Source organism: Klebsiella sp. H-Nf2 (assembly GCF_002806645.1).
Classification (GTDB): Bacteria; Pseudomonadota; Gammaproteobacteria; order Enterobacterales; family Enterobacteriaceae; genus Klebsiella; species Klebsiella variicola.
The window spans coordinates 1-222943 of record NZ_PIBL01000008.1; the positions used below are offsets into that span (position 1 = coordinate 1).

At 56.9% G+C, this 222943-nt stretch carries 193 protein-coding genes, 1 tRNA gene and 2 pseudogenes; 89 read left to right on the forward strand and 107 right to left on the reverse strand.

Annotated elements, in window-relative coordinates; translation table 11 throughout:
* Positions 1 to 569 precede the first annotated feature (569 nt).
* From phoH to efeU, 4 genes are all read right to left on the reverse strand, one after another.
* Positions 570 to 1358: a phosphate starvation-inducible protein PhoH gene (gene phoH / locus CWM58_RS18445; protein WP_002898923.1), complete on the reverse strand. Its 789-nt coding sequence runs from the start codon at positions 1356 to 1358 to the stop codon at positions 570 to 572.
* Between the two features lie 504 nt (positions 1359 to 1862).
* Positions 1863 to 3146, reverse strand: coding sequence for an iron uptake transporter deferrochelatase/peroxidase subunit (gene efeB, locus CWM58_RS18450; RefSeq protein ID WP_100681509.1), 1284 nt, complete (start codon positions 3144 to 3146; stop codon positions 1863 to 1865).
* A gap of 4 nt (positions 3147 to 3150) precedes the next feature.
* The gene (gene efeO / locus CWM58_RS18455; protein ID WP_008805949.1) at positions 3151 to 4278 is read right to left on the reverse strand and encodes an iron uptake system protein EfeO; all 1128 of its coding nucleotides are present in this window, start codon (positions 4276 to 4278) and stop codon (positions 3151 to 3153) included.
* Between the two features lie 51 nt (positions 4279 to 4329).
* Entirely contained in the window at positions 4330 to 5160 is an 831-nt protein-coding gene (efeU, locus tag CWM58_RS18460; protein ID WP_008805948.1) for an iron uptake transporter permease EfeU, read from the reverse strand.
* 270 nt (positions 5161 to 5430) lie between these two features.
* On the opposite strand from efeU, the gene CWM58_RS18465 reads away from it, so the two are divergent.
* Positions 5431 to 6615 carry a NupC/NupG family nucleoside CNT transporter gene (locus CWM58_RS18465; protein ID WP_016946978.1) on the forward strand — a complete coding sequence of 395 codons (1185 nt, stop codon included), beginning with the start codon at positions 5431 to 5433 and terminating at the stop codon, positions 6613 to 6615.
* Between the two features lie 31 nt (positions 6616 to 6646).
* On the opposite strand, the gene CWM58_RS18470 is transcribed toward CWM58_RS18465, so the two are convergent.
* Both CWM58_RS18470 and putP read right to left on the reverse strand, forming a co-directional pair.
* The gene (locus tag CWM58_RS18470) at positions 6647 to 7081 is read right to left on the reverse strand and encodes a DUF3574 domain-containing protein (protein ID WP_061155108.1); all 435 of its coding nucleotides are present in this window, start codon (positions 7079 to 7081) and stop codon (positions 6647 to 6649) included.
* A 134-nt stretch (positions 7082 to 7215) separates the two neighbouring features.
* Positions 7216 to 8724, reverse strand: a complete 1509-nt coding sequence (gene putP, locus CWM58_RS18475) for a sodium/proline symporter PutP (protein WP_061155109.1) — start codon at positions 8722 to 8724, stop codon at positions 7216 to 7218.
* A 421-nt stretch (positions 8725 to 9145) separates the two neighbouring features.
* Here putP and putA point away from each other — a divergent pair, with 421 nt between their 5' ends.
* A complete protein-coding gene (gene putA, locus CWM58_RS18480) occupies positions 9146 to 13108 on the forward strand; it encodes a trifunctional transcriptional regulator/proline dehydrogenase/L-glutamate gamma-semialdehyde dehydrogenase (RefSeq protein WP_100681510.1) in 3963 nt (1320 codons plus the stop codon).
* 411 nt (positions 13109 to 13519) lie between these two features.
* Entirely contained in the window at positions 13520 to 13915 is a 396-nt protein-coding gene (locus tag CWM58_RS18485; RefSeq protein ID WP_074386357.1) for a lysozyme inhibitor LprI family protein, read from the forward strand.
* On the opposite strand, the gene rutR is transcribed toward CWM58_RS18485, so the two are convergent.
* Entirely contained in the window at positions 13912 to 14550 is a 639-nt protein-coding gene (gene rutR, locus CWM58_RS18490; RefSeq protein WP_047666343.1) for an HTH-type transcriptional regulator RutR, read from the reverse strand. The genes CWM58_RS18485 and rutR overlap by 4 nt on opposite strands.
* A gap of 285 nt (positions 14551 to 14835) precedes the next feature.
* Between rutR and rutA the strand changes: the two genes are divergently transcribed.
* Genes rutA through rutG form a run of 7 tightly spaced genes read left to right on the forward strand, consistent with a single transcriptional unit; the run spans position 14836 to position 20258 of the window.
* Positions 14836 to 15927, forward strand: coding sequence for a pyrimidine utilization protein A (gene rutA / locus CWM58_RS18495; RefSeq protein ID WP_049155771.1), 1092 nt, complete (start codon positions 14836 to 14838; stop codon positions 15925 to 15927).
* The gene (gene rutB, locus CWM58_RS18500) at positions 15927 to 16637 is read left to right on the forward strand and encodes a pyrimidine utilization protein B (RefSeq protein WP_008805941.1); all 711 of its coding nucleotides are present in this window, start codon (positions 15927 to 15929) and stop codon (positions 16635 to 16637) included. Before rutA ends, rutB begins: the two co-directional genes overlap by 1 nt.
* The gene (gene rutC / locus CWM58_RS18505; RefSeq protein ID WP_004204505.1) at positions 16630 to 17022 is read left to right on the forward strand and encodes a pyrimidine utilization protein C; all 393 of its coding nucleotides are present in this window, start codon (positions 16630 to 16632) and stop codon (positions 17020 to 17022) included. The genes rutB and rutC overlap by 8 nt, the downstream gene beginning before the upstream one ends.
* Positions 17019 to 17822 carry a pyrimidine utilization protein D gene (gene rutD, locus CWM58_RS18510; RefSeq protein ID WP_100681511.1) on the forward strand — a complete coding sequence of 268 codons (804 nt, stop codon included), beginning with the start codon at positions 17019 to 17021 and terminating at the stop codon, positions 17820 to 17822. Before rutC ends, rutD begins: the two co-directional genes overlap by 4 nt.
* A complete protein-coding gene (locus tag CWM58_RS18515) occupies positions 17819 to 18409 on the forward strand; it encodes a malonic semialdehyde reductase (protein ID WP_008805939.1) in 591 nt (196 codons plus the stop codon). The genes rutD and CWM58_RS18515 overlap by 4 nt, the downstream gene beginning before the upstream one ends.
* Positions 18410 to 18419: 10 nt before the next feature.
* On the forward strand, positions 18420 to 18914 hold the full coding sequence (rutF, locus tag CWM58_RS18520) for an NADH-dependent FMN reductase RutF (protein WP_012968592.1): 495 nt from the start codon (positions 18420 to 18422) through the stop codon (positions 18912 to 18914).
* Between the two features lie 21 nt (positions 18915 to 18935).
* Positions 18936 to 20258: a pyrimidine utilization transport protein G gene (gene rutG / locus CWM58_RS18525; RefSeq protein ID WP_032729920.1), complete on the forward strand. Its 1323-nt coding sequence runs from the start codon at positions 18936 to 18938 to the stop codon at positions 20256 to 20258.
* Between the two features lie 540 nt (positions 20259 to 20798).
* On the opposite strand, the gene CWM58_RS18535 is transcribed toward rutG, so the two are convergent.
* The gene (locus CWM58_RS18535) at positions 20799 to 21737 is read right to left on the reverse strand and encodes a DMT family transporter (RefSeq protein WP_100681513.1); all 939 of its coding nucleotides are present in this window, start codon (positions 21735 to 21737) and stop codon (positions 20799 to 20801) included.
* A 163-nt stretch (positions 21738 to 21900) separates the two neighbouring features.
* Positions 21901 to 22074: a general stress protein gene (locus CWM58_RS18540; RefSeq protein ID WP_065801247.1), complete on the reverse strand. Its 174-nt coding sequence runs from the start codon at positions 22072 to 22074 to the stop codon at positions 21901 to 21903.
* A 117-nt stretch (positions 22075 to 22191) separates the two neighbouring features.
* Between CWM58_RS18540 and CWM58_RS28760 the strand changes: the two genes are divergently transcribed.
* The 3 genes from CWM58_RS28760 (at position 22192) to CWM58_RS18550 (ending at position 23354) form a co-directional block, all read left to right on the forward strand.
* Complete coding sequence (locus tag CWM58_RS28760) at positions 22192 to 22293, forward strand: hypothetical protein (protein WP_227509589.1); 102 nt, start codon at positions 22192 to 22194, stop codon at positions 22291 to 22293.
* A gap of 216 nt (positions 22294 to 22509) precedes the next feature.
* Positions 22510 to 23106: an NAD(P)H:quinone oxidoreductase gene (wrbA, locus tag CWM58_RS18545; RefSeq protein ID WP_008805935.1), complete on the forward strand. Its 597-nt coding sequence runs from the start codon at positions 22510 to 22512 to the stop codon at positions 23104 to 23106.
* 20 nt (positions 23107 to 23126) lie between these two features.
* Complete coding sequence (locus CWM58_RS18550; protein WP_061155116.1) at positions 23127 to 23354, forward strand: YccJ family protein; 228 nt, start codon at positions 23127 to 23129, stop codon at positions 23352 to 23354.
* 67 nt (positions 23355 to 23421) lie between these two features.
* Here CWM58_RS18550 and agp read toward each other — a convergent pair whose 3' ends face one another.
* On the reverse strand, positions 23422 to 24669 hold the full coding sequence (gene agp / locus CWM58_RS18555; RefSeq protein WP_032732759.1) for a bifunctional glucose-1-phosphatase/inositol phosphatase: 1248 nt from the start codon (positions 24667 to 24669) through the stop codon (positions 23422 to 23424).
* Between the two features lie 152 nt (positions 24670 to 24821).
* On the opposite strand from agp, the gene CWM58_RS18560 reads away from it, so the two are divergent.
* Together CWM58_RS18560 and CWM58_RS18565 are read left to right on the forward strand one after the other, a co-directional pair.
* Positions 24822 to 25271: a winged helix-turn-helix transcriptional regulator gene (locus CWM58_RS18560; RefSeq protein ID WP_061155118.1), complete on the forward strand. Its 450-nt coding sequence runs from the start codon at positions 24822 to 24824 to the stop codon at positions 25269 to 25271.
* Between the two features lie 115 nt (positions 25272 to 25386).
* Positions 25387 to 26175 (forward strand): SDR family NAD(P)-dependent oxidoreductase, encoded by a 789-nt coding sequence (locus CWM58_RS18565; RefSeq protein ID WP_061155119.1) that lies wholly within the window; start codon positions 25387 to 25389, stop codon positions 26173 to 26175.
* A gap of 17 nt (positions 26176 to 26192) precedes the next feature.
* On the opposite strand, the gene CWM58_RS18570 is transcribed toward CWM58_RS18565, so the two are convergent.
* Entirely contained in the window at positions 26193 to 26414 is a 222-nt protein-coding gene (locus CWM58_RS18570; RefSeq protein WP_061155120.1) for a hypothetical protein, read from the reverse strand.
* Between the two features lie 256 nt (positions 26415 to 26670).
* Here CWM58_RS18570 and CWM58_RS18575 point away from each other — a divergent pair, with 256 nt between their 5' ends.
* Positions 26671 to 26793 (forward strand): small membrane protein, encoded by a 123-nt coding sequence (locus CWM58_RS18575; RefSeq protein ID WP_002898600.1) that lies wholly within the window; start codon positions 26671 to 26673, stop codon positions 26791 to 26793.
* Positions 26794 to 26912: 119 nt separating this feature from the next.
* Here CWM58_RS18575 and CWM58_RS18580 read toward each other — a convergent pair whose 3' ends face one another.
* Positions 26913 to 28304, reverse strand: coding sequence for an APC family permease (locus CWM58_RS18580; protein WP_061155121.1), 1392 nt, complete (start codon positions 28302 to 28304; stop codon positions 26913 to 26915).
* Positions 28305 to 28657: 353 nt separating this feature from the next.
* Positions 28658 to 30079, reverse strand: a complete 1422-nt coding sequence (locus tag CWM58_RS18595) for a glutamine synthetase family protein (protein ID WP_074386366.1) — start codon at positions 30077 to 30079, stop codon at positions 28658 to 28660.
* Positions 30080 to 30304: 225 nt separating this feature from the next.
* Between CWM58_RS18595 and puuD the strand changes: the two genes are divergently transcribed.
* The 4 genes from puuD to CWM58_RS18615 all read left to right on the forward strand — a co-directional run bounded on the left by puuD (position 30305) and on the right by CWM58_RS18615 (position 34730).
* Positions 30305 to 31057, forward strand: a complete 753-nt coding sequence (puuD, locus tag CWM58_RS18600; protein WP_072199196.1) for a gamma-glutamyl-gamma-aminobutyrate hydrolase — start codon at positions 30305 to 30307, stop codon at positions 31055 to 31057.
* 25 nt (positions 31058 to 31082) lie between these two features.
* Complete coding sequence (gene puuR, locus CWM58_RS18605; RefSeq protein ID WP_002898590.1) at positions 31083 to 31640, forward strand: HTH-type transcriptional regulator PuuR; 558 nt, start codon at positions 31083 to 31085, stop codon at positions 31638 to 31640.
* A gap of 319 nt (positions 31641 to 31959) precedes the next feature.
* Positions 31960 to 33447 carry an aldehyde dehydrogenase PuuC gene (puuC, locus tag CWM58_RS18610; RefSeq protein WP_100681514.1) on the forward strand — a complete coding sequence of 496 codons (1488 nt, stop codon included), beginning with the start codon at positions 31960 to 31962 and terminating at the stop codon, positions 33445 to 33447.
* A gap of 2 nt (positions 33448 to 33449) precedes the next feature.
* Positions 33450 to 34730 (forward strand): NAD(P)/FAD-dependent oxidoreductase, encoded by a 1281-nt coding sequence (locus tag CWM58_RS18615; protein WP_061155125.1) that lies wholly within the window; start codon positions 33450 to 33452, stop codon positions 34728 to 34730.
* Here the strand turns inward: CWM58_RS18615 and CWM58_RS18620 are convergent.
* Entirely contained in the window at positions 34727 to 35689 is a 963-nt protein-coding gene (locus CWM58_RS18620) for a LysR substrate-binding domain-containing protein (protein WP_162677780.1), read from the reverse strand. The two genes, CWM58_RS18615 and CWM58_RS18620, sit on opposite strands and share 4 nt — an antisense overlap.
* Before the next feature lie 82 nt (positions 35690 to 35771).
* Here CWM58_RS18620 and CWM58_RS18625 point away from each other — a divergent pair, with 82 nt between their 5' ends.
* The 5 genes from CWM58_RS18625 to CWM58_RS18650 all read left to right on the forward strand — a co-directional run bounded on the left by CWM58_RS18625 (position 35772) and on the right by CWM58_RS18650 (position 42563).
* Positions 35772 to 36857 carry a tartrate dehydrogenase gene (locus tag CWM58_RS18625; RefSeq protein ID WP_061155127.1) on the forward strand — a complete coding sequence of 362 codons (1086 nt, stop codon included), beginning with the start codon at positions 35772 to 35774 and terminating at the stop codon, positions 36855 to 36857.
* A gap of 447 nt (positions 36858 to 37304) precedes the next feature.
* Positions 37305 to 38912 carry a BCCT family transporter gene (locus CWM58_RS18635; protein ID WP_100681515.1) on the forward strand — a complete coding sequence of 536 codons (1608 nt, stop codon included), beginning with the start codon at positions 37305 to 37307 and terminating at the stop codon, positions 38910 to 38912.
* A 36-nt stretch (positions 38913 to 38948) separates the two neighbouring features.
* Complete coding sequence (gene yeaW / locus CWM58_RS18640) at positions 38949 to 40073, forward strand: carnitine monooxygenase, oxygenase subunit YeaW (RefSeq protein ID WP_061155129.1); 1125 nt, start codon at positions 38949 to 38951, stop codon at positions 40071 to 40073.
* Positions 40074 to 40091: 18 nt separating this feature from the next.
* Complete coding sequence (locus tag CWM58_RS18645; RefSeq protein WP_061155130.1) at positions 40092 to 41540, forward strand: NAD-dependent succinate-semialdehyde dehydrogenase; 1449 nt, start codon at positions 40092 to 40094, stop codon at positions 41538 to 41540.
* Between the two features lie 57 nt (positions 41541 to 41597).
* A complete protein-coding gene (locus tag CWM58_RS18650; RefSeq protein ID WP_100681516.1) occupies positions 41598 to 42563 on the forward strand; it encodes a PDR/VanB family oxidoreductase in 966 nt (321 codons plus the stop codon).
* Between the two features lie 37 nt (positions 42564 to 42600).
* Here CWM58_RS18650 and ptsP read toward each other — a convergent pair whose 3' ends face one another.
* The gene (ptsP, locus tag CWM58_RS18655; RefSeq protein ID WP_100681517.1) at positions 42601 to 45102 is read right to left on the reverse strand and encodes a phosphoenolpyruvate--protein phosphotransferase; all 2502 of its coding nucleotides are present in this window, start codon (positions 45100 to 45102) and stop codon (positions 42601 to 42603) included.
* A gap of 309 nt (positions 45103 to 45411) precedes the next feature.
* On the opposite strand from ptsP, the gene CWM58_RS18660 reads away from it, so the two are divergent.
* From CWM58_RS18660 to CWM58_RS18680, 5 genes are read left to right on the forward strand one after another with little or no spacing between them, the layout of a single operon-like run.
* Complete coding sequence (locus tag CWM58_RS18660; protein WP_061155133.1) at positions 45412 to 46488, forward strand: PTS fructose transporter subunit EIIC; 1077 nt, start codon at positions 45412 to 45414, stop codon at positions 46486 to 46488.
* Between the two features lie 20 nt (positions 46489 to 46508).
* On the forward strand, positions 46509 to 46829 hold the full coding sequence (locus CWM58_RS18665; protein WP_004179264.1) for a PTS fructose-like transporter subunit IIB: 321 nt from the start codon (positions 46509 to 46511) through the stop codon (positions 46827 to 46829).
* 50 nt (positions 46830 to 46879) lie between these two features.
* Complete coding sequence (locus CWM58_RS18670; protein WP_100681518.1) at positions 46880 to 49177, forward strand: formate C-acetyltransferase; 2298 nt, start codon at positions 46880 to 46882, stop codon at positions 49175 to 49177.
* The gene (locus CWM58_RS18675) at positions 49143 to 50018 is read left to right on the forward strand and encodes a [formate-C-acetyltransferase]-activating enzyme (RefSeq protein ID WP_008805914.1); all 876 of its coding nucleotides are present in this window, start codon (positions 49143 to 49145) and stop codon (positions 50016 to 50018) included. The genes CWM58_RS18670 and CWM58_RS18675 overlap by 35 nt, the downstream gene beginning before the upstream one ends.
* A 15-nt stretch (positions 50019 to 50033) precedes the next feature.
* Positions 50034 to 50375, forward strand: a complete 342-nt coding sequence (locus CWM58_RS18680; protein WP_008805913.1) for a PTS fructose-like transporter subunit IIB — start codon at positions 50034 to 50036, stop codon at positions 50373 to 50375.
* A 13-nt stretch (positions 50376 to 50388) separates the two neighbouring features.
* On the opposite strand, the gene CWM58_RS18685 is transcribed toward CWM58_RS18680, so the two are convergent.
* On the reverse strand, positions 50389 to 51156 hold the full coding sequence (locus CWM58_RS18685) for a phytanoyl-CoA dioxygenase family protein (RefSeq protein WP_004179258.1): 768 nt from the start codon (positions 51154 to 51156) through the stop codon (positions 50389 to 50391).
* 261 nt (positions 51157 to 51417) lie between these two features.
* On the opposite strand from CWM58_RS18685, the gene CWM58_RS18690 reads away from it, so the two are divergent.
* The gene (locus CWM58_RS18690) at positions 51418 to 52251 is read left to right on the forward strand and encodes a helix-turn-helix transcriptional regulator (protein ID WP_100681519.1); all 834 of its coding nucleotides are present in this window, start codon (positions 51418 to 51420) and stop codon (positions 52249 to 52251) included.
* Between the two features lie 17 nt (positions 52252 to 52268).
* Here CWM58_RS18690 and CWM58_RS18695 read toward each other — a convergent pair whose 3' ends face one another.
* From CWM58_RS18695 to CWM58_RS18710, 4 genes are all read right to left on the reverse strand, one after another.
* A complete protein-coding gene (locus CWM58_RS18695; RefSeq protein ID WP_100681520.1) occupies positions 52269 to 53168 on the reverse strand; it encodes a GGDEF domain-containing protein in 900 nt (299 codons plus the stop codon).
* Between the two features lie 243 nt (positions 53169 to 53411).
* Entirely contained in the window at positions 53412 to 54440 is a 1029-nt protein-coding gene (locus CWM58_RS18700; RefSeq protein WP_061155140.1) for an ABC transporter ATP-binding protein, read from the reverse strand.
* 1 nt (position 54441) lies between these two features.
* Positions 54442 to 56016, reverse strand: a complete 1575-nt coding sequence (locus tag CWM58_RS18705) for an ABC transporter permease (RefSeq protein WP_165785823.1) — start codon at positions 56014 to 56016, stop codon at positions 54442 to 54444.
* A gap of 21 nt (positions 56017 to 56037) precedes the next feature.
* Positions 56038 to 57054: an iron ABC transporter substrate-binding protein gene (locus CWM58_RS18710; RefSeq protein WP_061155142.1), complete on the reverse strand. Its 1017-nt coding sequence runs from the start codon at positions 57052 to 57054 to the stop codon at positions 56038 to 56040.
* 403 nt (positions 57055 to 57457) lie between these two features.
* Here CWM58_RS18710 and CWM58_RS29325 point away from each other — a divergent pair.
* Both CWM58_RS29325 and CWM58_RS29330 read left to right on the forward strand, forming a co-directional pair.
* Positions 57458 to 58081 (forward strand): annotated as a pseudogene (locus CWM58_RS29325) (CSS-motif domain-containing protein); the annotation flags it as partial.
* 159 nt (positions 58082 to 58240) lie between these two features.
* Positions 58241 to 59002, forward strand: a pseudogene (locus CWM58_RS29330) (EAL domain-containing protein); the annotation flags it as partial.
* Positions 59003 to 59040: 38 nt separating this feature from the next.
* Here CWM58_RS29330 and CWM58_RS18720 read toward each other — a convergent pair.
* From CWM58_RS18720 to CWM58_RS18735, 4 genes are all read right to left on the reverse strand, one after another.
* Positions 59041 to 59379: an STAS domain-containing protein gene (locus tag CWM58_RS18720; protein ID WP_061155144.1), complete on the reverse strand. Its 339-nt coding sequence runs from the start codon at positions 59377 to 59379 to the stop codon at positions 59041 to 59043.
* Positions 59380 to 59443: 64 nt separating this feature from the next.
* Positions 59444 to 61870, reverse strand: coding sequence for a glycogen/starch/alpha-glucan phosphorylase (locus tag CWM58_RS18725; RefSeq protein WP_100681523.1), 2427 nt, complete (start codon positions 61868 to 61870; stop codon positions 59444 to 59446).
* A gap of 302 nt (positions 61871 to 62172) precedes the next feature.
* Positions 62173 to 62260, reverse strand: a tRNA-Ser gene (locus CWM58_RS18730).
* 146 nt (positions 62261 to 62406) lie between these two features.
* Positions 62407 to 64032 (reverse strand): ABC transporter substrate-binding protein, encoded by a 1626-nt coding sequence (locus tag CWM58_RS18735; protein WP_100681524.1) that lies wholly within the window; start codon positions 64030 to 64032, stop codon positions 62407 to 62409.
* A gap of 268 nt (positions 64033 to 64300) precedes the next feature.
* Between CWM58_RS18735 and yccA the strand changes: the two genes are divergently transcribed.
* Both yccA and tusE read left to right on the forward strand, forming a co-directional pair.
* Positions 64301 to 64960 (forward strand): FtsH protease modulator YccA, encoded by a 660-nt coding sequence (gene yccA / locus CWM58_RS18740; protein ID WP_002898458.1) that lies wholly within the window; start codon positions 64301 to 64303, stop codon positions 64958 to 64960.
* Between the two features lie 89 nt (positions 64961 to 65049).
* Positions 65050 to 65379: a sulfurtransferase TusE gene (gene tusE / locus CWM58_RS18745; RefSeq protein ID WP_002898457.1), complete on the forward strand. Its 330-nt coding sequence runs from the start codon at positions 65050 to 65052 to the stop codon at positions 65377 to 65379.
* Here the strand turns inward: tusE and yccX are convergent.
* Genes yccX through CWM58_RS18760 form a run of 3 tightly spaced genes read right to left on the reverse strand, consistent with a single transcriptional unit; the run spans position 65376 to position 67066 of the window.
* Complete coding sequence (gene yccX, locus CWM58_RS18750) at positions 65376 to 65657, reverse strand: acylphosphatase (RefSeq protein WP_012542291.1); 282 nt, start codon at positions 65655 to 65657, stop codon at positions 65376 to 65378. The two genes, tusE and yccX, sit on opposite strands and share 4 nt — an antisense overlap.
* 48 nt (positions 65658 to 65705) lie before the next feature.
* Entirely contained in the window at positions 65706 to 66494 is a 789-nt protein-coding gene (locus tag CWM58_RS18755; RefSeq protein ID WP_061155147.1) for an AraC family transcriptional regulator, read from the reverse strand.
* 17 nt (positions 66495 to 66511) lie between these two features.
* Positions 66512 to 67066 (reverse strand): YbhB/YbcL family Raf kinase inhibitor-like protein, encoded by a 555-nt coding sequence (locus CWM58_RS18760; protein WP_100681525.1) that lies wholly within the window; start codon positions 67064 to 67066, stop codon positions 66512 to 66514.
* 190 nt (positions 67067 to 67256) lie between these two features.
* On the opposite strand from CWM58_RS18760, the gene rlmI reads away from it, so the two are divergent.
* A complete protein-coding gene (rlmI, locus tag CWM58_RS18765) occupies positions 67257 to 68459 on the forward strand; it encodes a 23S rRNA (cytosine(1962)-C(5))-methyltransferase RlmI (RefSeq protein WP_100681526.1) in 1203 nt (400 codons plus the stop codon).
* A gap of 59 nt (positions 68460 to 68518) precedes the next feature.
* Positions 68519 to 68836 (forward strand): heat shock protein HspQ, encoded by a 318-nt coding sequence (gene hspQ, locus CWM58_RS18770; protein ID WP_002898441.1) that lies wholly within the window; start codon positions 68519 to 68521, stop codon positions 68834 to 68836.
* Between the two features lie 29 nt (positions 68837 to 68865).
* On the opposite strand, the gene CWM58_RS18775 is transcribed toward hspQ, so the two are convergent.
* Entirely contained in the window at positions 68866 to 69279 is a 414-nt protein-coding gene (locus CWM58_RS18775) for a CoA-binding protein (RefSeq protein ID WP_002898434.1), read from the reverse strand.
* 153 nt (positions 69280 to 69432) lie between these two features.
* Between CWM58_RS18775 and mgsA the strand changes: the two genes are divergently transcribed.
* A complete protein-coding gene (gene mgsA / locus CWM58_RS18780; protein ID WP_061155150.1) occupies positions 69433 to 69891 on the forward strand; it encodes a methylglyoxal synthase in 459 nt (152 codons plus the stop codon).
* Positions 69892 to 69902: 11 nt separating this feature from the next.
* Here mgsA and helD read toward each other — a convergent pair whose 3' ends face one another.
* Positions 69903 to 71957: a DNA helicase IV gene (gene helD, locus CWM58_RS18785; RefSeq protein ID WP_100681527.1), complete on the reverse strand. Its 2055-nt coding sequence runs from the start codon at positions 71955 to 71957 to the stop codon at positions 69903 to 69905.
* Positions 71958 to 72081: 124 nt separating this feature from the next.
* Between helD and CWM58_RS18790 the strand changes: the two genes are divergently transcribed.
* Together CWM58_RS18790 and yccS are read left to right on the forward strand one after the other, a co-directional pair.
* Positions 72082 to 72528, forward strand: coding sequence for a YccF domain-containing protein (locus CWM58_RS18790; RefSeq protein WP_012542294.1), 447 nt, complete (start codon positions 72082 to 72084; stop codon positions 72526 to 72528).
* A 17-nt stretch (positions 72529 to 72545) separates the two neighbouring features.
* The gene (gene yccS / locus CWM58_RS18795) at positions 72546 to 74681 is read left to right on the forward strand and encodes a YccS family putative transporter (protein WP_100681528.1); all 2136 of its coding nucleotides are present in this window, start codon (positions 72546 to 72548) and stop codon (positions 74679 to 74681) included.
* 13 nt (positions 74682 to 74694) lie between these two features.
* On the opposite strand, the gene CWM58_RS18800 is transcribed toward yccS, so the two are convergent.
* Positions 74695 to 75291, reverse strand: a complete 597-nt coding sequence (locus tag CWM58_RS18800) for a TfoX/Sxy family DNA transformation protein (RefSeq protein WP_100681529.1) — start codon at positions 75289 to 75291, stop codon at positions 74695 to 74697.
* Positions 75292 to 75641: 350 nt separating this feature from the next.
* On the opposite strand from CWM58_RS18800, the gene sulA reads away from it, so the two are divergent.
* Entirely contained in the window at positions 75642 to 76151 is a 510-nt protein-coding gene (sulA, locus tag CWM58_RS18805; RefSeq protein WP_100681530.1) for an SOS-induced cell division inhibitor SulA, read from the forward strand.
* Positions 76152 to 76503: 352 nt separating this feature from the next.
* The gene (ompA, locus tag CWM58_RS18810; protein ID WP_008805892.1) at positions 76504 to 77556 is read left to right on the forward strand and encodes a porin OmpA; all 1053 of its coding nucleotides are present in this window, start codon (positions 76504 to 76506) and stop codon (positions 77554 to 77556) included.
* 107 nt (positions 77557 to 77663) lie between these two features.
* On the opposite strand, the gene matP is transcribed toward ompA, so the two are convergent.
* Positions 77664 to 78116, reverse strand: coding sequence for a macrodomain Ter protein MatP (matP, locus tag CWM58_RS18815; RefSeq protein ID WP_008805891.1), 453 nt, complete (start codon positions 78114 to 78116; stop codon positions 77664 to 77666).
* Between the two features lie 185 nt (positions 78117 to 78301).
* On the opposite strand from matP, the gene CWM58_RS18820 reads away from it, so the two are divergent.
* Both CWM58_RS18820 and fabA read left to right on the forward strand, forming a co-directional pair.
* The gene (locus CWM58_RS18820; protein WP_061155155.1) at positions 78302 to 80059 is read left to right on the forward strand and encodes an AAA family ATPase; all 1758 of its coding nucleotides are present in this window, start codon (positions 78302 to 78304) and stop codon (positions 80057 to 80059) included.
* A gap of 69 nt (positions 80060 to 80128) precedes the next feature.
* Positions 80129 to 80647, forward strand: coding sequence for a bifunctional 3-hydroxydecanoyl-ACP dehydratase/trans-2-decenoyl-ACP isomerase (gene fabA / locus CWM58_RS18825; protein ID WP_012542300.1), 519 nt, complete (start codon positions 80129 to 80131; stop codon positions 80645 to 80647).
* Between the two features lie 68 nt (positions 80648 to 80715).
* Here the strand turns inward: fabA and rmf are convergent, their stop codons facing one another.
* From rmf to rlmKL, 6 genes are all read right to left on the reverse strand, one after another.
* Complete coding sequence (gene rmf / locus CWM58_RS18830; protein ID WP_002898396.1) at positions 80716 to 80883, reverse strand: ribosome modulation factor; 168 nt, start codon at positions 80881 to 80883, stop codon at positions 80716 to 80718.
* A gap of 252 nt (positions 80884 to 81135) precedes the next feature.
* Positions 81136 to 81699: a membrane integrity-associated transporter subunit PqiC gene (pqiC, locus tag CWM58_RS18840; protein ID WP_061155156.1), complete on the reverse strand. Its 564-nt coding sequence runs from the start codon at positions 81697 to 81699 to the stop codon at positions 81136 to 81138.
* Positions 81699 to 83336 (reverse strand): intermembrane transport protein PqiB, encoded by a 1638-nt coding sequence (pqiB, locus tag CWM58_RS18845; RefSeq protein ID WP_061155157.1) that lies wholly within the window; start codon positions 83334 to 83336, stop codon positions 81699 to 81701. Before pqiB ends, pqiC begins: the two co-directional genes overlap by 1 nt.
* A complete protein-coding gene (gene pqiA, locus CWM58_RS18850) occupies positions 83326 to 84594 on the reverse strand; it encodes a membrane integrity-associated transporter subunit PqiA (RefSeq protein WP_061155158.1) in 1269 nt (422 codons plus the stop codon). Before pqiA ends, pqiB begins: the two co-directional genes overlap by 11 nt.
* Before the next feature lie 14 nt (positions 84595 to 84608).
* Positions 84609 to 86516, reverse strand: coding sequence for an ABC transporter ATP-binding protein (locus tag CWM58_RS18855; RefSeq protein WP_061155159.1), 1908 nt, complete (start codon positions 86514 to 86516; stop codon positions 84609 to 84611).
* Between the two features lie 12 nt (positions 86517 to 86528).
* Complete coding sequence (rlmKL, locus tag CWM58_RS18860; RefSeq protein ID WP_074386397.1) at positions 86529 to 88634, reverse strand: bifunctional 23S rRNA (guanine(2069)-N(7))-methyltransferase RlmK/23S rRNA (guanine(2445)-N(2))-methyltransferase RlmL; 2106 nt, start codon at positions 88632 to 88634, stop codon at positions 86529 to 86531.
* 99 nt (positions 88635 to 88733) lie between these two features.
* Here rlmKL and CWM58_RS18865 point away from each other — a divergent pair, with 99 nt between their 5' ends.
* Positions 88734 to 89843 carry a YcbX family protein gene (locus tag CWM58_RS18865; protein WP_100681532.1) on the forward strand — a complete coding sequence of 370 codons (1110 nt, stop codon included), beginning with the start codon at positions 88734 to 88736 and terminating at the stop codon, positions 89841 to 89843.
* On the opposite strand, the gene zapC is transcribed toward CWM58_RS18865, so the two are convergent.
* Together zapC and pyrD are read right to left on the reverse strand one after the other, a co-directional pair.
* Complete coding sequence (gene zapC, locus CWM58_RS18870) at positions 89840 to 90382, reverse strand: cell division protein ZapC (protein WP_100681533.1); 543 nt, start codon at positions 90380 to 90382, stop codon at positions 89840 to 89842. The genes CWM58_RS18865 and zapC overlap by 4 nt on opposite strands.
* Positions 90383 to 90551: 169 nt before the next feature.
* Positions 90552 to 91562, reverse strand: a complete 1011-nt coding sequence (pyrD, locus tag CWM58_RS18875) for a quinone-dependent dihydroorotate dehydrogenase (protein WP_074386399.1) — start codon at positions 91560 to 91562, stop codon at positions 90552 to 90554.
* A 248-nt stretch (positions 91563 to 91810) separates the two neighbouring features.
* Between pyrD and ssuE the strand changes: the two genes are divergently transcribed.
* The 5 genes from ssuE to ssuB are packed head-to-tail and all read left to right on the forward strand — an operon-like array spanning position 91811 to position 96055.
* Positions 91811 to 92386: an NADPH-dependent FMN reductase gene (gene ssuE / locus CWM58_RS18880; RefSeq protein WP_008805880.1), complete on the forward strand. Its 576-nt coding sequence runs from the start codon at positions 91811 to 91813 to the stop codon at positions 92384 to 92386.
* Positions 92379 to 93341 (forward strand): sulfonate ABC transporter substrate-binding protein, encoded by a 963-nt coding sequence (locus CWM58_RS18885; protein WP_023297328.1) that lies wholly within the window; start codon positions 92379 to 92381, stop codon positions 93339 to 93341. Before ssuE ends, CWM58_RS18885 begins: the two co-directional genes overlap by 8 nt.
* Positions 93338 to 94483: an FMNH2-dependent alkanesulfonate monooxygenase gene (ssuD, locus tag CWM58_RS18890; protein ID WP_061155165.1), complete on the forward strand. Its 1146-nt coding sequence runs from the start codon at positions 93338 to 93340 to the stop codon at positions 94481 to 94483. The genes CWM58_RS18885 and ssuD overlap by 4 nt, the downstream gene beginning before the upstream one ends.
* A gap of 10 nt (positions 94484 to 94493) precedes the next feature.
* Positions 94494 to 95285, forward strand: a complete 792-nt coding sequence (ssuC, locus tag CWM58_RS18895; RefSeq protein WP_008805877.1) for an aliphatic sulfonate ABC transporter permease SsuC — start codon at positions 94494 to 94496, stop codon at positions 95283 to 95285.
* Positions 95282 to 96055, forward strand: a complete 774-nt coding sequence (gene ssuB / locus CWM58_RS18900) for an aliphatic sulfonates ABC transporter ATP-binding protein (protein WP_074386401.1) — start codon at positions 95282 to 95284, stop codon at positions 96053 to 96055. The genes ssuC and ssuB overlap by 4 nt, the downstream gene beginning before the upstream one ends.
* A gap of 97 nt (positions 96056 to 96152) precedes the next feature.
* Here ssuB and pepN read toward each other — a convergent pair whose 3' ends face one another.
* Entirely contained in the window at positions 96153 to 98768 is a 2616-nt protein-coding gene (pepN, locus tag CWM58_RS18905) for an aminopeptidase N (RefSeq protein ID WP_100681534.1), read from the reverse strand.
* A 325-nt stretch (positions 98769 to 99093) separates the two neighbouring features.
* Here pepN and pncB point away from each other — a divergent pair, with 325 nt between their 5' ends.
* Entirely contained in the window at positions 99094 to 100296 is a 1203-nt protein-coding gene (pncB, locus tag CWM58_RS18910; RefSeq protein ID WP_100681535.1) for a nicotinate phosphoribosyltransferase, read from the forward strand.
* Between the two features lie 44 nt (positions 100297 to 100340).
* Here pncB and CWM58_RS18915 read toward each other — a convergent pair whose 3' ends face one another.
* From CWM58_RS18915 to dpaL, 4 genes are all read right to left on the reverse strand, one after another.
* The gene (locus tag CWM58_RS18915) at positions 100341 to 101504 is read right to left on the reverse strand and encodes a M20 aminoacylase family protein (protein WP_100631484.1); all 1164 of its coding nucleotides are present in this window, start codon (positions 101502 to 101504) and stop codon (positions 100341 to 100343) included.
* An 18-nt stretch (positions 101505 to 101522) separates the two neighbouring features.
* On the reverse strand, positions 101523 to 102761 hold the full coding sequence (locus CWM58_RS18920) for a Zn-dependent hydrolase (protein WP_100681536.1): 1239 nt from the start codon (positions 102759 to 102761) through the stop codon (positions 101523 to 101525).
* 24 nt (positions 102762 to 102785) lie between these two features.
* Complete coding sequence (locus CWM58_RS18925) at positions 102786 to 104075, reverse strand: aromatic amino acid transport family protein (RefSeq protein ID WP_074386406.1); 1290 nt, start codon at positions 104073 to 104075, stop codon at positions 102786 to 102788.
* A gap of 122 nt (positions 104076 to 104197) precedes the next feature.
* Positions 104198 to 105412, reverse strand: a complete 1215-nt coding sequence (gene dpaL / locus CWM58_RS18930) for a diaminopropionate ammonia-lyase (RefSeq protein ID WP_074386407.1) — start codon at positions 105410 to 105412, stop codon at positions 104198 to 104200.
* Between the two features lie 369 nt (positions 105413 to 105781).
* Between dpaL and CWM58_RS18935 the strand changes: the two genes are divergently transcribed.
* From CWM58_RS18935 to CWM58_RS18950, 4 genes are all read left to right on the forward strand, one after another.
* Positions 105782 to 106243, forward strand: coding sequence for an Lrp/AsnC family transcriptional regulator (locus CWM58_RS18935; RefSeq protein WP_045395698.1), 462 nt, complete (start codon positions 105782 to 105784; stop codon positions 106241 to 106243).
* A 175-nt stretch (positions 106244 to 106418) separates the two neighbouring features.
* Positions 106419 to 107819 carry an asparagine--tRNA ligase gene (gene asnS, locus CWM58_RS18940; RefSeq protein ID WP_100681537.1) on the forward strand — a complete coding sequence of 467 codons (1401 nt, stop codon included), beginning with the start codon at positions 106419 to 106421 and terminating at the stop codon, positions 107817 to 107819.
* A gap of 591 nt (positions 107820 to 108410) precedes the next feature.
* The gene (ompK35, locus tag CWM58_RS18945; RefSeq protein WP_004201406.1) at positions 108411 to 109493 is read left to right on the forward strand and encodes a porin OmpK35; all 1083 of its coding nucleotides are present in this window, start codon (positions 108411 to 108413) and stop codon (positions 109491 to 109493) included.
* 187 nt (positions 109494 to 109680) lie between these two features.
* A complete protein-coding gene (locus tag CWM58_RS18950) occupies positions 109681 to 110871 on the forward strand; it encodes an amino acid aminotransferase (protein WP_061155169.1) in 1191 nt (396 codons plus the stop codon).
* Positions 110872 to 110947: 76 nt separating this feature from the next.
* On the opposite strand, the gene CWM58_RS18955 is transcribed toward CWM58_RS18950, so the two are convergent.
* The 7 genes from CWM58_RS18955 to cmoM form a co-directional block, all read right to left on the reverse strand.
* Positions 110948 to 111595: an MBL fold metallo-hydrolase gene (locus CWM58_RS18955; protein ID WP_061155170.1), complete on the reverse strand. Its 648-nt coding sequence runs from the start codon at positions 111593 to 111595 to the stop codon at positions 110948 to 110950.
* Positions 111596 to 111608: 13 nt separating this feature from the next.
* Positions 111609 to 112160, reverse strand: a complete 552-nt coding sequence (locus CWM58_RS18960; protein ID WP_004201403.1) for a YcbK family protein — start codon at positions 112158 to 112160, stop codon at positions 111609 to 111611.
* Positions 112161 to 112463: 303 nt separating this feature from the next.
* Positions 112464 to 114257, reverse strand: a complete 1794-nt coding sequence (ldtD, locus tag CWM58_RS18970; protein ID WP_100681538.1) for a L,D-transpeptidase — start codon at positions 114255 to 114257, stop codon at positions 112464 to 112466.
* 200 nt (positions 114258 to 114457) lie between these two features.
* A complete protein-coding gene (gene mukB / locus CWM58_RS18975; RefSeq protein ID WP_100681539.1) occupies positions 114458 to 118906 on the reverse strand; it encodes a chromosome partition protein MukB in 4449 nt (1482 codons plus the stop codon).
* The gene (gene mukE / locus CWM58_RS18980) at positions 118906 to 119610 is read right to left on the reverse strand and encodes a chromosome partition protein MukE (protein WP_004150840.1); all 705 of its coding nucleotides are present in this window, start codon (positions 119608 to 119610) and stop codon (positions 118906 to 118908) included. Before mukE ends, mukB begins: the two co-directional genes overlap by 1 nt.
* Positions 119591 to 120913 carry a chromosome partition protein MukF gene (gene mukF, locus CWM58_RS18985; RefSeq protein ID WP_008805866.1) on the reverse strand — a complete coding sequence of 441 codons (1323 nt, stop codon included), beginning with the start codon at positions 120911 to 120913 and terminating at the stop codon, positions 119591 to 119593. The genes mukE and mukF overlap by 20 nt, the downstream gene beginning before the upstream one ends.
* 29 nt (positions 120914 to 120942) lie before the next feature.
* Positions 120943 to 121710, reverse strand: coding sequence for a tRNA uridine 5-oxyacetic acid(34) methyltransferase CmoM (gene cmoM, locus CWM58_RS18990; protein WP_100681540.1), 768 nt, complete (start codon positions 121708 to 121710; stop codon positions 120943 to 120945).
* A gap of 121 nt (positions 121711 to 121831) precedes the next feature.
* Here cmoM and elyC point away from each other — a divergent pair, with 121 nt between their 5' ends.
* Entirely contained in the window at positions 121832 to 122611 is a 780-nt protein-coding gene (elyC, locus tag CWM58_RS18995; protein ID WP_061155173.1) for an envelope biogenesis factor ElyC, read from the forward strand.
* Here elyC and CWM58_RS19000 read toward each other — a convergent pair.
* The 13 genes from CWM58_RS19000 to CWM58_RS19060 all read right to left on the reverse strand — a co-directional run bounded on the left by CWM58_RS19000 (position 122588) and on the right by CWM58_RS19060 (position 137555).
* Complete coding sequence (locus CWM58_RS19000) at positions 122588 to 123481, reverse strand: YcbJ family phosphotransferase (protein WP_100631479.1); 894 nt, start codon at positions 123479 to 123481, stop codon at positions 122588 to 122590. The genes elyC and CWM58_RS19000 overlap by 24 nt on opposite strands.
* A gap of 138 nt (positions 123482 to 123619) precedes the next feature.
* Positions 123620 to 124366 carry a 3-deoxy-manno-octulosonate cytidylyltransferase gene (kdsB, locus tag CWM58_RS19005; RefSeq protein ID WP_100631478.1) on the reverse strand — a complete coding sequence of 249 codons (747 nt, stop codon included), beginning with the start codon at positions 124364 to 124366 and terminating at the stop codon, positions 123620 to 123622.
* The gene (ycaR, locus tag CWM58_RS19010) at positions 124363 to 124545 is read right to left on the reverse strand and encodes a protein YcaR (RefSeq protein ID WP_004201390.1); all 183 of its coding nucleotides are present in this window, start codon (positions 124543 to 124545) and stop codon (positions 124363 to 124365) included. Before ycaR ends, kdsB begins: the two co-directional genes overlap by 4 nt.
* A gap of 63 nt (positions 124546 to 124608) precedes the next feature.
* Positions 124609 to 125838, reverse strand: a complete 1230-nt coding sequence (locus CWM58_RS19015; RefSeq protein ID WP_100681541.1) for a winged helix-turn-helix domain-containing protein — start codon at positions 125836 to 125838, stop codon at positions 124609 to 124611.
* 54 nt (positions 125839 to 125892) lie between these two features.
* Complete coding sequence (gene lpxK, locus CWM58_RS19020) at positions 125893 to 126873, reverse strand: tetraacyldisaccharide 4'-kinase (RefSeq protein WP_100681542.1); 981 nt, start codon at positions 126871 to 126873, stop codon at positions 125893 to 125895.
* Positions 126870 to 128618, reverse strand: a complete 1749-nt coding sequence (gene msbA / locus CWM58_RS19025) for a lipid A ABC transporter ATP-binding protein/permease MsbA (RefSeq protein ID WP_061155178.1) — start codon at positions 128616 to 128618, stop codon at positions 126870 to 126872. Before msbA ends, lpxK begins: the two co-directional genes overlap by 4 nt.
* 36 nt (positions 128619 to 128654) lie before the next feature.
* On the reverse strand, positions 128655 to 130919 hold the full coding sequence (locus tag CWM58_RS19030; RefSeq protein WP_100681543.1) for a ComEC family protein: 2265 nt from the start codon (positions 130917 to 130919) through the stop codon (positions 128655 to 128657).
* Between the two features lie 205 nt (positions 130920 to 131124).
* The gene (ihfB, locus tag CWM58_RS19035) at positions 131125 to 131412 is read right to left on the reverse strand and encodes an integration host factor subunit beta (protein WP_004100704.1); all 288 of its coding nucleotides are present in this window, start codon (positions 131410 to 131412) and stop codon (positions 131125 to 131127) included.
* A 151-nt stretch (positions 131413 to 131563) separates the two neighbouring features.
* Positions 131564 to 133237 (reverse strand): 30S ribosomal protein S1, encoded by a 1674-nt coding sequence (rpsA, locus tag CWM58_RS19040; RefSeq protein WP_061155180.1) that lies wholly within the window; start codon positions 133235 to 133237, stop codon positions 131564 to 131566.
* A gap of 133 nt (positions 133238 to 133370) precedes the next feature.
* The gene (gene cmk / locus CWM58_RS19045) at positions 133371 to 134054 is read right to left on the reverse strand and encodes a (d)CMP kinase (RefSeq protein WP_012542319.1); all 684 of its coding nucleotides are present in this window, start codon (positions 134052 to 134054) and stop codon (positions 133371 to 133373) included.
* Positions 134055 to 134228: 174 nt separating this feature from the next.
* A complete protein-coding gene (gene aroA / locus CWM58_RS19050; protein WP_100681544.1) occupies positions 134229 to 135512 on the reverse strand; it encodes a 3-phosphoshikimate 1-carboxyvinyltransferase in 1284 nt (427 codons plus the stop codon).
* Positions 135513 to 135585: 73 nt separating this feature from the next.
* The gene (serC, locus tag CWM58_RS19055; RefSeq protein ID WP_100681545.1) at positions 135586 to 136674 is read right to left on the reverse strand and encodes a 3-phosphoserine/phosphohydroxythreonine transaminase; all 1089 of its coding nucleotides are present in this window, start codon (positions 136672 to 136674) and stop codon (positions 135586 to 135588) included.
* Positions 136675 to 136862: 188 nt separating this feature from the next.
* Entirely contained in the window at positions 136863 to 137555 is a 693-nt protein-coding gene (locus CWM58_RS19060; RefSeq protein WP_061155183.1) for a DUF421 domain-containing protein, read from the reverse strand.
* A 116-nt stretch (positions 137556 to 137671) separates the two neighbouring features.
* Between CWM58_RS19060 and ycaO the strand changes: the two genes are divergently transcribed.
* From ycaO to pflA, 4 genes are all read left to right on the forward strand, one after another.
* A complete protein-coding gene (gene ycaO / locus CWM58_RS19065) occupies positions 137672 to 139432 on the forward strand; it encodes a 30S ribosomal protein S12 methylthiotransferase accessory factor YcaO (protein ID WP_100681573.1) in 1761 nt (586 codons plus the stop codon).
* Between the two features lie 385 nt (positions 139433 to 139817).
* Positions 139818 to 140675, forward strand: a complete 858-nt coding sequence (gene focA, locus CWM58_RS19070; RefSeq protein WP_061155184.1) for a formate transporter FocA — start codon at positions 139818 to 139820, stop codon at positions 140673 to 140675.
* A gap of 51 nt (positions 140676 to 140726) precedes the next feature.
* A complete protein-coding gene (pflB, locus tag CWM58_RS19075; protein ID WP_100681546.1) occupies positions 140727 to 143009 on the forward strand; it encodes a formate C-acetyltransferase in 2283 nt (760 codons plus the stop codon).
* A gap of 191 nt (positions 143010 to 143200) precedes the next feature.
* Complete coding sequence (gene pflA, locus CWM58_RS19080; RefSeq protein WP_002898145.1) at positions 143201 to 143941, forward strand: pyruvate formate lyase 1-activating protein; 741 nt, start codon at positions 143201 to 143203, stop codon at positions 143939 to 143941.
* Between the two features lie 163 nt (positions 143942 to 144104).
* Here pflA and CWM58_RS19085 read toward each other — a convergent pair whose 3' ends face one another.
* From CWM58_RS19085 to lrp, 9 genes are all read right to left on the reverse strand, one after another.
* The gene (locus CWM58_RS19085) at positions 144105 to 145253 is read right to left on the reverse strand and encodes an MFS transporter (RefSeq protein ID WP_061155186.1); all 1149 of its coding nucleotides are present in this window, start codon (positions 145251 to 145253) and stop codon (positions 144105 to 144107) included.
* A 275-nt stretch (positions 145254 to 145528) separates the two neighbouring features.
* The gene (locus tag CWM58_RS19095; protein ID WP_100681548.1) at positions 145529 to 146392 is read right to left on the reverse strand and encodes a dimethyl sulfoxide reductase anchor subunit family protein; all 864 of its coding nucleotides are present in this window, start codon (positions 146390 to 146392) and stop codon (positions 145529 to 145531) included.
* Position 146393: 1 nt separating this feature from the next.
* Positions 146394 to 147011: a DMSO/selenate family reductase complex B subunit gene (locus CWM58_RS19100; protein WP_004150845.1), complete on the reverse strand. Its 618-nt coding sequence runs from the start codon at positions 147009 to 147011 to the stop codon at positions 146394 to 146396.
* A 10-nt stretch (positions 147012 to 147021) separates the two neighbouring features.
* Positions 147022 to 149460, reverse strand: coding sequence for a dimethylsulfoxide reductase subunit A (gene dmsA / locus CWM58_RS19105; RefSeq protein ID WP_100681549.1), 2439 nt, complete (start codon positions 149458 to 149460; stop codon positions 147022 to 147024).
* Between the two features lie 200 nt (positions 149461 to 149660).
* Entirely contained in the window at positions 149661 to 150953 is a 1293-nt protein-coding gene (gene serS, locus CWM58_RS19110; RefSeq protein ID WP_049003789.1) for a serine--tRNA ligase, read from the reverse strand.
* Positions 150954 to 151044: 91 nt separating this feature from the next.
* Positions 151045 to 152388, reverse strand: a complete 1344-nt coding sequence (gene rarA, locus CWM58_RS19115; protein WP_074386424.1) for a replication-associated recombination protein RarA — start codon at positions 152386 to 152388, stop codon at positions 151045 to 151047.
* An 8-nt stretch (positions 152389 to 152396) separates the two neighbouring features.
* Positions 152397 to 153008, reverse strand: a complete 612-nt coding sequence (gene lolA, locus CWM58_RS19120; RefSeq protein ID WP_061155191.1) for an outer membrane lipoprotein chaperone LolA — start codon at positions 153006 to 153008, stop codon at positions 152397 to 152399.
* Between the two features lie 122 nt (positions 153009 to 153130).
* Positions 153131 to 157354, reverse strand: a complete 4224-nt coding sequence (ftsK, locus tag CWM58_RS19125; RefSeq protein WP_100681550.1) for a DNA translocase FtsK — start codon at positions 157352 to 157354, stop codon at positions 153131 to 153133.
* 135 nt (positions 157355 to 157489) lie between these two features.
* Positions 157490 to 157984, reverse strand: a complete 495-nt coding sequence (gene lrp, locus CWM58_RS19130; protein WP_000228469.1) for a leucine-responsive transcriptional regulator Lrp — start codon at positions 157982 to 157984, stop codon at positions 157490 to 157492.
* Positions 157985 to 158516: 532 nt separating this feature from the next.
* Here lrp and trxB point away from each other — a divergent pair.
* The 5 genes from trxB to infA all read left to right on the forward strand — a co-directional run bounded on the left by trxB (position 158517) and on the right by infA (position 164402).
* Positions 158517 to 159485: a thioredoxin-disulfide reductase gene (trxB, locus tag CWM58_RS19135; RefSeq protein WP_012542328.1), complete on the forward strand. Its 969-nt coding sequence runs from the start codon at positions 158517 to 158519 to the stop codon at positions 159483 to 159485.
* A 114-nt stretch (positions 159486 to 159599) separates the two neighbouring features.
* Positions 159600 to 161366 carry a heme ABC transporter permease/ATP-binding protein CydD gene (gene cydD / locus CWM58_RS19140; RefSeq protein ID WP_100681551.1) on the forward strand — a complete coding sequence of 589 codons (1767 nt, stop codon included), beginning with the start codon at positions 159600 to 159602 and terminating at the stop codon, positions 161364 to 161366.
* The gene (gene cydC / locus CWM58_RS19145; RefSeq protein WP_100681552.1) at positions 161367 to 163088 is read left to right on the forward strand and encodes a heme ABC transporter ATP-binding protein/permease CydC; all 1722 of its coding nucleotides are present in this window, start codon (positions 161367 to 161369) and stop codon (positions 163086 to 163088) included. It begins immediately after the preceding gene.
* Between the two features lie 39 nt (positions 163089 to 163127).
* The gene (gene aat / locus CWM58_RS19150) at positions 163128 to 163832 is read left to right on the forward strand and encodes a leucyl/phenylalanyl-tRNA--protein transferase (protein WP_100681553.1); all 705 of its coding nucleotides are present in this window, start codon (positions 163128 to 163130) and stop codon (positions 163830 to 163832) included.
* 351 nt (positions 163833 to 164183) lie between these two features.
* A complete protein-coding gene (infA, locus tag CWM58_RS19155; protein ID WP_001040187.1) occupies positions 164184 to 164402 on the forward strand; it encodes a translation initiation factor IF-1 in 219 nt (72 codons plus the stop codon).
* 118 nt (positions 164403 to 164520) lie between these two features.
* Here the strand turns inward: infA and clpA are convergent, their stop codons facing one another.
* Both clpA and clpS read right to left on the reverse strand, forming a co-directional pair.
* A complete protein-coding gene (gene clpA, locus CWM58_RS19160; RefSeq protein WP_012542332.1) occupies positions 164521 to 166800 on the reverse strand; it encodes an ATP-dependent Clp protease ATP-binding subunit ClpA in 2280 nt (759 codons plus the stop codon).
* Positions 166801 to 166830: 30 nt separating this feature from the next.
* Positions 166831 to 167148, reverse strand: coding sequence for an ATP-dependent Clp protease adapter ClpS (clpS, locus tag CWM58_RS19165; protein ID WP_002896520.1), 318 nt, complete (start codon positions 167146 to 167148; stop codon positions 166831 to 166833).
* Between the two features lie 325 nt (positions 167149 to 167473).
* Between clpS and cspD the strand changes: the two genes are divergently transcribed.
* Entirely contained in the window at positions 167474 to 167695 is a 222-nt protein-coding gene (gene cspD, locus CWM58_RS19170; RefSeq protein WP_002896516.1) for a cold shock-like protein CspD, read from the forward strand.
* A 75-nt stretch (positions 167696 to 167770) separates the two neighbouring features.
* Here cspD and macB read toward each other — a convergent pair whose 3' ends face one another.
* The 3 genes from macB to CWM58_RS19185 all read right to left on the reverse strand — a co-directional run bounded on the left by macB (position 167771) and on the right by CWM58_RS19185 (position 172619).
* Complete coding sequence (gene macB, locus CWM58_RS19175) at positions 167771 to 169711, reverse strand: macrolide ABC transporter ATP-binding protein/permease MacB (protein WP_061155197.1); 1941 nt, start codon at positions 169709 to 169711, stop codon at positions 167771 to 167773.
* On the reverse strand, positions 169708 to 170823 hold the full coding sequence (macA, locus tag CWM58_RS19180) for a macrolide transporter subunit MacA (protein WP_100681554.1): 1116 nt from the start codon (positions 170821 to 170823) through the stop codon (positions 169708 to 169710). Before macA ends, macB begins: the two co-directional genes overlap by 4 nt.
* A 137-nt stretch (positions 170824 to 170960) precedes the next feature.
* Positions 170961 to 172619 carry an ATP-dependent endonuclease gene (locus tag CWM58_RS19185; RefSeq protein ID WP_061155199.1) on the reverse strand — a complete coding sequence of 553 codons (1659 nt, stop codon included), beginning with the start codon at positions 172617 to 172619 and terminating at the stop codon, positions 170961 to 170963.
* 419 nt (positions 172620 to 173038) lie between these two features.
* Between CWM58_RS19185 and aqpZ the strand changes: the two genes are divergently transcribed.
* From aqpZ to hcr, 4 genes are all read left to right on the forward strand, one after another.
* Positions 173039 to 173734: an aquaporin Z gene (gene aqpZ, locus CWM58_RS19190; protein ID WP_002896434.1), complete on the forward strand. Its 696-nt coding sequence runs from the start codon at positions 173039 to 173041 to the stop codon at positions 173732 to 173734.
* A gap of 115 nt (positions 173735 to 173849) precedes the next feature.
* Positions 173850 to 174749, forward strand: coding sequence for a lysine exporter LysO family protein (locus tag CWM58_RS19195; protein ID WP_100681555.1), 900 nt, complete (start codon positions 173850 to 173852; stop codon positions 174747 to 174749).
* A gap of 143 nt (positions 174750 to 174892) precedes the next feature.
* Positions 174893 to 176545, forward strand: coding sequence for a hydroxylamine reductase (hcp, locus tag CWM58_RS19200; RefSeq protein ID WP_100681574.1), 1653 nt, complete (start codon positions 174893 to 174895; stop codon positions 176543 to 176545).
* Positions 176546 to 176555: 10 nt separating this feature from the next.
* Positions 176556 to 177524 (forward strand): NADH oxidoreductase, encoded by a 969-nt coding sequence (gene hcr, locus CWM58_RS19205; RefSeq protein ID WP_100681556.1) that lies wholly within the window; start codon positions 176556 to 176558, stop codon positions 177522 to 177524.
* 207 nt (positions 177525 to 177731) lie between these two features.
* Here the strand turns inward: hcr and CWM58_RS19215 are convergent, their stop codons facing one another.
* Positions 177732 to 178166, reverse strand: coding sequence for a DoxX family protein (locus CWM58_RS19215; RefSeq protein ID WP_016160554.1), 435 nt, complete (start codon positions 178164 to 178166; stop codon positions 177732 to 177734).
* 151 nt (positions 178167 to 178317) lie between these two features.
* Here CWM58_RS19215 and poxB point away from each other — a divergent pair, with 151 nt between their 5' ends.
* From poxB to CWM58_RS19235, 4 genes are all read left to right on the forward strand, one after another.
* Entirely contained in the window at positions 178318 to 180036 is a 1719-nt protein-coding gene (poxB, locus tag CWM58_RS19220; protein ID WP_100681575.1) for a ubiquinone-dependent pyruvate dehydrogenase, read from the forward strand.
* A 38-nt stretch (positions 180037 to 180074) separates the two neighbouring features.
* Positions 180075 to 181076 carry a low-specificity L-threonine aldolase gene (gene ltaE / locus CWM58_RS19225; RefSeq protein WP_061155203.1) on the forward strand — a complete coding sequence of 334 codons (1002 nt, stop codon included), beginning with the start codon at positions 180075 to 180077 and terminating at the stop codon, positions 181074 to 181076.
* A gap of 10 nt (positions 181077 to 181086) precedes the next feature.
* Complete coding sequence (locus tag CWM58_RS19230; RefSeq protein WP_100681557.1) at positions 181087 to 182529, forward strand: DUF2867 domain-containing protein; 1443 nt, start codon at positions 181087 to 181089, stop codon at positions 182527 to 182529.
* 87 nt (positions 182530 to 182616) lie between these two features.
* Positions 182617 to 183630: an NAD-dependent epimerase/dehydratase family protein gene (locus tag CWM58_RS19235; RefSeq protein ID WP_061155205.1), complete on the forward strand. Its 1014-nt coding sequence runs from the start codon at positions 182617 to 182619 to the stop codon at positions 183628 to 183630.
* Here the strand turns inward: CWM58_RS19235 and CWM58_RS19240 are convergent.
* Both CWM58_RS19240 and CWM58_RS19245 read right to left on the reverse strand, forming a co-directional pair.
* Positions 183627 to 184457: an N-acetylmuramoyl-L-alanine amidase gene (locus CWM58_RS19240; protein WP_061155206.1), complete on the reverse strand. Its 831-nt coding sequence runs from the start codon at positions 184455 to 184457 to the stop codon at positions 183627 to 183629. The two genes, CWM58_RS19235 and CWM58_RS19240, sit on opposite strands and share 4 nt — an antisense overlap.
* Before the next feature lie 31 nt (positions 184458 to 184488).
* Complete coding sequence (locus tag CWM58_RS19245; RefSeq protein WP_100681558.1) at positions 184489 to 185628, reverse strand: GGDEF domain-containing protein; 1140 nt, start codon at positions 185626 to 185628, stop codon at positions 184489 to 184491.
* A 362-nt stretch (positions 185629 to 185990) separates the two neighbouring features.
* On the opposite strand from CWM58_RS19245, the gene yahO reads away from it, so the two are divergent.
* The 7 genes from yahO (at position 185991) to artJ (ending at position 191045) form a co-directional block, all read left to right on the forward strand.
* Complete coding sequence (gene yahO, locus CWM58_RS19250) at positions 185991 to 186263, forward strand: DUF1471 family periplasmic protein YahO (RefSeq protein ID WP_008805825.1); 273 nt, start codon at positions 185991 to 185993, stop codon at positions 186261 to 186263.
* A 253-nt stretch (positions 186264 to 186516) separates the two neighbouring features.
* Positions 186517 to 187032, forward strand: a complete 516-nt coding sequence (locus tag CWM58_RS19255) for a lipoprotein (RefSeq protein ID WP_100681559.1) — start codon at positions 186517 to 186519, stop codon at positions 187030 to 187032.
* Between the two features lie 226 nt (positions 187033 to 187258).
* A complete protein-coding gene (gene artP / locus CWM58_RS19260) occupies positions 187259 to 187987 on the forward strand; it encodes an arginine ABC transporter ATP-binding protein ArtP (RefSeq protein WP_012968630.1) in 729 nt (242 codons plus the stop codon).
* Positions 187988 to 188007: 20 nt separating this feature from the next.
* The gene (artI, locus tag CWM58_RS19265) at positions 188008 to 188739 is read left to right on the forward strand and encodes an arginine ABC transporter substrate-binding protein ArtI (protein ID WP_002896390.1); all 732 of its coding nucleotides are present in this window, start codon (positions 188008 to 188010) and stop codon (positions 188737 to 188739) included.
* A gap of 6 nt (positions 188740 to 188745) precedes the next feature.
* The gene (gene artQ / locus CWM58_RS19270) at positions 188746 to 189462 is read left to right on the forward strand and encodes an arginine ABC transporter permease ArtQ (RefSeq protein WP_023288989.1); all 717 of its coding nucleotides are present in this window, start codon (positions 188746 to 188748) and stop codon (positions 189460 to 189462) included.
* Positions 189462 to 190130 (forward strand): arginine ABC transporter permease ArtM, encoded by a 669-nt coding sequence (artM, locus tag CWM58_RS19275; RefSeq protein WP_100681560.1) that lies wholly within the window; start codon positions 189462 to 189464, stop codon positions 190128 to 190130. Before artQ ends, artM begins: the two co-directional genes overlap by 1 nt.
* Positions 190131 to 190313: 183 nt before the next feature.
* On the forward strand, positions 190314 to 191045 hold the full coding sequence (gene artJ / locus CWM58_RS19280; RefSeq protein ID WP_008805821.1) for an arginine ABC transporter substrate-binding protein ArtJ: 732 nt from the start codon (positions 190314 to 190316) through the stop codon (positions 191043 to 191045).
* Between the two features lie 83 nt (positions 191046 to 191128).
* On the opposite strand, the gene CWM58_RS19285 is transcribed toward artJ, so the two are convergent.
* The 12 genes from CWM58_RS19285 to CWM58_RS19340 form a co-directional block, all read right to left on the reverse strand.
* On the reverse strand, positions 191129 to 192601 hold the full coding sequence (locus tag CWM58_RS19285) for a sensor histidine kinase (RefSeq protein WP_100681561.1): 1473 nt from the start codon (positions 192599 to 192601) through the stop codon (positions 191129 to 191131).
* Entirely contained in the window at positions 192598 to 193314 is a 717-nt protein-coding gene (locus CWM58_RS19290; protein ID WP_025712995.1) for a response regulator transcription factor, read from the reverse strand. Before CWM58_RS19290 ends, CWM58_RS19285 begins: the two co-directional genes overlap by 4 nt.
* A 78-nt stretch (positions 193315 to 193392) precedes the next feature.
* Complete coding sequence (gene rlmC, locus CWM58_RS19295; protein ID WP_100681562.1) at positions 193393 to 194520, reverse strand: 23S rRNA (uracil(747)-C(5))-methyltransferase RlmC; 1128 nt, start codon at positions 194518 to 194520, stop codon at positions 193393 to 193395.
* A 41-nt stretch (positions 194521 to 194561) separates the two neighbouring features.
* A complete protein-coding gene (locus tag CWM58_RS19300; RefSeq protein WP_061155210.1) occupies positions 194562 to 195050 on the reverse strand; it encodes a YbjO family protein in 489 nt (162 codons plus the stop codon).
* A gap of 57 nt (positions 195051 to 195107) precedes the next feature.
* Positions 195108 to 195953 (reverse strand): putrescine ABC transporter permease PotI, encoded by an 846-nt coding sequence (gene potI / locus CWM58_RS19305; RefSeq protein ID WP_002896372.1) that lies wholly within the window; start codon positions 195951 to 195953, stop codon positions 195108 to 195110.
* Positions 195950 to 196903, reverse strand: a complete 954-nt coding sequence (gene potH, locus CWM58_RS19310; protein WP_061155211.1) for a putrescine ABC transporter permease PotH — start codon at positions 196901 to 196903, stop codon at positions 195950 to 195952. Before potH ends, potI begins: the two co-directional genes overlap by 4 nt.
* Before the next feature lie 10 nt (positions 196904 to 196913).
* Positions 196914 to 198047: a putrescine ABC transporter ATP-binding subunit PotG gene (potG, locus tag CWM58_RS19315; protein WP_077274740.1), complete on the reverse strand. Its 1134-nt coding sequence runs from the start codon at positions 198045 to 198047 to the stop codon at positions 196914 to 196916.
* 163 nt (positions 198048 to 198210) lie between these two features.
* Positions 198211 to 199323, reverse strand: a complete 1113-nt coding sequence (gene potF, locus CWM58_RS19320) for a spermidine/putrescine ABC transporter substrate-binding protein PotF (protein WP_074386442.1) — start codon at positions 199321 to 199323, stop codon at positions 198211 to 198213.
* A gap of 348 nt (positions 199324 to 199671) precedes the next feature.
* Positions 199672 to 200151 (reverse strand): YbjN domain-containing protein, encoded by a 480-nt coding sequence (locus CWM58_RS19325; protein WP_061155213.1) that lies wholly within the window; start codon positions 200149 to 200151, stop codon positions 199672 to 199674.
* An 88-nt stretch (positions 200152 to 200239) separates the two neighbouring features.
* A complete protein-coding gene (rimK, locus tag CWM58_RS19330; RefSeq protein WP_061155214.1) occupies positions 200240 to 201142 on the reverse strand; it encodes a 30S ribosomal protein S6--L-glutamate ligase in 903 nt (300 codons plus the stop codon).
* A 114-nt stretch (positions 201143 to 201256) separates the two neighbouring features.
* On the reverse strand, positions 201257 to 201979 hold the full coding sequence (nfsA, locus tag CWM58_RS19335; protein WP_100681563.1) for a nitroreductase NfsA: 723 nt from the start codon (positions 201977 to 201979) through the stop codon (positions 201257 to 201259).
* The gene (locus CWM58_RS19340) at positions 201963 to 202250 is read right to left on the reverse strand and encodes a YbjC family protein (RefSeq protein WP_094954876.1); all 288 of its coding nucleotides are present in this window, start codon (positions 202248 to 202250) and stop codon (positions 201963 to 201965) included. The genes nfsA and CWM58_RS19340 overlap by 17 nt, the downstream gene beginning before the upstream one ends.
* Before the next feature lie 202 nt (positions 202251 to 202452).
* On the opposite strand from CWM58_RS19340, the gene CWM58_RS19345 reads away from it, so the two are divergent.
* The gene (locus CWM58_RS19345; protein WP_002896352.1) at positions 202453 to 202716 is read left to right on the forward strand and encodes a GrxA family glutaredoxin; all 264 of its coding nucleotides are present in this window, start codon (positions 202453 to 202455) and stop codon (positions 202714 to 202716) included.
* 6 nt (positions 202717 to 202722) lie between these two features.
* Here the strand turns inward: CWM58_RS19345 and ybjM are convergent, their stop codons facing one another.
* Complete coding sequence (gene ybjM, locus CWM58_RS19350; RefSeq protein WP_008805811.1) at positions 202723 to 203106, reverse strand: inner membrane protein YbjM; 384 nt, start codon at positions 203104 to 203106, stop codon at positions 202723 to 202725.
* A gap of 267 nt (positions 203107 to 203373) precedes the next feature.
* Between ybjM and CWM58_RS19355 the strand changes: the two genes are divergently transcribed.
* Entirely contained in the window at positions 203374 to 205059 is a 1686-nt protein-coding gene (locus CWM58_RS19355) for an aspartate:alanine antiporter (protein ID WP_008805810.1), read from the forward strand.
* 179 nt (positions 205060 to 205238) lie between these two features.
* Here CWM58_RS19355 and CWM58_RS19360 read toward each other — a convergent pair whose 3' ends face one another.
* On the reverse strand, positions 205239 to 205802 hold the full coding sequence (locus CWM58_RS19360) for a TetR/AcrR family transcriptional regulator (RefSeq protein WP_032735116.1): 564 nt from the start codon (positions 205800 to 205802) through the stop codon (positions 205239 to 205241).
* An 82-nt stretch (positions 205803 to 205884) separates the two neighbouring features.
* On the opposite strand from CWM58_RS19360, the gene CWM58_RS19365 reads away from it, so the two are divergent.
* Positions 205885 to 207087 carry an MFS transporter gene (locus tag CWM58_RS19365; RefSeq protein WP_008805808.1) on the forward strand — a complete coding sequence of 401 codons (1203 nt, stop codon included), beginning with the start codon at positions 205885 to 205887 and terminating at the stop codon, positions 207085 to 207087.
* Complete coding sequence (locus CWM58_RS19370) at positions 207087 to 207899, forward strand: Cof-type HAD-IIB family hydrolase (protein ID WP_100681564.1); 813 nt, start codon at positions 207087 to 207089, stop codon at positions 207897 to 207899. Before CWM58_RS19365 ends, CWM58_RS19370 begins: the two co-directional genes overlap by 1 nt.
* A gap of 39 nt (positions 207900 to 207938) precedes the next feature.
* On the opposite strand, the gene kdeA is transcribed toward CWM58_RS19370, so the two are convergent.
* Positions 207939 to 209171 carry a multidrug efflux MFS transporter KdeA gene (gene kdeA, locus CWM58_RS19375; protein WP_100681565.1) on the reverse strand — a complete coding sequence of 411 codons (1233 nt, stop codon included), beginning with the start codon at positions 209169 to 209171 and terminating at the stop codon, positions 207939 to 207941.
* Between the two features lie 326 nt (positions 209172 to 209497).
* Between kdeA and ybjG the strand changes: the two genes are divergently transcribed.
* Together ybjG and deoR are read left to right on the forward strand one after the other, a co-directional pair.
* On the forward strand, positions 209498 to 210091 hold the full coding sequence (gene ybjG / locus CWM58_RS19385; RefSeq protein ID WP_094954874.1) for an undecaprenyl-diphosphate phosphatase: 594 nt from the start codon (positions 209498 to 209500) through the stop codon (positions 210089 to 210091).
* 102 nt (positions 210092 to 210193) lie between these two features.
* Complete coding sequence (gene deoR, locus CWM58_RS19390; RefSeq protein WP_060568522.1) at positions 210194 to 210952, forward strand: DNA-binding transcriptional repressor DeoR; 759 nt, start codon at positions 210194 to 210196, stop codon at positions 210950 to 210952.
* Positions 210953 to 210990: 38 nt separating this feature from the next.
* Here deoR and dacC read toward each other — a convergent pair whose 3' ends face one another.
* Together dacC and CWM58_RS19400 are read right to left on the reverse strand one after the other, a co-directional pair.
* Entirely contained in the window at positions 210991 to 212193 is a 1203-nt protein-coding gene (gene dacC / locus CWM58_RS19395) for a serine-type D-Ala-D-Ala carboxypeptidase (RefSeq protein ID WP_004201290.1), read from the reverse strand.
* Between the two features lie 510 nt (positions 212194 to 212703).
* Positions 212704 to 213003, reverse strand: a complete 300-nt coding sequence (locus CWM58_RS19400; RefSeq protein WP_227520720.1) for a hypothetical protein — start codon at positions 213001 to 213003, stop codon at positions 212704 to 212706.
* A 471-nt stretch (positions 213004 to 213474) separates the two neighbouring features.
* Here CWM58_RS19400 and CWM58_RS19405 point away from each other — a divergent pair, with 471 nt between their 5' ends.
* Together CWM58_RS19405 and CWM58_RS28185 are read left to right on the forward strand one after the other, a co-directional pair.
* Positions 213475 to 214686: an AAA family ATPase gene (locus CWM58_RS19405; RefSeq protein ID WP_100681566.1), complete on the forward strand. Its 1212-nt coding sequence runs from the start codon at positions 213475 to 213477 to the stop codon at positions 214684 to 214686.
* 5 nt (positions 214687 to 214691) lie between these two features.
* Positions 214692 to 215363 (forward strand): HNH endonuclease, encoded by a 672-nt coding sequence (locus tag CWM58_RS28185; RefSeq protein ID WP_133122428.1) that lies wholly within the window; start codon positions 214692 to 214694, stop codon positions 215361 to 215363.
* Positions 215364 to 215439: 76 nt separating this feature from the next.
* Here CWM58_RS28185 and CWM58_RS28190 read toward each other — a convergent pair whose 3' ends face one another.
* From CWM58_RS28190 to CWM58_RS19445, 9 genes are all read right to left on the reverse strand, one after another.
* Complete coding sequence (locus tag CWM58_RS28190; RefSeq protein WP_133122429.1) at positions 215440 to 215652, reverse strand: hypothetical protein; 213 nt, start codon at positions 215650 to 215652, stop codon at positions 215440 to 215442.
* 66 nt (positions 215653 to 215718) lie between these two features.
* Complete coding sequence (locus CWM58_RS28195) at positions 215719 to 215928, reverse strand: hypothetical protein (RefSeq protein WP_133122430.1); 210 nt, start codon at positions 215926 to 215928, stop codon at positions 215719 to 215721.
* Positions 215928 to 218459: a hypothetical protein gene (locus CWM58_RS29060; protein ID WP_206056645.1), complete on the reverse strand. Its 2532-nt coding sequence runs from the start codon at positions 218457 to 218459 to the stop codon at positions 215928 to 215930. Before CWM58_RS29060 ends, CWM58_RS28195 begins: the two co-directional genes overlap by 1 nt.
* Positions 218460 to 218482: 23 nt before the next feature.
* Positions 218483 to 219061 (reverse strand): tail fiber assembly protein, encoded by a 579-nt coding sequence (locus tag CWM58_RS19420; protein WP_100681568.1) that lies wholly within the window; start codon positions 219059 to 219061, stop codon positions 218483 to 218485.
* Complete coding sequence (locus tag CWM58_RS19425) at positions 219061 to 219846, reverse strand: tail fiber protein (RefSeq protein WP_100681569.1); 786 nt, start codon at positions 219844 to 219846, stop codon at positions 219061 to 219063. Before CWM58_RS19425 ends, CWM58_RS19420 begins: the two co-directional genes overlap by 1 nt.
* Complete coding sequence (locus tag CWM58_RS19430) at positions 219846 to 220619, reverse strand: DUF2612 domain-containing protein (RefSeq protein ID WP_100681570.1); 774 nt, start codon at positions 220617 to 220619, stop codon at positions 219846 to 219848. The genes CWM58_RS19425 and CWM58_RS19430 overlap by 1 nt, the downstream gene beginning before the upstream one ends.
* Positions 220616 to 221815 (reverse strand): baseplate J/gp47 family protein, encoded by a 1200-nt coding sequence (locus tag CWM58_RS19435; RefSeq protein WP_032729830.1) that lies wholly within the window; start codon positions 221813 to 221815, stop codon positions 220616 to 220618. Before CWM58_RS19435 ends, CWM58_RS19430 begins: the two co-directional genes overlap by 4 nt.
* Positions 221815 to 222168, reverse strand: coding sequence for a hypothetical protein (locus CWM58_RS19440; protein ID WP_100681571.1), 354 nt, complete (start codon positions 222166 to 222168; stop codon positions 221815 to 221817). The genes CWM58_RS19435 and CWM58_RS19440 overlap by 1 nt, the downstream gene beginning before the upstream one ends.
* A gap of 1 nt (position 222169) precedes the next feature.
* The gene (locus CWM58_RS19445) at positions 222170 to 222790 is read right to left on the reverse strand and encodes a Gp138 family membrane-puncturing spike protein (RefSeq protein WP_227520722.1); all 621 of its coding nucleotides are present in this window, start codon (positions 222788 to 222790) and stop codon (positions 222170 to 222172) included.
* Between the last annotated feature and the right edge of the window lie 153 nt (positions 222791 to 222943).

Here is a 222943-nt window from a genome sequence, read left to right on the forward strand (position 1 = left end):
CCCCCCCTCACCGCCATATTCGAGATGAGAGCCTGTACGCAAGTACGGGCTCTTTTCTTTTATATTCTCCGCTGGGGGGATGAGAACCCCCGACCGGGGTTCGACAACTGGCGCAGCCAGTTGGACAGACCGCGAGCCTGCGAGCGGGCTGCCCCGCAGGGGCGAGCGAAGCGAGTCAATCCCCCCCCTCACCGCCATATTTTAAGAAGAGCTCGTACGCAAGTACGGGCTTTTTTTTCGCATGTGGCACCGCAGACATCCCCGGGGTCGGCATCAATGCCTCTCCCGGGCTACCAGATCGTACCCGCCAGGTAGTCCGGCCACGCGCAGTACCGCCGGGAAGCGAGTCAATCCCCCCCTCACCGCCATATATTAAGAAGAGCTCGTACGCAAGTACGGGCTTTTTTTTCGCATGTGGCACCGCAGACATCCCCGGGGTCGGCATCAATGCCTCTCCCGGGCTACCAGACCGTACCCGCCAGGTAGCCCGGCTAAGCGCAGCGCCGCCGGGAGGATGCCCAAAAACAACAAAGCCCGGGCTAGCCCGGGCCTTGCTCACAGTATGACGATTAATAATAGGCTTTCAGCGTCCGCTGGCAGAGGGCCGAGCGCACGCAGTCATCAGTGGTGAAACGCACGATGCCGATCATCTCGTCTTCCTCAAAACGCGCCAGCGCATCGCTCAGGCCAGATCTCACGCCAGAGGGCAAGTCGCACTGGGTGATATCGCCATTGACGATGACCGTCACGTTCTCCCCGAGGCGGGTCAAAAACATCTTCATTTGCGCTGCGGTCACGTTCTGGGCCTCGTCCAGAATCACCACCGCATTTTCAAAGGTACGTCCGCGCATATAGGCGAACGGCGCGATTTCCACCTTGCCGATTTCCGGACGCAGGCAGTACTGCATAAAGGAAGCCCCCAACCTTTTCACCAGCACGTCGTAAACCGGTCGGAAATAGGGCGCGAACTTCTCGGCGATATCTCCCGGTAAGAAGCCGAGATCTTCGTCGGCCTGCAGAACGGGACGGGTAACAATAATTCTGTCCACATCCTTATGGATCAGAGCTTCAGCTGCTTTTGCTGCACTGATCCAGGTCTTGCCGCATCCGGCTTCGCCGGTGGCGAAAATCAGCTGTTTATTGTCGATGGCATTCAAATAATGCGCCTGAGCTTCATTGCGCGCCTCAATTGGGGAAGTATCACGGCTGTCCCGCGCCATGCCAATTGCTTCTACGCCACTCATTTGCACAAGCGATGTGACCGATTCTTCTTCACGTTGTTTATGGCTACGTGAATCCCGTCTCAGCACACGTTTTGCTTCACGACGAGCTTTGATCACTGCTTTTTGTCTTCCCATGGATAGCACCTTGCGTTGTAGGTTTACATCACACGCGTCAACATCGACGCGACTATGCGCACGAACGATTGAGGTTTGGCTTCCTTGTAAGCCATTGCTTGCCGGTAGAACTGACAACGAGTCGCGGCTACGCGCACCGCGTACCCTGCCAAGGTTGTAATAATTTGAAGCGGAAGGAGAAAGGGTAAGAAAATCGCTGCCGGAAGCGGGGCTTCCGTGCTGAAGAGTACGGTCTGTGGTTTTACGTTGTCCGGTACGGGACCTTACCATTCGCGATCTCCATAGTGAAACGTCACACTGCCGGGAACTACCGCGTATGTAATAAGTACATCAAAAAAGATTCTTAATGCAACTTATTTTTCACAATGACGCAACAAATAGTTCTTAAGCAAGTGTAGGAAACTATCGGTCATTTGTATTACAGAAATATAACACATGGCAGGAAATATAATAAAAAAGAGAAAAACAGCAGAAAACGCCCTGCCCTCACGGACAGGGTCGGTATCAGGCCTGCAGCAGCGACTGCGCCAGATAGTGCTTATCATCCACCACGCCGGGTAAAACAAAGAAGTAGCCCCCGCCGATGGGTTTGACGTACTCCTCCAGCGCCTCGCCGTTAAGCCGTTTCTGCACCGTCAGAAAACCCTTTTCCAGATCGTGCTGATAGCAAACGAACAACAGCCCCATATCCAGTTGCCCGGCGTTAGTGACGCCCAGCGAATAGCTGTAGCCGCGGCGCATCATCAGGCTGGACTGGGTTTCCGGCGTGCGAGGATTGGCCAGACGAATATGACTATCCAGCGCGATCGTCTCCCCGCCAGGATCTTTGCTGTAATCCGGGGTATCGTGTTCGTTTTTCATCCCCAGCGGCGCACCGCTGTGCTTGTCGCGGCCAAAGATCGTCTGCTGCTCTTTCAGCGGCGTCCGGTCCCAGAACTCGACGTGAAACTGGATGATGCGCGCCGCCTGATAGCTGCCGCCCACGGTCCAGGCCGGCTCATCCTGATCGGCTGTCACCCACACGACTTTATCCATCAGCGCGCTGTCGTGGCTCGGCGGGTTAGCGGTGCCGTCCTTGAATCCCAGCAGGTTGATCGGGGTCTCTTTGCCTTTACTGCGCGCCGCGCTGTCGGAGATAAACCCTTCCCGCTTCCAGCGCACGCTCAGCAGATCCGGCGTATGTTTGATGACATCACGCAGGGCATGGATCACCGTATCCTGAGTATTGGCGCAGATCTGCAGCAGCAGGTCGCCATGACACAGGGCGGCATCCAGCGAATCGTTGGGGAAGCGGGTCATCGGCTGCAGTTTTTTCGGCGCTTTATCCGCCAGGCCAAAACGCTCATCAAACAGCGAATGGCCAACAGAGACGGTCATGGTCAGGTTATCCGGTGCAATCCACGCCCCTAAGATGCCGGAATCCATCGGCGGCAGCCGCGGATTAGGCGTATCCGGCGCCGGGCCGCCCTGAGTTAAAAAGGCGATACGCTGAGTCAGCAGCCGAAACAGGCGCTCGAGGTCGGCTTTATCGGCCGCCAGCACATCGAACGCCACCAGCATCATCGAGGCCTGCTGCGGCGTCAGGATGCCCGCCTGATGCGGGCCGTAGAAGGGCTGCTTTTCCTGACGGGCGTCGGGTGCCAGCGTCCCGGGGGAACTTTCCGCTTTTGCCGCATGCGCCACCGGGCAGCCGCCGGTGATGGCCAGCGCGCCGCCAAGCGCGCCGATCCCTTTCAGTAAGCGACGACGTGACGGCTCGTTCACGTCGTGGGGTTTCTGTTGTGCCATCGACTTAGTCCAGACCCAGGATCCCGCGCAGCTGAGCCAGATCTTCCGCCAGGGTGGTGATCGGCCCTTTTAGCGCATTACGGTCAGCAGTGGTCAGTTTATCGTAGGTCTCGAAACCGTCTTTGGTGCGATATTTGCTGAGGATGCTGTCCACTTTCTTAAAGTTGGCGTCCACTTTCGCCAGCAGCGCGCTGTTCTCTTTTTGCAGCTGAGGGCGCAGCAGGTCGACAATTTTCTGTGCGCCATCAATGTTGGCCTGGAAGTCCCACAGGTCGGTGTGGCTGTAACGATCTTCTTCGCCGCTGATCTTGCTGGCCGCAACTTCCTCAATTAATCCTGCCGCCCCGCCCACGACTTTTGACGGCGGGAATGCCAGCTCGCTGATACGCTTTTGCAGCTCCAGCACATCGCTGTTCAGCTGATCGGCATATTTTTCCATGCCCTTGACGCTGTTATCGCCAAACAGCGCTTTTTCCAGACGGTGGAAACCAGTGAATTTCGGATCTTCCGCTTTTTTCTCGAAGTCGTCTTCGCGGGCGTCGATGCTGCCGTCAAGATCAGAGAACAGCTCGGCAATCGGCTCAATGCGCTCGTAATGCTGGCGCGTCGGGGCGTACAGCGCTTTCGCTTTTTCGATGTCGCCCGCTTTCACCGCGTCGGTAAAGGCTTTGGTACCGCTGACCAGCTGCGCGGTTTCCGCCGTCACATAGGCTTTGTAAGCGGTGATCGCGTCGCCGAGGCTCAACACCGCATCCGCTTTCGCCGCGTCTTTGGTTGCTTCGCCGGTGACAATCAGTTTCCCTTTCGGGTTGGTGAGCAGGCCGCAGGTCATATCATATTCGCCTGGCTGCAGGTTAGCGGTGAGCTTTTGGGTAAAGCCCGGCGCGATGTTCTCACGCTCTTCCACCACCATGACCCCTTTCAGAATTTCCCACTCCAGCGCTTTCTGGCTATGGTTCTGAATAATAAACTGGGTTTTACCCGCTTTAACGGTCACCTGCATCGGCTCGCACTGCTTGTCGTTGACGGTGACTTTGACCTGCGGGATATCCGCAGCCTGAGCACCCAATGCAGAGCTGAGCAGCGCGGCCACGGTCGCCCGCAGCGCATTACGGCGAAAATGAATCATCATGATCATCCCTTTCGGTAAGTAGAGTGTCGCTTATACGCTCGCAGCGCCCGGTCAGGCAGCCCGCGAGGCAGTGGTATTATTCCGCGGCGGCAGGGCAAACAGCACCAGCGCCGGGATCAGATAAAGCAGATAGACCGCCACTTCGCTAACGCTCGGGGTCTCCTGGTAGCCGAAGATCCCTTCAAGCAGTGTGCCGAACAGCGTATGCGTCGACAGCACGTTGCTCAGATCGAAGGCCGTATCCTGGAACAGGTTCCACAGGCCAGCCTCGTGGAAGGCGCGGATCGCCCCCGCGGCCAGGCCAGCGGCCACCAGCAGAATAAACAGGCTGGTCCATTTGAAGAACACGCCGAGGTTAAGGCGGATACCGCCCCAGTAGAGCAGGAAGCCCAGCACGATTGCCGTGGCCAGGCCCAGCAGCGCCCCCAGCGGCGGCCAGATGCCGACATCCTGCTGGAATGCCGCCAGCAGAAAGAAGACCGACTCCAGCCCCTCACGGGCAACGGCGAAAAAGACCATCATCACCAGCGCCCAGCCGTGGTGATTGCCGCGCTGCAGCGCCTTGTCCACGGCCTGCTCCAGCTGCTGTTTAACGTTGCGCGAGACATTGCGCATCCAGAAGACCATCCACGTCAGGATCACCACCGCGATGACCGCGACGATCCCCTCGAACAACTCCTGTTCGCGCTGAGGAAATTCCCCGGTGGTTTCGTTGATAAAAATGCCTAAGCCAAGACACAGCGCCGCCGCGAGGATCACGCCAATCCACATCACGCCAATCCAGTTTCCCCGCTGGGTGCGTTTCAGATAGCTGGCGATCAGGCTGACAATCAGCGCCGCCTCAAGGCCTTCGCGTAACATAATGAGAAATGGGACAAACATGCCAATACCCTTAAATGTAAAGCACCGTCAACGAATGCAAAAACAGGTAATATTTATGATAGTGATTATCATTACAATACTCAGAAACACAAGCGAAATGTTTAGAGAATGATGACTATCTGTAAATAAATCGCTGGCAAATAATGACTTACGAAAATATTCGCCTGTTATGAGGGAAAAGAATAAGCAAAGGATTTTTTACGCCAGATATTTACCCGTGGCAGCGGCTATGGCTAAATGGCGGCCTTATTGACCTGCGAAAAGAACAACATGACTGCATTTTTTCATTTCCTGCTGGCGCTGGTGGTGATCCTCGCCCTGGCCTGGCTTGTCAGCTACGACAGACAAAAAATTCGTATTCGTTACATTCTCCAGTTGATTATTATCGAAATAGCGCTCGCCTTCTTTTTCCTGCACGCAGAAAGCGGCCTGTGGCTGGTGAAAAATATCTCCGGCTTTTTTGCTTCACTGTTAGGCTTTGCCGCTGAAGGGACCAATTTCGTCTTTGGCGGCATGAGCGAAAAAGGGTTAGCCTTTATTTTCCTTGGCGTCCTGTGTCCGATTGTGTTTATTTCCGCGCTGATTGGTATTCTTCAGCACTGGCGGATCCTGCCGATTTTCATTCGTGTCATCGGCACCCTGCTATCGAAGGTAAACGGCATGGGTAAGCTGGAATCTTTCAACGCCGTCAGCTCGCTGATCCTCGGCCAGTCGGAGAACTTCATCGCCTACAAGGGCGTACTGGGCGACCTCTCCTCACGCCGGCTATTCACCATGGCGGCGACAGCCATGTCGACCGTATCGCTGTCGATTGTCGGCGCTTATATGACCATGCTGGATGCCAAATATGTCGTCGCGGCGCTGATCCTGAATATGTTCAGCACCTTTATCGTGCTGTCGGTGATTAACCCGACGCGGCCGGGCAGCGAGCAGGAAATAAAACTCGAGAAGCTGCACGAATCGCAGAGTTTCTTTGAAATGCTCGGGGAATATATTCTGGCCGGCTTTAAAGTGGCGATGATTATTCTGGCGATGCTGATCGGCTTTATCGCCCTGATCAGCGCCATTAACGCGCTGTTCGCTACCCTGTTTGGTCTCAGCTTCCAGCAGATCCTCGGCTATGTCTTTTATCCGCTGGCCTGGCTTATCGGCATCCCGCTGAGCGATGCGCTGAACGCCGGCAGCATCATGGCCACCAAACTGGTCGCTAACGAATTTGTGGCGATGATTGAGCTGCAAAAGATTGCCGCCAGCATGACGCCGCGCGGGCTCGGCATTCTCTCGGTCTTCCTGGTGTCGTTTGCCAACTTTGCCTCGATCGGCATTATCGCCGGGGCGATCAAAGGCCTGAATGAACCGCAGGGCAATATCGTCTCCCGCTTCGGCCTGCGGCTGGTGTATAGCGCCACGCTGGTGAGCCTGCTTTCCGCCAGCTTCGCCGGGCTGGTCCTGTAAGACAAACGGCGGGGCTGCCCCCGCCGTTTACTCAGAACTGCACGCAGACCGGCTGGTCGACACGCATCACCGACTCCTGCGCGAAGCGTGATTTATAGCCCTGGCGCAGGGCTTCAATACCGGCCTCGCTCTGCGCATCGTTGCCATGGATCACCATCAGCGCCTTACTCTGCTCCCGCACCACCTGACCATTCTGGCCCAGCCACTGGCCGCGGGCATCAAACACCGTCAGCCCATCGCGAAAGCGCGGCGTGACGTCGCGGTCGACAAACTGTTGCCACTCTTCAGCGGTGATGTCTTTCCCCGCCGGGCGGCTCAGGCCGAAGTAAAGCGTGGTTTGCACCATGGACCGATCCGCCGGGCAGGCGCCGGGCTTCGCCGCGCGGGTCGACGAACTTCCACCCGCCACGCAGCCGCTGAGTAACCCTGCCAGCACCAGCGCCATTGCACCCTGTCTGAACGTCATCTTTGCTATCCTCATTGTTATTAGTCAGGAAATATCAGCGGATTTTCAAATAATTAGCAAGGGTTATAATATTCGGACCCGGCAACAGGCAAAAAAAAGCCCGCCAGCGGCGGGCTCGTGAGCGTCAGATGACCTTACTCAGCCGTGGCGCGTACCGGCGGCGGCGTATGGTAGTGGGCATCCGCTTCGGCGAAGCGCTGCTGCATGCTGGCCGACGGCGCTTTATCCAGCAGGCTAAAGACCGCGATCCCCAGGCTACCGAAGATAAAGCCCGGAATAATTTCATACAGGCCCAGCCAGCCAAACTGTTTCCAGACGATCACGGTCAGGGCGCCAATCACCATCCCGGCCAGCGCGCCGTTACGGGTCATGCGTGACCACATCACCGAGAACAGCACCACCGGACCAAAGGCGGCGCCGAAGCCAGCCCAGGCGTAGCTCACCAGTCCCAGCACGCGGTTTTCCGGATTGGCCGCCAGGGCAATCGCCACCAGGGCAACCACCAGCACCATCATACGCCCCACCCACACCAGCTCTTTCTGGCCGGCGTTTTTGCGCAGGAACGCTTTATACAGATCTTCGGTAATCGCGCTGGAGCAGACCAGCAGCTGACAGCTCAGAGTGGACATCACCGCCGCCAGAATCGCCGACAGCAGGATCCCGGCAATCCACGGGTTAAACAGGATTTGCGCCAGTTCGATAAACACGCGCTCAGCGTTCTGGTTAACCGCGCCCGCCTGGCTCGGGTTGTTATTGAAGTAGGCAATCCCAAAGAAGCCAACGGCCACTGCGCCCGCCAGGCACAGGATCATCCAGGTCATACTGATGCGACGTGCGTGAACGATACTGTGGTGCGAATCCGCCGCCATAAAGCGCGCCAGAATATGCGGCTGGCCGAAATAGCCCAGCCCCCAGCCCATCAGCGAAATAATCGCCACGAAGTTCAGCCCCTTGAGCATGTCGATATTTTCGATGCTCTTTTGTTTAATGACTTCCAGCGAATCACCAAAGCCGCCGACGGAAATAATCACGATCACCGGGGTAAGGATCAGGGCAAAAATCATCAGGCTGGCCTGCACGGTATCGGTCCAGCTGACGGCGAGGAAGCCGCCGACGAAGGTATAGATAATCGTCGCTGCCGCCCCGGCCCACAGTGCGGTTTCATAACTCATACCGAAGGTGCTTTCAAACAGACGCGCCCCCGCCACAATTCCCGAGGCGCAATAGATGGTAAAGAACAGCAGAATAACCAACGCCGAAATAATTCTCAGCACCCGGCTTTTATCTTCAAAACGGCCGGTAAAATAATCGGGCAGCGTCAGGGCGTTATTATTCACCTCGGTATGCACGCGCAGGCGACCGGCCACCAGCTTCCAGTTAATCCACGCCCCCAGCGTTAAACCAATGGCGATCCAGCTTTCGGAAATCCCGGAGAGGAAAATCGCTCCCGGCAGGCCCATCAGCAGCCAGCCGCTCATATCCGACGCCCCCGCGGAAAGCGCGGTCACAAATGGCCCCAGACTCCGCCCGCCGAGAATATAATCATCGAAGTTTTTGGTCGAACGCCAGGCAATAAACCCGATTAAAACCATACCAAAAATATAAACAATAAATGTCACCAGCATCGGTGTGCTAATAGCCATGCAAAGTCTCCAGAATTTTTTATCGACAGCGTCCCGCTTTGTCGTTTTTTCCACTACCGGAACGGGGTAATGGTGCGTTGTTTAATTGGGCGACCGTATCCTGACGGAAGCTTCGGTTTTTCACAAATGATTTAACACAGCATTTACACGAAAAACCGGCAGCGCAAAACGTCATTTTTTTAGAGGTTGCACTCTCTCACGTTTTTAAAGGTTGCACCAAACAAAAGTGTTAACTCACGCATACAAATACCCTATGAGGCCGGGGTTAAAATTCTGCTATTTTGAGTATTATTTTTAACAAATCCGCCATTTCACGGCTTGTGTCACAAGCCACAATTAACAAGGTTGCACAAAGTTGCAACATAGTGGATATTTCCCTGCAACCGCATAAGCCTAACGATAAATGACAGGAGTTCTGAGCATGGGCACCACCACCATGGGTGTTAAGCTTGACGACGCCACCCGCGAGCGCATTAAGTCCGCCGCGAGCCGTATTGACCGCACGCCGCACTGGCTGATTAAACAGGCCATCTTCAATTATCTGGAAAAACTGGAGAACGACGAGACGCTGCCTGAGCTGCCGGCCCTGCTCTCCGGCGCCGCCAATGAAAGCGATGAAGCAGATTCCCCGGCGGAAGAACCGTATCAGCCGTTCCTCGAATTTGCCGAGCAGATCCTGCCGCAGTCGGTGAGCCGCGCAGCGATCACCGCCGCCTGGCGACGTCCGGAAACCGACGCGGTACCGATGCTGCTGGAGCAGGCCCGTCTGCCGCAGCCGCTGGGCGAACAGGCACACAAGCTGGCGTATCAGCTGGCGGAAAAACTGCGCAACCAGAAAACCGCCAGCGGCCGCGCCGGCATGGTGCAGAGTCTGCTGCAGGAGTTCTCCCTCTCTTCACAGGAAGGGGTGGCGCTGATGTGCCTGGCGGAAGCCCTGCTGCGTATTCCGGATAAAGCCACCCGCGATGCGCTGATCCGCGACAAAATCAGCAATGGCAACTGGCAGTCGCACATCGGCCGCAGCCCGTCGCTGTTCGTCAACGCCGCCACCTGGGGGCTGCTGTTTACCGGCAAACTGGTGTCGACCCATAACGAGACCAGCCTCTCCCGCTCGCTGAACCGCATCATCGGCAAGAGCGGCGAACCCCTGATCCGCAAAGGCGTCGATATGGCGATGCGCCTGATGGGCGAGCAGTTCGTCACTGGCGAAACCATCGCCGAAGCGCTGGCTAACGCCCGCAAGCTGGAAGAAAAAGGGTTCCGCTACTCCTACGATATGCTCGGCGAAGCGGCGCTGACCGCCGCCGATGCGCAGGCCTATATGGTCTCTTATCAGCAAGCGATCCACGCCATCGGCAAAGCCTCCAACGGTCGCGGCATTTATGAAGGCCCGGGCATCTCGATTAAACTCTCCGCGCTGCATCCGCGCTACAGCCGCGCGCAGTATGACCGGGTGATGGAAGAGCTTTACCCGCGTCTGAAATCGCTGACCCTGCTGGCGCGCCAGTACGATATCGGCATCAACATCGACGCCGAAGAGGCCGATCGCCTGGAGATCTCCCTCGATTTGCTGGAAAAACTCTGTTTCGAACCGGAGCTGGCCGGCTGGAACGGCATCGGCTTCGTGATCCAGGCCTATCAGAAGCGCTGCCCGTTCGTCATCGATGCCCTGATCGACCTCGCGACCCGTAGCCGTCGTCGCCTGATGATCCGTCTGGTGAAAGGCGCCTACTGGGATAGCGAAATCAAACGCGCGCAGATGGAAGGCCTCGAAGGCTATCCGGTCTACACCCGCAAGGTTTATACCGACGTCTCCTACCTCGCCTGCGCGAAAAAACTGCTGGCGGTGCCGAACCTGATTTACCCGCAGTTCGCCACCCACAACGCCCATACCCTGGCGGCTATCTACCAGCTGGCGGGCCAGAACTATTACCCGGGCCAGTATGAATTCCAGTGCCTGCACGGCATGGGCGAACCGCTGTACGAGCAGGTGGTAGGCAAAGTCGCCGACGGCAAACTGAACCGTCCATGCCGGATCTACGCCCCGGTGGGCACCCACGAAACGCTGCTGGCGTATCTGGTGCGCCGTCTGCTGGAGAACGGCGCCAATACCTCCTTCGTCAACCGTATCGCGGACAATACCCTGCCGCTGGACGAACTGGTGGCCGACCCGGTCAGCGCGGTAGAAAAACTGGCGCAGCAGGAAGGCCAGGCCGGCCTGCCGCATCCGAAAATCCCGCTGCCGCGCGATCTCTACGGCAGCGGCCGGAGCAACTCCGCCGGTCTCGATCTGGCGAACGAGCACCGTCTGGCCTCCCTCTCCTCTTCCCTGCTCAACAGCGCCCTGCATAAATGGCAGGCATTGCCGATGCTGGAGCAGCCGGTGGCCGAAGGCGAAATGCAGCCGGTGGTTAACCCGGCAGAACCGAAAGATATCGTCGGCTACGTCCGCGAAGCCAGCGACGCCGAAGTCCAGCAGGCGCTGACCAGCGCTATCAACAATGCGCCGATCTGGTTCGCCACCCCGCCGCAGGAGCGCGCCGCCATTCTTGAGCGTGCCGCGGTGCTGATGGAAAGCCAGATGCCGACCCTGATGGGGATCCTGGTGCGCGAAGCGGGTAAAACCTTCAGCAACGCCATCGCTGAAGTACGCGAAGCCGTCGACTTCCTGCACTATTACGCCGGCCAGGTGCGCGACGATTTCGATAATGAAACCCACCGCCCGCTGGGCCCGGTGGTCTGTATCAGCCCGTGGAACTTCCCGCTGGCGATCTTCACCGGCCAGATTGCCGCCGCGCTGGCGGCCGGCAACAGCGTGCTGGCGAAACCAGCCGAGCAGACGCCGCTCATCGCCGCCCAAGGCGTGGCGATTCTGCTGGAGGCCGGCGTGCCGCCGGGCGTTATTCAACTGCTGCCGGGCCGCGGAGAGACCGTGGGCGCCGCGCTAACCTCCGATGAGCGCGTACGCGGCGTGATGTTCACCGGCTCCACCGAAGTGGCGACGCTGCTGCAGCGCAATATTGCCAGCCGCCTTGACTCCCAGGGCCGCCCGACACCGCTGATCGCCGAAACCGGCGGGATGAACGCGATGATTGTCGACTCGTCGGCGCTGACCGAGCAGGTGGTGATCGACGTCCTGGCTTCCGCGTTCGACAGCGCCGGCCAGCGCTGCTCCGCCCTGCGCGTGCTCTGCCTGCAGGAGGAAGTCGCCGACCATACGTTAACCATGCTGCGCGGCGCCATGAGCGAGTGCCGGATGGGCAATCCGGGCCGGCTGACCACCGATATTGGCCCGGTTATCGACACGGAAGCGAAAGAGAATATTGAACGCCATATTCAGGCGATGCGCGCCAAAGGCCGCACCGTCTATCAGGCGGTGCGCGAGAATAGCGAAGACGCCCGCGAATGGCGCCACGGGACCTTTGTGCCGCCGACGCTTATCGAACTCGATAGCTTCGACGAGTTGAAAAAAGAGGTCTTCGGCCCGGTACTGCACGTGGTGCGCTATAACCGTAATGAGCTGGACAAACTGGTGGAGCAGATTAACGCCTCTGGCTATGGCCTGACCCTCGGCGTGCATACCCGCATCGACGAGACCATCGCCCAGGTCACCGGCAGCGCGAAGGTGGGCAACCTGTACGTCAACCGCAATATGGTTGGCGCCGTGGTCGGCGTGCAGCCGTTCGGCGGCGAAGGGTTGTCCGGTACCGGTCCGAAAGCCGGCGGTCCGCTGTACCTGTACCGTCTGCTCTCCAGCCGTCCACAAGGCGCAGTTGGCGTGACCTTCTCCCGCCAGGATGCGGAGCGCCCGCTGGACGCCCAGCTGAAAACGCTGCTGGAAAAACCACTCCTGGCGCTGCAGCAGTGGGCGGCGGGCCGTCCTGAGCTGCAGGCGCTGTGCCAGCAGTACAGCGAGCAGGCGCAAAGCGGTACCCAACGCCTGCTGCCTGGGCCAACCGGCGAGCGCAATACCCTGACGCTGATGCCGCGCGAGCGCGTGCTGTGCGTGGCGGATAACGAGCAGGATGCACTGATCCAGCTGGCGGCCGTGTTAGCGGTGGGTTGTGAAGTATTGTGGCCGGACAGCGCCCTGCAGCGCGATCTGGCGAAGAAACTGCCGCGGGAGGTCAGCGAGCGCATTCGCTTTGCCAAAGCGGAGCAGTTACCTGGTCAGGCCTTCGACGCGGTTATCTACCACGGCGATTCCGACCAGCTGCGCGAGCTGTGCGAGCAGGTGGCGGCCCGCGACGGGGCGATTGTCTCGGTGCAGGGCTTCGCCCGCGGCGAAACCAACCTGCTGCTGGAGCGGCTGTATATCGAGCGTTCGCTGAGCGTTAACACCGCGGCGGCAGGCGGTAACGCCAGCCTGATGACCATCGGCTAAAACAGGCGCCCCCGGTGGCGCTACGCTTACCGGGGCTACCTGTCTCATGGCATGGGGGGCGGCCTGTATTGTAGGTCGGGTAAGCGTAGCGCCACCCGACAATATAACAATACAACGAGGTAGCCCGGATAAGGCGCTGTGCGCCGCCATCCGGGAGAGCGGCGCTGTGATCATCCCCGGTGGCGCTGCGCTTACCGGGGCTACCTGTCTCATGGCACGGAGGACGGCCTGTATTGTAGGTCGGGTAAGCGTAGCGCCACCCGACAACATAACAATACCACGAGGTAGCCCGGATAAGGCGCTGTGCGCCGCCATTCGGGAAATCGGCGCTGTGATCAGCTAATGACAGCCGACGTCAGCTGTGTTTAATTAAGGCTCCCGGACGGGAGCCTTTTTTATGGGAGCAGAACAATGAAACGCACGTTATTTGCCGTGATGGCCCTGCTGGCCAGCGGCGCGGCGCTGGCGGACGAGTGCAGCAACGCCAATACCCAAACCGAAATGAATCAGTGCGCGGCCGCGCAGTTTCAGGCGGCCGACAAAAAACTGAATGACACCTGGCAGCAGGCCCTGCAGCGCGCGGTGGGTAAACAACAGACATTACTGAAGCAGGCGCAGCAGGCATGGATCGCCCTGCGCGACGCAGATTGCGCCTTCCTCGCGTCCGGCGCCGAAGGCGGCAGCATGCAGCCGATGCTGGTAAGCCAGTGCATGACCGATAAGAGCGTGGAGCGGGAGTCATTCCTCTCCTCGCTACTGCAGTGCGAGGATGGCGATCAAAGCTGCCCGCTGCCACCGGCCAATTAACGGACGCGAATACCTTCGATAATCATCCGCTGGACATTATCGACCGTTTGTTCAAAAAAGGCCGCGTCCTGCAGCGTGGCGCCGGTGACCGCCTCCACCTGGGTAGCGAAGTCGGCGTAATGCTGGGTGGTGGCCCAGATCATAAAGATTAAATGTTGCGGATCGACCGGCGCCAGCTTGCCGCGGTCGATCCAGCCGGAGACAATCGCCGATTTCTCATCGACCAGCGCTTTCAGGTCCCCGGTCAGTTCGCCCATCAGCAGCGGCGCCCCCTGCAGCATCTCGAGGCAGAACAGCTTCGAGGCCTGGGGATGATCGCGGGACACCTCCAGCTTCAGGCGAATATATTCGCGGATCGCCACCAGCGGGCTGATATCCTCACGAAACGCCTTCAGCGGCGCCAGCCAGATGGCGAGGATCTGCTGCAGAACAGCCACATACAGCGCCTCTTTCGAAGGGTAGTAATAGAGCAGATTGGTTTTCGATACCCCGGCGCGCTCAGCCACCTGCTCCAGTCGCGTACCGTGAATACCAAATTGCGAAAATGCCTCCAGCGCGGCGGCCAGGATGGCCTCCTTTTTGGCGCTTACCGCTTGTGAACGTTTGCCGTTTTTCTTCACCGCGCCCTGTGTCATACATCCTCTCCTTCAGTTGACGCCACCAGCATAGCAAAAGCCCTGCGCCGACACGACCCCGTGCACCCTGATTGCGCATGACTGCCGTTTTTTCGTGCACTGATTTTGACCATCCAGTCCACTTTTTTATCGTCCTTTTTAGCAACCCAAAAGTAACACATTAATAACATTAGCATTTATAAAACTGGCATCGCGTTTGCTTTAGCTCTTCTGCAAGGTGGTCCAGGGAGAGGCAGGATGCCGCACCACCGCAATTCCATCTTCCATGACTGCAGAGAGGTAGGTATGAAAATTGGTGTTTTCGTTCCCATTGGCAACAACGGCTGGCTGATCTCTACTCATGCCCCGCAGTATATGCCGACCTTCGAACTGAATAAGGCTATCGTGCAGAAAGCCGAGCACTACCATTTCGACTTCGCGCTCTCCATGATCAAGCTGCGCGGCTTCGGCGGGAAAACCGAGTTCTGGGATCACAACCTGGAGTCCTTCACCCTGATGGCCGGCCTGGCGGCGGTGACCTCTAAGATCCAGATCTACGCCACCGCTGCCACCCTGACGCTGCCACCGGCGATTGTCGCCCGGATGGCCTCCACTATCGACTCCATCTCCGGCGGTCGGTTTGGCGTCAATCTGGTGACCGGCTGGCAAAAACCGGAATATGACCAGATGGGCATGTGGCCGGGAGATGATTATTTCGCCAGCCGCTATGACTATCTCACCGAATACGTTCAGGTGCTCCGTGACCTGTGGGGCACCGGGCGCAGCGATTTCAAAGGTGACTACTTCACCATGAACGACTGCCGGGTCAGCCCGCGCCCTTCGCAGCCGATGAAGGTGATCTGTGCCGGGCAGAGCGATGCTGGTATGGCCTTCTCCGCCCAGCACGCGGACTACAACTTCTGCTTTGGCAAAGGAGTCAACACGCCAACGGCCTTTGCCCCGACCGCCGCACGCATGATGCAGGCGGCGGAAAAAACCGGCCGCGACGTGGGGTCCTATGTGCTGTTTATGGTGATCGCCGACGAAACCGACGAGGCGGCGCGCGCCAAATGGGAACATTACAAAGCGGGCGCCGATGAAGAAGCGCTGGCGTGGCTCACCGAGCAGAGTCAGAAAGATACCCGCTCCGGCAGCGATACCAACGTGCGCCAGATGGCCGACCCCACCTCGGCGGTCAACATTAACATGGGCACCCTGGTCGGATCGTATGCCAGCATCGCCCGTATGCTTGATGAAGTAGCGAGCGTGCCCGGCACCGACGGCGTGCTGCTGACCTTTGATGATTTTCTTGCCGGCATCGACGCCTTTGGCGAACGCATTCAGCCGCTGATGCGCTGCCGGGACCACATTGCTCCTGTTACCCGTGAGGTGGCCTGATGATTACCCTTCCCGCTCGCCCGGAATCCCTGACCTTCGCGCCGCAGCAGAGCGCGCTGATTGTGGTCGATATGCAGAACGCCTACGCCAGCCAGGGCGGTTATCTGGATCTCGCCGGCTTTGACGTCTCCGCCACCCGGCCGGTTATCGACAATATTAATACCGCCGTCGCCGCCGCCCGCGCCGCGGGCATGCTGATTATCTGGTTCCAGAATGGCTGGGATGACCAGTATGTTGAAGCCGGCGGCCCGGGCTCGCCGAACTATCACAAGTCCAACGCGCTGAAAACGATGCGTCAGCGTCCGGAGCTGCAGGGCAAGCTGCTGGCGAAAGGCGGCTGGGATTATCAGCTGGTGGACGAGCTGACGCCGCAGGAAGGCGACATCGTGTTGCCGAAACCGCGTTACAGCGGCTTCTTTAACACCCCGCTCGACAGCATTTTGCGCAGCCGCGGCATACGCCACCTGGTGTTCACCGGGATCGCCACCAACGTCTGCGTCGAATCGACGCTGCGCGATGGCTTCTTTCTCGAATACTTCGGCATCGTGCTGGAGGATGCCACCCATCAGGCCGGGCCGGCCTTCGCCCAGCAGGCGGCGCTGTTCAATATTGAAACCTTTTTCGGCTGGGTCAGCGACGTCGAGAGCTTCTGCCACGCGCTGTCCCCCGCCACCCCGCTGTCTTTAGCCAAGGAGAAACGTTATGCCTAAACAGGTGATTATTCCGCCAGGCACCACCACGCCGATTGCCCCCTTTGTTCCGGGGACGCTCGCCGACGGGGTGGTCTACGTCTCGGGCACCCTGCCGTTTGATAAGCAAAACAATGTGGTGCACATCGGCGACCCAAAGGCGCAAACCCGCCACGTGCTGGAGACCATCAAGAGCGTTATCGAAACGGCGGGCGGGAGTATGGCGGATGTGACTTTCAACAGCATCTTTATCACCGACTGGACAAATTACGCCGCGATTAACGAAGTCTACGCCGAGTTCTTCCCCGGCGATAAACCGGCGCGCTTCTGCATTCAGTGCGGACTGGTGAAGCCTGATGCGCTGGTGGAAATCGCCAGCGTCGCCCATATCGGAACCCCGACATGATGAGGCTCAATATCGCCCCGGCTCCGTGGCCCGGCGCGCCGGTGGTGGTCCTCAGCGCCGGCCTTGGCGGGGGCGGCGGCTACTGGCTGGCGCAGCGCGCGGCGCTGGAGGCACAGTATCAGCTGGTGAGTTATGACCATAACGGGACCGGGGAAAACGCCGGCCCGCTGCCCGCCGACTACAGCATGGCGACGATGGCCGGGGAGCTGTTCAACGCCCTGCAGGCGGCGGAGATCACCCGCTTTGCGCTGGTGGGCCACGCCCTGGGGGCGCTGATTGGCCTGCAGCTGGCGCTCGATCGCCCCGAGGCGGTGAGCGCCCTGGTGCTGGTCAACGGCTGGTTAACGCTGTCGCCGCATACCCGCCGCTGCTTCCTGGTGCGCGAGCGTCTGCTGCATGCCGGCGGCGCGCAGGCGTGGGTTGAAGCGCAACCACTGTTTCTCTACCCGGCGGAATGGATGGCCGCGCGCCTGCCGCGTCTCGAAGCGGAAGATGCGCTTGCCATCAGCCATTTTCAGGGCAAAGAGAATCTGCTGAAGCGGCTGCAGGCCCTGAAGCAGGCTGATTTTTCACGCCGTGCGGCGGCCATCGCCTGCCCGACGCTGATTATCAGCGCCGCTGACGACCTGCTGGTCCCGGCCTCCTGCTCCCGCGTGCTGCAGACGGCAATCCCCGGCAGCCTGCGTGTGGAAATGCCGTGGGGCGGCCATGCCTGTAACGTCACCGACGCCGATACGTTTAATACCATTTTATGCGACGGGCTGGCCGCTATGCTGCCGGTCGCCAGGGAGATCGAATGAACGACGCGATAAACCACACGGCCTGCGAGACGCTGTTTACCCAGGCCCGGACCCACAACGGCTGGCTGGATAAGCCGGTGAGCGACGCGCAACTGCAGGCCATCTGGGACCTGATGAAAATGGGGCCCACCTCCGCCAACTGTTCGCCGGCGCGCATCGTGTTCGTCCGCAGCGCGGAAGGCAAAGAGAAACTCCGCCCAACGCTCTCCAGCGGCAATCTGCAGAAAACCATGCAGGCGCCGGTGACCGCCATCGTGGCATGGGATAGCGCCTTCTACGACCGGCTGCCGACCCTGTTTCCTCACGGTGACGCCCGCAGCTGGTTTACCTCCAGCCCGCAGCTGGCGGAAGAGACCGCGTTTCGCAACAGCTCGCTGCAGGCGGCGTACCTGATTTTCGCCTGCCGCGCGCTGGGCCTCGACACCGGGCCGATGTCCGGTTTTGACCGGGAAAAAGTCGACGCGGCGTTTTTCGCCGACAACGGCTGGAAAAGCAACCTGCTGGTGAATATCGGCTATGGTGACCCCGGCAAGCTGTATGGTCGCCTGCCGCGCCTGTCCTTTGATGAAGCCTGCCTGCTGGCATAAGGAGTTTGCGATGGAGTTAGCGGACAAAGCGAGTTTTCGTGACGCCATGGCCCACGTCGGCGCTGCGGTTAACATTATTACCACCGATGGCCCGGCGGGCCGGGCGGGGTTCACCGCCAGCGCGGTCTGCAGCGTCACCGATACGCCGCCGACCCTGCTGGTCTGCCTGAACCGCTCAGCCTCGGTGTGGCCGGTGTTCAGCGAACACCACACGCTGTGCGTCAATACCCTGGCGGCCGGACAGGAGGCCCTGTCGACGCTGTTTGGCGGTAAAACGGCAATGGACGAGCGCTTTGCCGCCGCCGACTGGCAGACTGGCGCCACCGGCTGTCCGCGGCTGGAGGCGGCGCTGGTCAGCTTTGACTGCCGTATCGACCAGCGCGTCAGCGTCGGCACGCACGACATCCTGTTTTGTCACGTCGTGGCCATTACCCGTCACCCGGAACCCCGGGGATTGATGTGGTTTGACCGCGGTTATCACACGCTTATGCGACCCGCTTGTTAACCTTTAACCCGGGATATCATCATGGCACTCTTCGATTTTCCTCGCTGGAAGTTGACCTCCCCCGCCGCTGAGTCCGGCGTTGTCGCCCCCGATGAACGCTTGTCGGCCGGACAAACGCTGGTGATGGGCGTGCAGCACGCCGTTGCGATGTTCGGCGCGACGGTGCTGATGCCGTTGTTGATGGGGCTCGACCCCAACCTGTCGATTCTGATGTCGGGCGTCGGCACCCTGCTGTTCTTTGTCGTCACCGGCGGACGGGTGCCGAGCTATCTCGGCTCCAGCGCCGCTTTTGTCGGGGTGGTGATCGCCATTACCGGCTTTAACGGCCAGGGGCTGAACCCTCATCTGAGCGTCGCCCTTGGCGGGATCATCGCCTGCGGGCTGGTTTACACCCTGATTGGTCTGGTGGTGATGAAGATCGGCACCCGCTGGATCGAGCGCCTGATGCCGCCGGTGGTGACCGGCGCGGTGGTGATGGCTATCGGCCTGAACCTGGCGCCGATTGCCGTGCGCAGCGTCTCCGCCAGCGCCTTCGACAGCTGGATGGCGGTGTTGACCGTGCTCTGCATCGGCATAGTCGCAGTATTTACCCGCGGGATGCTGCAGCGCCTGCTGATCCTGGTCGGACTGATCGTTGCCTGCGCACTGTACGCCCTGCTGGCTAACGGCTTTGGCCTTGGCAAACCGCTGGACTTTTCTTCCCTCGCCCAGGCGGCGTGGTTCGGGCTGCCGCACTTTACCACCCCATCCTTTAACGGTCAGGCGATGATGTTGATTGCGCCCGTCGCCGTGATCCTGGTGGCTGAGAACCTGGGGCACCTGAAGGCCGTCGCCGGGATGACCGGACGCAATATGGACCCGTACATGGGGCGCGCCTTCGTCGGCGACGGGCTGGCGACCATGCTCTCCGGCTCGGTGGGCGGCAGCGGGGTTACGACCTATGCGGAGAACATTGGCGTCATGGCAGTGACCAAGGTCTATTCGACGTTGGTCTTTGTCGCCGCGGCGCTGATCGCGATGCTGCTGGGCTTCTCGCCGAAGTTTGGCGCATTAATCCACACCATTCCCGGGCCGGTGATCGGCGGCGCCTCGATCGTGGTCTTTGGCCTGATCGCAGTCGCCGGGGCGCGGATCTGGGTGCAAAACCGCGTCGACCTCAGCCAGAACAGCAATTTGATCATGGTGTCGGTGACCCTAGTGCTGGGCGCAGGGGATTTCGCGCTGTCGCTGGGCGGCTTTACGCTGGGCGGGATTGGCACAGCCACCTTCGGCGCGATCCTGCTGCATGCGCTGCTTCATCGCGGAACGCGGGAGGCGAAGGAGGCCCGGGTAACGCCGGTGTAAGCCACATTAGCGCGGCGTTGGCGCAGGGAGCGGTATGGGCCTGGGTGGTGTGAGCCTGTAGGCCGGATAAGGCATTTATGCCGCCATCCGGCACCGCCACGGGCACGGAGCCTGACCGCCCGGCGGCGCGGACCGACTGACCGTCAGGGCTGGATAATTTGATACGGTTATCGCTTTGCAACGATTTCCCCCAGGAACAACGGTTGTTCTGTGTTATTTCCGGGCAGATTGCGCTCCCGATAGGTCTTCTGCGTTATGCCCCTCATGGCGCAGGGAGCGCACAGGGGGCGGCCAGTCGCCGCCGCCCCCTGTACCCCCGGGCTCCGGCCAACAACGGCAGTTTCAGCAACAAAGGTGAATAAATTAACGGCAGGTCGCACGAACGTAGGCCGGGTAAGGCGCAGCCGCCACCCGGCATAAAAGCGGCTCTGTGCCTGATGCCATCGCCCGGCGGCGCTGCGCTTGCGCGGGCCTGGAGACAATCAGAGCCGGACGAGTACCAGCCAGGATAAGCGCCGCTGTAGGATCAGAAGCGTAAAATTATGGCTCGCGGCGATCGGCCAGGTCCGGGAGCGGCTGCGCATCGTCGTCTGTGGAAACCTGCGGCGGCGATTTGCGCTTCCACTTCAGCTCGCTCACCAGCACCCCCGCGAGGATCAAGACGCAGCCGAGCAGAGCCAGCAGCGGCAGACGCTCACCGGCCAGCCGGCCAAAAATACCGGCCCATACCGGTTCACCAGTATAGATAAGGGTGGCCCGCGTCGGCGAGACGCTGCGCTGCGCCCAGTTCATGGTCACCTGAATGATCGCGCTGAAAATCCCCAGCCCCAGCGCGACGCCGAGCAGGGCCGGCGTCAACGGCGGAACCGCCTCACCCGCCGGCTTCATGGCGGCGAAAGCCACCAGCGACGCGGTCGCCAGCTGCACGACCGTCACCCGGCGGACATCGACTTTCCCGGCCCAGGCGCTGATAAGGATAATCTCCGCGGCTATCGCCAGCGCGCTCGCCAGAGTAATCATCTCCCCCACGCCAAGCGCCAGCAGATTATTTTCCGGCCCGGCCAACAAGATCAAACCGATAAAGGCCAGCACAATCCCCACGCAGGACATCACCCCCGGCATACGGCCCAGGCACAACCACTGCAGCAGCGGCACCAGCGGCACATACATCGCCGTGATAAACGCAGACTTACTGCTGGAGATCGACTGCAGTCCCCAGGTCTGCAGGCCATACCCCAGCGCAATCGCCACGCCAATCGCCCCCCCCGCTTTCACCTCCAGCCACGTCAGACCGCGCAGGGTACGCAGCGAGAGCAGGCCCACCGCCAGTGCGGCGGTCGCGAAACGCAGACCGACAAAAAACAGCGGCCCGCTGAGGCTTACCGCATACTGCACGGCAAGGAACGTCCCTCCCCAGAACATGGTGATCATGATAAGGAGCGCTTCCTGGCGGGTAACGGAGAATTTTAACGAAGACATAAGACAGCCATGACGATTAACGGGGCGACCAGTGTGCAATCCGCCCGGCGGGAGCGCAACCACCGACAGATAAAAAAACCGCCGGCAGATGCCGGCGGCGAGGGCGATGCGGTTGGGTGGGGGAGATTAACACCGCATCAAAGAGAACAGTGCGAGTCGCGCGTTAACTGTCACGACTACCATGACTGTTTTTACCCCCTTTTTTGCCAGCCTCTGAGGCGCGCTGAGGGTCATTCTTAAAATTCCCCCCGCTATGCTGGCCACCTTTACGTCCTGCTTCTGATGCTCTTTCACGGTCTTCAGCAAAGTTGCCAGAACCGCCACGATGGTTTGCCATTACTGACCTCCATTAGGTTAGACATCATAGTGCATTACGCGGGAGCGGCGATGCCGCTGTCTTACCGCGTATCTATAAGGTTAGTGAATGACAGCCGCTGACGGCGGCAAATGAAATATCCAGAAACAAACCCGGGCGAAAAAAGTCCCCTCGCGGCGTGAACGGGTCCTAACCGACTCTGCTGGCGGAGAAAAAATAGTCGGCAAAAATGTATCCTGATGCTACACCCTTGCCGCACCGGCCAAAATGGCAGGCGCAACGTCCCCTCTTCTCTCCTGTTCAGGCCGCGCTGTGCAAGGAAAAGTAAATAACGCTTTGTCATTTTGTTATAAATCAAATAAATGCCCGTTGGATTTGCACTCTCCGGCGGAGGCTTTATCTTTAAAGGTAACCAGTCATTTGGCTGGCTTATAACGCAACCGAGGAGTGATGGAAATGGCTAAAATTCTGGTGCTTTATTATTCCATGTATGGACACATTGAAACCATGGCTCACGCCGTCGCCGATGGGGCGAACCGGGTGGATGGCGTTGAGGTGGTTGTGAAGCGCGTGCCGGAAACCATGCAGGCTGAAGCATTTGCCAAAGCAGGCGGGAAAACTCAAAACGCGCCCGTCGCCACGCCGCAGGAACTGGCAGAGTATGACGCCATCATCTTTGGTACCCCGACTCGTTTCGGCAACATGTCCGGTCAGATGCGCACCTTCCTCGATCAAACCGGCGGCCTGTGGGCGTCCGGCGCCCTGTATGGCAAAATCGCCAGCGTATTCAGCTCAACCGGCACCGGCGGCGGTCAGGAACAAACGATCACCTCGACCTGGACGACGCTGGCCCACCACGGCATGATCATCGTCCCGATCGGCTATGGCGCCCAGGAGCTGTTTGATATCTCCCAGGTCCGCGGCGGAACCCCCTATGGCGCGACCACCATCGCCGGCGGCGACGGTTCGCGTCAGCCGAGCGAGGAAGAGTTAGCCATCGCCCGCTATCAGGGCGAACATGTCGCTAAACTGGCCGTTAAAGTACACGGCTAATCTTCTGCAGGAGGAGCAACATGCCAACTCAAGAAGCAAAAGCACATCACGTCGGCGAATGGGCAAGTTTACGTAACACCTCGCCGGAGATCGCCGAGGCGATTTTTGAAGTCGCCCATTACGATGAAAAACGGGCGGAGCAAATCTGGGAGGAAGGCAGCGACGAAGTGCTGGCGCTGGCCTTTGCCAAAACCGATAAAGATGCGCTGTTCTGGGGTGAACAGACGATTGAGCGTAAAAACGTCTAGGACGTTTATTCCCGCCAGGGCTCACCCTAACCTGCTAAAAAACCCGGATTGCTCCGGGTTTTTTACATTACTTCGCTGCCTCGTTGATCACCTTTTTAAAGGTCTCCAGCGGGCAGAATCCCTGATCGTCAACCGGGCAGCCGTTAAGCGCCAGGGTGACCCGCTGCGGCGGGGCCTGCAGGGTTAACGCGTCGGCGTTACGCAACTGTTCAGTACTTTGATAGACATACTCAATCTTCATCAAATCGCGATTGCCGGCGCTGTCATGCCAGCGCTGAAACAGCAGTTTGCCGCCAATGGGCGTGCGCTCGTACTGGCCAGGTAGTTGATAAGGCTTAAAGTCCAGGGCCGTCAGCAGCGAGGCGATATTCGAATCGTGCCCCACCAGCAGCGTGACTTTCGCCTTGTTGGCCTCCTCGCCCACCAGCGCGTTATCGATATATTTAACCAGTGGTTTGGCGACGTTTTGCGCCACTGCCGTCGAGGTAAACAGACTATCCTGGTAGCCGTTTTTCAGCTTCGACAGCACCTGCCATTGCTTATCGCTGGTGATTTCCCCCCACGCTACCTGGTCTTTCGGGAAACCTTCATAGTATTGCAGGGTGAACGCGTCCACCAGCGAGTTGCCCACCTTCAGCGGGCCGGAAACCCCCGGCTCCTGCTGATAACCGGCGCTAAAGGTATCCTTACCCTCGCTCAGCGAGCAAACCTGCTTCTCTTTGCAGGAGGGCGAGTTGCGGTAATCGATCATCGTCTCCAGCAGTTTGTAGCTCTCGGTCAACTGCATCCCCTGACGCTCTTTTTCCATCGCCTGCAGCGCTTTCTCGCGAAACGCGGGGGAGTCGTCGGTAATAACCGGGTTGAAGGTCGGGTCCATGGTGCCCATCTGCGGCTGATGGTGCACCGTGATACCGCAGCCCGGGAACGCGCCGGTGATAAAGAACTGCGCGGTGGCAACGGTGCGCTGCAGGCTGTTGGCATAGGCGTAAACCGCGTTTTCCGGCGGGCACTCACCGCTGGTCACCAGCTTCTGCTGCGCCAGCCATTCGCGCATATAGTGGCCCATATACACCTCCAGCACGCCGCCTTTGGTGGTCAGTTGGCCGCCCGGCACATCCCACTGCGGCCAGGCTTTCGCTGTCGACTGCTCCAGCACGCTGCCGTTATTGGCCAGCGGCGCACGCAGATTGTGACGGCTCATGATCAGCACCTGTTGCAGCTGATACCCCTCCGGGGCGGCCGTGTCCTGCGCCTGAGCGCCAGCGGATAACATCACCGCGCCGGCGACGGCGGCGGCAAGTAGACGTTTTTTCATCCCTTCATCCTTAGTCATTTATTATCATCGCGTTAATTGTGACGGGTTTATGACATTTTTCCTGGTAATCGCTCGCAAACTTAGACCGTAGCCGAAAATTTCCCCTGCCGGGCAAAGAGTTTTATAATGAAACAATTAACCTGGAGGCCTTCGTGAAACGTACCCGTCTGGAAAACAGCTGTTGCCCTATCGCCCGTTCCCTCGATGTTATCGGTGACTGGTGGTCGCTGCTGATCGTCCGTGATGCCCTGCGCGGGGTGCGCCGGTTTAGCGAATTCCAGAAAAACCTCGGTATTGCCAAAAACATGCTCGCCGGGCGGCTGAAAATGCTGGTGGATGAAGGCATCCTGCGCCTGCAGCCGGCCTCCGACGGCAGCGCCTGGCAGGAGTATGTCCTGACCGACAAGGGCCGTGCCCTGCAAACGGTGCTGGTCGCCCTCTCCCAGTGGGCAGACGATTATCTTTTTGACCCGAACGAACCGGCGACCCGGCTCATTGACCGCCAGCAGCGTCAGCCCCTGCGTAAACTGGTGCTGCAGGCGGCCGATGGCCGTGAGCTGTCCCCAGCGGATATCACCATCGCCCTCCCGCTGAACGACTAATCGCTCCCTGCGGCAGGCAGAAATAAAAAAAGCCAGGCAAAATAGTTGCATTATTAAACCAGATATCTCATGCTGAATTTGGTTTAATAATGCAACCTTTTACGAGGCAATTCTCATGACCCAGTCATCGCACACTGCTTTTATCACTGGCGCGTCCTCAGGTATCGGCGCGATCTATGCCGAACGACTCGCCGCCCGCGGCTACAACCTGATCCTCGCCGCCCGTCGTGAAGACCGGCTGCTGGCGCTCGCCGACCAGCTGCAGGCACGCTACGCCATCCAGGCCAGCATCCTCAAAGCCGATCTTAGCGAAGAGCACGGGATTGCCGCCGTAGAGCAGCGTCTGCAGCAGGATCCCGCCATCGACCTGTTCATTAACAACGCCGGCACCGCAAAAATGGCGGGTTTTCTCGCCAGTACGCCGCACGAGCACCAGGCGATTCATACGCTCAACACCACGGCGCTGCTGCGCCTGAGCTATGCCGCGCTGGCCGCTTTCACCCCAAGACGCCGGGGAACGCTCATTAATATTGCCTCCATCCTCGCGCTACATACGCTGCCGGGCAGCGCGGTCTACAGCGCCAGTAAAGCCTGGGTGTTGAGCTTCACCCGCGGTCTGCAGGATGAGTTTGCCGACAGCGGCGTGCGTATTCAGGCGGTATTGCCGGCGGCGACCGCCACCGATCTCTGGCCGACCTCCGGCGTGGCGCTGGACGCCCTGCCTACCGGCACAGTGATGACCACAGAAGATCTGGTGGACGCCGCCCTCAGGGGACTGGAGATGGGGGAACAGGTCACCTTACCGCCGGTTCATGACCTGGGACTGTGGGAGGCTTTCGAGCAGACCAGACTGGCGCTGTTTACCAGCGCGCGAACCGGGCAACCGGCGCCGCGGTATCGCTAACCCCCTTGCGGCGGGCGTTACTCCGGTAGCGGAACCGCCGTCAGGGTACAAATGGCCTCGTGCTCGCCGCCGCGGCGATCGGTGATCACCACCTTATCGCCCGCTTTTTTACCTTCACACGGCTTGAGGACCTGCTCCACGATCCGTTCGCGGCTCGCCTGACGTTCACTTTCAGCCTGGCTGGCGAAGGCAGACAGCGCCAGCACCACACCCAGCAGGCTGAGGGTTTTCTTATACATGACTTACTCTCAGATCATTCTTATTCGCGGTCAGCGTAACCTGCTGTAGACCGCACTTCTGTAAAATCACTTAACGGAGTGTTACGCCATTTCAGATGAAACCCTGGCTGTCACATTCCTGCGGGAAATATTTTATCACAACCCCACCGCCGAAGATTCCCGGTATGAGGCGTCATCTTTCAGACATATCCCGATGTTATCTTCAAACAGAGCCCTGTATCTTTTTCCCTTTCTAAACAGAATATTAGGTTGGTCTATGTCGGGTCTTATTCTCTTTATCGTCGCGGTGGCGCTGCTGGGCGTCGCCATTTACAGCCTGGTGTCGTACCTCAAAGAGCGGCGCGCCAGTCAGTTACCTGTCCATAAAAAGAAGAAATAACACCTTCCGTTCCCCGCCGTTTTCTGCTGATTTCTTTACCGTCCTGTACTGTCCCTTACCGAACCAAAAACGAAGGCAGGCCTGTGGGCCTGCCTTCGTTCAACAGCAGCATCAAACGTTTATGATTCCCAGGCCTGCTCCGCTTTGGTGGCATCGAACTGCGGCGGGGGTTTACGGAAACGCCGGGTCAGATAAGTCAGGTACAGCAGGCCAAGCGCCGCCCACACCAGACCAAGCGTTAGCGAGGTGGCCTCGAGGTTGATCCACAGCACGCCCACGGTCAACGCCCCGACCATTGGCAGCAGCAGATAGTGCAGACGATCCTTCCAGGTTTTGTTATACCCCTTACGCCGCCAGAAGTGGTTGAACACCGACAGGTTAACGAAGGTAAACGCCACCAGTGCGCCGAAGTTGATCAACGCCGTGGCGGTCACCAGGTCGAAGAACAGCGCCGACAACGCAACGATGCCCACCATAATCACGTTCAGCGCCGGGGTACGCCATTTCGGATGCACATAGCCAAAAATACGCTCCGGGAAGACGTTGTCGCGGCCCATCACGTACAGCAGACGGGAGACGCTGGCATGCGACGCCAGGCCCGACGCCAGGGTGTTAACAAAGGTCGTGCACAGGAAAATCGACTGGAATAGCTTGCCGCCCACATACAGCGCAATCTCCGGCAACGCGGCATCAGGGTCTTTAAAGCGATGAATATCCGGGAAGAACAGCTGCATAAAGAACGACGCGGCGATAAAGATAATGCCGCCATACATTGCGGTGAGAAAAATCGCCTTCGGGATCACCCGCGCGGCATCAGGGGTCTCTTCCGACAGCGTGGTCACCGCATCGAAGCCGAGAAACGAGAAGCAGACAATGGTCGCGCCGGTAATAATCGGGATCAAATGGGCATTCTGGCTGATAAATGGCTGCAGCGACCAGACGGTCCCCACCCCCTCGCCTTTGTGCAGCCCCTGCACCACCAGAATGACAAATACCACCATGATCGAGATCTGCACCAACACGAACAAGGTATTGAAGTTAGCCACCAGGTTAACGCTTTTCAGGTTCGCGGCGGTGAGGATGGCAACAAAGGTCACCACCCACACCCACGGCGGTACTTCCGGGAATAGCGCCGAGAGATAGATCTTCGCCAGCAGGACGTTGATCATCGGCAGGAACAGATAATCCAGCAGCGACGACCAGCCAACCATAAAGCCGACGTGCGGACTGATGGATTTTTGCGCGTAAGTGTAAGCGGAGCCGGCTTCCGGAAACTGGCGCACCAGTTTGCCGTAGCTGATAGCGGTAAACAGCACGCCCGCCAGCGCCAGCAAATAAGACGCCGGTACGTGACCATTGCTGATGCCGGAGACAATGCCGAAGGTATCAAACACCGTCATCGGCGTGAGATAGGCCAGCCCCATCATCACCACTTGCCAGAGTTTGAGTGATTTCCGCAGACCAGGTCTGCCCGCCTGAGCGGCATCTTGCGCAGGAAGATTAATAGCCATCGCTCATTCCCCCTTTGCTGATAACAGTCTGCGGGTACAACGTCCGCGTGACAAACCTGCTTAGCAAAGGGGTAAGGCGTAAATAAAAGGGTAAGACGGACCGGTGAGCGGTAGCTGGTTGGCATCCAATGCGGCCAGAGCGGCCTCCCTCTCCCTGCGGATATTTGAACATCTGCATCATCTCATTTCCTCGTCACACACTGTGTCGTTAACTGAAGCCCCGTTGCCGCCTGCGCTCCTTAACGCGACATCCGGGAAATGGCTGGGCTCCCAGCAAAAAGGACGACCAGGCTCCGCTCAGGCCGTATGATGCTACTGATTACCAAACTCATGGGCCCCTCGCGGGGCGACCATCAGGCGTTTTTCAACATCCACTCAATTTCGGTTTCTGTGATAAGACGCTCAAACTGCAGTAATTCATCATGCTTACAGGCATGAAAAACGTGGCAGAAACGCTCACCGAGGCGCTCGCGCAGATGATCGTTCTGCATAAACTCCCACAGCGCATCGCTCTGGCGGATCGGGAACGGCAGGCCCTCTTGTTCCAGACCGTTACCTTCCACCTCTTCCTGCAAAGGCAGCTGGGGGTTATCCAGCCCGTGCAGAATGCCGGCAAAAATCGCCGCCATCACCAGATACGGGTTGGCGTCCGCCCCCGCCACGCGATACTCGACGCGGTGGTTCTGCCGCTCGCCGCACGGAATACGCAAGGCCACGGTACGGTTGTTATGCCCCCACGAAGCCTGCGTCGGGACGTACATCCCCGGCTGAAAGCGGCGATACGAGTTCACGTTTGGCGCCAGCAGCGCCATCGAGGCCGGCATCAGATCGATCATCCCGGCCAGCGCGCGTTTGAGCAGCGCGGAGTCTTCCCCGTCGCCGTCCACCAGCACGTTTTCCCCTTTATTGTTCAGCATGCTGATGTGGATGTGCATCCCGCTGCCAGCATGCTCTTCATAAGGCTTCGCCATAAAAGTGGCGTGCATCTTATGCTTCTCCGCCATTAAACGCACGAGACGTTTTAACGCCAGCGCATCATCGCAGGCATCCAGCACGTTATCGGTATGGTGAAGGTTGATTTCAAACTGGCCCGGCGAGGCTTCCGCCACCGCGCCGTCGGCGGGGATCAGCTGCAGTTTGGCCAGCTCGTCGATGTCATAAAGCACGTCGGCAAAGTGGTTCAGGTTATCGACAGAGTAGACCTGGCTTTGGGTGTTGCGATCGTCGGTGCCCGGCGCGCACGGCGGCTGGAGGTAGCCTTCGGCATCGCGTTTGCGGTCCAGTAAATAGAACTCCAGCTCTACCGCTACCACGGGGAACAGCCCGCGCTGGCGCAACTGCTGCCAGAGGCGGTTGAGTACGTTCCGCGGCTCAACGTCAAAGGGAGCGCCATCTTCATCAACCATGGTCAGCTGTACCTGGGCTATCGATTGTGGGTCAGCCGCCGAAGGCGTTAAGGTGCCAGGTACCGGGATGCAGCTGCGATCCGGCTCGCCCATATCCTGACCCAGACCGGCCTCTTCCACCACATTGCCAAGAATATCCATCGCAAACACCGAGGCCGGGAAATAACAGCCTTTCTCCAGTTTACTCAGGCCGGCAACCGGGATCCGTTTGCCGCGGAAGCAGCCGTTCAGGTCGGTGAGGAGGACATCGACATACTGGGTATCGGGGTAGGTTTCGAGGTAGCGCTTCACTTCTTTCGCGAATGCGCTGACCCGTCTCTCTTCCGTATGCTGAACAAAATTCTCAACTTCTACGATATTGGTTTCCATGATTCACCGCCGTTGGTTGGGTTTCGGTCCTGTGCTCAGACCGTTAAATATAATGTCCACCCCATCGACTGTGTATGCAAACAAATTGTTTGTCAAATGTTAAATTAAGTTTGCAAAGGGCTATTTCCACTGCTAGATTGAGAAAATATTGAACGATATGGCCGTTAAACCCGCTATAGCGGTCATAATTTAGTCCACTTTGTGAGGGCGATCATGGAAAATATAATGTACAAGCCAGTTATTGGCGTCGTGATGTGTAGAAACAGGCTTAAGGGTCACCAGACCCAGACTCTGCAAGAAAAGTACCTGAATGCCATTGTTAACGCCGGCGGACTGCCGATCGCCCTGCCGCATGCGCTGGCGGAGCCGGAGCTGCTGAACGCGTTAGTCGATAAACTGGACGGGATTTACCTGCCAGGCAGTCCCAGTAATGTGCAGCCGCACCTTTATGGTGAAAACGGCGATGAGCCTGACGCCGACCCCGGGCGTGATCTTCTGAGCATGGCGCTGATTAACGCCGCACTCGAAAGGCGCATCCCCATTTTCGCCATCTGTCGTGGACTGCAGGAACTGGTTGTCGCCACCGGCGGGACTCTGTATCGTCGTCTGTTCGAGCAGCCTGAGCTCCTTGAACATCGTGAAGATCCTGAACTGCCCGTCGAGCAGCAGTATGCGCCGTCCCATCAGGTTGAGGTTCAGGAAGGAGGATTGCTGTCGCAATTGATACCGGGCTGCAACACGTTTTGGGTAAACTCGCTACATGGGCAAGGGGCGAAAACTCTGAGTCCGCAGCTGCGCGTGGAGGCACGAGCGCCGGATGGACTGGTGGAAGCGGTCAGCGTGAACGATCATCCTTTCGCGTTGGGCGTACAGTGGCATCCTGAATGGAACAGTAGCGAATACGCCCTGTCGCGTATGTTGTTTGATGGTTTTATCACCGCCTGTCAGGGCCATCATGCTGAAAAGCGGCGGCGCTGACCACTACCGTTAAGGAAATGCAAATATGAGCGATGACGGACTGGCGCCAGGGAAACGTCTGTCAGAGATCCGCCAACAGCTGGGTCTCTCACAGCGTCGTGCCGCCGAACTGTCTGGGTTAACACATAGTGCCATCAGCACCATAGAGCAGGATAAAGTCAGTCCTGCCATCAGTACGCTGCAAAAGCTGCTGAAAGTCTATGGGCTGTCGCTCTCGGAATTCTTTTCTGAACCCGAAAAGCCGGACGAACCCCAGGTGGTCATTAATCAGGATGACCTGATTGAGATGGGGAGTCAGGGCGTTTCCATGAAACTGGTTCATAACGGAAATCCGAACCGTACGCTGGCGATGATTTTTGAAACTTACCAGCCTGGAACCACGACCGGGGAGAGAATTAAGCATCAGGGTGAGGAGATAGGCACCATACTGGAAGGTGAGATCGTGCTGACCATTAACGGTCAGTCGTACCACCTGGTGGCTGGACAAAGCTATGCCATTAATACCGGCATCCCGCACAGCTTCAGCAACACCTCGGCAGGCATCTGCCGCATCATCAGTGCCCACACCCCCACCACATTCTGATTATTTAGCCTGAACGAGGTTCAGGCTTTCTTCAGGCCTGTCGCGACGGAAAAGCTATTTTCGTCGCGGCGAAGAACTCGCAGTAATAACGCCTGTGCCGTACGGAATATTATTTCCTGTTGGCCCTGAAATAATTAACGCCTGTGAATGGCGGCTCGCCCCTGAATAATTCGGGTTGCAAACAACCTGTCGAATTCCAGGGAAATAAACGGTATTCAACTCCGGGGATACACTATGCCCTGCGCCTGGCGCAGCGCCCCCGTGCAGCCTGAAAACGCCGAACTGATTAATTTGCCGATAATGTTTTTAAGGAGTCATGATGAATTTTCAGCACCTGGCTTACTGGCAGGAAAAAGCGAAAAACCTGGCCATTGAAACGCGCTTATTTATTAACGGCGAATATTGCGCCGCGGCCGATAATACCACCTTTGAAACCATTGACCCTGCCGCGCAGCAGACATTAGCGCAGGTCGCCCGTGGTAAAAAAGCCGACGTCGACCTGGCGGTGAAAGCCGCGCGCCAGGCTTTTGATAACGGCGACTGGTCGCAGGCCTCTCCGGCCCGACGTAAAGCGGTTCTCACTCAATTTGCCGACCTGATGGAAGCGCATCGTGAAGAGCTGGCGCTGCTGGAAACGCTGGATACCGGCAAACCGATCCGCCACAGCCTGCGCGACGATATTCCCGGCGCCGCCCGCGCCATCCGCTGGTACGCCGAAGCGCTGGATAAAGTCTATGGCGAAGTCGCGCCGACCGGCAGCAACGAGCTGGCGATGATCGTCCGCGAACCGATTGGCGTCATTGCCGCGGTGGTACCGTGGAACTTTCCGCTGCTGCTGGCCTGCTGGAAGCTTGGCCCGGCGCTGGCGGCAGGCAACAGCGTGATCCTCAAACCATCGGAAAAGTCACCACTCACCGCCCTGCGTCTGGCCGGGCTGGCGAAAGAGGCCGGACTCCCGGACGGCGTGTTGAACGTGGTTAGCGGTTTTGGCCACGAGGCCGGACAGGCGCTGGCCTTGCATCCTGACGTCGAAGTCATCACCTTCACCGGATCCACCCGTACCGGCAAGCAGCTACTGAAAGACGCCGGCGACAGCAATATGAAGCGCGTATGGCTGGAAGCGGGCGGCAAGAGCGCCAACATCGTCTTCGCCGACTGCCCGGATCTGCAAAAAGCGGTCAACACCACCGCCGGCGGCATCTTCTATAACCAGGGCCAGGTCTGTATCGCTGGCACCCGCCTGCTGCTGGAGGAGAGCATCGCCGACGAATTTCTGACATTGCTGAAAGCGCAGGCGCAACACTGGCAACCGGGTGACCCGCTCGATCCGGACACCACCATGGGCATGTTGATTGATAACGCCCATGCCGACAACGTGCACAGTTTTATCCGCGGCGGCGAAGCCAAAAGCACGCTGTTCCTCGACGGGCGGAAAAACCCGTGGCCTGCCGCCGTCGGCCCGACCATTTTCGTTGACGTCGACCCGGCATCGACCCTCAGCCGGGAAGAAATCTTCGGCCCGGTACTGGTGGTCACGCGCTTCAAAAGCGAAGAAGAGGCGCTGCAGCTTGCCAACGACAGCGACTACGGCCTCGGCGCCGCGGTGTGGACCCGCGATCTGTCACGCGCCCACCGCATGAGCCGTCGCCTGAAGGCTGGCTCGGTCTTCGTCAACAACTATAACGATGGTGATATGACCGTTCCGTTCGGCGGCTACAAGCAGAGCGGCAACGGGCGCGATAAATCGCTGCACGCGCTGGAAAAATTCACCGAACTGAAAACCATCTGGATTGCCCTGGAGTCTTGATCATGACTGAACATACCACTAGCTACTACGCCGCCAGCGCCAACAAGTATGAACCGTTCCCAACGCTGGACGAATCGATAAGCTGCGACGTCTGCGTCGTCGGCGGCGGCTACACCGGCCTCTCCTCGGCCCTGCATCTGGCCGAAATGGGCTACGACGTGGTGGTGCTGGAAGGGGCGCGCATCGGCTTCGGCGCCAGCGGCCGCAACGGCGGTCAGCTGGTCAACTCCTATAGCCGCGATATCGACGTCATTGAGAAGAACTACGGCCCGGATGCGGCCAAAATGCTCGGCAGCATGATGTTCGAAGGCGGCGATATTATTCGCGAGCGCATCCAGCGCTACCAGATCCAGTGTGATTACCGCCCGGGCGGCCTGTTTGTGGCGATGAACCATAAGCAACTGGAAACCCTGGAAGAGCAGAAAGCCAACTGGGAGCGCTACGGCAACACCCAGCTGGAACTGCTGGACAGCCACGCAATCCGTCGCGAAGTGGATAGCGACCGCTACGTCGGCGCCCTGCTCGACCACAGCGGCGGCCATATTCACCCGCTAAACCTCGCCATCGGCGAAGCGGACGCCATTCGCCTGAACGGCGGCCGGGTGTATGAGCAGTCGCCGGTCACTCGCATCCAGCACACCAGCCCGGCGGTGGTCAGTACCGCGCGCGGCCAGGTGACCGCACGCTACGTCATCGTCGCCGGCAATGCTTATCTCGGTGACAAGCTGGAGCCGGAGCTGGCGAAACGCAGCATGCCGTGCGGCACCCAGGTGGTGACGACCGCCCCGCTGTCGGAAGAGGTCGCCCGCTCGCTGATCCCGAAAAACTACTGTGTGGAAGATTGTAACTACCTGCTGGACTACTACCGTCTGACCGGCGACAACCGCCTGCTGTACGGCGGCGGCGTGGTCTACGGCGCACGTGATCCGGACGACGTGGAACGGCTGATTATGCCCAAGCTGCTGAAAACCTTCCCGCAGCTACAGGGGGTAAAAATTGACTACCGCTGGACCGGCAACTTCCTGCTGACCCTGTCGCGGATGCCGCAGTTCGGGCGTCTCGATAACAATATTTACTACATGCAGGGCTACAGCGGCCACGGCGTGACCTGTACCCACCTCGCCGGACGCTTGATTTCAGAGCTGCTGCGCGGCGACGCCGAGCGCTTCGACGCCTTCGCCAAACTGCCGCACTACCCGTTCCCGGGCGGCCGCAGCCTGCGCATTCCCTTTACCGCCATGGGCGCCGCCTACTATAGTCTGCGCGACCGCCTTGGGGTTTAATCGCCTCCGCCGACGGCCCTGGCCGTCGGCTCATGCTGCGGATAGTGCAGTTGAAAGTAGTGGCGCAGAAACTCCACGGTGGTGCGAATTTTGGCCGACGTCGCCAGCCGGGAGACGTAGACCGCCCAGACATTGGCAGGCTGAAAGAATTCCGGCAGCACGTGCACCAGATGGCCGCTGGCGATATTCTCCCTGACGTCCCACCATGAACGTAACGCAATTCCCTGCCCGTCCAGACACCACTGGTGCACAATTTCACCATGGTTGGATGACAGCGGCCCGGTCACCTTGATCGCGTGCTGCCCCTCTTTGCTGTGCAACTGCCAGACGCCAAACGGATGATCGCGCTCTTTAATCACCAGGCAGGGTAAGGCGGCCAGATCGCTCAGCTGCTTCAGTGGTGGATGGCGGTCAAGGAACTGCGGCGAGGCGCAGAGCACGCGGTGGTTGGACGCCAGCTGGCGGGCAATCAGATTCGGCGCGATATCGTCACCGACGCGAATATCGAGATCCACCCCTTCATTGACTAAATCCACCAGCCGGTCCTGGACATCGAAACGCAGTTCCAGCTGCGGGTACTGAAGGGCCAGCGCCGACAGCGCCGGGGCCACCACCCGGCGGCCAAAGCCGAAGCTGCTGATAATACGCAGCGTTCCCTGCGGCACCTGACGCACGTCGGAAAGCTCGTCCATCATCTCATCGACATCCTGCAAAATGCGCTGCGCCCACTCGTAGATCCGCTCCCCCTCCTCGGTAATGGTGACCCGGCGGGTAGTTCGGTGCAGCAACACCACATTCAGGGTGTGTTCCAGCAGCGAAACCCGCTTGCTGACGAACGCCGGTGATACGCCAAGCTCCTCGGCGGCGGCGGCAAACCCGGCCCGGCGAGCGACCAGCATAAAGACGCGTAAATCATTTAGCAGCGGCAGATTATTCATGATCTGTGTTTTATGTTTCACCAGTTAGCGTGATTAATTATGAACCAGTCAATTATAGGATAGGCAGGTGGTCAAACATCATCGCTAAAAAGTGAGAACCGGAATGAAAAAAACCTGTCGTATTGCCGCCATCCCGGGTGACGGAATTGGCAAAGAAGTTCTGCCTGAAGGGATTCGCGTGCTGCAAGCCGCCGCACAGCGTTGGGATCTGTCGTTGAGCTTCGAGCAGATGGAGTGGGCAAGCTGTGAATATTATGCTCATCACGGCAAGATGATGCCGGACGACTGGCGCGAGCAGCTGCAGGGCTTCGATGCTATCTACTTTGGCGCCGTCGGCTGGCCGGATACCGTTCCCGACCACATTTCGCTGTGGGGGTCGCTGCTGAAGTTCCGCCGCGAGTTCGACCAGTATGTCAACCTGCGTCCGGTGCGTCTGTTCCCCGGCGTCCCCTGCCCGCTGGCGGGTAAAAAGGCCGGTGATATTGATTTTTACGTGGTGCGCGAAAATACCGAAGGCGAATATTCCGCCCTTGGCGGGCGCGCCAATGAAGGCACCGAGCATGAAGTAGTGATTCAGGAGTCGGTCTTTACCCGCCGCGGCGTGGACCGGATCCTGCGCTACGCCTTCGAACTGGCGCAAAGCCGCCCACGCAAAACGCTGACTTCGGCGACCAAATCCAACGGTCTGGCGATCAGCATGCCCTACTGGGATGAGCGAGTGGAAGAGATGGCCAAAAACTATCCGGATATTCGCTGGGACAAGCAGCATATCGATATCCTGTGCGCCCGCTTCGTGCTGCAGCCGGAGCGTTTCGACGTGGTGGTCGGTTCCAATCTGTTCGGCGATATTCTCTCCGATCTCGGCCCGGCCTGTACCGGCACTATCGGTATTGCGCCATCGGCCAATCTCAACCCGGAGCGCACCTTCCCATCGCTGTTCGAGCCGGTTCACGGCTCCGCGCCGGATATCTACGGTAAAAATATCGCCAACCCGATCGCCACCGTGTGGGCCGGGGCGATGATGCTCGATTTCCTCGGTAACGGCGACGAGCGCTATCACGCCGCCCACAACGGGATCCTGGCGGCGATTGAGCAGGTGATTGCCAGCGGGCCGAAAACCCCGGATATGAAAGGCAGCGCGTCAACGCAACAGGTCAGCGACGCTATCTGCAAAGCCATTTTGGCGTAATTACCCCGGCCGCTCCCCGGTCGCGCTACGCTTACCGGGGCTACAATGGCACGAGAATATCGTCCGGGTAAGGCGCTACCCGCCACCCGGTAAAAAACGGCACCGTGAGTAGCCCGGGTAAGGCGTAGCCGCTACCCGGGAAAACCCGCTCGCCTGGCCCGCTAGCCCCCTCTCTTTTCACTAAGCAGAAAACCCTACAACTGACAAGTGGACCGCATCACAGCGGTGAACTTTATTAATTCCTGAAAGGAAAGAACCTGCGCCAATTCACCTTTTATTATTTCCGTTCCGTGTTTTATTGCTTCACGAATCGGCCAATTGTTTAATTCATGTAACGAAGAAATAATCCGATTGTTAATAGCTTTTTGCTACGAACCTTGACCCTACAGCGTGATAACAACGACAGGCTAAAGCCACCTACGGGCAATCATGCCCAGGAGATCACCCATGTTGAGCAACGTAAAGAAAAAAGATGTGCCGCTGATTGCCATCAGCCTGGCGGCCATTGTTTTCATCGCCGCTACATTAAGTCTCTTCCCCCACCAAACCGCGCAGGCGGCTGATTCGATTTTTAACGGCGTGACCCGGCTGCTGGGTTCCACGGTACAGGTACTGGTGCTGCTGGCACTGGGACTGGTGCTCTATCTGGCAACCAGCAAATACGGCAATATCCGTCTCGGCGAAGGCAAAGTCGAATACAGTACCCTCTCATGGCTGTTTATGTTTATCTGCGCCGGGCTCGGCTCCTCCACGCTGTACTGGGGCGTTGCCGAATGGGCTTATTACTACCAGACCCCGGGCCTGAACATTGCGCCGCAATCGCCGAAAGCGCTGGAATACAGCATCCCTTATTCTTTCTTCCACTGGGGGGTTAGCGCCTGGGCGACCTACACTCTCGCCTCGCTGATCATGGCCTATCACTTCCACGTGCGGAAAAATAAAGGCCTCAGCCTCTCCGGGATCATTTCAGCAATCACCGGAGTGAGTCCGCAGGGCTTCTGGGGCCGTCTGGTCGACCTGATGTTCTTGATCGCCACCGTCGGCGCGTTAACCATTTCGCTGGTGGTCACTGCCGCCACCTTCACCCGCGGCCTGTCAGCGCTGACCGGGTTGCCGGATAACTTCACCGTGCAGGCGTTTGTGATCCTGCTCTCCGGCGGCATTTTCTGCATGAGTTCGTGGATTGGCATCAACAACGGCCTGCAGCGCCTGAGCAAAATGGTCGGCTGGGGCGCGTTCCTGCTGCCGTTGGTGGTATTACTGGTTGGCCCGACCGAATTCATCACCAATAACGTTATCAACGCCATTGGCCTCACCACCCAAAACTTCCTGCAGATGAGCCTGTTTACCGACCCCCTCGGCGACGGCGCCTTTACCCGCAACTGGACCGTCTTCTACTGGCTGTGGTGGATCTCCCATACCCCAGGCGTGGCGATGTTCGTCACTCGCGTCTCCCGCGGGCGCAAAATCAAAGAGGTCATTTGGGGACTGCTCCTCGGTAGCACCGCCGGCTGCTGGTTCTTCTTCGGGGTGATGGAAAGCTACGCCATGCACCAGTTCGTTAACGGCGTGATTAACGTACCGCAGGTGATGCAGACTCTCGGCGGCGAAACCGCCGTCCAGCAGGTGCTGATGTCGCTGCCGGCAGGTAAGCTGTTCCTCGCCGCCTATCTGTTCGTGATGATTGTTTTCCTCGCCTCGCACATGGATGCGGTGGCCTACACCATGGCGGCGACCAGCACCCGCAACCTGCGCGAAGGCGAAGATCCGGATCGCGGCATGCGCCTGTTCTGGTGCGTGGTGATCACCCTCATCCCGCTATCGATTCTGTTTACTGGGGCTTCGCTTGAGACCATGAAAACCACCGTGGTACTGACCGCCCTACCGTTCCTTGCCATTTTGCTGATTAAGACTGGCGGCTTCGTGCGCTGGTTAAAACAGGACTACGCCCACGTGCCGGTCAATCAGATAGAAACCCATACGCCCGAGCCAATGATTAAAGCCGAGACGCTACCGGTTGGCACGGTACTCAAAGGCGACGGCCAGTCGCTGTAAAACCTCTTACTGACAATAATCACAAGGTGACCTTACATGAGCAATTTGAGCCCTGACTTTACGCTGCCGATTAATTTTTGCGCCAATCCGCAGGATGCCTGGACCATTCCGGCCCGTTTTTATACCGACAGCCAGGCGTTTGAGCACGAGAAAGAGCGCATCTTCGCCAATAGCTGGATTTGCGTCGCCCACGGCAGCGAGGTCGCCAGGCCGAACGATTACATAACCCGAGAAATCATCGGCGAAAATATCGTTATCGTCCGCGGCCGCGACAACATTCTGCGCGCTTTCTATAACGTTTGCCCGCACCGCGGCCACCAGTTGCTGAGCGGTGAAGGTAAAGCCAAAAACGTGATTACCTGCCCCTATCACGCCTGGGCCTTCAAGCTTGACGGCAATCTCGCCCACGCCCGCAACTGCGAAAACGTGGCGAATTTCGATAGCGAAAAGGCGCAGCTGGTGCCGGTTCGCCTTGAAGAGTATGCCGGCTTTGTGTTTATCAATTTGAACCCGGAAGCCGAGAGCGTGGAAACACAGCTGCCGGGCCTGCAGGACAAAGTGCTGGAAGCCTGCCCGGACGTGCATGATCTGAAACTGGCGGCGCGCTTTACCACTCTCACCCCGGCGAACTGGAAAAATATCGTCGATAACTATCTGGAATGTTACCACTGCGGCCCGGCGCACCCGGGCTTCTCGGATTCCGTACAGGTTGACCGTTACTGGCACACCATGCACGGCAAATGGACGCTGCAGTATGGCTTCGCCAAGCCGTCCGAGCAGTCGTTTAAATTCGAAGAAGGTACCGAAGCCGCGTTCCACGGTTTCTGGCTATGGCCGTGCACCATGTTCAACGTCACGCCGATCAAGGGCATGATGACCGTGATCTATGAATTCCCGGTGGATGAAGAGACCACTCTGCAGAATTACGACATCTATTTCACCAACGAAGAGCTGACTGACGATCAGAAAGCGCTGATTGAGTGGTATCGCGACGTGTTCCGCCCGGAAGATTTACGCCTGGTGGAAAGCGTGCAGAAGGGGCTGAAGTCCCGCGGCTATCGCGGCCAGGGACGCATTATGGCGGATAACAGCGGCAGCGGTATCTCCGAGCACGGTATCGCCCATTTCCACAATCTGGTGGCCCAGGTGTTCCAGCCGTAATCGTTGAAGGAGTTTGCTATGTCCGTGTTTCACTCAGATCTGTTTCGCCAGCAGGCGCTGATTGCCGGAAGCTGGCGCGACGCCGCCGACGGCACGACGCTTGCCGTCAGCAATCCTTCCACCGGCGCGGCGCTCGGCCAGATCCCTAATATGGGTCGGGCGGAAGCGCAGCAGGCTGTGGATGCCGCTGCGGCCGCGCTGCCGGCCTGGCGCGCATTAACCGCCGCTCAGCGCGCCACGCTATTGAAAAACTGGCACCGCCTGATCCTCGAAAACAAAACCGCGCTGGCGCAGATCATGACCGCCGAGCAGGGCAAGCCGCTGGCGGAGGCGGAAGGCGAAATCGCCTATGCCGCCTCGTTTATCGAGTGGTTTGCCGAACAGGGCAAACGCACCAACGGCGAAATAATCCCCTCCCCTGGCGCGGATAAACGCCTGATGGTGATCCGCCAGGGCGTGGGCGTCTGCGCGGCGATCACCCCGTGGAACTTCCCGGCGGCGATGATCACCCGTAAGGCCGGCCCGGCGCTGGCTGCGGGTTGTACGATGGTGATAAAGCCGGCTAACGAAACGCCGTTTACCGCGCTGGCGATGGCGGAACTGGCTATTCAGGCCGGGATCCCGCAGGGCGTCATTAACGTCGTTACCGGCCAGTCGCGCGAAATTGGCGCGGTGTTCACCGGCGATGAGCGGGTGCGTAAACTCTCCTTTACCGGCTCGACCGAAGTTGGCCGCGTGCTGATGCGCCAGTGCGCGGAATCCATCAAAAAGCTCTCTTTAGAGCTCGGCGGTAACGCGCCGTTTATCGTCTTTGACGATGCCGATATCGATAAAGCGGTCGAGGGAGCGCTGATCGCCAAGTTCCGCAACGCCGGGCAAACCTGCGTCTGCGTCAACCGCTTCTATATTCATCGCGCCATCTACGACCAATTCTGCGATAAGTTCGTGGCCCGCGTCGCCGCCCTGAAAGTTGGCGATGGCAGCGAGTCCGATGTACAGATTGGTCCGTTGATCAACGCCGACGCCGGGCGCAAAGTCCAGTCCCTGCTTGACGACGCCCTGACCCGCGGCGCAACGTTGTTAACCGGCGGTAAAGCGCACCCACTGGGCGGTAATTTCTTCACCCCTACGGTGATCGGCGACGTACAGCCGGGGTCACTGCTGCTGCAGGAAGAGATTTTCGGCCCGGTGGCGGCACTGGTGAAATTTGACGATGAGCAGCAGGTCATCGAACAGGCAAATGACACTATCTACGGCCTCGCCTCCTATTTTTACAGCAACGATGCCGCCCGTATCTGGCGCGTCTCCGAGCAGCTGGAATACGGGATGGTCGGCATCAATACCGGGCTGATTTCCAACGAAGTCGCGCCATTTGGCGGAGTGAAGCAGTCCGGCCTTGGCCGCGAAGGGTCGGAACACGGAATCGAAGATTACCTGGAGATGAAGTATCTCTGCCAGGGGTTGTAAATGTCCTCTCCCGGCGGCGGCGCTGGCCACGCCGGGATTTTTTGATGGAGTTCAGCGATGTCTGATTATCAAATGTTTGAGGCGATCGTTCGCGATGTTGAACAGATCACCCCCCTTGTGAAGCGTTTTACGCTGGTATCGCCGACCGGCGCTCCGCTGCCGGCATTCAGCGGCGGCAGCCATATTATCGTCCAGATGCAGGATGGCGCGCAGCGCTACAGTAACGCCTACTCGCTGATGAGCTCGCCGCTGGATACCACCAGCTGGCAGATTGCGGTGCGTCTTGAGTCGCCTTCCAAAGGCGGCTCGCGTTTTATGCACCAGCAGGTGCGCCCGGGCGATACCCTGACGGTGTCCACGCCCAACAACCTGTTCGCCATCGAACCACAGGCGCGAAAACATCTGCTGATCGCCGGCGGCATCGGCATCACGCCGTTTTTAGCGCATATTCCTGAACTGGAACAACGGCAGGCCGACTGGCAGCTGCACTACTGTTTCCACGATGCCGACAATAATGCTTTCGTCGATGCGCTCAGCGCCGCGCCGTGGCGCGATCGGGTCAATGTTCATGTATCAGCGCTCGGCAGCCGTCTCGACCTGCCGAGCCTGTTCGCCGACCTCGAGCCCGGGACCCACGTGTATACCTGCGGCCCGGCGGCGCTTAACGAGGCGGTGAAAGCCGCCGCCGAACGCCATCAGGTGCCCGCCAGTCAGCTGCACTTTGAGCAGTTTATCGTTGAGGATAAAGGCGGAGAGGCGTTTACCCTGGTGCTGGCGCGTTCCGGACGCGAATTTACCGTACCGCAGGACATGACCATTTTGCAGGTTATTGAGAATAACAAAGCGGCGAAGGTGGAATGCCTGTGCCGCGAAGGGGTGTGCGGCACCTGCGAAACGATGATTCTGGAGGGGGAAGCCGACCACCGCGATCTGTATTACAGCGAGGAAGAGAAAGCCAGCCAGCAGAGTATGCTGATCTGCTGCTCGCGCGCCAAAGGCGGCCGGTTAGTGCTGGATTTGTAAAGCGCATTCCGGCCAGCACCGCTGGCCGGTGCGTGGATCACAGTTCCAGCTCGCGGCGCAGCAGGCCAGCGATATCCTCGCGACTCTCCGCGGATACCAGAGATTGACGGAACTCCGCGTGCATAATGCGCCGCGCCAGCCGCGAGAAAATCCGCATATGCTGATCGCCCGCCGAGTGCCTGTTCAGCGTCAGCATAATCACAAACTGCGCCTCTTCATCGCCCCACACCACCGGCTGCGCCAGGCGGGCGACGCTGATGGTCGACTGCTCGATATGCTCGGATTTACTGTGCGGAATGGCGAAGCTAAAGCCCAGACCGGTAGAGAACACCGCCTCGCGGGCCCACAGGTCAGCCTCCAGTTTTCGCGGATAGCGGCAGCGTCCGGCCAGCAGCAGATTATCCGTCATCCCTTTCAGCACCTCCTCCTTGCTGCGCCAGTCGCTGTTCAGCGTAATGCACTCGGCGCTCACCAGCGGCACATCCTGCTGACGCATGCGGAACTGGGCCAGCAGATGCTCCACTTCCAGTGAGGTACGGCACTGCATGGCCTGATTCAGCAGCTGGCGGCAAGCGCGGCTGTCCAGCTGGGACAGGCGCGATTTGGTCGCCGGGATCGCCGGCGCGCTCATGCTCAATTCATCTAAACCGAGGCCTACCAGCAGCGGTAGCACCGATCCTTTGGCCCCCAGTTCGCCACACAGACCGATCCATTTCCCCTGTCGATGCACCGCCTGTACCGCATAGTCCAGCGCGCGCAGGAAGGCGGGATTCAGGCTGTTGTAATGGCGCGTCACTTTCGCATTATCACGATCGACCGCCAGCAGATACTGCGTTAAGTCGTTGCTGCCGATGCTAAAGAAATCCACCTCTTCACAGCATTGATCGATGATAAACATCACCGACGGCACTTCCAGCATGATGCCGAGCGGGATCTTTTCATCAAACGGGATCTGCTCGGCGCGCAGCGACTGTTTGGCCTCCGCCAGTCGCTCTTTCACCCACAGGATCTCTTCCATTGATGAAATCATGGGGATCATAATTTTCAGCGAGCCGTGTGCCGAGGCGCGTAAAATTGCCCGTAGCTGAGTGTGAAACAGCGCCTGATACTCTTCATAGATGCGCACCGCGCGGTAGCCGAGGAACGGATTGTTTTCCGCAGGGATGTTGAGATAGGCCACCGGCTTATCACCGCCGATATCCATAGTCCGCACGATAATGCTGCGCCCGGCAGCGGGTTCCAGCGCCTGGCAGAAGATGTTGTACAGCTCATCTTCCGACGGCGCGCTCGGGCGATCCATATACAGCATTTCAGTGCGGAACAACCCTACCGACTGCGCGCCCTGGTTGAATGCCGCCACCGCTTCCACCGAATGGGCGATATTGGCGGCGATCTCCACACGGATACCATCTTGCGTCTGCCCGGCTTTATCCAGCCATACCTGCTGCTGTTGCTGGATTTGCGCCTGTAGCCAGGCCTCCTGCTGATAGTAGCGTGCCACCGCTGGACTCGGATCCACCACCAGCAGCCCGGCGTTGCCGTCAATCTGCACCTGCGTATCCACCCACGGCAGCAGCGCGGCTAAATCCACGCCCACCAGAGTAGGGATATTGAATGAGCGTGCCAGAATCACGGTATGCGAGGTGGTGCCGCCGCTGCGCAGCAGCAGCCCTTTGAGATGCGTTTTATCCAGTTCCAGAAACTGGCTGGGGGTCAGCTCGTCGGCAAGGCAAATGGCCGCTTCCCGCAGTTGGCCCGGCGCCGGGAAACGGGCTTCGCCGTAGATATGCTGCAACAGCTGGAAGCAAACGTCGCGGACATCCAGTACCCGCTCCTGCAGATAGCGGTTACCGGAGTCGCGGAACTGGGCGCAGAAGTGGTCGCCGGTGGCGACAATCGCCTGGGCGCAGCTCAGCCCGGTGAGGATACCGCCAAGCAGGTGCTGGCGCAGCGAGGCATCCGTCGCCAGCGAACGGTGAGCTTCCAGGATCGCGCTGGCGGTGCCGTCGTTGTCCAGCAACCGCAGCGCAATATCTTTCACCAGTAGCCGCAGGCCATTATCCAGTGCCGCCTGCTCCTGTTCGGGACTGGCGGCGACGGGCAGTTCACCCAGCTCGTGCAGATCGCGTGATTTGAGATGAACCAGCGTTCCCCCCGCGCTGCCGGCGCACACCGGGCGGGCATGAAACAGCGTCGGGTTCAGCCGCGAAAGTGACTCTGGCACCGGCTGGACATCCAGCGTTGGCGCAGCGGGCAGCGGCGCGTCACAGTGGGGAAATTCATCGCGCATAAAAGCCGTTAACGCGGCGAATGCCTCAGCTTCATCTTCGCCGCTGATAAGCAGCTGGCAGGCGTCGCCCTTCAGGGTATTGCTGCCGATAATCGCCAGCGCGCTCTTGGCATTTCCACCGGTCTCGCGGCGCAAGTTCCGCCACTCAATCGCTGATGAAAAACGATTACACAGCGTTTCGACCAGACTGGCCGGACGCGCATGCACGCCGTTGGGCAAATCACATGTAAATTCAATGACCAGAGCCATCGCCTTCCTCCTGAGCAATCCATTATTTCCCCAAAAGGTAATAAAAGACGGCCCCAGGGACTAGGTGATAAAACTGGCAATTACTGGACTATTGTACACACGATACTTTTTTATGTCCGCCATCACAATTCCACCCTGTTAGCGCTCATCTTTCCTGTCACTACTAAGATTTGAGGTGGATCGCAATTCTTTTCTCACCTTACAAATATCCAGTAAATGCACTTTTTCTCTACTGTTTAATACCCCGCCCTTTTTCTAATGTTGAGGCATCAATACTGTCACGGGCCCTACAGCGCTCAGGAGCAAGCAATGAACGAACTGGTGCAAATACTAAAAAATACCCGCCAGCATCTGATGACCGGCGTCTCGCACATGATCCCCTTCGTGGTTTCCGGCGGGATCCTGCTGGCGGTCTCCGTCATGTTGTATGGCAAAGGCGCGGTGCCCGATGCCGCCACCGACCCTAATCTGAAGAAACTCTTTGATATTGGCGTCGCCGGGCTGACGCTGATGGTGCCCTTTCTCGCCGCCTACATCGGCTACTCCATTTCTGACCGCGCCGCGCTGGCCCCCTGCGCCATCGGCGCATGGGTGGGCAACAGCTTTGGCGCCGGCTTCTTCGGCGCGCTGATCGCTGGCATGATTGGCGGCCTGGTGGTCTATTACCTGAAAAAAATCCCCGTACATAAAGTTCTGCGCTCGGTGATGCCGATTTTCATCATTCCCATCGTCGGCACCTTTATCACCGCCGGGATCATGATGTGGGGGCTTGGCGAGCCGGTTGGCGCGCTGACCGCTAATCTGACCGGCTGGCTGCAGGGGATGCGTGAAGGCAGCATCGTGGTGCTGGCCATCATTATGGGCCTGATGCTGGCCTTTGATATGGGCGGCCCGGTGAACAAAGTGGCCTACGCTTTCATGCTGATCTGCGTTTCGCAGGGCGTCTACAGCGTGGTGGCCATCGCCGCCGTCGGTATCGCCGTACCACCGCTGGGCATGGGGCTGGCGACACTGATTGGCCGCAAATATTTCACCGCCGAAGAGCGGGAAACCGGCAAAGCGGCGCTGGTGATGGGCTGTGTCGGCGTGACTGAAGGGGCGATTCCCTTTGCCGCAGCGGATCCGCTGCGCGTCATTCCGGCCAACATGATTGGCGCCGCCAGCGGCTGCGTCACCGCCGCGCTGATGGGCGTCCAGTGTTACGCCGGCTGGGGCGGGCTCATCGTGTTGCCGGTGGTCCAGGGCAAGCTGGGCTTTGTCGCCGCGCTGCTGGTCGGCGCCTGCGTCAGTGCCGCCTGCGTCATCCTGCTGAAAGCCTTCGCCAAAAAGAAACCCACTGACGTCACCGCTGACGATGAACTAGACCTTGATTTCGAAATTAACTAACAGACTGGAAGGAACAGATTATGACCCACATTATCGCTGTCACCGCCTGCCCGTCGGGCGTGGCTCACACCTACATGGCCGCCGAATCGCTGGAAAGCGCCGCCAAAGCCAAAGGCTGGCAGGTCAAGGTAGAAACGCAGGGTTCTATCGGCATTGAAAATGAACTGACGGCGGAAGAGATTGCCGCCGCCGATATGGTCATTCTGACCAAAGATATCGGCATCAAATTCGAAGAGCGTTTTGCCGGGAAAACTATCGTGCGCGTCAACATCAGCGATGCGGTAAAACGCGCCGACGCCATCATGAACAAGATAGACAGCCACCTTTCCCAGAGCGCCTGAAGCCTTAAAAAGGGCGCCCTCGCGCCCTTCGCCACAACATGGAGTTTATCATGACGAATCGTACCCAACGCCTGAAAGCCAGCCTGTTCGCCCAGCCGCGCGAAATCTCCCTTGAACGCGCATTACTCTACACTGCCAGCCATCGGCAGACGGAGGGCGAACCGGTCATTATCCGCCGGGCGAAAGCCACGGCGTGGATCCTCGATAAGGTGATGATTTCGATTCGTGAGGATGAACTGATCGCTGGCAACCGCACCGTCAAACCGCGCGCGGGAATAATGTCGCCAGAGATGGACCCCTACTGGCTGCTCAACGAGCTCGACGCCTTCCCGACCCGCCCGCAGGATCGCTTCGAAATAAGCGAAGAAGATAAACAAATCTACCGCGAAACGCTATTCCCCTACTGGGAAAAGCGCTCAATGAAAGATTTCATCAACGGCCAGATGACTGAAGAGGTCAAGGCTGCTGTCAACACCCAGATATTTAGCGTTAACCAGACCGATAAAGGCCAGGGCCATATCATCATCGACTATCCACGGCTGCTGAATCATGGCCTTGGCGCGCTGGTCACCGAGCTCAAAACGCACTGCGCCCAGCAACCGGAGAACCCCTTTTATCAGGCGGTACTGATCCTGCTGGAAGCTTCCCAGCGCCATATTCTGCGCTACGCCGCGCTGGCCGAGGAGATGGCTGGGCACTGTCAGGACCCGCAGCGTCAGCAGGAGCTGTTAACTATCGCCGCTATTTCGCGCCACAACGCGCAGCACCGGCCAACGGACTTCCCCCAGGCCTGCCAGCTGTTCTGGTATATGAATATCATTCTGCAGTACGAATCCAATGCCAGCTCGATTTCGCTGGGGCGTTTTGACCAGTATATGCTGCCGTTTTATCAGGCATCGCTGAATCAGGGTCAGGATCCCGCGTATCTCAAGGAGTTGCTGGAGTCGCTGTGGGTGAAATGCAACGATATCGTCCTGCTACGCTCCTCCAGCAGCGCGCGCTATTTCGCGGGTTTTCCCACCGGCTATACCGCCCTACTCGGCGGGCTGACGGACACCGGGCGCAGCGCGGTCAACGTGCTGTCATTTTTATGCCTCGACGCCTATCAAAACGTTCAGCTGCCGCAGCCGAATCTGGGCGTGCGGGTCAACGAGCTGATTGATCGCCCGTTCCTGCGTAAAACCGCTGAGACCATTCGCCTGGGTACCGGGATCCCGCAGATTTTCAACGATGAGGTGGTCGTGCCGGCCTTCCTTAACCGCGGCGTGTCGCTGGAAGATGCCCGCGATTACGCGGTGGTCGGCTGCGTGGAGCTCTCTATTCCAGGGCGCACCTACGGCCTGCATGATATCGCCATGTTTAATCTGCTGAAGGTGATGGAAATTGTGCTGCAGGAAAATGAACATCAGCCTGACGTCAGCTGGGACGGCCTTATCTGCCAGATCCGCGACAAAATTCGCCATTACATCAAGCTGATGGTCGAGGGCAGCAACATTTGCGATATCGGCCACCGCGACTGGGCGCCGGTCCCGCTGCTCTCCTCGTTCATTGAAGATTGCGTGCAGCACGGCAAAGATATCACCGCTGGCGGCGCGCGCTATAACTTCTCCGGCGTTCAGGGTATCGGGATCGCTAACCTGAGCGATTCGCTGTACGCCCTGAAGGGTATGGTCTTCGACCAGCAGCGTCTCAGCTTTGACCAACTGATGGCCGTGCTGAAAGCCAATTTCCAGACGCCAGAAGGGGAAAAAATCCGCGCCCGGCTGATTAACCATTTTGACAAATACGGCAACGATATCGACGATGTCGACAATATTAGCGCCGATCTGCTGCGTTTTTACTGCAAAGAAGTCGAGCAGTATCTGAACCCGCGCGGCGGCCATTTTACCCCCGGCTCCTACACCGTCTCCGCGCACGTGCCGCTGGGTTCGGTGGTGGGCGCCACCCCGGACGGGCGACTGGCCGGCGAACAGCTGGCGGACGGCGGCCTGTCGCCGATGGTCGGTCAGGATTCCCAGGGGCCAACGGCAGTGCTGAAATCGGTAAGCAAGCTGGATAACTATCTGCTGTCGAACGGTACGTTGCTGAACGTCAAATTCACCCCGGCAACGCTGGCCGGCGACGGCGGGCTGAACAAACTGGCAGACTTTTTACAGGCCTTTTGCAAGCTCAAGCTGCAGCATATTCAGTTCAACGTGGTCAACGCCGACACCCTGCGTGAAGCGCAGCAGCGGCCGCAGGACTTTGCCGGCCTGGTGGTACGCGTCGCGGGCTACAGCGCCTTCTTTGTTGAGCTGTCGAAGGAGATTCAGGATGACATTATCCGCCGCACCGCGCATCAGCTGTGAGGTCATCGACACGCGCGCCGACCGGGCGCGTATTTTTAACCTCCAGCGCTACTCGCTCAACGATGGCCAGGGGATCCGCACGGTGGTCTTTTTTAAAGGCTGCCCTCATACCTGCCCGTGGTGCGCCAATCCCGAATCAATTTCACCCAGGATTCAGACCCTGCGCCGGGAGAGTAAATGCCTGCGCTGCACCCGCTGCCAGCAGGACGTCGCCGAATGTCCGTCCGGAGCGTGGGAACAGATTGGCCGCGATGTGACGCTGGATAACCTGTTGCAGGAGGTGCTGAAGGATGAGGTCTTCTTTCGCGCCTCCGGCGGCGGCGTCACCCTCTCCGGGGGCGAAGTGCTCATGCAGGCCGGGTTTGCCGCCCGCTTTCTCCAGCGCCTGCGCCAGTGGGGGATCCGCACCGCCATCGAAACCGCGGGCGACGGCGCTTTTGACCGCTTCCTGCCGGTGGCCGAAGCCTGCAATGAAGTGCTGTTTGATTTTAAAATCATGGAACCTGAGCGGGCGCGGTCGCTGCTGCGAATGAATCAGCCACGGGTGCTGGACAATTTTCGCCAGCTGGCGGCGAGAAAAATCAACCTGATCCCGCGGGTGCCGCTGATCCCGGGCTACACACTGAATACCGATAATTTTCGCCAGATTCTGGCGTTCCTCGCCCCTTTCGCGCTAAAAGAAATGCACCTGTTGCCGTTTCATCAATATGGCGAGCCCAAATACCGTCTGCTGGGCAAACCCTGGACGCTGGCCAGCGTGAAAGCGCCTGACGAAGCGGAAATTCAACCATATCGGGTGATGGCCGAAGCGGCCGGTTTCCACGTCACTATCGGCGGTTAACGCCAGGAGGATGTTATGGACTTCAATATTGTCGCCGTCACCGCCTGCGTCAGCGGGGTGGCGCATACCTACATGGCCGCCGAACGACTGGAAAAGGTCGGTCATCATGAAAAATGGCACCTGAAAGTCGAAACCCAGGGCGCGCTCGGCGTAGAAAATCGGATCACCGCGGAAGATATCGCCCGCGCCGAAGTGGTGCTGCTGGTGACGGATATCGAAATCGACGACCCCCAGCGCTTTCGCGGCCTGCGGACGATTAAAACCAGTATCAAGAGCTTCCTGCTGCAGCCGCAGCAGATCGTCGAGGCCGTGAAAAGCATCATGAAAAAGCCGGTCGTCTATGTAGAACTTCCCTGACCGGCGACAGGCCTTATTCTACATCCAGCAGCCATTTTTGCGCCGGCGTCAGGCGGCTTGCCGTCTCCGGCGTCAGCCAGCGCCGCTGGTCCTGCTGCGGCGTATCCGCACGATCGATATATAACCCATGCAGTACGCGTCGTCTGCTGCCTTCACGATTACGGGTGCCGCCGTGCCAGGCGTGGGCGTTGTAGATCATCACGCTGCCGGCCGGTGCGGCAAACACAATCTCATCGGGATGGGCCTGTTCCGGGTCGGCCAGCACCTCCTCCGGTAACTCGGGGCGGAGGTGGGTACCAGGAATGATCCGCGGCGCACCGTTGGCGGCGCTCAAATCGTCTATCGCCCAGATGGTATTCACCAGGTGGACTTTAGGAAAATCCGGGCGCGGCTTTTTCCAGTCGGCGTGCAGCGGCTGGTGGCCGCCGTTATACAGCGCCTCGCGCGCGTTCAGGCTGGAGACTTTAAAATCCCCGTTGAAGATATAGCGACAAGCGGAGAGGATCAGCGGGTGTGACCAGACTTTCTCCCAGATAACCCCCTTATTAATCAGGTTAGCGATCCGCGTCGCCGTCGCCTCCTGATGGTGCTCCATCGCCAGATTATCGCCTTCGCGTTCAACCAGGGTGTCAATGAGCAGGCGCATTTCGCTCAGCCACTGGGCGTCAACGACGTTATGCACGACGGTATAGCCGAGGGTGTCGAGCTCGTGTTTCATTTGCGCACTGAGCGCCTGGCTGGCGCCTAACGCATCGAGAAAGTTAGCCGATGATGAGTTCATTTTGCGTTCCTTTTTAACGTTCCGATAACACAAACAAACTCTACTGGTCCCTCCGCGGCATGACACGAGGCGAGCGCTACAAAAAACTGGACATACGTACGCGAGCCCACAAAGTGTGATGGACATCAACAATCTCTTTTCCGGCAATGCATGCGCTGCAGCTGGCCGGCAATCCGCTGCGCAAAATGGCTAAACTAACGCTGCCAGGAAGGAAAAAATAGATTACCATCAACAGGATAATGCGCATGCTGAGGGCAAAGAATGATTGAAGATCTGCCGGATATACTGCATCGGTTAATCGGTCAAAAAGATCACTTACAGGTGAGATTTCCTGAGCCGGATATCTCCGTGCCTGCCCTCGCCTTCAACGTGCCGTTTCCGCGTCTGGAAATTGTGCTGGAGGGCCAGCTGAGTGAACAGGGACTGCCGCTGGCCGCCTCGACGTTAACCACGCTGCAGGTACTGTACGTGCAGGCGGGGAAGTGGACGCTGCCGCAGTGGACCGGCCCGGCCACTACCCTGAGCATCCTGTTTGGTCGGCAGAAACTGGGATTCAGTATTCAGCGCTGGGACGGGAAAAGCCTGCATACGGAAAAGCAGAGCGTTTCCCGCCTCGGACCGCGCGTGGGCTCTTACCTGTTGCTGAGCCTGAATGAAGTCAGCCTGCAACCCGACCCGCTGACCGCACGGCTGGTGGTCGCCGCGCTGCTGAGTCATTGTCGTGAACAGCTGGTCGGTCTGGAAATGCGCGTCAGCCGCAGTCGGGATCTGTTTCTCGCCGTCCAGGACTACCTCGAGGAAAATCTTAGCCTGCCGCTGACACGGGAATCGGTAGCCAAACGTTTTCACATCACACCCAACTATCTATCGCATATTTTTCAGAAATCAGGCTCGGTGGGATTTAATGAGTATCTGACCCGGGTTCGCCTGGAAAAGGCGAAGCAGCTACTGCGCGGCTATGACCTGAAGGTGAAAGAGATTGCCCATAATTGCGGTTTCGTCGACAGCAACTATTTTTGCCGGGTATTCAAACGCTACACCGAACGCTCACCGTCGGAGTATCGGCGACACTGCCGTAGCGCGCAGCAGGCCTAACCTGCCGCGCCGGAATCTTACGCCCACTCCACGCGTCCGCGTCCGTTGTGCTTGGCCTTGTACAGCGCCTCGTCGACTTTACGGATAAATGTCTCCTGCGCTTCGCCTGGCCGCCACATTCCAACGCCAATGCTGATCGACAACGGCGTCTGATGATTGATCAGGATGGTGTGGGCATTGTCGAGGATCGCCTGCGCCAGGGCGTGCAGCTCGGGCTCCGACAGGCCATCGACGATAATGGCAAACTCTTCCCCACCGATACGCGCCGGCTGGATGCGATCGCTGGTCAAGTTTGCCAACTGTTTACCCAGCGAAAATAACACTTCATCGCCCACCAGATGGCCCAAGGTATCGTTAATTTTCTTAAAAAAATCGATATCCAGAATCATGAGTCCCAGCGCATGCCCCGACTTCTCGCGGATGGTATTGATGAAAAAACGGCGGTTGGGCAACTGGGTTAATTCATCCTTCAGGGATTGCGAGCGCGCATCGACGTACAGCAAATTGATTCGCTCAATAATTTTGTAGACCCCCACCACGGTCAGCAGCATCCCGGAGAGGCGCAGCAGATCTTCGCAGTAATAGCCCATCCAGCGCGGCTGAACCACGATCTCATCCATCACGTCAAAGGTGCCGCCGGCAATCCACAACAGCAGCCCATAGCGTACCCAGTTGACGGCAATGTGGCTCATCCGCACCTTCGCCGAGCTCCACAGCATAAACACCAGAAACAACAACGCCAGCAGATCGATATAGAGACCGGGGTTAGTCAGGATCTCGTGTCGTGTGCCGACCGGGGGCGACACCAGGACACAGCCGACAGCGATGGCGACGATAACCAGCAGCGCTGGCAGGAGCGTCACCCGGGCCACAGCGGCCGGGCCGGGGCGATTCGCAGGAGTATGGAGTTCAGGCATAGCGATGTCTCATGGTAACAACAGGGCCGATCGCGAGACAGGATAGCAGTTAAGCGTAGCGGGACGAATGAAAAAGCGACGGATCGGTAAAATGGTGGGCGCTGGACTGACCCCGCGGAATTGTTCCAACGTACTACCACTCCATGGCGACGAGGTCAGTGGCGCGGATACTAGCGGCTTCATCCGCCATCTGATTAGCTTTCCGTGCGGCGCCGTCGATAGCCGACGGCGCCTGCTCAGGGATTAGCCGCTAAACACCCGCGCCTTGCCGCTGACCGTCAGTCGTACCGTCGCGCCGGGCTGCCACGCCGGCTGGCTCACGGTTCGCAGGACAATCGGCCGCTCGTGCCCGGCCATCGACAGCGTCAACGTGGAAAGCTGGCCTGAGAAATCGACATCGCGGATGATGGCGGTACTTTCCTGCGGCTCGCTCACACTGACGCTCAGCTGTTCCGGACGCAGCATCACCCTACCTTCGCCAGCAGGATGCAGTGCGTCCGTCGCCAGGTCCCCCAGCGCGCAGCTTGCCCGGCCGGGGCTCAGGCGCGCAGGAAGGATCAGGGCATCGCCAAGAAACAACGCCGTCTCTTCATCCACCGGCTGCGAGTAAACTGTCAGCGGCGTTCCGACCTGGGCAAAGCGCCCCTGGCGCATCACCGCCACCTGAGTGGCAAACGACAGCGCTTCGTTCTGATCATGGGTCACCAGAATCGAGGCGATTCCCGTCTCGGCCAGCAGGTCCGCCGTCGCTTTACGCGTGCTGGCGCGCAGCCCGGTATCCAGTGCAGAAAACGGCTCATCCAGCAGCATCAGCGCCGGCTGCTGAGCCAGTGCACGGGCCAGGGCAACGCGCTGCTGCTGACCACCGGAAATTTCATGTGGCCAGTGGCTCGCCAGGCCAGGGTCGAGGGCGACCATCTCCATCAACGCCCCCACCCGGCGACGCTTCTCCTCACGGCTGGCGTCCAGCCCCCAGGCGATATTGTCCGCAACATTGAGATGAGGAAACAGCGCCCCTTCCTGCGGAACATAACCGATCCTCCGCTGGTGGGCGGGGACAAACACGCCGTCGGCAAACAGAGGAGTACCGTGCATGACGATCCGCCCGCGATCGGGCGTTTCGAAACCGGCGAGAATGCGCAGCAGCGTGGTTTTTCCCGAGCCCGACGGACCAACAATGGCCGTCCGGCTCCCCGGCGCCACGGTCAGATTGAGATTATCGAGAACCAGCGCATCGGCGAAGGATTTCGAAATAGAAGACAATTCCAGCATGTTACAACCCTGCCATTTTTTTCGACTGCATATAAAGAACCGCGGTCAGCGGCAGCGAAATGACGATCATCAGCAGCGCGTACGGCGCCGCCGCCACGTAGTCGATCTCGCTGGTTAACGCCCAAAAACCGGTCGACAAGGTGCGGGTGCCTAACGGCGAGAGCAGTAGCGTGGCGGTGAGCTCATTACTGACGCCAAGGAACACCAGCGCGGCCCCTGCGGCCGCGCCCGGCGCGGCAAGCCGCATGGTGATACTCCACAGGGCGCGGGCCGGACTGCGCCCGAGGCTACGGGCAACGTTTTCCAGTTCTACCGGCGCCTGCGCGATACCGGCACGCAGGTTAATGAGCGCACGCGGCATAAACATCAATAGATAGGCCAGAAACAGCGTCACTTCGGTCTGGTACACCGGGCGGGCGTAGTGGATGGTGACCGTCACCAGCGCCAGCGCGGTAACAATGCCGGGCAGCGAGCTGGTGATGTAATTACACCCCTCCAGCAGGCGGAACAGCGGGCGCGGATAGCGCACGCCGAGCCACGCAATGGGGATCGCGCAGGTTGTCGTCAGCAGCGCCCCGCCCATGCCCAGTAGCAGGGTCTGGCGCAGCGAATGCCACAGATCGGCATGCAGCCAGTTGTCGATGCCGCCCAGCCACAGCCAGCTGCACAGGACCAGTAAGGGAACCCCCATCGCCAGCATCACCAGCAGCAGAAGCAGTAGCTGCGCGCCAACAGCCGCCCCTTTACCCAGCACAAGCCGCTTCTGCTCGCGGGCCGCCCCGGCGCCGATACGCGCGTAACGCGCTTTACCGCGTGAGGCGCTCTCCAGCAGCAGGATCGCCAGGCAGCACAGAGCCAGCACGCCTGCCAGCATATTGGCGGCCGGACCGCTGAAGGTCGACTGGAACTGATCGTAAATGGCGGTAGTGAAGGTATCGAAGCGGATCATCACATACAGGCCATATTCCGCCAGCAGATGCAGGGCCACCAGTAGCGCACCGCCGCAGATAGCCAGGCGCAGCTGCGGAAGCACCACCCGGAAAAATACTTTCCACGGCGGCGTGCCCAGCGATGCGGCGACATCTTCAAGGGTGGGATCGAGGCGGCGCAGCACGGCCGCCACCGGCATATAAATAAACGGATAGTAGGCCAGCACCGAGAGAAACACCCCGGCGGAGAGGCCATGCAGCGAAGGCACGGCGCTGACCCAGGCGTAGCTCTGGACAAAGGCTGGAATCGCCAGCGGGGCCACCGCCAGCGCCGACCACAGCTGCCGACCGGCAAGGGCGGTACGTTCCGTCAGCCAGGCCAGCGTCACGCCGAGCACAATGCTGATGGGGACCGCCAGCACCGTCAACCACAGGGTATTGCTGAGCAGCTCCCCTACCCGCGGGCGAAAGACCAGCGCTTTGATCGTCGGCCAGCCGGTGTCGAATCCAACCGCCACCACAAACCCTAACGGCAACAGCGCCAGCAATGAAAACAGCAGCGCTAACGCCACCATCGGAAATGCAGGACGCCTGCGCTCGGGCAGGCGTCCTGTTTTCTTTCCGAGCGACAGACTCAGAACAGACATAGCAACATCACTTCCTCAGGATCAGAGCAGGCCAGCCTGCGTCATCAGCTCAATGACCTTTTTACTGTTCAGCGAGGAAGGTTCTACCTTCGGTGCATCCAGATCTTTCAGCGGGGTCAGTTTCGGGTTAGAGGCCGCGTCTACCCCCACAGCATATTCGAAGGCGTTATTGGTGCGCAGCGCATCCTGCCCCTGTTTGCCGGTGATCCATTTAATGAAGGCCTGCGCCTGCTCTTTATGTTTGCTGGAGGCCAGCACACCGCCGCCGGAAATGCTGACGAAGGCGCCCGGATCCTGGTGTTTGAAGTAATACAGTTGGGTGTTTTTGCTGTTCTCACCGGTTTTTGACTGGTCGACGAAGCGATAGTAGTGGTAGATCACCCCGCCGTCGATCTGCCCGGCATTGACCGCTTTCATCACCGTGCTGTTGCCTTTATAGGCGACAAAGTTGGTTTTCATCGCCTTCAGCCAGTCGAGAGTCGCCTGCTCACCCTTCAGCGCCAGCATCGCGCTGACGATAGCCTGGAAATCTGCCCCCGATGGCGAAGCCGCCCAGCGCCCTTTCCACTCCGGTTTTGCCAGATCCATCAGGGAATGCGGCAGCTGCGCCTCGCTGATTTTCGCCGGGTTGTAGACGAAAACGGTGCTGCGCGCGGCGATGCCGATCCAGCGCCCATGCTGCGGACGGTACTGCGCCGGAACCTGCTGCAGGGTGGCGGCATCCAGCGGGGCGAAAAGTTTGGCATTATCGACCAGCACCATCGACGGCGAGTTCTCGGTCAGAAACACATCGGCCGGCGACGCGGAGCCTTCCTGAACCAGCTGGTTACCCAGCTCACTGTCATCGCCATTGCGCAGCGTGACCTTAATACCGGTCTCTTTGGTAAATCCATCCACCCACGACTTCACCAGATTTTCGTGCTGGGCGTTGTAGACCACAATCCCGTTCTGAGCGTCAGCCGCCATCCCCTGCGGCGCCAGAAACAGAGAAGCGGCAACCAACGCTGCCGTACGGAGGGGCGATAAGCGAGATTTCATGAACGCATCCTTAATGAAATAGGGCAATAAACGGTAAATAGCCTGAGCGGAGAGGATTAAATCACAGCAAAAAAAGAATGATAATGAAAACAATTATCATAAACTTAAAAAAGCAAAAAATAGCGCCGGTCTGTTATTAGGGATTAGAAAATGCTTAAAACTATCCAATGCCGGAATTTATGTTAAGAAAACATTAAGATAGGTTTTTTTTATTCCTGTCGTGACGGACTCGTAGCCGCATCAGGTCGTTAGCGAGTTTTGCTGGCAGGTATTGTGAGACTGATCATGTTTTTACATGCTCCGTCGTCGCGGAGGTTATCCCCCTTCTACGATCATTGGATAACGCCTTTTCAGCGGGATGAATGGTTCATTTTATGCTCGCCTCACATAGCACGCGTAATAAATGAAAAAGACAAAAGTGCGAAACGCATGGATTTCCTTTTCCCTGGCGCTGGTGGTATTTCTGGCTGGCGTGTTCGTCATTAACTGGCAACTGTGGCATTCAGACCAGGCCACCCATGCCACCGCCGCCCGTCAGGCGGCGAAGAAAATCGCCGTTATTCTGGATGAAGCCCGAGCCGCCACGGTGACGGCAATGAACGTTAGCCGCCGCGGTTGCTCCGTGCAGGGTCAGTTCCAGCTCGGGACCGAGGCCGCCCTGCAGCCGCATCTGCGCACGATCGTGCTGGTAAAAGATGGCCAGGTGTGGTGCTCGTCGCTGCCGGGCAATCGGGTACTGACGCTCCATCCGGAATCCTTGCCTGATGAGCTGCTGCAGCTGCTGCAGCTGCTGCCCGCCAGGATGATGGTTAACAAGCGGCCGGTGCTGATCTATCACACGCGTTCGGCGCAGGTGAGAGTCATTGTCAGTATCAGCGACATCCATTTGCGCGATGCCTTGTATAGCGATGAGGATAACGCCGGGCTGGCGCTCTCGGTCAACCATCAGATGATCGCCAGATATGGCGATGTGGAGCCGCTGAAAGCCAGCCCACATCAGGGTATATTTAGCTCACCGGACTACCCGTTTCGCATTATCTATCCCGAGTCGCCTTTTTTTAGCCCCGGTCGCTTATTTCAAAATGGCTTCGGTCTGCTGATTTTCATTTTCTCTGTCGCGCTATTGTTTTATTTCCTGCTGCGCAAATACCTCAATGCCTATACCTCTGAAGAAGAGAATTTGCGCTACGCTATCGCCCAGGGGGATATCGTTCCCTACTACCAGCCCGTCGTGAATGGGAAAACCGGGGAGATATACGGCGTGGAAATTCTCGCCCGCTGGAAAAATACCACCGCACAGTGGCGTTCGCCCGCTGAATTTATTCCACTGGCCGAACGTACCGGCTTAATTATCCCACTGACCCGCAGCCTGATGGCGCAGGTCGCCGCCCAGATGAGCCCCATCTTCAGTAAGCTGCCGGATGGGTTTCATATTGGCCTGAATATCAGCGCGTCACACATTAACGCTCCGACGTTTATCGACGATTGCCTGCACTATCAGCGCGGCTTTAAGGGCAAAGCGGTGAAGCTGATGCTGGAGATCACGGAGCAGGAGCCGCTGTTGCTCAACGGCGCGGTTGTGGACAAGCTCAATACGTTACACTCCCGCGGGTTTTCCATCGCGCTGGACGACTTTGGCACCGGCTATTCCGGGCTTTCCTATCTCCACGAGCTGGTTTTCGACTATATCAAAATCGATCAGAGCTTTGTCGGCAGGGTGACCGGGGAGACACCGTCAAGCAAACTGCTGGACTGCGTGATAGAGATGGCCCGGACGCTGTCACTGCGCATCATTGCCGAGGGCGTCGAAACCCAGGCCCAGCTGGATTATCTCAATCGCCAGAATATTCATCTGTTACAGGGCTACTATTTCTGGAAGCCGATACCCTACGTCGCGCTGGTGATGCTCCTGCTGAGCAAACCGAAGGCGCGGATTGTCGAAGAATAAGCGGGCGACCCATCACCCGCTGGCCTGCACCAACGTCATCACTGAGTGAACGTGTTCAGCGCATCCTGTCGAGTCTCCTTAATGGAAAAGATGCGATCCATACGGGTGAGCTTAAACAGGTTTTTAATCGTGTCATTGAGCGAACACAGCACCAGCTCGCCCTGACCGTTGACGCTTTTCAGAATGGATACCAGCGCGCCAAGACAACTACTGTCGATGAAATCAACGTGGCTCAGATCCAGCAGCACGTTTTTGGTATCCGGGTCGATAGCCTCCAGAACCTGCTGCTTAAACGCCTGTACGACGGAAGCGTCCAGTCGGCGCACCAGTGGCATAATAATTTTTACGCCCTGCTCGGTATGTAATTCAACGTTCATGCTCATCCTCAATAGTGACTGATATCCGTCGACGAGTCCCTTTTCCGCTCGGCGTGTTCTCTCTTTAGCAGGTGATACCCCAAATATCCCGGGCGTAGCCACGTATGGTTCTGTCGCTGGAAAATTCTCCCATCCGACAAATATTGAGTAAGGCCCGACGGTGCCATTGTTCCGGCAGTTCAAAATCGGCCATCGCCTGCCGCTGGACCTGACAATAACTGTCGAAATCCAGTAAATGACAGTAATGATCGCCCTCCGTCAACATGTGGTGAAGTGGTGCAAACAGCTCACGATCGCTGGTGAACAACCCAGACACGAGGGTATCGACAACACGCGCAATAGCCGGGTTCTGATGATAGAAAGCATGGTGATGCCCGAGTCTCCGGCTCTCTTCAATCTCTTCCGCCACGGCGCCAAACAGATAAAAATTATCGATTCCCACGGCCTCGCGGATTTCGATATTCGCCCCATCATAGGTGCCGATGGTTAACGCGCCGTTCATGGCAAACTTCATATTGCTGGTGCCGGACGCCTCGGTACCGGCGGTGGAGATCTGCTCAGAGAGATCCGTGGCCGGAATGATTTTTTCCGCCAGCGAGACTTTATAATCTTCGAGGAAAACCACTTTAAGCTGCCCGGCAACCTGCGGGTCGCTGTTAATTTTCCGGGCGACGGTATTAATCAACTGAATAATCAGCTTCGCCATCCGATAGCCCGGCGCCGCTTTACCCGCAAACAAATGCACCTTAGGCGCGATAGTTTTCCCTGTCTCTTTGATATCCAGGTAAAGCGCGATCACGTGAAGAATATTGAGCAACTGACGCTTATATTCATGAATACGTTTGACCTGACAATCAAACATCGCCAGCGGATCCAGGGCGATGCCATAGCGTTGAGCGACCAGCTGGCTGAGCGCGGTTTTGTTGGCAAATTTAATGGCCCGGATGTTATCAATAACAGCAGTATCATCGGCCAGGCTTTCCAGACTGGACAGCAAGGGTAAATCGGTTGGCCACCCTTCCCCCAGCTGTTGGTGCAAAAATGCTGCCAGGCCGGGGTTAGCCTGCTGCACCCAGCGTCGCGGCGTGACGCCGTTGGTCTGATTAATGAATTTCTCCGGGGTCATAAAATAGAAGTCCGGCACCAGTTGTTTCTTGACCAGTTCCGAATGCAGCCATGCTACCCCGTTCACGCGATGGCTACCAACAATGGCCAGATTGGCCATGCGGATTTGCTTATCGTGATGTTCGTCAATTAAAGACAGCGAAGATAACAGATGATTTTTATCCGGCCAGCGCCGGGCCACCTCTTCAAGGAAGCGATGGTTGATCTCAAATATAATTTGCAAATGACGCGGCAGCAGTTTTTCAAACAGCGTCACCGGCCAGGTCTCCAGCGCTTCCGGCATCAACGTATGATTCGTGTAGGCACAGGTGTTTTGCGTTATCTCCCACGCCTGCTCCCAGGGCAACCGGTATTCATCGACCAGGATGCGCATCAGCTCCACCACCGCTAATGCCGGATGGGTGTCATTAAGCTGAATCGCCACATGCTGCGGCAGGAAAGTAATATCGTCATTAACCTCGGCATAGTTACGGAATATATCCCGCAGCGTACAGGCCACCAGAAAATACTCTTGCGTCAGCCGCAGCTCTTTTCCGGTCAGCACCTCATCGGATGGATAGAGTATTTTTGAAATATTCTCCGAAGCAATTTTATCACTCACCGCCTTGATATAATCACCACGGTTTAAAATATGGATATTAAAGGAGTCAGAGGCGACCGCGCTATAGAGCCGCAGCTTATTGGTGGTCGTATCCCGATAGCCGGAAACGAAATAGTCATGGGGAATACCGATAATCGTTTTCCAACCCAGCCACATTGGGTTGTAATTACCATCAACATCTTCGCTGTGTTCAATATAGCCTCCCAGCGGGATCAGGATTTGCTGAGCATGGTGTTCAACCAGCCACGGGGAGTGCATAGAATGCCAGTCATCCGGATGCTCCATCTGCTGGTCATTTTGAAAGGATTGGCGAAAAAGACCATATTCGTATTTGATGCCATGCCCGGATGCGGCAATATCAAGGGTGGCCATCGAATCGATAAAACAGGCGGCTAAGCGCCCTAACCCCCCGTTGCCCAGCGCGGCGTCGGGCTCTTCGTCAAGAAGGTGGTCAAGATCAAACCCCAGGTCATTCACCACCTGGCGCATCTCCGCCAGTAAATTCATATTTAAAAGGTTATTACGCAGCGACTGTCCCAGTAAAAACTCCATCGACAGATAGTAAACGCGCTTTTTATGTTCTTCACGTTGCCGCGTCTGGCTCAACAGAAAATGGTCCTGTTGAAAATGACGAATGGCCAGCGCCACCGCGTTAAAAATATCGCCATGCGTAGCTTTATTTAAGCTAACACACAATGTGTACTTTAATTGCTGTTCTACCAAAACCCGTAGTTCTTTGATTTCTGGACGATTAGTGACAGGCATTCTGACCTCACTGGTCTCTGTATCTGCGTAAAACCATGGCAGGTAAATCATCATTTTTCCAAGTATAGACGAAGATATTTTGCCGAATGGTTTTTATTCCTCAGCACCATTGCCGTTTATAACGAGAAGCTGAATAATTAAAATAACAACCATTTGCAATGGATTGATCGTCACCTTTTCGCCAGCGATAACGCTACAGACATGGCGGGTTTGCGGAGTCGGGAGGTGAAGGTGAAGTGCAGTCAGGACGGCTAGAGGGAAAAGCAAAAAGGGGTTACCTTTCGGTAACCCCTTCTTTTATATGGCGGAAGCGCAGAGATTCGAACTCTGGAACCCTTTCGGGTCGCCGGTTTTCAAGACCGGTGCCTTCAACCGCTCGGCCACACTTCCGGTGTGAGGCGCACTATAAACACCTCGACGGATGCTGTAAAGCACCATTTTGTTCAACTGCCTTAAAAACAAACAATTCTGTGTTATTCGTCTGAATTTCAGGCAGTTCGCACAGAAAATCAGCGCTCTTCCCCGCTATCAGATGACTATTTTTTAATGTACATGTCTTTGGTGTAGTAATACCCCAGCTTATCCGGCGTGAAACCGCCCACGCTGGGTTTCACTAAATGGGTACGCACATAGTGATAGACCGGAATGGCGGGAACATCCTGCGCCAGCAGATCTTCCGCCTGCTGATAGTATTTGCCCCGGGTCGCTACGTCGGAGGCTTTCGCCGCATTGCGCAGGGCCTCATCGTAAGCCGGGTTGCTGTACTGACTGGTGTTCTCGCTATCCCCGGTACGGAAAGTGTTGAGGAAGGTGGCGGCATCGTCGTAGTCGGCGATCCAGGCATAGCGGACGGCGTCAAAGTTATGGGTATGCATGGTATCCAGCATCGTCTTCCACTCCTGGTTCTGCAGCTTCGCCTCGACGCCGAGGTTTTTCTTCCACATGGAGCTGGCGGCGATGGCGATACGCTGGTGCGACTCAGAGGTGTTATACAGCAGGGTAAAGACCAGCGGATGGCGCTCATCGTACCCCGCCTGCGTCAGCAGTTTTTTCGCCTCGGCAATCCGCTGCTCGCGCGGCCAGCTGGCGTAGTCCGGGTTGTGCAGCGTCACGCCGCCGATATCCGGCTGACTGATCAGCCAGGCCGGGCGCTGCCCCTGGCCAAGCACTTTTCCGGCAATGATATCTTTATCAAGCGCCATATTCAGTGCGCGACGCACGCGGGCGTCGTTAAACGGCGGCCGGGTGGTGTTAAATTCGTAGTAATAGGTCGCCAGCTGTGGCGAAACGTCCAGCTGGTCGCCCATGGTTTTCTGCAACTGCGCGAACTGATTGACCGGCACCGTGTAAACAATATCGATCTCCCCCGCTTTGTAGCGGTTGACATCGGCAGCCTCCGAAGAGATGGGCAGGTAAGTCACTTTATTAATAACGGTGTGCGCATTATCCCAGTACTTCGCATTACGTTCAGCCACCAACCGCTCATTCACCACCCATTGGGTCAGCTTATAGGGCCCGCTGGTGACGATATGCTCTGGCCGGGTCCATTTATCGGCAAAACGCTCCACCAGCACTTTGTCGATCGGTACCAGCGAAGGGTGCGCCAGCATCGCCAGGAAGGCAGCGTTTGGCTGGGTCAGGGTGACCTGCAGCGTGGTGTCGTTCAGCGCTTTTACCCCCAGCGTCTCGGGTCCCTTTTGCCCCAGAGCAATTTCGCGGGCGTTGGCGATATGCATATTGCCGGGATAGCTCGCATAGGGCGAGGCGGTGGCCGGCGAGACCAGTCGTTGCCAGCTCCAGACGATATCCTGCGCCGTGATGGCCGTGCCGTCGGACCAGGTCAGTCCTGGGCGTAAATGGAAGGTCCATAACAGGTTGTCCTTGTTTTCCCAGCGTTCCGCCAGCCGGGGCTGGATCGCCCCCGCAGGCGTCACGCTGACCAGCCCTTCAAAGAGATCGCTAATGACGTTGAATTCAACGTCGCTCTCGACTTTGTGCGGATCGAGTGACGCCGGTTCGCTGCCGTTATTTCTGACCAGCTCCTGCTTTTCCGCCAGCTGGGTGCCCGGCGGCACCTGCGCCGCCTGCGCCCCACCGATCATGGCCATCATACTCACTGCCAGGAGTGTTCGGGTGATGTGATTGTTTTTGTGTAATGTCATTTCCCTTTGCCTTTAACGTACGGAGTTATTCCCCCTTCCACACTTAGTCGCAGAATTTCAATAAAGCAATGTATTTCAGCAACCTATAAGATTTCGATCGGCTCACCGATGCGAAACGCGAAAACATATCGCTTTTCCCAATCCATGTAGAATTTTATGCTGGGCAAAAGCGGCAAAAGCTAAGTAAAGATGGGTAAAAGCATTAGGGCTTCACGCTTGTTTTTCTTATTCTTTATCCCTAATTACATCTGTCATAAGAGAGTGACTCATGGATCGCATAATTACATCATCGCGTGACCGTTCCTCGCTGCTCAGCACGCACAAGGTTCTGCGTAATACCTATTTCCTGCTCAGCCTGACGCTGGCGTTTTCCGCTATCACCGCCACCGCCAGCACGGTGCTGATGCTTCCTTCCCCGGGGCTGATTTTGACCCTTGTGGGGATGTACGGTCTGATGTTCCTGACCTACAAAACGGCGAATAAACCCACCGGGATTATTTCCGCCTTCGCTTTCACCGGGTTCCTCGGCTATATCCTTGGGCCGATGCTGAACGCGTACCTTTCTGCCGGCATGGGCGATTTAATCGGCCTGGCGCTGGGCGGCACCGCACTGGTCTTCTTCTGCTGCTCGGCCTACGTGCTGACGACGCGCAAAGACATGTCATTCCTCGGCGGAATGCTGATGGCGGGCGTGGTGGTCGTCCTGATTGGTATGGTCGCTAACCTGTTCCTGCAGCTGCCGGCGCTTCATCTGGCGATTAGCGCGGTGTTCATCCTGATCTCTTCGGGTGCCATCCTGTTCGAGACCAGCAACATCATCCGCGGCGGTGAAACCAACTACATCCGCGCAACAGTTAGCCTGTATGTCTCGCTGTACAACATCTTTGTCAGCCTGCTGAGCATTCTGGGCTTCGCCAGCCGGGACTAACCGCTCCCCTGCTCATCCTGAGGCCTCGCTTATGCGGGGCCTTTTTTTTTGCTACACTGCGGCCAGTTTCAGGCGGTATGTGAAAAATCATGTTTATTTTTGAAGGCAACGAAATTGAAACGGATAGCGAAGGCTATCTGAAAGATACCACCCAGTGGAGCGAGGCGATGGCGGAAGTCATTGCCGCGCAGGAAGGGATAACGCTCGCCGTTGAACACTGGGAAGTGGTGCGCTTTGTGCGCGAGTTTTACCTTGAGTTCAATACCTCTCCGGCGATCCGCATGCTGGTGAAGGCGATGGCCAACAAGTTTGGCGAAGAGAAAGGCAACAGCCGCTATCTCTATCGCCTGTTCCCGAAAGGCCCCGCCAAACAGGCGACCAAAATCGCCGGGCTGCCGAAGCCGGTGAAGTGCATCTAATAGAGAATCGCGAATTTTTCCCAGCTGCGGGTGGGTTGATGGGGTTCGGTTAACACTCGGTCAACCCGCGCGCTGCGCGGCCCCCCGGCTTTCAGCCAGGCGATGAGTTTCTCCACCTGCTCTGCCTCGCCGCAGGCAAGCACTTCCACCCCTCCGTCGTCCAGATTACGGGCATAGCCGGTCAACCCCAGCTGCAGCGCTTCCCGCTGTGTAGAATAGCGAAATCCCACGCCCTGAACCGAACCGTAAACCCATGCCATCGTGCAGATACTGGCCATTATCATCTCCTTTTCGCTCACACTTTACGCTGAGGATAGCAAATTCGCTCAGCGTACGTGCTTCGGCAGTAAACCATAATGCTGACGGAAGCGCGCGGTAAAGCGCGATCCCGACTGATATCCGCTGTTCTGCGCGATTTCGCCTATTGGCCGCGAGGTGGTCTGCAGCTGCCCCAGGGCGTGGGCCATCCGCACCTCCTCAACAATCTGGCGAAAACTCTGCGATTCCTGCTGCAGCCGACGGCGCAGAGTGGACTCGCCGAGAAAGAGCATTTTCGCCACCCGCGACACGCTCCATGCCTGCGCCGGCGACAGCATGACCAGTTGTCGAACCTGCGCCGACAGATCCTGCTGCCGCTCGACAAGCAGCGGGCCGGCATAGCCCGCCTCGTGCAAGGCCAGCAGCAGGCCCATAGTCTGGTGGTGCTGTAGTGAGGAGGATAAGCCTTCCCGCACCGCCTGCAGAACGCTTTGCCACATAAACGCCAGCTCTGTCGTCACCGGGGCGCAGAGCGAGGTCAGACGCCCTGGCGGTGGTTCCCTGAGATAACGGGTCTTAAACATCGTCAGCAGCTCGGGGGTCAGCGACAGCAGATCGGAGCAAAACAGGCCGTTATCCGGCTGGTTAATCACCTCCAGCTCAACGTCAGCCGGCAACACAATCAGCTGTTGCGGCGTCGCCAGCACCCGGCTCTCCCCTTGCACAATCACTTTGCTGCCGCGTTTCACCCGACAGAGCGCCGGGGAGAACAGGCGCACGCGATGCAATCTACACAGCCGTCGGGTGGTGACCTCTGCCGCGGTTAAGGCGTTATGCTGGAAGTGGATACTCTCCATCGGATCGACCCTTTATTTTAGCGCCCGGCCATCGCTGTCAACTGTGCGCTGGCGAGAGCATGGCTGTGTAACAGATAGCCGACCAGCGCCCCGCTGGCCCCGGCATCCACCGGCAGCGTAGGGACATCCAGCGCCCATACCGTAAAGCGGTAGCGGTGCGGTTTATCTCCCGCCGGCGGACAGGCGCCGCCGAAGCCGGCATAGCCAAAATCGTTGCGGCCCTGTACCGCTCCGCCCGGCAGTGTAGCGCTGTTTTTATCTCCCGCGCCAGCGGGCAGCGAAAAGACGCTGCTGGCGATATTGACCACCGTCCAGTGCCACCAGCCGCTGCCGGTAGGCGCATCGGGATCTCTGACAGTGACCGCGAAGCTTCGCGTCCCCGCCGGGGTATTTTTCCATGCCAGCTGCGGAGAGACATTGCCTCCGGTACAGCCGAAACCGGCAAACCAGTGCTTCCGGGCCAGCGCCTGCCCGTCATGCATATCATCGCTGCTCACGCTAAACGGCGCAGCCATCGCGCCACTGCTCACTATCGTAACCATCGCCACGGCCATGCGGATACCTGTTTTCATCATCTGATCCTCGTTGGGGTGAGAAAACAGGGTATGAGAGTCCGCACAAGCTGAATGTGCCGAAGCGCCTGCATTTTGTGCCGAAACGCTCACCTGTGCCTGCAGGGCGAAAGATGCTTGCGTGCGCCAGGTGTGCTACTCTACGCGCCATTTTTCGGTGCCGACATTCCCGTTGCTTAAAGGTAGCTCCATGACAGATTCCCTATTCCCCCGCTTAGTGTTAGCCAAAGGACGCGAGAAATCCCTGCTGCGTCGCCATCCGTGGATTTTCTCCGGCGGCGTCGCCCGCATGGAGGGTAAAGCCCGCAGCGGTGAAACCATCGATATTGTTGACCATCAGGGAAAATGGCTGGCCCGCGGCGCTTACTCGCCGTCGTCGCAGATCCGCGCCCGCGTGTGGACCTTCGACCGCAATGAAACCATCGATAGCGCCTTCTTTGAACGCCGCCTGCAGCAAGCGCAAACCTGGCGGGCATGGCTGGCCGAGCGCGATGGCCTCGACAGCTACCGTCTGATCGCCGGCGAGTCCGATGGACTGCCGGGCGTTACTATCGACCGCTTTGGCAGCTTTTTCGTGCTGCAGTTGCTCAGCGCAGGCGCCGAATACCAGCGGGCCGCCATCATCAGCGCCCTGCAGAACCTGTTCCCGGACTGCGCCATTTACGATCGCAGCGATGTCGCCGTGCGTAAAAAAGAGGGACTGGAGCTGGCCCAGGGGCCGGTGGTGGGCGAGCTGCCCCCGGCGCTGCTGCCGATCACCGAGCACGGCATGAAGCTGTTGGTTGATATCCAGGGCGGGCACAAAACCGGCTATTACCTCGACCAGCGCGACAGTCGCCTGGCCACTCGCCGCTATGTCGCCGATAAGCGAGTGCTGAACTGCTTCTCTTATACCGGCGGCTTTGCGGTGTCAGCGCTGATGGGCGGCTGCCGCCAGGTCACCAGCGTGGATACCTCTCAGGAAGCGCTGGACGTTGCCCGACAGAACGTGGAGCTCAACGGACTGGATCTGTCCAAAGCGGAATTTGTGCGCGACGACGTGTTCAAACTGCTGCGTAAATACCGCGATCAGGGAGAGAAATTCGACGTGATCGTGATGGATCCGCCGAAGTTCGTGGAAAACAAAAGCCAGCTGATGGGCGCCTGCCGCGGTTATAAAGATATCAATATGCTGGCGATCCAGCTGCTGAACCCCGGCGGCGTGCTGCTGACTTTCTCCTGCTCCGGCCTGATGACCACCGATTTATTTCAGAAAATCATCGCGGATGCCGCAATTGATGCCGGGCGTGATGTACAATTTATAGAACAGTTCCGTCAGGCTGCCGACCACCCGGTGATCGCAACCTACCCGGAAGGGCTGTATCTGAAGGGGTTTGCCTGTCGCGTCATGTAACTTGAAAAACGAAACATGAGCCTCATATAGGGAGTATTCATGTTTCCCAGGAGGTGCCTATGATAGCCAGCAAATTCGGTATCGGCCAACAGGTTCGCCATACGCTCTTGGGCTACCTGGGCGTCATCGTCGATGTCGATCCCGAGTATTCACTCGCGGAACCGGAAGAGGATGAGATTGCCGCCAATGACGAACTGCGTGCGGCGCCCTGGTACCATGTGGTGATGGAAGATGATGATGGTCAGCCGATCCACACCTATCTGGCAGAAGCGCAGCTGAGCAGCGAAACCCGCGACGAACACCCGGAACAGCCGTCCCTCGACGAACTGGCCAAAACGATTCGTCAGCAGCTGCAGGCTCCGCGCCTTCGCAACTAAAACAAAACCCCGCCTGGCGGGGTTTTTTGTTATTTTGCTAATCCCAGTCGCGGCAGCTCAATGGCCGGACAACGATCCATCACCACGTTTAACCCGGCTTCTCTGGCCAGCACTGCGGCCTGCTCATTGATAACCCCCAGCTGCAGCCACAGCGTTTTCGCGCCGATGGCTATCGCCTCCTGCGCCACGCCCCACGCCGCTTCTGAATTACGGAAGACATCAACCATGTCGACCTTTTCCGGAACGTCGGCGAGCGTCGCATACCCTTGCTGTCCCAGCAGCGTCTTGCCCGCCACCTTCGGCGAAACCGGGATAACGTGATACCCCTGATCCAACAGATACTTCATGACCCGGTAGCTCGGGCGGTCAGGTTTGTCGCTGGCGCCAACCAGCGCAATCGTCCGTGTCGACGTCAGGATGCCGGCAATATCGTTCTCTTTCATGGGTTCCTCCTGCTATTTCACCTAAGTGTATGCTAATCCGCAGCAGGCAGCCATCCAGGCTAACCCACAGATTCGGCAAAATTTTCACCCCGATGCTTGCAGCGGCAGCCACATTCAGTAATCTGTCTGCAGGTCAAAATGTGGAATGAAAATATGGAACTGACAACTCGTACCCTGTCCGCGCAAAAACATATCGCGCTGGTGGCTCACGATCACTGTAAAGATATGCTGATGAAATGGGTCGCTCGCCATCAGGCGCTGCTGGCGCAACACGTTTTGTATGCCACCGGCACCACCGGTAACCTGGTCTCGCGGGCTACCGGACTGGAGGTCCATGCCATGCTGAGCGGCCCGATGGGCGGTGACCAGCAGGTTGGCGCGCTCATTTCAGAAGGGAAAATCGACGTGCTAATCTTCTTCTGGGATCCGCTGAACGCCGTGCCTCACGACCCGGACGTCAAAGCATTGCTGCGCCTGGCCACCGTCTGGAACATTCCGGTTGCCACTAACGTCTCCACCGCTGACTTTATCATCCAGTCACCGCACTTTAATCAGCCGCTCGATATTCTGATCCCGGATTATCCGCGTTATCTTGCCGATCGCCTGAAATAACCCAGCCGTGATTAGGGTTTCCTGGCAACCGGCACATCCAGGGCCTGCAGGATGTCGACAAATGGCGAAGGTTGCGCTTTGTTAAACAACAACCACACCCGATGACGTGCGCGGGTTATCGCCACGTACAGTAGTCGCCGCTCCTCCGCATCAGGAAAATCTTCCGGCTGCGGCAGGAGCGCCTGCTCCATGATCGACTCGCGCGCCGGCGCGGGAAACGCATCCTCTCCCTCCTGCAGTCCCAGCACAATCACATAGTCCGCCTGCTGGCCTTTGCTGGCATGAATAGTCATAAAATCAAGCTGCAGATGCGGCCAGCGCGTCGCCGCCTTGTTGAGCGCGTCGGGCTTCAGATGATGGTAGCGGGCAAGCAGCAGGATCCGCTGCTCGGGCTTAACGTAGCCGCTCAGTTTATCCAGTAAATCATCCAGCTTATCGTCGGCTAACAGCGTGACGGCCTTTTTATCGCCCGCCGTCAGGCTGTTCAGCGGTTTACTTAACTGATGTGGATTCTGCTGGATAAAGCCATTGGCGATTTCGCCAATGCGGCCGTTAAAGCGATAGGTGGTATCCAGCGCACAGCTATCCCCTTCGCCAAAGTAATGATTAAACGCGGTGGTCAGGGAAAGCTGGGCCCCGCTGAACCGGTAAATCGCCTGCCAGTCATCCCCGACGGCAAATAGCGTGGTTTGGGTATTCTGCCGGCGTAATGCGGCCAACAGCGAGGCCCGCTGCGGCGAGATATCCTGAAATTCATCCACCAGAATATGTTTCCATGGGCTGACGAAGCGACCTTTATCGAGAATATTGACCGCCTGATGGATCAGGCCGGAAAAATCGACCGCATTCTCGGCCTTGAGCGCCGCTTTCCAGTCTTTCATCAGAGGCGACATCAGCTTCACCCGTTTACTGAACTGATCGCGTACCGCCTCCGGCGCCCCGGCAATCATCTCTGCCTGGGAGCCACCGTGCATACGCATCAGGCTAACCCAGCGGTCGAGCCGACTGGCCATACGCCGCTGCACCTTCTTGTCCTGCCAGAAATCCCCCTCCGGCAGTTGCCAGCCCATCTCCTCTTCCAGCCACAGGCGCCAGCCTTTCGCCTGCGCTTTTTTCTCCTGACACTGCTGCTGCCAGCTTTTCACGAGCAGCGCCTGACGAGCTGCGCTATCGCTTTCCAGTTTGCTGATGGTGGGGACTTTTTTGCTGCCCTGCTGAATAATATGTAGCGCCAGCGAGTGGAAGGTACGCGCAGTGATATCGTCCGATGCAAGACGCTCGCGGATCCGCGCATCCATCTCCTGCGCTGCCTGGCGGCCGAATGCCAGCAGCAAAATTTGCTCTGCCGCCGCTTCTCCCCGCGCCAGCAGCCAGCCTGCCCGCGCCACCAGCACCGAGGTTTTACCGCTGCCCGCGCCCGCCAGCACCAGCAGGGAATGTTCACCGTTCACCACCGCCCGCGCCTGTGAGGCATTAAGAGGGGACGACTCAACGCCGTCAAAAAAGCCGCGATACTGCTCCAGCATCGCCTCGGTGAAGGCCTGATTATGGGCCAGGCGTGTCGCTTCAATATCCCCTAACCAGCGCTGACACTCCCGCCACAGCTCCCGACAGTTGTCAAAGGCTTCAAGCCGGCTGGTGGGCATCGGCAAGCCAGTCAACGCCTGGCGAATGTTATCCTGCACATCCGCCACCTGCTGACGCGTCAACCATTTGCCTTGCGCACGGGTGTGCTCGATCGTCGCCAGCTGCTCCTTCAGCACGCCTGCGGCGATGTCGCTCATTTCCGCGCTCCACTGCTCCCAGAGTGCTTGTAAATGGTGATAGAAGCGCTGTGTTTCGCTCCACTCGGTACCGTGCAAACGCACGACTTTGCTGTCAGGCAGCACAAACTCTAGTTCGCCCCAGACCAGACCGCGCTTACAATGCACTGACAATAACTGATTGAAAGGGATAAGATACTCATGACGGTCGCCGGAAACCTTTACGCCGGCATTCAGTAACTGCACCCGATCATAAGGGTGCTGAGCCATGCGTTTGCCCAATGTTGTCGCTTTAAGTTCCATATAATGTCGATTTTCAATCAGGGTGGATTGTTTTTCAGTTTAACCGCCCGGGACCAGGTGCTCCAGCGCAAAAAAACGTTACAATTGTCAGGTCTTATTATCCACAGGGCAAAACCGAGGGTTTATGCGTACCATTCTGAATATTTTGAACTTTATCCTTGGTGGTTTCGCCACCACTTTAGGCTGGCTGCTCGCCACGCTGGTTAGCATCATTCTGGTCGTCACGCTGCCGCTGACCCGCTCCTGCTGGGAAATCACCCGACTCTCGTTATTTCCTTACGGTAACGAGGCGATTCATGTCGATGAGCTGGAGCCGGGCCGTAAAAACGGTCTTCTCAACGCCGGCGGCACCGTGCTGAATATTCTGTGGTTCATTTTTTTCGGCTGGTGGTTGTGCCTGATGCATATTTTCAGCGGCATAGCTCAATGTCTGACCATTATTGGCATCCCGGTGGGGATCGCGAATTTTAAAATTGCTGCCATTGCCCTTTGGCCGGTAGGGCGCAGGGTCGTCTCTGTGGAAACCGCGCGTGCCGCACGTGAAGCCAATGCGCGTCGTCGCTTTCAGTAACCGAACGGAACACGGACATGATTAGCCCCCTGCTACGCCGCTATACCTGGAACAGTGCCTGGCTTTATAACGTACGGATCTTTATCGCGCTCTGCGGCACAACGCTGTTTCCCTGGTGGATCGGCGAAGTCAAACTGACCATCCCTCTCACCCTTGGCGTTGTTGCCGCGGCCCTGACCGACCTCGACGACCGGCTGACCGGTCGTCTGCGCAACCTCGCCATTACCCTGGTCTGTTTTTTCATCGCCTCCGCCTCCGTGGAGCTGCTGTTTCCGTGGCCGCCGCTGTTTGCTCTTGGCCTCACCGTGTCTACCATTGGCTTTATTTTGCTCGGCGGCCTCGGTCAGCGCTATGCCACTATCGCCTTCGGCGCCCTGCTCATCGCCATTTACACGATGCTCGGCGTCACGCTGTACGATCACTGGTATCTGCAGCCGTTGTTTCTGCTGGCGGGCGCCGTGTGGTACAACCTACTGACACTGTCCGGGCACCTGATATTTCCGATTCGACCGCTACAGGACAACCTGGCGCGCAGCTATGAGCAACTGGCCCGCTATCTTGAGCTCAAATCCCGGCTGTTTGATCCCGATCTGGAGGATGAGAGCCAGGCGCCGTTGTACGATCTGGCCCTCGCCAACGGCCAGTTGGTGGCCACGCTCAATCAAACTAAGGTCTCATTGTTGACCAGGCTGCGAGGCGACCGGGGCCAGCGCGGCACCCGCCGCACGCTGCAGTACTATTTTGTGGCCCAGGATATCCACGAACGCGCCAGCTCATCGCATATTCAGTACCAGACCTTACGCGATCAATTCCGCTACAGCGATGTGATGTTCCGTTTCCAGCGCATGCTCTCGATGCAGGCCCAGGCCTGCCAGAAACTTTCACGGGCGATTTTGCTGCGCGAACCCTACCAGCATGACGCCCAATTTGAACGCGCGTTTATGCATCTCGACGCCGCGCTCGACCGCGTGCGCGCCAGCGGCGCGTCCGACGAGCAGATCAATGCCCTTGGCTTTTTACTCAATAACCTGCGCGCTATCGATGCGCAGTTGGCCACGATTGAATCTGTGCAAACGAACGCGCCTGCCGGGAGCAACACCGAGACGCTGTTGGCCGACGACAGACTCGGCGGGTTGAACGACATCTGGCTGCGTCTGCGGCGCAACATGTCACCGGAGTCCGCTCTCTTTCGCCACGCGGTACGTATGTCGCTGGTCCTCTGCGCCGGCTATGCCTTTATCCAGTTTACCGGGCTCCAGCATGGCTACTGGATCCTGCTGACCAGCCTGTTTGTCTGTCAGCCGAACTATAACGCCACCCGCCACCGACTGGCGCTGAGGATCATCGGCACGCTGGTGGGGGTGGCGATCGGCCTGCCCGTCCTGCTGCTGGTGCCTTCGATTGAAGGGCAACTGGTGTTGATCGTGCTCACCGGCGTGCTGTTCTTTGCCTTTCGTAACGTGCAGTACGCCCATGCCACCATGTTTATTACGCTGCTGGTGCTGCTGTGCTTTAACCTGCTTGGCGAAGGCTTTGAGGTCGCGCTGCCGCGCATCATTGATACCCTGATCGGCTGCGCCATCGCCTGGGCGGCGGTCAGCTTCATCTGGCCGGACTGGAAATTTCGCAATCTGCCGCGCGTCCTGGACCGGGCGATGAACGCGAACTGCCGTTATCTGGATGCCATTCTGGAGCAGTATCACCAGGGCCGCGACAACCGTCTGGCCTATCGTGTCGCCCGCCGTGATGCCTACAACCGTGATGCCGAACTGGCCTCCGTGGTCTCGAATTTGTCGACTGAACCGCGCGCGGATGGCGCCCAGCGCGAGACCGCTTTTCGCTTGCTGTGTCTCAACCATACCTTCACCAGCTACATCTCCGCTCTCGGCGCGCATCGGGAAAAACTGTCCACCCCCGATATCCTTGCCCTGTTGGATGATGCCGTTTGTTATGTTGATGACGCCCTGCACCATACCCCCGCCGATGAACATCGGGTGCAGAAGTCTTTGAGCAGCCTGCAAAGCCGGATCCAACACCTGGAACCGCGCGCGGATAGTAAAGAGCCGCTGGTATTGCAGCAGATTGGCTTGTTGCTCGCGCTGCTGCCTGAAATTTGCCGCCTGCAACAGCGCGTCCACGCTCAAACAGAATAACGGTGGTCGTCCGCTAGCGGGCTCCAGCCCATTCGAGCAGCTCCTGACGCCGCAGCGTCGGGAGCGCAGCGGTGTGAACGCCGACAATCGCCCCATCCAGCGCCAGCAAGACGTTGACCGACAAGGAGGCGTTGTTTTCTCGCAGCCGTTGCCAGGCCTGCTGAGCGCCTACCTCCCGAAGCGTCCTGACATCCGGTATGCCCGCGTGGATCAGCTGCAATTCCATATGAAAGCTGATATTGGGTAAATCCTTCAGGCGGCCAGACTCCCGACGGTGGTACTTTTCACGCTGGGCGCTTTGCCACGACAGCAGCGACAGCCGAAAAAGCTGTGTTTCATCGCGCCACAATGCGTCGTCAATTTGATAATACTTCATTGGCACGATGCGCCCGTGTCGGCGCAGCGTTAATAAAGGATTACGATGTTCAACCCGATACGCGGCGCTCTGCTCGCAGGCTCTCAGGTAAATATCCCCCTCTGCCACCATCGCAAACACCGTATCATCAATGGCCAGGCTATAGCCGCCAAAAAGCGGACGAGAATGTAACTGACCCAGCGGCGAGACGCAGGCCTGAAATTGCGGGAACCGCGGACATACTAGTTTTCTCATGATCATTCCTTTGTTAATCATGTAATTAAACTTAAGTTGTTAACGGATCCGCTAAGAGAAAACATAAGGGACTTCCCGAACAGCAGCAAGATGATTTTCGCCGACTTTTCCACCAGAACGCGGTTTTGCGAGACGCTTTCAGAAAATCGCTGACGTTGCTGCAATCAACAGGGTGGAAAGAAATGATTAGCCCGCGTGAAGGATATTGTTGAGGAGAGGTGCGCATCTCTATAGATAAGACGCGCCTGGAAATGATTAAATTTCAGCCAGCAAAATGGCAAATTGCGGTTGATCTTTTCCCCAGGTAGATATACTGTATATGCATACAGTAACTACAGGCGGGATAGACTATGTTTACTTCAGCTCACGCAAATCGTTCAGCACAGGCTTCTGCTTCTGCAGGCCACTACGCTCATCGTTCTGGCGAACAGACCGCCAATGGGCTGATCAGTGAAATTGTCTATCGTGAAGATCAACCCATGATGACCCAGTTACTGCTGCTACCTTTATTACAACAGCTGGGTCAACAATCTCGCTGGCAGCTGTGGCTCACGCCGCAACAAAAGCTTAGCCGCGAGTGGGTCCAGTCTGCCGGTCTACCGCTGTCTAAAGTCATGCAAATTAGCCAGCTGTCCCCCTGCCATACCATAGACTCGATGATCCGCGCGCTGCGCACCGGTAATTATAGTGTGGTTATCTGCTGGCTAACGGAGGAGCTAACCGCAGAAGAGCATGAGCGTCTGGTCAATGCAGCCCAGGAAGGTTGCGCGATGGGATTCATCATGCGCCCGGTGAGAAATCAAGGCACGCTCGGCAGACAACTCAACGGGCTAAAAATTCACTCAAATTTGTATCATTGAGTGAAATTAGGATTATTCCTGGAATTTTTTTTACCGATGGTAAAGCCACAGCGTTTTTCAGGGTCTTTTTCGCGGAATGCCTGTCACACGGGCATTTCTGCCTTTTTTCTGCGTACGAAAATCAACCATATTTGTTAAATATTGTGTACACAACCCTTTTTTTTCATATGCCTGACAGAGTTCACACTTGTAAGTTTCGAACTAAGTTGTAGACTTTACATCGCCAGGGGTGATCGGCTTACGCTGCATGTATCAGCATAGTTAACAACAAGTCACGCCCCGGGTGAAGGATTTAACCGTGAGGTCTTTTGTAACTTCATGGCGAATTTTGGATGATAATGAGGCGCAAAAAATGAAAAAGACAGCTATCGCGATTGCAGTGGCACTGGCTGGCTTCGCTACCGTAGCGCAGGCCGCTCCGAAAGATAACACCTGGTATGCAGGTGGTAAACTGGGTTGGTCCCAGTTCCATGACACTGGCTGGTACAACAGCTCTCTGAACAACAATGGTCCGACCCACGAAAGCCAGCTGGGCGCTGGTGCGTTCGGTGGTTACCAGGTTAACCCGTACCTCGGTTTCGAAATGGGTTACGACTGGCTGGGCCGTATGCCGTACAAAGGCGACCAGGTTAATGGCGCATTCAAAGCTCAGGGCGTTCAGCTGACCGCTAAACTGGGTTACCCGATCACTGACGATCTGGACATCTACACCCGTCTGGGCGGCATGGTATGGCGCGCAGACTCCAGCAACAGCATCGCTGGCGACAACCACGACACTGGCGTTTCTCCGGTATTTGCTGGCGGCGTAGAGTGGGCTGTGACTCGTGACATCGCTACCCGTCTGGAATACCAGTGGGTTAACAACATTGGCGACGCGGGCACCGTTGGCGTTCGTCCGGACAACGGCATGCTGAGCGTGGGTGTTTCCTACCGTTTCGGTCAGGAAGATGCTGCACCGGTTGTAGCTCCGGCTCCGGCTCCGGCTCCGGAAGTGACTACCAAGCACTTCACCCTGAAGTCTGACGTTCTGTTCAACTTCAACAAAGCAACCCTGAAACCGGAAGGTCAGCAGGCTCTGGATCAGCTGTACACCCAGCTGAGCAACATGGATCCGAAAGACGGTTCTGCAGTTGTTATGGGCTTCACCGACCGTATCGGTTCCGAAGCTTACAACCAGCAGCTGTCTGAGAAACGTGCTCAGTCCGTTGTTGACTACCTGGTTGCTAAAGGCATCCCGGCAGGCAAAATCTCCGCACGCGGTATGGGTAAATCCAACCCGGTTACTGGCAACACCTGTGACAACGTGAAAGCTCGCGCTGCACTGATCGACTGCCTGGCCCCGGATCGTCGTGTAGAGATCGAAGTTAAAGGCTACAAAGAAGTTGTAACTCAGCCAGCGGCTTAAGTTAGAACTGATGAAAAAACCCGCCTCGGCGGGTTTTTTTATGTCTTCTCGCTCGCTTTCGCGGTGGTAGCCTCCATATCAGGGTAGCCCCTGACTGGCCGTACAGGCTACTCTTTGCCTAACAGTTCCTGCAGATCGTGCTTCAGGCTCGACATTTTGCTGGCATACTTCTCTTTATGCTCAGCATCCTCAATCAGCTGCACAATGGTTTCAGACAAGGTTTTACCCCGCCGCTGCGCCAGGCCGGCAAGACGCTGCCAGACGACAAACTCAAGATCGATAGACTTCTTGCGCGTGTGCTGATGCTCCGCGTTAAAATGCCGTTTCCGCCGTGCACGGATAGTCTGCTTCATGCGGTTCATCAGCGCCGGATTCATATGCTGCTCAATCCAGGCATGCACCAGCACAGGTTCATTCTCGAGCGTCAGCAAGTCATCTACCGCAGCTTGCGCAGCGCTGGCCTCAATGTAGCGGGTAATCAGCTCACCTTCCCGGTGCTTCTTTACCAGATATTTCCATTTCCAGCCGCTTTCAAGATTTTCCAGTTGTTGATATTTCATTGCGATCTCAATGTGACCGTGTAACTCATTTCAGGATATCAGTTTTTTCCTGATGTGCTGAATATAAATCATTATTCGTGATGTGTATGGCCGGGGAATCATTGGGGTAATCATAATCCTCCGTGTGCTCAGTCGCGGCATCAGGTATAATTGCGCGCTTTACATCTAACTAAAAAACAGCGACTTTGACCATTACGAAACTGACCCGAACCGACCTTGCGCCCGATATGGAACCTTATCAGGCGCTGTTTGCCCAAGCTGATCTCTCTCAACCGGCCCCCTCCCTCTCGGGCGATCTGCAGCCGCGTTTGTTCTACGCGCTTGAGCAATTGCTGTGCACGCCGGCAGTCTCCTCCTTCATGCTGGTGAAAGCCCCCGAAGAACCGGAGTATCTGCAATGGCTGACGGCAGAAACCCGCACGCTGCATGAACCTGCCGCCCCGCTCTACGGGGTCCGCTATGACATTGACGGCGCTCGCGTGACGCTCTCCCCGGCACAACGTGCAGAGGATAATTTTGCCAGCACCGCTCCGGTCGTCGCGGCCGATTGGGTAGAGGCGGAACAGCTATTTGGCTGCGTACGCCAGTTTAACGGTGGCATCACCCTCCAGCCAGGCCTGGTTCATCAGGCCAATGGTGGCGTGCTGGTAATCTCGCTTCGTACACTGCTGGCGCAACCGCTGCTGTGGGTGCGCCTGAAAAATATGGTGACCCGTCAGCGGTTTGACTGGCTCTCCATCGATGAGTCACGCCCGCTGCCGGTCAGCATTCCCTCCATGCCGCTGAGCCTGAAAGTCATGCTGGTCGGCGAACGCGAATCGCTGGCGGATTTCCAGGAAATGGAACCAGAGCTTTGTGCTCAGGCGATCTACAGTGAGTATGAAGACACTTTGCAGTTTGCTGACGCCGAGACGCTGAAAGCCTGGTGCCAGTGGGTATGGCAAAATGCCCAGCAGCTGACGCTGCCAGGTCCGGCGGCCGACGCCTGGCCACTGCTGATCGATGAGGGGACGCGCTATACCGGCGATCAGGAGACCCTGCCGCTCAGTCCGCTATGGATAGCCCGCCAGCTGCGGGAGGCCGCCGCATTCTGCGAGGGCGAGGAGATTACTGGCGAAGAAATGCAGACGATGCTGGCACGCCGGGAGTGGCGTGAAGGCTACCTCGCAGAACGAATGCAGGATGAAATCCTGCAGGAACAGATCCTGATTGAAACCGAAGGCGAATGCGTCGGACAGATCAACGCCCTGTCGGTGATTGAATTTCCCGGCCATCCGCGCGCGTTCGGTGAACCTTCGCGCATCAGCTGTGTCGTGCACATTGGCGACGGCGAATTTATCGACGTCGAACGCAAAGCCGAGCTGGGCGGCAATATTCATGCGAAGGGCATGATGATCATGCAGGCTTTTCTGATGTCCGAGCTGGAGCTGGAGCAGCAGCTTCCCTTCTCCGCTTCGCTGACCTTCGAACAGTCGTACAGTGAAGTGGACGGCGACAGCGCCTCCATGGCCGAACTCTGCGCCTTAATCAGCGCGCTGGCCAATGTGCCGATTAATCAGAGCATCGCAATTACCGGTTCCGTCGACCAGTTTGGTCGCGTGCAGCCGGTCGGCGGTCTGAATGAAAAAATTGAAGGATTCTTCACTATCTGTCAGCAGCGCGGCTTAACCGGTAAACAAGGCGTCATTATCCCAGTCGCCAACGTTCGCCATCTCAGCCTGAGCCACGAGTTACGTCAGGCCGTTGCCGAGAATCAGTTTTCCATCTGGGCAATTGAAGATATCACCGAAGCGCTGCCGATGCTGACCCAACTGATGTGGGACGGTGAAGGGCAGACGCTGCGACAAACCATTCAGGAGCGGATAGCGCAGGCGACCCAGCAAGAGACTCGCCATCGTTTTCCGTGGCCGCTACGCTGGTTAGGTGGGACAAGTTCTAACTGATCGGACTTGTTCAGCTTACACGTGTTAGCTATCCTGCGTCCCGAACTTAAAATAAGGCTTACTGAAAACATGGTAGATAAACGCGAATCCTATACAAAAGAAGATCTTCTTGCCTCTGGTCGTGGTGAACTGTTCGGCGCGAAAGGCCCGCAGTTGCCAGCACCAAACATGCTGATGATGGACCGCGTCATCAAAATGAGCGAAACCGGTGGTAACTATGACAAAGGTTATGTTGAGGCAGAACTCGACATCAACCCGGACCTGTGGTTCTTCGGTTGCCACTTCATCGGCGATCCGGTGATGCCGGGCTGCCTGGGCCTGGATGCGATGTGGCAGTTGGTCGGGTTCTATCTTGGCTGGCTCGGCGGCGAAGGCAAAGGCCGTGCGCTGGGCGTTGGCGAAGTGAAATTCACCGGTCAGGTTCTGCCGACCGCGAAAAAAGTCACCTACCGCATCCACTTCAAGCGCATTGTTAACCGTCGTCTGATTATGGGCCTGGCGGATGGCGAAGTGCTGGTTGACGATCGTCTGATCTATACCGCGAACGATCTGAAAGTAGGCCTGTTCCAGGATACTTCCGCTTTCTGATAATCATCGGCAGCGATTAAAAGGCGAAGCCCCCGCTATGCGGAGGCTTCTTTTTTAAAGAGACAGTGTCAGGCCGTTAGTACCCTGTCCTCCATGGCTTCTCGCCAGCCTCCCAGCCACCATGAGCGTTGATTCAAGCTCTGGTATGGACACATTTCTTTCGATCTTCCCGCGATACCCGCTTGATATCCACGTTGATGTGCCCGTTCCAGGCGATCTCGTTTTTGTCTCTTCATGCCTCGTTTCCCTCATTCTTTGATCTGGTGGAAAAGAAAACAGTGGTCGCAAATTATGCAGCCACGGGTTACGAATACCGCGAAATGAAGGCAACGTCAATGCGCAAAATTCACGCCAGTGTCATATTTGTGACCTATATAAGAGTTCATTTTTTGTTCATTCAGCGCCGCGGTTGCTAACGAACTGACCTGGCAAAAAAATGCCGCGCGGCTCAGATGAACCGCGCGGCATATCACTTTTATGAATTTTACTTATGGCAGACGGTTAAGCTCGCCGGCAATGGCCGCCGCCTCCTGGCTCCACGCCTGCGCCAGGGTTTTCACCATCGCGTCATAGCCATCCTGCTGCTGCTTGAGCACGATGTTAAACGGACGCTTAATCAGCTGTCCATGATGCTTCAATAACCACTCGCCGCTGACGATAACCCGCCCGTCGTAGCGCCCGTGAAAGCCATTTACCGCCACATTGAGCGTATCCTGCTCGCTGCCCAACGGTTGGGACGACACTACCCAGCCCGGCAACTGCTGGCTGAGATTTGCCACCAGCGTAGTACGCAGCTGCTGGTCCAGCGGGCTGGCCCACAGATTATTACTGGCGATCACATACTGCACATCGGTGGTCTGATAGACCACTCCATTGCCCGCCAGATAATCCGGGATGCTGATCTGCTCAACCCACAGCAGGCGAGCCCCCTGGCTGGCGGCGCTCTGTGCGCCGCCCTGCACCACCGGCAGCTGGTAGTATGTTTTGCTCTCGCCGCCGCTACTGCACGCCGTCAGCGCGCAAACGGCTGCTGCCAGTAACCATTTTTTCATTATTTCGCTCCCTTCGGCTGTGGGTCTTTTTTATCCTTCGCCTCAAATACCAGCGCGTTGCTCTTATCATTGAGCGTTTTCAGGACCGGCTGCAGTTCACGCAGCACCTGATCCAGACGCTGCATATCGGCCACCATCTTATTGTAGGCCGCGGAGCCCGGCTGGAAGCCCTGCATACTGCGGTTCAGTTCGCGCAGCGTCGTCTGCATATCAGCAGGCAGCTGCTGCATCGACTGACTGGAGGTGATCTTATTCAGACTATCCAGCGTGGTCTGCACGTGCTGCATGGTCTTCTCGCTTTGCGCCAGCGTACTGGTCGCCTGCTCCAGTAGCGGATTGAGCGGCAGGTTATTGATTTTATCCAACGCATCCATCAGACGCTGCTGGATCTGCGCCAGTCCACCGCTAATGGTCGGGATAATCGGATAGCCGTTAAACTCCTGAATTTTCCCGCGCGGCGGCGCTTTCGGATAGAAGTCGAGATCGATATACAGCGCGCCGGTCACCAGGTTGCCGGTTTTCAGCGAGCCGCGCAGTCCGCGGTTGATCAGATCGTCAATGTGGGCACGAATATTCGGATCGCCACCGAGCTGGTTAATCAGACGTTGCGGTTCAACCCGCACTTCCACCGGAATGCGATAGTCATCGTTCAAACGCTGCTTCAGCCCAGGAATAAAGAACGGCACTTTGCCGACGGTTCCCAGACGGATACCGCGGAACTCTACTGGTGCACCAGGCTGCAGGCCACGAACCGAATCTTTGAAGAACATGACATAGTCGATATGTTCGGTAAAGACCGAATCCTGGATGCTCTTCTGATCGTCAAACAGGTGGTATTCCGTTTTGTTCGCCACCGGCTCGCCGAGATCCAGTCCTTCCGGAATATCGAAGCTCACGCCGCCGCCAAACAACGTCGACAACGAACCCATCTCGACGCGCATCCCCGCCGCGGTCAAATCAACGGCGATCCCGCTGTCCTTCCAGAAGCGAACGTTGCTGGTCACCAGGCGGTCGTTTGGCGCATTGATGAACAGCTGATAAGTGATATGCCGTTTTTGCGCATCAAAAGTGCTGGTTTCCACCGACCCTACACGATAACCGCGGAACAGCACCGGATCGCCTGGCGAAAGCTGGCCCGCTTTGCTGCTTTCCAGCAAAATACGGATCCCCTTGGCATCCGGCGAGGCCAGTGGCGGAGAATCCAGCAGCGGATACTGCGCCGGCACCGAACCTTTCGACCCCGGCTGCAGTTCAATATAGGCCCCGGACAATAATGTCCCGAGACCACTGATCCCCTCGCGCCCTACCTGTGGTTTCACCACCCAGAAGACGGAATCGTTATGCAGTAATTTCTGCATCCCGGAATTGAGGCGAGCTTTGATTTCCACATGGGTTAAATCGTCAGTCAGCGTCGCGCTCTCTACCACCCCAACATCCACGCTGCGGCTCTTGATCCGGGTTTTTCCCCCTTCAATGCCTTCCGCGTTGGTGGTGATCAGCGTGACCTCTGGTCCCTGATGGCTGTAATGATAAAACAGGATCCACGCCCCGATCAGCGCAGTGACGATAGGGAAGATCCACACCGGTGACCAGTTCTTCACCTTCTGCACTTTCGCTTCTCCGCTCTTATTTTCCATGTTGTTGTATTTCCTCATGGCTTGAATCTGGCTCACGATCCCACAGTAAACGGGGATCAAACGTCATCGCTGAAAACATGGTCATCACCACCACCAGCGCAAACATGACCGCGCCGATGGCGGGATAGATATTCATCAACCCTCCCATGCGCACCAGCGCAGAGAGCACGGCGATGACAAAAACGTCAATCATTGACCAGCGGCCAACAAATTCCACCACTTCATAAATCAGATGCATGCGTTCCGAATCGCGCGCACCGTTACCGTTGGCATTCCAGCACAGCCAGGCGATGGCGATCATCTTCAGCGTCGGCACCATAATACTGGCGATAAAAATGACCAGCGCCACCGGATAAGAGCCTTCGCTCCACAGTAAAACCACCCCGGCCATAATGGTCGACGGCATTTTATCGCCCAGCAGATCGGTGATCATGATGGGCATAATATTGGCGGGAAGATAGAGAATAAATGAGGTCACCAGCAGCGCCAGCGTCCACTGCAGGCTATTTTTACGCCGCGCCGTTCCTTTGCTGTGACAGCGCGGACAGACCGTTTGGTCGATCGGTAACACCGCCGTACAACAGGCGCAGGAGCGCAGCCCCTGGCGGATCCCGGCAACCCCAATTTTCAGCGGTTGGGTAATCGCCGGCATGGGGGCAATATCATCCCACAACCAGCGGCGGTCGACGCACTGGAAGGTACGTAACTGCAGCAGGCAAAACATGCACCAGGGAATAAAGCTTAGGCCGATACCGATATCGCCGTAGGCCATCAGTTTGACGAAGCTGACCAGCACGCCGGCAAGAAAGATTTCCGCCATGCCCCAGGTCTTGAGGTGAAACAGAATACGCGCCAGGAATGCCTTCAGGCCGAGGGGCATCCTGACCCGATTGACCAGCAGCAGAATGGTGACCAGGCAAAACGCCGGTACCAGTTGCACAAAGAGTAAAAAGAAGGTGCCGAGGCTGGCGTAATCCTCGGTAAACAGCACGTTGGGAATTTCCAGCAGCTCTATTTCGCTGCTGATGCCACCCACTTTCATATAGATAAAAGGAAACAGGTTGGCCAGCAGCAGCATAAATAGCGCGACCAGCGCGTAAGCCGTGGGACGCTGGCGAGGCGCGTCCCACGTGGTGGTTAACGTTGTACCGCAGCGCGGGCAGGCGGCTTTCTGGCGATGCTCAAGCTGCGGCAAAGCCACCAGCAAATCACATTGGGGACATAAAATATGTCGCGCAGCATGATGGTGATCGCACATGACAACTCCTCGGCTCAGGCGCCGTTCTTTAATCCTTCGAGATATTCCCAGCGTTCAAAGGCGGCTTCCAGCGCCTGCTCCGCCTCGGCCAGCTGCGCCAGCACCTGCTGCGTACGATCGTGCGATTGTCCAAAAAAGTCGGGATCGGCTACCTGCTCCTGCAGCGTCTGCAGTTCAGCCTCAAGGGTTTCCAGCTTCTGCGGCAGTTGCTCCAGCTCGCGCTGCAGGTTATAGCTTAGTTTGTTCCCGCCGCGTTTGACAGTTTCTGCTTTTGGCTGAGCAACTTCCATCGTTTTTTTCGCTGCCGGCTGCTTCTGCGCCAGCGACTGGGCCTGCTGACCGCGGGCGTCGTGATAACCGCCAACGTACTGACCAATATGGCCGCCGCCCTCGAAGATCCAGCACTCGGTCACGGTATTGTCAACAAACTGACGATCGTGGCTGACCAGCATCACGGTACCCTGATAGCCGTCGATCAGCTCTTCCAGCAGCTCCAGCGTTTCGACATCAAGGTCGTTTGTCGGTTCATCGAGAATCAATAAGTTACTGGGTTTCAGGAACAGCCGCGCCAGCAGCAGGCGGTTACGTTCCCCGCCGGACAGCGCGCGGACTGGCGTCATCGCCCGTTTCGGATGGAACAGGAAGTCCTGCAGATAGCCCAGCACGTGCCGCGGCTTACCGTTAACCATCACCTCTTGCTTACCTTCAGCGAGGTTATCCATCACCGTCCGGTCCGGATCCAGCTCCGCGCGGTGCTGGTCGAAGTAGGCGACTTCCAGCTTGGTGCCGACGTGGATCCGCCCGCTGTCGGCCTGCAGCTGGCCAAGCATCAGCTTCAGCAGCGTGGTTTTGCCACAGCCGTTCGGGCCGATCAGGGCAATCTTATCGCCACGCTGAATTTGCGCGGAGAAATCTTTCACCAGCACTTTGCCGTCAACCTGATAGTTGACGTTCTCCATTTCGAAAACGATTTTGCCGGAGCGCGAAGCCTCTTCAACCTGCATCTTCGCACTGCCCATCACTTCCCGGCGCTCGCCGCGCTCGCGACGCATCGCCTTCAGGGCGCGAACGCGACCTTCGTTACGGGTGCGGCGCGCTTTGATCCCCTGACGGATCCACACTTCTTCCTGTGCCAGCTTGCGGTCAAATTCGGCATTCTGCAGATCTTCAACCCGCAGAGCCTCTTCTTTATCCAGCAGATACTGATCGTAATTACCCGGATAGGTCACCAGCTTGCCGCGATCGAGATCGACGATGCGCGTCGCCATATTGCGGATAAAGGAGCGGTCATGCGAAATAAAGATAATGGTGCCTTTAAAGCTTTTCAGGAACCCTTCCAGCCAGTCGATAGTTTCGATATCGAGGTGGTTTGTCGGTTCATCCAGCAACAGCACGCGCGGCCCGCTGACCAGCGCGCGGCCCAGCGCCGCTTTACGCAGCCAGCCGCCGGAAAGCGAAGCCAGCTGTGCGTCGGCGTTAAGACCAAGCTGCTCGATCACTTCATTGATGCGGCTATCCAGCTGCCACAGCCCCAGGTTATCCAGCTGTTCCTGCAGACGGGCCAGTTCATTTAAATTTTTGTCGCTTGGGTCGGTCATCACCTGATGCGACACGTCATGGTAGGCCTTCAGGTAAGCTGCCTGTTCGGCGATCCCTTCGGCGACGAAATCGTACACCGTACCGGCAACGTTGCGCGGCGGATCCTGCTGCAGACGCGCGACGATCAGATCCTGTTCATAAATAATGCGCCCGTCATCCAGCCCCTGTTCACGGTTGAGGATCTTCATCAGGGTCGATTTACCGGCGCCATTGCGCCCAACCAGACAGACACGTTCGTTATCTTCGATATGCAGTTCAGCATTATCCAGCAGCGGCGCATCGCTGAATGAAAGCCAGGCGCCGTGCATACTAATCAGTGACATTCTTTATTCCTTTCAGGCTGCAGTAATCAGCCAGCAGTTGTGGATCTGACGGTTGCGGGCAAAATCCTGCGACAGCGTTTTTTGCGAAATCTCTTGCGCCTTCAGGCCAAGCGCCGCCAGCCCGTCATGATCCATACGGAAACCGCGTTTGTTGTTCGAGAACATAATGGTGCCGCCTTTACGCAGCAGACGTTTTAGATCGGTCATCAGGCGAATATGATCGCGCTGCACGTCGAAAGCATCTTCCATCCGTTTGGAGTTAGAGAAAGTCGGCGGATCGATAAAGATCAGATCGAACTGCTCGGTGCTTTCCCGCAGCCAGCCCAGCACGTCAGCCTGCATCAGGCGATGCGCACGACCGGTCAGGCCATTGAGACGCAGGTTGCGTTCCGCCCACTCCAGATAGGTACGCGACATATCCACCGTGGTCGTAGAGCGCGCGCCGCCCAGACCGGCGTGGACGCTGGCGCTGCCGGTATAGGAGAACAGGTTGAGGAAGTCCTTACCTTTGCTCATCTGGCCCAGCATGCGACGGGCGATACGGTGGTCGAGGAACAGACCGGTATCCAGGTAGTCGGTGAGGTTAACCCACAGGCGCGCGTTGTACTCCTGCACCTCGATAAAGTCGCCCTTCTCCGCCATCTTCTGATACTGGTTTTTGCCCTTTTGCCGCTCGCGGGTCTTCAGCACCAGCTTGTTGGGGGCAATTTCCAGCACGGCGATGGTCGCCGCGATAATATCAAACAGACGCTGGCGCGCTTTGTGCGCATCGACGGTTTTCGGCGGCGCATACTCCTGCACCACCACCCAGTCACCGTAGCGATCGATCGCCACGTTATATTCCGGCAGATCGGCATCGTACAGGCGATAGCATTCAATGCCTTCCTGACGGGCCCACTTTTCAAATTTCTTCAGATTCTTACGCAGACGGTTAGCAAAATCTTCCGCCAGCATCGCCGGCTTGCCGCCTTCGCTTTCCGCCAGGTGATAGTTCTTCTGTACGCAGTCCAGCGGGCCGTTCTTCGCTTTGAACTGTTTATCGGCACGCAGCTGCAGGCAGCTCAGCAGTTCCGGCGAGGCGCTGAACACCGACAGGTTCCAGCCGCCAAACTGACTTTTCATGATCCGGCCCAGCAGGCTGTGCAGGGCGATCAGCGCCGGTTCGCTTTCCAGGCGCTCACCATACGGCGGGTTACTAATCACTGTACCGTACGGGCCTTTCGGCAGCGGGTTATTCAGTTGGGCGACGTCTTTTACTGCAAAATCGATCAGTTCGCCGATGCCAGCCCGGCGGGCGTTGCGGCGCGCGCGCTCAATGACGCGCTCGTCGACGTCAGAGCCATAGAAGCGCGACCCATATGCCGCCAGCCCCTGGCGGGCGCGGGTTTGCGCTTCTGCCTTCACCTCTTTCCAGATGGCGTCATCGTGCTGTGCCCAGCCGCCAAAGCCCCAGTGGCCGCGGTGCAGACCCGGCGCGCGATCGGTCGCCAGCATCGCCGCTTCAATCAGCAAGGTACCGGAGCCGCACATCGGATCGAGCAGCGGCGTACCCGGAGCCCAACCAGAGCGCATGACGATCGCCGCCGCGAGGTTTTCTTTGATCGGCGCCATACCGGTACCATCGCGGTAGCCGCGCAGATGCAACCCTTCCCCGCTCAGATCCAGAGAGATATGCGCCGTCTCTTTGTTCAGCCAGACATTGATCCGCAGATCGGGATTTTCACGATCGACATTCGGGCGCGGCAGGTTTTTACGCGTGAAGCTGTCGACGATGGCGTCTTTGACTTTTAATGCGCCATACTGACTGTTGCGGATCTCGTCATTGAGGCCGCTAAAATGCACCGCGAAGGTCGCGTCAGTGGTAAAGATCTCCGTCCACGGAATCGATTGAACCCCCAGATAGAGATCCAGATCGCTATACACGCTGCACTCACCCAGTGGCAGCATGATGCGCGAAGCCAGCCGGCTCCACATCAGGCTTTGATACAGCAGGCGCGTATCCCCCTGAAAATGGACCCCGCCCTGGACGACCTGGCAGTCCGTCGCGCCAAGTCCTTCCAGTTCAGTTTTTAACAGCTCTTCCAGCCCACGAGCCGTACTGGCAAACAGAGAATTCATATCGTCACTTTTACTTAAAGAAAATTGGTGCGCATTATAGCCAATATGTGCCCTATGTCATAAAGTTATAGGCTTATTTTTGGAACCCGGAGGCAGCGTATGGTAACGCTCTCGCGACTTTTTATTCATCCCGTTAAATCCATGCGCGGCATGGGCCTGACCCATGCCTTTGCTGATATCAGCGGCCTGGCCTTCGATCGCCTGTTTATGGTCACCGAAACCGACGGGACCTTTATTACCGCCCGCCAGTTTCCGCAAATGGTGAAATTTATTCCGGCGCCGCTTCATGATGGCCTTCACCTGACCGCACCGGACGGCAGCAGCGCCGTGGTGCGTTTTAGCGATTTCGCCCCGCAGGCCGAGCCGACCGAAGTCTGGGGCAACCATTTCACCGCCCTCATCGCGCCCGCTGCCGTTAACCAGTGGCTCAGCGGCTTTTTCAAGCGCGATGTCCAGCTGCGCTGGCTGGGGCCGCAGTTAACCCGCCGGGTGAAGCGCCACGATGCGGTACCGCTCTCCTTCGCCGACGGCTACCCATACCTGCTGGCTAACGAGGCCTCGCTGCGCGATCTGCAGCAACGGTGTCCTGCCAGCGTAAGCATAGAACAGTTTCGTCCTAACCTCGTGGTCACCGGCGCGGCGGCCTGGGATGAAGATAGCTGGAAAGTGATCCGCGTCGGCGAGGTGGTGTTTGACGTCGCCAAGCCCTGTAGCCGCTGCATTTTTACCACTGTCAGTCCGGAGCGCGGACAGAAGCATCCCACCGGGGAGCCGCTGGAAACCTTAAAACGTTTTCGTACCGCGCTGGACAATGGCGATGTCGATTTTGGCCAGAACCTGATTGCCCGCAACAGCGGGGTGATCCGGGTAGGTGATGAAGTCGAAATCCTCGCCCGCGGCCCGGCGAAAGCCTACGGCGCCGGCGAGAGCGACGATACTCCGGCCCCAGAAGCGCAGCAGCAGGCTACGGTTGCCATCGAATGGCAGGGTCAACAGTTTACCGGGAATAACCAGCAGGTGCTGCTGGAGCAACTGGAGCAACAGGGCATTCGCGTACCCTATTCGTGTCGGGCGGGGATCTGCGGCAGCTGCCGCATTCGCTTGGAAGAGGGCGAAGTCAGCGCGTTAAAGAAAAATGCGGTCGCCGGGGATGGCACCATTCTCGCCTGCAGCTGCGTACCAAAAACGGCGCTGCGCCTGGCGCCTTAAACCGCCTGTCCCAGGCTGTAGCTGACCGCGCTCTGCGCCGGCTGCAGCCTGTCGTTCATGATTTTAATGACGTCGCCTAACTGCATCACGCGCCCGGCAAGGGTGAGACCCGGCTGGGCCAGCAGACAAAGCGCGGCGTTATCTCCCGGCTCCACCACCAGCAAATTCACCTGCTCGCCGGTATCGCTCAGCCAGACGCAGGCGGCGTCGCCGCTGCTGGGTTGCCAGTGATGAATGTGGGCGGTAAAGTGCCAGCTTTTCGGCATCTGCGGTTTGAGAAAACGGATGGCAGTGAGCGCGTTGAGCACTAATTCTGCCCGCTGTTCTTTCGATAGCCCGAGATCGCGACATTTTTCTTCAAAGGAGAAATAGAGCGCGGCGTCATCGACGCAGAATCCCGACGGCGCGAAGGCATCCGGGGTCAGCATTCGCCGGGCGAAGCGCGAGCGAAATAACATGCCATTGGCCAAATCGAGCATCATACGGTCGTGCTCTTCATCGTAATACCAACGCCAGTTATCGTCAGGTTTAATGCGCATTTTTCCCCCTGTCCCCTTTCATACGCCTCTGCAAAGTTGTTGCGACTTGCCGCAGAATATTTTCTAAAATTAAGAAAAGTCTAAAATGTTTAAATAAGCAACAGTGAGGGAATATAAAACAACCAGGGCCGGAAATAAAGCCCTGGGTGGGATTCAGCGGAGGAAAAGATTAGATGTGGGTAACAATTTCTTTAATCAGCGGCGGACCTTTAAAAATAAATCCGGAATAAATCTGCACCAGCGATGCTCCGGCGGCCATCTTTTCCCGCGCAGCAATCACCGAATCAATACCGCCCACGCCGATGATAGGCAAACGACCATTCAGCTCAGCGGAGAGCATACGGATAATTTCGGTGCTCTTTAATTGTAATGGACGACCGCTAAGTCCGCCGGTCTCATCGCAATGTTTCATTCCCTGAACCAAGGAACGATCGAGGGTGGTATTGGTTGCAATCACCCCGTCAATATTATGACGCACGAGGCTATCGGCAACCTGGATCAATTCCTCTGGTAAAAGATCCGGTGCGATCTTAACGGCGACCGGAACATATTTTTGATGCTTTTGCTGCAGCTCAAGCTGCTTATTTTTAATACCGGAGAGTAAATCATCGAGCGCTTCACCGTATTGAAGCGTGCGCAGCCCCGGGGTATTCGGTGAGGAGATATTAATGGCGATATACCCAGCGTAAGGATAGACTTTTTCCATACAAATCAGGTAATCATCTTTACCATGCTCCACCGGCGTATCTTTATTTTTGCCGATATTGATGCCCAGCACGCCGTCAAAATGCGCCTTTTTCACGTTCTCAACCAGGTTATCAACGCCATGGTTATTAAAGCCCATGCGGTTGATCAACCCCTCAGCATCCACCAGACGGAAGATCCTCGGCTTATCGTTGCCCGGCTGCGGACGCGGGGTCACGGTGCCGATCTCAATCGAACCAAAACCCATCGCGCCCAGCGCGTCAATGCATTCCCCATTTTTATCCAGCCCGGCCGCCAGACCCAGCGGATTTTTAAAGGTCAGCCCCATGCAGGTAACGGGCCTGGCCGGTACCTTCTGGCGAACCAGCATTTCCAGCGGCGTCCCGGTGACACGGCGTAATTGTTGAAAGGTAACTTCATGAGCGCGCTCAGGATCGAGCTGAAAAAGGGCTTTACGAACGAAGGGGTAGTACATGAACTCTCCTGGATTCCCGGTGTGCAAACCGGGGGCGTATTATGTGCGATCCGCAGCTGAAAGGGAATTGACCTGCGACAAAAAATCACCCATCAGCGCAAACGATTACCTCTCCCCACGCCGTTATGCGCTTTTCGGCTATCTAACGGTGGATAAATCATTTAGGGAAATAATGGTGCTCTGTCACACTCACTGCAAATGTTATCAATTATAGATAAATGCAAACATTTAGTTATAAGGAGAGAGAGATGCGCGTCATTACGCTTGCGGGCAGCCCGCGTTACCCTTCCCGTTCCAGCGCCCTGCTGGAATATGCCAGAGAGACGCTCACCGCCGCCGATATCGAAGTCTGCCACTGGCATCTGCAGAACTTTGCCCCGGAAGACCTCCTGTACGCTCGCTTTGACAACCCGGCGCTACAAACGCTCAACGAGCAACTGGCCGGGGCCGACGGTCTGATTATCGCCACGCCAGTGTATAAAGCCTCATTTTCCGGCGCCCTGAAAACCCTGCTCGATCTGCTTCCTGAGCGCGCGCTGGAGGGCAAAATCGTGCTACCGCTGGCCACTGGCGGCACCATCGCCCACATGCTGGCGGTGGACTACGCTCTGAAACCCGTCCTGAATGCCCTGAAGGCCCAGGAGATCCTCCATGGCGTCTTCGCCGATGACAGCCAGGTCACGGATTACCAGCATAAGCCGCAGTTCACCCCTAACCTGCAGCGGCGCCTGGATGAGTCCCTGGAGACCTTCTGGCAGGCGCTGCATCGTCCCAGCAGCCGAGCCCCGTCGTTAACGTCTCTGCGTGGGGTGGAACATGTTTAATCCTCTCCGCGCGCTGACCCTCGGCGGACTGCTGCTGTTCTCTGCGCTGGGCCACGCCGCCCCGGCGGCGCCCGATGCCCTGCGCATTGGTTATCAGAAAGGCAGCGTCAGCATGGTGCTGGCGAAGAGCCACCAGCTGCTGGAGCAGCGCTATCCGGGCACCCATATCTCGTGGATTGAATTCCCGGCCGGCCCCCAGATGCTGGAGGCGCTGAACGTCGGCAGCATCGATATCGGCAGCACTGGCGACATTCCGCCTATCTTTGCTCAGGCGGCGGGCGCCGATCTGGTCTATATCGGTTCGGAGCCCCCCAAGCCCAAAGCGGAAGTCATCCTGGTAGCGCAAGGCAGTCCCATTCACAACGTTGCCGAATTAAAAGGGAAAAAGGTCGCTTTCCAGAAAGGCTCCAGCTCCCACAATCTGCTGCTGCGCGCCCTGCAGCTGGCGGGCCTGAAATTTAGCGATATTCAGCCGGTTTACCTTGCCCCCGCCGATGCGCGCGCCGCCTTCCAGCAGGGCAATGTCGACGCCTGGGCCATCTGGGATCCGTACTACTCCGCCGCGCTGCTGCAGGGCGGCGCCCGGGTGCTCACTGACGGAACCGATCTGAAACAGACGGGATCGTTCTATCTTGCTTCCCGGCCCTACGCTGAACGCAATGGCGCTTTCATTGAAGGCGTACTCGACACCTTTACTCAGGCCGATGCCCTGACCCATAGCCAGCGCGCGCAAAGCATTACGCTGCTGGCGAAAACGATGGGATTACCGGAAGCGGTGATCGCCAGCTATCTGGACCATCGTCCCCCCACCTCAGTAACCCCGGTGAGTGCCGAAACCGCCGCTCGCCAGCAGCAGACGGCCGACCTGTTCTATGAGAACAAGCTGGTGCCGAAAAAAGTTGATATCCGGGCCCGTATCTGGCAGCCCGTTGCCGCACAAGGAGCGAAATCATGAGTCTGAATATGTTCTGGTTTTTACCGACCCATGGTGATGGTCGTTATCTGGGCACCGAAGAGGGCGCCCGTCCGGTCGATTACGGCTATCTGCAGCAAATCGCGCAGACGGCGGATCGGCTGGGGTTCACCGGCGTGCTGATCCCGACCGGACGCTCATGTGAAGATGCCTGGCTGGTTGCGGCCTCGATGATCCCGGTGACGCAGCGGCTGAAATTTCTTGTCGCCCTCAGGCCTAGCGTGGTGTCGCCGACGGTAGCCGCCCGCCAGGCGGCGACACTGGACCGACTGTCAAACGGCCGGGCGCTGTTCAATCTGGTCACCGGCAGCGATCCCGCCGAGCTGGCCGGCGACGGCGTCTTCCTCGACCACACCGAGCGCTATGAGGCCTCAGCTGAATTTACCCACATCTGGCGCAAGCTGATGGAGGGAGAAACCGTCACCTTTAACGGCAAGCATCAGCGCGTTCGCGACGCTAAGCTGCTGTTCCCGCCGCTCCAGCAGCCCCGTCCACCGCTCTATTTCGGCGGTTCGTCTGAGGTGGCGCAGGATCTGGCCGCTGAGCAGGTCGATCTCTATCTCACCTGGGGTGAACCACCGAAACAGGTGGCAGAGAAGATTGCTCAGGTCCGGGAGAAAGCGGCCCGGCATGGACGCCGGGTGCGTTTTGGCATCCGTCTGCACGTGATCGTGCGGGAAACCAACGAGGAAGCCTGGCAGGCCGCGGACAGCCTTATCTCCCACCTTGATGATGAAACTATCGCCCGCGCCCAGGCAGCCTTCGCCAGAACCGACTCGGTCGGTCAACAGCGAATGGCGGCGTTGCATAACGGTCGACGCGATCAGCTCGAGATCAGCCCTAACCTGTGGGCCGGTGTCGGTTTAGCGCGCGGCGGCGCCGGTACCGCGCTGGTGGGCGATGCCGCCACCGTTGCCGAACGAATCAATGAATACGCTGCGCTGGGGATCGATAGCTTTATCTTCTCCGGCTATCCGCATCTGGAAGAGGCGTATCGGGTCGGCGAGCTGTTGTTCCCCCTGCTCGACGTCGCCGTGCCGTCTATCCCGCAGCCGCAAAATCTGCGCCTGCAGGGGGAAGCGGTCGCCAACGAGTTTATCCCGCGTAAAGTGGCGCAAAGCTGAGGAGGCACTGATGGCAAAATCAACCCATCCCCTGTTGTTACGCCTCGCCCCCTGGCTGCTGCCGGTAGGGACGGTCATTGTCTGGCAGTTGGCCTCGTCCGTTGGCTGGCTGTCGACACGGGTACTGCCCTCGCCGGAGGGGGTATTGAAAGCGTTCTGGACGCTCTCGGCCAGCGGTGAGCTGTGGCAGCATCTGGCCATCAGCTCGTGGCGGGCGCTGGTCGGCTTCGCCATCGGCGGCTCCATCGGGCTGGTGCTCGGCCTGATCAGCGGCCTGTCACGCTGGGGCGAGCGTCTGCTGGACACCTCGATCCAGATGCTGCGTAATGTGCCGCATCTGGCGCTGATCCCGCTGGTGATTTTGTGGTTCGGCATCGACGAGACCGCCAAGATCTTCCTTGTGTCGCTGGGCACCCTGTTCCCGATCTATATCAACACCTGGCATGGGATCCGTAATATCGACCGTGGGCTGGTGGAGATGGCGCGCAGCTATGGTTTATCCGGCTTCGCGCTGTTCCGTCACGTGATTTTACCCGGCGCCCTGCCCTCAATTATGGTCGGCGTGCGTTTCGCTCTTGGCCTGATGTGGCTGACGCTTATTGTTGCCGAAACCATTTCAGCGAATGCCGGTATCGGCTATCTGGCGATGAACGCGCGTGAATTTCTGCAAACCGACGTGGTGGTGGTCGCCATCATTCTTTACGCCATCCTTGGCAAACTGGCCGACGTCTGCGCCCAGCTGCTGGAACGGCTCTGGCTGCGCTGGAACCCGGCGTATCATCTTCAGGAGGCTAACGCATGAACACTGCCCGTCTGAACCCAGGTATCCCGTTGCTGCTGAACGGGGTGACGAAACGCTATGGCGATAACACTATTCTTAACGAGCTGGATCTGCATATTCCCAGCGGCCAGTTTGTGGCGGTGGTGGGCCGCAGCGGCGGCGGCAAGAGTACCCTGCTGCGCCTGCTGGCGGGTCTGGAAAAACCGAACGCCGGCGAGCTGCTGGCGGGCGCGACGCCGCTGGCGGCGATCCAGGACGACACCCGGATGATGTTTCAGGATGCGCGCCTGCTGCCGTGGAAAACGGTGATTGATAACGTGGGGCTGGGGTTAAAAGGCGCCTGGCGCGACGCCGCCCTACAGGCATTGGCCAGCGTCGGACTCGAGAACCGCGCGCAGGAGTGGCCGGCGGCGCTGTCGGGCGGGCAAAAGCAGCGCGTTGCGCTGGCCCGCGCGCTGATCCATCGCCCGCGCCTGCTGCTGCTGGACGAACCGCTGGGGGCGCTGGATGCCCTCACCCGTCTGGAAATGCAGGAGCTGATCGTTTCCCTGTGGCAGGAGCATGGCTTTACGGTCCTGCTGGTCACGCACGACGTCAGTGAGGCGGTGGCCATGGCCGACCGGGTGCTGTTAATTGAAGAGAAGAAAATTGGCCTCGATTTGAACGTGGATATTCCGCGACCGCGGCGCACCGGGTCGGCGAAGCTGGCCGAGCTGGAGGCAGAGGTGCTGGATCGGGTGATGAAACGCGGCAAGAGCGAGAGCGCACCGCGTTTGTTTAGTCATGGCTAACTAACGTCCCCGGCCCGCGCTTCGCTCGGCCGGGCTACCAAATCGCACAGCGCTGTAGCCCCGGTAAGCGAGAGCGCAACCGGGGATTTTGCGGCCGTTACGCCAGCGCCTTACTGATTTTCTCGAACAGATCGCCGGAGAGATTCTCCAGCCCCTTCAACTGCTCCAGCGCGGCGCGCATCAGCGCCTGGCGTTTCTCATCATAACGCTTCAGACGAATCAACGGCTCAATCAGACGCGACGCCACCTGCGGGTTACGCTGGTTAAGCTCGGTCAGCATCTCCACCAGGAACTGGTAGCCGCTACCGTCTTCAGCATGGAACGCCGCCGGGTTGCTGCTGGCGAAAGCGCCGATTAACGACCGCACACGGTTCGGGTTGCTGATGCTAAACGAACGGTGATTCAGCAGACCACGTACCGTTGTAACCACATTGGCTGCCGGGCTGGTGGACTGCAGGATAAACCACTTATCCATCACCAGACCGTCCTGATGCCATTTGTCATCGTACTCCTGCATCAGCGCATCGCGGCACGGCAATTCAGCCGCGACCGCCGCCGACAGCGCGGCCAGCGCATCGGTCATGTTATCCGCCTGGTGATACTGCGCCGCCACCAGCTTATCGCCCAGCGTCGGTTCCGCAAACGCCAGATAGCGCAGGCAGGTATTACGCAGGGCACGCTGACCGATATCGGCGTGCTCCACCCGGTAGCTGTCGAGCTTATTGGCGTTATAAACCGCGAGGAACTCGTCCGCCAGCTCATTCGCCAGGGTGCGGGTAAGCGCTTCGCGTACGGTGGCGATGGCGATCGGATCGATAATGGCGAACATCTCGGCGATTTCGTTAGCCGACGGCAGGGTTAAGATCTCGGCGGCCAGCGCCGGGTCAATCTTCTCGTCCAGCAGGATGGCACGGAAGGCGTCCGCCACATGCACCGGCAGCGACAGCGGCTGTCCCTGCTGATGACGGTTGACGTTCAGCTTGATGTAGGTCGCGAGCAGGCTCTGCGCCGCATCCCAGCGCGAGAAATCATTCCGCGCATGGCGCATCAGGAAGGTGAGCTGCTGATCGCTCCACTTATATTCCAGTTTCACTGGTGCTGAAAATTCGCACAGCAGCGCCGGCACCGGCTGGAAATAAACGTTATCGAAGACGAAAGTCTGCTCGGCCTGAGTCACATTGAGCACCGGGTGTACCGGATGGCCGCCCTTCTGCAGGGGGATCACCTTGCCTTCGTTATCGTACAGCTCAATGGCAAACGGGATATGCAACGGCTGCTTTTCGGCCTGCTCGGCGGTCGGCGGCGTACGCTGGCTGATGGTCAGCGTGTACTGCTCGGTTTCCGGGTTGTAGTCGTCATGCACGGTGACGATTGGCGTACCGGACTGGCTGTACCAGCGGCGGAAGTGTGACAGGTCGACGTTCGAGGCATCCTCCATCGCCTGGACGAAATCATCGCAGGTCGCCGCGCTGCCGTCATGACGTTCAAAGTACAGCTGCATCCCTTTCTGGAAGTTTTCTTCACCCAGCAGGGTATGCAGCATGCGGATCACTTCGGCACCCTTTTCATAAACCGTCAGGGTGTAGAAGTTATTCATCTCGATAACCATATCCGGGCGGATCGGGTGCGCCATCGGGCTGGCGTCTTCAGCAAACTGCAACCCGCGCATGGTGCGCACATTGTTGATGCGGTTAACCGCCCGTGAGCCGAGGTCGGAGCTGAACTCCTGATCGCGGAACACGGTCAGACCTTCTTTCAGGCTGAGCTGGAACCAGTCGCGGCAGGTGACGCGGTTGCCGGTCCAGTTATGGAAATACTCATGACCAATCACCCGCTCGATATCAAGATAGTCTTTATCGGTGGCGGTATCGGTACGGGCCAGGACATACTTGGAGTTAAAGACGTTGAGTCCTTTGTTCTCCATCGCGCCCATATTAAAGAAGTCGACGGCGACAATCATATAGATGTCGAGGTCGTACTCGAGGCCAAAGCGCTCCTCATCCCATTTCATGGAATTTTTCAGCGAGGTCATTGCCCACGGCGCGCGGTCGAGATTGCCGCGATCGACGTACAGCTCCAGCGCCACTTCACGACCGGAGCGGGTGGTAAAGGTGTCACGCAGAACGTCAAAATCACCGGCCACCAGCGCAAACAGGTAGCACGGTTTCGGGAACGGATCCTGCCACTGTACCCAGTGGCGGCCATTCTCCAGCTCTCCCTGCGCCATGCGGTTGCCGTTGGAGAGCAGGAACGGGTATTTCGCTTTGTCGGCGATGATTTTGGTGGTAAACCGCGCCAGCACGTCCGGGCGGTCCAGATACCAGGTAATATGGCGGAAACCTTCCGCTTCGCACTGCGTACACAGCGCTTCGCCTGACTGATACAGGCCTTCCAGCGCGGTGTTCGCCGCCGGGCTTATCTCATTGACGATGGTCAGGGTGAAATGCTCCGGCAGGCCGCCGATCACCAGCTGATTGTTTTCTTCTTTATAGTCACTCCACGGCTGGCCGTTCACTTGCAGCGCGATCAGGGTCAGATCTTCGCCGTCCAGGCGCAATGGCACATCAGACGCAGCCGCGTGGCGGGAGACCTTGCTCTCGGCCGTAACGACGGTTTTTGCGGCATCCAGGTCAAAGGTCAAATCGATATCGCTAATCAGATACTCCGGCGCACGATAGTCGTGGCGGTATTTGGCTTGGGGCTGTTGTGTCATAAAAAACCTTTCGCATCTTGGGTAAAGTGTCGTCCCAGTCTATTCCCGTTGTGTCAATCGCGCTATGCAGAATCTTCATCTTTTCAATGTGAAACACGAAAACCGCTACATTTTGTTAACACGTGCGGCACGAAATGCCCTCGACCCGACGCAAAGCTTGTGGTGTGATCCATGTTCAATATATTAAACTAGGCCTCGCAAATGACCGTCAGCGTCGCCATCGCTCGCCATCGCGGGACAGAGTCGGGTAATAAAGGTATACTCCGCCTCCTTTTTCGCGTTGGTTTGGATGGAACGCTCCAGTGAGAGGATGCTACTGCGCACCATGACACAATTCACTTCTCCTGTACTGCACTCGCTGCTTGATACGGATGCCTACAAGCTGCACATGCAGCAGGCTGTCTTCCATCGCTACGGCGATGTGCATGTGGCGGCGGAGTTTCGCTGCCGCGGAGACGACCTGCTCGGCATTTATGCCGACGCGATCCGCGAGCAGGTGGAGTCCATGCGCGACCTGAGGCTGCGGGACGATGAATATCACTGGCTGTCCACCCTTCCCTTTTTCCGCCAGGATTATCTCGACTGGCTGCGCGATTTTCGCTATGACCCGCGCCAGGTCACGGTCAGCAATGACAACGGCAAGCTTAACATTCGCCTTACCGGCCCATGGCGTGAAGCCATCATGTGGGAAGTCCCGCTGCTGGCGGTGATAAGCGAGCTGGTCCATCGCTATCGTTCACCCGAGACGGGCGTCGATCAGGCACTGAACACGCTGGAACATAAACTAGGCGACTTCGCCAGCATGACCGCTGGCCTCGATATGCGCGCCTTCCGCCTGATGGACTTCGGTACCCGCCGTCGTTTTTCACGCGAAGTGCAAGAGGCCATTGTGCAACGTCTGCAGCAGGAGCCGTGGTTTGTCGGCACCAGCAATTACGATCTGGCTCGTCGCTTACATTTAACCCCGATGGGCACCCAGGCGCATGAATGGTTCCAGGCCCACCAGCAGATCAGCCCGAACCTCGCCAGCAGCCAGCGGGCGGCCCTTGCCGCCTGGCTGGAAGAATATCCCGACCAGCTTGGTATTGCGCTGACCGACTGCATCACCATGGATGCGTTCCTGCGCGATTTTGGCCCGGAATTCGCTACCCGCTATCAGGGTTTGCGCCATGACTCCGGCGACCCGGTGGAATGGGGTGAAAAAGCCATCGCCCATTATCAAAAGCTGGGCATCGATACGCTGAGTAAAGTGCTGGTCTTCTCCGATAACCTCGATCTGGCGAAAGCCGTCGACCTGTATCGCCACTTCGCTTCGCGGGTGAAATTGAGCTTTGGTATCGGCACCCGTTTAACCTGCGATCTGCCGCAGGTCAAACCGCTCAATATCGTGATTAAGCTGGTGGAATGTAACGGCAAGCCGGTGGCGAAACTCTCCGACAGCCCGGGGAAAACCATCTGCCACGATAAGGCGTTCGTCCGCGCCCTGCGCGAGGCGTTCGACTTGCCGCCGATTAAAAAGGCGAGTTAAAAAAACGGCCCGGCGGCGTTACGCTGCCGGGCCGACTAACATCTCTACTGCGGCAATCTTGTCCTGATCACCTCGGCAAAATACTCCGCGCCGGTCAGTAAAATTTCATCATTAAAGTCGTAGCAAGCGTTATGCAGCGGCGTATTGCCCTGAGTATCAGACGCATCGCCGTTACCTAAAAAGATGAAGCAGCCGGGGATCTCCTGCAGGAAGGCGCCGAAGTCCTCCGAAATCATCATCTGCGCGACGTTGCCGTCGACATTTTCCGCCCCCACGACGTTCACCGCCGCATTGACCGCGACATCAACGCATTGCTGCCAGTTCACCGTCGGGGCGAATTCATGGGTATAGCTAAACTCGCACTGCGCGCCGTGCATCGCGCAAATCGCTTCGCTGATGGTCCGCATGCGCGCTTCCAGCAGCGCCTGTACGTCAGCCGAGTAGCTGCGGGTATCCCCTTTAATTTCCACATGCGTGGGGATCGCATTGCGGATACCGTCAGTATGAAGCTCCGTACAGGAGATCACCGCCGGCACGTTCGGGTCGATATTGCGTGAAACGATGGTCTGCAGCGCCAGAATAATTTCTGCCGCAATCACCAGCGGATCCTTCGCCATATGCGGCCGGGCGGCATGCGCCCCCTGCCCCTTAATACGGATAATAAAGTTATCTTCGCTGGCCATAATACCGCCGACACGGGTGGCGATGGTCCCGGCCTTCATACCCGGCATATTGTGCAGGCCGTAAATCTCCTCGATGCCGAAACGCTCGATAACGCCGTCCGTCATCATCGCATTGGCGCCATAACCGGGTTCTTCCGCAGGTTGAAAAACAAAACAGACGGTGCCGTTAAAGTTTTGCCGCTGCAATAGCAACTGCGCCGCGCCCAGCGCAATGCAGGTATGGCCATCATGCCCGCAGCCGTGCATCCGTTCGGCGGTCGTGGAGCGGTAAGGCCGTTCACCCTGTTCGTTCAATTGAATAGCATCGATATCGGCGCGGATGGCGATAACACCGTTACCGTCGCCGCATTTCAACACGCCCACCAGCCCGGTTTTACCTATATTACGATGAACCTCAATGCCCATCGCTTCGAGTTTCTCGGCGATAAACTGCGAGGTTTTGACTTCTTCAAAGGCGCTTTCCGGATTGGCATGCAGGTGATGGCGCCAGGCAATAAGCTGCTGCTTTAGCTGTTGTTGATTCATTCTTCACTCCTGTAAAAATTATGCCGCACGCTGCGCGCGCTGTAATACCACCTGCAGCAGCACATTGGCGCCGGCAATGAGATCTTTGGCTTCGCTATGTTCATTGACGTTGTGGCTAATGCCGTCAACACAGGGGACAAAAATCATCCCTGCGGGGCATACCGAAGCCATAAATTGCGCGTCGTGGCCGGCACCGCTCGGCAGGCGCCGATAACTGAGGGCTTGACGTTTCGCCTCCGCTTCAACGGCATTGACGATTTCATCGGCAAAAATGACCGGGTTAAAACGCACCAGTGAACGGCTGGCTATCTCCACCCCCTCTTCCTGCGCCGTTGTGGCGACAAACTCGGCTAAGCGCCGTTCCGCTTCAATTAAGATAGCGTTATCGGTATTGCGTAAATCCACCGACATCACGACGTGATTTGGAATGACGTTAATCAGGTTGGGTTTAACGCTGATATGCCCGACGGTAGACACCTGATTGCCGCCGAGGCTCATCGCCAGTTCACGGGCAAAAACGGCGATTTTCGCCGCCGCCAGGCCGGCATCGCGGCGCATGGACATCGGTGTCGTACCGGCGTGATTCGACACGCCTGTTAGCGTAAATTCTTGCCATGAAATACCCTGCACGCCGATGACGACGCCGATATCAATCCGTTCCTTATCGAGGATAGGTCCCTGTTCGATATGTAGTTCGACGTAGCTATCTACCGGCAGATTGCCCGGCTGATGTTCGCCTTTATAGCCAATCTCCCGCAGCGCCTCGTCAAGAGTAATGCCATTGTGGTCTTTTGCCGCCAGGGCCTGCGCCAGTGGATACTCCCCGGCAAACACCACGCTTCCCATCATATCGGGCTGGAATCGCACCCCCTCCTCATTAGTAAAGAAGGTTACGGCTAACGGACGTCGCGGACGAATCCCGGCATCCTGAAGGGTGGCAATCACCTCGAGACCGGCCATCACGCCGTAGTTGCCATCGTACAGGCCACCAGTACCCACGGTGTCGATATGCGACCCCATCATCACCATCGGTAGCGCCTCTTCTCCGCGATAAACACCGGTAACGTTGCCGATAGCATCGATATAGATAGTCAGCCCCAGCGCGTTCATCCGGGCAACAACAAAGTCCCTACCGGCTTTATCTTCCGCGGTCGCCGCAAGGCGGCAGACGCCGCCGCCTTCCAACGCGCCGCATTCACCAAGCGCAAACAGGGAATCGATCAGCCGCTGGCCGTTTATCTGTAGATCATGACTCATAAAACATCTCGCTATTGTTCGGGGTTACTGGAACATGCCGTAAAAAATGGCGGATACGGTAATTAACCCAATCAGGGTGACGAAAACGTTGCTGGCTTTGCCGCGATACGGCGCCAGCACCGGTAACTTATGAATGGCATACATCGGCAACAGCAGTAGAATCGCAGCCCCGGTCGGGCCGCTGATGCACTCGATAATACCGAGGATGCTTGGGTTCTTATAGGCGGCGAACCAGCAGGTGAGGACCATAAAAACCAGAATAACGGCGTCAACTGCGCGGATAGTCGGTTTTTTCCCCCGCGCGGCGGCGGCCTCGATAATCAGATCGCGCAGCGATTCATAAGCGCCGATATAGTGGCCAAGAAACGATTTCGTAATCGCGACAAACGCAATGATTGGCGATAGCCAGGCAATAATCGGCGTCTCAAACTGGTTGGCGAGGTACGACAGGATCGACAAATTCTGCGCTTTTGCTTCCGCTAACTGCTGTGGTGACAGGCTCAACACGCAGCTGAGAACGAAAAATAGCACCACCACGGTCATTAAGAGAATGCCATAGCGCTGGATCTGCGCGCATTTGCGCTCGGCAAGCGCGAGTCCGTAGCGCTGCTTCTGGCGTACGACCATCGGCGAGACGATCGGATAGTGGTTAAACGACATAACCAGCACCGGAAAAGTCATCCACAGCGTCAGTAAAATGCCGCGCCCATCGCCCATTGCGCTGAAGCTCACGGTGTGCAAAATCGCGCCGTTCCAGTGCGGGATCAAAAACAGCGCCATAAAAATAAGTGAAATAATGAAGGGATAAACCAGGGTGCTCATCACGCGCATAATCAAACGCTGCCCGAGGCGGACAATAAACATCAGCCCGAGGATCAGCACAATCGACACCACTGCCCGCGGCGGCTCCGCCAGCCCCAGTTGATGGCTGATAAAACTTTGCGCAGTATTCGTAATGGCTACCGCATACATAATCAAAATGGTGTACACAGCGAAGAAATAGATAACGGTAAACACCTTCCCCGCTAGCGCGCCAAAATGCTCGCCAATGACATCGGTGATCGTGCTTTCCGGCGTGTTGGAAGAATAAATAAATCGTGCCAGCCCGCGATGCGCCAGATAAGTAATGGGAAAAGCGAGAGCAAAAACGATAAGCAGCGGCCAAAAACCGCCAATTCCGGCGTTAATCGGCAGAAACAACACCCCGGCGCCAATTGCCGTGCCGAACAGGCCAAGCACCCACACGGTATCTTCGCTATGCCACTTTGCGGCATCGCAACATCCTCTTTCTGTCACAGCATTTTCAGTATTCATCGGTCAGGTTCTCTCTATGCATTACGCGAATCCGCGTATGTTTTCGTTATTAGTCAGAACGCATGTCATACCGAGGGCTCGTAGGGTAGGTAAGATGGCCCTCTTGTTATTGCCGATGGCGATTAGCCATTACGGCCAAACCAGACGATGTCTTCATAGACATCCGGGGACGTATCTCCTTCAGTGCTGATTAACAGGACCTGCGCATCAGCATTCAGCCGCAGCGCTTCGGCAAGTTCGCGGTATTCCGGCTGAGTCATCAGCGCATAAAGCACTCCCGCGCCGATGGCGCCGGATTCGCCGGAGATAAAGGGTTCATCGGTACCTGGCCGCGGCGCGGCCAGCAGGCGCATGCCGTTAGCGGCAAGACAATCATCGGCAGAGATAAAACAACGGGCATGGTCACGCAGCATCGGCCAACTGGTGATATTGGGTTCGCCGCAAGCAAGGCCGGCCATTAACGTCGCCATGTCGCCGCCGACGCTGTGCGGTTGCCCGTCATTGATGGTTGCCGAACGGTACAGGCAGTTCGCTTTATGCGGTTCAAGGATCACTATTGTCGGCGCATTCTGCTGCATCTTCTCAACGAAATACCCCATAATGCTGCCGGCAAAAGAGCCGACGCCGGCTTGTAAAAACAGATGCGTAGGCATCCTGGCGCCGCTTTGCGCCAACTGCTGCCAGGTTTCAACGGCGAGCGTCATATAACCTTGCATGATCCAGGTAGGGATCTGTTCATAGCCCTGCCAGGCGGTGTCCTGCAGCAGTACCCAACCCTGCTCTTTGGCGGTTTTATCCGCCAGACGGACGGTATCGTCATAATTGAGTTCGGTTATTGTGCACTCAGCGCCATGCTGGCGAATATTCTGCGCGCGGACCGGCGAGGAACCTTTAGGCATATAAACAACCGCCCGTAGCCCAAGCTGCTCCGCCGCCCACGCCACGCCACGGCCGTGGTTGCCATCGGTAGCGGTGACAAACACAATATCTTTAATACGGGCTTTGATTTCTGGTGAATTAAGATCGCTAAAGCTCAAAGTATTAATATCGCGCCCAAGCTGTTCCGCGAGATATTTTCCCATCGCATAAGAACCGCCTAATCCTTTAAAGGCGTTAAGGCCGAAACGCTGCGCTTCATCCTTTATATGCAACGATCCCAGCCCGAGACGCTGGCTTAAATAATCCAACTTTCGCAGCGGCGTTACCCGATAGGCGGGGAATTTTTGATGGAATGCCAGCACTTCGTCGCCAACGCTTTCATTGAGCAGACTGAGGTCCGCCCCCTGTTCATACGGCAGATGCCGGGCGTTGAGTTGATATTTAATCGTGTCCGTCATAAATAAACCTTTTATCCATATCGTCGTACGACGATGAATTAATCAACGACCAGCCCGGCCAAATAAAGGGCGCAGGGATCCGCGCGGCCAATAAAGAGATGGTCGAATAAATCGATGTATACCCGTCATACTTCAAGTTGCATGTGTGTTGGCTTTCTGCAACTCGAATTATTTAGGCTATAGAAATAACGTCAGTGGTTTTCTGTAGCGATTTCACGCTTTACCACTGTCTGAGATGGTACACTGCCGCCGATGGTTAAATGGCGCAAAATTGCCCATAGCTTCGCAATTTTCACTCTGATTCACCTCTTTCACGCAACAAAGTTGCATGCGTGAGGCCGATCACAGGTATTTAGGGCGACAAAGATAATGAAACTGGATAGTTGGGATAAAAAAATTCTCACCCTGCTACAGCGCAACAATCGCCTGTCGCAGCGGGAAATCGCCGATCGCGTCAGTCTTTCCGCCTCGGCGGTCAACCGGCGAATTGCCGCGCTGGAAGAGGCTGGCATCATTAAAGGCAGCGTGAGCGTGGTTGATGCCAGTAAAGTGGGCCGTCCAACCACTATCATGGTGCAGGTTACGATCGAGAATGAACGCCTTGACCTACTTGAAGAGGATAAACAGCGGTTTGTCAGTTGCCCGCAGGTGCAGCAGGTTTATTACGTCACCGGCGACTTCGATTTTCTGCTGGTGATCAACGTCCGCGATATGGCGGAATACGAAGCCCTGACCCGTGAGCTCTTCTTTGCCTCGGGGAATATCAAATCCTTCCGCACCATCGTATCGATGCAAAACGCGAAGCAGGAAATGACGGTCATTATCGAATAATTCGCGTAAAAGAGGTAAACGGAAGGTAAAGAACGGCCCCGCGGCTAATTTATTTCCGAAATCCTCCCTCCCATGTGCGAATTCTGCTTGTCTGATGGAAGATGACAGGTAACATAGATATCCCCCCGCTGTAGGGGGAAGAGACTTTTTTATTGGACTACATAGAGAGATTATTATGAGCGTTGTGCCTGTAGCCGACGTACTCCAGGGCCGCGTTGCCGTTGACAGCGAAGTCACGGTCCGCGGATGGGTGCGTACCCGCCGAGATTCTAAAGCTGGCTTTTCTTTCCTCGCCGTCTATGACGGTTCCTGCTTTGATCCTGTACAGGCCGTTATTAATAATTCTCTGCCCAATTACAATCAGGAAGTACTGCGTCTGACCACCGGTTGCTCGGTGATTGTCACCGGTAAAGTCGTGGCTTCCCAGGGTCAGGGTCAAAGCTTTGAGATCCAGGCGACCGGCGTGGAAGTCACCGGCTGGGTGGAAGACCCGGACACCTACCCGATGGCGGCCAAGCGCCACAGCATCGAGTATCTGCGTGAAGTGGCGCACCTGCGTCCGCGAACCAACCTGATTGGCGCGGTAGCTCGCGTGCGTCATACCCTGGCGCAGGCGCTGCACCGTTTCTTCGACGAACAGGGCTTCTTCTGGGTTTCCACCCCGCTGATCACCGCTTCCGATACCGAAGGCGCCGGCGAAATGTTCCGCGTGTCGACGCTGGATCTGGAAAACCTGCCGCGTAACGATCAGGGCAAAGTCGACTTCGATAAAGACTTCTTCGGTAAGGAATCGTTCCTGACCGTATCCGGCCAGCTGAACGGCGAGACCTACGCCTGTGCGCTGTCGAAAATTTACACCTTCGGCCCGACCTTCCGTGCCGAAAACTCCAACACCAGCCGTCACCTGGCGGAGTTCTGGATGCTGGAGCCGGAAGTCGCCTTCGCCAACCTGAATGATGTTGCAGGTCTGGCAGAAGCGATGCTCAAGTACGTCTTCAAGGCGGTACTGGAAGAGCGTGCGGATGACATGCAGTTCTTCGCCGAGCGCGTAGACAAAGACGCTATCGACCGACTGCAGCGTTTCGTCTCCGCTGACTTTGCCCAGGTGGATTACACCGATGCCGTCACTATTCTGGAAAACTGCGGCAAGCAGTTTGAGAACCCGGTTTACTGGGGCGTGGATCTCTCCTCCGAGCACGAACGTTATCTGGCCGAAGAGCACTTCAAAGCACCGGTCGTCGTGAAAAACTACCCGAAAGACATTAAGGCGTTCTACATGCGCCTTAACGAAGACGGTAAAACCGTCGCGGCAATGGATGTCCTGGCGCCGGGTATCGGTGAGATCATCGGTGGTTCCCAGCGTGAAGAGCGTCTCGACGTGCTGGACGCACGTATGGCAGAGATGGGGCTCAACAAAGAAGACTACTGGTGGTATCGCGACCTGCGCCGCTACGGCACCGTGCCACACTCCGGCTTTGGTCTGGGCTTCGAACGTCTGATTGCCTACGTAACCGGCGTGCAGAACGTCCGCGATGTCATTCCGTTCCCGCGAACCCCGCGCAACGCGACATTCTAAATTTTTCGGTTATAAACCTCAGAGGCCAGCGCAAGCTGGCCTTTTTTTATGTCAATTACTGTTAGCAAAATTCAACAAACTTAAACATCAAGGCCTGGAAATCACATTTATGTTACGCACTGTTTCGGTGCATACTGGTGACGCAGATCGCACTTTATGTTCATAAGAACGCAAAGCCGCTGATAAATCTGCTCATTTTTTAACCATGCGCCGCACGTCTTGCAAAGACAGGAGCTGAATAAAAAGAAGGCGAATTCAACACACAAAATGAACGAATTATCGCTTATCCAAATTAATCATAAATAATTCATATAGATAGATAAGCAATGGCGTTTTGCCTTATCAGGTGGAACGGAATTTTGATTAAGTTCACAAAGTTCCCTAAAATACACATTTAGTTACATGATTTTTCGTTTTGTTACTCATATGAGATATTAGTAGCATTTTCCGGCTAGCGAAACGTTGTCGCGGATGGAAAGATGCCTTCAGACACCAAACTCTCATCAATGGTTCTGTAAGTTTTTATTGACAGAACTTATTGACGGCAGTGGCACGTGTTCATATAAAAAATATTAATGAGGGTAATAAATAATGATGAAGCGCAATATTCTGGCAGTGGTGATCCCTGCCCTGCTGGTAGCCGGTGCAGCCAACGCTGCAGAAATCTATAACAAAAACGGCAACAAACTGGACTTCTACGGGAAAATGGTCGGCGAGCACGTCTGGACCACCAATGGCGACACCAGCAGCGACGATACCACCTATGCCCGTATCGGCCTGAAAGGCGAAACTCAGATCAACGATCAGCTGACCGGTTACGGCCAGTGGGAATACAACATGGATGCGTCCAACGTTGAAGGTTCCCAGCCGACGAAAACCCGTCTGGCGTTCGCGGGTCTGAAAGCGGGCGAATACGGTTCATTCGACTACGGTCGTAACTACGGCGCGATCTACGACGTCGAAGCAGCAACCGATATGCTGGTTGAATGGGGCGGCGACGGCTGGAACTACACCGACAACTACATGACCGGCCGTACCAACGGCGTGGCAACCTACCGTAACTCTGACTTCTTTGGTCTGGTTGACGGCCTGAGCTTCGCGCTGCAGTACCAGGGTAAAAATGACCACGACCGTTCGATCCACAAACAGAATGGCGACGGCTTCAGCACCGCGGCCACCTATGCGTTCGACAACGGTATCGCGCTGTCTGCAGGCTACTCCGGCTCCAACCGTAGCGTCGATCAGAAAGCTGACGGCAATGGCGACAAAGCCGAAGCCTGGGCAACCTCTGCAAAATATGACGCCAACAACGTCTACGCAGCGGTCATGTACTCTCAGACCTACAACATGACTCCGGAAAACCAAGGTAACTACTTCGCTGGCAAAACCCAGAACTTCGAAGCTGTCGTACAGTATCAGTTCGATTTCGGCCTGCGTCCGTCCATCGGCTACGTGCAGACCAAAGGCAAAGACCTGCAGGCACGCGGTGGCTTCTCCGGCGGCGATGCGGATCTGGTTAAATACGTCGAAGTGGGTACCTGGTACTACTTCAACAAGAACATGAACGTCTACGCGGCGTACAAGTTCAACCAACTGGACGACAACGCTTATACGCGTGAGGCTGGCGTAGCCACCGACGACCAGGCGGCCGTGGGTATCGTTTACCAGTTCTAATCTGCAGTACACCCCTTCGTGATATGCCTTCAAAGCAGGACTTCGGTCCTGCTTTTCTGTATTCGTGAGGCAAAGATCGTATCTTTCGAAAACCTTCTCGCTTTTTGTCGCAAACGGTTGGCAATTCGTTATTCTCCCGTTAACCTGATAGCGAATTTCCCTTCAGTAATCACAATGGAACCTCGTCATGTTTGAGAACATCACCGCCGCCCCAGCCGACCCGATTTTAGGTCTGGCCGATCTGTTTCGTGCCGATGACCGCCCTGAAAAAATTAACCTCGGAATTGGTGTTTACAAGGATGAAACCGGTAAAACACCCGTTCTGACCAGCGTCAAGAAAGCAGAGCAGTACCTGCTGGAAAATGAAACGACTAAAAACTATCTGGGCATCGATGGTATTCCTGAATTTGGTCGCTGCACCCAGGAGCTGCTGTTCGGTAAAGGCAATGCGATTATCGCTGATAAACGCGCCCGTACTGCGCAGACCCCAGGCGGTACTGGCGCTCTGCGTGTCGCGGCTGACTTCCTCGCCAAAAACACCGACGTAAAACGCGTGTGGGTGAGCAACCCAAGCTGGCCGAACCATAAAAGCGTATTTAACTCTGCCGGCCTGGAAGTACGCGAATATACCTACTACGACGCTGCTAACCATGCGCTGGACTTTGATGGTCTGCTGGCCAGTCTGAACGAAGCGCAGGCAGGCGACGTGGTGCTGTTCCACGGCTGCTGCCACAACCCGACCGGTATCGATCCGACGCTCGACCAGTGGCAGCAGCTGGCGCAGTTGTCAGTGGAAAAAGGCTGGCTCCCGCTGTTTGATTTCGCCTACCAGGGCTTCGCCCGCGGTCTGGAAGAAGATGCTGAAGGGCTGCGCGCCTTTGCTGCGCTGCACAAAGAGCTGCTGGTCGCCAGCTCCTACTCGAAAAACTTTGGCCTGTACAACGAGCGCGTTGGCGCCTGTACGCTGGTCGCCGCCGATCAGGAGACCGTGGACCGCGCGTTCAGTCAGATGAAATCGGTGATCCGTGCCAACTACTCCAACCCGCCTGCGCATGGCGCCTCCGTGGTCGCCACCATTCTGAGCAACGATGCGCTGCGAGCGATTTGGGAACAGGAACTGACCGATATGCGCCAGCGCATCCAGCGTATGCGCCTGCTGTTCGTCAACACCCTGCAGGAGAAAGGCGCGAGCCGCGACTTCAGCTTTATCAGCAAGCAGAACGGCATGTTCTCGTTCAGCGGGCTGAGCAAAGAGCAGGTGCTGCGTCTGCGCGAAGAGTTCGCCATTTATGCGGTTGCATCCGGACGTATCAACGTGGCCGGGATGACGCCCGACAATATGGCGCCGCTGTGCGAAGCCATCGTCGCGGTACTGTAAGCGACAGAGTGCTCTAAGCGAGATAAAAGAAAAAGGCCGCGAATGCGGCCTTTTTTATGTGTTCGCGTCATGTCTGTCACCAGACCGGCATCTCATCCTGCAGGAACGGGTTGTTACGGCGTTCCTCACCCAGCGTCGACAGTGGACCATGGCCGGGAATAAAGGTCACGTCATCGCCCAGCGGCAACAGCTTATCTTTAATGGCCGCAATCAGCTGTCCATGGTCGCCGCGTGGAAAATCGCTACGCCCCACCCCGCCTTTAAAAATCACGTCCCCGGAAATGAGTAATCGGGATGCGTCATCAAAGAAGACCACGTGACCCGGCGTATGGCCCGGGCAGTGGAACACCTGCAGCGCCACATTCCCTACATTGACCACATCGCCTTCATTGAGCCAGCGATCCGGACGCAGCGGCTGGCAATCCTCCAGGCCGAACATCCGGCTTTGCGCCGGTAATCCTTCCAGCCAGAACTCATCTTCTTTTTCCGGACCAATAACCGGTACGCCATAATGCTGCGCCAGTTCCGCAGCGGCGCCGACGTGATCGAGATGGCCATGCGTCAGCAGGATCTGCATCAGCGTGACGCCCGCCTCCGCCACCACCGCTTTGATACGTTCAGCATCGCCGCCAGGATCGACCAGCGCCGCCAAGCGGGTTTGTTCGCACCAGATGAGAGAACAGTTCTGCGCGAACGCGGTAACCGGAATAATACGATAGTTCATGACGCTCCTTTCGTTACCAGTGCCTTACGGGACCGGTATCAATATGCACAAAGTTACTACGTGGGTAATATCCTACACCACCTGCGCGCATAGATAACGCCGCTTTGCGAATATTGCTTAACGAAATACCTTCAATATGGAAATCCATTGCCTGCCCCTTGGTGTGATAGCTGTGTTTTGCCACACCACGGCTTCGTGCGCGAAGCTCATCATTGGTATCGAGGGAACGATAACCAGAAATAAGCTGGACAGGTTTGTTGGTGCCAAGCAATCCCTGCAACCGATAAAGATGATCGAACAGATTTGGATCGATGGACTTAATTTTATTCGCGCGGTAATCACGGAAAAAATGATTAAGTCTTGCTAATTCATCCTGAATATAGCCTCTGCCATCGAAAAACTCCGCCTTGAGCGATTCACCGGTATGCAGGTTATTCAGCGTCAAAATACGCGGGCGGGGGGTCGAGAGGGTGGCAAATGCCGGCGCAGGGAGAATGGCGGCAGCACCCAGCGCAGCACCACCCAACGCCAGCAATCTGCGGCGATTAGCGTCAAATTTGTCCATGATAATCAGGTCTACAGTCAATGAATCGTTATATACTTTTTCCGCATCGCACGAGGCTAACCGCCAGCTCGCCATCGCTCGCCACAACCGTGATGCAGCCCGGCAAAGGAGAGCGTTCGCGCTGGCCGCGCTACGCATTGAGCGGAATTATATGTATATGCACTTCTGGCGCACGAAAGGCACCTTACCGGGCATTATTGCCAACGTCAAGGCAGCCTCACCCCAGGAAAATCGGGCGCTGCAGAGGAGCAGCGCCCTTTTTTACCCAGTGCTAGGACAACAAAATCCATTGAACTACTTCATTTACCTGATTAATTGTTCAGCTTTCGTCAGAATTTGTGCACTGGATCGCGCGGTGAGATCGTAATTGTAAATATCTGTTCGATATTGTGTACGTCCATCAGCATCTACAAAAGCCGTTAAGTAATATAAATTCACCGGTATATTTTGCCGAATATTGACATAGCGCGTATCCCCTTGCTTCAGGGCATCGGAAATACGCGTGTCGTTCCAGCCCGCATCCTGCAGCAGCATATTGGCCAGCTCCGAGGCCTTATTGACGCGTACGCAGCCGGAGCTGAGCGCACGAACATCTTTCTGGAACAGATTATGGTTTGGCGTATCGTGCAGATAGATAGCATCCGAACTCGGCATATTAAACTTGTAGCGGCCCAGTGAGTTACGCGCCCCCGGCGCCTGCTGAAAACGGAACGGTAAATTATTCTCGGTGATGGTCGACCAGTCGACCCGGTAAGGATCAATCGACTCTTTACTGTTCCAGCCGCGCATCATGGTGTAGCCATGTTGTTCCAGATAGCCTGGGTTATTCCGCACCTTCGGCAGGATATCTTTGCGCGCCAGCGTCGGCGGCACATTCCACGGCGGATTGACCACCACGTTATTCAACGCGCTGCTCATCATCGGCGTTTTGCGGTCCGGACGCCCCACGATCACCCGCGAGGCCAGCACCTGGCTGCCATCCTGGTAATAGACCAGCGAGAAAGCGGGAATATTCACCATAATGCCGGTCGAGAGTTTGCCCGGCAGCAGGCGTAAACGCTGAATATTCAGGGCCAGCACCCCCGCACGCTGCGCGGAGGAGACGTTGAGCCAGTCACGGGTGGACTGGCCAATGACGCCATCCGCCCCCAGCCCCTGCATGGCCTGGAAGCGCTTCACGCCCTCCACCAGCTGGCGATCGTACACGCCGCGGGCCGCAGCCGATTTGCTCTTTTTCTTCGCCGACGGGCTGACCACATCGCCGGGCAGAACGATATCGGCCGTATTTTCCAGCATCCCGGTACGCTGGAGGATCTCGCGCAGGGCACCGATATCATTGCTCCATTCACCGGGGCGCAGCGAGCCGCTGCCGGTTAGCTGCGGCCACGGGCGAGAATCAGCCACCAGCGCCAGCAGCGACTGGTGCATGGTCTCATACTGTGGATGATGCGGCGCCAGGCCGGCGATAAACGCCGGCAGGGAACCATTGTCCAGCGCCAGCTGCCACTGGTTAATTACCGACAACGGTAGGGTCGCCATTTTGTACGGTGTCGAACCGTACAACCAGCGAGTGCCCTGGGTGGGGATACCACTGATAAAATGCAGGTAGCCCATCATGGCATCCGACAACACCACATCGCGCGCCATGCCGCTGACAGCGGGATCGGTCAGCAGGCTGACCCAGGTGGTAAACTGCGGCTGAAAACCGGCGATGGCGATCTCCGCCAGCTGCTGCTGGAACGCCTGCACCGCCTCGCGGTTTTCCCACATCGGTTTCATATCCCTGGCGGCGTACAGCGATACCAGCGGATTCATAAAGACAGGTTTGTACCCTGCCGGCAACAGCGCTTCGATCTGGGCGCGACTGTTCGCCGCGGCCTCCATCGACAGCGGCTGCTCACCGGCTAGCTTCGCGACCGCCGGCGATTGCCCATCGCTTTGCGTCAGCGCGACGGAAAGCTCTCCAGGTGTAGCGGAGCTATCACCGGGTACGACTTCAGGCTCTGCGGCCTGGACATTGAACAGCGGAGCAAATGCCAGTGCCAGGCTCAGGCTGAGCGCTGACAATGGACGACCATACCGTTTCTTTAGCAACATCCCTTGCCCCCTGTTGTCACACATTGCCGCCCACAAATTAGTGGGCTTTTTCTCAGTATATAAAGACCAAAAGGCTTTTGCCTTACCTAATGTAAAGAAGCTTAAAGATTATACCACTCTGGCATACCGGGCTGGATAGCAAAAAGGGCAACTTAACGTTGCCCTTTTCACCGCTTACGCACCAGGATTTAGCCGCAGCCTCAGGAGGCGTCGGCCGTCCCCGGCAGGGCTTCCGGCACCGGCGCGGCAAAACCGCGCAACCCGACCACGTGCACATGTTCATGATTATTGAACACTTTACGCACCAGTTTATAGGTAGTGCCTTTTTCCGGACTGATGTTCTCTGGCGCCGCGATAATCAGCTGCATCTCCAGACGTTCGCACAGTTCGAACAGCGTGGCGATAGAGCGGGCATCGAGACGCGCCGCTTCATCGAGGAACAGCAGACGACATGGCGAGATGTCCTTGCCGCGCAGACGACGGGATTCATCTTCCCAGCTCTGCACCACCATTACCAGAATCGACATCCCGGTACCGATCGCTTCCCCGGTGGACAGCGCGCCGGACTCGGCGCGCAGCCAGCCGTCGGAGCCGCGGTTAACTTCCACTTCCATCTCCAGATAGTTGCGGTAGTCGAGCAGTTCTTCGCCGATGGTTTGCGGCGTGCGCTGCCCCATATCGATCTGCGGGTTGAGGCGCTGATACAGCTTGGCCAGCGCTTCCGAGAAGGTCAGGCGATTGCTGTTGAACAGATCCTGATGCTGCTCATGCTGTTCAGACAGCACATCGAGCAGCGTCGAGTGGGTCTCACGCACGTTAACGTTCAGACGCACGCTGTTAACCTGGCCGAACGAGACGCTCTGCAGCCCCTGGTTGAGCATCCGGATACGGTTCTGCTCACGCTGAATGGTTTTGCGAATAATGTTCGCCACGCTGCGGGAACTGATCGCCAGTTTCTGTTCGCGGTTGGTCAGCTCTTCGGTCAGACGACTGAGCTCGATCTCCATCTGCTCGATCGCTTCCACCGGGTCATCGGTACGAATAATATCCTGACGGATACGCTCACGCAGATGCTGATAGACGGCGACGAAGAACTGGATTTTGCGCTCCGGACGTTTCGGATCTTCCGAAATACGCAGCACGTCACGCAGGTGCTCGTTATCGGAAACCGCCAGACGCAGCGCGCCCAGCGCCTTATCCGACATCGAACGCAGCTCATCGGCAGAGAGATAAGCCAGCTCGCGGCGGTGCAGACGACGTTCCACGCCGTTGTCTTTCACCAGACGCATCACCGCACACCAGCCCGCCTTGGCGCTGACGACCTGCTCACGCATTTCGCAGTAATCACGCTCCAGCTTGCGCAGTTTACGGGTCAGGTTGTCCATTTCCGCTTCGCAGAAGGTCAACGCTTTCTCCAGCTGATTGCGGCGGGAGCGGTTGTTGCTCAGCTGCATGTGCAGCTCGTCACGACGCGCACGCGCACGCTCTTCCGCCCCGGCGTCGGCGCGCACGCCGATATCCTGCAGCTCTTTATACAGGTCGTTGAGCAGCTCTTTTTTGGTGTCATACGAGCTCTTCAGCGACGCCAGCACCTGGTTGTACTGGTTCAACTGCGCAACATGGCTTCGCATCGCTTCGCGCGCGCGGCTACGCTCGGACTCCGCGTGTTGCAGACGCTGGCGCAGCTTCTCGTTGAGATCGCTGTTGCCACTGAGCATCTCCGCCGAATCGGAGTAGCTGAAGTGGGCCCGGCGCTGCACGACTTCCGCCAGCGCGAAGGCCTGCTGACGCGCATCGCGCTGGGTTTGCTGCGCATAGGCGTAATCTTCTTTCAGCTGCTCAAACTGCTCCGGATCGCTCTGCAATACCGAGACGATCGGCTCCAGCTTCGCCAGCTGATTGCCATGCTGCTGAATAAAGCGCGCCGCCTCCTGCGCTTCGTCCAGACGTTCCTGGATCTCGTCCACGCGGTCGGCCAGCGTATCATCCGCCAGCAGGTTCAGGCGCGGCAGCAGGCGGTTGAGCGCAGAAACGCCCTCTTTCGCCTGCTCATACTGCACGCGGTTCTGTTGGTTATCGCTCTCATGGGCGTTCAGCGCGCGCTCCAGCTCGCCGCGGCGGCTGTTGAGTTTGCGGATCTCTTCTTCCGGATCGTCCTCGAAAGCGACCGCCAGATGGCTGCCAATGAAGCGGCTGAAAGCCTGGTGCAGACGCTGGGTTTTCTGCACGTCGAACGACAGGGTCGCGAAACGCTCGGAGAGGCTCTCACGCTCAGCATGCAGCGTTTCGATGCGGTTTTCGCGTGCCGCGCGACCAAACAGCGGCAGCGTCGGGAAACGTGAATAACGCCACTGGCGGTCGGCAATCTTCACCACCACCGCTTTTTCCAGCTCGTCGACGCTGAATACGCTGTCATCGAAGGACTGCGGATCGCCTTCGATCAGATACAGATCTTCCGGACAATCTTCCAGCCCTTCGAGCTGCTCCGCCACCTGCGACAGATCCGGCACCACGATCGCATGGCGCGACGGGCCATACAGCGCGGAGAAGTACGGCGCATCTTCGAGGCTAACGTCGTCATAAATTTCCGACAACAGGACGCCGCCAAAGCGCTCCGCCAGCGCGTTCAGACGCGGATCTTCAGAGCCGCCCGGCTGGCTGAGACGCTCGATCTCTTCGTCGATGGCCCGCTTGCGGGCGCCGACCTCGTCACGTTCAACGATAGCCTCGCGCTCACGCTCCAGCAGCTGCTGCAGGTATTCGGTGACCTCCTGGCCGGACTCAAACTGTTCGCCGCTCTGCTCGCACAGCTGGTTGAGGCTGTTCTGCGCCGCCAGCCAGATCGGCGCCCGACGCATCAGCGTCTGGGTGCGCGACTGCAATTGCTCCAGCTCCTGACGCAGGGTCATGCGCTGTTCCTGAGCGTTAGAGACGCTGTCGGCCAGCGACGCGATGCGCGCTTCCAGCTCCTGATGCAGCGTTTCCAGATCGTCGATATCGTAGCGTTTGCCCTGGCGTTTGCAGAACTCAGCCAGCTGACGCTCGGCGTCCTGCTGCTCGCGCAGACGCTGCTCCAGCTCGTTGAGACGGCTGCGCAGCCCCTGCGCCTGCTCGGCATGATGGCGCTGGTTAACGCCGTCGCGCAGCAATTCGCGCGCCACGTCCCAGGCTTCATTACGCGCCAGCGGGCCGTTAATCGCCGCCACCAGCTGGTACGCCTGTTCGAACTGGCTGTGCGCGGTTTGCGCCACGCTCATTTTCTGTTCCAGCGACAGCATTTTCTCCGTCGCTTCCTGCTCTTTCGCCTGGAAGGTTTCCAGCCACTCGTCGGCGCTCTCTGGCGTCAGATCCGGCAGATGGCACAGCGTCTTCGCGCGCTCCAGCGCCTGCAGCGCCTGGTTATACTGAATGGCGCGGGTCTGCTGGACGTCGAGCGCCTGCTGATAGTCGGCGAGCTGGTTTTTCAGCTCATCCACTTCCAGCTCGGCGGCTTCAGCGCGGGCTTCGTTCTCTTCCTGCTGGTCGGCGGCTTCCGCCACCACTTCATTCTGCTCTTCCAGACGGATCTGCAGCTCGTCGAGATCCGCTTCGTAACGCTCAATTTTTTCCTGCTGACGCAGAGCGGTCTGTACCAGGTTCAGGTGATCGCTGGCGGCCTGGTAATCGGCTTCCAGATCGCCTTCCGCGCCGTTGTGCTCCTGCAGCTCACGCGCCATCTCGACGTGCTTATACTGCTCGGCCGCCAGTTGCGAACGCGAGGCAAAGAGATCGCGACGATACTCCAGCGCCTTATCCAGGTGAATGCGCCGCTCGTTGGCGTGACGCATATAGTCCGCCGCCACGTAGTTGGTGGCTTCGCTGATCAGGTGTTTAAACAGATCGCGGTCGGACTGGGTAACGCGAATGGCTTCCAGCGTCATGCGGTTTTCCCGCAGCGCCGCTTCCATATCCTGGAACGCTTTACGCACGCCGCTGTTTTCCGGCAGCAGGTAGTCGCGCAGCGAGCGGGTAATGGTGCTGGAGATCCCGCCGTACAGCGAGGCCTCAATCAGGCGGTAGTATTTGCTACGATCGGAGGCGGAACGCAGACGACGCGCCACCACGCCCAGATCGAACATCAACGAGTGATATTCGGTGATCGAGTTGAACTGCTTGAACTGAACCCCTTCCATCGCCTCGAGCTTGTCTTTCAGCTCATTGAGGCTTACCACGCGCGCCTGACGATCGTTGAGCGTCTCGGTCAACAACTGGGTCGGTTGGATCGAGGTGGGCAGCCCCTGGATGGCAAAAGGCTTGATGTCGACTTTACGGTCGCGCCCGGCGACCTGCTGCAGGCGCACACCGACTACCACGCGCTGGTGGCGAGAGTTGATCACGTCGAGTACCGAGTAACACACCCCGGCACGCAGCTTACCGTGCAGGCCTTTATCGCGCGAACCGCTGGTGGCGCCCGCTTCGGTGGTGTTACGGAAGTGCAACAGGGTTAAATCCGGGATCAGCGCCGTGACGAAAGCCGCCATGGTCGTGGACTTACCCGCACCGTTCCCCCCGGAGAGGGTGGTCACCAGTTCATCAAGATCAAAGGTCCGGGCAAAGAAACCGTTCCAGTTAACCAGCGTTAGCGAGCGAAACTTACCGCGTTCAATCATTACTCTTCCTCCCCGCTATCCGGCTGGTTTTCTTCATTCTCATCATTGAGCTGCAGGTGATTTTCCAGGGCCATCGCTTCCCCGTCACGGATCAGGCGGCGCTGCGCCTCGCGCGGGTCGTCGCCGGCGCGCACATCGGCGCCAAAGCGGAATACCGATTCGGTAATGCGAAACTTGCTGCTGTCATGGCCCATAAACCACACCATCCCCAGACGGCGCAGGCGGTTTAGCGACGCGCGCATTTTTTCCTGCAGCTTCTGGCGGTCCAGATCCGAACCGGTGGAACGATTGTTCACCAGCTTCAGCAGCCTGGATTCATCCGCCAGGGTCAGCAGTTCGTCATAGAGCTCCTGCTGGGTGAAAATCCCTTCGTTTGCCAGGCGCTCCGGGCTGAGATAGAGATAGCAAAGAATTTTGCCCACCATCATATCCAGCTCCGACAGCACCGAGCGCGAAATCAGCGTGGTGGAGCGCGGGCGCAGATAGAAGAACCCTTCCGGTGCGCGGATCAACTCGACGTTATAGCGAGCGTAAAATTCTTCCAGGTAATCCTGGAAATCCATCAAAAATGCGTGATTATCCAGCTCGTCGAGACCGATATGACGGCCCGCGCGCAGGGCGCTGTCCAGCGCCGGAAATAACGGATTGGCCAACGCCTGCGCCAGCTTAACCGGCATCACTTGTTCAATATTTGTCAATGACATGCGCCTGTACCTTGGCTCCGTAATCATTAATCGGCTGCCATTTTGCCGGCAGTCCGGTGAAATCTGCCTGGGCGACGCCCAGCTGTACCGCCTGATCCACGACGATCCGCGCCACGTCGAAGTGACGCCCGCGCGGATACTGCGCCAGGAACTCCCGCGCCACCAGGCCGAGGTCCAGCGGTATTCCCTTCTCTTTATAGACCGCCAGTTGCGCTTCAATTAGCGCCGCCAGCTGCTCGCGAATTTCGTTAAACTCTTCAAATTCGAGATCCGCCGGCAGTTCGCCGGTGACCTCTTCATCGCGCAGCGCCATCTCTTCATCGCGCATATCCAGCAGACGGTCGGCGTTGGCGTAAGTCAGCGCCCACGGCTCATCAAAATAGGTCTGTACCGACTGGCGCAGACGCTGGGCGAAGACGCGGTTCTTATCCATATCGATAGCGGTACGGATAAACTTGTGCACGTGGCGGTCGTAGCCGATCCACAGGTCAATCGCCTGTTGACCCCAGCTGACGATGCGATCGAGCTTGCTTTGCAGGTCGAATACCAGCCGGTCGACAAAATGCAAATCGTCGCGCGCCATGGTCGAATCCTGGATGCGCAGCAGATTCGCCTGCAGTTTATCCCCCGCCGCATCCAGCGTATCCTGCAGTTCACGCAGCGTGCCAGAGGTTTCCGACAGCAGCAGTTCACAGCTGGAAATCGCCGCGCGCCAGTCTTTATTTAACAGCTGCGCGATATCGTCTTTCACCAGCTGCTGCTGCTCATCCATAATGCGCTGCGTCAGGTCAATGCTGTCGAAAATTTCTGCCACGGAATATTTCAGCGGAGCGAAAACATTGCGATGCCAGTGGAACTCATCTCCGCCCTCTTCTGCGGCATCCGCCGCGCGCTTCAGCTCGCCGGCGACGATCGACAGCTGCATCGAGAGACGCAGCGTCGAGAATTCACGCTGACGGATATAGTAATCGGTGATCCCGATCCCCAACGGCGTCAGGCGATAGATCGCATTGCCTTCGGTAATTTCGCTGGTAAAGCGGTTCAGCAGACGCTGGCGCACCAAATCGTTGATCGCATTATTGGCGCGCTGGCTGATGGTTTCGCTGGTCTGCTCAAACGCATCACTGACGTGGCGGAACGCATCCACCAGTTCTCCCTCGCTCATTTCCCCTTCCAGCCGTTCGCCGTTCAGCGTGGCGACCGCCAGCAGAAAAGAGAGTCTGTCGACCGGCAGCGAGATAGAAAAATCATTTTTCCTGGCCCAGGCAACCAGTTCGGGGACTGTCTGGGAAAATTCACTCATACTTTATCCTTGCATCTGCGGCTATGAGCCTAGCTCTTAAGCGCGGTGACATGAATATAACGGCCCAGGCTGAGATACGGCTCCTGACGACAGTAGCGCGTTTCCAGCTCCAGTAGTGCCGCATAGCTGTCATGCTGTTGGCGTTTTTCACGCAGATAATCATGAAACACCCGCACGCCGGTTTTGCTGACAATCTGCCAGCCAATCTCTTCCAGCCAGTGATAAACCTGCTGCGGCTCACGCGGATAATCCGGCGACAGCGTGCGTTTTTTCTTTTTTGGCATGCCCAATTGTACGTAATCGAAATTACCGGCCACCATATTGTGCATCAGCAGGCCGTTAGCATTGTAGAACATCAACGACAGCCCACCGCCAGGACGCAGCGTCGACCACAGCGTACGCAGCACCTCCTGGGGCTCCGCCACCCACTCCAGTACCGCATGAAACAGTACCAGATCAACCGGGCTTTCCAAATGCTGCGCAATATCCTGAGCCGCGCATTGTACAAAATGCATGTTGTCGATCACACCTTTATCGACGGCCGCCTGGCGGGCGCGCGCCACCATTTCAGCGGAGAGATCGCACAGCGTCACGTGATGGCCCAGTTGCGCCACTTTAATGGCCGTTTGCCCTTCGCCGCCGCCGGCATCCAGTACCCTCAGCGGTCCCGGCCCCAGATGCGCCAGCAGCGGTTCCAGATCCTGCCAGAGGATCGCCTGGCGCAGCTGACCTTTTGTGGTGCCGTAAATATTGCGCGAAAACTTTTCAGCAATGTCATCGAAATTGCGATCCTGCACGGGCGACTCCACAAGCCAACACAAAACCGCTATTTTGTCATACCCACGCCGAGAATGAAGCGATCTGTTATAAGATCCGAACATAACTTTGGTTATATGGTTAAAAAAGGAACCATCTGGCATGCTTTTCACGCTAAAAAAGATCGTCGGCGGTCTGCTGTTGCCGCTTCCCGCCCTGCTGTTGCTGATCGGGATCGGGATCGCGCTGTTATGGTTCAGCCGCTTTCAACGTACCGGAAAGCTATGCGTGAGCCTCGGCTGGTTGCTGCTGGCGCTGCTGAGCCTGCAGCCCGTCGCCGACAGCCTGTTGAAACCGATTGAAGATAGCTACCCCACCTGGCGCGGCGAGCAGCCGGTGAGCTACGTGGTGGTGTTGGGCGGCGGCTATACCTGGAATCCAGAGTGGGCGCCAAGCTCTAATCTTATCAATAACAGCCTGCCGCGCCTGACGGAGGGTATCCGCCTTTGGCATGAGCATCCCGGGTCGAAAATGATCTTCACTGGCGCGGCGGCAAAAACGAATCCCGTCAGCACGGCAGAAGCTGGGGCGAGAGTGGCCGAGAGCCTCGGCGTACCGCGCAGCGATATCATTGTGCTCGATCGGCCGAAAGATACAGAAGAGGAAGCGCAGGCGGTGAAGCGCGCCATCGGCGATGCCCCCTTCCTGCTGGTCACTTCGGCGTCACACCTGCCACGGGCGATGATTTTCTTTCGTCATGCCGGTCTGGATCCCCTGCCCGCGCCGGCAAATCAGTTAGCGGTGACCTCGCCGCTTAATCCGTGGGAGCGAGCCATCCCCTCCCCGGTATGGCTGATGCACAGCGACCGGGTCGGCTATGAAACCCTCGGTCGCGTCTGGCAATGGCTGAAAGGTGGCTCAGGCGAGCCAGGGCAGGAGTGATTTTTTTGCGAGGTCGAAACGGGTGCGATCAAAGCGCCCGGTATTGACCAGGCTATCCACCTCATCCCACAGCAGATAGAGCCAGCGCCGCCAGACAAAGGCTTCTGAAACCGGCGCCTGCTGCAGGTAGCGCCACAGCAGCTGCTCGGCCTGACCGCCTTCTGCAAGGCGGAACAGTTCATACTCGCGTGGCGCCCATAGCATCATCCCCGGCCCCACCATCGCCAGCAGCTGATCGCTGCGTGGGTCTTTCAGCATACTGCGCAGGGTGAAATTGCCGTGTACCAGCACGGCATTGTCATTGAAATCGCGGAACAGCTCTGGAAGGCACTCGCGGGAGCGAAACAAAATGCGCTTATCCTGCATCGTCAGGCCGGTATCCTGATACAGGTTCAGAGTGCTCCACAGCATCTCTACCCGCTGGCGGTACCAGTTCGACCACAGATTGTCCTGGGTATTGTCGACCATCCCTACGCAACCGCCGCTGTCCTGACGATGCCAGGCGAGCAGCGCCTCGACGATTTGCTCCTGCAGTTGCTCCCAGCGGGCCGGCGTACGCGTGGGGGCCTCCACCGGAACACCGCGCAGGCGCTCAAGCAGCAGCACATCCGGCCCGGGATGCTCTTCATGCGTCATCACGCCGTAAACCACCGGCATGCGCACTGTACCACTGCGCGCGAGAGTGGAGATCTTCCATGCCAGTTGCCGCGCCACACCGGGCGTGGTGAAACTGCGCGCCAGCAGCGGCATCGGGTTTCCCTGCGCATCATACAGGGACCACAGCGCCGTAGCGGCTTTTTCACTGATACACTCCACCCGGCTCAGCTTTTCGCCAAGCAGGTGACTGAGTTCGGTTCGCAACTGTTCCATTGTCGATTACCCCTATGAACACTACTGGTTTCATAATGAGCGCCCGCACCTGGGTTGTCATCGAATAAGATCAAAAAGGGGTAAAAAAAGCGAAAAACCGGCGGGGATATCCCCCCCCTGTAAGGAGGGGACAGGGGATTAACGCAGCTCAGCGCGGACGCGCTCCAGATCTTCCGGGGTATCGACGCCGGTGCCTGGTACTTCTGCTGCAACGGCAACATGGATTTTCTCACCATACCACAGGACCCGCAGCTGCTCGAGCATTTCAATCTGCTCCAGCGGGCTCGGCGCCCAGCTGACATAGCGGCGAATAAAGCCGGCGCGGTAGCCATAAATGCCGATATGACGCAGCAGGGAATCACCGATAGCGTCCCGGGAGTGGGCAAAGCGATCGCGATCCCACGGAATGGTGGCGCGTGAAAAATAGAGCGCATAGCCCTGGGCATCCATCACCACTTTGACCGCATTCGGATTAAACGCCTCTTCCGCGTCGTGGATCGGCACCGCCAGCGTCGCCATTCCGCAGGCGCTGGACGCCAGATTCTCGGCCACCTGGCGGACGATTGCCGGGGGGATCATCGGCTCATCGCCCTGAATATTGACGATGATAGTGTCATCGCTGAATGCGCACTTCTCCACCACTTCCGCCAGCCGTTCGGTGCCGGACTGGTGATCGGCACGGGTCATGCACACTTCACCACCCGCCGCTTCAACGGCGCTGGCCACGTCCGGATGATCGGTGGCGACAATGATCCGATCCGCCCCGGACTCGCGCGCGCGCTCCAGCACATGAACAATCATCGGCTTGCCATTAATGTCCTGCAGTGGTTTTCCCGGCAGGCGCGTGGAGGCGAAACGCGCAGGAATAATAACCACGAAACTCATGAGTGACTCTCTTCTACCGCCAGCGGACGCGCCTCTGTCTCCAGCAGCACAGGGATACCATCGCGCAGCGGAAACGCCAGACTATCAAGTTTGCAAATAAGTTCTTGCTTATCCTGACTGTAATACAGCTTACCGTTACAGACCGGGCAGGCGATGATTTCAAGTAAACGGTGATCCATGTTTCCTCCTGATGGACCGGATAGATTTCTCAGCAGCATATCACAGGAAGGTCGGCGCCGGGATCAATCGGCGTCGATTTCCCACCCCTGCTCATGACCGACAAACAGCCCTTCCGGCAGGCGCCGGCACAAGATCCGTTCCGCCGATTGCCAGCGCGCGAAGTCATTAATCGCCCGGCGCAGCCCCTGCTCAAGGCCACGGGTGATCTTCACCCCCTCCTCCAGCCACAGGGAGAAGATCTCCAGCTCCTGGCTTTTGCGATGTATTTTACTGTCCATCCGCCCAACCAGCTTGCCCTGGTGCAGCAGGGGCAGTACGAAGTAGCCATACTGCCGCTTCGGTGCCGGGGTATAGCACTCCAGACGATAGCTGAAGTTGAAGAGTTGCTCCGCGCGTTTACGATCCCAAACCACCGGGTCGAAGGGAGAGAGCACAGCACTATGGCTGGCGATCAGCTTACCGCCAGGCGCTGACTCAAGCTGCGCCAGCGCGTCGCGATGCAACCACATCTCGCCGAGTGCTTCCACGTTAACCGGCACCACCAGGCCCTCTTCCTGCCAGGCAGCCAGCAGACCCGGTAGCGACAGCTGGCGCAAGCGATAGTAATCGGCCAGCCACTGGGTACGAAAGATACCGAGGCTGCGGGCGCTGTTGCGCAGCATGATGGCCTCTGCGTCTTCGCGGGATAGCGCGTCGCGTTCGTCATCCCAGTCCGGCATCACCCGCTGGGTTAAATCATACACGCGGTGAAAATTGCGCCGCTCCACCACCATCACTTCGCCGGCGGTAAACAGCCCTTCCAGATGGCGCTTATGCGGTTTCCACTCCCACCAGCCGCTGGCACCTTTGCGTGGGTGGGAAAAATCCGCCGAGCGGACCGGGCCATTTTGCCCGATGTGCGCCAGCAGCTCTGCAATACTCCCGGCATGCTCGTGCATCCACGCTCGATGATATTTCCAGCCCATATTGTCGGGATTCAACATGCGATGGCGCACCAGGGCGAAATCGCTGCGCGGCAGAAAGCAGGCTTCATGCGCCCAGTATTCCATCAGCTCGCCGCTGCGCAACGACTCATCCAGCCAGTGTTGCGGATAGCTGCCGAGGCGGCTGAACAGCACCAGGTAGGGGCTACGGGCCACCACGTTGATGGTATCGATTTGCAGCAGCGACATCTGCTGGATGGTGGAAAGGATGTCATTCTGGCGAGCGCGACGCCGGGGCCTTTTTAACAACCCCTGCGCCGCGAGATGGAGGTGGCGCGCCTCGTTAAGCGAAAATTGCAATACCGACATGCAGGTTCTCCGTCAGGAATTCCAGCACAGCGGCGAGCAAAGCCGGCGCGATGGTTAACGTTGCGCCAACGTCGCTAAGTCCGCAAGCAACCGCTGTGCGCGTTCATCGGCCATTATGGCGTCGACCGGTAAATACCACCAGTTCGCGGCGGCGAAATCGCGACATTTCACGGCATCTTTCTCGGTCATCAGCAGCGTCTGATCGGCGGTCGCCAGGGCGACGACATCGGCCTGGCTCAACGCCTGATGGTCCGCCAGCGCCACGGTTTTGACCGGCTGGATGCCGCAGCTTTCGAGGGTGGCGAAGAAGCGCGGCGGATGGCCGATGCCGGCCATCGCCACCACGTTCTTGAAGGTGGAGACATCGCGACGTTCGCCGGTGAGCAGGTTAACCGCCCTTCCGGGACGCAGCTGCATCGGGATCTCCCCCGGACGCGGCACACCGCCGTTAACGATAACCGCGTCAACGCTTTGCAAGCGCGAGGCCCGCTCGCGCATCGGCCCGGCAGGCAACCACCAGCCGTTGCCAAAGCGACGCACACCGTCGATGACGACAATTTCTCTGTCCCGCGCGAGCTTATAGTGCTGCAACCCGTCGTCGGTCACGATAATCTGCAGATCATGCGCGCTGAGCAGCGCTTTCACCGCGTCGCTGCGCAGCGGAGAAACCGCCACCGGCGCGCCAGTGCGCTGATGAATTAACACCGGCTCATCACCCGCCTGCGCCGTACTGGTCCGGTCAGTTAATACCAGCGGGTAGCGGTCGGCTTTACCGCCGTAGCCGCGAGAGACCACCCCCACGCGAATACCGCGCTGCTGCAGTTGCTCCACCAGCCAGATCACCACCGGGGTTTTACCATTGCCGCCGGCCGTGAGATTACCGACCACCACCACCGGCACCGGCGCGCGCCAGGCTTTTTTCCACCCCAGCTGATAGCTGAGGCGAATAACCGCGCTCACCAGGCCATACAGCCAGGAGAGCGGCAGCAGCAGGCGCCACAGCGGCGATTCCCCGGACCAGATGCGCGCGATCATTCGCCGAATTGCATCTTATGCAGCTGAGCGTACACGCCTTTATGCTCCAGCAGATCGTGGTGGGTTCCGCGCTCCACAATCCGACCGTCTTCAACCACCACGATTTCATCAGCCTGTTCAATGGTCGACAGACGGTGGGCGATAACCAGCGAGGTGCGGTTCTTCTGCAGCTCATCCAGCGCCGCCTGAATGGCACGCTCGGACTCGGTATCCAGCGCCGAGGTAGCTTCATCAAGGATCAGGATCGGGCTGTTACGCAGCAGCGCACGGGCGATAGCAATACGCTGGCGCTGACCACCGGACAGCATTACGCCATTCTCGCCGATGATCGTATCCAGACCATTGTCCATCTTGTTGATGAAATCCATGGCGTAGGCCATTCGCGCGGCCTCTTCAATCTGCTCGCGGCTGTACTCTTCGGTACGCGCATAGGCAATGTTGTTGGCGACGGTATCGTTGAACAGATGCACGTTCTGTGACACCAGCGCCACCTGATCGCGCAGCGAGCTCAGCTTGTACTCGCGCAGGTCGTGACCATCCAGCAGGATCTGGCCGTCGTCAACATCGTAGAAACGGGTGATCAGGCTGGCGATGGTCGATTTACCCGACCCGGAGCGCCCCACCAGCGCGACCGTTTTCCCTTCCGGGATATCGAGATTGATATTGCGCAGCGCGGCCACTTCGCGCCCCGGATAGGTGAATGTGACGTTTTCAAACTTGAGATTGCCTTTCGCCCGCTCAATGACCCGCGTACCTTCGTCTTTTTCCTGCTCGGAATCGAGGATCGCAAACAGCGTCTGGCACGCGGCCATCCCGCGCTGGAACTGGGCATTGACGTTGGTCAGCGACTTCAGCGGGCGCATCAGCGCAATCATCGAGGAGAAGACCACGGTAATGGTCCCGGCGGTCAGGGTGTCCATCACGCTCGGGAAGCTGGCGGCATACAGGACAAAGGCCAGCGCCAGCGATGCGATAAGCTGAATGATCGGGTCAGAGATAGACGAGGCTGACACCATCTTCATCCCCTGCAGGCGCATTTTATTGCTGACCTTATCAAAACGTTTGGTTTCCACTTCCTGGCCACCAAACATCAGCACTTCTTTGTGACCCTTCAGCATCTGCTCGGCGCTGGTGGTGACCTGCCCCATCGTGTTCTGCATATTCTTACTGATATTGCGAAAACGCTTGGAGACCACGCGGATCGCCACCGACACAATCGGCGCCAGTACGATCAGGATCAGCGACAGCTGCCAGCTGTAATAGAACATCATCACGAACAGGCCGATAATCGATGCCCCTTCGCGGACCACGGTGATCAAGGCACTGGAAGAGGATGAGGCGACCTGCTCAGAATCATAGGTAATGCGCGACAGCAGCGTCCCGGTAGACTGCTTGTCAAAGAAGGACACCGGCATGCCCATCATGTGGCCGAACAGGCGACGACGCATGGTCATCACGACTTTGCCGGAAACCCAGGAGATACAATAGCTCGAGATGTAGCTGGTGATCCCACGTAGCACCATCAGCCCGATAACCACCAGCGGCATCCATAGCAGCACTGAGCGATCCGTTTTACCAAAACCATCATCCAATAACGGTTTAAGAAGCGATAACATGAAGGTGTCACTGCCCGCGTTAAGCACTAACGCCACCGCCGCGACGATTAGCCCGGTTTTAAACGGCGCGATAATCGGCCAAAGTCGGCGGAAGGTCTGCCACGTGGAGAGATCTTTATCGTTCTGCATTCAATAAACCAGCTTGTGTTGAAATAGCCGCATATTCTACCCGTTATCGGCGGGCGCGCCAAACCACTGATGATACCAACGAGGTAAAACTTGATCCCGTAAGCTGTGGATTTGCCACCCTTCTGCGGAAAAAACCACCGTTATCTGTCCCTGCTGCGGCGTGGCTAACCAGCGATACCCCTGCTGGCGGTAGCGCTGAACCACCTTGTGCGAAGGCATCCGCCATGCATTGTAGCGCGAAGCAGAAGCCAGCGCGGCCGCGCCATCTACCCGGCGGACCAGCAGCTCGCTGGACGAGGTGTTGCTACCATGGTGCGGAACCTGGATAAGTGTAGACGTCAGATGCTGCCAGTAACGGCTGATCATCGCCTGCTCTGCCTGACGTTCTATATCGCCGGTGAGCAGGATGCTGGAGCGACCATCATCGATGCGCACCACGCAGGAGTGATTATTACCCTTTGCCGTGCTGCCCGGCAGCGGCCACAGGGCCTGGAAGTTGAGTCCCCGCCATTGCCAGCGCTCGCCGCGATGACACGGCAGATGACGCGCCCAGCTTAAAGGGCTGCGCACCCACGCCTGCGGCCATGCCTGCAGCACTGAATCAAGGCCGCCGCGATGATCGAGATGTTCGTGGCTTAGCACAATGCCCTGCAGCTGCAGATGATGCCAGCGCAGCCACGGGATAATCACCTGCTGACCGCTGTCGCCCTGCGGCCATGCAGGCCCGGTATCATACAGGAGCGCCTTGCCGTGACGCTCGATCACCATCGCCAGCCCCTGCCCGACATCCAGCATCGTCACCCGCCATTCGTCTGCGGGAATTTGCCTCCAGAAGGGCCGCATCAGCAAAAGCAGTACACTCAGACACAGGGCCGGGAAATGCCGCCAGCTCTGAAAACGCCAGCCCATCACCAGCAGCCACGGCAGGCTACTGATCCAGAGCCAGCGGGCGTCAAGAGGCAACCAGCCGTCCGGTAAATGTCGTAATCCCCAGAACAGCAGCGCCAGCACGCGATCGGCCGCCAGCCAGAGCAGCGACTCCACCATCCCCGGTCCCGTGAGATGCAGCAGCATCGCGCCGAGAATAAGCGGCACCGCCAGCAGGGTCACCAGGGGTACTGCCAGCAAATTGGCGGCCATGGACGTCAGGCTGACTCCATGGAAAAGCAGGAGCTGGAGCGGCACCAGCAGCAGCGTCACGCCAGCCTGCAAATGAACGAGGGCGAACAGTGCTTTCCACGGCCAGCGCCAGCGGCAGACAGGAAGCGGTACCCACTGAAACCAGAAGATCAGCCCCGCCACGGCGAAGGCGGATAACCACAAGCTTTGCGACAGCACCGCCAGCGGGTCGGCAACGAGTATCGCCCCCAGACAGCAGAGCCACACCTGCCACGCCGTCCAGCGCTGCCCCGACAAGCGTAAGGCGCAGCACACGCCCAACCCTACGCAGGTCCGCAACGCCGGCGGCTGCATGCCGGTCAGCCAGCCGTAACCGACGGCGCCGGCCAGCCCGGCCAGCAGCGGCAACCGCCAGCCGATCCAGCGGCCCGGGAGAATATACTGTACGCCGCGCAGCAGGAGCACGATAAGGGAAGCCGCGAGGGCAATATGGAGACCAGAGATGGCCATCAGATGGGAGGTGCCCGTGTTCTGCATCAGGACTTTAATCGCCGTCGGCAGGGCCAGCCGCTCCCCCATCCCCAGTCCCAGCATTACCGGATGCCAGGGATAAGTCTGCAGCCGTCGGGTCAGCGACGCCAGATAGCGGGCGCGCAGGCTGCAGCGGGGATCCAGCGCGGAAGCCGCGACAATTCCCCCGCTCAGCGGCCGGTGCTGCGCCAGCGCATAACGCTGGCTGTCGAAGCCCCCATCATTGAGCTGCCCGTGCACCGGGCGCAGGCGCAGCGTCATCAGCCAGTGCTGACCCGAACAGGCGGGCGCAGGTGCAAGTTCCCCGTACAGCGTCACGCCGACCGGGGGAAACAGGTAGCGACCCGCCAGCCGCACAATCTGACCACGATGCAGGGCCTGGCCATCCGTCTCGCTGAGGATCACTTCCGCCTGCCGGGTGGCGCCGGAGAGGTGCTGCGCAGGCCACAGCGCCTGATGTCCGCTCAATACTCCCCAGACCATCAGCAGAAGCGTCATCGCCACACAGGCCATGGCCGTTCCATGCAGACGGGTCAACAGCAACGCCATGAAGCACGCGCCTGCCAAAATGCGCGGACCCGGCAAGGCGGGTAACCAGAGTAGCGGCAGCATACCGATGATGGCGCATCCGGCAAGCCATGGTAGACGCATAAACACCTCCCTGTGAGCAGGCAGTGTTACGCAAAGCAACGGGGGCGTCCTGCCGCCGAATTCAGACTTGTGCAACGCGTTCCAGACATTCACATCTGTTGCAGTCAGGCACAGTTTTTTTGCGAAGCAGGAGGTAAATCGCGGGCACAAAAAAAGCACCCGAAGGTGCTTTTTTTATCGTCAGGCAGGTTGCACGTCGTGCAACTTACTCTTCATAAATATTGGCGCGGTCACGTAATTCTTTCCCGGGCTTAAAGTGCGGAACGTACTTACCTTCCAGTTCGACTTTATCACCAGTTTTCGGGTTACGTCCGGTGCGAGGTGCTCGATAGTGCAGAGAGAAGCTGCCGAAACCGCGGATTTCAATGCGCTCACCTTGAGCAAGCGTTGAGGCCATATGTTCCAGCATTTCTTTAACAGCATCTTCCACCGCTTTCGCCGGAATGTGAGATTGCTGGCTGGCAAGTCTTTCAATCAATTCTGACTTGGTCATTATTCCTCCGGTTTCCTTCAAGGCAAAAATTAGCTAACAGCTTAAACAAGGGCGGCCGTAGCCGCCCTTTGTGCTTGATTACAGGACGAATCCTGCAATCTGTCAAGTAAACTCGTCACTATTCAGGTTGTTATTACCTGAATGACAAAGATTACTCGCCTTTCGCTGCTTTGAACGCTTCAGCCATGGCGTTGTTGGAGAAGTTCGCGTCTTCCTGCTTGTTCACGGTAGCGATAGCGTCTTTTTCATCCGCTTCGTCTTTCGCACGTACAGACAGGCTCACTACGCGGTTCTTACGATCCACGCCGGTGAATTTCGCTTCAACTTCGTCGCCAACGCTCAGAACCAGAGTTGCGTCTTCAACGCGGTCACGGGATGCTTCAGAAGCACGCAGGTAACCTTCTACGCCGTCAGCCAGTTCTACGGTTGCGCCTTTAGCGTCAACTGCAGTCACTTTACCAACAACGATAGCGCCTTTCTTGTTCAGAGCAACGTAGTTGTTGAACGGATCTTCCGCGAGCTGTTTCACGCCCAGGGAGATACGCTCACGCTCTGCGTCAACCTGCAGAACAACTGCTGCGATTTCGTCGCCTTTCTTGTATTCACGAACTGCTTCTTCGCCTGCAACGTTCCAGGAGATGTCAGACAGGTGAACCAGGCCGTCGATGCCGCCGTCCAGGCCGATGAAGATACCGAAGTCAGTGATAGACTTGATTTTACCTTCAACACGGTCGCCCTTGTTGTGGGTTTCCGCGAACTGCTGCCATGGGTTAGATTTGCACTGCTTCAGACCCAGGGAGATACGACGACGCTCTTCGTCGATATCCAGAACCATCACTTCCACTACGTCGCCAACGTTAACAACTTTGGACGGGTGGATGTTTTTGTTGGTCCAATCCATTTCGGAAACGTGAACCAGGCCTTCAACGCCTTCTTCGATTTCAACGAAGCAGCCGTAGTCGGTCAGGTTGGTCACGCGACCGGTCAGTTTGGTACCTTCCGGATAACGTTTAGCGATAGCTACCCACGGATCTTCGCCCAGCTGTTTCAGGCCCAGGGATACACGGGTACGCTCGCGGTCGAACTTCAGCACTTTAACAGTGATTTCGTCGCCAACGTTTACGATTTCGCTCGGATGCTTAACGCGTTTCCAGGCCATATCGGTGATGTGCAGCAGGCCGTCAACGCCGCCCAGATCAACGAATGCACCGTAGTCAGTGAGGTTCTTAACGATACCTTTGACTTCCATGCCTTCCTGCAGGTTTTCCAGCAGCTGATCGCGCTCTGCGCTGTTTTCGGATTCGATAACGGCACGACGAGAAACAACAACGTTGTTACGCTTCTGGTCCAGCTTGATGACTTTGAACTCAAGCTCTTTGCCTTCCAGGTGCAGCGTGTCGCGCACCGGACGAACGTCTACCAGGGAACCCGGCAGGAACGCACGAATACCGTTCAGCTCAACAGTGAAGCCACCTTTAACTTTGCCGTTGATAACACCGGTAACAGTTTCAGCGTCTTCGTAAGCTTTTTCCAGCGTGATCCAAGCTTCGTGACGTTTAGCTTTCTCACGGGACAGCAGAGTTTCACCGAAGCCGTCTTCTACTGCATCCAGAGCAACGTCAACTTCGTCACCAACCTGGATTTCCAGCTCGCCCTGGGCGTTTTTGAACTGCTCAGCCGGGATGGCGGACTCAGATTTCAGACCGGCGTCAACCAGTACTACGTCTTTGTCGATAGCAACAACAACACCACGAACGATGGAACCCGGGCGGGTTTCGATTTCTTTTAAGGATTCTTCAAACAGTTGAGCAAAAGATTCAGTCATGTTTAATCTTCAGGTTAATATTAACGTCCACCTGGCTCCGTGCCGGATGGGGTTGTTTCACATACCCGCTGACCATCCATTGCCGCGGGGTACTGCTATAATTCGGAGGCTTCGGCGCGTTACCGGCTAAGGCTTACGCAACGGCCAATTTTTCGCGCGCATATTGTAGCGCTTTTTCAATCACTTGCTCAATGTTTAGTTCTGTTGAATCGAGAACTAATGCATCGGCAGCCGGGACAAGCGGCGCCACGGCACGATTTCGGTCGCGATCGTCACGCTCTTTTATCTCGGACAAAAGACGTTCAAAGTTAACATCAAAGCCCTTTTCCTGCAACTGCCGCATACGGCGATGCGCCCGTTCATCGGCAGAGGCATCAAGGAAAATTTTGACCGGTGCGTCCGGGAAAACCACCGTGCCCATATCGCGCCCGTCGGCGATGAGCCCGGGCAGTTCACGGAAAGCACGCTGGCGGCGCAGCAGCGCTTCGCGAACGCGTGGGAAAGCGGCCACTTTCGAGGCGGCATTGGCGACCTCCTGAGTGCGAATTTCGCCGCTGACATCTTCCCCTTCCAGCACCACTTCCAGGGTGCCGTCAGTAGAAATAAAGCGCACGTCAAGATGGGCCGCCAGGGGCACCAGCGCCTCTTCGGACTCTACGTCAACATGATGATGCAGCGCCGCCAGCGCCAGAACGCGGTAGATCGCGCCTGAATCTAACAGATGCCAGCCCAGCGCTTCCGCCATTGCCTTGCACAACGTACCTTTACCCGCACCGCCAGGCCCATCAATGGTGATTACCGGAATATTCGCCGTCATCTTTTTCTCCTTCAGCAAGGCGCATGGAATATAAACGCCGCGCATTATACGCATCAATACGCCGGAAAGTGAGCATTGCTTGTAAATTACGGACTACAGGAAATGAAAAGCAGAAGTTTTGCGCAATTATAGCGGGCTGACAGGACATCAGCCCGCGGGATGACAAAGTTTTACTCAGGCGAGGGTACTGATCCGCGCCAATTGCTCAAAATAGTCCGGGAACGTTTTGGCAGTACATTTGGGATCAAGGATGGTCACCGGCGTATCAGACAGCGCCACCAGCGAGAAGCACATCGCCATCCGGTGGTCGTTATAGGTGCCGATTTCAGCATACTTCAACTTCGCCGGCGGGGTGATGCGAATATAATCTTCCCCCTCTTCCACCTCGGCGCCCACTTTACGCAACTCGGTCGCCATGGCGAAGAGACGGTCCGTCTCTTTGACACGCCAGTTGTAGATATTGCGCAGCGTAGTGGTCCCTTGCGCGAACAGCGCGGCGGTGGCGATAGTCATCGCCGCGTCCGGGATATGGTTCATATCCATATCGATAGCCTTGAGCTCGCCGTGGGTGCAGGCGATGAAATCGTCGCCCCAGGTCACGGTGGCGCCCATTTTTTCCAGTACGTCGGCGAAACGAATATCGCCCTGTACGCTGCCGCGGCCGATACCGGTGACTTTTACCGTGCCGCCCTTAATGGCGCCAGCGGCGAGGAAATACGAGGCCGAGGAAGCATCGCCTTCCACCAGGTAATCCCCTGGTGACTGATAGTGTTGCTTGCCGCGCACCACAAAACGCTGATAAGACTGATTGTCCACCTCAACGCCGAAGGTTTTCATCAGGTGCAGTGTAATGTCGATGTAGGGTTTCGACACCAGATCGCCCTTAATGGCGATCACGGTATCCTGCGGTGCCAGCGGCGCGGTCATCAGCAGCGCGGTCAGGAACTGACTGGAGACGCTGCCGTCAACCTCGACATTGCCCCCCTGAAAACCGCCGCGCAGGCGCAGCGGTGGATAATTTTCCTGCTCAAGATAGTCGATCTGAGCGCCGCCCTGACGCAGGGCATCCACCAGATGGCCGATCGGGCGCTCTTTCATCCGCGGCTCGCCGGTCAGCACAATATCGTTGCTGCCAAGGCACAGGGCCGCAGCCAGTGGGCGCATCGCGGTACCGGCGTTGCCGAGGAACAGTTCCAGCGCCGCAGTAGAGCGCAGCGGACCACCGTTGCCAGTCACTTCGCAGCGGGTGCGGTCAGCAGACAGGGTGTAATGAACTCCCAGCGCACTCAGGGCATTCAGCATATGGCGCACATCGTCGCTGTCCAGCAGGTTGGTCAGCACCGTCGTGCCGCGGGCCAGGGCGGCCAGCAGCAGCGCGCGGTTGGAGACGCTTTTCGAACCTGGCAGGTTCACGGTGCCCTCTACGCGTGCGATGGGTTGTAACGTCAGGGATTCCATCAAACTTCACTCTCAAACAAACAGAATAAAAACCCCGCAGACTGGCCGCGGGGAGGAAGAAAGAAACAGGCGATTAACCGTGGCGGCGTTCGAAGTCCAGCATAAAGTCGGTTAACGCCTTCACGCCGTCCAGCGGCATCGCGTTGTAGATGGAGGCACGCATGCCGCCCACCACGCGGTGGCCCTTCAGCGCGTGCAACCCGGCGGCAAACGACTCTTCGAGGAACAGTTTGTCCAGCGCGCTGTCCGCCAGCTGGAACGGCACGTTCATGCGTGAACGGTTGGCTTGCGCCACATCGTTACGGTAGAACCCGCTGTTATCGATCACGCCATACAGCAGTTCGGCTTTCTGCTGGTTGATTTTATCCATCGCAGCGACGCCGCCCTGCTGTTTCAGCCACTTAAACACCAGACCAGCAAGATACCAGGCGAACGTCGGCGGCGTGTTAAACATTGAGTCGTTCTCACTTAACACGGTGTAGTCGAGGATCGACGGACAGGCCACGCTGGCTTTGCCCAGCAGATCTTCACGCACGATAACCAGCGTCAGCCCTGCCGGGCCAATATTTTTCTGCGCGCCGGCATAAATCACACCGTAGCGGTTGACGTCAATTTCACGGGACAGAATGGTGGAGGAGAAATCGGCCGCGACGGTGACGTCGTCGTCGAAGTTCGGCGTATCATCAATCGCGATACCGTCAATAGTTTCGTTCGGGCAGTAATGCAGATAGGCCGCGCCCGGCGTCAGCTGCCACTCGCTCATCGGCGTAACAGCCCGCTTGCCATCGACGGTGATTTTCGCGTCGATAACGTTCGGCGTGCAGTATTTCTTCGCCTCTTTGACCGCGCTGGCTGCCCAGTAGCCGGCGTCCACATAGTCAGCGACGTTTTTATCGCCGAGGATGTTCAGCGGGATCCCCGCGAACTGGCCGCGGCCGCCGCCGTGGCAGAACAAAACTTTATAGTTGGAAGGAATATTCAGCAGGGAGCGGAAGTCCTGTTCTGCCTCTTCTGCCACCTGGATAAACTCCTTACCACGGTGACTGATCTCCATGACCGACGTACCCAGACCGTGCCAGTCGCACAGTTCTTGCTGAGCCAGTTTGAGTACTTCCGCCGGCAGCATTGCCGGGCCCGAACTAAAGTTATAGACCTGAGCCATTTCCCCTCACCACGTTGCTATGTTGTTTTGCCCGCGAACCGCCGCGGGCATAAGTTATTCCTGTGGCTATCGGTTTTATCATTCAGTGACACAGTCCGCAATGGCTAAAACTCGCCAATGGTAAAACGCGGCCTCCGTCACACAACAGAATCTATCGGCTTGACGTAATAAAACCGACATATTTGCTGTCAGGTGAGCCGTTTCGCCCGGCTGGCCTTCGACCATTCTGCATTTGCGCAGCGCGGACATATTCGCTTTTCTCCCGCCTGCATCGCCATCACGATGCTGCAGCGTACGCAGGCATAGATCCCCTCCTGCGGAATGGTGGTGTAACGCGCGGTACAGTGGGTAGGCAGGATAGACAACCCCGCTCTGACCTCTTCATCGGGATAATAAAACACGCTGATCTGCCCGTTGGTTTCGAGGATCGCCAGCCGGACCTGGCCAAGCTGCTCGACGCTGTTGACCCGCAGCTCCATGAAAAATTCGAATTCGGTCATGTTTTCCGCATGCAGCTTCTCCCATGCCAGTTGCCCCTCCTCGACCACCACAATAGGTTTGCCTTCCAGCAGATCCTCCAGCTTTTCGCTGTGCCCCATCAGCCACATGATACCGCGATACAACAGCGCCAGGGTGATGAAGACCACCAGCACCGGCAGTAGCGGTACATCGTCATAAAACGCCACGTCCCCTGCCGCCGAGCCGAGGGTCAGAATTATCAGCACCTCAAATAGTGACATCTGCCGCACGCCGCGCCGTCCGGTGATTTTGAGGAAAATAAAGACCAGAACGAAGGTGTAGAGGCAACGCAGCGCCACCTCGGCAAGAAACTCCACCGGCACTTTATCGAGCGCCATCCGCTGCCAGTCAAAGGCTTTCATCTATCATCTCCCTGTGGGTCATAAGTTGCCTCTAAGCATAGCCAGATGATGGAGATAGCACCTGTCAGATAAAAGCCGTATCATTGCGCGCTTTCCGTACGACAAAAGTGATCGCCATGACCCAAACGTTTATTCCCGGCAAAGATGCCGCCCTGGAAGATTCCATCGCTCGCTTCCAGCAGAAATTGCTCGACCTCGGATTTGATATCGAAGAGGCCTCGTGGCTGAACCCGGTGCCGCACGTGTGGTCCGTTCACATTCGCGATAAAGCGTGCGCGCTGTGCTTTACCAATGGTAAAGGCGCCACCAAAAAGGCAGCCCTGGCCTCCGCGCTGGGCGAATATTTCGAGCGTCTGTCCACCAACTATTTCTTCGCCGACTTCTGGTTAGGCGACACCATCGCTAACGGCCCATTTGTTCATTACCCGAACGAAAAATGGTTCCCACTGACCGAAGACGATGAAGTACCGGAAGGTCTGCTGGATGCCCGCCTGCGCGCGTTCTACGATCCTGACGATCAACTGACCGCCGGTATGCTGGTGGATCTGCAGTCGGGGAACGATGAGCGCGGCGTGTGCGGCCTGCCCTTTACCCGCCAGTCCGACGGCGAAACCGTCTATATTCCGATGAATATCGTTGGTAACTTGTACGTATCCAACGGTATGTCAGCGGGTAACACCCCGAATGAAGCGCGCGTGCAGGGTTTGTCCGAAGTCTTTGAGCGTCACATCAAAAACCGCATCATCGCAGAGAGCATCAGCCTGCCGGAGATCCCGGCGGAAGTCATGGCGCGCTATCCTGGCGTCGTGGAGTCGATCGCTAAACTTGAAGCCGAAGGTTTCCCGATTTTTGCCTACGATGGATCGCTGGGCGGCAAATACCCGGTTATCTGCGTCGTGCTGTTTAACCCGGCTAACGGCACCTGCTTCGCCTCCTTTGGCGCCCACCCGGACTTCGGCGTGGCGCTGGAGCGTACCGTCACCGAACTGCTGCAGGGCCGCAGCCTGAAAGACCTCGACGTCTTTACACCGCCGACCTTTGATGACGAAGAAGTCGCCGAGCACGCTAACCTCGAAACCCACTTCATCGACTCCAGCGGTCTGATCTCCTGGGATATGTTCAAGCAGGATGCCGACTATCCGTTCGTTGACTGGAGTTTCTCCGGTACCACCGAAGAAGAGTTCGCCACCCTGATGGCCATCTTCAAGGCCGAAGATAAAGAAGTGTACATTGCCGACTACGAGCATCTGGGCGTTTACGCCTGCCGTATCATCGTTCCGGGAATGTCGGATATTTATCCGGCAGAAGACCTGTGGCTGGCAAACAACAGCATGGGCGCCCATCTGCGGGACACCATTCTGTCTCTGCCGGGCAGCGAGTGGGAAAAAGAAGATTATCTGGCGCTCATCGAACAAATGGATGACGAAGGCCTGGATGATTTCACCCGCGTTCGCGAACTGCTGGGCCTTGCCACCGGGAAAGACAACGGCTGGTATACCCTGCGCATCGGCGAGCTGAAAGCGATGCTGGCCCTGGCTGGCGGCGATCTGGAACAGGCGCTGATCTGGACCGAATGGACCATGGAATTCAATGCCTCTATCTTCAGCCCTGAGCGCGCAAACTACTATCGTTGCCTGCAGACCCTGCTGCTGCTGAGCCAGGAAGAGGATCGTCAGCCGCTACAGTATCTGAACGCCTTCCTCCGTATGTACGGCACTGATGCGGTCGAGGCCGCCAGCGCTGCGCTGAGCGGCGAAGCCTCGTTCTATGGCCTTCAGGCTGTCGACAGCGATCTGCAAGCCTTCCCGGCTCATCAGTCGCTGCTGAAAGCGTATGAAAAGCTGCAGCGGGCGAAAGCGGCATTCTGGGCAAAATAAGCCCTCATTGCGCTAACATGCTTGTCAACAACGGAGCCCGATGCGGCTCCGTTATTTAAACCTGGCGAGCTAGCCACTATAGTTTGTAGTTGCAAAGTTAATTAATAGTAAATATCGCACTTATATCATTTACCAATTGTTAATTTTAAATAAAATACTCCATTTTAATTAACTCAAAAACTGGGGCAAAAACGAAAAAATTCAACATAAGTTATAAATTTTAAAATTTATTTTCCATAAAAAATTCAAATAGTTAAGCCTCAAATAAACAAAAACCACACACTAAAAAGGCATATAGTTCCGGTGAGATATGATCTATATCAATTTCCCTTCTATAATGCTTTGTTAGTATCTCACCGCCAACTTATATAAAGAGAGAGTTAGTGTGAAAGCTGACAACCCTTTTGATCTTTTGCTCCCTGCCGCGATGGCGAAAGTCGCCGAAGAAGCAGGTGTCTATAAAGCAACGAAGCATCCGATGAAGACCTTTTATCTGGCGATCACCGCTGGCGTTTTCATCTCCATCGCTTTCGTATTCTATATCACCGCGACCACCGGCACTGCCGCGATGCCTTTTGGGATTGCCAAGCTTATCGGTGGGGTCTGTTTTTCCCTGGGTCTGATTCTGTGCATCATCTGCGGCGCTGACCTCTTTACCTCTACCGTATTGATCGTGGTGGCGAAAGCCAGCGGTCGAATCACCTGGGGGCAACTGGCAAAAAACTGGCTCAACGTCTATTTTGGTAACCTGGTGGGCGCACTGCTGTTTGTGCTGCTGATGTGGTTATCAGGCGAATATATGACTGCCAACGGCGGTTGGGGGCTAAACGTCCTGCAGACCGCTGACCACAAAATGCACCATACTTTTGTGGAGGCCGTGAGCCTGGGTATCCTCGCTAACCTGATGGTTTGTCTCGCCGTATGGATGAGCTATTCCGGTCGTAGCCTGATGGATAAAGCGATGATCATGGTCCTGCCGGTAGCGATGTTCGTTGCCAGCGGCTTTGAGCACAGCATCGCCAACATGTTTATGATCCCAATGGGTATCGTAATCCGCAATTTTGCGAGCCCGGAATTCTGGACCGCGGTCGGTTCAACTCCGGAAAGTTTCTCACACTTGACCGTTATGAACTTCATCACTGATAACCTGATTCCGGTGACTATCGGGAACATTATCGGCGGAGGTCTGCTGGTCGGGTTGACATACTGGGTCATTTACCTGCGTGGCAACGACCATCACTAAGGGTTGTTTCAGGCAGTAAATAAAAAATCCACTTAAGAAGGTAGGTGTTACATGTCCGAGCTTAATGAAAAGTTAGCCACAGCCTGGGAAGGTTTTGCGAAAGGTGACTGGCAGAATGAAGTCAACGTCCGTGACTTCATTCAGAAAAACTACACCCCATATGAAGGCGACGAATCCTTCCTGGCTGGCGCAACTGAAGCGACCACCAAGCTGTGGGACAGCGTAATGGAAGGTGTAAAACAGGAAAACCGCACTCACGCGCCTGTTGATTTTGACACTGCCCTGGCTTCCACCATCACCTCTCACGACGCAGGCTATATCGAGAAAGGTCTGGAAAAAATCGTTGGTCTGCAGACCGAAGCGCCGCTGAAACGTGCAATCATCCCGTTCGGTGGTATCAAAATGGTTGAAGGTTCCTGCAAAGCGTACAATCGCGAGCTGGACCCGATGCTGAAAAAAATCTTCACCGAGTACCGTAAAACCCACAACCAGGGCGTATTTGATGTTTACACCAAAGACATCCTGAACTGCCGTAAATCCGGCGTGCTGACCGGTCTGCCGGATGCTTATGGCCGTGGCCGTATCATCGGTGACTATCGTCGCGTTGCGCTGTACGGTATCGACTTCCTGATGAAAGACAAATACGCTCAGTTCCAGTCTCTGCAAGCGAAACTGGAAAGCGGCGAAGATCTGGAAGCAACTATCCGTCTGCGTGAAGAAATCGCTGAACAGCATCGCGCTCTGGGTCAGATCAAAGAAATGGCAGCGAAATACGGCTGCGATATCTCTGCTCCGGCAAAAACTGCTCAGGAAGCAATCCAGTGGACCTACTTCGGTTACCTGGCTGCCGTTAAATCTCAGAACGGCGCGGCAATGTCCTTCGGTCGTACCTCCAGCTTCCTGGATATCTACATCGAACGTGACCTGAAAGCGGGTAAAATCACCGAGCAAGACGCGCAGGAAATGGTTGACCACCTGGTCATGAAACTGCGTATGGTTCGCTTCCTGCGTACCCCGGAATATGATGAACTGTTCTCCGGTGACCCGATTTGGGCAACGGAATCCATCGGTGGTATGGGCGTTGACGGTCGTACTCTGGTGACCAAAAACAGCTTCCGCTTCCTGAACACCCTGTACACCATGGGGCCGTCTCCGGAGCCGAACATCACTATCCTGTGGTCTGAAAAACTGCCGCTGAGCTTCAAGAAATTCGCTGCTAAAGTGTCTATCGATACCTCTTCTCTGCAGTACGAGAACGATGACCTGATGCGTCCGGACTTCAACAACGACGACTACGCTATCGCATGCTGCGTAAGCCCGATGGTTGTTGGTAAGCAAATGCAGTTCTTCGGTGCTCGTGCTAACCTCGCGAAAACCATGCTGTACGCTATCAACGGCGGCGTGGATGAAAAACTGAAAATGCAGGTGGGTCCGAAATCTGAACCGATCAAAGGCGACGTCCTGAACTTCGACGAAGTCATGGATCGCATGGATCACTTCATGGACTGGCTGGCGAAACAGTATGTCACCGCGCTGAACATCATCCACTACATGCACGACAAGTACAGCTACGAAGCCTCTCTGATGGCGCTGCACGACCGTGACGTTATCCGCACCATGGCGTGTGGTATCGCTGGTCTGTCCGTTGCTGCTGACTCCCTGTCTGCTATCAAATATGCGAAAGTTAAACCGATTCGTGACGAAGACGGTCTGGCTATCGACTTCGAAATCGAAGGCGAATACCCGCAGTTTGGTAACAACGATGCTCGCGTCGATGACATGGCCGTTGACCTGGTTGAACGTTTCATGAAGAAAATTCAGAAACTGCACACCTACCGCAACGCTATCCCGACTCAGTCTGTTCTGACCATCACCTCTAACGTGGTATATGGTAAGAAAACCGGTAACACCCCAGACGGTCGTCGCGCTGGCGCGCCGTTCGGACCTGGTGCTAACCCGATGCACGGTCGTGACCAGAAAGGTGCTGTTGCCTCACTGACTTCCGTTGCTAAACTGCCGTTTGCTTACGCGAAAGATGGTATCTCTTACACCTTCTCTATCGTGCCGAACGCGCTGGGTAAAGATGACGAAGTTCGTAAGACCAACCTGGCCGGTCTGATGGATGGTTACTTCCACCACGAAGCGTCCATCGAAGGTGGTCAGCACCTGAACGTGAACGTCATGAACCGCGAAATGCTGCTCGACGCGATGGAAAACCCGGAAAAATATCCGCAGCTGACCATCCGCGTATCTGGCTACGCCGTACGTTTTAACTCCCTGACCAAAGAACAGCAGCAGGACGTTATTACCCGTACCTTCACTCAGACCATGTAATTCCCAGTCTGACTGAAAAAGCGTACAATAAAGGCCCCACATCAGTGGGGCCTTTTTAACAAGTGATCCCCGCCCCAGCCTGCTTTGCCAGTTATCTATACTTTGGGTACCTGTCAAAACAGACTCGACACAGCCGCTGAGCTGTGCACCAACACGGCCCCGGATGGGCCACATCTGGAGAAAACACCGCAATGTCAGTTATTGGTCGCATCCACTCCTTTGAATCCTGTGGCACCGTTGATGGCCCGGGCATCCGCTTTATTACCTTTTTCCAGGGCTGCCTGATGCGCTGTCTGTACTGCCATAACCGTGACACCTGGGATACCCACGGCGGCAAAGAAATCACCGTTGAAGAGTTAATGAAAGAAGTAGTGACCTATCGTCACTTTATGAATGCCTCAGGCGGCGGCGTCACGGCATCGGGCGGCGAAGCGATCCTGCAGGCGGAGTTTGTTCGCGACTGGTTCCGCGCCTGTAAGAAGGAAGGTATTCATACCTGCCTCGATACCAACGGCTTTGTCCGTCGCTACGATCCGGTTATCGACGAACTGCTGGAGGTGACTGACCTGGTCATGCTGGATCTCAAACAGATGAACGATGAAATTCACCAGAACCTGGTCGGCGTGTCCAACCACCGCACCCTCGAGTTTGCCCAGTACCTGGCGAAAAAGAATATCAATGTCTGGATCCGCTATGTGGTGGTTCCGGGTTGGTCAGACGATGATGACTCCGCACACCGCCTGGGCGAATTTACCCGCGATATGGGCAACGTCGAGAAAATTGAGCTGCTGCCCTACCATGAGCTGGGCAAACACAAATGGGTAGCGATGGGTGAAGAATACAAACTGGACGGTGTCCACCCGCCGAAGAAAGAAACCATGGAGCGGGTGAAAGGCATTCTTGAGCAGTATGGTCACAAGGTGATGTACTAATAGCCTCATCAGGGTCGGTGGCGCTTACGCCGGCCCGAAGCGACACGGGAAATCGTTCCAGCCCCGCCGTTGATCCTCATGAAAAGCGCAATGCCGTCTCTCTGCAGTGGAAAACATGCGATAGAAACAGATGACGTGCAGCCTTCGCTGCACGTCAGAATGGTTATGCGTGCGCCACCGGCGTCGGATGATGGCCGGCCTTGCGCAGCAGGGTCAGCAGATAGATAAACGACACGCTGGCGATCATGATAAACAGCAGGTTGTCTGAGAAGTTCTGCATCAGCATCGCCGTCAGGGTCGGGCCCAGCAGGCTGCCGATGGTATAGCTCATCAGCAGCGCCTGATTCATCGCCACCAGCTGATGGTGCTCCACTTTTTCACAGGCCCAGGCCATCGCCACCGGATACAGCGTGAAACCGGATGCCCCAAGCACAAACAGCGCCGGGGCCATTGCCGCCTGACTAAGCATCGCCAGACAGCCGATGATCACCACAAAGACCTGCACCCGCAGCACCAGCAGGCGGCCATAACGATCAGCCAGGCGCCCTACCGGCCACTGCCCCAGGATGCCCGCGCTAACCATCACCGCCATCCAGAAACCAATGCCGGAGTCGCTGACGCCTTGATGGTTCAGCCATAGCGGCATCAGGCCGTACAGCGAGCCGAGGACAATCCCCGAGATAATGCAGCCATTGACACCGTGGCGCGCCTGGCGCAGCTTCAGCATCGGCCAGATACGTACTGTTTCATGCGGCTCTTCAGCCTGTCCCATAATACGGGTAAACAGCAGCGGCAGGATCGCCGCCAGCGCCAGCCCTGTCACCCACGGCAGGACGCTCATTAAATCGGTAGGTAACTTACTGACCATCAGCTGGCCCAGTACGGTACCGACATAATAGACCATCATGTACGCCGCCAGCAGACGGCCGCGGCTGCGGGAAGTCCCGCTGCAGACCAGCGCGCTTTCCACCACCACCCAAATCATCGCGCAGCCTACGCCGGCGATAAAACGCCAGCTCAGCCACGTCCAGAAGCCAACGGTGATCCCCAGCCCTACGCAGCCGACGGCGAAAATTAACGACGCGAGATAATAGCTGCGGTTAAACCCAAGGCGCTTAATCACCCAACCGGCCAGCAACGTACCGGCCAGGTTGCCGGTAAAATAAGATGACCCCACCATGCCGACCTGCCAGGTTGGCATATTTTCATGGGCGAGCCAGAGCGGGACGAGCGTATTCAGCACCGCTATCGCCAGGGTCAGTAAAAGCAGGCCACAGAGCAGCATTTGCACTGGCCGGGTATAGATGGTCATGGGTAAAAAACCGTGAGGAATGTTCAGATCGCGAGCGCATCATGCCACCGCTAAAAACATTGTCAATCCACCTGAAATCAGGCCTGACGCGGTTTTGCAGGGCACGATAGAAGTTTTTTATCCACAGAAGGGGGAAAGGTAAGGCAACAGATAATACGCTATTGTTTTTCTTAATTTATTAATAAATCCCGGCGTTAATTTCAGTCGAAAAATTTCATCTATCGACAGCACGTTTTCATCATGCCGGCACGCCTGCGCCGGCATGATGACGCGGATTAACTGGCGACAGCCATCCCCACGGTCATATGCAGACCATAGAATACGCCGCGGCCGATCATCTCTGCCGCCAGCACCAGAACCAACGCCAGGCCGAGCAGCGAGACCGCCGGCTTGCGGCCGCGAATCTGCGGCACGCACCAGCAGGCCAGGGCCAGCGCCAGCAGCACCACCCGCCAGGCCATAAGCACCCCGTAATCCGGCACCAGGGCGGAGGCCTGCTGAATTGAGCTGCGGATAGTGGCAAGTTCACTCCCCTGCATCAGGATCACCACAATACTCACCAGCAGTGCCAGCAAAGAGACCACCGGCAGCAGGCGCAGCGCCCAACCGTCAACACCTGCCACGCGCAGCAGCAGATAACCCAGCAGCGGACCACCGATAAACAGCGTCAGAAAGAAGCTCAGCGGCGTCCAGACGGTATACCAGGTCGGCACCGTGTCGATGGTGTTGTACACCCGCACCATCATCCAGACGAAGATCACGCCCAACACCATGGTGACTATCAGCCACAGGCTACGCAGGCTGGCAGGCAGCTTTTTGCACACGGCCAGCAGCCAGCCAATTCCGCCGACGGCGAAGAAGATCGCCCCGCTGGCTATCTCATTACTCAGCGACGAGGCCCCCACGCGATTCAGCGAATTAAAGGCCCGTAGCGGTGAGCCAAGGTGCATCGTCGAGGCAATAAAACCGATCCCCATCAATACCCACAGGCCAAACATACTCCCCACCACGCGCTGCTCCTGCTCACGGGAGAGATTGCCCGTCATCAACGCCAGCGCCATGACGATAAACCCGCCTGCGACGCACTGGCCGAAGACCGTAAAGATCATCAGCGGCCATTCATGCCATCCGTTTCCCATCTCACACCTCCTTCGGGTTCGCCAGATAACCGGTGGTATCGCCACACGGCCGGGCATTGGCGTTAGGTTTGATAACGATACTCGGCCTGGTAAAGTGCGCCGACGGCAGCGGGGCCACCGCGGCCAGCTGGCCGTGCTTAGCGCGCAGTTCGGCAATCGGTCCGAAATCGAGTGCCCGCAGCGGGCAGGACTCGACGCAGATCGGCTTTTTCCCCTCGGCGACGCGCTCATGGCAGCCATCGCACTTGGTCATATGGCCTTTGTCGGCGTTGTACTGCGGGGCGCCGTACGGGCAGGCCATATGGCAGTAGCGGCAGCCAATGCACACCTCTTCGTTGACCACGACAAAACCGTCTTCACGCTTGTGCATTGCCCCGCTCGGGCAGACCTTGGTGCAGGCCGGATCCTCGCAGTGGTTACAGGCGATGGAGAGGTAGTAGGCGAACACGTTCTGCTGCCAGACGCCGTTGTCCTCCTGCCAGTCGCCGCCGGCATACTCATAGATGCGGCGGAAGCTGACCTCCGGGGTCAGGTTCTTGTAATCCTTACAGGCCAGTTCGCAGGTCTTGCAACCGGTGCAACGGGCGGAATCAATAAAAAATCCATACTGAGTTGTCATCGGTTACTCCTTACAGCTTTTCAACCTGGACGAGGTTGGTATGCGACGGGTTCCCCTTCGCCAGCGGCGACGGACGCTGGGTGGTCAGCACGTTGATGCTGCCCGCCTGATCCACCCGCGAAGCGTCCGGGTTATACCAGGCCCCTTCCCCCAGCGCGACAACGCCCGGCATCATGCGCGGCGTCACCTTCGCTTCGATATGTACTTCACCGCGGTCGTTGAAGATGCGAATGCGATCGCCGTTGGCAATACCGCGTTGCTTCGCGTCGATCGGGTTAATCCACATCTCCTGCCGACAGGCGGCCTTCAGCACATCGACGTTGCCGTAAGTTGAGTGAACGCGCGATTTATAGTGGAAGCCGGTCAGCTGTAGCGGGTATTTCGCCGTCAATGGATCGTTGTAGTTTTCGAAGCCCGGGGTATAGATAGGCAGCGGATCGATAACATCCCCTTCCGGGAGTTCCCAGGTAGCCGCGATTTTCGCCAGCGCCTGCGAGTAAATTTCGATCTTGCCCGACGGCGTGGTCAGCGGATTGGCCTGCGGATCCTCGCGGAAGGCTTTGTAGGCCACATGGTGTCCTTGCGGATCGCGCTGCTTATAAATGCCTTGCTGGCGGAAGGTGTCGAAATCTGGCAGATCGGGAATCGCTTTCTGCGACTGCTCATACAGATAGCGCATCCAGCCTTCCTGGGTACGGCCTTCGGTAAACTGCTGCTCCACACCGAGGCGTTTTGCCAGCTCGGTGGTCATCTCATAGATAGTTTTGCATTCGAAACGCGGCTTGATGGCCTGATCGGCAAAGATGACGTAGGACATGTTGCCGCAGGAGGCATCCAGCGCGAAATCCATCTGCTCGGAGGCGGTGCAGTCCGGCAGCAGAATATCGGCGTATTTCGCGGACGAGGTCATATGGCAATCGATGACTACGATCATCTCGCACTTCTTGTCGTCCTGCAGGATCTCGTGGGTACGGTTGATCTCTGAGTGCTGGTTAATCAGGCAATTTCCCGCATAGTTCCAGATCATTTTGATCGGCACGTCGAGCTTATCTTTGCCACGAACGCCGTCGCGCAGCGCGGTCATTTCCGGACCACGCTCGATAGCGTCGGTCCACATAAACATCGAGATACTGGTCTGAACCGGATTCTCCAGCGTCGGCATGCGCTCAAACGGCAGGCTGTAAGAGCCCTCGCGCGCGCCGCTGTTGCCGCCGTTGATCCCGACGTTACCCGTCAGGATAGCGAGCATCGAGATAGCCCGGGTGGCGATTTCGCCGTTGGCGTGACGCTGCGGCCCCCAACCCTGGCTGATATAGGCCGGTTTGGCGGTGGCAATTTCGCGCGCCAGTTTAACAATGCGTTCGCGCGGAATACCGGTAATCGTCGAGGCCCACTCCGGCGTTTTGGCGATACCGTCAGTGCCCTGGCCAAGAATGTAAGCTTTGTAGTGACCATTGGCTGGCGCATCGGCGGGCAGCGTTTTCTCGTCGTATCCCACGCAGTATTTATCGAGGAACGGCTGATCGACCAGATTCTCGGTGATCATCACCCACGCCAGACCCGATACCAGCGCCGCATCGGTACCGGGGCGAATCGGGATCCATTCATCTTCGCGTCCGGCGCCGGTGTCGGTATAACGTGGATCGATAATGATCATCCGGGCATTGGATTTCTGCCGCGCCTGCTCAAGGTAGTACGTCACCCCGCCGCCGCTCATCCGCGTTTCGCCGGGGTTATTGCCGAACAGCACCACCAGCTGGCTGTTTTCAATATCCGACGGGCTATTGCCGTCGGCCCAGCCGCCGTAGGTATAATTGAGGCCCTCGGCAATCTGCGCCGAAGAGTAATCGCCGTAGTGGTTGAGATAGCCGCCGCAGCAGTTCATCAGGCGAGCAATCAGCGTTTTCCCTGGCGGCCAGGAGCGTGTCAGCGTGCCGCCGAGCGTGCCGGTGCCATAGTTCAGGTAGATGGATTCGTTGCCGTACTCTTTAATTAACCGCTGCATATTGCTGGCGATGGTATCGAACGCCTCTTGCCAGCTGATTTGCTCGAACTTGCCCTCGCCGCGTTTGCCGACGCGCTTCATCGGGTACTTCAGGCGGTCCGGGTTATAGACCCGGCGACGCATCGAGCGACCACGCAGGCAGGCGCGAACCTGATGCAGGCCATCATAGTTATCGTCACCGGTATTATCGGTTTCAACGTATTTAATCGCGCCATCCACCACGTGCATGCGCAGCGGGCAGCGGCTGCCGCAGTTGACGGTACAGGCGCTCCAGACCACCTTCTCGCTGGCGGGCGCCGGTGTATCGGCGGCATGCGCCATACGGGTAAAGGGTAATGTTAGTGCGTTGCTGGCCAGCGCCAGGCCGCCTATTGCCGTGGTTTTCATTAAACCACGGCGGCTTACCTCAGCAGCCAGTAAAGCATCGGGGGCTTTAATTTTCATGGATACTCGCTTTGGTTGCTCACAATAAACTGACAAGCGCTATATAGTCATATATATATTGCTTTGAAATATTATTGGTTTTTTATGCTGATTTAATCCAAAGGGAGTATCACTGCATTCGTAGAATGGATTATTGCCCGGTATCAATAAGGGCGTAAAAAAAGCGCCCGCAGGCGCTTTTAAAAGAGAGGAAGAAAAAATTACCCGATATATTCGAGGCCACGCATATACGGGCGCAGAATTTCCGGGATTTCAATACGGCCATCGGCCTGCTGATAGTTTTCCATCAGCGCCACCAGGGTACGACCTACCGCCAGACCAGAACCATTCAGAGTATGAACGAGACGAGTCTTCTTGTCGGACTTGCTGCGGCAGCGAGCCTGCATACGACGCGCCTGGAAATCCCAGACGTTAGAGCAGGAAGAAATTTCACGATAGGTGTTCTGCGCCGGAACCCACACTTCCAGGTCGTAGGTTTTGCAGGCACTGAAGCCCATATCGCCGGTGCACAGCGCGACCTTACGGTACGGCAGACCCAGCAGCTGCAGCACTTTCTCGGCATGGCCGGTCATCTCTTCCAGCGCCGCCATGGAGTCTTCCGGACGCACGATCTGCACCATTTCAACTTTGTCGAACTGGTGCATACGGATCAGACCGCGGGTGTCGCGACCATAGGAACCGGCTTCAGAGCGGAAGCACGGCGTATGGGCGGTCATTTTGATCGGCAGATCGTCTTCGTCGATGATTTCATCGCGCACCAGGTTGGTCAGCGGCACTTCCGCCGTCGGGATCAACGCGTAGTTGCTGCTGTCGGCTTCTTCTTCCAGCGGACGAGTATGGAACAGGTCGCCAGCGAATTTCGGCAACTGGCCGGTGCCATACAGCGTGTCCTGGTTCACCAGGTACGGGACATAGTTTTCGCTATAGCCATGCTGTTCGGTGTGCAGATCCAGCATGAACTGGGCCAGAGCGCGGTGCAGACGGGCCAGTTGGCCTTTCATCACTACAAAACGCGAGCCAGTGAGCTTAACGGCGGCGGCAAAATCCAGCCCCCCGTGCATTTCACCCAGCGTCACGTGATCGCGCACTTCGAAATCGAACTGGCGCGGCGTACCCCAGCGGCTAACTTCAACGTTGTCGTTTTCGTCACGGCCAACCGGCACATCATCATGGGGAATGTTCGGGATCGCCAGGGCAATATCGCGAATTTCCGCCAGCAGCGCTTCCAGTTCGGATTTTGCGGCATCCAGCTGTTCGCCAAGCTTGTTCACTTCCAGGCGTAATGGCTCGATATCTTCCCCGCGCGCTTTCGCCTGGCCAATGGATTTCGATCGGGAGTTGCGCTCCGCCTGCAGGTTTTCCGTTTGCACCTGCAGAACTTTACGACGCTCTTCAAGCGCGCGAAGTTTATCTACATCCAGCTTAAAGCCCCGGCGTGCCAGTTTTTCTGCGACTGCGTCTGGCTCGGTACGCAGCAGATTGGGATCGAGCATGCTTATCCTGTGCTTATCGAATTAAATAAAGAAAAGTGGCCGCAGACTACGACCACGGAAATAGTGTAATAACCTTACCGCAACGCCTCAATTAGCGGTAGCGTTTTATCGGGCTATTTTGATCCTGTTCAGCGAGCCAGGCGAGCTTTTCGCCAATTTTGCCCTCAAGCCCCCGGTTTGTCGGGTGATAATAGCGCGTTTGCGCCATTTCCTGCGGGAAGTACTGCTCGCCAGCGGCGTAGGCGTTGGGTTCGTCATGAGCGTAACGATACTCCTGGCCATAACCCATTTCTTTCATCAGCTTCGTCGGCGCATTGCGCAGATGCACCGGAACGTCATAGTCAGGACGATCTCGCGCGTCGGCCAGCGCCGCTTTAAAGGCGGTGTAGACGGCGTTGCTTTTCGGCGCGCAGGCCAGATAGACAATGGCCTGGGCAATTGCTCGTTCACCCTCTGCTGGCCCGACGCGGGTAAAGCAGTCCCACGCGGAAATGGCCACCTGCATCGCCCGTGGGTCGGCGTTGCCGACATCTTCCGAGGCAATCGCCAGGCAGCGACGGGCAACGTACAGCGGGTCGCCACCGGCGGTGATGATCCGCGCGTACCAGTAAAGTGCCGCATCCGGCGCGCTACCGCGCACCGACTTATGCAGAGCGGAAATCAAATCGTAGAACCGGTCGCCTTTGTTATCAAAGCGCGCGCTGCGCTCGCCGGCGATCTCGGTCAGCAGTTCCGCCTTCAGCACCCGCTTGCCCGAGTCATCGCTCTCGGCCATATCGGCCATCATTTCCAGGGTATTCAGCGCCCGCCTCGCGTCGCCATTCACCAGTTCGGCGATGGCCTTGCGGGTCTCATCCGGCAGAATAATATCCTGCCCACCGTAGCCGCGGGACTTATCGTTCATCGCCTGGTCAAGCACCCGCTCGATATCGTCGGCAGTCAGCGATTTCAGTAAGTAGACGCGCGCACGGGAGAGCAGCGCTGAGTTAAGCTCAAAGGAGGGGTTTTCGGTGGTCGCGCCAATAAAAGTGATGGTGCCGTCTTCAATATGCGGCAGAAAGGCGTCCTGCTGACTTTTATTAAAGCGATGCACTTCGTCAACAAACAGGATGGTCCGTCGGCCAGCGTTGCGGTTTTGCCGTGCGCGCTCAATGGCCTCGCGGATCTCTTTGACCCCTGAGGTCACCGCCGAGATCCGTTCGACATCGGCGCTGGCGTAGCGGGCAATCACTTCCGCGAGGGTGGTCTTGCCGGTGCCCGGCGGCCCCCAGAGGATCATTGAATGCAGGTGCCCGGCTTCAATCGCCCGCGGCAGGGGTTTACCCGGCGCCAGCAGGTGCTGCTGGCCAATATACTGCGCTAAATTTTCTGGCCGCATACGAGCGGCCAGAGGTTGAAACGCGTTGTCGGAAAAATCGAGCGACAGATTGCTCACTTTCGCCTCTACTTACGTTGATCGTCCACCGTCACCCCTTTCGGCGGCGTAAAGGTGAACTTAGATGCGTCGATTGCGCCATTCTGCTGCGACTTCAGCTGATAACTGCTGCGCTGATCATCCTGCTCGACGGCGCTGAACTGGTGGATGGTGCCATCCCGACCGACGTTGATCGTGAACTGCTTCAGGTTACCGCTGCCACTTTTCGGCGTCAGCACAAAATCATCGCCGTTTTGTTTGATATTGTACTGCTGCCAGTCGCTGGACTGGTTGCGGGCAATCAGCATAAACGGCGTGTTGCTGGTAGCATCTTTCAGCCAGGTCGCCGTGGCCTGCTCAACGAACGGGTTGTAAAACCACAGTGTTTTACCGTCAGAGACGAGGACGCTCTCGTCCGGCTGGGTCATATGCCAGTTAAACAGGTTCGGACGTTTTACCCACAGGTCGCCCTGACCGTCCTGGACAGCATTACCGCTGCCGTCAGTGACTTTCTGCGTGAAGCTGGCATGGAAACTGCTCACTTTATCAAGACGGCTTTTTAAGTCACTGGCCGCATCTGCCCAGACCTGGCTGACGACCATACCAGACAGTAATGCACAGGTGATTGCGAGTTTTTTCATTGTTATTCCTTAATGTGCGTCACTCCCGACGCGGGAGCCTCTTCTGCCCCTAATGTAGGACCGCTGATGGCGGCGGAACAGAAGAATTGGCTGATTTTGCGCTTATTTACCCAACTTTGCACTCATTCAAAGGGCGGCGGTGCCAGCACTTCGCGGTTACCGTTATGGCCCTGCTCGCTGACGATCCCCTGCGCTTCCATCTGTTCAATAATGCGCGCTGCACGGTTATACCCAATGCGGAACTGACGCTGTACGCCGGAAATCGATGCTTTGCGCTTCTCAGTCACAAAGTTGACCGCCTGATCGAACAGCGGATCCAGCTCTTCACCGCCGTCTAAGCCACCACCGCCACCTTCACTTTCGCTGTCGGAGGTAATGCCATCCACGTACTGCGGACGACCACGCGCTTTCCAGTCCTGAACCACGGCGTGGACTTCCTGGTCGCGCACAAACGCCCCGTGGACACGCACCGGCGTGGTAGAGTTCGGCCCGGAGTAGAGCATATCCCCCATACCCAGCAGCGATTCCGCGCCGCCCTGATCGAGAATGGTACGCGAGTCGATTTTACTCGATACGGTAAAGGCGATGCGCGTCGGGATGTTGGCCTTAATCAGGCCGGTAATGACATCCACTGACGGACGCTGCGTCGCCAGCACCAGGTGGATCCCCGCCGCACGCGCTTTTTGCGCCAGACGGGCAATCAGCTCTTCCACCTTCTTGCCGACGGTCATCATCAGGTCGGCGAACTCGTCCACCAGCACCACGATGTACGGCAGTTTTTCCAGCACCGGATGCACGGCATCCATGCTGTCGCCCGGCTTCCAGTACGGATCCGGAATCGGACGCCCCATGCGCGCGGCCTCCGCGATCTTCTCGTTATAGCCCGCCAGGTTACGTACGCCCAGCGCTGACATCAGCTTGTAGCGGCGCTCCATCTCGTTGACGCTCCAGCGCAGCGCATTGGCGGCGTCTTTCATGTCGGTGACCACTTCCGTCAGCAGATGCGGAATACCTTCGTAGACCGACAGCTCGAGCATTTTCGGGTCGATCATAATGAAACGCACATCTTCCGGCTGCGCTTTGTAGAGCATGCTGAGGATCATGGCGTTCACACCGACTGACTTACCGGAACCGGTGGTACCGGCAACCAGCAGGTGCGGCATTTTCGCCAGGTCGGCCACCACCGGGTCGCCAGCGATGTCTTTACCCAGCACCACGGTCAGCGGCGACGGATTATCGCGGAACTTGGTATTGTCGAGCACTTCACGCAGATAGACGGTCTGACGCTTTTTGTTCGGTAATTCCAGGCCGACATACGGCTTGCCTGGGATCACTTCCACCACGCGCACAGCAACCGTTGACAGCGAACGCGCCAGGTCCCGTGACAGATTCGAGATCCGCGCCGCTTTAACACCTGGCGCCAGATTGAGCTCAAAGCGGGTGATCACCGGGCCTGGCGAGTAGTTGACGACATCCGCTTTGATACGGAAATCGGCCAGACGTGCTTCTACCAGCCGCGCCATCTGCTCTAAAGCAAAGGTATCCACCGGTTCGACTTCACTGGGCGGCGGCGTTAACAGATCCAGCGACGGCAGCGGCGTGGTCGGTCTTTGCAGCGGACGGCTATCGCCATTACGCATCAGCAGCGGGTGGATCAAGCTCTCCTGCGGCGCAGGCGCAGCAGGCTGATACCCCTGCGGGGCAACCGGTTGTTGCTGCTGCACTGGCTGCGGCGCAGTCTGGTAAGACTGCGGCTGCGGCGGCACTGGCTGATGGTGTACAGGCTGATGCTGCGCAGCTTGATAACCCTGCTGCGGAGCAGCCGCCGGTTGTTGATAGTGCGGGGCCGGTTGCTGCGGCTGGACTTCCGGTGTCGGCGTAAACAGCGGCTCGCTCGGTCCGTCATTGACCAGCGTCTTCATTGGTGAAAATTCATAATCCGCCGGCGAGAACGGGTTCGCACCCGGCGGCTGCTCAGCGGCGTAGCGCTGCTGCTGGGTGGCAGCAAACTGACGCGCCAGCTCCGCTTCCGCCGCGGTGTCGGCGTCATCATCATCAGTCGCGTTATCGTCTTCCCAGCGATGACCATAGCGCTGCTGCTGGGTGGCGGCGAACTGGCGGGCCAGTTCATCCTGCTCCAGAACGTCGGCTTCTTCATCAGAGAGCAGCTCACCGTCATAATGAGGATCGCGTTCCGCCTGCCGCGCACGCTGTTCAGCCTCCCGTTGCGACGGTAGCTTGATGCCGTATGAGGCCAGCTCCCGACGCGTCGGGACACGAACGCGATTTGGTCGCGGTAATTTCGGACCGATGCCTTCTTTCACCTGAACCCGCGGTCCGCTGGACGCCGGGCTGAACAATGGCGCAGCCGCAGCGGATGCGGCAGTCGCCGACGTTGCCGCCGCCGCGCCGCCGCTGGCGGCCGTTGCCTGATGCACCCCTGCCGCGACCGCAGAGACCACCGTTGTCTCCACTGGCGGTTTGGACGGGGCGGCTGGCGGCGTCAGCGGTTTAGTGGCGATCGGGCTTTCCGGCTCCGGAATAGGCTGATACCAGGAGGCCAGCAGCTCACGTTCACGTGCCCGCTTCTCTTCGACTTCTTCGAAGTAATAGAGCGGTGGACGTTTCACCTCTTCCGGCGCAACCTCTGGTTCTGGCTCCGGTGACGGAACTGGCGCGCTTTGCGGCTGATACGCTGCTGGCTCAGGCTGATACGCCTGCGGTGCAGGTTGACCGCCATGCGGATCGTAAGTCGGCTGCTGATACGGTGCCGGCTCTGGCTGATACGCCTGCGGCGCTGGCTGACCGGCATGAGGAGCATAAGCAGGCTGTTGATACGGCGCCGGCTCTGGCTGATACGCCTGCGGAGCAGGTTGCCCGCCATACGGATCGTATGCCGGCTGCTGATACGGCGCCGGCTCTGGCTGATACGCCTGCGGCGCAGGTTGCCCGCCATACGGATCGTATGCCGGCTGCTGATACGGCGCGGGCTCTGGCTGATACGCCTGCGGCGCAGGATGTCCGGCATGCGGATCGTAAGCCGGCTGCTGATACGGCGCGGGCTCTGGCTGATACGCCTGCGGCGCCGGCTGACCGGCATGAGGAGCATAAGCAGGCTGCTGATACGGTGCCGGCTCAGGCTGGTACGCCTGTGGCGTCGGCTGACCGGCGTGTGGATCGTAAGTCGGCTGCTGATACGGTGCCGGTTCTGGCTGGTACGCCTGCGGCGGGTAACCAGCTTCCGGCTGATAAGCAGGCGCAACGCCCTGATGGCCAGCCGCGGATTCAGCCCACGCCTGTGGCGCGGCAGTGGCCGCCGCCGCTGCGCCCACGGGCTCAGCGATACTATGACCATTCAGCAACGGATCGTAAGGGTCGAAATCTCCAGGGCGCGGGGCGCTGGCACCGGAGAACAACACATCATCCTCTGCGGGACGCGCGGCGCTGGCGCCGGAAAACAGGACATCGTCAGCGGCGACAGGCGCTCCGCTGGCGCTGTATTGCACCGCCTCTTCCCCGTCATCCATCCGTTTGCCGGAGAAAAGCGCCGCGTCTGTTTTACGTCCCATGGGGTTGGTAAACTTCTCGGCCAGACGCTTACGCCGCGCCAGCGCGCTGCGTAAGATACGGGCACGACGCGACTCCTGCGGGTTTGCCGCTTCGTCTTCATCGTCGTACTCTTCATCGTCGTCTTCGTATTCGCCTTCATCGACCCAAGTATCATCCCGACGGGTACGGTTGCTGGCAAAGGTCAGCACCGACAGGATGCCACCGCCCAATTTTTCCGCAATGCTGACCCACGACCAGCCGGTGAACAACGTCAGACCGGCCGCCCAGATGCACAACAGGGCAATAGTGCCGCCGCTGCTGTGCAGCAGCGGTTGCAGCGTGGTACTCAGCAGGCTGCCGATCACTCCGCCCGAGGCGAAGTACCAGATATCATCGGCGTTAATGGCTGCCAGACCACAGGAGGTCAGGATCAGGGCTAACGCGCCAATGAGGCGCAGGGAAACGGCGAAATAATCAATGTATTCGTCGTTTTCCTGATGCCGCCAGGCAAACCAGCATCCACCGATGATGATCACCGGGATGGTGTAGGCCATGACGCCAAAAATGAAAAAGAGGGTATCGGCAAGCCACGCACCGGGGGCGCCGCCTAAATTATGAATAGGCTCATGCCATGCCGTCTGCGACCAGCTTGGATCCGAGGGGTTAAAGCTCAGTAGTGCCGCCATCAGCCAGATGGCGAAGAGGGAGCAAAGGATGAGCATCGCCTCAAGGAGTCGGCGCCCGCTGCTGAGTTTGGTTAGTTTGACTTCTTTGTCTTCGGTGTATTCCTGGCTCAAGAAAGGCTCTCCAGGTATCAGGCTGTTTCCTGCCTGCTGCTAAAACGGACAACAGCGCCGGGTCTCCCCGGCACTGTTGCTGTATGGATTAACAGGAGTGTAATCAAACCACGTCGATTTTGCACCTGTTCCGTGTTAGCGCGTCTTAATAACCAGACGATTACTTTGCTTGACTTCTTCCATCACCACGTAGGTACGGGTGTCGTTTACGCCCGGCAGGCGCAGCAAGGTCTCGCCCAGTAATTTACGATACGCTGACATATCCGGTACGCGGGTTTTCAACAGATAGTCGAAATCACCGGAAACCAGATGACACTCTTGAATTTCTTCAAGTTTTTGCACTGCGGCGTTAAATTGCTCAAACACATCCGGCGCGCCACGATTCAGAGTAATCTCAACAAATACCAGAAGTGATGCATCCAGATAATGCGGGTTGAGCAGCGCCGTATAGCCCTGAATAAAACCCTGTCTTTCAAGACGACGCACGCGCTCAAGGCAAGGCGTCGGAGAAAGTCCCACCCGTTTAGAAAGCTCGACGTTAGAAATTCGACCATCTTTTTGCAATTCATTCAGGATGTTACGATCAATGCGGTCGAGATCTTTGCCAGGGCGCTTCTTGCTATCTACCATTATTATTGTCTCTCTGTATTCCTTCCCTACTCCTGTTCCGGCTCTGTTCCTTCACTGCCAGAGCCCATCCTGTTATTACCCGTACGACAATGGGTAACCCAGGGGTACGTGAGAAGCCCGTTGCCTGACGGCAGTCACCGACATCACGCATGGCGTCTGTCCACACCATGCGTAGATTTCGTTAACCCGGATAAAAATGGCATTTGCGTGCATGAAAATTCGCCGCACGCTAAATACTGCTTTTCTTCTTCCATGAATGTTTTCGCAAAAGCACAGGGGATTGTCAAAGCAAAACATCGATTTTTAGTACAAGATGCCAGATATTCATCATCCCCCCTGGTTGATTCTCATTTTTTCGTCTTATAATTGTCCCGCTGACAGTAGAAATAGTTATATTCTTTGCCGGTAAAATCGCCAATTCATCGGCGGCTTCTATTGCACACATCGTTAACAAAATCGCTGTGCTCTTTTTTTACGACAACAAATTCCCTACAATCTCTGACCAATGTATGCCAATTAATATGGGGATCTCATGGGCACAGCCAAACACAGTAAACTGCTTATCCTTGGTTCTGGACCTGCGGGATACACCGCGGCGGTCTATGCCGCACGCGCCAATCTGCAGCCGGTGCTGATCACCGGGATGGAAAAAGGCGGTCAGCTGACCACCACGACGGAAGTGGAAAACTGGCCAGGCGATCCTAACGATCTCACCGGCCCGCTGTTGATGGAGCGCATGCACGAGCATGCCGCGAAATTTGAAACGGAAATTATTTTCGACCATATCAGCCGCGTCGATCTGCAAAACCGTCCGTTCCGTCTGACAGGCGATAGCGGTGAGTACACCTGTGATGCGCTGATCATTGCCACCGGCGCATCGGCGCGCTACCTCGGTCTGCCATCGGAAGAGGCGTTTAAAGGCCGTGGCGTTTCAGCCTGTGCGACCTGTGACGGATTCTTCTATCGCAACCAGAAAGTGGCGGTGATCGGCGGCGGTAACACGGCGGTTGAAGAGGCCCTGTATCTGTCCAATATCGCCTCTGAGGTGCATCTGATCCACCGTCGCGACGCCTTCCGCGCGGAAAAAATCCTCATCAAACGTCTGATGGATAAAGTGGCGAGCGGCAACATCGTGCTGCATACCGACCGCACCCTCGAAGAGGTGACCGGCGATCAGATGGGCGTCAGTGGCCTGCGCCTGCGCGATACCAAAAACAGCGACAACGTTGAGTCTCTGGAAGTGGCAGGCCTGTTCGTCGCCATCGGCCACAGCCCGAACACCGCCATCTTTGAAGGTCAGCTGGAACTGGAAAACGGCTATATCAAAGTGCAGTCCGGGATCCACGGCAACGCCACGCAAACCAGTATCCCGGGCGTATTTGCCGCTGGCGATGTCATGGACCATATCTATCGTCAGGCGATCACCTCCGCCGGCACCGGCTGCATGGCGGCGCTGGACGCCGAGCGTTACCTGGACGGTTTGGCCGACGCTTGCAAATAATCTTTACAAGTCAGTAACAAAGGTAAAGAAGGCGACGAAAAGTCGCCTTTATTTTTGCCGCGATGTAACATTGCCGTGCCCAATATTCCCATAACGATACCTGCAAAGCGCGCAATGAATAAAACCCGTCAACAAGAGTTAACCCGCTGGTTAAAACAGCAAAGTATTATCTCCCGTCGCTGGTTGATGATTTCCCGCCTGCTTGGCGTGGCAAGCGGTCTGCTGATCGTGGCGCAGGCCTGGTTCCTGGCGCGGATCCTGCACCGGATGGTGATGGAAAATATTCCGGCAACCGCCCTGCTGCTGCCGCTGACGCTGCTGGTGCTGGTCTTTGTACTGCGCGCCTGGGTGGTCTGGCTGCGTGAGCGGGTCGGTTTTCAGGCCGGGCAGCATATCCGCTATGAAATTCGCCGTCAGGTTCTTGACCGCCTCCAGCAGGCGGGCCCGGCCTGGATCCAGGGCAAACCGGCCGGCAGTTGGGCAACGCTTATCCTTGAGCAGATCGATGATATGCACGATTATTATGCGCGATACCTGCCCCAGATGACGCTGGCGGCCTGCGTACCGCTGCTGATCGTTATCACTATTTTCCCGATTAACTGGGCCGCCGCGTTGATCCTCCTCGGCACCGCCCCGCTGATCCCGCTTTTCATGGCGCTGGTCGGGATGGGCGCCGCCGATGCCAACCGGCGTAACTTCCAGGCGCTGGCCCGCCTCAGCGGCCATTTCCTCGACCGCCTGCGCGGCATGGAAACCCTGCGTATTTTTCACCGCGGTCGGGCAGAAACCGATAATATTCGCGACGCCTCGCAGGATTTTCGCCAACGCACCATGGAAGTCCTGCGTCTGGCCTTCCTCTCCTCCGGGGTGCTGGAGTTTTTCACCTCCCTCTCCATCGCGCTGGTGGCGGTCTATTTTGGCTTCTCTTACCTTGGCGAGCTGAACTTCGGCCACTATGGCGCGGGCGTCACGCTGATGGCAGGCTTCCTGACGCTGATCCTCGCGCCGGAATTTTTCCAGCCATTACGTGACCTGGGCACCTTCTACCATGCCAAAGCTCAGGCCGTGGGCGCCGCAGACAGCCTGAAAACGTTTATGGAAACCCCATTGACCCAGCTGGAGCGCGGCGAAAAAACCTTAAATGATAACGATCTGATTGGCGTGGAAGCGCGCGATCTGGTGATCAAATCTCCGGAAGGTAAAGTCCTGGCCGGGCCGCTTAACTTTTCACTGCCTGCTGGCGCACGCGTTGTGCTGGTGGGTCAGAGCGGCTCCGGGAAAAGTTCGCTGCTGAACACACTGCTCGGCTTTTTGCCCTACGAGGGCTCGTTGAAGGTCAACGGCGCAGAGCTGCGCGAACTGGACGCCGAACGCTGGCGCCGCCTGTTAAGCTGGGTGGGACAGAATCCCCAGCTACCTGCCGCCACGCTACGGGAGAATGTGCTGCTGGCGTGGCCGGAAGCCAGCGATGCCCAGCTTCGGCTGGCGCTGGATAAAGCCTGGGTCAGTGAGTTTATCGCCCTGTTGCCGGACGGGATCCATACCGCCGTGGGCGATCAGGCGGGTCGTCTGTCGGTAGGTCAGGCGCAGCGTATCGCGGTTGCTCGCGCGCTGTTGGTGCCCTGCCGCCTGCTGTTGCTGGATGAACCCGCCGCCAGCCTCGACGCCCACAGCGAACAACGGGTGATGCAGGCCCTGACCCATGCCTCCACCGAGCAAACCACGCTGCTGGTTACCCACCAGCTCGAGGGACTGGCTGACTGGGATGCCGTCTGGGTCATGCAGGACGGACAGATTATCGAGCAAGGCGACTACGCCACGCTGGCCCGCGCCAGTGGGGCCTTCTCGGCGCTGCTGGCCCATCGTCGGGAGGAGATTTAAATGCGCGCACTTTTACCCTATCTGGCGCTCTATAAACGCCATAAATGGATGCTGCTGCTCGGCGTCGTGCTGGCCATCGTGACCCTGCTGGCCAGCATCGGCCTGCTGACGCTCTCCGGCTGGTTCCTCTCCGCATCAGCGGTGGTGGGTGTCGCCGGGATCTACAGTTTTAACTATATGCTGCCTGCCGCGGGCGTCCGCGGCGCGGCGATTATCCGTACCGCCGGGCGCTACTTTGAGCGTCTGGTTAGCCATGACGCGACCTTCCGCGTGCTGCAGCACCTGCGCGTCTTCACCTTCAGCAAACTGCTGCCCCTCTCTCCGGCGGGGCTGGCGCGCTTTCGCCAGGGTGAACTGCTCAACCGGGTGGTGGCCGACGTCGATACCCTGGATCATCTCTACCTGCGGGTGATTTCACCGCTGGTCGGCGCGCTGGTGGTGATTGTGGTGGTCACCTGCGGATTAAGCCTGCTCGACGTCACTCTCGCGCTGACGCTCGGCGGCATCATGCTGGTCACCCTGCTGGTTATGCCGCCGCTGTTCTATCGCGCGGGTAAACCGGCCGGCGAAAGTATGACGCAGCTGCGCGGTCAGTATCGCCAACAGCTTACTGCCTGGCTGCAGGGCCAGGCAGAGCTGATGGTGTTTAACGCCAGCGACCGCTACCGCGCGCAAATGGAAAAGACCGAGCTCAGCTGGCAGGACGCGCAGCGCCGTCAGGCCGAGCTGACCGCGCTTTCGCAGGCGGTAATGCTGTTAATCGGCGGCATCGCCGTGGTGGCCATGCTCTGGCTGGCCTCCGCTGGCATCGGGGGTAACAGCCAGCCAGGGGCATTGATCGCGCTGTTTGTTTTCTGCGCGCTGGCGGCCTTCGAAGCCCTGGCGCCGGTGACCGGCGCTTTCCAGCATTTAGGCCAGGTGATCGCCTCCGCACGGCGGATTTCGCAGATCACCGAGCAGCAGCCGGAGGTCACCTTTGTCGAAAGTGAAGCCAGGGTGCCTGCGCAGGTGGCCTTAACCTTCAGGCAGGTTACCTTCCGCTATCCGCAACAGCCCTCCCCCGCCCTGGAGAATATCTCCCTGCAGATTACCGCCGGTGAGCATATCGCCATCCTTGGGCGAACCGGCTGTGGAAAGTCAACGCTGTTGCAGTTGCTCACCCGCGCCTGGGACCCGGCACAGGGAGAGATTTTGCTCAACGACCAGCCGCTGTCCCAGCTCAGCGAAGCCAGCCTGCGTCAGGCAATGAGCGTGGTGCCGCAGCGCGTGCACCTGTTCAGCGCTACGCTGCGCGACAACCTGCTGCTGGCGGCGCCAGACGCTGACGATACTGCGCTGTGCGTAACCCTCGAGAAAGTGGGGCTGGAAAAGCTGCTGGAAGATGGCGGACTGAACAGCTGGCTGGGGGAAGGCGGACGCCAGCTATCCGGCGGCGAACTGCGCCGGCTGGCCATTGCCCGCGCACTGCTCCATGATGCGCCGCTGATGCTGCTCGATGAGCCGACAGAAGGTCTGGATGCGGCCACCGAAAGCCAGATCCTGCATCTTCTGGCGGAAGTAATGCGCGAGAAAACCGTGCTGATGGTGACGCACCGCCTGCGGGGCCTGGCGCGTTTTAATCAGATAATAGTCATGGACAACGGCCAGATAATTGAGCAAGGTAGTCACGCGGATTTGCTCGCTAAACAGGGCCGGTACTTCCAGTTTAAACAGCGTCTGTAGGCTATTATCTAATTTTTGCTGATGCGTATTGAGGTTAAAATGCGTCTGGTTCAGCTCTCCCGGCATTCTATCGCCTTCCCTTCCCCGGAAGGCGCCCTGCGTGAACCTAACGGCCTGCTGGCGCTTGGCGGCGATCTGAGCCCGGCGCGTCTGCTGATGGCCTATCAGCGCGGTATTTTCCCCTGGTTTTCTCCTGGCGACCCGATCCTCTGGTGGTCGCCCGATCCCCGGGCGGTGCTCTGGCCGGAACAGTTTCATCTCAGCCGCAGCATGAAGCGTTTTCATCAGCGTTCGCCTTATCGCGTCACGCTGAATCATGCCTTTGGCGAGGTCATTGAAGGCTGCGCCAGCGATCGTGACGAAGGGACCTGGATAACCAGCAGTATCGTTCGCGCTTATCACCAGCTACATGAGCTGGGTCATGCCCACTCCATTGAAGTCTGGCAGGGGAATACTCTGGTGGGGGGAATGTACGGCGTGGCGCAAGGGGCGCTGTTTTGCGGTGAATCGATGTTCAGCCGGGCAGAAAATGCCTCCAAAACCGCGCTGCTGGTATTCTGTCAGGCTTTTACGCAGAGTGGTGGTAAATTAATCGACTGCCAGGTACTGAACAACCATACCGCCTCATTAGGCGCGGTGGATATTCCCCGCCGCGATTATCTTGACTACCTGTCAGTATTACGCGGCTACCGCCTGCCCGAGCTATTTTGGGTGCCGCGGGTGCTATTTCCGGGCGCGCAATAAAAATGTTTTCAGCACATTTTGCGTCAGGATGGTATAATTGCGCGGTAGAGTAGCTTCTGCCTGTTGCCCCGCCGCCGTTTGGGAATAATAAGAGTCAGATAACGCCCATCGTTCTGTCACTCCCCTTTACGTTTGCGCCTGTCACGCGGCATAGCCGTGTGTGTTCCGGGCAATGCGCCAAAACTACTTCGGCGATTCATACCCGTCATATTTCCGTTGCCGGTGTGCTGACTGCGCACCTTGCGGCAAGGCGAATGATTCAGGGTAGATACGTAAAACTTTACTTACATGATGAACTTCGGCATTATCTTGCCGGTTCAAAACTACGGTAGTGATACCCCAGAGGACTAGATGGCCAAAGAAGACAATATTGAAATGCAGGGCACCGTACTTGAAACGTTGCCTAACACTATGTTCCGCGTAGAACTGGAAAACGGTCACGTGGTAACTGCGCATATTTCCGGTAAAATGCGTAAAAACTACATCCGCATTCTGACGGGCGACAAAGTGACTGTTGAGCTGACCCCGTACGACCTGAGCAAAGGCCGCATTGTCTTCCGTAGTCGCTGATTGTTTTCGCCCTTAAGGCGTCAGATGCTGAAGGCCGGGATCATTCCCGGTCTTTTCATATCTGCCGCCGGCAAAAAAAAACCGGCCCAGGGCCGGTTTTTACGTTGAAGACATCGCTTTAGTGGGCGGCTTCCGGTTTGTGCTTCTGCGCGCTCTGGAAATCGTAGGTCAGCGCATTCTTCGCGCTGTCCAGAGACACTGTCACCTGGCCACCATCGACCAGCGAGCCGAACAGCAGCTCGTTCGCCAGCGGCTTTTTCAGGTTGTCCTGAATGACGCGTCCCATTGGACGTGCACCCATCGCCCGGTCGTAACCTTTCTCCGCCAGCCAGTCGCGCGCTTCCTGACTGACTTCCAGGGAGACGCCTTTCTGGTCCAGCTGGACCTGCAGCTCGACGATAAACTTGTCGACAACCTGATGGATCACCGTGGTAGAGAGATGATCGAACCAGATAATGTTGTCGAGGCGGTTACGGAACTCCGGCGTAAAGATCTTCTTGATCTCATCCATTGCATCCGGACTGTTGTCCTGCTGAATAAGGCCAATCGATTTACGCTCAGTTTCCCGCACCCCGGCGTTAGTGGTCATCACCAGCACCACGTTGCGGAAGTCCGCTTTACGCCCGTTGTTATCGGTCAGCGTACCGTTATCCATCACCTGCAGCAGCAGGTTAAACACATCCGGATGCGCTTTTTCGATCTCATCAAGCAGCAGCACTGCGTGCGGATGTTTAATCACCGCATCGGTCAGCAGCCCGCCCTGATCGAAGCCAACGTAGCCCGGAGGCGCCCCGATTAAACGGCTGACGGTATGACGTTCCATATATTCGGACATGTCAAAACGCAGCAGCTCAATACCCAGCGCCTTCGCCAGTTGCACGGTCACTTCGGTTTTCCCGACCCCGGTAGGCCCGGCGAACAGGAATGACCCAACCGGCTTGTGCTCATGTCCCAGCCCGGCGCGCGCCATTTTGATAGCTTCGGTCAGCGCCTCAATGGCTTTATCCTGACCAAAGACCAGCATTTTCAGACGGTCGCCAAGGTTTTTCAGCGTATCGCGATCGCTCTGGGAGACGCTCTTCTCAGGGATCCGCGCAATACGCGCCACCACTGACTCGATATCCGCCACATTAACCGTTTTCTTACGCTTGCTGACCGGCATTAAGCGCGCCCGCGCGCCCGCTTCGTCAATGACGTCAATCGCCTTATCCGGCAGATGACGATCGTTAATGTATTTTACCGCCAGCTCAACCGCCGCACGCACCGCTTTGGCGGTATAACGCACGTCATGGTGCGCTTCGTACTTCGGCTTCAGGCCATTAATAATCTGCACCGTCTCTTCCACCGACGGTTCGGTGATATCAATTTTCTGGAAACGACGGGCCAGCGCACGATCTTTCTCAAAGATGTTGCTGAACTCCTGGTAGGTGGTGGAGCCGATCACCCGGATCTTGCCGCTGGAAAGCAGCGGTTTGATCAGGTTAGCCGCATCGACCTGGCCGCCAGAAGCCGCCCCCGCACCGATAATGGTGTGGATTTCATCAATAAACAGGATGCTGTTGGTATCCTGCTCCAGCTGTTTGAGCAACGCTTTGAAGCGTTTTTCAAAATCGCCACGATATTTGGTCCCTGCCAGCAAAGAGCCAATGTCGAGCGAGTAGATGGTGCAGTCGGCCATCACTTCCGGCACATCGCCCTGCACAATGCGCCAGGCAAGGCCTTCGGCGATCGCGGTTTTACCGACGCCGGATTCCCCCACCAGCAGTGGGTTATTTTTACGGCGACGGCACAGGACCTGAATCGCGCGCTCCAGCTCTTTTTCACGGCCGATCAGGGGATCAATGCCGCCGACGCGAGCAAGCTGATTGAGGTTGGTGGTGAAGTTTTCCATACGTTCCTCCCCGCCGGCTTGCTCTTCATTGCCAGGCTGGCTTCCGCTGTTATCGGAAGACTGGCTCGGCTCGTCTTTGCGTGTACCATGAGAAATGAAGTTCACCACATCGAGTCGGCTGACTTCATGTTTACGCAGCAGGTAAGCGGCCTGCGACTCCTGCTCGCTGAAAATGGCCACCAGTACGTTGGCGCCGGTGACTTCGCTGCGGCCAGAAGATTGCACGTGGAAGACGGCGCGCTGCAGCACACGCTGGAAGCTCAGCGTCGGCTGGGTGTCACGCTCTTCTTCCGTGGCTGGCAGGACGGGTGTGGTTTGTTCGATGAAGGCTTCAAGTTCCTGACGCAATGCCACCAGGTCCACTGAACACGCTTCCAGGGCCTCACGGGCCGAGGGGTTGCTTAGCAGAGCCAGCAGCAAGTGCTCGACGGTCATAAACTCATGACGGTGCTCGCGCGCTCTGGCGAAAGCCATATTTAAACTGAGTTCCAGTTCTTGATTGAGCATAGGCACCTCCCCCAATTTTCATGCCTGTATTCAGGCTTTTTCCAGCGTACACAGCAATGGATGCTCGTTCTCCCTCGCGTACTGATTCACCATAGCGACTTTGGTCTCCGCCACTTCCGCGGTAAACACGCCACAAATCGCCTTACCTTCATAGTGAACCGTGAGCATCAGTTGCGTTGCACGTTCAACATCATAAGAAAAGAATTTTTGTAACACGTCAATAACAAACTCCATTGGAGTGTAGTCATCATTGACCAATATCACTTTATACATAGATGGCGGTTTAATCGCATCACGAACTTCGTCGTCAACCAGGTGCTCGAAGTCCAGCCAATCTCTCTTACTCATCGTCAGTGTTCATCATCGGTTGCTGTTGCCAACAGGCGGAGGCCTGTCGATGACCAGAGGTTATGCTCATCACAAATCTACAACAGATCATAGATAACTATCATCTATCGCTTCTATCCGCGACGGCTGTCACATTCCCCGGCAATAGCGTTAACTGCTTCAAATTTTGACGCATTTTTCGCCTTTCCCCCTCCTCAATCGCTTGACGCGTTTTCGTATTTCTCTAAATTGTAGTGGCGAGAGTTGGCGAGCAATTGAACAACTCGTCACTCCACCACCGGTTCATTCCATCTTACTTATAAAGATTTACGAAGGATGTCGAAGTATGGAAATGGGTACTGTTAAGTGGTTCAACAATGCCAAAGGGTTCGGTTTTATCTGCCCTGAGGGCGGCGGCGAAGACATTTTCGCCCATTACTCCACCATCCAGATGGATGGTTACAGAACGCTAAAAGCCGGACAAGCCGTTCGGTTTGATGTTCACCAGGGGCCAAAAGGCAACCACGCCAGCGTGATCGTCCCTGTGGAAGCGGAAACGGCTGCATAACTCTTTTGCTTCATTGTGTACATCCTGCTAATAAAATGCCAGTCCTTCTGACTGGCATTTTTATTTCTATTCTTTCTACTCGCGTGCCAGCGCATCCACCGGATCGAGCCGTGCCGCGTTGCGCGCAGGCAGCCAACCAAACAGCACCCCGGTCAACGTCGAACAGAGAAAAGCCGTCACCAGCGCCAGCGGGGAAAAGCCGATCTCCCAGCCGGGCAGAAACAGCTGCAGAATAAACGCGATCATCAGCGACAACGTGACCCCCAGCGCACCACCGACCAGGCAAACCAGCACGGCTTCGATGAGAAACTGCTGCAGTACATCGCTGGCCCGCGCGCCAACCGCCATGCGGATGCCGATTTCCCGCGTCCGTTCGGTCACCGACACCAGCATGATATTCATTACGCCAATACCGCCAACCACCAGGGCAATCACCGCTACCAATGTCAGGAACAGCTGTAAGGTATGTGTGGTCCTTTCTGCGGTTTTCAAGATGCTGTCCATATTCCAGGTGAATACATCTTTTTTTCCATGCCGCAGCTCCAGCAGCCGCAGCAGCTGTTTCTCCGCGGTTTCACTGTCATAACCTTCATGAACGCGTACCGTAATGGAGTTCAGCCACGACTGGCCCATCACTCTTCCTGCCATGGTGGTGTAAGGCAACCAGACGCGGAGAATTTTACTGCTGCCAAACATTGACTGTTTTTCATCCGCGACGCCGATCACCGTGGCCGGCATATTGCCCACCAGAATCACCTCGCCCACCACTTTCGCTTTATTGGGAAACAGCTGGCGACGAGTATTGCTGTCGAGCACCACCACCTGCGCCCGGCTGTTGAGCTGCAGTTCATTAAAGGTATTGCCTTCGCTGAAGGTCATGCCGTAAACATTAAAGTACTGCGGTCCGACCCCTTCCGCGCTGGCGGCAACGTCAATATTGTTGGCGCGCAGGCGCAGGCTTTTCGATACCGCCGGCGTGGCGGAACGCACCCATGGCTGTTTCTGGATCGCCAGCAAATCGTCATACTTCAGCGCCTGCTGATAACGCGGGTCGTCATCGCCAAAATCCTTTCCGGGATAGACATCGATGGTATTGGTGCCGATGGCGCGAATATCCGCCAGCACCATCTGCTTGGCGGCATCACCGACCACCACGATCGATACCACCGACGCAATACCGATAATAATGCCGAGCATGGTCAGCAGGGTGCGCATTTTATTCGCCGCCATCGCCCGCCACGCCATCACCAGCGCTTCGCGAAAGCCACTGGTAAACTGACGCCACGCCGAGGGTTCCGCCTGCTGACGGGCGCGCAGCCCACCGCCCTGGCGGCTGCCGGGTGGATTGCGGACGATCTCGCCATCGCGGATCTCGATGATCCGCTCCGCCTGGGCTGCGACCTGCGGATCGTGGGTGACAATGATGACCGTATGGCCCTGAGCTTTGAGCTGATGCAGGATCGCCATCACCTCTTCGCCGGAATGGCTGTCCAGCGCGCCGGTCGGTTCATCCGCCAGAATCACTTCCCCACCGTTCATCAGCGCACGGGCGATACTCACCCGCTGCTGCTGGCCGCCAGACAGCTGCGACGGCTGATAGTCAGCCCGATCGCCCAGTCCCAGACGCACCAGCAGATCATGGGCGCGCGCCAGGCGCGCCCGCCGCTCACTGCCGGCATACACCGCGGGCACTTCAACGTTCTGCGCGGCGGTAAGATGCGACAGCAAGTGGTAGCGTTGAAAGATAAAACCAAAGTGTTCCCGCCGCAGCCGGGCCAGCGCATCGCCATTCAGCTGTGCGATATCGGTTCCCGCCACCCGGTAGGTGCCGCTGGTCGGTTTGTCGAGACAGCCGAGAATATTCATCAGCGTCGATTTACCCGAGCCGGAGGCACCCACGATCGCCACCATCTCCCCCGCATTGATGCTGAGGGTGATCCCCTTCAGTACCTCAACGCTGCCGTCGCCGGAAGGGTAGCTGCGACGAATATCACGCAGCTCAAGCAGCGCCGTCATTTTGCCGCCCCGCTCGCGCTCTCGCCGACGATCACTTCATCTCCCTCATCCAGCCCCTGCACCACCGCGACGTCGGTATCGTTGCGGGCGCCAATGGCAACCTCACGCTCTTTTACCTCGCCGGTGCGCAACAGCCGGACGTGATAGCGGTTATCACCCACCGCATCGCCCAGGGCGCTCAGCGGGATGGTAATCACATTTTTCACCTCGGCCAGCTGGATATGCACCTGCGCGGTCATGTCGAGACGCAGGATCCCCTGCGGATTCGGCACCTCGAAGCGGGCATAGTAGAAGATGGCGTCATTGACTTTTTCCGGCGTCGGCAGAATGTCTTTCAGCGTGCCTTCATAACGAGTCAGCGGGTCGCCCAGTACGGTAAACCACGCCTTTTGCCCCGGTCGGAGGTGGATGACATCCGCTTCAGACACCTGCGCTTTGACCAGCATGGTGCTGAGATCCGCCAGCGTCAGAATGTTCGGTGCCTGCTGGGCGGCGATCACCGTCTGCCCCTGCAGGGTGGTAATTTGCGTCACTTCGCCAGCCATCGGCGCCAGGATCCGCGTGTAGTCAAGGTTGGTCTTCGCCGTGTCGAGCGTCGCCTGGTTACGCTTGATTTGCGCTTCAATGGTACCGATTTGCGCCTGTTTCACCGCCAGATCGGTGACTGCGGTATCAAGGTCCTGTCGCGAGACCAGCTGGCGCTGCGCCAGCTGCTGCTGACGGGCCAGAGTCACCTGCGCCAGTTTGCTCTCCGCGCGCGCCTGATTGAGCTGGGCACGCAGTTCCATCAGCGTCGCTTCAACCTCTTTAATTTGGTTTTGCGCCTGCTCCGGATCGATAACCCCCAGCAACTGGTCCTTTTTGACCTTATCGCCGATATTGACGTGCAGCGTTTTCAGCTGTCCGCTGACCTGGGCGCCGACGTCAACTTTCCGCAGGGCATCCAGCTTACCGGTGGCCAGCACGCTCTGCTGGAGGTCACCTTTGCGCACCACCAGCGTCTGGTAGTGTGGCAGCGGCGCATTCAGGATCCGCCATCCCCAGACGGCCAGACCCAGCACAACGATCGCTAACAACCACCAGATTGTCCTGCGTTTTCCCTTCACTTTCATCATCCGATTCCTGCTGTTTCCCTGCCGCTCCAGACGGTGATTCTATCCAAACCCGTCGGCAACAGAACACCCATTTTTAACGTCGCTTACGTTTTGTTTAGCTACCGGAGAGCTTTACGCCAGCCCTACGCCGCAGGTTAATCCGCGCGACCACGAGCCAGCCACAGTACCCGCGAGAACATTTTCTTCAGCAGCGTCGGCACCGCGTCCACCCCGCGTCGGCCAGCCTCCATCGCCACCTCAATCGCCAGGTCGGGCTTGGATGAACGATGGATGGCTTTGGTGATCACCCGCCGCATGTTCATAGGGACATTATCCGGGATCTGCGCCACCCGGTGATAAACGTCATCAAATCCCTGGCGATACATAAAGTGTTCCATATCCATCGCTGGCAGGCTCGTCAGATGGTCGCGCTCCAGCTCGCGATCGTTATTCAGCAGACCGAGCACGGTGGCGGCATATTTTTTTCCTGCCTCATCGCCATCCACCAGTACGTGCCACTGGATCCCCATCCGGCGGGCAAATTTGATCAGGGGTTTAAGGCCAGACTGGGCAAATTCGATCACCTTCACCCCCTCGGCATCAAAATGATGACCGCACTGGCGGGCCAGTTCGTTAATAACCCAGGTCTCCGTCTCCCCCTCCACCAGCAGCCAACAGCGGGCGAAGAGCGATGAGGCGCGGTTGAAGCGAATATGAAAGGCGATACGCCGGCTGTCTTCGGCATTCATTCCGCCGGGCCCCAGCCGCCACGCCGACACTCTTGCCGATTCACGTACCAGCCGGCAGACCTGCTCCACCGGCGTCAGGGACAGCAACTCTCCGGAATTGGTGGTGGTCACGCGCTGCAGCGGCAGTAAATTCAGCAGGTGCCAGGCGACGGAGAGCATAATCGGATGCAGACGCGTCTCCGGATCTTCAATCAGCAACAGCGGCCGCGCATCGCGATCGAGGCGCACCGTCCCTTTCGCCTGCAGCAGGGTGGAAAACAGCCCCAGCAGGATCACCCGATGGCTGCGCCCGCCGGGTTTGTCGATCATCCGGTTGATAATATCCAGGTAACGCCAGCTGCGCTGCTCATCATGGGAGCGCCGCCGCATCAGGCGATGCCGCGTCTGGGCGCTGCTTTGCTCGGCAAAGTAATGCTCCAGCAGCTGCACCATGGCCGACAACCCCTCGCGGATCTGACCGTCCGATAAATTTTGCGGATGACTGACCAGTTCCCGGGAGAGAAAATCCAGCTGGCGGGCGGTGATCTCTATCTGCGGCGAATGCGGTACCGTTCCGTTATGGATGCGCCGCATAAAGCGCGCATCGCGCAGGCGCAGCACCGGCATCAGACGCACCAGGTGTCTGGCCAGGTCATCAATATCCTCAACCGCCAGCGCTTCGCCTTCGCCATCGATAAAGCTCCGCAGGGTCATCACGCTGTCGTCATCGGCGAGCTCGCCTTCCAGGCGGTAGAACACCCGATGATAACCATCGTCACAAGGTACCCAGCAACGCTGAAGCGGACGAAAACGCCGGACCCGATGGCGGCCCGGTTCGCTTTCGCGGAAGGTCAGGATAATATGCAAATGGTGCTCGCGCCCCTGGATGTCGCCCGGGGGAAACCAGAAGTCATCGCGGACAAAGTGATAAAGATCGAACTCAGGGGACAAAAGCAGGGTTAGTGCATCAAGCAGACTGGACTTCCCCCACGCGTTCTCCCCGATCAGGACGTTATTTTGCTCCAGCATCAACGACAAACGATTGATACCGCGAAAACCGACGATTTCTACGCGCTCAAGAAGCATATCCCCTCCGCTAAACCACCACTCTCCTTCAGTAATCAACAGTATAGCGAGGGCAGCGGCAAGATGACACTCTGCTTAATCGCATCGGCGCATCATATTCAGCAGATTAAATATATTCATAAAATTACTCACTTATCACCTATTACCGACTGTTGATTATTCATCAAACAAAATAATTTTATTTCAGGCGTTATGTTCTACACTATTGATAATCTTCCACGGATAAAGGAAAGGCTAAACTGGCAAAAGGAATCCACTCACCTTGCCCTAAATCAAATAATATCAATATATTTAACTGGCTCTGGGATGGCGGTTATCTCTAGAATAACGCCGCTTTATTTTTATCGTCATCCCTTATCACGATAAATAAAGACCGGCACGGTCCGCTCGTGCGCGTATACATTTTAATTGAGGTGGTTATGTTCAGAAAATTAGCAGCCGAATGCTTCGGCACCTTCTGGCTTGTATTTGGTGGCTGCGGTAGCGCCGTGCTTGCCGCAGCATTCCCTGAGCTCGGCATTGGTTTTGCCGGCGTCGCGTTGGCATTTGGCTTAACGGTATTAACCATGGCGTTTGCGGTTGGCCATATTTCCGGGGGGCATTTCAACCCGGCAGTGACCTTGGGTCTGTGGGCCGGCGGCCGTTTCCCGGCGAAAGAGGTCATTGGCTATATCATCGCTCAGGTGGTCGGCGGCATTATTGCCGCGGCGGTGCTGTATGTGGTGGCCAGCGGTAAAGCCGGCTTTGATGCCGCCGCCAGCGGCTTTGCTTCTAACGGCTATGGCGAACACTCCCCGGGCGGCTTCTCCATGCTGTCGGCTATCGTCATTGAAATTGTCCTGACCTGCGGCTTCCTGCTGGTTATCCATGGCGCGACCGATAAACACGCGCCGGCGGGCTTTGCGCCGATCGCCATCGGCCTGGCGCTGACCCTCATCCATTTGATCAGCATTCCGGTCACCAACACCTCGGTCAACCCGGCGCGCAGCACCGCGGTAGCGATTTTCCAGGGCGGCTGGGCGCTGCAGCAGCTGTGGCTGTTCTGGGTCATGCCGATCGTCGGCGGGATCCTCGGCGGCGTTCTGTATCGCACCCTGCTGGAAAAACGCGATTAATCCTTTTTAAAGCCCGGGTTTCCGGGCTTTTTCTTTCTGGTGACAGCTTTACTCGGCCCGGTGATTTGGGTAGTGTCATGGGCGCTATTCTCATTATGCAAGGGCTGCATCGTTCATGTTCTCGGGACTCTTCATCATTCTGTTGCCGCTGGTTGTCGGCTATCTGGTGCCACTTCGTCAACCCTCCGCGCTAAAACTGATTAACCGGATGCTCAGCTGGATTGTCTATGTCATCCTTTTTTTTATGGGTATCAGCCTGGCGTTCCTCGACAATATGGCCAGCAACCTGCTGGCCATATTGCATTACGCCGCGGTGAGCGTGGTCATTATTTTACTGTGTAATATTGCCGCCCTGCTGTGGCTGGAAAGTAAAATGCCATGGCGCAGCCAGCATCGGCAGGAGAAATTACCCTCGCGCCTGGCCATGGCCCTGGAATCGCTGCAGCTGTGCGGCGTGGTCGTGCTCGGTTTTCTGCTCGGCCTGACCGGCCTGTCTTTTTTACAGCACGCGACCGAAGCCAGCGAATATACGCTGATCTTTCTCCTGTTCCTCGTCGGTATTCAATTACGCAATAATGGAATGAGTCTGCGACAAATAGTCCTTAACCGTCGGGGAATGATCGTCGCCGTGGTGGTTATGGCCAGCTCATTACTCGGCGGGATACTTAACGCCTTTATTCTCGGTCTGCCGTTAAAGACCGGTCTGGCGATGGCGAGCGGTTTCGGCTGGTACTCGCTCTCCGGTATTTTACTCACCGAATCCTTTGGTCCGGTGATAGGCAGCGCGGCGTTCTTTAACGATCTGTGTCGCGAGCTGCTGGCTATCATGTTAATTCCGGGCCTTGTTCGCCGCAGCCGCTCCACAGCGCTGGGGCTGTGCGGCGCCACTTCGATGGACTTCACCTTACCGGTACTCCAGCGTTCCGGCGGCGTCGAGATTGTTCCTGCCGCCATCGTGCACGGTTTTCTGCTTAGCCTGCTGGTCCCGATCCTGATCGCCTTTTTTACCGCCTGAGTACGCGCTGGCGGCAGCCTTCCTGCCGCCAAATTTGCGCTAAATCAATCTCCCTTTAAGTTGTATCAGAAATGCCTTTTCACCTTGTGCCATGCGGCATAACCTTAAACATGTATATTAAATATAACTTTAAAGGTGTGACCATGTTTTGTGTGCAATGTGAACAAACCATTCGTACCCCAGCCGGCAACGGCTGCTCTTACGCGCAGGGGATGTGCGGTAAAACAGCGGAAACCTCCGATCTGCAGGATCTGCTGATTGCGTCACTGCAAGGCCTGTCCGCCTGGGCGCTCAAGGCCCGCGAATATGGCATTATCGATCATGAGGTCGACAGCTTTGCCCCCCGCGCCTTCTTCTCCACCCTGACCAACGTCAACTTCGATTCTCCGCGTATCGTCGGCTATGCCCGTCAGGCGATTGCCCTGCGTGAGGCGCTGAAAGCACAGTGCCTGAATCTCGACGCCAGCGCCGCGGTTGATAACCCGGTAGCCGATCTACACCTGGTCAGCGACGATCTGGGTGACCTGCAGCGTCAGGCGGCAGACTATGCCCCAAATAAAGATAAAGCCGCCATCGGCGAGAATATCCTCGGCCTGCGCCTGCTGTGCCTGTACGGTCTGAAAGGCGCGGCGGCCTATATGGAGCACGCCCACGTACTCGGCCAGTACGACAACGCGATTTATGCCCAGTACCATAAAATCATGGCATGGCTGGGAACCTGGCCCGCGGATATGAACGCGCTGCTCGAATGTTCGATGGAGATCGGCCAGATGAACTTCCAGGTGATGAGCATCCTTGACGCCGGTGAAACCACCAAATACGGCCACCCAACGCCGACTCAGGTCAACGTTAAAGCCACCGAAGGGAAGTGCATCCTGATCTCCGGCCACGACCTGAAAGATCTCTACAACCTGCTGGAGCAGACGGAAGGCACCGGCGTCAACGTCTATACCCACGGCGAAATGCTGCCGGCGCACGGCTATCCGGAGCTGCGTAAATTCAAACATCTGATCGGCAACTACGGCAGCGGCTGGCAGAACCAGCAGGTGGAATTCGCCCGCTTCCCGGGCCCTATCGTGATGACCTCTAACTGCATCATCGACCCCACCGTCGGCGCCTACGACGACCGCATCTGGACCCGCAGCATCGTCGGCTGGCCGGGCGTGAATCATCTGGAAGGTGAAGACTTCTCCCCGGTTATCGCCCAGGCGCAGCAGATGGCGGGCTTCCCGTACAGCGAAATCCCGCATCTGATCACCGTCGGCTTTGGCCGTCAGACCCTGCTTGGCGCGGCGGATACGCTGATCGATCTGGTCAGCCGTGAAAAACTGCGCCATATCTTCCTCGTCGGCGGCTGCGATGGCGCCCGCGGCGAACGTAACTACTTCACTGATTTCGCCACCAGCGTGCCGGACGACTGCCTGATCCTGACGCTGGCCTGCGGTAAATATCGCTTCAACAAGCTGGACTTCGGTGATATCGAAGGCCTGCCGCGTCTGGTCGACGCCGGTCAGTGCAACGATGCCTACTCGGCAATTATTCTCGCGGTTACGCTGGCGGAAAAACTGGGCTGCGGCGTTAACGATCTACCGCTGTCGCTGGTGCTCTCCTGGTTTGAACAAAAAGCGATCGTCATTCTGCTGACGCTACTGTCGCTGGGGGTGAAAAACATCGTCACCGGCCCGACGGCGCCTGGCTTCTTCACTCCGGATCTGCTGGCGGTCCTCAATGAGAAGTTTGGTCTGCGTTCGGTGACCACCGTAGAACAAGATATGCAGCAGCTGCTGAGCGCGTAAGGAGTCCCTGATGACCATGCCAACCTCCCAGTGCCCGTGGCGGATGCAGGTTCACCACATTCACCAGGAAACCCCGGACGTGTGGACCCTTTCGCTGCTGTGCCACGATTACTATCCGTACCGCGCCGGCCAGTACGCCCTGGTCAGCGTGGGTCACTCGGCGGAAACACTGCGCGCCTATACCCTCTCTTCCACACCGGGGGTCAGCGAGTACATTACGCTGACCGTTCGCCGTATTGACGAGGGTGCGGGTTCGCAGTGGTTGACCTGCGAGGTCAAACGCGGCGATTACCTTTGGCTGTCCGATGCGATGGGCGAGTTTACCTGCGACGATAAAGCGGAAGATAAATTCCTGCTGCTGGCCGCCGGCTGCGGCGTAACGCCGATAATGTCGATGCGTCGCTGGCTGGCGAAGTATCGACCGCAGGCCGACGTGCAGGTGATCTATAGCGTGCGTTCGCCGGAGGATGTGATCTTTGCCGAGGAGTGGCGCCAGTATCCGGTCACCCTGGTGGCAGAGCACCATGCCACTCATGGCTTTGTCGCCGGCCGTCTGACCCGGGAGCTGCTGCAGAGCGTGCCGGATTTAGCCAGCCGCACCGTGATGACCTGCGGCCCGGCGCCTTATATGGAGAAGGTCGAGCAGGATGTTGCCGCCCTGGGCGTCACCCGCTTCTTTAAAGAGAAGTTCTTCACCCCGGTGGCAGAGGCCGCGACCAGTGGCCTGAAATTTACCAAACTGCAGCCAGCGCGCGAGTTTTACGCGCCGGTGGGCACCACACTGCTTGATGCGCTTGAGAGCAATAAGGTGCCGGTGACCGTCGCCTGCCGCGCCGGCGTCTGCGGCTGCTGTAAAACCAAAGTGGTTTCCGGGAAGTACAGCGTCACCAGCACCATGACGTTAACCGACGCCGAAATCGCCGACGGCTATGTGCTGGCCTGCTCCTGCCATCCGCAGAGCGATCTGGTTCTCGCCTGAGGTCAAAATCCCCGGTGGCGCTACCGCTTACCGGGGCTACAGCGCTGTGCGATTGGGTAGCCCGGAGAAGGCGCAATGCGCCGCCTCCGGGAAAATCCCGGGCGACAATAAACGCTCAGGCGACATGAGATAAACATTTTCTCATACTGAAAAAGTTGCAAACCGGCAACAGTATCGACTTTACGCCCCAGGACGAATGAGGCATTTTTACCGCCAGGCCGACTGGCCGGCCAGCGAATAACGCCCTGCGCCGAGTAGCGCAATCGCCAGCGCGCCAACAAAGAAATAGACCAGGTTCTCGATCGCCCACGCCCCCACCGCATCAAGCGCAAACGTCTTGCCGAGACCGACCATCAGCCACGCCACCACCATGGTGAACGCCAGCACCAGCGCCGCCGGGCGGGTCAGGACGCCGAGAATTAACAAGCAGGGAGCGACCACTTCCCCCACCAGCACACCGTAGGCGATAAACCCCGGCAACCCCTTCGCCACCAGCATGCCGCTGATTCCGCCCACGCCGTCCAGCAGCTTGTGCAGACCGTGAAACAGCATTAACCCGCCGACGGCGAGTCGTAACAAGAGTTTACCGGCGTCGTCATGCGACAGCGTTTTATTTACTGCGTTTAACATTCCCTTAACCATCTGATGTGCTTCCTGTTTTACAACCTGTGAGGTCCCTGAGTATGCACAATTTTTCAGCAATAAAACCAGCAAAAAATAAGGGGCAATCAGCAACGTAACCTGCAGTTTCATCTAAGCTTGAAGGCGTTATCACAAAAAGGAGATGGAGATCATGAAACAAACCGTGGCCGCATACATTGCCAAAACGCTGGAACAGGCTGGCGTGAAACGTATCTGGGGCGTCACCGGAGATTCCCTCAATGGATTGAGCGATAGTCTGAACCGCATGGGCACCATTGACTGGATGCCCACCCGGCACGAAGAGGTCGCTGCTTTCGCCGCTGGCGCCGAGGCGCAACTGACCGGCGAACTGGCGGTCTGCGCCGGCTCCTGCGGACCGGGTAACCTGCATTTGATTAACGGTCTGTTTGACTGTCATCGTAACCATGTGCCGGTGCTGGCCATTGCCGCCCACATCCCCTCCAGCGAAATCGGCAGCGGCTATTTTCAGGAGACCCATCCTCAGGAACTGTTCCGCGAATGCAGCCACTACTGCGAGCTGGTCTCCACCCCGGAACAAATTCCGCAGGTGCTGGCCATCGCCATGCGTAAAGCGGTGATTAACCGCGGCGTCTCGGTGGTGGTGCTGCCCGGCGACGTGGCGCTGAAGGCCGCCCCGGAGAGCGCCAGCAGCCACTGGTATCATGCGCCGTTGCCAACGGTCACTCCGGCGGAAGAAGAACTGCGCAAGCTGGCGCAGCTTATTCGCTACTCCAGCAATATCGCGCTCATGTGCGGCAGCGGCTGCGCCGGCGCTCACCAGGAGCTGGTGGAGTTCGCGGCCAAAATAAAAGCCCCCATCGTCCACGCCCTGCGCGGTAAAGAGCACGTGGAGTACGACAATCCGTACGATGTCGGCATGACCGGGTTGATTGGCTTCTCCTCTGGCTTCCACACCATGATGAATGCCGATACCCTGATCCTGCTGGGCACCCAGTTCCCCTATCGCGCCTTCTATCCAACCGACGCCAAAATTATTCAGATCGACATCAACCCCGGCAGCATCGGCGCGCACAGTAAGGTCGATATGGCGCTGGTGGGCGATATTAAATCGACCTTGAAAGCGCTACTGCCGCTGCTGGAAGAGAAAACCGATCGCCACTTCCTGGATAAGGCGCTGGAGCACTATCGCGACGCGCGAAAAGGCCTGGACGATCTGGCTAAACCCAGTGATAAAGCCATTCACCCGCAGTATCTGGCGCAGCAGATCAGTCATTTTGCCGATGAAGACGCCATTTTCACCTGCGATGTCGGTACCCCGACCGTCTGGGCAGCACGCTACCTCAAAATGAACGGCAAACGCCGTCTGCTGGGCTCGTTCAACCAAGGCTCAATGGCCAACGCCATGCCGCAGGCCATCGGCGTCCAGGCCACTGCGCCGGAGCGGCAGGTGGTGGCCATGTGCGGCGACGGCGGCTTCAGCATGCTGATGGGCGATTTTCTGTCGCTGGCGCAGATGAAGCTGCCGGTGAAAATTGTCATCTTTAACAACAGCGTGCTGGGCTTCGTGGCGATGGAGATGAAGGCCGGGGGCTATCTCACCGACGGTACAGAGCTCCACGATACTAACTTCGCCCGCATCGCCGAAGCCTGCGGTATCAAAGGTATTCGCGTTGAAAAAGCCTCCGAGGTGGATGAAGCGCTGCAGACCGCTTTTCGCACCGACGGCCCGGTGCTGGTCGATGTCGTCGTCGCTAAAGAGGAACTGGCGATCCCGCCGCAGATCAAGCTGGAACAAGCGAAAGGTTTTAGCCTGTATATGCTGCGGGCGATCATCAGCGGGCGCGGCGATGAAGTCATCGAACTGGCGAAAACCAACTGGCTCAGGTAAAACAGAAGCCATACTCTGAACCAGAACAAGGAAAAGCCGTGATCGATCTGCGCAGTGATACCGTTACCCGCCCCGGGCGTGCCATGCTGGAAGCCATGATGGCCGCCCCGGTCGGGGACGATGTGTATGGCGACGACCCTACCGTCAATGAACTTCAGCGCTATGCCGCCGATCTCGCCGGCAAAGAGGCGGCGCTGTTTCTGCCCACCGGCACCCAGGCCAACCTCGTTGGTCTGCTCAGCCACTGCCAGCGCGGCGAAGAGTATATCGTCGGCCAGGGGGCACATAACTATCTGTACGAAGCCGGCGGCGCGGCGGTACTCGGCAGTATTCAGCCACAGCCGATTGACGCCGCAGCGGATGGTTCGCTGCCGCTGGAGAAAGTGGCGGCGAAAATCAAACCCGACGATATTCATTTCGCCCCCACCCGTCTGCTCAGCCTGGAAAATACCCATAACGGTAAGGTGCTGCCGCGCGACTATCTGCAGGAAGCCTGGGCATTTACCCGCCAGCGCGACCTGGCGCTGCACGTCGACGGCGCGCGCATCTTTAACGCCGTGGTGGCCTACGGCTGCGAACTGCGTGATATCGCCCAGTACTGCGACTCCTTCACCATCTGCCTGTCAAAGGGGCTTGGCGCTCCGGTAGGCTCGCTGCTGCTCGGCAGCGAGGCGTACATTCGCCGTGCCATCCGCTGGCGGAAAATGGTCGGCGGCGGCATGCGCCAGGCGGGCATTCTGGCTGCTGGCGGGCTGTACGCGCTGAAAAATAACGTACAGCGCCTGCAGGAGGATCATGACAACGCCGCGTGGATGGCGGAGCAGCTGCGCGCCATCGGCGCCGACGTCACCCGCCACGATACTAACATGCTGTTTGTGCGCGTCGGTGAAGCGCAGGCCCCGGCGCTCGGCGAGTTTATGCAGGCGCGCGGCGTGTTGATCAACGCCTCGCCTGTTGTCCGTCTGGTCACTCACCTGGATGTCAATCGTCAGCAGCTGAGCGAGGTGGTCGCGCACTGGCAGGCTTTTTTACAGCGCTAAGGAGTCAGGCGTGTCGCAATCTGTTCTGGTGCTCGGCGCCAGCGGCTATATTGGCCAGCATTTGGTGCGCGAGTTAAGTGCGCGGAGTTATCCAGTGCTGGCGGCGGCACGTCATATCGACCGACTGCAAAAGCTCGATTTGCCCGGCGTTACCTGCCGGTCAGTCGATCTTAATCAGCCGCAGGCTCTGCCTGCACTGCTCGCCGGCATCGATACCCTTTATTATCTGGTACACGGTATGGGCGAAGGCGGCGATTTTATCGCCCATGAGCGGCGGGTGGCCACGCATGTGCGCGATGCCCTACGTCAGTCGTCAGTGCGCCAGGTGATATTTCTCAGTTCGCTGCAGGCCCCGGTGCAGGAACAATCTGACCATCTGCGCGCCCGTCAGGTAACCGGCGATGTCCTGCGTGAGTCGGGTGTACCCGTGACCGAACTGCGGGCCGGGATTATCGTCGGCGCCGGCTCTGCCGCCTTCGAGGTGATGCGCGACATGGTTTATAACCTGCCAGTGCTCACTCCCCCGCGCTGGGTACGCTCGCGTACCACCCCTGTCGCCCTGGAAAATCTGCTCTTTGACCTGGTTGAGCTGCTGAACCATCCGTCCCGCGAACACCGCGTCTTTGAAGCCGCCGGTCCGGAGGTCTTAAGCTATCAGCAGCAGTTCATTCGCTTTATGGCCGTCAGCGGCAAACATCGCCCTCTCATTCCCATCCCCTTGCCGACGCGCTGGATCTCGGTGTGGTTTCTTAACGTTATCACCTCGGTGCCGCCAACCATCGCCAAGGCGTTGATCCAGGGGCTGAAGCACGATCTGATTGCCGACGACCGCGCCCTGCGCGCGCTGATCCCACAAACGCTGATCCCCTTCGATCAGGCAGTCCGCCTGACGCTGAAAGACGAAGAGCGGCTGGTAAACTCCAGCGACTGGGGCTACGACGCGCAGGCCTTCGCCCGCTGGCGCCCGGAGTACGGCTACTTTCCGAAGCAGGCTGGCTGTACCGTGACCACCCAGGCGAGCCGCAAGGCGCTGTGGCAAGTCGTTAACCAAATCGGCGGTAAAGAGGGATATTTTTTCGGCAATATTCTGTGGAAAACCCGCGGTGCGATGGACCTGCTGGTCGGCCACCGCTTAGCCAAAGGGCGGCCACAGCGCGACTATTTGCAAACCGGCGATACGGTCGACAGCTGGAAGGTGATTATCGTGGAGGAAGAAAAACAGCTAACCTTATTATTCGGCATGAAAGCGCCGGGCCTGGGCCGGTTAAGCTTTACGATTAACGATAAAGGCGAGCGTCGTGAACTGGACGTGCGCGCCTGGTGGCACCCGCACGGTATGCCCGGACTGGTCTACTGGCTGCTGATGATCCCGGCACATCTGTTTATTTTCCGCGGTATGGCGCAACGCATCGCCCGGCTGGCCGAACAAATCTCAGGCATAGACGAAGGATAAGTATTATTCTTTCATGATTCTCATTGCATAGTCGGGAGAATCACGGAAAAATGCGCACGAAATTCTTTTCTGGGACAGTTGAGTGATATGAAGGTACTGGTTACCGGTGCGACCAGCGGATTAGGCCGCAACGCAGTGGAATATCTGCGCAATAAGGGCATCAGCGTGCGAGCCACCGGGCGCAACGAAGCGATGGGTAAGCTTCTGAGCAAGATGGGGGCGGAATTCATCCCGGCAGATTTAACCGAGCTGGTCTCTTCGCAGGCTAAAGTGATGCTCGCCGGTATCGATACCCTGTGGCACTGCTCAAGTTTTACCTCGCCCTGGGGCACCCAGCAGGCTTTCGATCTCGCTAACGTCCGCGCCACCCGTCGCCTGGGCGAATGGTCTGTGGCATGGGGGGTGCGCAATTTCGTCCATATCTCTTCGCCATCGCTCTATTTCGATTATCACCACCATCGCGATATCCAGGAAGATTTCCGCCCGCACCGCTTCGCCAACGAGTTTGCCCGCAGCAAAGCGGCCAGCGAGGAGGTGATCAACCTGCTGGCGCAGGCCAACCCGCATACCCGTTTTACTATTCTGCGCCCGCAGAGCCTGTTCGGGCCGCACGATAAAGTCTTTATTCCCCGACTGGCTCAAATGATGCAGCACTATGGCAGCGTCCTGTTGCCGCGGGGCGGCAGCGCGCTGGTTGACATGACCTATTATGAAAATGCGGTACATGCGATGTGGCTGGCAAGCCAGTCAGACTGCGACCATCTCCCTTCCGCCCGCGCGTGGAATATCAGCAATGGCGAACCGCGCACCTTGCGGAGTATCGTGCAGAAACTGATCGACGAGCTGGGCATCAAGTGCCGGATCCGCTCAGTTCCCTACCCGATGCTGGATATTATCGCCCGCAGCATGGAGCGTTTTGGCGATAAAACGGCTAAAGAGCCCGCGTTTACCCACTACGGCGTCTCTAAGCTGAATTTTGATTTTACGCTTGATATCACTCGCGCGCAGGATGAGCTGGGCTATCAGCCGGTGGTGACACTTGACGAGGGCATTGTGCGTACCGCCGCCTGGCTACGCGACCACGGTAAACTTCACCGCTAACCCTGACCATATTTTTCTAACAGCGCCTCGGCTATCGCCTCGGTTTGCGCATCCGCTACGCCATCCCAGCGCTGCGGACGGAAGTGCATCTGGAAGGCGATAATCACCCGCTTCTGCTGCGCGGGGGTCATCTCCGGCGTCACCTGATAACCATAGCGCGCCAGTAAATCCAGCACCACCTCAGGGTCAACGGGATCGCTGGCCGACCGTCCGTTCAGATAAAAGGCCACCCGCTGCTCGTCAGGCCAGGCGCCAATCCCCTGCTGCGCCAGCTCTTGCCAGGGGAATAATGGCCCCGGATCGTCTTTGCGCTGCGGCGCGATGTCCGCATGGGCGACCACGTTCTGTGGCGCAATATGGTAGCGGGCGATAATATCGCGCGCCAGCGGGATCAGGGCCGCTATCTGTTCCGGGCGAAAGGGGGTAAAGCTTTTGACGCCCGCCGTCTTCTGCCAGCCGCGGTTCTCCAGCTCAATGCCGATGGACGTATCATTGATACGCGTACTGCCGCGCCAGTAGCTCACCCCGGCGTGCCAGGCTAAATCCTCTTCCGGCACCAGCTGCCAGATCCGCGGTTTATGATGATAACGCGGCGGCTGCTCGGGGATTAAATAGTGGGAGCTGACCTCTTTATCGGTCAACGTCGCCAGAGAAACATCAAAATTGTCTGCCGTATAGTGGATCACCAACACTTTTATTCGCGGATAGGCCGCCTGCGCCGGATGGCGAGTGTCCAGCTGGTATCCATCGCGATCGATAATTCCCTTTTCCCCGGCACAGCCGGTTAGCAGCAGCGCCAGCAGGGCGATCCGCGCAATCCGTTTCATCCCTTCTCCCTCGCCCGGCAGTTGAGCCGGGTTAATAAGACCATTGATTACGTCCTTTATTTTTAGCCTGGTACAACGCACTGTCCGCCCGGGCGATGAGCGCCTCCACCGGGACCGTACCATCGGAAGCCACGATCCCCATACTGACGGTCACCACCTCCGCCACCGCTGAGGCTTCATGCGGTAGGGCCGCGTCGTGGATTTTCTGCTGAATGCGCTCGGCAATGGCGGTGGCGTGCGCTAAGGAAACCCCGGGCAGCGCCACCACAAACTCTTCGCCGCCGTAGCGGGCCACCAGATCGTCCTCAGCCCGCACCGCCATTTTAAGCACCTGCGCGACAGACGATAAGCAGTCATCGCCGGCCTGATGACCGTAATGGTCGTTATAGCGCTTAAAGTAATCGACATCGATCATAATCAGCGCTAACGGCGCTTTTTGCTCCCAGAGCTGCGCCAGAAAAGCATTCAGTGCCCGGCGGTTGGCCGTTCCGGTTAAGGCATCCTGGTTGGCGATACTTTCCAGCCGATGGATAAGCTGCATATTTTCCTGGTGCGTATCCCAGGCTTCGTCATACCAGCGCTGCAGAATACGCCGCCCATAAAGCAAAATCGCCGTAAAAATAGCCCACAAGGTCAAAAATCGTACTTCAGCGTCATAGTGAATCTGCACCCCTGCCAGCAAGGCGGTCACCCACATCGGTAGCATAAAGGCGATAATTCCGGGCCAGTGGTGATACAGCGCGGTGAGACCGGTGGTCATTAAAATCACCAGCAGCGGCCAGGCGAAGGGCAACGTCCAGAAAAAAATAAAACAGTAATTACTCAGGGACCAGCACAGGCTGAGCGCCAGCAGCAGCCCGGTGATGATATTCAGCGTATATCGCCCCTGCGCCAGCCGCGGCGTGACGGCGATGACCGCTAAAATAGTCGAAATAATAATGACCGCAATCAGCGCCACTTCAATATAAGGAATAACCGCCTGGTGCGTCAGTAACTTCTGATCAAAATAAGTGAAGATGAAATTACGGAAGAAAATCATTAACGCGAAAGCGATGTTGACGAAGGCCAGCCAGGGCATACTCATCGACAGCGCATGTCTCTGGACATTATCTCGGGTGGCCCACAACGCGGCTCGCTGCTCCCGCGCACTCTCTCGCTTATTCGTTAACATCTTGTCTCCCTGGTGACCTGCATGACCATGGGCGTAGCCCCTGCTCTTCTTTATGATAAACCATGTTCCCGGGAATGTCTGTCAGCGCCCCGCCCCCTTCTCCTGCCGGCGCCTCAGCTAATTTTCAGCTAACAACAGTGGAAAAAGGTCTGGCACCGCCCCTATGTTCATCCGGAAAAAAAAAAGCAAGAATTATCAATGAGAACCACGTCATCTTTTGTTTAAAAAATAGTTACCTAAACGTCATAAAATTGCAGTATTGCACTTGAAAAAAAAGCGGCGTTAGTACAATCTGAAACCGCTCATTGGTCAGTTAAAACAAGAGCATGATGATAGCAAAATAAACAATGGAGTTTAAAAATATGAAATATGCAGCTTTAGTGGCAGGTGCAGCATTGTTTTTAACGGCGAACGCCTTCTCCGCTGAGATTTTAACGAAAGAAGCCTTTAATAAGGTCCATACGCAATATACCAAAATCGGCACCATTTCCTCTACTGGCCAGACTGCGCCGAGCGATGCCCGAGAAGAACTGATTAAAAAGGCCGATGAAAAAGGCGCGGACGTTATCGTGCTCTCCTCCGGTAATACCGATAAAAAACTGCACGTCTCCGCTAACATCTATAAGAAGAAGTAATTAATCTTATATCTCAAGAAACATTATCCTATTGCCGGGTAATGTTTCTTGTTTGCTCAAAAAGTCTGTTTATTTTTAAACGGCGCCTGGTTTTTCCTGCCTTAATATCATTCTGTGATGCTCATTGTCGATTTCCTGCCCTAAGGCCGTAGTCACATCAAGGTCTTAGCTCTTTGCGTCAAGTACAATCCGCACGCTATACGCTATGCTTTAACGGAAACTGAAAACGTAGTTTGCTTATAAGGAAATCATCATGCGCTACAAACTTCTTGCTGTACTTCTCCCTTGCGCGCTGGCGCTCAGCGCCTGTACGACCGTCACCCCGGCCTATAAAGATAATGGCACTCGCTGCGGCCCCTGCGTTGAAGGCGGCCCTGACGACGTAGCGCAAAAATTCTATGACACCCAGATCCAGAACCGCACTCAGGATCCGGCAGCACTGCGCCCCTATCTGAGCGACGGACTGGCGCAGTTACTCAACGACGCCCGCCAGGATCCGGCCAACAGCAAACTGTTACAGGCTAACCCGTTCTCCAGCAGCAGCACCCCGGCGGACAGCGCCGTCGTTGCCAGCGCCTCCACCATCCCGAACCGTGATGCGCGCAATATTCCGCTGCGCGTCGAACTGAAACAGGGCACCCAAAGCTGGAAAGATGAAGTGCTGATGATCCAGGAAGGCCAGTGCTGGGCCGTCGATGACGTTCGCTATCTCGGCAATAACAGCCACGCACCAGCGGGTTCCTTGCGACAGAGTCTGGAGAAACGCTGATTCCGGAGTTGAAGCCACGCCGCTGAAACGATAACCCCGGTAAAATGTCGGTATTCGCCCCGGGAATGCCGACATTTGCGCCTCCCTCACCCACCAGGCCATATTTTGTGCTAACTTTAAAGCTAAACGTGGTTTAGATTTAACTTTTAACGCATAAATATTGCATAACTATTCTGCCAAAGGTAGTATTTGCGGCCTCAATAGCTATTCGTATCAGACTGCCCAGATGAGTATTAAACTAAACGGCATTAATTGCTTCTACGGCGCACACCAGGCGCTGTTCGACATCACGCTGGATTGCCCGCAGGGGGAAACGCTGGTGCTGCTCGGCCCCAGCGGTGCCGGGAAGAGCTCGCTGCTGCGCGTACTCAACCTGCTGGAGATGCCGCGTTCCGGTTCGTTATCCATCGCCGGCAACCAATTCGACTTCACCAAAGCGCCGTCCGATAAAGCGATTCGCGAGTTGCGTCAGAACGTCGGCATGGTCTTTCAGCAGTACAACCTGTGGCCGCACCTGACGGTGCAGCAAAACCTGATCGAAGCCCCCTGTCGCGTACTGGGGTTAAGCAAGGATCAGGCGCTGGCTCGTGCAGAGAAGCTGCTGGAACGCCTGCGTCTGAAGCCTTACAGCGATCGCTATCCGCTGCATTTATCCGGCGGCCAGCAGCAGCGTGTGGCTATCGCCCGCGCGCTGATGATGGAGCCGCAGGTCCTGCTGTTCGATGAGCCTACCGCGGCGCTCGATCCGGAAATCACGGCTCAAATCGTCAGCATTATCCGCGAGCTGGCTGAAACCGGCATCACCCAGGTTATCGTCACCCACGAAGTTGAAGTGGCGCGCAAGACGGCCAGTCGGGTGGTGTATATGGAAAATGGCCATATCGTCGAGCAAGGGGATGCCTCCTGCTTCACGCATCCGCAAACTGACGCGTTTAAAAACTATCTTTCACATTGATGTTTTTCGGGGAAATGACGATGAAAAAAGTACTGATAGCCGCCCTGCTCGCAGGCATGAGCCTCTCCGCTTCCGCCGCGCAGACCATTCGTTTCGCCACCGAGGCCTCCTACCCTCCGTTTGAGCTGGTGGACGCCAACAACCAGATCGTCGGTTTCGATGTCGATCTGGCGAACGCGCTGTGTAAAGAGATCGATGCCACCTGTACCTTTACCAACCAGGCCTTTGACAGCCTGATCCCGGGACTGAAATTCCGCCGTTTCGACGCGGTCATGGCCGGGATGGACATCACGCCGGAGCGTGAAAAGCAGGTGCTTTTCTCTACCCCGTATTATGACAACTCGGCGCTGTTCGTCGGTCAGCAGGGTAAGTTCACCAGCATTGACCAGCTGAAGGGCAAAAAAGTGGGCGTGCAGAACGGCACCACCCACCAGAAATTCATCACCGATAAACATCCGGAAATTACTACCGTTCCTTACGACAGCTACCAGAATGCGAAGCTGGACCTGCAGAACGGTCGTATTGACGCGGTCTTTGGTGATACCGCCGTGGTCACCGAATGGCTGAAGAGCAATCCGAAGCTGGCGGCCGTGGGCGACAAAGTGACCGACAAAGCCTATTTCGGCACCGGGCTGGGCATTGCCGTGCGTCAGGGCAACACCGATCTGCAGCAGAAATTTAACGCTGCGCTGGAAAAAGTGAAGAAAGACGGCACTTACCAGACCATCTATAACAAATGGTTCCAGAAGTAAGACTGAATGAACGAAATTTTTCCATTAGCAAGCGCCGCCGGGATGACCGTCGGCCTTGCCGTTTGCGCGCTCGCCATCGGCCTGGTCCTGGCGATGCTCTTTGCGGTACTGGAGTCAGTGAAATGGCGTCCGGTAGCCTGGCTTGCAACCGGCATTGTGACCATTCTGCGCGGACTACCGGAAATTCTGGTGGTACTGTTTATCTATTTCGGCTCTTCCCAGCTGCTGCTGACGCTCTCTGACGGTTTCACCATCCCGCTCGGGTTCACGCAGATCCCGGTGCAGATGCAGATTGAGAACTTTGACGTCAGTCCGTTCCTCTGCGGGGCGATCGCCCTGTCGCTGCTGTATGCCGCCTACGCCTCGCAAACGCTGCGCGGCGCGCTGAAAGCCGTTCCGCAAGGGCAGTGGGAGTCCGGCCAGGCGCTAGGGCTGTCGAAAGCCGCGATTTTCTTCCGCCTGGTGATGCCGCAGATGTGGCGCCATGCCCTTCCCGGTCTCGGTAACCAGTGGCTGGTGCTGCTAAAGGACACCGCGCTGGTGAGCCTGATCAGCGTCAACGATCTGATGCTGCAGACCAAAAGCATCGCCACTCGCACTCAGGAACCCTTTAACTGGTATATCATTGCGGCGGCAATCTATCTCGTCATCACCCTGTTGAGTCAATACATCCTTAAGCGGATTGACCAGCGTGCGACGCGCTTCGAACGGAGACCAGGCTGATGCTCGACTACTTACCCGAACTGCTGAAAGGGCTTCATACCAGCCTGACGCTGACCGTGGCGTCGATTATCGTGGCGCTGATCCTGTCGCTGATTTTTACCATAATCCTGACGCTGAAAACGCCGGGGCTGGTGTGGATAGTCCGCGGCTATATCACCCTGTTTACCGGTACGCCGCTGCTGGTGCAGATCTTCCTGATTTACTACGGCCCCGGACAGTTTCCTTCGCTGCAGGATTATCCGTGGCTGTGGCATCTTATCTCCGAACCGTGGCTGTGCGCCCTAATCGCCCTGTCGCTCAACAGCGCCGCCTACACCACTCAGCTGTTTTATGGCGCCATCCGGGCGATCCCCGACGGGCAATGGCAGTCCTGCAGCGCGCTGGGGATGAGTAAAAAGGATACCCTGGCGATCCTGCTGTCCTATGCTTTTAAGCGTGCGCTGTCGTCCTATTCCAACGAAGTGGTGCTGGTTTTCAAGAGTACCTCTCTGGCCTACACCATCACCCTGATGGAAGTGATGGGACACGGCCAGCTGCTGTACGGACGCACTTACGACGTGATGGTGTTCGGCGCCGCCGGGATTATCTATCTCATCGTCAACGGACTGCTGACGCTGCTGATGCGCCTGGTGGAACGTAAAGCGCTGGCCTTCGAGCGACGTAACTAGCGACGGAACATATTGCATAAAAAGCAGACAACAAGACGGACAAGTCTAACACCTGTCCGTCTTTTTTTATGCCATTAAAAATACTTAATCATTTTTATTGCATATAAATTCATTTAATGGCATTGTCACTCTATGCCGCAGACACGGCGAATAATCATAAGATTGACAGACGGGAGTTCCACGATGAAAAAGTTAGTTCTGGCTGCACTGCTCACCACGTTCACCTTCGGCGCTGCCGCCGCAGAGAAAATCAGCTTCGGCGTGTCCGCGACCTATCCGCCGTTTGAATCGATGGATGCCAATAATCAGATTGTCGGTTTCGATCTCGACCTGGCCAAAGCGCTGTGCAAACAAATGCAGGCAGAATGTACCTTTACCAACCACGCGTTTGACAGCCTGATCCCGGCACTGAAGTTCAAGAAATATGATGCGGTGATTTCCGGAATGGATATTACGCCGGAACGGAGCAAGCAGGTGGCCTTCACCGACCCGTACTACGCCAACTCCGCGCTGGTGATCGCCAAAAAAGACGCGTTCCATTCCTTCGATGACCTGAAAGGCAAACGGATCGGCATGGAAAACGGCACTACTCACCAGAAATATCTGCAGGATAAACATCCTGAGGTGAAGACCGTCGCCTATGACAGCTACCAGAATGCGATTATCGATCTGAAAAATGGCCGTATCGACGGTGTGTTCGGCGACACGGCGGTGGTCAACGAGTGGCTGAAAACCAACCCGCAGCTGGGCGCAGCCACGCCGAAAGTGACGGATCCGCAATACTTCGGCACCGGACTCGGCATTGCTGTGCGCCCGGATAACAAGGCGCTGCTGGAGAAACTGAACGCCGCGCTGAAAGCGATTAAGGCCGACGGTACCTACCAGAAAATCAGCAATCAGTGGTTCCCGGAGTAACTTTTTTGCCGGGTGGCGCTGCGCTTACCCGGCCTACTCTTTCCCCGTAGCCGGGTAAGGCATATCCGCCATCCGGCAATGTCTCAAAGTGGCACGAAGAACCTGAACCGCGCCCCGCTTACCGACTCCACCAGTCTGATACCGCCTCCGTGCAGCTCCAACATTCGTTTCACAATCAGCAGCCCTAACCCGCCGCGATCCTCCCGCGATGCCTGGGTAGACAACGCCGACGGCCGCTGGAACAGATCGTCGCGCAGCGCGGCATCGACGCCCGTTCCGTTGTCTGCCACTTCCACCTGGAGCTGTTGATCCTCCTGCCAGACCGCCAGACGGATCTCCCCGCCGACGGGAGTATGCCGCATCGCGTTATCGAGCAGGTTGGTCACCACCCTCTCAATCATCGACACATCGGCGTTAATCAGCGGCAGCGGTCCCGGCACATCAATATGCAGGTTCACCTCGCGCGTGCGGGCAGTTAATTCAAACTTCTGCGCCACGTCTGAGATCAGCTCCCCCATCGCGAAACGCTCGCGCTGCGGCTTAATGCCCCCGTGCTCCAGTCGCGCCAGCTCAAACAGCTGCTGCGAGAGATGGCGCACTTTGTTGCCCTGACGCAGGGCGATGGTGAGATATTGCCTGCGCTCCTCGGCAGTCAGCCATTCGTCCTTCAGGGTCAGCGTTTCCAGATACCCCAGCAGCGAAGTCAGCGGCGTGCGCAAATCGTGGGAGATATTGGCCACAAATTCGCGGCGCTGGCGGTCGTTGTCGGCCAGCCGATCCCACTGGCCGGCTATCTGCTGCGCGAGGTCAATAAAACGATTCTCGAGTATCGCCACCTCGTTACCTGGCTGCGGCTCCGGCGTGCGGGCCGCCAGGGTTTTGATGGCGCTGATGCTGTCCTGACTGCTCGCCACTACCTGGGCGGTGAGCAGGCGGACCGGCCGGGTGACCCAGAACCATGCCAACCCCCCTGCCAGAAGGCCAAACAGGGCCACCAGCAGCAGCGTCCACAGAACAATGCTCCACAGCGTTTTTTGCCAGGCGTCGGCCGCCAGCTGATTAAAGGTCTCTCCCTGCAAAATGATATACAGGTAGCCGCGCAGCTGCCCGTCGACGCGCAGCGGAGCGGCGCTGAAGACTTTTCGTCCGTCGAGACTACGCGGATCGTCGCCATATACCGGCGACGCACTGCCGGTGAGGAAAGCCTGCACCGGCGCCATGTCGATACGCTGGCGCTGGATATGTCCCGGCGGCGCCGCATCGGCCAGCAGGTCGCCATCCGGCGACAGCAGATAGAGCTCCACGCTGGGGTTAAAGGTCATCAGGCGGTCAAACAACGACTTCAGGGTTTGTCGGTTGACCTCGCCGTGGGCGTCCAGCAGCGGCTCGCGGGCCACAATCTGCTGAGCCAGCCCGGCGGAGAGGCGCTGCACCATGGCGTGGCCATACTGCGCGCTGCTGTGTAACTGAACGGCGCACACTGCCGCCGCGCACAGTAGCAGCAAGGAGACCACCACCAGCGCCAGCCGCTGGCTGAGGCTTAAGCGGCGGATCACGGGGCGGCCTCTTGCGACACCGGGGCGAACTTATAGCCTTTACCCCAGACGGTAAGAATGATGTCCGGCTCCGCCGGATCACGTTCGATTTTGCTGCGCAGGCGGTTGATATGGGTATTAACCGTGTGCTCATAGCCCTCGTGCTGATATCCCCAAACCTGCTCCAGCAGCGCCAGCCGCGAAAACACTTCACCGGGATGGCGGGCGAAGTAATAGAGCAGATCGAATTCGCGCGGCGTGAGGTCCACCACCTCGCCGCGCAGCTTCACTTCGCGCGACAGCGGATCGATGCTCAGGCCATGGCAGGACAGGCGCCCGGCGTCCATCAGCAGGTTCTGCCCCATCGCCTCCTGGCGACGAAACAGCGCTTTGACGCGGGCAATGAGCTCCAGCAGCGAAAAGGGTTTCGCCAGATAGTCATCGGCGCCCATCTCCAGGCCCAGCACGCGGTGCATTTCACTGGTGCGGGCGCTGATGATAATCACCGGCAGGTAGCGGGTCATCTGGCGGATACGCCGGCAGATCTCCAGGCCATCGACGCCGGGCAGCATCAAATCGAGGATCACTGCATCCCAGACCTGTTTTTCCAGCTGGACAAGGGCCTGGTCGCCGTCGGCTTCATGCACAATCTGATAGCCCTCATCCTGAAGATTGAGCCGCAGCAGCGTGGCAATATCCTCGTCATCTTCCACCAGCAGAATGGTTTTGGCCATTAGATTCCCCCCACCAATAACAAAATATGCTGCGCCAAGCTTACCCGATTTCAGCAGCGCAAAGCCTTCACATTTTGTTTAAACTTCGCGGACCAGCAGGGTCAGCACTTCGTAGTGCGCGGTGTGAGGAAACATATCAAATAACTGGACCCGCTCGACGCGATAGCCGCGAAGACGGGCAATATCGGTCGCCATAGTGCGGGCGTTACAGCTTGAATAGATGATATAAGGCGGCGCCATGCGGCTTAAATAGTCGCACAGTTCGGCGCCAATGCCGCGACGCGGCGGGTTGACCAACACCAGCTGCGGGATATCGTCTTCATGAGTGGCGAACTGCGTCGAGTCCAGCGCCTGAAAATGCAGATTGCTGAGCCCCAGCTGCGCGGCTGACTGTCTGGCGCAGGCGATCGCTTCCGGAGCGATCTCGATACCGGTCAGGCGCATCGCCGGCGTCGCGCAGTGCAGGCCAAATCCCCCGACTCCGCAAAACAGATCCCACATATGCTGGACCGGCAGCGCGCGCACCCAGTCGCGGGCGGTGGCATACAGCCGACTGGCTACCGCCGGGTTGGTCTGAAAGAAACTTTGCGGGCGGATCCACAGCGGCACCTCGTTAAAGACCTCCCCCAGCGCCTGCTGTTCGGTGAAGAAGATCTCCTGCTCGCCTTCCATGATTGCCATATGCACCGGCTGGATATTCGCCGTGATCACCTTGAGCTGCGGGAGCTGCGCCTGCAGCCACAGCAGCGCGGCGCGCAGCTGAGCCACCTTGGCCTCTGAGCGCAGCACGAAGCGCAGCATCATCTCCCCCTGCTGGCTGGCGGTCAGCAGCAGATATTTCAGCTCCCCGCGCTTGCGGGCGACGTTGTAGGGCGTTAACCCGGCGCGGGCGATAAAGGGCTTCAGGACGGCAAACACCGGCGCAAACTCGGCGGGATAGAGCGGGCAGTCGGTGAGATCCACCGGGGTGCCATCGCGATGCAGCATCCCCAGCAGCGGACGCTCAACGCTGCCGCTGACCACCATCTTGGCCTTGTTACGAAAGGCCGTCTCTGGCCCGCTGACCGGCTCGCCCCAGGCAGCGACCGGGATCGCCGCCAGCAGCGTGCGCAGATCGGCCATTTTATCGGCGAGCTGTTGCGGGACCGGCCGCTCCAGCCATTGACAGGAGCGGCAGCGGCCGGCGTCGTAGAGTGCGCAATGCATAATTGACCTTCAAAAATCCAGGGGCGGAGATTGTATCACCGTTATTGCAGGCGGAAAAACCGACGACAGTTTGCTGGCACAAACAGCAGCGTCAGGACCAGCAGATCCGGCAGTTTTTGCATCACCAGCGAGTGGAAAATCTCCCGTTTCGATTCACCGGGAATGCTGAACAGTTCCGGATAACCGTAGCCCAGCGACGCCGCCCACAGATAGCCGGCGGCAATCACCTGCGTCAGCAGATAGATCCAGCGTGCCCAGTTACGCCCTTTCACCAGTGAAAAAGCGCACCAGATTTCTATAAACACCAGCACCAGGCTGCCAAGGAAGACCAGCGTCAGGTTCCAGGTCTGGACGCTGCGGTGAATGAATTCGTTTAACCCCTGCAGACCCAACAGATTGAGGATCATCAGCAGATCCAGAGCACGAATCAAAATAATAGCAAAGGCCGCCACCTGCACCAGCGCAGGGACGTTAAGGCGGGCATGAGATGAGCGAGTTTTCGTAAACAATCCCAACGTAATGTCTTCCATGAAAACGGCGCCACAAGGTGGCGCCGACAGGAGGCTGCTGTACCGATTTTAGGTGGTTCAGCCTTGTCTTGCACGCTGGATATCGCGCACTCGCTGCTTTTCTGCGCGGGCCATCAAATACCAGGCGATAAAACCAACAATACCGACCACGCCAAGGATGAGCGTCGCCAGGGCGTTAATCTCCGGATTGACCCCCATGCGCACGCTGGAGAAGACCAGCATCGGTAACGTCGTGGCCCCGGGACCGGAGACAAAGCTGGCGATAACCAGGTCATCCAGCGACAACGTGAAGGCCAGTAGCCAGCCGGAGATCACCGCCGGCATAATCATCGGCAACGTGATGACGAAAAAGACCTTCAGCGGTGCGGCGCCCAGATCCATTGCCGCCTCTTCAATTGAGTGGTCCAGCTCGCGCAAACGCGAGGAGATCACCACCGCCACGTAGGCGGTACAGAAGGTGACGTGCGCCAGCCAGATGGTCAACATCCCGCGGTCCGACGGCCAGCCAATGGCATGCCCTAGCGCCACGAACAGCAGCAGCAGGGAGAGACCGGTGATCACGTCCGGCATGACCAGCGGCGCGGTGATCATAAATGCGAAGCCGTTAGACCCGCGAAAGCGTCCAAAGCGCACCATCACCACCGCGGCGATGGTACCGAGGATCGCCGCCGCCGTCGCCGCGCAGGCGGCGATGGTCAGGCTCAGCCCTACCGCGCTCATCATCGCATCATCGTGGAACAATTCGCTATACCAGCGCGTCGACCACCCGGCCCAGACCGTCACCAGTTTCGAGCTGTTGAATGAGTAGATCACCAGCATCAGCATCGGGGCATAGAGGAAGGTGAACCCGAGCACGAGGATCAGAATGCGCCACGGCGAGCGTACTACCGGCAAGTCGTTCATCCCTGCTCTCCCATCTGTTTTTGCTGGTGCTTGTGGAACCACATGATCGGCACGATCAGCAGTAGCAGCATGACAATCGCCACCGCCGAGGCGACCGGCCAGTCGCGGTTGTTAAAGAACTCCTGCCACAGCACGCGGCCAATCATAATGCTATCGGGGCCACCCAGCAGTTCCGGGATCACGAACTCCCCCACCGCCGGAATAAACACCAGCATGGAGCCGGCGATAATGCCGCCTTTGGTGAGCGGGACGATCACCTGGAAGAAGGTCTTCAGCGGCCGGGCGCCGAGATCCAGCGAGGCCTCCACCAGCGAATAGTCGATGCGGGTCAGCGCGGTGTAGATCGGCAGCACCATAAACGGCAGGTAGGCATACACGATACCGATATACACCGCCAGGTTGGTGTGCAGGATCTCCAGCGGCTGATCGATAACCCCTAACCACAGCAGGAAGTTATTCAACACGCCGTTGCTTTTCAGCAGCCCCATCCAGGCATAGACGCGGATTAAGAATGACGTCCACGACGGCAGGATCACCAGCAGTAGCAGAATATTGCGCGTCGACGGCTTGCTGTGCGCCACCGCCCAGGCCAGCGGATAGCCCAGCAGCAGGCAGCAGATCGTCGATATGCCCGCCACCTGCAGCGACTGGAGATAAGCTTCAAAATAGAGCGGATCGTCGGTCAACTGCAGGAAGTTGGCAAAGTTGAGGGTCAGCGTCAGCTGGCCATCCGCCCACTCCATCAGTTCGGTGTAGGGAGGGATCGCCCGCGCCATCTCGGCAAGACTTATCTTGAACACGATCAGGAACGGCAGCATAAACAACAGGATCAGCCACAGATAGGGCAGCGCAATCACCAGCTTGCGGCCATGCGCCATCTGCAGGCGTGCCACCCACAATGCGAAACCGCCCGGTTTTTTCTCCCCTGACGGGGATTCAACGGTACTCATCGCCCTCTCCTTACACCGTCAGCACTACGCAGCTGTCAGCATCCCAGCATAAACGCACCTCATCACCCCAGGTGGGCGTCCCTTTCCGATGGCGGTGTTCATTCTGCAGCTGGGCACTGATCATCTGCCCGCTTTGCAGGCGCACATGATAGATAGAGAGATCCCCCAGATAGGCGATATGAATCACCTCGCCGACGGCAAAATTGTAGCCGTCCGCCGGTGGTTCATCGCACAGCATGATCTTCTCCGGGCGCAACGCCACCCAGACCGGCACGTTGTCCACCACCGACGCGTCGGGGTCGACCTTCAGCGGGTGCACCAGTCCTGGCGAACTCAACACCAGACCATCCTCCAGACGCTCCTTCACCAGGCCTTCAAAGACGTTTACCGAGCCGATGAACTCGGCGCTGTAGCGGGTGGTCGGGTGCTCGTAAATCTCTTCCGGTTCGCCAATCTGCACAAACTTGCCGCGGTTCATGATGGCGATACGGCCCGCCATGGTCATCGCCTCTTCCTGGTCGTGGGTCACCATTACGCAGGTCACGCCAACGCGTTCAAGGATATCCACCACCTCAAGCTGCATGCGATCGCGCAGCTTTTTGTCCAGCGCGCCCATCGGCTCATCGAGCAGCAGCAGCTTCGGCCGTTTCGCCAGGCTACGCGCCAGCGCGACACGCTGGCGCTGGCCGCCAGAGAGCTGGTGCGGCTTGCGTTTGGCATACTCCTGCATATGTACCAGGGCCAACATCTCCTGCACCCGGGCGGTGATTTCCGCTCTGGGCAGGCGATCCTGCTTCAGACCGAAGGCGATATTCTGCTCAACGGTCATATGGGGAAACAGGGCGTAGGACTGGAACATCATATTGATAGGTCGCTGATAGGGCGGCACGCGCGCCAGATCAACGCCGTCGAGCATAATCTGCCCGGCGGTCGGTTGTTCAAAGCCCGCCAGCATGCGCAGCAGCGTCGATTTCCCGCAGCCGGATGCGCCCAGCAGAGCAAAAATTTCGCCTTTGTAGATAGTGAGACTGACGTCGTCGACCGCGTGCTGGCCATCAAACGACTTGGTTAAGTTACGGATTTCCAGTAGCGGGGTCAGCGCTTTGGGGGCTTTCGCCTGTGGGCGGGGCATTACGTCGTTCAATCGGGTGCTCTCCGGCAAAAAAACGATCACCATATGGTCCGGTGCCATACTTCGTGCTTAACAGTGCAATTGCACCATCCTGGTGCTTCTGCTCGCCGGGCGCGCTGCCATTTCCCGGCGAGTGCAGATCTGATACGGCCCGTGTTCGACGGGCCGTCAGAGATTATTTGCCGCTCTTCACTTTGGTCCATGCGCGGGTGCGCACGCGGTCAATCTTCGGATCCTGCACCTTCAGCGTGAACAGTTTGGCGAACACATCCGCTGGCGGATAAATCGCCGGGTTGTTACGGATAGCCTCGCTGACCAGCGGTGTGGAGGCCTTGTTGCCGTTGGCGTAGAACACCTGGTCGCTGATTTTAGCGATCACATCCGGACGCATCAGATAGTTAAGGAACTGATAGGCTTCATCTTTATTCTTGGCGTCGGCCGGCATGGCAAAGACATCAAAGAACGCCAGCGCGCCTTCTTTCGGAATAAAGTAGGAGACGTTGACGCCATTTTTCGCCTCTTTCGCGCGGTTGGCCGCCTGCCAGACATCCCCTGCCCAGCCGATCGCCACGCAGATGTCGCCGTTGGCAAGGTCGTTAATATATTGCGAAGAGTGGAAGTAGCGAATGTTCGGCCGCAGCTTCAACAGCAGATCGGTGGCCGGGCCGGTGTAATCATCCGCTTTGCTGCTGTTCGGATCCTTGCCAAGGTAGTTCAGCACGGTGGCGAAAATCTCTTCCGGCGCGTCGAGGAAGGAGACGCCGCAGCTTTTCAGTTTTTCGAGGTTCTCCGGCTTCAGCACCAGATCCCAGCTATCGACCGGCGCATCTTTGCCGAGGACCGCTTTCACCTTATCCACGTTGTAGCCAATACCCGTCGTCGCCCACAGATAAGGCACCGCGTATTTATTCTCCGGGTCATGCTTGGCGACCAGCTTCAGCACTTCGGGGTCAAGGTTCTTCCAGTTGGGCAGCTTGCTCTTATCCAGCGGCTGGAACACGCCCGCCGCCAGCTGGCGCTCAAGGAAGCTTGCCGACGGTACCACCAGGTCGAAACCGGTGCTGCCGGCCATTAATTTGCCTTCCAGTACTTCGTTGGAATCAAAAACGTCATACACGACTTTAATTCCGGTCTCTTTTTCGAAATTCGCTACCGTGTCCGGCGCAATATAATCAGACCAGTTATAAACATGCAGGGTTTTTTGTTCGGCGGCGAGCGAACCGGCAGAGACGGCCATCAGCGCACCCGTAACCAGACCTGTTAACCATTTTTTACCAAAGGCGGTCATATCTCTTATCCTTCTCAACGCCCGTTAATTTACGGGCTCAAATATACGCATTTCAACGCATGCAAGAATCATGCATATTTTTTCATTGCCTGAGAAAAGGAGAGTGGATCTCTCCCGGAGTGGTTGCTCGCAACTGGAAGCATCGCCAGAATAACTGTAGCCAGAATAAGAGGCTATAGCCCAGGTAAAAAAACGCCTTTTATCAAATTTTTATGCAATAACGGTCTACGTGATAAGCCAAAACGGCCTGAATGGCGGTGAATAATGCTTTAAGAGAAGGTTAAACGCAGAATAAAAGCGGGTAATACGCAGCCGCTGCGGTAGTGGCTGCGCTAATTTTAGGCAGGTTTAGTGAAGAAAATGGTATTGCACGTTTTCCGCCGCGGGCTCTTCTTCTTCGCCTTTGTACAGCAGCTGGTTGGCGCCGGCTTCGAGGATCACCATTGAGATCTGCTCTTCGCTTTGGCGGAAGAACCAGGCGAACTGATCCATGGTCACTCCTGGACCGATAGACAACGACTGGCAGACCACCAGCTTGGGTAAGTTATCGTCCTGAATATCGATAAAGGCCTTCACGGTTAACGAGCTGGCGTTGATGGCCGAGAGATCCGCCGACAGCGCCAGCAGGGCAGACGGCTTCACCTCCGCGAGGGCGGAAAAGAGCACCACGTTGTCCACCAGGTCAATTTTGGCATCAAAAATACCGTCGAAATTCTGCATATGCGGCAGGTGCAATGCCTGACAGGAATCGCACTCAAAAAAGCTGATGCCGATCTCATCCAGCCAGCGACGTAGCGTATCCAGACCTGGAACGACCAGTGAATCCATAGTGCCTGTGACCTCTTACAATGGAAAAACGACGCCATAGCTTACGCAAAAAAAGCGCCGCATACCATGACAGACTTGCATCCGGCGGCTAGCCGCCTATTTTCAAACAGAATTCCGGCGTCGCCTGGCGCTCGATCCAGGCGATCATCTTGCTGGCGATGTCCACGCCGGTGGTGGTTTCCACCCCTTCCAGCCCTGGCGAAGCATTCACTTCCATGACCAGCGGCCCGCGGGTGGCGCGTAAAATATCGACGCCGGCGACGTCGAGCCCAAGGGTTTGCGTCGCCTTGATGGCAATCGCCCGCTCCTCGTCGCTAATCTGCGCCACCGTGGCCATGCCGCCGCGGTGCAGGTTAGAACGAAAGTCGCCCTCTTTAGCCCGCCGTTCGATCGCCGCCACCACCTCATTGCCGACCACCAGACAGCGAATATCGCAGCCTTTCGCCTCGGCAATATATTCCTGCACCAGAATATGCGCATTCAGCCCGCGAAAGGCGTCGATCACGCTCTCCGCCGCCTGACGGGTCTCCGCCAGCACCACGCCGATCCCCTGGGTGCCTTCCACCAGCTTCACCACCAGTGGTGCCCCACCCACCATGGCGATCAGGTCGCTGGTGTCATCCGGGGAGTGAGCGATGCCGGTCAGCGGCAGATCGATGCCCTGGCGCGCCAGCAGCTGCAGCGAGCGCAGCTTATCGCGAGCGCGGGTGATGGCGACCGACTCATTCAGCGGATAGCTTCCCAATAGCTCAAACTGACGCAAAGCCGCGGTGCCATAGTAGGTGATCGCCGAGCCAATCCGCGGGATCACCGCATCAAAATGCGGTAGCTGACGCCCTTTGTAGTGGATGGACGACGCCACCGGACTGACATTCATATAGCAGGAGAGCGGATCGAGGATCTCGACCTGATGCCCGCGCTGTTGCGCCGCTTCGCGCAGGCGTCGACATGAATAAAGCGTTCCATCCCGGGATAATATGGCAATTTTCATCCTGCACCTCTGCAAAAAGACCCGCTCTGGCGGGCCTCAGCTATCGAACACACTTTCACCTTTCCTGCGGCCGGCGGCGGATACCGCCTGGCCGGAGCAGCAGTGTACACGTAATCAGCGTGTTGCCCACCCCTGCTTATGCAGATAGTCGAGAATAAACGGACGACTCTCTTTCACGATAGTGCGACGGATATGATCGCTCCAGGTATCGCGGCGGGCGTTGCTGCCGCGCGACAGATAATAGTGCGCCAGCTGTTCGTCATAGTCCGCCAGCAGCGCGTTATCCAGCGGCTGATAGTGGTTCTCATGCACCAGCATGGCGGCCGGCATTCGCGGCTTGATGTCCGGGTTATCCGCCGGCCAGCCAAGGCAAAGACCGAACAGCGGCAGGACGTGCTGCGGCAGCGCCAGCAGCTCAGTCACCGCCTCGATGCTATTACGCAACCCGCCGATATAGACGCCACCCAGCCCGAGGGACTCGGCGGCAATCAGCGCGTTTTGCGCCAGCAGCGCCGTATCGACGACGCCGATCAGCAGCTGTTCCGCCAGCCCCAGCTGCGCCTGTGGGCAAATCTGCAGGTGGCGGTTAAAGTCGGCGCAGAAGACCCAAAACTCCGCCGCCTGGGCGACGTGCTGCTGGCCGCCGGTCAGCGGGACCAGTTGCGCACGCAGCGCCGGGTCGGTAATACGGATGATGGAGGTGCACTGTAAAAAACTCGAGGTAGATGCCGCTTGCGCGCTGGCGATAATCTCTGCGCGCTGTTCGTCGCTCACGGGGGCATCGGTGAAGTGGCGGATGGAACGGTGGCTGCGCAGCAGCTCAATGGTCGGCGTCATTGCGTTTTTCTCTGTCAGACAAGGATTCAGGCTTTGGAGAGTGCGTTAGCTGCGGGGCCACGATCTGCGCCACTCGCCACATGACGGCGATGGCGGCGGGGATCATCAGCATAATCCCGGCAAAGATCATCACCAGCGCCGCAGTCGGACTGGCAATGGGCGCAGGCAGCTGGACATACTGGTTAAGCGAGAGCCAGGCAAGGGTTAACAGCCCCATCCCGAGGATCTCAACCAGCAGAATGCTTTTCGGCAACGGGGCAAATTTTCGCATCACGCCTCTCCGGTTGATAAGCGCGGCGCATCAGACAATCCCACTGCGCCGCCGGGTCAGTATACGGGTTTTGATAGTACGACATTTATCAAACATAGCCGTAAACCATCGAAGCAAAAGGCAGAACCTTCTTTCCCTCACCGGTCAATGCAGGCATCATAAGCGGCATTCGCCATCCGGCTGAGGTTTAAGGAGAGAAGCAATGTTTACCGTTATTTTTGGTCGTCCAGGCTGCCCTTACTGCGTTCGCGCCAAAGAGCTGGCAGAAAAACTGACCAACGAGCGTGATGACTTTAACTACCGTTACGTGGATATTCACGCCGAAGGCATCAGCAAAGCTGACCTGGAAAAAACCGTCGGCAAACCGGTTGAAACCGTACCGCAGATTTTCGTCGACCAGAAACACATCGGCGGTTGCACCGATTTCGAAGCCTGGGCGAAAGAGAATCTCGGTCTGTTTGCCTGAGCCAATTTATTTGCTCGATGAGTGACTGCGCCAGGTATCAAGCCAGGCGCAGATAAACAAAAAGCACAACGCCCCGAGCGCGCACCAGAACACCGCGCTCAGTACCCACGCCATCTCCTGCCAGAACGTTCTGTGCGTCACGAAGAACAGCCGCATCGTCACCATACAGACCGGCGCCGCCAGCATCGCACCCAGCAAAGGGCGCAGCACCCGCTGTCCGGGAGAGAGGCAACTCGCCGCCGCCCCTGGCAGCAAAAAGAAGAGCAGGCCCAGCTCCGGGTTGCCGCTGGCGCGAAAGGCCCCTTTCATATGTAATAGCAGCGATAAGCACACCACAATGAACAGAACGAAGCCGCAGATAATACCGGCCCAACTACGCTCAGACTTCACCGTATCCTCCTGATGTTGCCTCTAACTCACGTCCACGTCGCCCAGTCAGATAAAGCATTTCGGCAATCCATGCCAATAACTCCCCTACCAGCCTAAAAACGATTGTCACTAGCCGCCGCATCCAGGAAGGATTAAACTAGCGGGTATATTTTTGCTGGTTATAACAGGGTGCCAGAATAGGTTCGCCACAACGCGAACGCCTGAGCAACCTTAGACCAAATAACCATTTCCTTCAACAACTTACTAGTAAATGAGAAGTTGGCTTTCGTGAATATAAACGTCGCAGATTTGTTAAACGGGAATTACATCCTGTTATTATTCGTTGTACTTGCATTAGGACTATGCCTGGGAAAACTGCGTCTCGGCTCAGTACAACTTGGTAATTCCATTGGCGTTTTAGTCGTTTCTCTCTTATTAGGTCAGCAGCATTTTGCGATTAACACTGATGCCCTTAATCTCGGCTTTATGCTGTTTATTTTTTGCGTCGGCGTGGAAGCCGGGCCCAACTTTTTTTCTATTTTTTTCCGCGACGGCAAAAACTATCTGATGCTGGCGCTGGTGATGGTCGGCAGCGCGATGCTGATCGCCACCGTGCTGGGCAAAGTGTTCGGCTGGGATATTGGTCTTACCGCCGGTATGCTGGCGGGCGCCATGACCTCCACCCCGGTGCTGGTGGGCGCGGGCGACACCCTGCGCCATTTCGGCCTGCCCAGCGATCAGCTAGCGCAGTCGCTTGACCATCTGAGCCTCGGCTATGCCCTGACCTACCTGGTCGGCCTGGTGAGTCTGATCGTCGGCGCCCGCTATATGCCCAAGCTGCAGCATCAGGATCTGCAGACCAGCGCCCAGCAAATCGCCCGCGAGCGCGGCCTCGATACCGATTCAAAACGTAAAGTGTACCTGCCGGTGATCCGCGCCTACCGCGTTGGCCCGGAGCTGGTGGCCTGGGCGGATGGCAAAAATCTGCGCGAGCTGGGTATTTATCGCCAGACCGGCTGCTATATCGAACGCATCCGCCGCAACGGCATTCTGGCCAACCCGGACGGCGACGCGGTGCTGCAGATGGGCGACGATATTGCGCTGGTGGGCTATCCGGACGCGCACGCCCGCCTCGACCCGAGCTTCCGTAACGGCAAAGAGGTATTCGACCGCGATCTGCTCGATATGCGCATCGTCACCGAAGAGATTGTGGTCAAAAACCACAACGCCGTCGGCCGCCGCCTGGCGCAGCTGAAGCTCACCGACCACGGCTGCTTCTTAAACCGGGTTATTCGCAGCCAGATCGAAATGCCTATCGACGATAACGTGGTGCTGAACAAAGGTGACGTGCTGCAGGTCAGCGGCGATGCCCGTCGCGTAAAAACCGTAGCCGACCGCATCGGCTTTATCTCCATTCACAGCCAGGTGACCGACCTGCTGGCCTTCTGCGCCTTCTTTATCGTCGGCCTGATGATCGGCATGATCACCTTCCAGTTCAGCTCTTTTAGCTTCGGCATCGGCAACGCCGCCGGCCTGCTGTTCGCCGGCATTATGCTTGGCTTCCTGCGCGCCAACCATCCAACCTTCGGCTATATCCCGCAGGGGGCGCTGAACATGGTGAAAGAGTTTGGCCTGATGGTGTTTATGGCCGGGGTCGGACTCAGCGCCGGGGCCGGGATCAATAACGGTCTGGGCGCCGTCGGCGGCCAGATGCTGGCGGCAGGGCTTATCGTCAGCCTGTTGCCGGTGGTGATCTGCTTCCTGTTCGGCGCCTATGTGCTGCGCATGAACCGGGCGATGCTGTTTGGCGCCATGATGGGCGCCCGCACCTGCGCCCCGGCAATGGAGATCATCAGCGATACCGCGCGCAGCAACATTCCGGCGCTCGGCTACGCAGGCACCTACGCCATTGCCAACGTGCTGCTTACCCTTGCCGGGACGCTCATCGTGATCATCTGGCCAGGGCTACAATAAATTTTTGAGAAAAAAGCCGTCACAGGCAGAACTTTTTCTCAGGGCATCAGTCATAAGTAATGCCACTGCTTTTCTTTGATGTCCCCATTTTGTGGAGCCCATCAACCCCGCCACTTCGGTTCAAGGTTGATGGGTTTTTTGTTGCCTGCATTTAGCCCTCACGCATGTCTCGCACCGCCTCAGCGCCCCTCTTCCTGCGCCCTCTCCCCCGCCAGCTGCCCAACCAGCAGCCGGATTGCCGCCTTCGACAGCGGCGCGCGGTCGGTGACAAAGTGCAAGGTCATTCCTTCAATAAAGGCGTCGAGGCCGCGGGCGGTATCAGCGGCGAACCATTGCTCCAGCGTCTGCTGGCTGCGCCGCATCCAGTTCTGCATCACCCCCTTCAGCGCCGGCTGGCTGCTGCAGAACGCGTACAGCTGGTACATCAGCTCCATATTGCGCGCCGTGGTCACCTGGGCGCTGAAGATCAGCTCCGCGATAGCATCGCAGGCTTGTTCCCGGTTCGTTACTCCAGCAAAACATTGCTGATACTGCGCCGACATCTCGGCGGTAAACAGGCTGAACGCCTCCTCAACCAGCGCCTCGATGCCGCTGAAATAATAGGTCAACGACCCCAGCGGCACATTCGCGCAGAGGGCGATTTTGCGGTGCGTCACTGCCTGGACGCCGTGCGCCGCGATGGTGTCCAGCGTCGCTTGCAGGATGCGCTCGCGGCGCTGCGGATCGTTCGGTCTACGGGCCATAATTTTCCTCTTCCGGTTTATGTACAAATGTACACATGCTTGCTACTGTTGTCTTCACTCTTCTCCTTTAAGGCGTTTACGGATGACGACGCAAACCTCGCGCAGAGCGCTCCAGCTTCGGCTGTGGGCGCTGTTTATGTTCTTTTTCATCCCCGGCTTATTAATGGCCTCCTGGGCCACCCGCACGCCGGCGATCCGCGATCAGCTGATGCTTTCTACGGCAGAAATGGGCGTGGTGCTGTTTGGTCTGTCGGTGGGATCGATGAGCGGTATTCTCTGCTCAGCGTGGCTGGTGAAGCGCTTTGGTACTCGCAAGGTCATCCGCACCACCATGTCCTTCGCCGTACTCGGCATGCTGGTGCTCAGCCTGGCGCTGTGGGTCTCTTCCGCCCCGCTGTTCGCCTTCGGCCTGGCCATCTTTGGCGCCAGCTTTGGCTCTGCAGAAGTCGCTATTAACGTCGAAGGCGCGGCCATCGAGCGGGAGATGAATAAAACGGTGCTGCCGATGATGCATGGCTTCTACAGCTTTGGCACCCTGTTCGGCGCCGGGGTGGGCATGGCAGTGACCGGATTCGGACTGCCTGCCGCCCCGCACATCCTGGCGGCTGCGCTGGTGGCTATCCTGCCCATCGCCATTGCCATCCGCGCCATTCCCGATGGCACCGGTAAAAATGCCGCCGAAGCCGCCCACGGTGAGGCGAAGGGTCTGCCGGTATGGCGCGACGCGCAGTTGCTGCTGATCGGGGTCATCGTCCTGGCGATGGCCTTTGCCGAAGGCTCGGCCAACGACTGGCTGCCGCTGCTGATGGTGGACGGCCACGGCTTTAGCCCCACCTCCGGCTCGCTGATCTATGCCGGCTTCACCCTCGGTATGACGCTGGGCCGCTTTACCGGCGGCTGGTTTATCGATCGCTACAGCCGGGTGACGGTAGTCCGCGGCAGCGCGGTGATGGGCGCCCTGGGTATTGGCCTGATCATCTTCGTCGATAACCCCTGGGTGGCGGGAATCTCGGTACTGCTGTGGGGCATTGGCGCCTCGCTCGGCTTCCCGCTGACCATCTCCGCCGCCAGCGATACCGGGCCGGACGCGCCCAAGCGCGTCAGCGTGGTGGCGATCACCGGTTATCTTGCTTTCCTCGTCGGGCCGCCGCTGCTGGGCTTCCTCGGCGAACACTTCGGCCTGCGCAGCGCCATGATGGTGGTGCTGGGTCTGGTCATGGTGGCGGCACTGGTCGCCCGCGCGGTGGCTAAGCCACAATCTGAACCCGTTATGGAGAACAGCTAATGAGCATCAAACTGATTGCGGTGGATATGGACGGCACCTTTTTAAGCGATGCCAAAACTTACAACCGGCCGCGCTTCCTCGCCCAGTACCAGCGAATGCGTGAACAGAATATTCGCTTCGTGGTCGCCAGCGGCAACCAATATTATCAGCTGATCTCCTTTTTCCCGGAGATCGCCCATCAGATCGCCTTTGTGGCGGAAAACGGCGGCTGGGTGGTGAGCGGCAATGAAGACGTCTTCAACTGCCAGCTGCCGCTCCACCATTTCAACGCCGTGGTCGATCATTTGCAGACCCTGCCGAATATCGAAATCATCGCCTGCGGGAAGCGCAGCGCCTACACGCTCAACCGCTATAACGACGCGCTGAAGACGGTGGCGGCGAAGTATTATCACCGCCTCGAACTGGTGGATGATTTTAACCACCTTGATGACGCGATCCTCAAATTTGGTCTCAATGTACCGGACAGCCTGATCCCGGAAATTCAGCCGAAGCTGCACGCGGCGCTGGGGGATATGGTCAACGCGGTGGCCACCGGCTACGGCAGTATTGACTTAATTATGCCAGGGGTGCACAAAGCTAACGGTTTGCGCATTTTGCAGCAGCGCTGGGGCATTGAGGATCATGAGGTGGTGGCGTTCGGCGATAGCGGCAATGATATCGAGATGCTGCAGCACGCCGGATTTGGCTTTGCCATGGCCAACGCCCGGGAAGACGTCAAAGCCGTCGCCAGCCATCACGCGCCGCACAACAACGAAGAAGGCGTGCTGCAGATTATTGATAAGGTGTTAAATCGCGAAGCGCCGTTCGCCTGATAAGACCCCGGATGCGAGCGCATCCGGGTTTGCCACCGGTTACGCCTGCTGCGAATTGCCGACGCTTTTATCTTTCAGGAAGTAGATCATCAGCCCCAGCCACAGTACCCCGCCCAGCAGGTTAAACAGGCTGAACAAGCCGTTACCCCCCAGCTCATAAGCATGTTTGCTGAGCTCGATGCCGACAGTGAAGATCAGCATCTGCAGCATTCCCATCGCCGCCGAGACCGTGCCTTTGCTCATCTCGCTGGCGAACAGCGTTAAGCGCACCAGCCCGGCATTCGCGAGGCCAATTCCGAAGGCGTAGAAGCTCAGGCCGGCGGTCATCCACAGATAAGCGTGGGAAGAGACCACGGTCGCCGCCGCGGAGAGGATCAGACCAAACATGATCGGCCAGCCGCCCATGATAATCAGCGAGCGCACGGTACGGCGCGAAGTCAGGCGCGCCAGCACCAGGTTACCGGCAATCAGCGCGCCGAAAATCGGCACCTGCAGCATGCCGTACTCATAGCTGGTGGCCTGTTCGCCGCTGATAATAATCACCGGCGACTGGGCAATCCACGCCAGCAACGGCAGGCTGACAAAGCCTGTCGCCAGCGCACCGACGACGAAGCGCAGGTTTTTCAGCACCAGACGATAGTCACGACCCAGCTCTTTGACCGACAGCTTTTCGCCCAACCGCGTCGCGGTTTCCGGCATCGCCCGCTGCAGCCCGACGAACGAGATGCCCGCCAGCACGGCGAACAGGACGAACATCATCTCCCACGGCAGCACGTGCACCCAGGCGGCGCCCACCAGCGGCCCCAGCAGCGGGGCAATCAGCGCCACGTTGGCCATCAGGGCGGTGATTTTGATACACACCGCCTCCTCAAAGGACTCCTGGATCGCCGCATAGCCTACCGCGCCGATAAAGCACAGGCTGATCCCCTGCAGGAAGCGCAGCAGGGTAAACTGCTCAATGGTCTGCGCCAGCAGCGTCGCCAGGCAGGTGACGATAAACCACACCACCCCGGTCAACATCACCGGGCGGCGGCCAATACGGTCCGACAGCGGCCCCAGCAGCCACTGTAAAAACATGCCGCCGGCCAGATAGGCGGTCATCGAGGTAGGTACCCATTCGTTGCCCACCTGAAACTCCTGAACCACGGCCAGCATACCCGGCTGGATCATATCGTTGCCGATATAGGTGGAAAACTCGTACAGCACCAGACATAACGGGAACAGCAACGCCTGCCTTCCGAGGCGGCGGCCTGAAAGCGAATAATTTTGCATGAAATCTCTTATCTATCAAAAATCGCGCAAAGTGTAATGAAACTCCCGGCGCGGAGATAGTGAATTGTGGGTGACACCGCACAATATTGCGAATTGCGCGCCCCCCTCCAGACTCTCCCCCTGCTATTCAGCCTGCGTATATATTCCGTTTATGTTTCAGCAATGTGACAAACGATATACTGGCGCTTTTCAGGCGGTTAGCATTGAAATCCATTTGCAAGATTTCTTAACAACCTGATCTTTAAGACAATGCTGCTTTATCTCCGCACCGCTTTTTTTTAGGGTAGGCGGCTTATTTGCTATCGGACCAACGAGCCTGGAAGTCTATGCTGGAAAATATTAACTACGCGCTGTTCGCCCTGATCAACGCGACGCCGGCCTCGCCGCAGTGGGCCATTGAGGTGGCGATCCTGATCGCCAAAGATCTGATTCTGATCGTGCCCTTGCTGGTAGTGACATTATGGCTGTGGGGGCCTGCCCAGCGGCAGATGGTGTTTAAGCTGATGCTGGCGCTGATGATTAGCCTGACCGTGTCGTGGGCGATCGGCCACCTCTATCCGCACGATCGGCCGTTTGTCGCTGGCGTGGGCTATAACTTCCTGCATCACGCGGCGGACGACTCCTTCCCCAGCGATCACGGCACCGTCAGCTTTACCTTTGCCCTGGCTTTTCTGTTCTGGCACCGCCTGTGGTCTGGCACCCTGCTGATGGCCATTGCCGCCGCCATCGCCTGGTCCCGCGTCTATCTCGGCGTGCACTGGCCGCTGGATATGGTCGGTGGTCTGCTGGCCGGAATGTGCGGCTGCCTTGGCGCGGCGCTGATCTGGCATACGTTCGGCCCGGCGCTGTATCGCCAGCTGCAGCGACTGTATCGTCTCTGCTTCTCCTTGCCGATCCGCAAAGGCTGGGTACGCGGCTAAACGCCAGCCGTCGCTGCGGCCACCGCGTGACTAACCCGTAAGCGACAGGTAAAATCCCGCTAACGCCCTGCCCCCGCAGGGCGATTTTAGCGCAGAGGGAATATGGAAACTCGCCGTGACGAACGTATCAGTCAGCTCATTCAGGCACTCAAGCGCAGCGATAAGCTGCATCTGAAAGAAGCCGCCTCCCTGCTTGGGGTCTCGGAAATGACCATTCGTCGCGACCTCAATGGCCATAGCGGCCCGGTTGTGCTGCTCGGCGGATACATTGTGCTGGAGCCGCGCAGCGCCACCCATTACCTGCTCAGCGATCAAAAAACCCGGCTGGTCGAGGAAAAACGCCGCGCCGCTCGCCATGCAGCCGCGCTGCTGGAGGCCCATCAGATGGCCTTCTTCGACTGCGGGACCACCACGCCGTGGATCATTGACGCCATCGATGATGCCCTGCCCTTCACCGGCGTCTGTTACTCCCTGAATACCTTCCTGGCCCTGCAGGAGAAACCGCAGTGCCGCGCGGTCCTCTGCGGTGGAGAATTTCACGCCAGCAACGCGATTTTTATGCCGCTGAGCCTTGAAGATACCCTCAGCCATCTGAGCCCCGACATCGCCTTTTACTCGGCGGCGGGCATTGACTGCGAGCAGGGGGCGACCTGCTATAACCTGGAGGAGCTGCCGGTCAAGCACTGGGCGATGCGTCACGCGCGCTACCATGTGCTGGTGGTCGACCACAGCAAGTTTGGCAAAGTGCGTCCGGCGCGCATGGGGGCGTTAGCGAACTTTGACGTGATCGCCAGCGATATCTGCCCGGATGATGAGCTGGTCGCGCTGGCGAAGGCGCAGCAGATCTCCCTGCTGTATTGAGGCGTCACTGACCGCGCCCGCCGGGCGCGGTCATGGCATCAGGAGAACCAGCTGCCGAACCAGCCGTGCAGTTTCATCAGCACGAAATCGATCATCCGGCTGAAGAAGCCGCCCTCTTTCACCGGCTCCATGACGATCAGCGGGCGCTGTTCGATGGTTTTATCATTCAGCTTAAAGTCGATAGTCCCGACCACCTGCCCCTTTTCCAGCGGCGCGGTAAGCTGCGGCTGATTTAAGGTGTAGCTGGCTTTCAGGTTTTTCAGCTGGCCCTTCGGCAGGGTAATAGAGCCCGCCTCGCCGGCTCCCAGTTTCGCTTCGCTACTGTCGCCAAACCACACGCGCTGGGTGACGAAGGTGGCATCCGGTTTAATCGGCGTCACGGTTTCATAGAAGCGGAAGCCCCAGGTCAGCAGTTTTTCCGACTCGTTAAAGCGAATGCGGTCAGTTTTGGTCCCCAGTACCACGGCGATCAGACGCATATCACCCTGGGTGGCTGAGGAGACCAGGTTATAGCCGGCCCCGGCGGTGGTCCCGGTTTTCACGCCATCGGCGTTGAGGTTGGTGCTCCACAGCAGACGGTTGCGGTTCGGCTGGCGAATTTTATTGAAGGTAAACTCTTTCTCTTTATGTACCGCGTACTCTTCCGGCACATCGTGGATCATCGCTTTGGTCAGCAGCGCCATATCGCGGGCGGTACTGAACTGACCCGGCGCATCAAGGCCGTGGACGGTCATAAAGGTGGTGTTGGTCAGCCCCATTTTTTTGGCATAGCCGTTCATCAGGCTGACGAATGCATCCTGGCTGCCCGCCACGTAGTCGGCAATCGCAATACTGGCGTCGTTACCGGACTGAATAATGACCCCTTTGTTCAGATCTTCCACCGAGACCTGCATGCCAGGCTTGAGGAACATCACCGATGAGCCGCGCAGCGCCGGGTTGCCGGTCGCCCAGGCATCACGTCCGACGGTCACCATATCGGTGAGCTTGATTTTTCCCGCTTTTATCGCCTGCCCCACCACGTAGCTGGTCATGATCTTTGTCAGACTGGCCGGGTCGAGTTTTTCATCGGCATTGCCTTCGCTGAGCACCTTCCCGCTGGCGTAGTCCATCAGGATCCAGGCGCGAGCGTCAATCGAAGGGGCGTCGGGGAGTTGTTCTGCAGCCTGCACCGCAGGTGCGACAAGAAATAACAGCGCGCAACCTGCAGCGAGGCCGCGAAGGGAAAAAGCGTCATGCATCATAAGAGCCACCCAAGTATCCTTTCCAAACAAAATATGCCGCACCACTCTGACCGCGCCGCAGCAACCGGTGAGTAAAGCGTACAAATGACCTTAAAGAAACAGCGAGTTGGTAAAGTTTTTAAAGTTTACGCAATAACGTGCCGCTGTGCTTTAATCAGAACAACTTTTTTGATCGTGATTGCCTAAATATTAACTTTATTATGGCAAGAAAAAACTTACCGTTCAAAAATCAATGATATAGCGAAATTTCAATAAGATACAAAAATTTATGGCAAGACAAATGCGGACAAATGCGGACATTTGGTTGCCCCAAATCATGCCCCAAACGCCGATTTGCCCCAAAATCTGCCCCAAAATTGCCAGCCTCTGCTCTCAAAAAGCCCATCAGGGATGATAATGAAGTGATGGATTGATTTCATCGATGGTCGCGCAGGTGAGTAAGCCATTTCGCCAGCTCTTCAAACACCATGATGCTATCAGCGCCATCACCGCCGGTACAACCAACAGCAACTAAACAACGGTGTTGTCCCCGCGGACATCGCAGATAGTAAATGTCACGACGCCGATAACAGTGACATCGTCCAGGACCTCACCTTCGATCGCTTCGCCATCCTCGGTAATCAGCGACTTTCCTCTAAGCGTGGCGAGTTCCGCCCCGCCGCCATGCTGGATCAGAACCTGACTCCCCTGCTTTGCCATAAGGGAGATACCCAGCACAACGTAACCACCCGACCGCTCGAAGAGAAGCGTGGTGGTCACGTAATGTTCTATCCACTTGTTGGATTGCCTTGCCGGCCAGTGCCAGTTCACCTTTCCCTGCTCCTGCAGAAAACGCCAGGTAGTGATAGTGCGCCTACCATTGGGCTCGATGACTATCGCCTCCCGGCAGGCTATTTCAATTTCGTATCGAGGCGGCATGATCCTAAACTCTCAATGATACTAATTTTATATACAGTTGTCTTATTGCCTCTTCAGATCAATATCTGTATCAGGATCAGTATCGCCTATCGATTAACTGCACAGGCATAACATATTGATTTATAAATGTTCACAGGGATTTTTTATAAATTGCCCCCCGATTTCGAGCACGTCTGCAATCTTCCGGTGTGTAGTAACAGTCTCCTGTATCTACTATAACTCTATATACTACTTGATATATGATGTTCTTAAAGGATGCATTGCAAAAAGTGTTTGAATAGCACTAAATATAATGCATTAATGACATGTTATGTAATTCACGATAAGAGTTCTTGGTATCGCCAATAATAAAGGAGAATCGCTATGCCTTTCATAATAAAATCAATCAATCAACAAACCATAAATAGAGAAATAATTTTAAATGGTAAAAACCTAATTATTGTTGGAGTGAATGGCTCGGGAAAAACAAAGTTCCTCCAAAACTTAGACATATATTTAAAAAATGTAATAAAGACACAGAATCCAGAGTCGTTATTAGAAACTGAAATAACTTTAGCTCAACAAAAAACCGCCCTTAATAGTTTACCGAAAGACACCACACAGCATAATAACTTCATGAGATCCGTTAAAATTATGGAGGAGTCTTTAGAAAGAAAAAAACTTCTCGACATTGCTTTCTTTTCATCAACAGAAATATCTTCCATCATCCAGAGCAATAAATTCATTTATAGATTTTTCCCTGCCTTAAGAAAATATGAAAGTGTTTCCCCCACTCGTATTTCCAGCATTCATGATTTACACAATGAATATTCAAAAAAAATAACCGAACATACTACTCTTTCAAGTAACCTTGAAAACTATCTAGTTTCAATATCAAACTATTCTCTTCTTGAAAAGGGTGCTGGTAATATCAATGAATACACCAGAATAGAAAAGATAATAAAAAGCATTGAGATTGATTTACAAAAATTATTTGAGGATGTAAATTTAAAATTATCATTTAACACAAAAAAACTAAGAATGGAAATAATTCAAAAGGGAAAAGAACCTTTAGGATTTGATCTTCTACCTTCCGGATTCTCCTCAATATTATCTATTTACGCTGAGTTAGCTATGTTTTCCCTAATTTCCAATGAAGATAATAACAGCATTAAAGGTGTTGTTTTAATAGATGAGATTGATGTTCATCTACATGTATCCCTCCAAAAAAAAATATTCAACTTCCTATGCGAAAGTTACCCTAAAATTCAGTTCATAATATCCACTCACTCACCGTTTGTTGTACAATCCGTTTCCAATTCAATTATTTATAACATTACAGATGATGTTCAATTGGAGGATTTGTCTCTTTACTCTTATAGCTCTATAGTTAAAGGATTATTAGGTGAAAACGATGCATCTGACACACTAAAAAAATTAGCCGATGAGATGATTTCTCTCGCAGACAACAATATGTTTAATGATCGATTTAAATATATTCTACAGCTACTTGAAAATGATTTTGAAAATCTCGACTCCCGTTCCAAAGCTGTTTTTGTTTATGCAAAAAATAAACAAATTGATGTAATGGAGTAAGGTAAATGTTTAAAGTAATCAGGTCATACCCAGAACCTTCAGATTTAAAGAAATCAATATACAACAGCCCTGAGATTGTTAAAGAATTATGCAAAATATTTCATGGGAAATGTTATTTGTGTGAACAAGGAGACCTTTCAGATCCTGAGGTTGAGCATTTTACTCCTCATGAAGGTAATAATATCTTGAAATTTCAATGGGAAAACTTATTCTACTCTTGCAGTAGGTGTAACAGTATTAAAGGCACAAGAAAGGATTTATTATTGAATTGCACAGACAAGAGTGTAAATGTATCTAATGAAATAATTCACTTAGCAGGAAGATGCATTTACAATGGCGTTGAAATTAAAGCAAGCTCTGATACTCCTTCTGAAGAGACATTAAACACTATTAACTTACTAACAGACTGTTATAACTCTGTGAATACAGGAATTCGTGGTATAACAAAAGAAAATTTAATGGAGAAAATACAAGAGCATTATGTCTACTTCATGAATTTAAGAATGGACTTAGTTAACAAAAAGAATACAGATAGAGAAATAAATAACATAATTGAAAAACTAGAGGTTTTATGCACGCCATCTTATCCATTCTCAATTTTCTGGAAATGGCATATACTTACAGACAATAGAATACAGTCACTTTTAAAAACAAAAGGAATGAAAATAAACTTTTAAACCAAAAAAAAATATTTAAAATAAAAAACGCCAGCGATATATATGGCTGGCGTTTATTCAAAAGCTCTTATAAAAATCACACTGGAAAATCATCAGATAACATAGTATTCGTTTCTGACAAACTAACACCCGCTACTCGCAGTGCCTCTTGAGCCTTAAAAAGTACATTTGTGAAGTCATCACATTCAAAAATAGTAATATGGTCTTCTGCACGTTTATAAGGCGTTATTTCATAAGTTCTATAGTTACCGTAACATTTATCAGGAGAAAAATACACAAAAATGCGCATGCTGACCTCTTTTGATTGTTAACAATTAAACAACTTTCGTATTATACACTTATAACCAAAAAATAGTTAATTTTCATTTCTAAAAATTAGACAATTATTTGTATTTTCAGTTGTTTTTTGCAGAGCAATCACAGCATGAGCGATTGCAAGTGAAGGGACTTCACAATCAAAAAATGCGACGGAGGTATCCGTATCTTCATCTCGACGCTCCGATGTGACTTCATACGCAGTTTGGTTTTCGACCCTCGCCCAAGACTTATAGATAAAGAATCGCATCAGTAACCTCCGTTTTCTGTTTCAAACCAAAATGATGGCGCCTTCAGTATCAACACGCCGGTATAGCCGAATATCAGGAATCCGGGGATAAAGAAGTCAGCTCCCTGCCAGTAGCCAAGAACAGTGGATGATGGCATTGCCTGAAATTTGTCTGTTCGGTTGGCCTTTTCCTTCATGGCAATCATATCCGTTGGGTAGCCCATCGTGAACGCTGCCAATTTTGGTTTTACCTGGTATTTAGTCGGTATGACGTTTGTGTTTACCTCAACCTCACTTCCCTGATAGTTCGCCATAATTGGTGTCAGGTTTACCTGCCCGTTTGCCCCTTCTACGTTTACCGAGCACGACGCCCACAAAGGGTTACGCCCGGAAACGGCCCGCGCTCGGTTACAGAGGAACAGTTGTACCGTATCAGTGATCGCACTCATGGTGATTTTGATAACGCGGATAGAGTCGTTCTGATCAGAAGCTGAGCCGTACTCCACAACCGCGTCACCTGTTTTAATTGCTGCGAACAATGAACCGGAACTCAATGGGTCTGTAGAAGTGATCGGGTGTCCAACATCAACTTCAGCGGGTTGGATGGTGGCATGAATAAGTTTTGAGCCTGGCCCGTAGGTATTAAGATACCGCGAGCCCGGCGCTCGCTGCTGTTTCATCCTCAAATCGAATCCGGTATTGACCGGCGACCCTGCATAACAGGGGTATTCAGCGTTCGGTGCCACACCGTCAAATGCGCTAATGTGAGCGTTGAAATCAATGAACAGGCCAATCCCGTATTCCGGCTTATCCGGGTTAGTCGGTGCGCTGAACATCTGCGTAATACCGCGATAATCGTTAGCGCCCCGGCGAGGGTCATACTTCACCGACTCAGAAATATAAACGCTGGCTTTCGAATAGCTCGTCGGCGCTTCTTTTGACGCAATATAGCGCTGTACGCCTTCAATATGGCCTGACTGGAATACAAAACGGCATGCGCTGTTTGACCCGTTATAAAACAGGTCTTTCCCGACAAAGTCTACGCTACAGTTATACAGCGTATGCTCTCCCGCCGATTTTCCTACGAAAGCATGCCTGGCCACATTCGCGAACGTGACATTGTCATACCACATACGCTCGCCGGAGTTGCTGATACCATCGGGGATCGTTACCGCGTCATAGACGCGGGAAAAATAAACATTACGCAGACCACAGATAAACGTGTTGTAGGTTCCCCAGACGAGGGGTTTGTTAAAACCAATGACAGAGACGTTTTGCACAACGACGTCACGGCAATCCAGATCGCAGGGGGCAATATTCCCGATGGAGAGCCCGGTAGTATCCAGGGTGGGATTGCCGTCAGGATCGAAAATAGGGTCTCCATCGACAGGAGTATATTCTAATGCGTACCCCGGACCGCGAATAGTGAGCACTCCTCCCACGCAATCCAGTATCACTCTCGCCGACGCCTGGTTAAGGTATTTACGCGTAGCCCCCTGCCAGCCTGAATCAGCCTGAAACATCGCCCTGGTCAGCTTGCTGGTAAATTGGGAATTATCCCCACATACTACCGGCTGAAAATGCATCCCCTCCTTTGGCTCAATATAAACATTACCCAGCGCAGTCAGTGTAATGATGCTGGGATAAACCAGAGGGTGATCAATTTTGTAATTGGTAACAAAGCTAACGCTGGGGATCATCATTTTGCACAGAATATTATTAACCCGGCCATTAGCAGCAATCCGGTTAATAATGGAATCTCGCACCCGATCAAAACAATCTGCCAGGTTGGATAGGTCTCTTTTCAACCCTGCAAGTGCAACGTTATAACCGTGCGTCAGGTCAGGTTTCCAGCGTGCGCCGCCCGGTGTGACAAATACAGAAAAGCCATCATCGGGAGAGAAAATATCATAGGGGTCGTGATGCAACTGGACATTGAGCAGCACCCCTTCGGCGTCGCATTTTTCGAGGATGATTGACTGCCCGCTATACGAGGGTTCGATAGTCCTGAGTGTGGAAATGTTCGGGCATTTTCCAACCAAACCGAAACCGTCGCTTGAACCCAGGTTTTGGCGAAGCGTGTCACCATCCATCAGAACGAAGTGAGTAACGTCGTTAGCAAAGCTGGTCGCATCGGTTCCGGTGGTCGTAAAGCCGACGTCTGTAGCAGCATTCAGGCGGTAATACTGGTTGTTATAGCGGATGTACTGGTTACGGGCGCTGAACTGAAAAGGACCATCGTCGTAATCCCCAAGAAGTACATACCCAGACGACACGAGAAAGTGCTGAAACCGGTTTTCTTTATCCGCTTGAGAAGCATCAAAAGTGGCTTCCTGCTCGACTATCTGGCTGGTAAATCGGGATTCAAAGTCACTCAGTTTTACCGAAAATGCAGACTCCAGTCCGAACCATGACATACGGCTACGACCGAGCCGATCAGTCCATAAGGATGAAGTTAAATCATTGAGTGCAAGGTCCAGATTCTGAGCGTTATCAAAAACGTTACGCATGTCTGCCGACGGAACCGGATCCCGCGTTAAATAAAATGGCATAGTGGTGTTACCTCAGAAGCGGATCAGGCAGGAATTTCAGGCCAAACGATATCGGGTGCCGTAGATGTATCAATGCGGTTCAATGCAACGCGGTATTTTTTCCACTCAGCCAGTTTCGTAAATTCTTCTTCAGTCTGGATACCAAGCTCTATAGCGTCGTTTAGAGGAGCTATTTTTGCGTTTGCTTCGCGCATCAATTCGGTCAATAGCTCAGTAGCATTTCTCACTTCAGCCAGGTGTTTAGCTTCTGTATCGTCAACCCAGTTATCGCCATCCCATTTTTGATATTTGTCCGCTGGCGCCTTCGTCGTTACCCCTTCTGGCAGTTCTCCGAGCGCTGAAATCTCAATAGGTTCTCCAGACACTGTGCTGTATACGGTTTTTCCGCGATGGTCCTCAATAAGAGACCACAGCCCAGCAGCTATATTGAAAACCGCTGCTTCTCCGGGTCCTATTTCTGGCGGTGTTATTTGGGTGCAGCAGGCTGGCAATCCAGTGTGAGGCGGGATTGACAACTCTTCAAAGCCCGCCAACTCCCCCGTGTCGTCACTGATATGATAAACGGTTACAACCTGAGTTTTATCAGACATTTCAAAAGTCATTATGCGAGCCTCACGATGTAGTTGAATGCGATGTTTTTAACGGTGTTTTCTGCATTACCAGTAGCATCGACCGTGATGGTATGTGAGTGGGCCCCAATTGCTACAGAGTGTGTATGTGCGCCTGCAGTAGATGTCACACCAAAATTATTCCCACTATTATTGCCAACCTCCTGATCACTCCCCCCCTGTTTCTGCATAGCAGATCCCCACGTGTGGGAGTGGTCACCGTTACTACTCGTGACTTTAGTTCCAAGATCTGTTGATGAGGCAGATGCTGTGTGCGAGTGGGATTTAACACCATCTTGCTCCTGCGATAGCACCGCACGCCCGGTAGCTGGTTTCCCTTTAATGGTCCAGTTACGCATGTCTGGAATTACACCTGACGGGTACGCAGCAGCCAGTAACGGATATGCCGTCGGACTAAATGTTTGCCCCTGCATAAATGCGAAGTTTCCCTCTGCGGGTAGACTATCTGAGGGCCAAGGGATGGGGGTTCCAACTGGAAGCGCACTCCGCGCAACAGAATTAACTGACATGGTAATCAGGGATACAAGCTTTGCTGTGTCACCATCATCAAGCACATCCTCTCCGGTTGTCTCAGCCATGAACTGAGCTAAGACGCTCGCCATAACGGTCCCCTGCCGCAGCGCTTTATTAATCTGGGCGGCCCTGGCCAGCCCTGCAGTAAATCCTGTAGAAAGGGCGATCAAACCTTCCCATTCCGTCTGTGATGTCACATTTGAGCCAGATGCAATGGCAAATGGTTTAAAGTTGTTAACTGGCATCAGAAATTTTCTCCCCATGCACCGGACTCAAATCCAGCGATATAGTCGTTTTCGACATCAAAACCAAAGAATTTATATCCATTAGAGGGCGTAACTGTTTCTCTAACTCTTACTCCGGCCGCTTTTACCGTAAGGAGCCCAGCACGAACCACAAAAACAAACTCAGCGGGAAGTTTATCTATTGGGTTAATGTCATATCGCGATGGTGTGTAATCATCAGGAAGAGAAATAAATGGACCACGATTCATACCTGAATCAAATATCAATCGATCAGTTACAGACATTAAATATTCAGAATCAATGACGATGAGTAATGAGACGGTCATATCCTGATTATCAAGGATAATCATTTTAATCCCAGTGCCAGCGAGTGCTGTTTCCAGAATATCAGGCAGCGTGCCATTCTGACCATTCCAGCTGTTAATCCCTACCCTAGCTTTTAACACTACACGGTATACATCATCACTGAGGTAAGTTAAGGCATCAGAAGACTGATATGGACCAAGCCAGATGCCCTGATCCCAACCAACACGATCTTTATCCCATTCAAGAAAAACTCCAGATATTGGCGCTGCAACTGTCCGGGCCACACCGATCCATTTTCCAAGAATATCGAGTTGCGCTCCCACCCCTGTATCTATGTCGAATGCCGAGATAAGGCCGTAGACAGAACCAGATATATCAATTAGAGGGCGCGTGGACAGGTCAACATGCTTTACAAATTTTGGTTTTCCTGCATGGTAGTTAGAAATGAGTTCGGTGTATTTACTCATGTCATCACCGTTATTTCTATATTTTCCACGCTACATGAAACAGCCTCGTCATATAAGACGGTTAAATTCGCTGCTGCTACAGAGTCAGCTGACCGACCTATCAATAACTCCATGATATCGTAATATCGCGCATTCCCACCACTGACTACACCGAGGTTTGCAGGAGAATAAACACGACTCAACAACACACTATCACCGATAGCGAGAGAGTTAATGTAAGAGGCCACCGCCGCTTTCATTTCATCACCAACATCAGAAGTGTATCCGGTTAACGCCCTCAGGGTGATTGACACGAACACCGGAACATCTACGGGACGTGAAAATCGAATGGTATAAGGATTTCCATACCTATCTGTGACAACCACGGCAGTCATGCCGAAGGTAGAAACTCCCTGTCCCTTTACGCTTCGGATGGTATTGGCAATCACTGTTGCATCCCCTCCCTCCACAACAGCTGAAATAGAGTGCGCGGGCAACCCGTTCGCATCCATTACCTCAGTATCATTCTCAAACAGCTTATGACGAGTCACGCCTTCAACATTGGCAATCGCTCCATCTACTGCATCAAACGGTGTGAGAGACGCCAGCGCGACGCTTTGCGACTGCCTTACGCGAAGTTCTGCGTCGGTTTCTGCCGCTACGCCTACTGTGGCCGCTTGCGGGTTAGTTGCTGATACCCAGCCACGTGTCGGGGTATTTATCTTGTTGACTGATCCAGCAGGGGCCGCAACAGCACCGGCAACAGAACACGTTGCAGTCGCAATGACGGTTCCATCAATACCAATAGCCACCTGAGCAGGAAGATTCCAGATGATGCCGTTGGCATCTTTCACTGAGCCGTTTGCGATTAACGTCCCGGCTTCACCTTCGATCAACTCATCGACCGTGGAGTTTGTCGCAGCCCGTCGAGTGATGCCGTTAATTTTGACGTTACTGGTTAATGCATCGGACAGCGCCGTCGATGGTGAAAAAGACCGGTAAACAGAAATGGCCGTGTTATTGGCATCGTGAATAGCCAGGGCAACCAGCGCCACCATCTGGCCATCTTTGCTGTCAGGATCGAGATAGGCATCACTGCCATAAATCTGCTGAAAATAGCCGGTGATGGTGTCCAGAACGGTCTGATAGTCGGGCGCGCTTATCCCCTCAGCGGTTACCGTTGCCGATAAGCCGAGTGTGTCGAGGTCCAAAGACATTACGCCTCCGAAGTTACTGTGGTTGTCCCGTAGATGGTTTCCACCGTTGCTGTGAACGTTACACGGCGTGTGGTGCCGTCAACGGTGGTATTAAACGCAGTGATAGAGCTAACGCCCTGCGTTTCGAGGATCCGCTTGCGGATAGCGAGGTTGTAGGTGTCTGGCTTTTGCTTGCCAAGTACTGACTGAATCCACGGCGTACCCGCTGTGGTATCCAGAAACCATTGCCCGTACCAAAGCAGGAAGCGCGTTTTAATGGCATGCGCGACGGCCTCGGGGGAGTTAACCAGCCAGGTATCATCACCCTGACCGAAGGTGTAATCCCCGTCATCATCTTCTCGACGGTATCGCATATCATCCTCCGAGTGGTGCTGTGTTACTCCCGCCTGACTCAACGCCACCATGCGTATGCTTATCGACGATTGAGCCATCCACCAGCTGCAGGCGGCCATCAGAAAGGATTTTAAGCCCGTTCAGGTTAAAACCTCCCGGCGCCGTACCGTTGATAGCCCCGCTGGCAGGATTAAGACTTAGCTTTGTTTCCCCGTCATCACTGCGCAGTTCTACCGCGCTGGTGCTGATGCCGCCGATTTTCTTAGCCTGCGATTGCGGGCCGACGATACAGAAGGCATCGGATATATCATGCATGCGCTCGTCTACCGGCTCCTGAATACCTCCGCTTTGCCACCAGAAATCAATACAGCGGTCCGCGAAGATAACAAGGCACTCATCACCAGCCTTAACAGGAAACGTCAGCGTGCAGCCTCCACCGCGAGGGAATACGACAGGAACATCCACCAGCAACGGATAATCCTTGGTGCTTTTGTTGCCGTCGTTATCTCGTTCGACGTAGCGGATCGCTGGCTGTACCACGGCGGTCACAGCGTCAGGGTCGAATGACTGGATGATACCAGGTAGCGCAACGCGCAACTGTTCGTTGAGTGTCTTCCGTTCAGACGCCAGAACCTCCGCCAGCGCACCACTACGGGTTTTATCGGATATGACCTGCCCCCAGGATTAGATACAACCGTCAGTTAGTAAGGTCGGTTTGTTTACCTTCACATTTTCCATTTCGCCACCGTGCTGCAAACTCTGATGGCGTCTGATAATTCAGTGCTGAATGTGGAC

Coding starts and splice junctions, on each gene's coding strand:
- phoH (WP_002898923.1), bottom strand. CDS start 1,358: ATGGGAAGACAAAAAGCAGTGATCAAAGCTCGTCGTGAAGCAAAACGT.
- efeB (WP_100681509.1), bottom strand. CDS start 3,146: ATGGCACAACAGAAACCCCACGACGTGAACGAGCCGTCACGTCGTCGC.
- efeO (WP_008805949.1), bottom strand. CDS start 4,278: ATGATGATTCATTTTCGCCGTAATGCGCTGCGGGCGACCGTGGCCGCG.
- efeU (WP_008805948.1), bottom strand. CDS start 5,160: ATGTTTGTCCCATTTCTCATTATGTTACGCGAAGGCCTTGAGGCGGCG.
- CWM58_RS18465 (WP_016946978.1), top strand. CDS start 5,431: ATGACTGCATTTTTTCATTTCCTGCTGGCGCTGGTGGTGATCCTCGCC.
- CWM58_RS18470 (WP_061155108.1), bottom strand. CDS start 7,081: ATGACGTTCAGACAGGGTGCAATGGCGCTGGTGCTGGCAGGGTTACTC.
- putP (WP_061155109.1), bottom strand. CDS start 8,724: ATGGCTATTAGCACACCGATGCTGGTGACATTTATTGTTTATATTTTT.
- putA (WP_100681510.1), top strand. CDS start 9,146: ATGGGCACCACCACCATGGGTGTTAAGCTTGACGACGCCACCCGCGAG.
- CWM58_RS18485 (WP_074386357.1), top strand. CDS start 13,520: ATGAAACGCACGTTATTTGCCGTGATGGCCCTGCTGGCCAGCGGCGCG.
- rutR (WP_047666343.1), bottom strand. CDS start 14,550: ATGACACAGGGCGCGGTGAAGAAAAACGGCAAACGTTCACAAGCGGTA.
- rutA (WP_049155771.1), top strand. CDS start 14,836: ATGAAAATTGGTGTTTTCGTTCCCATTGGCAACAACGGCTGGCTGATC.
- rutB (WP_008805941.1), top strand. CDS start 15,927: ATGATTACCCTTCCCGCTCGCCCGGAATCCCTGACCTTCGCGCCGCAG.
- rutC (WP_004204505.1), top strand. CDS start 16,630: ATGCCTAAACAGGTGATTATTCCGCCAGGCACCACCACGCCGATTGCC.
- rutD (WP_100681511.1), top strand. CDS start 17,019: ATGATGAGGCTCAATATCGCCCCGGCTCCGTGGCCCGGCGCGCCGGTG.
- CWM58_RS18515 (WP_008805939.1), top strand. CDS start 17,819: ATGAACGACGCGATAAACCACACGGCCTGCGAGACGCTGTTTACCCAG.
- rutF (WP_012968592.1), top strand. CDS start 18,420: ATGGAGTTAGCGGACAAAGCGAGTTTTCGTGACGCCATGGCCCACGTC.
- rutG (WP_032729920.1), top strand. CDS start 18,936: ATGGCACTCTTCGATTTTCCTCGCTGGAAGTTGACCTCCCCCGCCGCT.
- CWM58_RS18535 (WP_100681513.1), bottom strand. CDS start 21,737: ATGTCTTCGTTAAAATTCTCCGTTACCCGCCAGGAAGCGCTCCTTATC.
- CWM58_RS18540 (WP_065801247.1), bottom strand. CDS start 22,074: ATGGCAAACCATCGTGGCGGTTCTGGCAACTTTGCTGAAGACCGTGAA.
- wrbA (WP_008805935.1), top strand. CDS start 22,510: ATGGCTAAAATTCTGGTGCTTTATTATTCCATGTATGGACACATTGAA.
- CWM58_RS18550 (WP_061155116.1), top strand. CDS start 23,127: ATGCCAACTCAAGAAGCAAAAGCACATCACGTCGGCGAATGGGCAAGT.
- agp (WP_032732759.1), bottom strand. CDS start 24,669: ATGAAAAAACGTCTACTTGCCGCCGCCGTCGCCGGCGCGGTGATGTTA.
- CWM58_RS18565 (WP_061155119.1), top strand. CDS start 25,387: ATGACCCAGTCATCGCACACTGCTTTTATCACTGGCGCGTCCTCAGGT.
- CWM58_RS18570 (WP_061155120.1), bottom strand. CDS start 26,414: ATGTATAAGAAAACCCTCAGCCTGCTGGGTGTGGTGCTGGCGCTGTCT.
- CWM58_RS18575 (WP_002898600.1), top strand. CDS start 26,671: ATGTCGGGTCTTATTCTCTTTATCGTCGCGGTGGCGCTGCTGGGCGTC.
- CWM58_RS18580 (WP_061155121.1), bottom strand. CDS start 28,304: ATGGCTATTAATCTTCCTGCGCAAGATGCCGCTCAGGCGGGCAGACCT.
- CWM58_RS18595 (WP_074386366.1), bottom strand. CDS start 30,079: ATGGAAACCAATATCGTAGAAGTTGAGAATTTTGTTCAGCATACGGAA.
- puuD (WP_072199196.1), top strand. CDS start 30,305: ATGTACAAGCCAGTTATTGGCGTCGTGATGTGTAGAAACAGGCTTAAG.
- puuR (WP_002898590.1), top strand. CDS start 31,083: ATGAGCGATGACGGACTGGCGCCAGGGAAACGTCTGTCAGAGATCCGC.
- puuC (WP_100681514.1), top strand. CDS start 31,960: ATGAATTTTCAGCACCTGGCTTACTGGCAGGAAAAAGCGAAAAACCTG.
- CWM58_RS18615 (WP_061155125.1), top strand. CDS start 33,450: ATGACTGAACATACCACTAGCTACTACGCCGCCAGCGCCAACAAGTAT.
- CWM58_RS18625 (WP_061155127.1), top strand. CDS start 35,772: ATGAAAAAAACCTGTCGTATTGCCGCCATCCCGGGTGACGGAATTGGC.
- CWM58_RS18635 (WP_100681515.1), top strand. CDS start 37,305: ATGTTGAGCAACGTAAAGAAAAAAGATGTGCCGCTGATTGCCATCAGC.
- yeaW (WP_061155129.1), top strand. CDS start 38,949: ATGAGCAATTTGAGCCCTGACTTTACGCTGCCGATTAATTTTTGCGCC.
- CWM58_RS18645 (WP_061155130.1), top strand. CDS start 40,092: ATGTCCGTGTTTCACTCAGATCTGTTTCGCCAGCAGGCGCTGATTGCC.
- CWM58_RS18650 (WP_100681516.1), top strand. CDS start 41,598: ATGTCTGATTATCAAATGTTTGAGGCGATCGTTCGCGATGTTGAACAG.
- ptsP (WP_100681517.1), bottom strand. CDS start 45,102: ATGGCTCTGGTCATTGAATTTACATGTGATTTGCCCAACGGCGTGCAT.
- CWM58_RS18660 (WP_061155133.1), top strand. CDS start 45,412: ATGAACGAACTGGTGCAAATACTAAAAAATACCCGCCAGCATCTGATG.
- CWM58_RS18665 (WP_004179264.1), top strand. CDS start 46,509: ATGACCCACATTATCGCTGTCACCGCCTGCCCGTCGGGCGTGGCTCAC.
- CWM58_RS18670 (WP_100681518.1), top strand. CDS start 46,880: ATGACGAATCGTACCCAACGCCTGAAAGCCAGCCTGTTCGCCCAGCCG.
- CWM58_RS18675 (WP_008805914.1), top strand. CDS start 49,143: ATGACATTATCCGCCGCACCGCGCATCAGCTGTGAGGTCATCGACACG.
- CWM58_RS18680 (WP_008805913.1), top strand. CDS start 50,034: ATGGACTTCAATATTGTCGCCGTCACCGCCTGCGTCAGCGGGGTGGCG.
- CWM58_RS18685 (WP_004179258.1), bottom strand. CDS start 51,156: ATGAACTCATCATCGGCTAACTTTCTCGATGCGTTAGGCGCCAGCCAG.
- CWM58_RS18690 (WP_100681519.1), top strand. CDS start 51,418: ATGATTGAAGATCTGCCGGATATACTGCATCGGTTAATCGGTCAAAAA.
- CWM58_RS18695 (WP_100681520.1), bottom strand. CDS start 53,168: ATGCCTGAACTCCATACTCCTGCGAATCGCCCCGGCCCGGCCGCTGTG.
- CWM58_RS18700 (WP_061155140.1), bottom strand. CDS start 54,440: ATGCTGGAATTGTCTTCTATTTCGAAATCCTTCGCCGATGCGCTGGTT.
- CWM58_RS18705 (WP_165785823.1), bottom strand. CDS start 56,016: ATGTCTGTTCTGAGTCTGTCGCTCGGAAAGAAAACAGGACGCCTGCCC.
- CWM58_RS18710 (WP_061155142.1), bottom strand. CDS start 57,054: ATGAAATCTCGCTTATCGCCCCTCCGTACGGCAGCGTTGGTTGCCGCT.
- CWM58_RS18720 (WP_061155144.1), bottom strand. CDS start 59,379: ATGAACGTTGAATTACATACCGAGCAGGGCGTAAAAATTATTATGCCA.
- CWM58_RS18725 (WP_100681523.1), bottom strand. CDS start 61,870: ATGCCTGTCACTAATCGTCCAGAAATCAAAGAACTACGGGTTTTGGTA.
- CWM58_RS18735 (WP_100681524.1), bottom strand. CDS start 64,032: ATGACATTACACAAAAACAATCACATCACCCGAACACTCCTGGCAGTG.
- yccA (WP_002898458.1), top strand. CDS start 64,301: ATGGATCGCATAATTACATCATCGCGTGACCGTTCCTCGCTGCTCAGC.
- tusE (WP_002898457.1), top strand. CDS start 65,050: ATGTTTATTTTTGAAGGCAACGAAATTGAAACGGATAGCGAAGGCTAT.
- yccX (WP_012542291.1), bottom strand. CDS start 65,657: ATGGCCAGTATCTGCACGATGGCATGGGTTTACGGTTCGGTTCAGGGC.
- CWM58_RS18755 (WP_061155147.1), bottom strand. CDS start 66,494: ATGGAGAGTATCCACTTCCAGCATAACGCCTTAACCGCGGCAGAGGTC.
- CWM58_RS18760 (WP_100681525.1), bottom strand. CDS start 67,066: ATGAAAACAGGTATCCGCATGGCCGTGGCGATGGTTACGATAGTGAGC.
- rlmI (WP_100681526.1), top strand. CDS start 67,257: ATGACAGATTCCCTATTCCCCCGCTTAGTGTTAGCCAAAGGACGCGAG.
- hspQ (WP_002898441.1), top strand. CDS start 68,519: ATGATAGCCAGCAAATTCGGTATCGGCCAACAGGTTCGCCATACGCTC.
- CWM58_RS18775 (WP_002898434.1), bottom strand. CDS start 69,279: ATGAAAGAGAACGATATTGCCGGCATCCTGACGTCGACACGGACGATT.
- mgsA (WP_061155150.1), top strand. CDS start 69,433: ATGGAACTGACAACTCGTACCCTGTCCGCGCAAAAACATATCGCGCTG.
- helD (WP_100681527.1), bottom strand. CDS start 71,957: ATGGAACTTAAAGCGACAACATTGGGCAAACGCATGGCTCAGCACCCT.
- CWM58_RS18790 (WP_012542294.1), top strand. CDS start 72,082: ATGCGTACCATTCTGAATATTTTGAACTTTATCCTTGGTGGTTTCGCC.
- yccS (WP_100681528.1), top strand. CDS start 72,546: ATGATTAGCCCCCTGCTACGCCGCTATACCTGGAACAGTGCCTGGCTT.
- CWM58_RS18800 (WP_100681529.1), bottom strand. CDS start 75,291: ATGAGAAAACTAGTATGTCCGCGGTTCCCGCAATTTCAGGCCTGCGTC.
- sulA (WP_100681530.1), top strand. CDS start 75,642: ATGTTTACTTCAGCTCACGCAAATCGTTCAGCACAGGCTTCTGCTTCT.
- ompA (WP_008805892.1), top strand. CDS start 76,504: ATGAAAAAGACAGCTATCGCGATTGCAGTGGCACTGGCTGGCTTCGCT.
- matP (WP_008805891.1), bottom strand. CDS start 78,116: ATGAAATATCAACAACTGGAAAATCTTGAAAGCGGCTGGAAATGGAAA.
- fabA (WP_012542300.1), top strand. CDS start 80,129: ATGGTAGATAAACGCGAATCCTATACAAAAGAAGATCTTCTTGCCTCT.
- rmf (WP_002898396.1), bottom strand. CDS start 80,883: ATGAAGAGACAAAAACGAGATCGCCTGGAACGGGCACATCAACGTGGA.
- pqiC (WP_061155156.1), bottom strand. CDS start 81,699: ATGAAAAAATGGTTACTGGCAGCAGCCGTTTGCGCGCTGACGGCGTGC.
- pqiB (WP_061155157.1), bottom strand. CDS start 83,336: ATGGAAAATAAGAGCGGAGAAGCGAAAGTGCAGAAGGTGAAGAACTGG.
- pqiA (WP_061155158.1), bottom strand. CDS start 84,594: ATGTGCGATCACCATCATGCTGCGCGACATATTTTATGTCCCCAATGT.
- CWM58_RS18855 (WP_061155159.1), bottom strand. CDS start 86,516: ATGTCACTGATTAGTATGCACGGCGCCTGGCTTTCATTCAGCGATGCG.
- rlmKL (WP_074386397.1), bottom strand. CDS start 88,634: ATGAATTCTCTGTTTGCCAGTACGGCTCGTGGGCTGGAAGAGCTGTTA.
- CWM58_RS18865 (WP_100681532.1), top strand. CDS start 88,734: ATGGTAACGCTCTCGCGACTTTTTATTCATCCCGTTAAATCCATGCGC.
- zapC (WP_100681533.1), bottom strand. CDS start 90,382: ATGCGCATTAAACCTGACGATAACTGGCGTTGGTATTACGATGAAGAG.
- pyrD (WP_074386399.1), bottom strand. CDS start 91,562: ATGTACTACCCCTTCGTTCGTAAAGCCCTTTTTCAGCTCGATCCTGAG.
- ssuE (WP_008805880.1), top strand. CDS start 91,811: ATGCGCGTCATTACGCTTGCGGGCAGCCCGCGTTACCCTTCCCGTTCC.
- CWM58_RS18885 (WP_023297328.1), top strand. CDS start 92,379: ATGTTTAATCCTCTCCGCGCGCTGACCCTCGGCGGACTGCTGCTGTTC.
- ssuD (WP_061155165.1), top strand. CDS start 93,338: ATGAGTCTGAATATGTTCTGGTTTTTACCGACCCATGGTGATGGTCGT.
- ssuC (WP_008805877.1), top strand. CDS start 94,494: ATGGCAAAATCAACCCATCCCCTGTTGTTACGCCTCGCCCCCTGGCTG.
- ssuB (WP_074386401.1), top strand. CDS start 95,282: ATGAACACTGCCCGTCTGAACCCAGGTATCCCGTTGCTGCTGAACGGG.
- pepN (WP_100681534.1), bottom strand. CDS start 98,768: ATGACACAACAGCCCCAAGCCAAATACCGCCACGACTATCGTGCGCCG.
- pncB (WP_100681535.1), top strand. CDS start 99,094: ATGACACAATTCACTTCTCCTGTACTGCACTCGCTGCTTGATACGGAT.
- CWM58_RS18915 (WP_100631484.1), bottom strand. CDS start 101,504: ATGAATCAACAACAGCTAAAGCAGCAGCTTATTGCCTGGCGCCATCAC.
- CWM58_RS18920 (WP_100681536.1), bottom strand. CDS start 102,761: ATGAGTCATGATCTACAGATAAACGGCCAGCGGCTGATCGATTCCCTG.
- CWM58_RS18925 (WP_074386406.1), bottom strand. CDS start 104,075: ATGAATACTGAAAATGCTGTGACAGAAAGAGGATGTTGCGATGCCGCA.
- dpaL (WP_074386407.1), bottom strand. CDS start 105,412: ATGACGGACACGATTAAATATCAACTCAACGCCCGGCATCTGCCGTAT.
- CWM58_RS18935 (WP_045395698.1), top strand. CDS start 105,782: ATGAAACTGGATAGTTGGGATAAAAAAATTCTCACCCTGCTACAGCGC.
- asnS (WP_100681537.1), top strand. CDS start 106,419: ATGAGCGTTGTGCCTGTAGCCGACGTACTCCAGGGCCGCGTTGCCGTT.
- ompK35 (WP_004201406.1), top strand. CDS start 108,411: ATGATGAAGCGCAATATTCTGGCAGTGGTGATCCCTGCCCTGCTGGTA.
- CWM58_RS18950 (WP_061155169.1), top strand. CDS start 109,681: ATGTTTGAGAACATCACCGCCGCCCCAGCCGACCCGATTTTAGGTCTG.
- CWM58_RS18955 (WP_061155170.1), bottom strand. CDS start 111,595: ATGAACTATCGTATTATTCCGGTTACCGCGTTCGCGCAGAACTGTTCT.
- CWM58_RS18960 (WP_004201403.1), bottom strand. CDS start 112,160: ATGGACAAATTTGACGCTAATCGCCGCAGATTGCTGGCGTTGGGTGGT.
- ldtD (WP_100681538.1), bottom strand. CDS start 114,257: ATGTTGCTAAAGAAACGGTATGGTCGTCCATTGTCAGCGCTCAGCCTG.
- mukB (WP_100681539.1), bottom strand. CDS start 118,906: ATGATTGAACGCGGTAAGTTTCGCTCGCTAACGCTGGTTAACTGGAAC.
- mukE (WP_004150840.1), bottom strand. CDS start 119,610: ATGTCATTGACAAATATTGAACAAGTGATGCCGGTTAAGCTGGCGCAG.
- mukF (WP_008805866.1), bottom strand. CDS start 120,913: ATGAGTGAATTTTCCCAGACAGTCCCCGAACTGGTTGCCTGGGCCAGG.
- elyC (WP_061155173.1), top strand. CDS start 121,832: ATGCTTTTCACGCTAAAAAAGATCGTCGGCGGTCTGCTGTTGCCGCTT.
- CWM58_RS19000 (WP_100631479.1), bottom strand. CDS start 123,481: ATGGAACAGTTGCGAACCGAACTCAGTCACCTGCTTGGCGAAAAGCTG.
- kdsB (WP_100631478.1), bottom strand. CDS start 124,366: ATGAGTTTCGTGGTTATTATTCCTGCGCGTTTCGCCTCCACGCGCCTG.
- ycaR (WP_004201390.1), bottom strand. CDS start 124,545: ATGGATCACCGTTTACTTGAAATCATCGCCTGCCCGGTCTGTAACGGT.
- CWM58_RS19015 (WP_100681541.1), bottom strand. CDS start 125,838: ATGTCGGTATTGCAATTTTCGCTTAACGAGGCGCGCCACCTCCATCTC.
- lpxK (WP_100681542.1), bottom strand. CDS start 126,873: ATGATCGCGCGCATCTGGTCCGGGGAATCGCCGCTGTGGCGCCTGCTG.
- msbA (WP_061155178.1), bottom strand. CDS start 128,618: ATGCAGAACGATAAAGATCTCTCCACGTGGCAGACCTTCCGCCGACTT.
- CWM58_RS19030 (WP_100681543.1), bottom strand. CDS start 130,919: ATGCGTCTACCATGGCTTGCCGGATGCGCCATCATCGGTATGCTGCCG.
- ihfB (WP_004100704.1), bottom strand. CDS start 131,412: ATGACCAAGTCAGAATTGATTGAAAGACTTGCCAGCCAGCAATCTCAC.
- rpsA (WP_061155180.1), bottom strand. CDS start 133,237: ATGACTGAATCTTTTGCTCAACTGTTTGAAGAATCCTTAAAAGAAATC.
- cmk (WP_012542319.1), bottom strand. CDS start 134,054: ATGACGGCGAATATTCCGGTAATCACCATTGATGGGCCTGGCGGTGCG.
- aroA (WP_100681544.1), bottom strand. CDS start 135,512: ATGGAATCCCTGACGTTACAACCCATCGCACGCGTAGAGGGCACCGTG.
- serC (WP_100681545.1), bottom strand. CDS start 136,674: ATGGCTCAGGTCTATAACTTTAGTTCGGGCCCGGCAATGCTGCCGGCG.
- CWM58_RS19060 (WP_061155183.1), bottom strand. CDS start 137,555: ATGAAAGCCTTTGACTGGCAGCGGATGGCGCTCGATAAAGTGCCGGTG.
- ycaO (WP_100681573.1), top strand. CDS start 137,672: ATGACCCAAACGTTTATTCCCGGCAAAGATGCCGCCCTGGAAGATTCC.
- pflB (WP_100681546.1), top strand. CDS start 140,727: ATGTCCGAGCTTAATGAAAAGTTAGCCACAGCCTGGGAAGGTTTTGCG.
- pflA (WP_002898145.1), top strand. CDS start 143,201: ATGTCAGTTATTGGTCGCATCCACTCCTTTGAATCCTGTGGCACCGTT.
- CWM58_RS19085 (WP_061155186.1), bottom strand. CDS start 145,253: ATGACCATCTATACCCGGCCAGTGCAAATGCTGCTCTGTGGCCTGCTT.
- CWM58_RS19095 (WP_100681548.1), bottom strand. CDS start 146,392: ATGGGAAACGGATGGCATGAATGGCCGCTGATGATCTTTACGGTCTTC.
- CWM58_RS19100 (WP_004150845.1), bottom strand. CDS start 147,011: ATGACAACTCAGTATGGATTTTTTATTGATTCCGCCCGTTGCACCGGT.
- dmsA (WP_100681549.1), bottom strand. CDS start 149,460: ATGAAAATTAAAGCCCCCGATGCTTTACTGGCTGCTGAGGTAAGCCGC.
- serS (WP_049003789.1), bottom strand. CDS start 150,953: ATGCTCGATCCCAATCTGCTGCGTACCGAGCCAGACGCAGTCGCAGAA.
- lolA (WP_061155191.1), bottom strand. CDS start 153,008: ATGAAAAAACTCGCAATCACCTGTGCATTACTGTCTGGTATGGTCGTC.
- lrp (WP_000228469.1), bottom strand. CDS start 157,984: ATGGTAGATAGCAAGAAGCGCCCTGGCAAAGATCTCGACCGCATTGAT.
- trxB (WP_012542328.1), top strand. CDS start 158,517: ATGGGCACAGCCAAACACAGTAAACTGCTTATCCTTGGTTCTGGACCT.
- cydD (WP_100681551.1), top strand. CDS start 159,600: ATGAATAAAACCCGTCAACAAGAGTTAACCCGCTGGTTAAAACAGCAA.
- cydC (WP_100681552.1), top strand. CDS start 161,367: ATGCGCGCACTTTTACCCTATCTGGCGCTCTATAAACGCCATAAATGG.
- aat (WP_100681553.1), top strand. CDS start 163,128: ATGCGTCTGGTTCAGCTCTCCCGGCATTCTATCGCCTTCCCTTCCCCG.
- infA (WP_001040187.1), top strand. CDS start 164,184: ATGGCCAAAGAAGACAATATTGAAATGCAGGGCACCGTACTTGAAACG.
- clpA (WP_012542332.1), bottom strand. CDS start 166,800: ATGCTCAATCAAGAACTGGAACTCAGTTTAAATATGGCTTTCGCCAGA.
- clpS (WP_002896520.1), bottom strand. CDS start 167,148: ATGAGTAAGAGAGATTGGCTGGACTTCGAGCACCTGGTTGACGACGAA.
- cspD (WP_002896516.1), top strand. CDS start 167,474: ATGGAAATGGGTACTGTTAAGTGGTTCAACAATGCCAAAGGGTTCGGT.
- macB (WP_061155197.1), bottom strand. CDS start 169,711: ATGACGGCGCTGCTTGAGCTGCGTGATATTCGTCGCAGCTACCCTTCC.
- macA (WP_100681554.1), bottom strand. CDS start 170,823: ATGAAAGTGAAGGGAAAACGCAGGACAATCTGGTGGTTGTTAGCGATC.
- CWM58_RS19185 (WP_061155199.1), bottom strand. CDS start 172,619: ATGCTTCTTGAGCGCGTAGAAATCGTCGGTTTTCGCGGTATCAATCGT.
- aqpZ (WP_002896434.1), top strand. CDS start 173,039: ATGTTCAGAAAATTAGCAGCCGAATGCTTCGGCACCTTCTGGCTTGTA.
- CWM58_RS19195 (WP_100681555.1), top strand. CDS start 173,850: ATGTTCTCGGGACTCTTCATCATTCTGTTGCCGCTGGTTGTCGGCTAT.
- hcp (WP_100681574.1), top strand. CDS start 174,893: ATGTTTTGTGTGCAATGTGAACAAACCATTCGTACCCCAGCCGGCAAC.
- hcr (WP_100681556.1), top strand. CDS start 176,556: ATGACCATGCCAACCTCCCAGTGCCCGTGGCGGATGCAGGTTCACCAC.
- CWM58_RS19215 (WP_016160554.1), bottom strand. CDS start 178,166: ATGGTTAAGGGAATGTTAAACGCAGTAAATAAAACGCTGTCGCATGAC.
- poxB (WP_100681575.1), top strand. CDS start 178,318: ATGAAACAAACCGTGGCCGCATACATTGCCAAAACGCTGGAACAGGCT.
- CWM58_RS19235 (WP_061155205.1), top strand. CDS start 182,617: ATGAAGGTACTGGTTACCGGTGCGACCAGCGGATTAGGCCGCAACGCA.
- CWM58_RS19240 (WP_061155206.1), bottom strand. CDS start 184,457: ATGAAACGGATTGCGCGGATCGCCCTGCTGGCGCTGCTGCTAACCGGC.
- CWM58_RS19245 (WP_100681558.1), bottom strand. CDS start 185,628: ATGTTAACGAATAAGCGAGAGAGTGCGCGGGAGCAGCGAGCCGCGTTG.
- yahO (WP_008805825.1), top strand. CDS start 185,991: ATGAAATATGCAGCTTTAGTGGCAGGTGCAGCATTGTTTTTAACGGCG.
- CWM58_RS19255 (WP_100681559.1), top strand. CDS start 186,517: ATGCGCTACAAACTTCTTGCTGTACTTCTCCCTTGCGCGCTGGCGCTC.
- artP (WP_012968630.1), top strand. CDS start 187,259: ATGAGTATTAAACTAAACGGCATTAATTGCTTCTACGGCGCACACCAG.
- artI (WP_002896390.1), top strand. CDS start 188,008: ATGAAAAAAGTACTGATAGCCGCCCTGCTCGCAGGCATGAGCCTCTCC.
- artQ (WP_023288989.1), top strand. CDS start 188,746: ATGAACGAAATTTTTCCATTAGCAAGCGCCGCCGGGATGACCGTCGGC.
- artM (WP_100681560.1), top strand. CDS start 189,462: ATGCTCGACTACTTACCCGAACTGCTGAAAGGGCTTCATACCAGCCTG.
- artJ (WP_008805821.1), top strand. CDS start 190,314: ATGAAAAAGTTAGTTCTGGCTGCACTGCTCACCACGTTCACCTTCGGC.
- CWM58_RS19290 (WP_025712995.1), bottom strand. CDS start 193,314: ATGGCCAAAACCATTCTGCTGGTGGAAGATGACGAGGATATTGCCACG.
- rlmC (WP_100681562.1), bottom strand. CDS start 194,520: ATGCATTGCGCACTCTACGACGCCGGCCGCTGCCGCTCCTGTCAATGG.
- CWM58_RS19300 (WP_061155210.1), bottom strand. CDS start 195,050: ATGGAAGACATTACGTTGGGATTGTTTACGAAAACTCGCTCATCTCAT.
- potI (WP_002896372.1), bottom strand. CDS start 195,953: ATGAACGACTTGCCGGTAGTACGCTCGCCGTGGCGCATTCTGATCCTC.
- potH (WP_061155211.1), bottom strand. CDS start 196,903: ATGAGTACCGTTGAATCCCCGTCAGGGGAGAAAAAACCGGGCGGTTTC.
- potF (WP_074386442.1), bottom strand. CDS start 199,323: ATGACCGCCTTTGGTAAAAAATGGTTAACAGGTCTGGTTACGGGTGCG.
- CWM58_RS19325 (WP_061155213.1), bottom strand. CDS start 200,151: ATGGATTCACTGGTCGTTCCAGGTCTGGATACGCTACGTCGCTGGCTG.
- rimK (WP_061155214.1), bottom strand. CDS start 201,142: ATGAAAATTGCCATATTATCCCGGGATGGAACGCTTTATTCATGTCGA.
- nfsA (WP_100681563.1), bottom strand. CDS start 201,979: ATGACGCCGACCATTGAGCTGCTGCGCAGCCACCGTTCCATCCGCCAC.
- CWM58_RS19340 (WP_094954876.1), bottom strand. CDS start 202,250: ATGCGAAAATTTGCCCCGTTGCCGAAAAGCATTCTGCTGGTTGAGATC.
- CWM58_RS19345 (WP_002896352.1), top strand. CDS start 202,453: ATGTTTACCGTTATTTTTGGTCGTCCAGGCTGCCCTTACTGCGTTCGC.
- CWM58_RS19360 (WP_032735116.1), bottom strand. CDS start 205,802: ATGGCCCGTAGACCGAACGATCCGCAGCGCCGCGAGCGCATCCTGCAA.
- CWM58_RS19365 (WP_008805808.1), top strand. CDS start 205,885: ATGACGACGCAAACCTCGCGCAGAGCGCTCCAGCTTCGGCTGTGGGCG.
- CWM58_RS19370 (WP_100681564.1), top strand. CDS start 207,087: ATGAGCATCAAACTGATTGCGGTGGATATGGACGGCACCTTTTTAAGC.
- kdeA (WP_100681565.1), bottom strand. CDS start 209,171: ATGCAAAATTATTCGCTTTCAGGCCGCCGCCTCGGAAGGCAGGCGTTG.
- ybjG (WP_094954874.1), top strand. CDS start 209,498: ATGCTGGAAAATATTAACTACGCGCTGTTCGCCCTGATCAACGCGACG.
- deoR (WP_060568522.1), top strand. CDS start 210,194: ATGGAAACTCGCCGTGACGAACGTATCAGTCAGCTCATTCAGGCACTC.
- dacC (WP_004201290.1), bottom strand. CDS start 212,193: ATGATGCATGACGCTTTTTCCCTTCGCGGCCTCGCTGCAGGTTGCGCG.
- CWM58_RS19405 (WP_100681566.1), top strand. CDS start 213,475: ATGCCTTTCATAATAAAATCAATCAATCAACAAACCATAAATAGAGAA.
- CWM58_RS28185 (WP_133122428.1), top strand. CDS start 214,692: ATGTTTAAAGTAATCAGGTCATACCCAGAACCTTCAGATTTAAAGAAA.
- CWM58_RS28190 (WP_133122429.1), bottom strand. CDS start 215,652: ATGCGCATTTTTGTGTATTTTTCTCCTGATAAATGTTACGGTAACTAT.
- CWM58_RS28195 (WP_133122430.1), bottom strand. CDS start 215,928: ATGCGATTCTTTATCTATAAGTCTTGGGCGAGGGTCGAAAACCAAACT.
- CWM58_RS29060 (WP_206056645.1), bottom strand. CDS start 218,459: ATGCCATTTTATTTAACGCGGGATCCGGTTCCGTCGGCAGACATGCGT.
- CWM58_RS19420 (WP_100681568.1), bottom strand. CDS start 219,061: ATGACTTTTGAAATGTCTGATAAAACTCAGGTTGTAACCGTTTATCAT.
- CWM58_RS19425 (WP_100681569.1), bottom strand. CDS start 219,846: ATGCCAGTTAACAACTTTAAACCATTTGCCATTGCATCTGGCTCAAAT.
- CWM58_RS19430 (WP_100681570.1), bottom strand. CDS start 220,619: ATGAGTAAATACACCGAACTCATTTCTAACTACCATGCAGGAAAACCA.
- CWM58_RS19435 (WP_032729830.1), bottom strand. CDS start 221,815: ATGTCTTTGGACCTCGACACACTCGGCTTATCGGCAACGGTAACCGCT.
- CWM58_RS19440 (WP_100681571.1), bottom strand. CDS start 222,168: ATGCGATACCGTCGAGAAGATGATGACGGGGATTACACCTTCGGTCAG.